The sequence below is a fragment of the Massilia sp. DWR3-1-1 genome (assembly GCF_049898325.1).
Taxonomy (GTDB): domain Bacteria; phylum Pseudomonadota; class Gammaproteobacteria; order Burkholderiales; family Burkholderiaceae_D; genus JAFCUW01.
The window spans coordinates 1-176,846 of the sequence record NZ_JAFCXL010000012.1; the positions used below are offsets into that span (position 1 = coordinate 1).

Genomic DNA, 176,846 nt, shown 5'->3' on the forward strand with positions numbered 1-176,846 from the left:
TCGGCGGTGCTCAACCGTCAGCCCGCCGAACTGCGCAAGTCGATGACCTACGACCAGGGCCGCGAGATGCATGGCCACAAAATCCTCACCGAGCGCACCGGAGTGCAGATCTACTTTGCCGACCCGCACAGCCCATGGCAGCGAGGCTCCAATGAGAACACCAACGGCTTGCTGCGCCAGTACATGCCTAAAGGATCAGACCTATCGATTTACTCGCAGGACGACCTCGATGCCATTGCTCTGTCGCTCAATACGCGACCACGGGAAACGCTCGGATGGAAGTCGCCTCTGGTGGTTTATACCGAACACATGGCTCGGCTACAATTGCAGGCCGATTCGATTCATTAACCCGGTGTTGCACTTGATACTTGAGACCGCCTAGTTTACTGTCGCGTCTCATGTTACTTATGATGGTGCATGAAAGCGTCGCGCAAGTTCGCGCTTCCTACCCGTTCTGGTCCTGCAGCGTTACGCTGAAGGTGCAGCCTTTGCCGCCGATGCCATCGTCCAGCGTGACGCTGCCGCCGTGCCTGCGCGCCGCCTCGCGCACGATGGCCAGGCCCAGGCCGGCGCCTGGCGCGGCGTGGCCGCTGCCCCGGTAAAACCGTTCGAACACGCGTGTGCGCAGGGCTGGTGCAATGCCGGGACCGTCATCGGCCACGCTGAGCAGCACGCCCTTGTGCAGCGCCTGCAAGCGCACGCTGATGTGGCTGTGATCGGGCACGTAGGCGATGGCATTGTTGAGCAGATTCTGGACGATCGATTGCCATGCGCCCGCCTCGAGCGGGTAGGGCAGCGCGTCGGGCGCCTCCAGCGACAGCACGATCTGGCGCGCCAGCGCGGCCGGCGCCAGCAGCGCCAGCGCCTGGCGCAGCGGTTGCGCCAGGTCGAGTGCGGCCGCTGCCGGCTGGGCGCCCTGGTCCATGCAGGCCAGGTCCAGCAACTGGCTCAGCAGGTGCGAGGCGCGGCCGATTGCCTGGGCCATGCGGCGCGCCGCGGCGGTGCGCTCGTTGTTATCGGTGGTCATGGCCAGCACGTGGGCCTGGGCCGCCAGCACCGCCATCGGCGTGCGCAATTCATGGGCGGCATCCTGCACGAACGCCTGTTCACGCGCGACCTTGTGGCGCAACTGGCCCAGCAAGTGGTCGAGCGCGCTCACCAGCGGCTGCAGTTCCGCGTGGACGGGAACGGCGACCAGGGCGGACAGGTCGTCGGGCCCCCTGGCCGTCAGCTGGCCGGATAGCTTGCGCAAGGGCGCCAGCGCGCGCGTGACGGCGAACCACAGGGGTAGCATGACGAAGGGAAGGGCGATGACCATATCGAGCGCCAGCGGCCCGCCCAGGGCCTTGACGAGCCAGCTGGTGGGCAGGATGGGCGCCGCCACCAGCAGCGTCCAGCGGCCGCGGCGCCCTTCGTAGAGGCGGTAGGGCTGGCCATCGGCGCTGGCGCCGACGATCTGCCCGGCCATGCCATGCAGGCCAGCCGGCACCCCCTTGGCGGAGACGAACAGGCGGGCGCCGTCGGCATTTCTCAGCTCCATCAGCACCGCGCCCGGCACGCCGCTGGCGCGATAGCTGTCGTCGATCAGGGTGGCGCTGGCAGCGACCGCCGCGCGCGCTTCGGCGGGCGCCTCGAGCGGTCCGATGAGGGTCAGCAGGTTCTCGCCCAGCCTGAGCAAGGTGCGGTCGAGGGCGGCGCGGTCGGTGGCGTCGTACAGTCCCTTGCCCAGTAACACCAGCCAGACCAGCGCAAAGGCGATCAGCAGCGTGAGCATGGCACGCCGCACCAGGGTCGGGCGCAGCAGGGCGGCCCGGGCCTTCATGCGGCGATCAGGTAGCCGATGCCGCGCACGGTGCGGATGCGCTCGGCGCCGATCTTTCTGCGCAGGTTAGACACGTGCACTTCGAGGGCGCCGAAGTCGATGGCGTCGCCCAGCGGCTCGAGCCGTTGCGCCAGCGTGCCCTTGGGCACCACCGTGCCCGGCTCGCGCGCCAGTTCCATCAGCAGGTGAAACTCGCGCGGCGACAGCTCGAGCGGCGCGCCGTGCAGGCGCGCCACGTAGCTGCGCGGTTCGATCTGCAAGTCGCCGATGGTCCACACTTCGCTGGCCTGGCGCGCGTAGCGGCGCAGCACCGCGCGCAGGCGCGAGAGCAGTTCGGCGGTGTCGAACGGCTTGATGAGCACGTCGTCGGCGCCGCCGTCGAGGCCGGCCAGGCGGTCGGCCAGCGCGGCGCGCGCGGTAATGATGACGATGGGCACCACCACCCCCGCGCGGCGCCAGCGCAGCAGCAGATGCAGGCCGTCGCCATCGGGCAGCGCCAGGTCCAGCAACACGCAGTCGAAGGCGGCCACCTCGGACGCCAGCGGCGCTTCGGCCAGGCGGCGCAGCCACACGCTGCTGATGCCTTCGAGTTGCAGGGCCTGCTGCAGGGCGAAGCCCAAATCGAGGTCGTCTTCCAGGATCAGGATGTGCATGGTGGGGGAGGGGCGCCGTCTTTGGCTAAGCCTAAGCTTGCAGTGATTAGAATGACCCTTGTTGCAATGTTGCATTCTGCGGCATGGCGCCCTACTTCGACAAGGATGTTTGATGAGTCCCTTATTTCAATGCCGGCTGCGGCCCCTGTTGCTGCTGACGGCCTGCACGGCCGGCGCCGCCTGGGGCCAGACGGCCCCCGCGCCCGCCGCCGCGCCGATGGCCGTGGTGCAGGTGGACGGCCTGGCCGATCCCGATACCCAATCGTACCGGCGCATGCGCAAGGGGATGGATGCCTTCGAGCAGCACCATGCGCTCGCGCCTGCCGCCGCCTTGCGCTACCGGCTCTATCCGCGCCTGCCCGGGGTGCGGGCGGATGGCGTGCGCCTGCGCCTGCAGGGTGGCACGCGCAGCCTGCCCATTGCGCTCGACCCTGACCTGGGCTTCACCTTGCCACGCGACGCCCAGGCGCTCGACGATGGCGCCGACGTGGTCAGCAATCGCAAGGCGCGCAGCTTCGCCTGGGCGCCCGAAGTGATCACGCCGGGCTTGCCACCGAACACGCGGCGGCTGGGCGACCTGCGGCTCGAATGCCAGATCGACCGCGCCGCCTCGCTGCTGGTGGGCCTGAAAACACCGGCCTATTACGTGATCGAAGCGACCATCGACGTCTGCAGCACCTTTCCCGGCGCCTGGCTGTACTACGCCGAACGGGCCGTGTTCAATGTGACGATGGTGCACGGGCAACGGCGCCAGGTGCTGCTTTCTCCCTATTTGTATGGCAGCCAGGCACCCGTCGCCATCCAGATTTTTTACGATTTTTATCCCTTCCTGATCGATCGCACCTACCACCTCAAGATTTCCGACAGCAGCTGGCCGGACGACACCCTGATCGAACTCGAGTACATGGACGACGCCGTATTGAGCGCCGCGGTGGCGCCATGAGGGCGCGCCTGGCTGGCCTGCTGCTGCCCGTCGTGCTGGGCTTGACGGGCTGCGCCGCGCTGACGGCGCGGCCCCTGAGCGACGACGGCGTGCGGCTGGCGCTGACGGTGGGCGTGAGCACGCGGGCCGACGTGAGCAAGGCGTTCGGCCTGGCCACCGTCAACAGCTTTGCCAGCGGCTACGAGGTGTGGGTCTACAGCGACAAGCGCCACGTGCCGCCGGCCACGGGCCTGATCCCCGTGGTCGGTCCCGTGATCGCCATCCTGGGCGCCGTCAAGCACGAGCGCGAACTGGTGATCCTGTTCGACCGCGAGGGGGTCGTGAAGAAATACCGGCTGCGCGAAAGTTGAGACCGGCTTTCTAGCCGGCCTGTTTTTCCATGAACACGGACAGCGGATCCTCGCTGTAGTCGCCGTAGGCGGCGCGGCGCTGGTAGCCCAGGCGCTGGTACAGCACCAGCGCTTCCGGCTGCGCCGGCCCCGTCTCGAGCATGAAAACCCGGCAACCGTGTTCGACCGCCTTCGCTTCCAGCGCCCCCATCAGGCGCTGCGCCAGGCCCCGGCCGCGCGCGCTCGGGCGCACATAGACACGCTTGATTTCGCCGCAGGCGGGCGTGACGACGACGGCGCCGCAGGCGAGGGCGGTGCCGGCGCTGTCGCGCGCCACGGCAAACAGCACGTTCGGGCTGAGCAGTGCGGCGATATCGAGCGCGTACACATTTTCCGCGGGATAGATCGCATACAGGTAAGCGTCGAGTTCGTCGATGAGCAGGCGCACGTCGGCCTGGTCGGGGGATTCGAAAGTAATGTGCATCAGGGGCCCTGGTAAGTTGCGCTTGCAATTTGCCTTATCATACTGCCACGCTCTTGCCGCCCGTGTTATTCGCCGCGTCGCGATGGCGCCAGCTGCCCTGTTTGTTTGATGAGGATCCACCATGTATCTGCCGACTTACCATGCGCAACCCGATGGCGAGGCCCTGTACGCGCTGATCGAGGCGCATCCACTGGGCACCTGGGTGTGCCGTGGCGCCGGCGGATTGATCGCCAACCATCTCCCCTTCCTGCTCGACCGCACGCGCGGACCGTGCGGCAGCTTGCTGGGCCACGTGTCGCGCGCCAACCCCGTGTGGCGCGACTTGCTGGCCGGCGAAGCGGCCGTCGTCACCTTCCAGGGGCCGCAGGCGTATATCAGCCCCGGCTGGTACCCCGGCAAGGCCGAGCACGGCAAGGTGGTGCCCACCTGGGATTACGCGGTGGCGCACGTGCACGGCACCCCGCGCGTGGTGCAGGACGGCGCCTGGCTGCTCGACGTGTTGTCGCGCCTGACGGCGGTGCACGAGGCGGCGCAAGCTGCGCCGTGGCGCGTGGCCGATGCGCCCGCCGACTTCATCGACAAGCTGCTGGGCGCCGTGGTGGGCATTGAAATTCCCATCGAGCGCCTCAGCGGCAAGCTCAAAGCGAGCCAGGACGAAACGCTGGCGGACCGGCTTGGTACCGTGCGAGGCCTGCGCGCGGCCGGCACCGCCAGCGCCGCCATGATGGCCGCGCTGGTCCAGCAGGCCATCGACACCACGCCGGGCGATTGACGGGACACCTTCGTATTACACTGTACTGACATTGGGGGGAACCATCATGGTCAGATCGGGCGGATGTTTTTGCGGCGCGCTGCGCTACGAAGTGCACGGCGATGTGTTCAACGTCACCACCTGTCACTGCCGCAGTTGCCGGCGCATTGCCGGCGCACCCGCGCTGTCGTGGTTCACCGTGAAGCGGGACGGCTTGCGCTGGCTGGCCGGCAACCCCGCCATTTTGCGCTCGAGCCCGGGCGTGACGCGCACCTTCTGCGCCGCCTGCGGCACCCCGCTCGGCTACCGCCGCGACGACACGCCGGAGGAGTGCGATGTCACCTTGTGCAGCCTGGACGCGCCGGAAACGCTGGCGCCCACCGACCACACGTTTACCGGCGAGGCGCTGCCATGGAACATCGTCTGCGACGGCTTGCCCCGCTATCGGCGCACCCGCGCCGAGGGCTGACGGGGGCACCGTTCACGCAGGTTTGAGCGTGTCATCCCTGTGGACGAACACCTAGCCGTGTCCGCCAGCGTGTTGCGGGGCACGGCCTGCGGCATCGAGGGGACTGGCGCGGGTCGCGCGAAGCGCTTATATTGGCGTGGACTTCATTTAAATTGGGAAACGACCATGCTGGAGCTGCGTCCTTGCTGTGAACAATGTGCGAAGCGCCTGCCGCCAGCCTCGCTGGAGGCGCGTATCTGTTCCTACGAATGCACGTACTGCGCCCATTGCGTGGAAACGGTGCTGCACAATGTGTGTCCCAATTGCGGCAGCGGTTTTACGGCGCGGCCCATCCGGCCCGCCCTTGACCGCCGCAGCGGCAATTACCTGGGCAATGATCCCGCGTCCACGCGCGAACTGGTCCGACCGGTCGATGCGTCCAGTTTTGCGCCTTTGCTAGCCAGCCTGCGCGACGTGCCGCCCGAGCAGCGCTAACGCTTACAAGGCTGCTGCGTAGATCGCCCGCGCGTCCTCGCGGTTCAGCGCGCGCGGGTTGTTGCCCAGCAGGCGAGTCTGCTGCATGGCGTCGTCGGCCAGCCGGTCGAGGTCGGTTTCGGCGATGCCGACTTGTTTGAGCTTGGTGGCAATTCCCGTCACGGTGGCAATTTGCTGCATTGCAATAATCAACGCCTCGGCGCGGGCCGCTTCGCTGCCAGTGGCGGCGGGCGCCACCACCCCCGCCAGTTCCGCGTAGTGGGCGGTCGCGTGCGACAAATTAAAGCGCAGCACGTGCGGCAATACCAGTGAATTGGACAGACCATGTGGCACGTGAAAAATGCCGCCGATGGGGTAAGCGAGCGCGTGCACGGCAGCCACGGGGGCATTGCTGAACGCCTGGCCGGCCAGGCAGGCGCCCACCAGCATGGCCTGGCGTGCGTCGATGTCGCTGCCGTGCTGGCAGGCGCGCACCAGGTTGTTCGACAGCAGCGACAGCGCCTGCTTGGCCAGCAGGTCCGACAGGGGATTTTTCTTGTGCTTGCTGGTGAACGCTTCGATGGCGTGGACCATGGCGTCGATGCCCGTCGCCGCCGTCATCAGGGGCGGCAAACCCAGGGTCAGCGCCGCGTCGAGCACGGCAAGGTCCGCGTAGAGCTGGGGTGCGACCACGCCCATCTTGGTGGTTTCTCCCGTGGTGACGATGGCGATATTCGTCACTTCCGAGCCGGTGCCGGCCGTGGTGGGCACCTGGATCAGGGGCAGTCGCGTGCCCTGGACGTTGCCGATGCCGTAGATGGCGGCGATGGGCTGGGCGCTGGCGGCGAGCACGGCAATTAACTTGGCCACGTCCATCGAGCTGCCGCCGCCGATGCCGATGACGATATCGGCGCCACTGCTGCGGGCGAACTCGACGGCATTGAGCACCACCGCCTCCGGCGGATCGGCGACCACGTCGGCGTACACGCTCACACCGATGGCGTGCTGGGCCAGGCTGGCGGTGGGGCCGGCCAGCAAACCCGTGCGCATAAAGCCCGCATCGGTGACGATCAGGGCGTGGCGGGCGAGGGGGAAACGCTCGGCCACCAGCGCGCCCAGGCGATTGGCGGCGCCGGCTTCGGCGATCAACTGGGGAACGGTGCTGAACTGGAACGGGGTCATGGGCGTGGGGGCGTGGCGGTTCGGACCACCAGCTTACACCAGCAGCCTCGCCTTGCGCAGCGCGTGCGCTGTTCCACGTGGAACAGCGGCCGCATCGCTCTCCTATTTCCTGCGTACAATTATGGTTTTTGCACGGGGAGATGGCGTGGAATACATGGTACTGGCGCTGGCGGCGTTTTTGGCGGGACTGGTCGATGCGGTGGTCGGGGGCGGGGGCCTGATCCAGGTGCCCGTGCTGTTCTCGGCCTTTCCCCGCGAAGTGCCGGCCACGCTGCTGGGCACCAGCAAGCTGGCCGGGGTGTTCGGCACGGGTGCGGCCGCGGTCAATTACGCGCGGCGGGTGAGGGTGGCGTGGAGCGCGGCGGCGCCGGCCGCACTGGCGGCGTTCGCCCTGTCCTTCCTGGGCGCATGGACGGTGACGCGCATGCCGGGCGATTATTTTCGGCTGTTGCTGCCGGTCGTGCTGATCGCCGTGGCCGTCTATACCTTTCGCAAGAAGGACTTTGGCGCCATCCATGCGCCGCTGCACAGCGGCGCGAAGGAGAAAATCATTGCGCTGGGGATGGGGGCGGCGATCGGCTTTTACGATGGTTTTTTTGGCCCCGGCACGGGCAGCTTCTTGATGTTCCTGTTTGTGCGCTTTTTCGGCTTCGATTTTCTCAGCGCGTCGGCGGCGGCCAAGCTGGTCAACGTCGCCTGCAACGTGGCCGCCTTGCTGTGGTTCGGCTACAGCGGCCACCTGCTGTGGCAACTGGGCTTGATGATGGCCGTGTGCCAGGTGGCCGGATCGCTGCTGGGCACCCGCCTGGCGATTCGTCACGGCAGCGTGTTCGTCCGCAAATTGTTCCTCGTCGTCGTCTGCCTGTTGATTCTCAAGACGGGATTCGACGCCATCAAGCGGCTCGTCTAGGGCGATTGTTTCACGTGAAACGGCGGCCGGCCGCGCCCGCTGCGCTGTTTCACGTGGAACCACGATGGGCGAAAAAGCCGCAGTGGCAGGGCGCGTGGGCAGCAAAAACGGGCTGAGACGAATTGTTGGGCACAAAAGACTCTATAATCGGGGCTCAACCTCCTCGCTTTACGCTCCCAACATGCTATTTCCAACTCAATTCGACGTCATCGTCGTCGGCGGCGGCCATGCCGGCACCGAAGCGGCACTGGCCAGCGCCCGCATGGGCCAGGCCACTTTATTGCTCACTCATAACATCGAGACCCTCGGTCAGATGTCGTGCAACCCGTCCATCGGCGGTATCGGCAAGGGCCACCTGGTCAAGGAAGTCGATGCCATGGGCGGCGCCATGGCCCTGGCCACCGACCTGGCCGGCATCCAGTTCCGCATCCTGAACTCGTCGAAGGGGCCGGCCGTGCGCGCCACCCGCGCCCAGGCCGACCGCATCCTCTACAAGGCGGCCATCCGCGAGAAGCTGGAAAACCAGCCGAACTTGTGGCTGTTCCAGCAGGCCGTCGACGACCTCATCATCGAGGGCGACCGCGTGGTGGGCGCCGTCACGCAGATCGGCTTGCAGTTCCGCGCGCGCGCCGTGGTGTTGACGGCGGGTACTTTCCTTGATGGAAAAATCCACGTGGGCCTGCAGTCGCACTCGGCCGGCCGCGCGGGCGACCCGCCCGCCATCTCGCTGTCGGCCCGCCTGAAAGAATTGAACCTGGGGCAGGGCCGCCTGAAAACGGGCACGCCACCGCGCATCGACGGGCGCAGCATCGATTTTTCCGTGATGAGCGAGCAGCCGGGCGACCTCGATCCCGTGCCCGTGTTTTCCGTCATGGGCAACACCGCCATGCACCCGCGCCAAATTCCGTGCTGGATGACGCACACCAATGCCACCACCCACGACATCATCCGCGCGGGCCTGGACCGCAGCCCCATGTACACGGGCGTGATCGAAGGCGTCGGGCCCCGCTATTGCCCGTCAATCGAAGACAAGATCCACCGCTTCGCCGGCAAGGATTCGCACCAGATCTTCCTCGAACCGGAAGGCTTGACGACGCACGAGTACTATCCGAACGGCATCTCGACGAGCTTGCCATTTGACGTGCAGATCGCCCTCGTGCGCTCGATGAAGGGGATGGAGAACGCCCACATCCTGCGGCCCGGCTACGCCATCGAATACGATTATTTCGATCCCCGGGGTCTAAAAACGTCGCTGGAAACCAAGGCCATCGGCGGCCTGTTCTTTGCCGGCCAGATCAACGGCACCACCGGCTACGAGGAAGCGGCAGCGCAGGGCATGCTCGCCGGTATCAACGCGGCCCGCCTGACCCAGGGCAAGGACGCCTGGGTGCCGGCCCGCTCGGAAGCCTACCTGGGCGTGCTGGTCGACGATTTGACGACGCAAGGGGTGCTCGAGCCGTACCGGATGTTTACCAGCCGCGCCGAATTCCGCCTGAGCCTGCGCGAAGACAATGCCGACATGCGCCTGACCCAGGTCGGCCGCGAACTGGGCGTGGTGGGCGACGCCCAGTGGCAGGCCTTCGACACCAAGCGCGAAGCGGTGGCGCGCGAACTGGAACGGCTGCGCTCGACGTGGGTCAACCCCCGCGTGCTGGCGGCGGCCGAATCGGAACGGGTGATTGGCCAGGCGATCGAGCGCGAATATTCGCTGGCCGACCTGCTGCGCCGCCCCGGCGTGGCCTATGACGGCCTGATGACGCTGCAAGGGATCGATGGTCAGGCGCTGGCCGGCCCCGGCGTTGACGACGCGGCCGTGCGCGAACAGATCGAAATCCAGCTCAAGTATGCGGGCTATATCGACCGCCAGGCCAAGGAAGTTGAGCGCCACGACCACTACGAAAACCTCAAGCTGCCCGACGGTTTCGATTATCTCGACATCAAGGCCCTGTCCATCGAAGTGCGCCAGAAGCTCGACAAGCAGCGCCCGGAAACGCTGGGCCAGGCCTCGCGCATTTCCGGCGTCACGCCGGCCGCCATTTCCCTGTTGCTGGTGCACCTGAAAAAACGGGGTGCGCGCGGCTTTACCACCCTCAACGAGGAGCTGGCCCAATGAAGCCGTTCGACCGCAATGGGCTGGCGGCCGTGCTGGCCGCCGGCAGTCGTGCACTGGCCGTCGAGCTGAGCGAGCAGCAGCACGCCCAGCTGCTCGACTACTTGGCCCTGCTGGTGAAGTGGAATGCCGTCTACAACCTGACCTCGGTGCGCGATCCCCTGCAGATGGCCACCTTGCACCTGCTCGATTCGCTCGCCGCCGTGCCCGCGTTCACGGGGGCGCGCAAGGTGCTCGACGTGGGCGCCGGCGGTGGTTTGCCCGGCATCGTGCTGGCCATTGCCCGGCCGGACCTGGCCGTGTCCCTGATCGACACGGTGCACAAGAAAACCGCGTTTCTCAAGCAGGTCAAGGCCGAACTCGGTCTGGCCAACGTCACCGTCTACACGGCCAAGGTGCAGGAGGTGGTGGTGCCGGCGCCGTTCGACGTGATCACCTCGCGCGCGTTTGCCGACCTGTCCGATTTCGTCAACTGGTCCGGACACCTGCTCGAGGAGGGCGGCCAGTTCATCGCCCTCAAGGGGGTGGCCCCGGCCGACGAGCAGGAACGGCTGCCGGCGCCGTGGAAAGTGACGCAATTGCAGGCTTTGCGGGTACCCGGCCTCGATGCGGAACGTCACCTGGTGTTCATTGGCAAATAAAGCTAAATGGTATAAATCGTTTATATGGTTTATACCTGATACTTTATTTATATTAGTCATACTAAATTAATAGTTTATACGACATAAACCGTAATACTAATCGTATTGCTTATCTTTTTCGCGGCGAATTCAAGAACCTACATGGCCAAAATATTTTGCGTAGCAAACCAGAAGGGCGGGGTGGGCAAGACCACCACCAGCGTCAACCTGTCGGCGGGCCTGGCCAAGCTCGATCAACGGGTGCTGCTGGTCGACCTCGATCCGCAGGGCAACGCCACCATGGGCGCCGGCATCAACAAGGCGGGCCTGGCGGCATCAACCTACCAGGTGCTGCTGGGCGAGGCAGACGTCGCCACGGCGCGCCAGCGCTCCGAGTCGGGCCGCTTCGACGTGCTGCCGTCAAACCGCGAGCTGGCCGGCGCCGAGGTGGAGATGGTCGAACTCGACGCGCGTGAACGGCGCCTGAAGGACGCGCTGGCGCTGGTCGACGCCGACTACGATTTCATCCTGATCGACTGCCCGCCCGCGCTGTCGATGCTGACCCTGAACGGCTTGTGCGCCGCCCACGGCGTCATCATCCCCATGCAGTGCGAGTACTACGCCCTCGAAGGCCTGTCCGACCTGGTCAACACCATCAAGAAGGTGCACGCCAACCTCAATCACGACCTGAAAATCATCGGCCTGCTGCGGGTGATGTTCGACCCGCGCATGACGCTGTCGCAACAGGTCTCGGCCCAGCTCGAGCAGCACTTCGGCGACAAGGTCTTCAACACCATCATCCCGCGTAATGTGCGGCTGGCCGAAGCGCCGTCGTACGGCGTGCCGGGGGTGGTGTTCGATCCCGCCTCGAAGGGGGCGCAGGCGTACATCGCCTTTGGCGCCGAAATGGTCGAGCGCATCAAATCCATGTGAGCGGCGCCGCCGCCAGCCCCCCTCAACGACCCACCGCATACTGAAAGAAGCACGCAACATGGCAACCAAAAAACTCAAGGGCCTCGGCCGCGGTCTCGACGCGCTGCTGGGCGGCGACGCCGACTTCAACCCGTTTCAGCAGGACCCGGGCCTGCCCACCAGCCTGCCCGTGACCCAGCTGCAGGCGGGCCGCTACCAGCCCCGCACCCGCATGGACGAAGGCGCCCTCGATGAACTGGCCGCCTCGATCAAGGCGCAAGGGGTGATGCAGCCGGTGCTGGTGCGACCCATCGGCAAGGACGGCGCCCTGATCACCTACGAGATCATCGCCGGCGAACGGCGCTTTCGCGCCGCCCAGATCGCCGGCCTCGCAACGATCCCCGTGCTGGTGCGCGAGGTCGACGACCAGACCGCCGCCGCCATGGCGCTCATCGAGAACATCCAGCGCGAAGACTTGAACCCGCTGGAGGAGGCGCAGGGCATCGCCCGCCTGATCGACGATTTCAAATTCACCCACGAACAGGCGGCGCAGGCGGTGGGGCGCTCGCGCTCGGCCGTGTCGAACCTGCTGCGCCTGATCAACCTGGCCCAGCCCGTACAAACCATGCTGATGGCGGGCGACCTCGACATGGGCCACGCGCGCGCGCTGCTGGCGGTAGACGCGGCCACCCAGATCAGCCTGGCGAGCCAAGTGGTGGCCAAGCGACTGTCGGTCAGGGAAACGGAAAAACTGGTCAGCCGCACCATCGATGAGGCGGCCAACCCGCCCACCCCCCGCCTGAAAGAAAAATCGGGCGATATCGCCCGCCTCGAAGAAGAATTGTCCGACCGCCTGGCCACGCCCGTGCTATTTAAAATGGGCAACAAGGGGCGCGGCCAGATGATCATCGACTTCGCCGACCTCGATATCCTCGATGGCGTTCTGGCAAGACTACGGGCGTAAACACGGGCCGTCCCGGGCGTGGCGACAGTCTTGCCTTTAAAACCAGCAAGCTGTCGGTAAGTCATTGACCTTCAACAAGAAACTTGCTTTGCAGGCCATACCGCAATGTTGACTGCACCTTAATGGAACACCTGCCCGCTATCCGTGGTTTTTGACGCGCATTGCGCTCCGACAAAGTGCGTCAACGTTTGACGCGTATGTGCGTAGACCTTATAATCCCGCTGATTCACGCAATCTCACCCAACGCAACACAGCTTTTACAGGCTGCGAAAAGAAGAAAAAATGTTGCGCTTAGTTTCCCTGCAATTGATGGCAACCATCGTGGCCGGCTTGATCGCCGCCTGGCTCGGTGGCTGGCCTGCCGCCGTGTCGGCGATGCTGGGGGGATTTTGCTGTGTCGTTCCCAACGGATTGTTTGCCCTGCGCCTGTTTGCGAATGCGCAGAAACCCGGTGGGGCCAATCCGATGACCTTTATGGTCGGGGAATTTATCAAGATTGCATTGACGTTGACCCTGTTGGGGGTCACCGCATGGCTGTACCGCGATTTGAACTGGCTCGCCTTGTTATGCGGCTTCATCGTGGCACTGAAAAGTTACATCATCTTATTGTTTAGGCGCTAGACATGACTACTGAAACCGTCGCTGCAGGAGCACAACCGGTAGGCGAGCACGCGCTCACCGCTGGGCAATACATCACCCACCACCTGGGGCACATGCGTTCGCAAGCCCAGCCGGGGATTATTGACTTCAATGTCGTCAACTATGACACCATCCTGTTCTCCGTCATCACCGCGCTGATTGCCTTCTTCCTGCTGCGCGCTGCCGCCAGCCGTGTCACCTCGGGCGTACCGAGCCGCTTCCAGGGCGCCGTCGAGTCGCTCGTTGAACTGGTCGAAGACCAGTCCAAAGCCATCGTCCACGGCGACCGCAGCTTCATCGCCCCGCTGGCCCTGACGGTGCTGGTCTGGGTCATCCTGATGAACTCGATCGACTTCCTTCCTGTCGACCTGTTCGCCACCATCTTCCGCGCCCTGGGCATCCACACCGCCGAAGGCCACGAACCATTCTTCCGCTCGGTCCCCACGGCCGACCTGAACGGCACCTTCGGCATGGGTATCGTCGTGTTTGCCTGCATGATTTACTACGGCATCAAGATCAAGGGCGCCGGCGGCTTCGTCAAGGAACTGTTCACCGCACCGTTCGGTGCCCATCCCGCGCTGTGGATTTTCAATTTTGGTTTGAACCTGATCGAGTACGCGGCCAAAACGGTCTCGCTGTCGATGCGACTGTTCGGCAACATGTTTGCCGGTGAGTTGCTGTTCCTGTTGATCGCCCTGCTCGGCGCTACCTGGATTGGCGTGACCACCCAGAGCGTCGCACTGGCCGGCCTGCAGGTCTTGCTCGGTACGGGTTGGGCGCTGTTCCACTTGTTGATCGTGCCACTGCAAGCGTTCATTTTCATGATGCTGACCCTGGTCTACATCGGTCAAGCCCACGAAGGACACTAAGCAGGACGGTCAATCCCCTCAGGGACACCAAGCAGTAACTGTAAGAATCGTAGGAATCGTAGGAAAATGTAGTCTCTGGTAGTTTTAACTTTAACGTTTTATTTTTTTGATTATTTAAGGAGTTTTTGATGACTAACATCGCTTTCGTAGCACTGGCTTGCGGCTTGATCATTGGTTTGGGTGCTATCGGTGCATGTATCGGTATCGGCATCATGGGCGGTAAGTTCATCGAAGCTTCGGCACGTCAACCAGAACTGATGAACACCCTGCAAACCAAGATGTTCCTGCTGGCTGGTCTGATCGATGCGGCGTTCCTGATCGGCGTTGGTATCGCAATGATGTTTGCGTTCTCCAGCCCGTTCCCTGCGTAAGCAATAGTTCTCAATAGCCGGGACTTGCGCGTGCGCGGGGCCCGGCATACGTCATTCTGAGAAGGAAAAAGCTGTGAACTTAAATTCGACAATGTTCGTCCAGGCGATCGTCTTCCTGATCCTGGCGTTTTCGATTGCCAAATTCGTCTGGCCGCCGATGATGGCAGCGCTCGACGCGCGCGCCAAGAAAATCGCCGACGGCCTCGCCGCCGCCGACCAGGGCAAGCAAGCCATGGCCGCCGCCGAAAAACGTGTGCAAGCCGAACTCGCTGGCGCCCGTGACGAAGGCCAGAAACGCATCGCCGACGCCGAAAAGCGCGCGACGATGGTGGCCGACGAGATCAAAGCGAACGCCAACGCCGAAGCGGGCCGCATCATCGCCCAGGCCAAGGCCGACGCCGATCAGCAAGTGACCAAGGCTCGCGAAGAACTGCGCGCGCAAGTTGCCGGCCTCGCCGTCAAGGGCGCCGAGCAAATTCTCAAACGTGAAGTGAACGCAGCGGCCCACGCCGACCTGCTGTCGCAACTGGCAACCGAGCTGTAATCATGGCAGAACTCGCAACCGTCGCCCGTCCGTACGCCGAAGCGCTGTTTCGTGTCGCCCAAACCGGCGACATGGCTGCCTGGTCCACCCTGGTGTCCGAGCTGGGCAATATCGGCGTCAATGCCGATGTGCAAGATTTCGCGCGCAATCCGAACGTCACGCCGGCCCAGGTCGCCGAGGCGTTCGCCGCGATGATCAAGTCGCCCGTCACGGCTGAAGCGACCAACTTCATCGCCATCCTGATCGAGAACCGCCGCATTGCCCTGCTGCCGGAAATCGCCGCGCAATTCGCCGTGCTCAAGAATGCACAGGAAGGCGCCGCCGATGCCCACGTTATCAGCGCGTTCGACATGTCGAGCACGCAGGTGACCGACCTGGTGGCGAGCCTGGAAAAGAAATTTGGCCGCAAGCTCAACCCGACCGTGACAGTGGATGCCTCGCTGATCGGTGGTGTGCGCGTGGTGGTCGGCGACGAAGTGCTCGACACCTCGGTCCGCGCCAAGCTGCAACAGATGCATGTTGCGCTGGCGTCGTAATCGATCCTGTCAGTAAAGCACTCGCGCCGGCGCCCCGCCTCTTGCCCTACGCATCAAGAAACTATTAGGAGTTAGCATGCAACTTAACCCATCTGAAATCAGCGAACTGATCAAGAGCCGCATCCAGGGCCTCGAAGGTTCCGCTGAAGTTCGCAATCAAGGCACGGTTATCTCCGTCGCCGACGGTATCTGCCGTATTCATGGTCTGTCGGACGTGATGCAGGGCGAGATGCTGGAATTCCCGGGCAACACCTTCGGCCTGGCCATGAACCTCGAGCGCGATTCCGTCGGCGCCGTGATTCTGGGTGCTTACGAGCACATCTCCGAAGGCGACGTCGTCAAGACCACCGGCCGCATCCTGGAAGTGCCGATCGGTCCTGAACTCAAAGGCCGCGTGGTCAACGCCCTCGGTCTGCCGATCGATGGCAAGGGTCCCGTCAATGCAAAACTGACCGCCCCGATCGAAAAAATCGCCCCTGGCGTGATCGCCCGTCAGTCCGTCTCGCAGCCAATGCAGACGGGCCTGAAGTCGATCGACTCGATGGTGCCGATCGGCCGTGGCCAGCGCGAGCTGATCATTGGTGACCGCCAGACCGGTAAATCGGCTGTCGCGATCGATGCGATCATCAACCAGAAGGGCCAGAACATGACGTGTATCTACGTCGCGATCGGCCAGAAGGCATCGACCATCAAGAACATCGTGCGCTCGCTGGAAACCCACGGCGCCATGGAATACACGATCGTCGTCGCCGCGTCGGCGTCGGAATCGGCTGCCATGCAATACATCAGCCCGTACTCGGGTTGCGCCATGGGCGAATACTTCCGTGACCGCGGCGAAGACGCACTGATCGTCTACGATGATCTGTCGAAACAAGCTGTTGCGTATCGCCAGATTTCGCTGCTGCTGCGCCGTCCACCAGGCCGCGAAGCCTACCCTGGCGACGTGTTCTACCTGCACAGCCGCCTGCTCGAGCGCGCAGCCCGCGTGAACCCCGACTATGTCGAGAAGTTCACCAACGGCGCCGTGGTTGGCAAGACCGGTTCGCTGACGGCCCTGCCGATCATCGAAACGCAAGCGGGCGACGTGTCCGCCTTCGTGCCGACCAACGTGATTTCGATTACCGATGGCCAGATCTTCCTGGACACCGCCCTGTTCAACGCGGGCGTGCGTCCGGCCATTAACGCCGGTATTTCCGTCTCGCGCGTCGGTGGCGCCGCCCAGACCAAGGTCATCAAAAACCTGTCCGGCGGTATCCGTACCGACCTGGCGCAGTACCGCGAGCTGGCTGCCTTTGCGCAGTTCGCTTCGGACCTGGACGAATCGACCCGCAAGCAGCTCGACCGTGGCGCCCGCGTCACCGAACTGCTCAAGCAGGCGCAATACTCGCCCCTGTCGATCTCGCTGATGGCCGTGTCGCTGTTTGCAGTCAACAAAGGTTATTTCGACGATATCGAAGTCAAGAAGGTTCTGGCATTCGAAGCTGGCCTGCACGGCTACATGAAGACCAAGCAAGCCGCTCTCCTGGCCAAGATCGAAGAGACCAAGCAACTCGACAAAGATGGCGAAACCGCCATGGCTGCCGCTGTTGCTGACTTCAAGAAATCCGGCGCATATTAATGTTTGATGGCGCCGCAAGGTAACGCGGCGCTTGAAGGCGCATAAGGAGTAAGGACTCATGGCATCAGGCAAAGAGATACGAGGCAAGATCAAGAGCGTAGAGAATACGAAGAAGATCACCAAGGCGATGGAAATGGTCGCCGCATCGAAAATGCGCAAGGCGCAGGATCGCATGCGGGCCGCCCGTCCCTACAGTGACAAGATTCGCAATATCACCGCCAATCTGGCCAAGGCAAATCCGGAATACACCCACCCGTTCATGGCCCAGGCCAAGACCGGGCAGGCAAAAGCCGTTGGTTTTATCGTCGTCACGACCGACAAGGGTCTGTGCGGCGGCATGAACACCAACGTGCTGCGGATGATGACGCAGAAAACGCGCGAGCTCGAAGCAGCTGGCAACAAGATTGAAGCAGTTGCCATTGGCAACAAGGGTTTGGGTTTTTTGAATCGGGTTGGCATTCGCGTGGTATCGCACGCCGTGCAAATCGGCGATACGCCGCACCTGGAAAAGTTGATCGGACCCGTCAAGGTCATGCTCGACGCTTACCAGGAAGGCAAGCTGGACGCCGTCTACCTGTGCTACACCAAGTTCATTAACACGATGAAGCAAGAGCCGATGGTGGAGCAGTTGCTGCCACTGGCCGCCGACAAGCTCGAAGGTGACAAAGGGAACCATTCCTGGGATTACATCTACGAGCCGGAAGCGCAAACCGTGATCGATGAGCTGCTGGTGCGCTACGTGGAAGCGCTGGTCTACCAGGCCGTTGCTGAAAACCTCGCCTCCGAGCAATCGGCGCGCATGGTCGCCATGAAGGCGGCAAGCGACAACGCCGGTAGCGTCATTGGCGAGCTGAAACTGGTCTACAACAAGACCCGCCAGGCAGCGATTACCAAAGAACTCTCCGAGATCGTCGCCGGTGCGGCAGCGGTCTAAACCCGAATTTCATTAAATATTTAAGGAACGAACATGGCTGATGGCAAAATCGTTCAGTGTATCGGCGCTGTGGTGGACGTTGAGTTCCCACGCAATGCAATGCCGAAAGTCTTCGACGCACTGAAAATGGCAGGCTCCGAGCTGACCCTGGAAGTACAACAGCAGCTGGGCGACGGCATTGTCCGTACCATTGCGCTGGGTACCTCGGACGGTCTGCGTCGCGGCATGGCAATCCAGAACACCGGCAAGCCTATCATGGTCCCGGTCGGCAAAGCCACCCTGGGTCGCATCCTGGACGTGCTGGGCAACCCGATCGACGAATGCGGTCCTGTCTCGCACGAGCAAACCGCCTCGATCCACCGCGTGGCCCCGGCCTACGACGAGCTGTCGCCGTCGCAAGACCTGCTGGAAACCGGCATCAAGGTGATCGACCTGGTGTGCCCGTTCGCCAAGGGCGGTAAAGTCGGCCTGTTCGGCGGCGCCGGCGTGGGCAAGACCGTCAACATGATGGAACTGATCAACAACATCGCAAAAGCACACTCGGGCGTGTCCGTGTTTGCCGGCGTTGGTGAGCGTACCCGCGAAGGTAACGACTTCTACCACGAGATGGCCGATGCAAAGGTCGTCGACCTGGAAAATCCGGAAAACTCGAAAGTGGCGATGGTCTACGGCCAGATGAACGAGCCGCCAGGTAACCGTCTGCGCGTGGCGCTGACCGGCCTGACGATCGCTGAATCGTTCCGTGATGAAGGCAAGGACGTGCTGTTCTTCGTCGACAACATCTACCGCTTCACCCTGGCCGGTACCGAAGTGTCGGCACTGCTCGGCCGTATGCCGTCGGCCGTGGGTTACCAGCCAACCCTGGCCGAAGAGATGGGCCGCTTGCAAGAGCGCATCACCTCGACCAAGACCGGTTCGATCACCTCGATCCAGGCCGTGTACGTCCCTGCCGATGATTACACCGATCCATCGCCAGCGACCACCTTTGCCCACCTGGATTCGACCGTCGCCCTGTCGCGTGACATCGCTTCGCTGGGTATCTACCCGGCCGTCGATCCACTCGACTCGACCTCGCGTCAGCTCGACCCGCTCGTCGTCGGTCAGGAACACTATGACACCGCGCGCGCCGTCCAGGGCACCTTGCAGCGTTACAAGGAATTGCGCGACATTATCGCGATTCTGGGCATGGACGAGCTGGCACCGGAAGACAAACTGCTGGTCGCGCGTGCACGTAAGATGCAGCGTTTCCTGTCGCAGCCTTTCCACGTCGCTGAAGTGTTTACCGGTTCGCCAGGCAAATACGTTTCGCTCAAAGACACGATCAAGGGTTTCAAAATGATCGCTTCGGGCGAACTCGATCACTTGCCTGAGCAAGCGTTCTACATGGTTGGCACGATCGAAGAAGCCATCGAAAAAGCCAAGAAACTCGGCTAATCCGACTCCTTCACCGATAGGACACACATGGCAAATACCATTCACGTTGACGTCGTCTCGGCCGAGTCCCTGATTTTCTCGGGCGAAGCCGAATTCGTCGCGTTGCCCGGTGAGTCGGGTGAGCTGGGGATCTATCCCAAGCACACCCCGCTGATCACGCGCATCCGCCCGGGTGCGGTACGGATCAAGAAGGCAGGCAGCGACGAGGAAGAATTCGTCTTCGTCGCCGGCGGCATTCTGGAAGTGCAGCCGAACGGCGTGACCGTTCTGGCCGACACTGCCATCCGCGGTCACGATCTGGACGAAGCCAAAGCACTCGAAGCCAAGAAACTGGCCGAAGAGTCGATGGTCAACAAGGACTCGAAAATCGACTACGCGAAAGCGCAGTCGGAGCTGGCGACCGCAATCGCCCAGCTGGCGGCCATCGCCCGCCTGCGCAAGATCAAGTAATTTAGTAGATTGCGCACAATAAAGGCAGCTTCGGCTGCCTTTTTTTCGTTAACCGTGCCCGTGCCGGACTTGGCCACACCTGGCCGTATCGGTCCGCAAGCGGTCCCGATACCGTCTTTCCCCGGCCTGGTGCGCCCCGTAAGATCGTGGCATCATTCAACCCGGCACGAAGGAGCACCACCATGAAAAGCGCACTACTCGTCATCGACGCCCAGCAGACGTTCAAGCACACCGCCTACTGGTCCGATTCCGACCTGCCCGCGTATCTCGCCAGGCAACAGGCACTGATCGATGGCTGCGTCGACCGGGGCGTGCCCGTGGTCCAGGTGTTTCACGAGAGCGCACAGGGCCCGTTTGCCGTCGCCGCCAACCTGCGCACCATCGATGGGCTGGCCATCGCACCGGCGGTGGTGTTTCGCAAGCACGTCCATAGCGCCCTGGCGGGGACGGGCTTGCTGGCGTGGCTGACTGCGCGCGGGATCGACCATCTCATCATCAGCGGTATCCGCACGGAACAGTGCTGCGAAACCACAACCCGCCAGGCCTCCGACAGCGGCTTCCAGGTCGATTTCGTCACCGAAGCGACGCTGACCTTTCCCATGCAACATGCGCGCAGTGGCCGGACCTATACGACGGCGCAACTGCGCGAGCACACGGAACTGGTGCTCGAAGGGCGCTTCGCCCGCATCGTCAGCGTGGCGCAAGCGCTCGCCGCGCTCGATGCCCCCCTCGCCACCCTCGCCACCACCGCCTGAGCAGGCGCCATCGATGACGCCCGCCATCCCCGTGCTGTTTGTCCTGCCGCAACATGTCCTGATGCTCGACCTGGCAGGGCCGGCCGAAGTCTTGCGGGTGGCCTCGCAGCTCGATGCCGCCCAGGCGGGGCAGGCGCCGCCCCGTTTTACGCTGCGCTATGCGGGGCCGGCCGCGCAGGTACACAGCTCGATCGGCTTGCCGCTGAACGACATTGCGCCCCTGCCCGCAACCCTGGCGGCGGGGACCATCATCGTGCTGGTGGGCGCCGGCGGCACCGCTGACACGCAGCTTCGCGGCGCCATCGACGCCACCTGCGAGGCGATCGCCGCCTGGCTCAGGCCGCTGATGGCGACCGGCCAGCACCGCCTGCTGTGCGTGTGCGCGGGCGCCCTGATCGCCGCCCGCGCCGGCCTGCTCGACGGCCGCCGCTGCACCACCCACCACGCGCTGTGTGCCAGCCTGCAGCAGATGGCGCCGCGCGCCACGGTGCTGGAAAACCGCCTGTACGTGGCCGACGGCGCCATCTGCACCAGCGCCGGCATCACCGCCGGCATCGACATGATGCTGCACGTGCTGGCCGAACTGTCGAGCAGCCGCGTCGCCTGCGCGGTGGCGCGCGCGATGGTCGTGTACATGCGACGGGCGGGCGCCGACCCGCAACTGTCGGCCTGGACGACGGGGCGCAACCACCTGCATCCGGGCCTGCACCGGGTGCAGGACGCCATCGCCGCCGATCCCCCCCGCGCCTGGGGTGCCGACGACATGGCCCGGCTGGCATGCAGCAGCACGCGCCACCTGTCGCGCCTGTTTCTCGACTACACGAACGGCAGCCCGCTCGACCATGTGCACCAGCTGCGCCTGGCACTGGCGCGCGAGATGATCATGCAGTCGCCCCTGGACCTCGAACGCGTCGCCCAGCAATCGGGCTTCGGCTCGGCAAGGCAGCTGCGGCGCATCTGGCGCCGCTACTATCCGGGCGCGCCGTCCGATGCGCGCCGTGCCGGCCAGTCTTGATACGGCAGCGGCGGCCGCCGCCGTCACCGTCCTGGCGCCCAATCAATTGGCCAGCACCGCGCCACGGCGCACCTGAAACTGCTACGCTATTGGCACACCAACATTGTCGAATTTTATTCATGAAAACCATTCCCCAGATCCTGCAAGACGCCAGGACCATCGCCGTGGTCGGCTTGTCCGACAAACCTGAGCGGGCCAGCAACGAAGTGGCCGCTTACTTGCAGAACGCCGGCTACCGCATCGTGCCCGTCAACCCGGCGCTGGCCGGTCAGACCGTGCTCGGCGAAACCGCCTACGCCAGCCTGCACGAGGCCGCCGCCGCGCTGCGCGCCGACGGCATCGCCATCGACGTCGTCGACTGCTTCCGCAAGGCGGCCGATATTCCCGAGATTGCCCGCGACGCCATCGCGGTGCGCGCCGGCGCCTTGTGGATGCAGCTGGGGATCGAACACCAGGGTGCCGCCGACCTGGCCAGCGCCGCCGGGCTCGATGTGGTGATGAACCACTGCATGAAGATCGAACACCATCACCTGCGCGCCGCGCTGGAGCAGGCATGAAGCTGCGCGAGCGCCTGCGCGCGGGAAAAAATTTCAAGCTGCGGGAAGAAGACGCCGACGACAAGCCCCTGCGCGAAAAAAACAATGGCGACTCCAAGAGCGCCACCAAGGACGAAGAGCGGGCCAGCACGGCCGCCATCACGGCGCAGATCGCTGCGCTGCAGGAAATGCTGTATGCCCAGCGCAAGCACAAGGTGTTACTGGTGCTGCAGGGCATGGACACGGCCGGCAAGGACGGCACCATCACCGCGCTGTTCCAGACCATCAATCCGATGGGCTTGCGCGCGGTGGGCTTCAAGGCGCCGTCGCCGGCCGAACTGGCCCACGATTTCCTGTGGCGCATCCACCAGCAGGTGCCGGTGCCGGGCGAAATCGCCATTTTCAATCGCAGCCACTATGAAGACGTCCTCATCACCAGCGTGCAGGGCATGATCGACGAGCCCGAATGCAAGCGCCGCTACCAGCACATCCTCGATTTCGAGCGCATGCTGACGGAGACGGGCACCCTGATCATCAAGGTGTTCCTGCATATTTCCAAGGACGAGCAGCGCGCACGCTTGCAGGCGCGCATCGACGACCCCAATAAACAGTGGAAGTTCGATCCGAACGACCTGGTGCAGCGCAAAAAATGGGACGACTATCAGCTGGCCTACCAGCGCGCGATCGCCGTCACCGACACCGACCAGGCGCCCTGGTACGTCATTCCCGCCAACTCCAAGACCCACCGCAACCTGTTGATCTCGTCCCTGTTGCTGGAAATTTTGCAGGATCTCAATCTGCGCTATCCTGATCCCCAGCCCGATGTCGGGAAAATCAAGGTCGAGTAAATCGCTGCCGGACTTGCGCTAGAATTGCCGTTTACTTTATTTGGGATGGATCATGTTCAAAACCACTGCCGCTGTCTTGCTGTCCCTGTCCGCCGTGGGCGCCGCGCCCGCGGCCTTCGCCCAGGCGGGCGCACCTGCCGCCGCGCCCGCCGCCAAGTCCTGTCCCGCCATCCTCCAGCACAGTTTTAATCGCCTGCAGGACGAAGCGCCGCAGGACCTGTGCCAGTACGCGGGCAAGGTGGTGTTGGTGGTCAATACCGCCAGCTACTGCGGCTTTACCAGCCAGTACCAGGGCCTGGAAAAGCTGTACGCCAAGTACGGCAAGCAAGGCCTGGTGGTGCTGGGCTTTCCGTCGAACGATTTCGGCAAGCAGGAGCCAGGTAGCGCCAAGGAAATTGCCGATTTTTGCTACAACACTTATGGCGTGAAATTTCCCATGTTCGCCAAGTCGTCCGTCAAAGGCACGGCCGCCAATCCCCTGCACGCGAGTTTGATCAAGCAGACGGGCAAGGAGCCGAAGTGGAATTTCACCAAGTACCTGATCGACCGCAACGGCAAGGTGCTCGAGTATTTCCCTAGCAAGGTCGAGCCGGAAGACAAGGCCCTGGTGAGCAAGGTCGAAGCGGCGCTGGCGTCGTAAGAGGGCGGTTTATTGCAGCAGCCGGGCCCGCAGCGGCCCGCGCAGCGCGTTGCACACGACGATCTCCTGCGCCGCCGCCAGCATCGCCCGCGTGATGATGGCCTCGCGCGCGTCCCAGGCGGGCGCTTCGAGCAGCAGCGATCGCATCACCCCCGGCAGCACGCCGCACGACAGCGGTGGCGTGAGCCAGCGCCCGTCGATGCGCACGAACACATTCGAGCGTCCCCCTTCCGTCAACTCGCCCCGTTCATTGAAAAACACGGTGTCGAAGCCGCCGCGCGTCTCGGCCTCGCGCCAGGCGGCGTCGTAGCGCGTCCTGACGCTGGTTTTATGGCGCAGGAACAGCTCGTCCGCGCTGCTGGCGTCGTCGGCCAGCAGCAGGCCCACCGGTTCCTGCACGGGTGTCAAGGGCGCCGCCTGCGTGTGCAGGGTGCCATCCGCGCGCAAGCCCAGCCGCAGGCGGTGAAACGCCTGCGGCGCCAGCGCCGCGCAGGCCGATTGCAACAGCGCCTCGGCCGCCGCGACGTCGAACGGCACGCCAAAATAACGGGCCGACCGGGCCAGGCGCGCCAGGTGGCGTTCGCGGTGGCGCACGCCGTCCGCGGCGCTGGCGCGCATGGTCTCGAACAGCTCGAATGGCTGCGCGAGCCCCGTCAGAAAGCGCGCTTTCAAGGCGCACTCGGCGTATTCATCGGCCGCTTCGCTGTCGAACACGATGCCGGCGCCCACCCCCATCTCGCCGTGGCGCACGCCGTCCGCCGGCGCTTGCAGGGTGAGCGTGCGGATCGGCACCGACAGGCAAAAGTCGCCCACCGCCGCGCCCGCGCGGGGCGGATCGAACCAGCCGATCGCGCCCGTATAAATGCCGCGCGGCGTGCTTTCCAGTTCGCCGATGATTTCCATGGTGCGCCGCTTGGGCGCGCCCGTGATCGAGCCGCACGGGTACAGGGCGGTAAAAATCTGGGCCAGGCCCACGTCCTCGCGCAGGCGCGCCCGCACCGTCGACGTCATCTGCAGCACGGTGCTGTAACGCTGGACGTCGAACAGGGCCGAGGCGTCGACGCTGCCGGTGACGGCGATGCGTCCCAGGTCGTTGCGCAGCAGGTCGACGATCATCAGGTTTTCCGCGCGGTTCTTCGGGTCCGCCGCCAGCGCCGCGGCGCGCGTGGCGTTGATGGCGTCGTCGGTGCTGGCCGGCGCCGTGCCTTTCATGGGCCGTGCCAGCAGTTCGCCGTCCAGGTGGCGCACGAACAGCTCGGGCGAGAGCGACAGCACGGTGCGCCCGTCGGGCAGCGCCACCAGCGCGCCGTAGGGCACCGGCTGGCGCGCCCGCAGGCGCGCATACAGCGACAGGGGCGAACCGAAGGCGTCAAAGCGCAGGCGGTAGGTAAAATTGACCTGGTAGGTGTCGCCGGCGGCGATGAACTCGTGCACGCGTGCCAGCGCCCCGTCGAAGGCGGCCCGATCGACGCTGGCGGCGACGCCGGCGATGCCGGCCGGCGCCGCGTCGGCGCGCGAGGCCAGCCAGTCGGCCACCTGGGCCGACGTCAGGTGCGCGCAGTGCGCAAACAGCAGCACCTGCGCCAGCGGCGCAGCGGCCGGCGGCGTCGCCATGCCAAGTAGCGCGCTGCCCAGTTCATACGTGAGCACCGGCACCGCGTACAGGCCGCGCGCCAGCGCGTCCTGCATCTGCGCCAGCACGGCCGGCCAGCCGGCGCCGTCGATGCAGGTCAGGGTGGCGGCCAGGCCCGTGTACAGGCGCGAGCGGGCCAGCGGCGCCGGCGCCGTGCCGGCGGGGCTGGCGTCGTCGAGCAGGGCGAAACACGCGACAGCTTGGGAAACATCGGCGTAGTCAGGCGCTTGCATGGCGGGACACGCTGGGTGATTCATGCCGCCAGCAGCAGCGACACCTGCAGGGCGAAGCCGTCGGTGGGATGCTGGCGGAAGCCGCTCTTGGCGTAGCGGTGCCAGCGGCCGACGACATAGGCGACGAGCAGGCTGGCGCGGGCGACGACGTCCGCTTCGCTGCCGTGGCCCTGGCTGGCGGCCACCCGCAGCGACTGTTTGAAGGCCAGTTCGAGCTTGTCGTAGAACTGGTTCATGCGCAGCTGCAGGCGTTCGTCTTCGTTCACCAGGGCCTCGCCGATCAGCACCCGCGTCATGCCGGGATTGCTGGCGGCGAACTGCAGCAGCATCTGCAGGCTGGCGTGGGCCTGGTCGACGCCGGCCTCTTCGCGCTCGGCGATCTGGTTGATCAGGCCGAACACGCTCGACTCGATGAATTCGATCAGGCCCTCGTACATCTGCGCCTTGCTGGCGAAGTGGCGGTACAGGGCCGCCTCCGACACGTCCAGTCGCGAGGCGAGGGCAGCGGTGGTGATCTTTTCACTTTTCGGCTGTTCCAGCATGGCCGCCAGGGCCTGCAGAATTTGCGTCTTGCGCTGCCCCGGCTTGGTGCTTGCCATGTCGTCCCGCTGAAGTTGAGTGGTAGTGCGTCGTAAACAAGTAGAAAATCAATTAACGCAGCCGCTGCAGGCGCGCCTGCAGCTGGCGCACCGATTTTACTTTGACATCGACATAAGCGGGGCGTTTTAGCATGCGCGGCAGGCTGGCGCTGCCACTGGCCTCGACCGCCCGCAGGTACTGGGTGACCCAGGCCGTGCGCATGCCCAGCTGGTGCGCCGGGCGCAGATTGTCGAGCGTGTCTTCGACCAGAATGCAGCGCCGGGCCGCCAGGCCGTGCTTGCGCAGCAGCCGGCGCAGCATCAGTTTCGACGGCTTCGGACGCAGCTGGCGGTGCACGTGCATGTCTTCGATGGCGATGTGGCGGTCGAAGTGGCGCTGCAGGCCGAGCTGGCGCAGCACCGCCCGCGAGTAGTTGCGCGGCGCGTTGGTGAGCAAAATTTTGCGACCGGGCAGGCGGCGCAGCAGCCGTCCCAGGCCCCGCTCGAATTTCATCATCTGGCCCAGCGACGCGGCCGCCCCCAGGTCGTGGGTCTCGCGCAAAAAGTCGGTCGCATCGACCTGGTGGTGGCGCACCATGCCCAGCAAGGTGGCGCCATAGCGGCGCCAGTAGCCGATGCGCGCGGCGTCGACCTGCGCCTGGCTGGGCGCGCCGTCGACGTTGGTGAGCACGCGCGCGATATACACATTCATGTTGGCGCTAATGGCGGGAAAAATCGCGTGCGAGGCGTCGTGCAGGGTGTTGTCCAGGTCGAATAGCCAGACAGGGGAGGATGCGGGTATATTTGGCACGGGCGCTCAGGGTAAGGGCGGTTCGAATCGGCACCATCCATCAAAGGGGCGGCATGCGAAGCAGAATTATAGTGGGGTGGGCCGGTGCGCTGTTGGCATTGTGCCTGTGCGTGTCGGCCTTCGGCGCCGAACGGGGCGCGCTGTTCAAGGTGACCGGCCAAGGCAATACCGTGTATTTGTTCGGCACCATGCACGTGGGCCAGGCCGATTTCTATCCCTTCGAAGCGCGCCTGGCCGCCGCCATCGCCGCCGCCCCCGTGCTGGCGCTTGAAATCGATCCCACCCTGCCGCCGCAGGTGGCCGCGCGCGCCATGCAAGCGCATGGGCTGGCGCCGGCCGGCATGGTCACGCCGGCGGCGCTGGCGCCGCGCCTGGCGCGCGCCTTGCGCCAGGCTGGCATCGACGCGCAGGCGGTGGCGCCCTACAAACCGTGGCTGATCGCCACCATGCTGGCGATTGCCGAATATACCCGGCTCGGTTACGCCAGCAGCCTGGCGGTCGACAGCCAGCTGGCGCTGCTGGCCAGGCAGCAGCAGGTCAAAGTGATCGAGCTCGAATCGCTCGAGGCGCAACTGGCGCTGTTCGACCGCCTGCCGCTGGCGGCGCAGTGGGATTTTCTCGACGAGACGGTGACGCACATCGATTCTGGCAAACAGGCGGGAGAAGCGCGCCAGATCGCCCGCGCCTGGGCGACGGCGGACCGGCAGGCGCTCGCTGCCATCGCCGCCCGCCTCGACGCCGACACCAGCGTGTCGGGCCGCTTCATGCGCGAGGTGCTGCTGGACGGGCGCAATGGCGCGCTGACCGACGCCATCGTCGCCCTGATGGGACGCGAAAACAACAGCGTGGCGGCGATCGGCGTGCTGCACCTGGTGGGGCCACGCAGTGTGCCGGCGCTGATGCGCGCACGCGGGCTGACCGTGGAACAGCTGTATTGAATGGGGGAGGGTGGTGCGGAGAATGGTGCCCTTGACGTGGATCGAACACGTGGCCTCTCCCTTACCAAGGGAGTGCTCTACCACTGAGCTACAAGGGCATGTGGTGGGATTCCGAATAAGCTACTGCGCGCTCCGCTGTCGTGTCTGCGTTGCTCGCCGTACGCTAGTACGGCTGCGCTACTCAACACGACAGCGAAGCGCTCGCTACGCTTCTTCGAAATCCTGATACGTCAACTGGTATGCAGTGGACGTAAAAAACTTTAGTGCGACCGGATCATAGTGCCAAATGCCTGTTCGGTCAAGACCTCCAGCAACAGCGAGTGCTCGATGCGGCCGTCGATGATGTGGACCGTGTTCACGCCGGACTTGGCGGCGTCGAGGGCGGAGGAGATTTTTGGCAGCATGCCGCCGGAGATGGTGCCGTCGGCGAACATCTCGTCGATCTCGCGGGCCGACAGGTCGGTGACCAGGTTGCCCTTCTTGTCCTGCACGCCGGCGATGTTGGTCATCATGATCAGCTTTTCGGCCTTGAGGATTTCCGCGATCTTGCCGGCGACGACGTCGGCGTTGATGTTGTAGGCCTGGCCGTCCTGGCCAAAACCGATCGGCGAGATGATCGGGATGAAGGCGTCGTCCTGCAGCGCCTTGACCACCGCCGGGTTGATGGCGTCGATTTCGCCGACAAAGCCGATGTCGAGGAATTCGCCCGGCTTTTCACGGTCCGGCATCGACATGCGGCGCGCGCGAATGAGGCCGCCGTCCTTGCCCGTCAGGCCCACCGCCTGGCCGCCGTAGTGATTGATCAGCATGACGATGTCCTGCTGGACTTCGCCACCGAGCACCCACTCGACCACTTCCATGGTCTCTTCGTCGGTGATGCGCATGCCCTGCACGAAAGTGCCCTGCTTGCCGATTTTTTTCAGCGCGTTGTCGATCTGCGGCCCGCCGCCGTGCACCACCACCGGGTTCATGCCGACCAGCTTCAACAGGATGACGTCGCGGGCGAAGCCGTGCTTGAGGCGCTCTTCCGTCATGGCATTGCCGCCGTATTTGATGACGATGGTCTTGCCATGGAAATTGCGGATGTAGGGCAGCGCCTCTGCCAGGATTTGCGCCTTGATCTGGGGCGATACGGCAGCCAGATCATCTTGCTGGGCAGCGGTGAGGGGGGGCAGGGCAGCGGTCATGGCAGGTCCGAAAGAAATTTGTCGAGATTTTACAGGCAAGCGGAGCTCGCTGCTGCGCATTATAAGGCGCGCGTGTTGTATTTTAATTCCCCGTCCGCTAAGGTGGGGCGGATATGAATCCGATTCCCGCTTTTATGCCGCCGCCGCCAGCGGCCGCGCTCGCTACATGAGCGCCTGCAGCCGCTGCGGCGCCGTATTTACCTGCGCGATGGCCGATGCGGGTGGCGATGGCGCGCCGTGCTGGTGCACCGCCCTGCCGGCCGCCGTGCCCGTGCCATCTGGTGGCGCCATCAGCGCCGCCTGCTGGTGCCCGGCCTGCCTGGCGCGCGAGATTGCCGAACGCGCTGAACCGCCCCGGCGCGGCGACGCCACCCCAGATTAACGCTTGGTCTGAAAGAAGCGCATCATCTCGCGGCTGGCGTCGGGCCCCTTGCCATCGGTGTAGCTGCCGCGCGCGCTGCCGCCCGACCAGGCGTGGCCGGCACCGTGGATCAGCCACTGTTCGGCGTGCGGCGTGCCGTCCGCGTGGCGGTGCACGGTGCGGGTGTAGGCGTGCCCCTCGGGCACCTTGCCCGGCTCGATGACGATGTCGCGCGCGCCGTGGTGCGTGCCCTGGGCGATCACGGCGTCGCCGGCGGCCGGCGAGACGGTGGTGTCGCGGTCACCGTGAAAGACGATGATGGGAATGGCCGTGCCGGGTGCCGGCGGAGTGCCGAACTTGCCCTGCATGGCCGCCAGCGCCGACGGCAGGTCGTGCGCGGACGCGAACGGCAAGCCCGAATGCACGCCCACGGCCGCATATAGTTCCGGATACACGGTGCCCATGATGGTGGCCATGGCGCCGCCCGCCGACAGGCCCGCCACGTAGACCTGAGTGGCATCGACATGGTGCGCGGCCATGATGTCGCGGGTGATGCCGGCGATGATCGAGGGCTCGCCCTGGTCGCGCATCTGGTCCTTTTCGTGGAACCAGTTCCAGCAGCGGCTCGAATTGGCCTGCTGCGATTGCGCCGGGTAGGCCACCAGGCAGCCCAGTTCCTCGGCCAGCTGATTCATCTGGGTGCCGCTGGCGAAATCGACCGGGTCCTGGGTGCAGCCGTGCAGCATCACCACCAGCGGCACCGCCGTGGCGCCGTCGTAACTGCTGGGCACATACAATTTATAGCTGCGCGTGCCGGCGCTGTTGGTGTGGCTGCCATCGATGAATTTGCCGGGCAGGGCCTCGGCCGGGGCGGCGCCCTGGCCACCCATGGCCGCGTGCAGGTCGAACGCGGGCATCTCGAAATGCGGCATGGTAAACGCCGACTTGCCCGCCTCGCTGACGCGGTCGAGGTTGGCCATCATTTCCGGCACCAGGTTGCGCATCATGTTGTCGAGCCCCTGCAGCGGCGTGGGCGCTTCTGCCGCCGCCGCCGCCGCCACTTCTGGCTGCGGCGCGGGCCGGGCCGCACGCGCCGTCGGCGGTGGCGGATTGATGTCGCGCATCGGTGGCGCCGCCGGCGCCGGCGCCCCTTTGGCGGCGACCCCTTGCAAGGCGTGCTGGATGGCCGACGTCGCTGCGGCCGGACCCTGTGCGAGCAGGTTGCGGGTTGCCTGGCGCATGCCGGCAAACAGTTTATCGTTCAGTTTCATCGGGTCTTCCTTATTGAGTGCATTTATAGAATGCGGCCTGCCAGTGCGGTTTTCAGCGCCGCGCTGGCGTGGAGTGAACCGAGCACGAAAATCGATTCGATGGTCGCCACCGCCAGTTCGACGCTGACGTCGTTGGCGATGCTGGCCATGCCCAGCACCTGGATTTGCAGGCGCTCGCCCTTGGCAAACGCCGCCTCCAGGTCGGCCCGCGAAAAATGGTGCAGGCCCAGCACGAGACTTTTTCGCGCCACCGTCTGCTTGACCACGTCCGCGTGGGTGTTGAGCTGATTGCGAATGGCGGTGCGGATCAGGTCCGTCCGGTTCGAATAAAAGCCCTCGTTGACCAGCAAATCGATCTGACCGAGATCGATCAGGCCCAGGTTGATCGTGATTTTTTCCGAATCGAGCATCCTGGTTTTGACTTCTTTTGGTTCCATTGTTCCCATTACCATCCCCATTTTTCTCTTCGTGGCATCCACACGCCATCTGTATGGATGGTATTTTACGCCTCTTGCCCCCGCGGTCAAGCGCGATTCAATTGAATACGCTACTCTAGGCGGATGACTTTACAACTGCACCCGGGCCTGCGTTTCAGCTGGCACATCACCATTCCCGCGCGCGCCAGCGTGCCGGCGCTCTACCATGACACCGATTTTTGCCGCGACATGCCGGTCGTGCTGGCCACCGGCTACCTGGTCGGCATGATGGAGCTCACCTGCGTCAACGGCATCATGCCGTTCATGGACTGGCCACGGCAGCAAAGCCTGGGCACCCTGGTCAATTTCCGCCACCTGGCGCCCACCCCGCCCGGCATGCGCCTGCGCATCGAGGGCGAAGTGCTGGCGGTGGAGGGCCGCCGCATCACGTTCGCGGTGCAGGCCTGGGACGACGTCGAGCGGGTCTGCGAAGGCACCCACGAGCGCATGCTGATCGACACGGCGCGCTTTAACGACAAGCTGGCGGCCAAGGTGAGCGGGGTGGCGTCATGAGCGAGCCGCTTCGTCGTGCCGAACCGGCCAGTCCGGTGCCGTCGCCGTGCGTGAGCCTGTGCGAGATGGCGCCCGCCACGGGACTGTGCCGCGGCTGCCTGCGCACCATCGACGAAATCATCCAGTGGAGCACTGCCGACGACGACTACAAACGGGCCGTCTACACGGCCATTGCCCGGCGCGAAGCCGACCTGGAGTTTTAAACCATGCAGTTTTATCAGCCCGAACAAGCCGTCTCCGGCCCCGCCTACGCGGGCCCCTTTAAAATCGTCTCAACCGCCATCGTGATCGTCCTGCTCGGCTACGGCGGCGCCATCGCCCTGCGCTTCCCCCTGCTCACCTATGGCTTTGGCGTGAAGGTGGTGCTGGTGGGCGCCACCTCGCTGCTGCTGGCGAGCTGGTACTGGTTCCTGAAAGGGCGCACCACCATCGACGCCGACGGCGTGCGCCAGAGCGCCATGATCGACAAGCGCGTGCGCTGGGACGAGGTGAGGAGCGCCAAGATGCTGGGCATTCCCTACCTGGGCTGGCTGTTCCCGCCCCGCATGGTGGTCAGGACCGGCAACTCCTTCACCACCTTCAACGGCGGCTCGCAAGCCCTGCTGATCGAGTTTGCCCGGATATCGCTGGCCTACCAGATGAAAAAATGAGCGCGCTCGCGCTGCCGCCGGGCATGCGGGTGCTGGAGCGGGGCTGGCTGTCGGCCAATAACATCGTGTTCATCGGCGCCGAGCGCACCGCCATGGTCGACAGCGGCTACGTGAGCCACGCGGCGCAGACGCTGGCGCTGGTCGAGCATGCGCTGGACGGCCGCCCGCTCGATCTGCTGCTCAACACCCACCTGCACTCGGACCACTGCGGCGGCAACGCCGCCCTGCAGGCGCGCTACGGCTGCGCCACCGTCATTCCCGTGGGCGAAGCGGCGGCGGTGGCGGCCTGGGACGAAGCGCAGCTAAGCTACCGCGCCACCGGCCAGCAGTGCCCCCGCTTCTCGTTTAGCGCCACCATCGCGCCGGGCGACACGCTGGTGCTGGGCGACCTGCACTGGCAGGCGCTGGGCGCGCCCGGCCACGACCCCCGCTCGCTGCTGTTCTATTGTGCCCGCCACGCCATCGTGCTGTCGGCCGACGCCCTGTGGGAAAACGGCTTCGGCGTCATCTTCCCCGAACTCGACGGGCAATCCGGCTTCGATGAGGCGGCCGCCACCCTCGAGATGATTGCGCAGCTCGACGTGCGCCTCGTCATTCCCGGCCACGGCGCGCCGTTTACCGATGTCGCCGGCGCCTTGCAGCGGGCCCGCTCGCGCCTCGATTACCTGCGCGCCGACCCGCGCCGCAATGCCGACAACGCCGTCCGGGTCCTGCTCAAATTCCTGCTGCTCGAACGGGGACAGCTGGCGATGGCCGAGGTGGTGGCGCTGTTCGAGCAGGTCCCCGTGATGGTGGCAGCGCGCATCGGCTTTCTGGGCGGCGACGCCGACGGGGCGGCCCGGCACACCGCCGCCGCGCTGGTGCGGGCCGGCGCCGCCCGCCTCGACGGGGCGGTGCTGTGCAACCTGGGCTGAGCGTGGCTGGCCTTCTTTTAAATTCAAGCACGATCGTTCTTTTTTAAGTCATAATGTGCCCAGCTGTTCCCATCCATCCTTGTCCCGAGAGTCCGTCATGGCGCTGCCGACCGCATTGCAACACCTGTCCATCCCCGTCATCGCTTCGCCGATGTTTATCGCCAGCGGCCCGGCCCTGGTGGCGGCCCAGTGCAAGGCCGGCATCGTCGGCTCCTTCCCCGCCCTGAACGCGCGCCCGGCCGAACTGCTCGACACCTGGCTGACCGACATCCAGGCCGAACTGGCCGCCTACAAGGCGGCCAACCCGGACGCCATCATCGGCCCCATCGCCGTCAATCAGATCGTCCACCAGTCGAACGACCGGCTGGCCCACGACGTCGAAGTGTGCGTGCGCCACCAGGTGCCGATCATCATTTCGTCGTTGCGCGCGCCGCCCAAGGAGATGCTCGACGCCATCCACAGCTACGGCGGCATCGTCCTGCACGACGTCATTTCGATCCGCCACGCGCACAAGGCGCTCGAAGCGGGCGTCGACGGCCTGATCCTGGTGGCGGCCGGCGCCGGCGGCCATGCGGGGGCGCTGTCGCCGTTTGCGCTGGTGGGCGAGATCCGCAAATTCTTCAAGGGCCCGATCGCCCTGTCCGGCGCCATCGCCACCGGCGACGCCGTGCTGGCGGCGCTGGCCATGGGCGCCGACTTTGCCTACATCGGCTCGCGCTGGCTGGCGACGAAGGAATCGAACGTGTCGGACGACTACCGCGACGCCATCGTCGAGTCGGCCGCCGCCGACGTCGTCTACACCAACCTGTTTACTGGCGTGCACGGCAACTACCTGAAAAAATCCATCATCAACGCGGGCCTCGATCCGGACGCGCTGCCGGAATCGGACAAGAGCAAGATGAGCTTCGGTTCGGGCAGCGCCAAGGCCTGGCGCGACATCTGGGGCGCCGGCCAGGGCGTGGGCATGATGGACGATGTGCCGACGGTGGCCGAAATGGTGCAGCGCCTGATCGGCGAATTTAACGCTGCCAAGGCGCGCCTGGCGATTTAAGCGCCGCGCCGCGCCTTCCCCATCCCTCAGTCGTAGTCGCGCAGGTCCTCGATCATGCGGCCGTCCTGGGCCAGGCTGCCCGGCGCCGCGTAGTGCACTTCGCCGCGCAGCTTCGTCACATCGCGCACCGAGGCGACGATGGCCGCCGTCAGCGCCGGATCGGGCGGCGCTGCCATTTCGCAGTGCAGCGTCATCACGTCGTTCGCCATCCGTCCCGTCACCACCAGGCGCGCTTTTAAGATTGCCGGATGGCGCCGGATGATGTCGCTCACTTGCGCCGGGTGGACGAACATGGCCCGCACCTTGGTGGTCTGGTCGGCCCGCCCCAGCCAGCCGCGGATGCGCGCATTGGTGCGCCCGCACGGCGATGGCGCCGCGTCGACCAGCATGGCCGACAGGTCGCCGGTGGCAAAGCGCACCAGCGGATAGTCCATGTTCAATAGCGTCACCACCACTTCGCCGATGTCGCCCGGCGCCACCGGCTCGCCCGTGCCGGGACGGACGATTTCAACGATGACGTCCTCGTCAAGCACCATGCCGGGATTGACGACGCCGTCGGTGGCCGTTTCGTAGGCCACGCTGCCCATGTCGGCCGAGGCGTAGGTGTGCAGCACCAGCGGCACGCCGTTGTCGTGGAACCAGTGGCGCAGCGATTCGGGCAGCGCCTCGGCGCCCAGCAGGGCCTGCTTGATGCTGCTGATGTCGGCGTTCATGTCGCGCGCCTTTTCGATGATGATGCGCAAGAACGACGGCGTGCCGACGTAGGTGTCGGGGCGCAGGTCGACCATCGCCTGCACCTGCATTTCCGTCTGGCCGGCGCCGGCCGGAATGACGCTGCAGCCGATCCGCAAGGCGCCCCCTTCGACCATGAAGGCGGCCGGCGTGAAGTGGTACGAAAAGCAGTTCTGCAGCAGGCCGCCGGCGCGCACTCCGGCCGCAAACATGGGGCGGGCGAAGCGCCACCAGTCGGCGCCGTGCCCTTCCGGATCGTAGATGGGCCCGGGCGAGACGTAGATATGGCGCAGTGCCCGCGCCGGCGTGGCCGCCAGGCCGCCGAACGGCAGCGCGGCCCGCTGCAGCTCGCGCAGCTGCGATTTGCGCGTCACCGGCAGTGTCGCCAGCGCCGCCCGGCTGTCGATGCGGGCCGGATCGACGCCGTCGAGGATGCGCGCCCAGCCGGGCGCCTGCAGGGCGCGCGCCACCAGCAGCGGCAGGCGCGCCATCAGCGCTTGCTCGCGCTCGAGCGGGGCGCGCGTTTCCAGGCTGTCGAGGGTCATGCTCATGCGGTGTCTCCGGTATCGCGTTGCGGGGGGATGGTGGGGTGGACCGGTTCAGGCCAGCCAGCGCTTGCGGCGGCGATAAAATTTCATGTCCCTGAAACTCTTGCGGCCGGCCCCGGAAACGCCCAGATAAAACTCCTTGACGTCCTCGTTGGCGGCCAGCTCGGCGGCCGCGCCTTCCAGCACCACCCGGCCGTTCTCGAGGATGTAGCCGAAGTCGGCGTAGCGCAGGGCCACCGTGGTGTTCTGCTCGGCCAGCAGGAACGACACCCCTTCGCGGGTGTTCAGGTCGCGCACGATGTCGAAGATCTCTTCGACGATCTGCGGGGCGATCCCCATCGACGGTTCGTCCAGCAGGATCATCGACGGCTTGGCCATCAGCGCACGGCCGATCGCGCACATCTGCTGCTCGCCGCCCGAGGTGTAGCCGGCCAGGCTCGACCGGCGCTCCTTTAAACGGGGAAAATAGGCGTACACCGCTTCGAGCGAGGCCTTCTGCGCGGCGCGCGAATCACTGCGCGTGTAGGCGCCCGTGAGCAGGTTTTCTTCGATGCTCAGGTGGCCGAAACAGTGGCGCCCTTCCATCACCTGCGACAGCCCCCGCTTGACCAGGGCGCTGGGCGTGAGCTGGTCGATGCGCTCGCCGTTAAAGCGCACCTCTCCCTTGGTGACGTCGCCCCGTTCACCGCGCAGCAGCGTCGAAATGGTCTTCAGGGTGGTCGACTTGCCGGCGCCGTTGGCGCCCAGCAGGGCGACGATTTTCCCCTTCGGCACCTGCAGCGACACCCCCTTCAAGACCAGGATGACGTGGTCGTAGATGACCTCGATGTTGTTGACCGAAAGGTAGGGCTGGCTGTCGATTGTCATGGGAGTCGGTGCGTGGTGGTCGTCAGTTCAGGCAGGCCGGGGTGATCTTCTTCTCGGCCGCATAGGCCAGCGAAGATTCCTCGACCAGGCGCCGGGTCAGTGCGCGGTCGCCCACCACCCAGTTCGGGGTGATCGCTTTCCACGCCTTGCCGTCCCACTGCTGCACCTTGACGGCGCCCGAGCCTTCGTGGTCCTCGCAGCTCGTTTTCACGGTGGGGAACATGCCGAAGGCGCCCAGCGCTTTCTGGCGCGCTTCGTCGATGTTCAGGTGCTCGAGGCCCCAGCGCACCTGCTCACCCGTCATCACCTTGCCCTTGCCGTATTTTTCCTGCGCCGTGCGGATTGCTTCCGTCCACAGGATGCCCATCGTCATGCCGCGCATGTGGTAGACGGAGCCGATGCGGCTTTGTTCGCCCAGGTTGCCCTTGCCGGTGGCGTAGATTTTCTTGCGCAGCTCGTCGATGACGGGGTAGTTGCCCGGCGTGTTGAAGGTCATCGAGGTATAGCCCTTGGCCGCGTCGCCCGACGGCACCGTGTCTTCTTCCGAACCGGCCCACCACACGCCCAGCATTTTCTCGCGCGGGAAGCCATTGCGCTGGGCCGTCTTGATGGCCACCGAATTCATCACGCCCCAGCCCCACAAGATGACGTAGTCGGGCTTGGCCTGGCGGATCTGCAGCCACTGCGACTGCTGCTCGCTGCCCGGCGGCGCCACCGCCACCTTGATCAGTTCAAAGCCGTGCTGCTTCGACAGCGCGTCGAGCACCGGCATGGGCTCCTTGCCGAACGGCGAATCGTGGTACAGGTAGGCGATTTTCTTGCCACTCAACTTGGCGTAGCCGCCTTCCTTGTCGCCCAGGTACTTGATCATCGCCGCCGCCTGGTCCCAGTAGCTGGTAATGAGCGGGAACACATACGGGAACACCTTGCCGTTGGCGGCGTCGGAGCGGCCGTAGCCGAGCATGGTCATGGGGATCTTGTCGGTGGCGACGCGGTCGAGGATGCCGTAGGCGATGCCGGTGGAGAGGGGATCGACCAGGGTGGCGCCGCCGTTCTTGGTCTTCAAACGCTCGTAGCACTCGATCCCGCGCGAGGGGTTGTATTCGGTCTCGCACTCTTCCCACGCGATCTTGACGCCGTTGATGCCGCCGTTGGCGTTGACCAGGTTGAAATAATCGATGGCGCCGCCGTAGAAGCCGGAGCCGCCGGCGGCATAACTGCCGACCCGGTACGAGGGCAGGGCCACGAACTGGTCGGCCGCCAGCACGCCGTTGCAGACGCCCGCCAGGGCCGCGCACAGCATCCATTGTTTGATCGTGTTCAGTTTGATTGTCTTCATTGTCGTCTCCTCAAAGTTACTGCACTGGTGCTGCTGCCACGGACGCTTCCTCAATGGGGAAACGGCCACAGGCGCAACTTCTCTTTGCCCACTTGCCACAAGCGCGCCAGACCATGCGGCTCCACGATCAGGAAAAAAATGATCAACGCGCCAAACACCATCAACTCCAGGTTCGATGCAAAGCTGGTGGGCAGACCCAGCGCGTGCCCGACAATATTGAGCATCACCGGCAGCAGCACGATGAAGGCGGCGCCCAGGAAGGAGCCCAGCACGGAGCCGACGCCGCCGATGATGATCATGAACAGGATGCGGAACGACAGGTCCAGGTTGTACGCTTCCGGCTCCACCGTGCCCAGGTAGGCGAACGCATACAGGGCGCCCGCCACGCCGCAATAAAACGAGCTGACGGCGAACGCGAGCAGCTTGGTGCGCAGGGGCCGAAAGCCGATCACTTCGGCCGCCACGTCCATGTCGCGCACGGCCATCCACGAGCGGCCCACGTTCGAGCGGATCATGTTCTTGGCCAGCAGCGCCAGCGTGCCGACGATGACCAGCACCAGCAGGTATTTGCTGTGCGGGCTGTCGAACTGGTAGCCGAGGATCTGCATTTTCTGTACCGTCACCACGCCCGAGGCGCTGTAGTTGGTCAGATACGGGATCTTGGTCAGGCACCAGACGACGAAGAACTGGGTGGCCAGGGTCGACGCCGCCAGATAAAAACCCCGCACCCGCAGCGACGGCAGGCCGAACACGATGCCCACCAGCGCCGCGCACAGGCCGCCCAGGATGAACGCCAGCAGCAGCGGCATGGCCGGCACGCGGGCGACGAAGTTGAAGGCGGCGTAGGCGCCCACGGCCATGAAGGCGGCGCTGCCCAGCGAGAGCTGGCCGCAGTAGCCGGTCAGGATATTCAGGCCCAGCGCGGCCAGCGCGAAAATCAGGAAGGGAATGAGCAGCGCCGACAGCAGATACGGGCTGGCCAGCAGCGGCACCAGCACCAGCGCCACCACCAGCAGGGCTGCCATCGCGTAGCGGTCCTGGCGGATGGGGAAAATCTGGTTGTCGGACTGGTAGCTGGTCTTGAACTGTCCGGCTTCACGGTAGAGCATCAAATCCTCCGGATGATTTTTTCGCCGAACAGGCCTTCCGGCCGCACCAGCAGGAACAGCAGCGCCAGCACGTACGGGAACCAGCCCTCGATGCCGCCGCCGACCAGGGGACCGAGGTAGACTTCGGCCAGTTTTTCCGAGGCGCCGATGATCAGGCCACCGACGATCGCTCCCGGCACCGACGTGAAGCCGCCCAGGATCAGCACCGGCAAGGCTTTCAGGGCGATGAAGGTGAGGGCGAACTGCACGCCGTTGCGGGCGCCCCACAACAGGCCCGCCACCAGCGCCACCAGCCCCGCCACCGACCAGACGATGGCCCAGATGCGCTGCAGCGGAATGCCGACGGCCAGCGCGGCCTGGTGATCGTCGGCGACGGCGCGCAGGGCGCGGCCCACCTTGGTCTTCGAGAACAGCAACGCCAGCGCCGTCACCAGCAGCGCGCAGATGGCGGCGGCGCTGACGTCGAACTGCGAGACGATGATGTTGAAGCGCTCCATCAGGTAAGCGATCGGCACGTCTTCGATGGGCAGCTCGAGCTTGTGCACCTGCGAGCCCCACAGCAGCTGGGCCAGGCCCTCGATGAAGAACGCCAGCCCGATGGTGGCCATGAACAGGGTGATTTCCGGCTGGTTCACCAGCGGGCGCAGCACCACTTTTTCGATGGCCAGGCCCAGCGCGACCATGGCGACGGCGGTGAGGGCGATGGCCAGCCACATGGGCAGGCCCCATTGATCGACCATGCCGACGCAGGTGAGGGCGGCGAAAAACACCATCGCGCCCTGGGCAAAGTTGAACACCCCCGAGGCTTTATAGATCAGCACGAAGCCGATCGCCACCAGCGCGTACATGATGCCCGACAGCAGACCGCCGATGAGCACTTCGAAGAAAAAGTTCATGGCGCGTCTTCCCCTTGCGGTGCGCCCAGGTAGGCGCGGATCACGTCGGCGTCGGTGCGCACGGCGTCGGGCGTGCCGTCGGCGATCTTGCGACCGTAGTCGAGCACCACCACGCGGTCCGAGATATCCATCACCACCCCCATGTCGTGCTCAATGAGGACGATGGTGGTGCCCAGCTGGTCGTTGACGTCGAGGATGAAGCGGCACATGTCCTGCTTTTCTTCCACGTTCATGCCCGCCATCGGTTCGTCGAGCAGCAGGATGTCCGGTTCGGCCGCCAGCGCCCGGCCCAGCTCCACCCGCTTTTGCAGGCCGTAGGGCAGGCGCCCCACGGGCGTCTTGCGGATCGCCTGGATTTCCAGGAAATCGATGATCGCCTCGGCCTTTTCGCGGTGGGCGATTTCTTCCCTTCTCGCCGGCCCCAGGTACAGGGCCTGCAGCAGAAAATTCGAGCGCATTTTCAGATTGCGCCCCGTCATGATGTTGTCCAGTACCGTCATGCCCTTGAACAGGGCGATGTTCTGGAACGTGCGGGCGATGCCCGCCTTGGCGGCGGCGTGGCAGTCCATGTTGCGGCGCGCCTGGCCGCGCAGGGTGATGCTGCCCTGCTGCGGGCGGTAGACGCCGTTGATCACGTTGAGCATCGACGACTTGCCGGCGCCGTTGGGGCCGATGATGGCGCGGATTTCGTGCTGGCGCACGTCGAAGGAAATGTCGGTGAGGGCCTTGACGCCGCCGAAGGCGAGCGAGATGTGGGCCAGGTCGAGAATGACGGGACCGATGGCGCGCGCGCCGCCGTCGATGTTGGGCTGGTGCATGTCCATCACGCCACCGCCATGGCCGGGTAGCTGGCCGCCGCGCAGATGCGCAGTTCGGCGCTGGCGCTGCCAAGGCGGCCATCCTCGAATTTGACCGCGGTGCTGATGTATTGCGACTGCTTGTCCGAGTACAGGGCGTCGATCAGCACGGCGTATTTTTCGGCGATGAACTTGCGGCGCACCTTGCGCGTGCGCGTCAGCTCGTCGTCGTCCGGGTCGAGCTCCTTGTGCAGCACCAGGAAGCGGCATACCTGGGTGGCCGCCATGCCGTCTTCCCTGGCCAGGTCGGCGTTGACCTGTTCGACGCACTCGCGCACCAGTTCGTAGGTGACGGCGTGGCCGGCCAGGTCGGTGTAGCCGGCGTAGGCGATGTTGCGCCGTTCGGCGTAATTGCCGACCGCCTCCATGTCGATGTTGATGAACGCGCACACCGTGTCCCTGCCGCTGCCGAAGGCGACCGCCTCCTTGATGAAGGGGAAAAATTTGAGCTTGTTTTCGATGTAGTTGGGCGCGAAGATGGCGCCGCCGTTCATGGCGCCCACGTCGGCGGCGCGGTCGATGATTTTCAGGTGGCCGTCGCGGTCGAACACGCCCGCGTCGCCCGTATGAAAATAGCCGTCGCCGTCGATCACTTCGGCGGTGGCCTCGGGGCGCCTGAAATAGCCCGTCATGGTGGCGGGTGACTTGACCAGCACTTCGCCGTTGGCGGCGATTTTGACCTCGACGCCGGGGGCGGGCAGGCCGACGCTGTCGAACTTGATATTGCCGTCCGGTTGCAGGCAGACGTAGGCGCAGGTTTCGGTGGAGCCGTAGAGCTGTTTCAGGTTGACCCCGATCGAGCGGTAAAAGCGGAACAGGTCGGGGCCGATGGCGGCGCCGGCCGTGTAGGCCACCCGCACGCGCGACAGGCCCAGCACGTTTTTCAGGGGACCGTACACGAGCACGCGGCCGAGCGCGTACTGCAGGCGGTCGAGCGCGCCCACCGCTTTGCCGTCGAGCAGGGCAGCGCCGCAGCGGCGCGCCACCGCCATGAAGTGGGCGAACATGCGCCGCTTGATGGCGCTGGCGTCTTCCATCCGGATCATCACGCTGGTGAGCATGTTTTCAAACACCCGCGGCGGCGCAAAATAATAGGTGGGGCCGATTTCGCGCAGGTCCGTCAGCACCGTGTCGCCCGACTCGGGGCAGTTGACGGTAAATCCCGCCACCAGCGCCTGCGCCAGCGAAAACAGGCAGTCGCCCACCCACGCCATCGGCAGATACGACAGGATGTCCTCGTGGTCGGTGAGGCGGTCGAAGCCCACCCCGCCGACGCCGGCGGCGAGCAGCGCCGCGTGCGACTGCACCACCCCTTTCGGCTTGCCGGTGGTGCCGGAGGTGTAGAGGATGATGGCGGCGTCGGCGCCATCGCCCGCCTCGACGGCAGCGTCGAACTGGCCCGGGTGGGCCGCGTCCCAGGCGCGCCCCAGTTCCTGCAGGCGCGCCAGCGACAGCAGGGCGTCCTGGCGGTAGTGGCGCATGCCGCGGCCGTCTTCAAACACGATGTGGCGCAGTTGCGGGCACAGTGCGGCCAGTTCGAGCAGCTTGTCGACCTGCTCCTGGTCTTCGGCCACCGCGAAGCCGATGTCGGCATCGTTGAGCACATAGGCCATGTCGGCGGCGGGAGCGTCCTGGTACAGCGGCACCGGCACCCCGCCCAGGCACTGGGCGGCCAGCATGGCCCAGTACAGGCGCGGCCGGTTGTCGCCCACGATGGCCAGCTTCATGCCCCGTTCAAAGCCGAGCGCGGCCAGGCCGCAGGCGATCAGGCGCACCTCGTCGTTGACCTGGCGCCAGCTCCAGCTCTGCCAGATACCCAGATGTTTTTCGCGGAAGGCGGGTCGGCCGGGTCGCACCGCGCCGTGCCCGCGCAGGCGCCGCGGAAAGGTCGTCAGTTGGCCACTCGACTGCGTATCGCTCGATGCTCGCACCACGTCGTCTCCTCCGTTTGCGCGCGGTCCCGTCACTGGCGGCCGGCGCTGTTTTTATGGGATGATAGTAGCTTGCGAAACGATCCCATGTTGTCTTTTGGGTGACAATTGCCCGACTTTCGATGGTGCGACGCACAATGCATAGCAGCGCGATTTCCCTGATCGACCACCTGCGCGCCACCATCTGGTCGCGCGGCCTGACAGCGGCCGAAATGGCGCGCGTCGAGGCCGACTGCTTCGAGCAGTTCGTGCCGCGCGGCGGCTATGTGTGCCGCAAGGGCGAGGCAATCGCTTCGTGGGTGGGCATCGTCGATGGCCTCGTCAAGATCAACAATTTTTCCGCCACCGGCAAGAGCGTCACCTTCACCGGCGTCACCCCCGGCAGCTGGTTCGGCGAAGGCTCCCTGCTCAAGGATGAAACCCGCCGCTACGACGTGATGGCCCTGCGCGACACCCGCGTGGCGCGCATGCCGCGCGCCACCTTCGAGTGGCTGCTCGAGACGAGCCTGCCGTTCAACCGCTTTCTGCTCATGCAGCTCAACGAGCGGCTGGGCCAGTTCATCGCCCAGGTCGAAAGTGACCGCACGCAGGACGTCGACACCCGCGTGGCGCGCTGCCTGGCGGCGATGTTCCATCCGCACCTGTACCCGGGCCTGGAAGCGATGGTGCACATTTCGCAGGAGGAGATCGGCTACCTGTCGGGCGCCTCGCGCCAGCGCGTCAACCAGGCCTTGCAGCTGCTGGAAAAAGCGGGCCTGCTCCGGCTCGATTACGGCGGCATCCGCATCCTCGACCTGGACCGTTTGCGCCGCTTTCAAGCCTGAGCGGGGGCTGCGGGGCGGACCCGTTCGGAGTATCATGCAGGGATGGAAAATCTCTCTGCTCCCCCGCCACCGGACCTGGCCGCCCTGCGCGCCGCCATGGCCGCCCACGCCATCGACGCCGTCCTTATTCCGTCAGCCGATCCGCACCTGTCCGAATACCTGCCGGCCCGCTGGCAAGGGCGCCAGCAGCTGTCCGGCTTTACCGGTTCGGTGGGCACCCTGATCGTCACGGCCGACTTTGCCGGCGTCTGGACCGACGCCCGCTACTGGGACCAGGCCGCCGTCGAACTGGCCGGCAGCGGCATCGAACTGATGAAAATCCCGTCCGGCGCCAGCCTGCTCTACATCGACTGGCTGGCCGCCCGCCTGCACCCGGGCCAGAGCGTCGCCGTCGACCACCGCGTGCTGGGTCTGGCCACGGCGCGCCTGCTCGCTGATGCGCTCAGCGCGCGCGGCATTACCCTGCGGGTGGACCTCGACCTGCTCGACGCCGTCTGGACCGACCGCCCCGGCCTGCCCGAGGCCGCCGTGTTCGAGCACGCCGCGCCGTACGCCAGCGAAAGCCGGGCCGCGCGCCTGGCGACGGTGCGCGCGGCGATAGCCGCGCTGGGCGCCGACCGCCATTTCATGTCCACCCTCGACGACCTGGCCTGGCTGTTCAACCTGCGCGGCGCCGACGTCCCGTTCAATCCCGTGTTCCTGGCGCACGCCCTCGTCACGCCCGACGCCGCCACCGTGTTCGTCGGTGCCGGCAAGGTGGCGCCCGAACTGGTGGCGCGCCTGGCCGACGATGGTGTCGCCATCGCCCCCTACGAGGACGCCGCCGCCGCGCTGGCGGCATTGCCGGCGGGCGCCGTGCTGCTGATCGACCCGCGCCGCATCACCGCCGGCATGCGCGATGCCGTGCCGGCCGCCGTCACTGTCGTCGAAGCGATCAATCCCAGCACCCTGGCCAAGTCGAAAAAATCGGCGGCCGACGTCGCCCACGTGCGCGCCACCATGGAGCAGGACGGCGCCGCCCTGTGCGAGTTCTTCTCGTGGCTCGAACCGCGCCTGCTCGACACGCGCCGACCCCCGCTTACCGAACTCGACGTCGACACCCACATCTGCGCCGCGCGCGCGCGCCGGCCCGGTTTCGTCAGCCCCAGCTTCGGCACCATCGCCGGCTTTAACGCCAACGGCGCCGTCATGCACTACCGCGCCACCGAGCAGGCGCATGCCGACATCGAAGGCGACGGCATGCTGCTGATCGACTCGGGCGGCCAGTACCTGGGCGGCACCACCGACATCACCCGGGTGGTCCCGGTGGGCACGCCGTCGGCCGCGCAACGGCGCGACTTCACGCTGGTCCTCAAAGGGATGATCGCCCTGTCGTCGGCGCAGTTCCCGCGCGGCACCCGCTCGCCCCTGCTCGACGCGCTGGCGCGCGCGCCCATCTGGGCCGCCGGCGTCGACTACGGCCACGGCACCGGCCACGGCGTGGGCTACTTCCTGAACGTCCACGAAGGGCCGCAATCGATCTCGCCCACCACCGCGCCGGAGCCGCACACGGCGATGGAGCCGGGCATGATCACCTCGATCGAACCGGGCATCTATAAACCGGGCCGCTGGGGCATCCGCATCGAAAACCTGGTGCTCAATGTCGACGCGGGCAGCACCGAGTTCGGCCAGTTCCTGCGCTTCGAAACGCTGACCCTGTGCCCGATCGACACGCGCTGCCTCGAGCTGGCGCTGCTGCGCGCGGACGAGCGGGCCTGGCTGAACGACTATCACCAGCAGGTGCGCTCGCGCCTGTCGGCCCACGTCGATGGCGCCGCCCGCGCCTGGCTCGACCTGCGCACTGAGGCCATCTGATGGCCAGCCCCCGTTCCACCCGTGCCAGCAGCGCCGTCGACCGCCTGAAAAACCGCAGCGGCGCGCAAGGCTGGTCGATGTCGATCACCGGCGACGGCCTGTTTTTCATCAGCGAGATGCCGGGCGCGGCGCCCCTGTGCGCGCCCCTCGAGCTCGACGACTTCGTCAGGTTCGTCAACGCGCTGGGGCCGCAGATCGCCCGCCGCGTCAGCAAACTCGACGTCAAGTTCGAGCAGCAGCTGGTGAAAAAACCGTCTCCCTGAGCGCCGCCATGCCCACCCACGCCATGCTGGCCGCTTACTGGACCGCCCACGAAGTGGCGGCCAACGGCGTCATCATCCTCAATCTGCTGGGGGCGCTGCTGCTGGGGCTGATGGTGGGCTACGAGCGCTCCTACCACGGCCGCGCCGCCGGCATGCGCACCTACGGCATCGTCTGCATGGCCTCGGCCGCGCTGACCATCATCGGCGGCTATCCCGACCTGTGGTTCGGCGGCCACGCGGGCGCGCTGGTGGTGTCCGACCCCACCCGCATCATCCAGGGCGTGGTGACGGGCATCGGCTTTCTGGGCGCCGGCGTGATCATGCGCGAAGGCTTCAATATCAGCGGGCTGACCACGGCGGCGTCGATCTGGGCCTCGTCCGTGATCGGCATCCTGGTGGGGGTGGGCTTTTATGCGGCGGCCATCGCGCTGGCGGCGTTTTCCGCCCTCATCATGATTTATCTGCACCGCGTCGAAGCCTGGCTGCCGTCGCGCCACGCGGTGGCCATCATGATGAAATTCAAACCCGACTACACCCCGCGCGAAGAAGTCCTGCGCCGCATCGCCCTCGAACGGGGCTATGAGATCGCCGGCGGCTCGCTGTCGATCGGCGCCAGCGGCGGCGCCCAGGAATGGCGCTTCGTGGCGCTGGCGCTGTCGCGCAAGAGCGGCGCCAGGCTGTCGGACCTGGCCGCGGAACTGCACAATTTCGAGGGCATCGACAGCTTCCAGCTGGCGCACGCCCGCAACTGACACACTGATCAAGGTCGCCATGCAAGCATTCGACGAGCAAGCCCAACAGGTTCTCGATTTCTGGTTTCTGCCCGCCAGCGATCCCCAGCACGGCGCCGTGCGCGCCGCCTGGTTTCGCAAGGACGACGCCTTTGACGCCGCCATCGGCGCGCGCTTCGGCCACCTGATCGACATCGCCGTGGCCGGCGGCTTGCGCGAGTGGGACCTGGGCGGTCCCCAGGGCGTGCTGGCGCGGATCCTGGTGCTCGACCAGTTCACCCGCAATGCGCACCGGGGCCAGCCCAAGTCCTTCGCCGGCGACGCGCTGGCGCTGGCGGCGGCCGCCGCGCTGGTCGATGGCGGCGCCGATGCCCGGCTCACGCCGCTCCAGCGCTGGTTCGCCTACATGCCCTTCGAGCACGCCGAGGACGCCCGCATGCAGGAGCGCGCCGTCAGCCTGTTCACGGCGCTGGCCGGCGCCGACGCCCAGTTCAACGGCGCCCTCGATTTCGCCCTGCGTCACCGGGGCGTGATCGCCCGCTTCGGCCGCTTCCCGCACCGCAACGCCATCCTCGGGCGCGCCTCCAGCGCCGACGAACTGGCGTTCCTGCAGCAACCCGGTTCCGGCTTTTAAATGGCGGCGCCCACCCTCAACCTGATCGGCGGCGGCCAGCTGGGCCGCGCCATGGGCCGCCTGCTCGCCGCCACCGGCGTGCTGACGGTGCAGGATGTGCTGACGCGCTCGCAGGCCAGTGCGGACCAGGCGGTGGCGTTTATCGGCGCCGGCCGCGCGGTGGCCACTTACGCCCAGCTGCGCCCGGCCGACATGGTGCTGCTGGCGGTGTCGGACGACCAGATCGAGGCCGCGTGCGCAGCGCTGGCGCTGACGGTGGGGCCGGGCACGCTGGTGTTTCACTGCAGTGGCGCCAAGTCGTCGGCCGTGCTGGCCGTCGCCGCCGCCCGCGGCGCGCTCACCGCCAGCGTGCACCCGGTGCGCAGTTTTGCCGACCCGGCCCGGGTGGCGGCCGATTTTATCGGCACCTTTTGCGGCATCGAGGGCGACGCCGCGGCGCTGGCCCTGCTCGCGCCCGTGCTCGAGGCAATCGGCGCGCGCAGCGTCGTCATCGATGCGGCCGCGAAGACGGTCTATCACGCCGCTTCCGTGTTCGCCTCAAACTACCTCGTCACCGTGCTCGACGCCGCCCTGCGCGCCTACCAGGCGGCCGGCATCGACGCGCAGGTGGCGCGCGAACTGGCCGGGCCGCTGGCCACCGAGACCGTGCGCAATGTGCTGCGGCTGGGCGCCCGGCCGGCCCTGTCCGGCCCCATCGCACGCGGCGACCTGGCCACCGTGGCGCGCCAGCAGGCCGCGCTCGACGGCTGGGACGCGCCCACGGGCGAGCTATACCGCGCGCTGGCCGCCGCCACCGTCACCCTGGCGCGCGCATGATCCGCCACGCCACGGCCGCCGACCGGGCGCAGATCGCCGCCTTGTATCAACGGGTGGCGGCGGTGCCGGACGGCCTGGCGCGCACGCCGGCCGAGATGACGGCCGACTACCTCGACGGTTTCATGGCGCGCGCCGCCGCCCACGGCGTCGAACTGGTGTGGGAACACGAGGGCCGCCTGCTGGGCGAGATCCACGCCGCCTGTCCCGCCATCGCCGCCCTGTCGCACCTGCTGACCGACCTGACCATCGCCGTCGATCCGGCCGCGCAAGGGCAGGGGGTGGGGCGGGCGCTGTTCCAGGGCCTGCTCGATCACGTCGTCGTCCACATGCCGCACATCAGCCGCGTCGAATTGTTCGCCCGCGCCAGCAATGTGCGGGCGCGCGCGCTGTACCTGTCGCTGGGCTTCGTCGACGAGGGCCTGCTGCGACGCCGCGTCAACAATGCGCGCGGCGACGCCGAGGACGACACCTTCATGGGCTGGCTGCGCCCTGCACCGACGCCGCCGCCGCGCGGGGACTGAGCCCGCTTGCACACCATGGACCTGTTTGCCTCGCCAGCGGCGCTGATGCCGATCGCCGTCAACGACGGCGAACTGGCCTACCTGGCGCAGTTGCCGCTGGCGGCGTCGAATGGCGCCGTGCTGGCCCGCCTGATCGCCGAGACCGACTGGCGCAGCGACAGCATCACCCTGTGGGGCAAGCAGTTCCTGCAGCCGCGCCTGTCGGCCTGGTACGGCGAGGCCGCCTACCGTTATTCCGGCCTGACCCTGGCGCCGCAACCGTTCACGGCCCTGCAGCAGGAGATCCGCGCCGCCGTCGAGGCGGCCACGGGCTGCACCTTCAACAGCGTGCTGCTCAATTATTACCGGGACGGCCGCGACAGCATGGGCATGCACAGTGACGACGAGGCTGAACTGGGGCCGGCGCCGGCGATCGCCTCGGTCAGCTTCGGCGCCGAGCGCACCTTCCACCTTCACCACAAGCGCAGCGGCGAGCGCGTGCGCCTGCAACTGGCGGACGGCAGCCTGTTGCTGATGGCCGGGCAGCTGCAGCGGCACTGGCGTCACGGCATCAATAAAAGCGCCAAGGCGCTCGGGGCGCGCGTCAATCTGACGTTTCGGCGGATTACCTAGGCTGCAGGCGGCCTCGGCGCTGCTTACATCTGGTATTGACTGTATGCACGCGCGTAGTAGGGTCAAGTCGCCAACAGCCGCTAAAAATCGCCTAAATACCATTAAATAGGTTCAACTATCACTATTTCCAATCGTAAATAAGTGAACCGCCAGTCATTTATCTTCGATTTCTCTTACATTCCCTTACATTTCTTACGTAATCCCCACGGACTTGCCGGTTTGGCTTTGCTATCTTGACTATCTCGCGATTCATTGTGAATGGCGAGCCAGACGATTAACCAGTACAAAGGAATCTCGCATGAAAAAGCTCATTTTCGCACTCATCGCTGCCACCGCAGCCATCGGTTCGGCCCAGGCGGCACAGCCGGGCCCTTACGTCGGCGTCGGTATCGCCAACGCTGATCACAGCGCCTCGATTCCTGGCACGACGTCGTCGAGCAGCGACGGCTACAAAACTTCCGGCAAGATTTTCGGCGGCTACGAATTCGACCAGACCTTCGGCGTCGAAGTCGGCTACACCGATTTCCGCAGCTCGGACTACAACTACACCCTGAACGGCATCAACCGCACCGGCACCAGCGATGGCAAGTCGTATTACGTCGCCGGTAAAGCCAGTGCCCCGATCAACGAGCAGTTCTCCGTGTTCGGCAAACTGGGCGCGGCCCAGAACAAGCGCAACTACAGCGACTCGCTGCTGAGCGGCGACACCAGCAAGACCGAACTGTACGCCGGCGTCGGCGCCCAGTACAACTTCAACCCGAAGGTTGCTGTGAGCCTCGAGTATGAGCGCTACGGTAAAAACCAGGACATCGGCGCCAAGTCCGACGTCATCACGCTCGCTGCCAAGTATTCGTTCTAAGCAACGCGCCTGAGCTAGTCAAAACAAAAGCCCGCCGGATCGCTCCGGCGGGCTTTTGCATGTGGCGCTCGCCTTTGGTGGCCAGGCCGCGCCGCGGCCTGGCCTGCCAGGTAACTAGACCGTCAGCGGCTTGTAGCGAATCCGCTTGGGCTTGGCGCCTTCTTCACCGAGGCGCTTTTTCTTGTCCGCTTCGTATTCCTGGTAGTTGCCGTCAAAGAAAGTCACTTGCGAGTTGCCTTCAAAGGCCAGGATGTGGGTGGCGATGCGGTCGAGGAACCAGCGATCGTGGGAAATAACCATCACGCTGCCAGCAAACTCGAGCAAGGCGTCTTCCAGCGCGCGCAAGGTTTCCACGTCGAGGTCGTTCGATGGTTCATCGAGCAGCAGGACGTTGCCGCCTTGCAGCAGGGTCTTCGCCAGGTGCAGGCGACCCCGCTCACCACCGGACAGGTTGCCGACGATCTTTTGCTGGTCCGAGCCCTTGAAGTTGAAGCGGCCCAGGTAGGCGCGCGAGGGCATGTCGAAACGGCCCACGGTGAGCGTGTCGGCGCCGCCGGCGACGTCGTCGAACACGGTCTTGCTGTTGGCCAGGTCGTCGCGGTTCTGGTCGACGATCGACACGCGCGCCGTCTGGCCGATCGCCACTTCGCCGCTGTCCGGTTGTTCCTTGCCCGTGATCATCTTGAACAGGGTCGACTTGCCGGCGCCGTTGGGGCCGATGATGCCGACGATGGCGCCCGGTGGCACGGTGAACGACAGGTTGTCGATCAATAAACGGTCGCCGAAGGCTTTCGAGACATTCTTGAACTCGATGACTTCATTGCCCAGCCGCTCGGCGACGGGAATGAAGATCTCGGACGTTTCATTGCGCTTCTGGTATTCGTGCTCGGACAACTCGTTAAAGCGCGCCAGCCGGGCCTTGCTCTTGGCCTGGCGGCCCTTCGGATTCTGGCGCACCCATTCGAGTTCCTTGGCGATGGTTTTCTGGCGCGACGATTCGGTCGCCTCTTCCTGCTTGAGGCGATTGCTCTTTTGCTCGAGCCACGAGCTGTAATTGCCTTTCCACGGAATGCCGTGGCCGCGGTCGAGCTCGAGAATCCACTCGGCGGCGTTGTCGAGGAAGTAGCGATCGTGGGTGATGCCGACGACGGTGCCGGGAAAGCGCAGCAGGAATTGTTCGAGCCAGTCGACCGATTCGGCGTCGAGGTGATTGGTCGGTTCGTCGAGCAGCAGCATGTCCGGCTTCGACAGCAGCAGGCGGCACAGCGCCACGCGGCGCTTTTCACCACCGGAGAGGACGCCGATTTTCTGGTCCCACGGCGGCAGGCGCAGCGCGTCGGCGGCCATTTCCAGTTGCAGGTTCAGGTTGCCGCCGTCGGAGGTGGAGATGATCGCTTCGAGCCGCGCCTGCTCGGTGGCGAGGGCGTCGAAGTCGGCGTCCTCGTCGGCGTAGGCGGCGTACACGGCTTCCAGTTTGCCTTGCGCTTCGAACACTTCGCCCAGGCCCGATTCGACCACCTGGCGCACCGTCTGCTCGGGGTCGAGCACCGGTTCCTGCGGCAGGTAGCCGATGTTCAGGCCCGGCATGGGCACCGCTTCGCCCTGGATGTCGGTGTCGATGCCGGCCATGATTTTAAGCAAGGTCGACTTGCCGGAGCCGTTCAGGCCCAGCACGCCGATCTTGGCGCCGGGGAAGAACGACAGCGAGATGTCTTTCAGAATCTGGCGTTTGGGCGGGACGATTTTGCCCACGCGGTTCATGGTATAGACGTAATTGGCCATTGTGTTCGAATTCTCAGGTAGGACGGAAGGTCCACAGCATACCGGAAAAGACCCCGTTCGGGCCACCTCCGACCGGCGGCTAAGTACTGCGGCGCGCGCGCCACAAACCTTCCGCCGCGTACAGGGCCAGCGCGCTCCAGATCAGCGCGAAGCCCACCAGGCGGTCCGCCGTGAACGCTTCGTGGAACAGCCACACCCCCAGCAGGAACTGGATGGTGGGGCCGATATACTGGATCATGCCCAGCACCGCCATGGGAATGCGGCGCGCGCCGGCGGCAAACATGAGCAGGGGAATGGCGGTGATGGGGCCGGCCGCCACCAGCAGCCAGCGGGTGCTGTCGGACGGCGTCGTCAGAAATACATTGGCGCCGTGCATGCTCAGCCACACCACGTAGCCCAGCGCCAGCGGAAACAGCACCATGGTTTCAAAGGCCAGCCCTTCGAGGGCGCCCAGCGCCGCCGTCTTGCGCAGCAGGCCATAGCCGCCGAAGGTGGCCGCCAGCGCCAGCGCGATCCACGGCACCGTGCCCGCCTGCCAGGTCAGCCACAACACGCCGGCGGCGGCGACGGCGATGGCCGTCCACTGCAGGCGGCGCAGGCGCTCGCCCAGCACCACGTAGCCCAGCATGATGTTGACGAGTGGATTGATGAAATAGCCGAGGCTGGCGTCGATGACGTGGCCGTGGTTGACGGACCAGATATAGATGAGCCAGTTCACGCTCAGCAGCAGCGCGCTGGCGACGAAGCCGGCCACCACCTTCGGCCGCCGCAGCACCTCGGGCAGCCAGCCCCACTGGCGGCGCACGCTGAGCACGATCACCAGGAAGGCCAGCGACCACAGCACGCGGTGCGCCAGGATCTGTCCGGCCGGCACCTCTTGAAGCGCATGAAAATACAGGGGAAACAAGCCCCAGCTGAGAAACGCCAGGGTGGCGTAGATGATGCCGGTGCGCATGGGGGACGATCGAAGATTTGCCGAGGCGACATTATCTCCGAATTGTCCCGGCGCTGCCGGCGCTGCGCTTTATTGGCCCACCGAGAACAGCACCGCATTGTTGATCGCATACACGAGCCCGTCCGGCCCCACCGCGGTGGGGGTGTAGGATTCACCGAGCCCGCTGGTGAGGCGGATTTTCTGGCTCAGGGTATTGCTCGTCAAATCCCAGCGGTACAGGTAGCCGTCTTCGCTGTTGACCAGGATCGACTTGGTGAACGGATCGACGGCGGCCGTGTTGATGCACCATTCGGTGACCCCGCCCGGGAAATTCGGATCGGGCGTGGGGCCGAGGATGGTGAGGATTTCCTTCATCACCCTGACGCTGGCGGTGGCGCTGACGGGGTCGGCCATGCTGGCGTTCGGGTCGAGCACGGCGATGCGGTTTTTCGAGTCGCCACTGCCGGCGCGGCCGTAGTTGTTGTACTTCGTCATCACCAGGTAGGGCGAACTGCCGCTGTAGCCGGGCACCATGGCGGCCGGCACCACGGACGGCGTGTCGTCCCAGCCGAAGGAGCCGGGCGTCTTGCTGGTGGCCAAGGTGCTGTCGAAGTGCAGCAGCCAGCCGCGCGCATTGTGCAGGTTCGTCACGGGCTCGAGCACGCCAAAATAGACGTCGCCGTCCGGCCCCACCATGGGCGCGGCGGTGCTGTCCTCGCTGATGCGCGATGGACTCAAGGTAAATGGATCGACCAGCGCCGCCTTCGACTTGAGCGACAAGGTGGCGGCGTCGAGCGCGAGCAGCTGGCCGTTGATGCCCGTGCTTTTGACCACCACGTAGACGGTTTTCTGGTCGTTCGAGATGGCCGGCGCGGCGCCCATGGCCGGTTTGCTCATGGTGGCGTCGCCGCTGGCGCTGACGGCGCTGACCCAGCTGCCGTTGCCATCGGCGCCGATGCGGGCGATGCCGCTGACCAGGCCGGCGGGATTGGCGCCGGTGACGACAAAGCCGAAAAACAGGTTGCCCGCATTGTCGGCCGTGATGGGCGTGTTGATGAACACGCTCGCGTCCAGCACCCCCTGGTTGGCGCTGTAGGCGCTGCTGCCATAAAACACCAAGGTGTTGGTGCTGGCGCCGGCCGCGTCGGCGTCGTCCCGATACAACACTTTGCCACCGGCGCCCGGCATCACGATGCGGTTGTTTTTGGTCAGCGTGATGTTGTAGGCGGGCGTCCAGTTGTGCGCCGGCATCACGTAATCGCTGTCGATGCTCCAGCGCAGCGCCCCCGTGGCGCCGGCCCGCGCTTCGACGCGAAAACTGTCGGCGACGGACCGCTTGACGGGCACCAGCACCGTGTTTTTTGCCGTGATGACGGGCGAGCCGTAATGCACGAGCAGGTAGCCCTGGCTGCTGTACTGGGGCGCCACGTCCACGGGAGTTTGCCAGACGATGCGGTTCAATGCCTGGGTTTTAAGGCTCGATTGCGCCGTGTGCTGGGCGTCGCCGCCATAACTGAGCCAGGCGGCGCCGGTCACCGGCAGCGGGTCCGGCACAGGCTGCACGGGCGCCGGCGCGGGCGTGACCGCCGCACTGCCGCCACCGCCACCACCGCTACAGGCGGCAATGGCGGCCAGCACGGCAATGGCGGCGAGGGCCGCGGCGCGGCGGCGCCCAGGCAGCGTTTTTGTGGGGTGATCGCCCATGGTATCTCCAGTCCGGTCAGGTGGCGCGCGGACGCTTGCCGCTTGCATCGCTGGCAAGATTGCGCTTTTCTGTGGGAAATTTCAAGTTCGCCGTGCAAACCCACGATGAGGCTGGGATAAACTGTTGCGTGGCTGATTTTTCCCTACAACGATGCGTTCTTCGCACCGGCAAATTATGCATATCCTTGCATAATCGCCTGTGGGTAAACGTGTGGACAAGCCTGTTCACAGCCCCCCTGACAAGTCGGTGGACAAGCCTGTGGACAACACCCCGCGCCAGCTTGTGGACAAGCCTGTTCACAACATTGTTCACAACCCTGTTGACAGCTGTGTGGACAAGCCCCGCGCACGCGGCCACCCCCGCGCCCTATCCGATCCTGTTCGTCACCCAGGTGCCCCTGCACACCGATGTCGCCGCCCGCCTGTCGGCCTTCGCCAACCACCTCACCGGCCCCGACCAGGTGCCCCGCGGCGGCGACCTGATGCTGCGCTATCCGGACGGCACACTGCGCGCGCTCACCCGCGAAGCGGGCTTCGGCAACGCCGGCATGCAGGGCGCCGGCGCCATCGCCGTGCGCGAGCCGGCCGTGCACCGCAGCGGCCGGCGCGCCCTGTTCAGCATGTTGACGGGCGCCCCCACCGGCCCGGGCGACAAGGCCGCGCCCGTATGGCAGCTCTACGAGGTGCGCGGCCTGCAACGGCGCCAGCGCGCCGTCATCACCAGGCTGGCGGGCCAGGCGGCCAGCTGCAACAACCTCTCACCCCTGTACGGCAGCGACGACCGGGTATTGTTTACCTCGGACTGCCCGCGCGGCGGCGCTGCCCAGGCCCACCTGTACCCGGCGCTCGACGAATACGAAGCGAGCCCCACCACCAGCGGCATCTGGCAGCTCGATCCGGCCACGGGCGCGCTGCGCATCCTCAACCACGCCGTCAGCGGCGCCTTCACCCCCATCCTCGATAGCGACGGCCGCGTGGTATTTACCCGCTGGGACCACCAGCAGCAGGACCAGCTGGCCCAGCGCGATCGCGACGCCGCCCGCAACGGCGTGGCGCTGCCGTTCAACTCGGGCAATCGCGCCAGCGAGCAGGCCGGCGCCCCGCTGCTGCCCGGACGCGACGAGGTGTTCCCCGAGTCGCGCAGCGGCAGCCGCGGACCGTACGGCGAGGTGTCTGCCTTCGCCACCAATTTTTTTACCCTGTGGCAGATGGAAGAGGACGGCCGCAACGAAGAGACCTTGAACCACGTCGGCCAGCACGAACTGGCGTTCGGCTACCTGACCCCCACCTTCAAGGACGACCCGGCGCTGTCGAACCACACCAACGACCGCTTCCACCGCAACCGGCTGGCGCTGCGCCGCGAGGGCGGCCTGTTTCATGCGCGCGAAGAGCCGCGCCGGCGCGGCAGCTTCGTCGCCACGGCGGCGCGCGAATCGGCCGCCGGCACCGCCACGTTTACCACCGGCCAGCTGGTGCGCCTGAGCGGCGCGCCTGGCCTCAATGGCGAGCGCATGATGCTTATCGCCCTCACCGCCGGCGACCCCGCCGACGCCTTGCCGGGCGGGCGCTATCGCAATCCCGCGCCGCTGGCCGACGGCCGCCTGATCGCCAGTCACAGCCGCGCCGTGCGCGCCCCCGAGCAGGGCGCCAGCCTGCCCGACCTGCGCCTGGTCTGGCTGGTCCCCGGCCACGGCGGCCTGCTGCGCGCCGGCGCCCCCCTCACCAGCGGCATCGGCGCCGCCGTGCGCTGGTGGAGCCCGGCCGGCATGCGCCACTTCGACGGCGTGCTGTGGGAGCTCGACGCCGTCGAACTGCGCCCGCGCGCGCGCACCAGGGCACGCCACGTGGCCGGCTTCGAGGCGCCCGAACTGGCCGTGCTGCGCGAAGAGCGGGTGGCGCCAGTGGCGCTGCGGGCCTGGCTGATCGAGCGCGACCTGGCGCTGATCGTCACGCGCGACCAGACCAGCCGCGATCGGGCAGACTTGCAACAGCCGTTCAATTTGCGCGTGCCGGGCGGCGTGACCACCGTGTCGATCGCCGCGCCCACGGCCAGGCGCTACGACATCGCCCACTTCCAGCTGTTCCAGGCCGACGCCGTGCGCGCCTACCCGGGCCGCCCGGGCCGGCGCGCGCTGGCCCAGCCCCTGCACGACGGCGCGGCCACGGCCGCCAACCGGCCCAATCGGGCCGGCCCGGTGGGCAGCGTGAAGATCGCCGCCGACGGGTCGACGGCGGCCTTCGTGCCGGCGCGGCGTGCGCTGACATGGCAAACTGTCGACCCGGCCGGCACGCCGGTGGTACGCGAACGCAACTGGATTACCTTCCAGGCGGGAGAAATGCGCACCTGCGCGTCCTGCCACGGCACCAACACGGCCAACCAGGCCGGATTGGCGGCGCCGATGAACAAGCCGGAGGCGCTGCGTGAACTGCTGCGTCACTGGAAAACCCTGCCACCTTGAGAGAGCCTTTGTGAATCGAAATCCGCTTGCAATTATCACCACGTGGGACTATTGTGCGATGCACCAAAACAACAATACGGTGCAACCTTGACTCCCGAACACAAGAAGGCCAGCCTGGCGACGATGACGCTGGCGGCAGTCGGTATCGTCTACGGCGATATCGGTACCAGTCCCCTGTACACCCTCAAGACCATCTTCGACCCGGAACACGGGCTGGCCTTGAACACCTTCAATCTGCTCGGCGTGCTGTCGCTGATTTTCTGGGGGCTGACCATGATCGTCGCCCTCAAATACGTCACCCTGATGCTGCGCGCCGATAACCGCGGCGAAGGCGGCATCATGGCCCTGATGGCGCTCACCCTCAGTTCCGTCACCCGTTCCTCGAAATGGTTCACGCCCTTGCTGATGCTGGGCGTACTGGGCGCGACGATGTTTTATGGCGACAGCGTGATCACCCCGGCCATCTCGGTGCTGGGCGCGATCGAGGGCCTGGAAGTGGCGGCGCCGGGGCTCGAGCGCTTCGTGGTGCCGCTGACCATCGTCGTGCTGGTGATCCTGTACTGGGCGCAAAAGCACGGCACCGCCGGCATTGGCCGCTGGTTCGGCCCCATCATGGTGGTGTGGTTCGCCGCCCTGGCCATCATGGGCGTGATCAACATCGTGCAGGCGCCGCAGATCCTGGCCGCCTTGAATCCCCTCAATGCCTTCCTGTTCATGCTGGAGAACCGCTTCGTCGCCTTCGTCGCCCTGGGCGCGGTGGTGCTGGCGTTCACCGGCGCCGAGGCGCTGTACGCCGACATGGGCCACTTCGGCAAGAAGCCCATTCAGGCCGCCTGGTTCATCGTCGTCTTTCCCGCGCTGGCGCTCAATTACCTGGGCCAGGGCGCGCTGCTGATCATGCACCCGGAAGCGATCAGCAACCCGTTCTTCCAGCAACTGGGACCGTGGAGCGTCTACCCGCTGGTGCTGCTGTCGACCATGGCGGCGGTGATCGCCTCGCAGGCGACCATTTCCGGCACCTTCTCGATGACCAAGCAGGCCATCGCCCTGGGCCTGCTGCCGCGCATGCGCGTGCTGCACACCTCCGAGAGCGAGATCGGGCAGATTTATATCCCGGCGGTGAACTGGCTGCAGCTGATCGTGGTGCTGCTGGCGGTAATCGGTTTCGGTTCGTCCGACAAGCTCGCCGGCGCCTACGGCATCGCGGTGACCGCCACCATGCTGTGCACCACCGTGCTGACGTTCTTCCTGACCCGCTACCGCTGGCACCTGCCACTGTGGGTGTGTTTCGGCGCCACCGGCTTTTTCATCACGATGGACATCATGCTGTTCTCGGCCAGCACCCTGAAACTGCTGCATGGCGGCTGGTTCCCGCTGCTGCTGGGCGCCGTGCTGTTTACCGTGATGGTGACCTGGAAGCGCGGTCGCGAGCTGGTGTTCGAGAACCTGCAAAAGCACGCCATTCCGCTGGAAGACTTTCTCGCCTCGCTGTTCGTGGCGCCGCCGGACCGGGTCTACGGCACCGCCATTTTCCTGCGCGGCGAGAGCGACGGCGTGCCGCACGCGCTGCTGCACAACCTGTCGCACAACAAGGTGCTGCACGAGCGCGTGGTGTTCCTGACGGTGCACATGCGCGAAGTGCCGTGGGTGCCGGCCGAGGAGCAGGCCAAGGTGGTGGAACTGGGCCACAACTGCTTCCAGATCAATGTCGACTACGGCTTCAAGGATGAGCCGGACATTCCCAAGATCCTGGCCCAGTGCGCGCAGCACGGCCTGCCGTTCGAGATGATGGAAACGTCGTTCTTCATCGCCCGCCAGACCGTCATTTCGGCGCCCGGCGGCGGCATGGCGCCGTGGCGCGAGCACCTGTACGTGGCAATGTCGAGAAATGCGCGCGGCGCGGCCGACTATTACCAGATTCCGCCGAACCGGGTCATTGAGTTGGGAACCCAAGTGGAAATTTAATCAAACAAAAGTGGACACCTACTTTTGTTTGGGCCTGAAGTGAGGGAACCTTTTTTACACCGGCTTACAGGCGCACCCATAGTCAGGTAAAAATCACTGGCGGAGCCAGATGATTTTTGAATCGGGGCAAACAAAAGTGGACACCTACTTTTGTTTGGGCCTGAAGAGAGGGAACCTTTTTTACACCGGCTTAGAAGCGCAACCATAGTCAGGTAAAAATCACTGGCGGAGCCAGATGATTTTTTGAGGGGACGGCACGCCAGGGCGGTGGGCGGCGTGCGTTACAAAATTCCGCGCGCCGGGGCGGGAATGGGAGTGTGGCGCTCTGCTACACTCTCTGCGCATTTATCATTTAAGGATTTTCATGAACTTCAAGCTTCCCCTGATCGCCGCCTTTGTCGGCGCCCTGAGCCTGTCCGCCTGCGGCGGCAGCAGCGGTACCAGCACTCCCGCGGTGGCTGTCAGCAGCCCCGCCACGCTGGTTAGTACCGACGTCACCGTTGGCACCGGTGCTACCGTGACGACTAACGCCTCTGTCACCATGAACTACACGGTGTGGGTCTACAAAGCCGATGCCGTCGATTTCAAGGGCGTTCAAGTCGATACGCGCAGCGGTTTTGTCTTCACCGTTGGTGACTCACAAATCATTACTGGCCTTAACAGCGGCATCATCGGCATGAAAGTGGGCGGCCGTCGCGTGCTGTTGATCCCCGCAGCGCAGGCTTACGCCGAGAAGGGTGCTGGCGTCATCCCGCCAAATTCGGGAATTGTGTTTGACATGACCGTAACCGGCGTAAAGTAAATAACGACAAAATAGAGAAGCGGTCTGCGGACCGCTTTTTTTATTCGCCCACCATGCGCGACCAGAACGCGCGGCCGTGCCGCACGCTGTGCATGAGCACCGCCGCCAGGTGCACGCCGATCAGGCCCATCAGGCACCAGGCAAGCACGCCATGCGCCTGCTCCATGCGCTCGTGCCAGACCTCCGACGCCGGCACGGGACTGGCGATGCGCAGCAAGTCGAACACGCCGATCGGACGGCCGCCGAACCACTGCATCAACACGCCACTGGCAAGCATCGCCACCAGCGCCACCAGCAGCAGCCCGTGCACGGCGCGCGCCAGCTGGCCGCCAGCGGCCAGCGCGGGCGGCGCCGCCACGCGCCAGCGCCAGATCAGGCGAAACGCCACCAGCGGCACGTAGACAGTGCCGATGGCGATGTGCAGGGTGCGCCAGAAACTGCGCGCGGCGCCGGGTGGCAGGTCCGTAAAAACCAGGCCGATGGTCAGCATGGCCAGCACCAGCGCCGCGCCCAGCCAGTGATTGACGCGGGTCACGGTGTCATAGGTGGCGGGAGCATCGGCGCCACGGTCGCGAAGTCGCATGCGCGCTCCAGGTCGAAAAACTCCGATTATGCGCAATGCCTTGCTTGCACGCAACTCATATTCGATGCTGTAAAAGTTGGTTATAAGCGCATATCGACATGCATGATGCCGTCTTCGTCGTACGGCGCGCTGATGGTGACAAAACCGAAGCTGGCGTAAAAGCGCTCCAGGTACTGCTGGGCGCCGATCTTGACGGGGGCGCCCGGATACAGGCGCGCCAGCTGTGCCAGGCCCTGCGCGACGAGCGCGCGGCCGATGCCGCCGCCGCGCCCGGCGCTGGTGGTGAGCACGCGGCCGATCGACGCTTCGGCATATTTGGCGCCCGGCGCGAGCACGCGCAGGTAGGCGACCAGCTGGCGCTGGCCATCGACCGTGGCCCAGCCCAGCACATGGTGGGCGTCCAGATCGAGGCCGTCGAAATCGTTCCACAGGCACTGCTGCTCGAGCACGAACACGTGCAGGCGCGCCGCCATCATGGCGTAGACATCGTGGTTCGACAGCTGCGCGAAACTGGCCCATTGCCAGTCGATGGCGGGCGATACGGATTCGGTGGACTTCATGCGGCGGTTTCGAACCCTTCGAGGACGTTGACGATATTGAGGCCCATTTCGGCGACGGCGCTGCCGCCCTCCATGACGAACACGGTGGGCAGGCCCAGGTGGGCGATGCGCTCGCCGACGCGCAGATAATCGCCGCTTTGCAGGGCAAAATGCGACAGCGGGTCGCCGGCGAAGGTGTCCACGCCCAGCGACACCACCAGCGCCTCGGCGCCGAAGCTGGCCAGCTTGTAGCAGGCCGTCTCCAGCGCGGCGAACCACTGCGCCGGCGTGCTGCCGCGCGCCAGCGGCAGGTTCATGGTGCAGCCGGCGCCGGCGCCATCGCCGGTTTCGTCGGCGTGCCCCAGGTAATACGGGTATTCGTCGCGCGGATCGGCGTGGACCGAAGTAAACAGCACGTCGTTGCGGTGATAGAAAATGCTCTGGGTGCCGTTGCCGTGGTGGTAGTCGATGTCGAGGATGCCGACCCTGGCGGCGCCGTCGTCGAGCAGGTGCTGGGCGGCCAGCGCGGCGTTATTGAGAAAGCAGTAGCCGCCGAAAAAATCGGCGCCCGCGTGGTGGCCGGGCGGGCGCGTCAGCGCAAAAGTGCCACGTTCTCCCAGCCGCAGGGCGTGGGCCGCGTTGACGGCGCAATCGGCGCCCGTCTTGGCGGCGATCCAGGTGCCGGCGGTGAACGGCGTGCCGCTGTCCATCGAGTACAGGCCCATGCGGCCGGCAAAGCTGGCCGGTTCGATATCGGCGCGCAGGCCGCGGATCGGCCAGGCCGAAGGGAAGGCGTCGCGCGCGGCATTGTCCGGGTCGAGCGCGAGCCACTCGCTCCAGGCGTTGCGCAAAAAATGCAGGTAGCGCGGCGTGTGGATTTTTTCCAGCGACATGAGCGGCACGCCGTGCGGGGTGACGATGTCGCCCAGCCCGCGCCGGCCGAATTCGGCCACCACCAGGTCGGCCCGTTCGGGCTTTTCAAAGGCCGGCACCAGGGCGCCACGGAACATCTCGTGCTTGCCCCGGTGCTGGGCGTGGTGTTCGTTGAAAAAAGCCAGCATGGGATGCCCGCGATGATGGTTTAAAGGGCTGTCACAGGTCTCACTCGCAGCACAGGGTGCTGGTGTTGTAGGCGGCGACGTAATCGTCGAACGCGGGGCCGGGCGCCGCCTCGATGGCTGCCTGCTCGGCCAGCGAGGCCGCGCTCATGTCCTCGAACAGCGCCAGTTCGGCCGGCATCAGGGGATCCTGGCGGAAGAAGGCCGCGTGCAGTTCGCTCTGGCGCAAGCCGAACGCCGCCGACGAGCCCAGTTCGCGCACGTCGGCCAGCACGCGCGCCGATGGCGTGAGCGCCGGGTTGTCGATCTTGGCCTGCTGCTTCGCCAGCGAGGCCGCGTGCACGCCGGCCTCGTTGTGCTGCTCGTCGAGCAGGGCGGCGACGGGGGCGATGCGCGCCAGCAGTTCGGTGGCCCAGTCGCGCAGGGCGACTTCGCCGTCGGCGCGGGTGAGCTTCAAGCCGGGGCGACGGCCCTCCTTGACGGTGCGGGCGAAATTGCTGGCGTTGGCGGCGCTCTCGGTGACGTTGACGACGGGGCTCTCGTCGAGCGCGCAAAACAGCAGGAAGGCGTCGAGGAAGCGGCCCGTCTCCAGGCTGATGCCGACCGCTTCGTACGGGTCGACGTCCATGCAGCGCACTTCGATGTACTGCACGCCGCGCCGGCACAGCGCCTGGATCGGCCGCTCGCCCGTCTTGATGACACGCTTGGGGCGAATGGTCGAGTAGTACTCGTTCTCGATCTGCAGCACGTTGGTCGACAGCTGGATCCACTGGCCATCCTTCTTGGTGCCCAGTTGCTGGTACGGCGCGTACGGCCGGTTGACGGCGTCCATCAGGGTCGAGACGTAGCTTTCCAGGCTGTTTTCGTGCGGCGTCAGGCCGGACTGGGCATCGTTCTGGTAACCGAGGTCGCTCATGCGCAAGCTGGTGGCGTAGGGCAGGTACAGGGTGTCGTCGGAGAGGGTGTCGAGCTGGTGCGCGCGGCCCCGCAGAAAATCGGTCGACAGGGCCGGCGAGGCGCCGAACAGGTACATCAGCAACCAGCTGTAGCGGCGGAAGTTGCGGATCAGGGCGATGTAGCTTTCCGATTGAAAATCGCGCATGGCGTTGCGGCGTTCCTGCGCCACCCCTTCGTGGCGCGACAACAGCTGCCACAGCGCTTCGGGCAGCGAATAATTGTAGTGGATGCCGGCGATGCACTGCATCGCCTTGCCGTAGCGCAGCGCCAGGCCGCGCCGGTACACGTGCTTCAACATGCCGATGTTCGAGCTGCCGTAGTTGGCGATCTCGATGTGTTCTTCGTCGGGCAATTCGCACGGCATCGATTCGCTCCACAGCATCTCGTCGCCCAGCTTGGTGTAGGCGTAGCGGTGGATGGCGTCGAGCTGATTGAGGGTGATGCCGATGTCGTGTTCGGCCGGGGTGATGAACTCGAGCAGCGCTTCGGCGTAGTCGGTGGTGATCTGCGGGTGGGCCAGGGCCGAACCGAGCGCGCGCGGGTGCGGCGTCTGCGCCAGTTTGCCGGCGCGGTCCACGCGCAGCGTTTCACGCTCGATGCCGCGCAAGCCCTGGCCGAGCAGGGCGCGGTGATCGTCGTCGTCAAGAAGTGCCAGTCGGCGGGTCAGGAGGTTCGGCACGGGTCAATCCTTTCAATGCTGCTGTAATAATTGGTGCAGAGATTAACCGAAATCGGCCGTCTGCGCCGGCATGGCGGACAAAAGCCGCTGTTACTGCGGCGCCGGCGCCTTCGGCGGCGCGGCCGGCGCGGCCCCCGCGCGCAGCGCGCGCTCGAGCTGCTGCTCCAGCAGCGCCAGCGGCAGCGCGCCATTGTCGAGCACGATGGCGTGAAAACGGCGGATGTCGAAGCGCTCGCCCAGTCTGGCCTGGGCCCGCTCGCGCAGGGCCTTCAAGCGCAACTGCCCCAGTTTATACGCGAGCGCCTGGCCCGGGGCGGCGATGTAACGGTCGACCTCGATTTCGTTGTCGGCGCCGTTGTTGGCGGTGTTGGCATTGAGGTAGTCGATCGCTTGCTGGCGGCTCCAGCCCATCGCGTGGATGCCGCTGTCGGCCACCAGCCGCGCCGAGCGCAGCAAGTCGGAATTGAGGTGGCCGAAGGCGGAAAACGGGTCGGCGAAAAAGCCCATCTCCGCCCCCAGGCTTTCCGCATACAGGGCCCAGCCTTCGCCGTACGGCGCGTTCCAGCCATAGCGGCGAAATGCCGGCAGATCGCGCAGTTCGCGCGCGCGCGCCACCTGCAGATGGTGGCCCGGCACGCCTTCGTGCAGCACCAGGGTGTCGGTCTCCCACAGGGGGCGGCTGGCCAGCCGGCTGGTGTTGACGACGATGGCGGCGGCGCGGCCGTCGCTGGCCGCTTCATAGTAGGCCGCGCCCTGCTCGTCGGCGCCGTCCAGGATCTGGCGCACCGCCAGCGCTTCGGCCGGCACCTGCTCGAACAGCCGCGCGGCGGCCGCGCTGGCGCGCGCGAGCTGGCGGCGGTAGCGCCGCAGCAGCTTGTCGGGGTCGCTGGCGAACAGGCGCGGATCGCTGTTGGCGAAGCTGGCAAATTGGGCGAAGCTGCCCTTGAAACCGGTGCGGGCGATCGCCGGCGTCATGGCGGCGCGAATGCGCGCCACCTCGCGCAGCCCCAGCGCGTGCACGGCCGCCGGCGCCAGCTCGGTGCTTTCGGCGAGCAGGAACTGGTAGTACTCGGTACCGGCCGGCACGCCCATGATGCCAATGGTCTCGCGCGATGCCGGCAGCGCTTCCACGCGCACGTAGTCTTCCAGCTTTTGCAGGGCCGGGATGACCTGCTTGCGCAGCAGCGCCGGCCCGGCCGCCGCCAGTTCCTCGCGCACCGCTTTTGGAATGGTCGCGGGGATCTCGCGAAACGGCCGCTCGAGCTCGCCGCCGGCGACGCTCTCGCGCAACTGGCGCAGCAGGGCCGGCACCTGGCGCAGCGCCGCTTTCGGCGCGCTCCAGCCCAGCTTCTGCCCTTCGCGCATCTGCTCGATCAGGCCGTCGACGTGGGCCGGCACGGCCGCCAGCCGCGCCAGCAGGGCGCGGTAGTCGCTGTCGCTGGCCAGCGGCATCTGCGCCAGCAGGCGCGGCAAGGTCAGGTGCAGGCCGTCCTGGTTCGTCAGCGGCGCGTAGCGGTAAGGATAAAAGGTGGCGGCCCGGACGCGCCGGTCCTTCTGGTCGATGAACACCTCGAGCGAGAGGCGGTTGGCGTCGCTGAGCTTGCCGGCGTCGATCTGGCGCGCCTGCTCGAGCGCGCGCTTGTCGTGCTCGCCCGCGGCCAGGCTGGCCGCCAGCGAGGTGTCCGACAGTTCGCCGTTAAAGCGCGTCTCGCCCAGCGCCGTGGCCAGCTCGGGCTGGGTTTGCAGCCGCCACTGCCAGTCGGTGGCGAACAGGGCGAGCGCCTGCTGGTCGGCAGATTCGACCGCTGGCGCCGGCGTGGCCGTGGTGGCGCCGACCAGGCCATAGGCGGCCGCCAGCAAACACAGGGTGAACAATCGACGCATGCAGACACTCCGGACGGGGGAGCGCTATCGTAGCAAAAATGACCAGACCGGCGCGCCAGTCAGATCAGCTGGCAGCCGCTGCCGGCGCGATGGCGCCGGACACCCGCTCGATGCCGGCCAGATCGCGCCATGACTGCACTTGCCGGTAGCCGTGCTCCGTCAGCAGCGCGCGCACCGCCTCGGCCTGGTCGTAGCCGTGTTCGAGCAGCAGCGCGCCGCCCGGCGCCAGGTGCGCCTGCGCGCCGCCGATGATGGCGAGAAGGACGGACAGGCCGTCGGCGTGGTCGGTGAGGGCGTCGACCGGTTCGAAGCGCAAGTCGCCCTGCGCCAGGTGCTGGTCGGCGCTGGCGATGTAGGGCGGGTTGGCGGCGATCAGGTCGAAGCGCGCGGCGCCCAGGGCGGCGTACCAGTCGCTGTGCAGGAAGCGCACGGTCACGCCGTGGGTGGCGGCGTTCTGGCGCGCCACCGCCAGCGCCGCCGTGCTGGCGTCGAGCGCGCTGACGACGGCGTCGGGGCGGCTGTGCGCCACCGCCACGGCGATGGCGCCGCTGCCGGTGCCCATGTCGAGCATGGCGCCGTTGGCGGGCAACTGCGCCAGCGCCAGTTCGACCAGCAGTTCGGTGTCGGGACGGGGAATCAGCACGGCGCTGTTGACGGCGAAATCGAGGCCGTAAAATTCGCGCTTGCCGACGATGTAGGCGATCGGCTCGCCCGCCAGCCGGCGCGCCACCAGCGCCTCGATGGCCTCGGCCTGGGCCTGGCTCACCGCGCGCTCGGACCCGGTGATCAGGCCGACCCGCGTCAGGCCCAGCGCGTGGCCCAGCAGGATGCGGTTTTCCAGCGGCGCCAGCGGCAACGCGGCCTGGATCGCCGCCACCGTCATGCGGGCGGCCAGCGTCATCGCTGGCGCCGCGCCAGCAGGGCGATCAGGGCGCCCGCCAGCAGCACGAACCAGATGGCCGACCACTGGGGAATGGACAGCCCCAGCAGGGTGTCGCGCGCGTCCTCGCACAGGCCGTCGGCCTTGAACAGCCACGGCAGCATGGTGGCGCTGGGGATTTTGTTGAGCACCGTCTCTATCGGATCGATGCCGCACGACAGGCCCGGGTGGGCCAGCACCCACAGGTGCTTGCCCACCACGCCCAGCCCGCCCAGCGCGCCGATCAGGCCCAGGCCGGCGCCGATGCGCGGCTTGCCGCCGAAGGCGCCGACCATGCAGCACAGGGCGATCGCCAGGAACAGGTAGCGCTGGATCACGCACAGGGGGCAGGGCAGCAAGCCCTCGACGTGCTGCAGGTAGAGGGCGATGGCGACAAGGACGACGCAGACGAAGGCGATGGCGTTGAGCAGGCTGCGGGTGCGGATCATGGGGTCAGAGTAGGTAAGCAAGCGGATAAAAGATCGATGCCGCGCGGGCGGGCCAACGGCAATTTTCGCACAAAGCGGGGGCGCCGGCAGCGCCGCCGCCTGGCCCGGCGCCGATTTAAGCCACGCTTAATCCCCCAGCGCGGCCAGCAGTTCGGCCTGGTGCTCGGCGGCCAGCGCATTGGTCAGTTCCGTCAGCTCGCCGTCCATGATGAAATCGAGTTTGTACAAGGTCAGATTGATGCGGTGATCGGTCATCCGCCCCTGGGGGAAATTGTAGGTGCGAATGCGCTCGCTGCGGTCGCCCGAGCCGATCAGGCTCTTGCGGGTGGCCGCTTCCTTCGACTGCTGCGCGCGCAACTGCGCGTCCTTGATGCGCGCGGCCAGCACTTTCATGGCCTGCGCCTTGTTCTTGTGCTGCGAGCGGTCGTCCTGGCATTCGACGACGATGCCGGTGGGCAGGTGGGTCAGGCGCACCGCCGAATCGGTCTTGTTGATGTGCTGCCCGCCGGCGCCGGAGGCGCGGTAGGTGTCGATGCGCAGGTCGGCCGGGTTGATGTCGACGTCCTCGACTTCGTCCGCTTCCGGCATCACCGCCACCGTGCAGGCCGAGGTGTGGATGCGGCCCTGCGTCTCGGTGGCGGGCACCCGCTGCACGCGGTGGCCGCCCGACTCGAACTTGAGCTTGGAATAGGCGCCGTTGCCCACCACGCGCACGATCACTTCGCGGTAGCCGCCCAGGTCCGAGGCCGACTCGGAGACCATCTCGACCTGCCAGCGGTTGCGCTCGGCGAAGCGGCTGTACATGCGCAGCAGGTCGCCGGCGAACAGGGCCGATTCGTCGCCGCCCGTGCCGGCGCGGATCTCGAGAAAAATGTTGCGCTCGTCGTTGACGTCTTTTGGCAGCAGCATTTTTTGCAGGTCGATTTCCAGCGCCGCCAGGCGCGCCTTGGCGCCTTCGATTTCTTCCTGGGCGAACTCCTTCATTTCCGGGTCGCCCAGCATCTGCTGGGCCTCCGCCATGTCCGCGCTGGCTTGTTGAAACTGCCCGTACAGGGCCACCAGCGGGCCGATTTCGGCATGCTCGCGGCTCATTTTTCGGTAATTGTCCATGTTCGACGTGGCCGTTTCATGGCCCAGCAGTTCGTCCAGTTCGACAAGGCGATTGGCCAGTTGGTCCAGCTTGGCCAGCATCGATGGTTTCATAGGGTGCTCAGGTAGGGGAGTAATGACAGGAGTGAAGGCGCCGGGACGGCGCGCGACGGCAAACGGGCGGGCGTGAAGTACTGAGGGCCGGCGGCCGCTAACGGCGGCCGCGGAACAGCTGCGGCAGCAGCAGCGCCAGGCGGGCGCGCTCGTCGCCCTGGGCACGGTGCAGCGCCTGCTGCGGACCGTGCAGGAATTTCGCCGTCAACCCTTTCGACAGCGCCTCGAGCACCGCTTCGACGTCGTCGCCGCGCGCGAGCATTTTACGGGCCCGCTCGAGCTCGAGCAGGCGCATCGCCTCGCTCGACTCGTGCAGGTCCTGGATGACGGGCACCACGGCGCGGTCGCCCACCCAGTGCATGAACGACTGCACCCGCGTTTCGATGATCGCCTCTGCCTCGGCGACGGCCGCCTGGCGGTGTTCGATGCCGGTCTGCACCACCTGGCCCAGATCGTCGACGGTGTACAGGAACACGTCGTCGAGCCGGCCCACTTCCGCTTCGATATCGCGCGGCACGGCCAGGTCGACCATGAACATGGGCTTGTGGCGGCGCGCCTTGATGGCCCGTTCGACCAGGCCCAGGCCAATGAGCGGCAGCGACGAGGCGGTGCAGGAGATGACGATGTCGAAGCTGGCCAGTTGCTCGGGCAGGGCGGCCAGGGTGATGGCGCGCCCGCCGAAGCGCTGCGCGAGCAGTTCGCCCCGTTCGAGCGTGCGGTTGGCCACGGTGATCGATTTGGGCTGCTGGGCGCCGAAGTGGGTGGCGCACAGCTCGATCATTTCGCCGGCGCCGATGAACAGCACGTTCTGGTCGGACAATTTGTCGAAGATGCGCTGCGACAGGCGCACGGCGGCCGCGGCCATCGACACGCTGTGGGCGCCGATGGCGGTGGTGCTGCGCACTTCCTTGGCCACCGAAAACGAGCGCTGGAACATTTGATGCAGATAAGTGCCCAGCCCGCCCGCTTCGTCGGCCATGCGCACCGCGTCTTTCATCTGGCCGAGGATCTGCGGCTCGCCCAGCACCATCGAATCGAGCCCCGAAGCGACCCGGAAGGCGTGGCGCACGGCGGCGTCCTGCGGCAGCATGTACAGGTGCGGGCGCAGTTCGGCAACGTTGAGCTTGTGGTAATCGGCGAGGAAGTGGGCGCTCGCGTCGAGCCCGTTGGGGGCACGGCTGGCGGCGTACATTTCAGTGCGGTTGCAGGTCGACAGGATGGCCGCCTCGTCGGCGCCATGCTGGTCGATGCGGGCGAACCAGCCGCGCGCCGCCTGCACCGCCTGACCGAGCTGGTCCGGCGCCAGCGCCAGCTGTTCGCGCAGCGAGACCGGGGCGGTGGTGTGGTTGAGGCCGACGGCGAGCAGTTGCATGGAGTGGGAGGCGACAGGGGAAGGTCCCATTATAGCGCGCCGCCCCTGGTCAAGCATGAAGCGGGGGCGGCGTCGTCAGGGAACTCCTAGGCGCCCATCTTCTCCAGGCGGTAGCCGTAGCTGTACACGGGCACCAGGCGAAAGCCGTTCTCAGGACGCAACCTGAGCTTGTTGCGCACGCGCGACACGTGGGTGTCCATGGTGCGCGACGGCACGGCGGCGTCGCGGATCCACACCGCTTCGTGGATGAAGGCGCGCGACAGGGGGCGGCCGATGTTGCGGAAAAACAGCAGCGCCAGCGAAAACTCCTTGTGGGTGACGTCGATCACGTTGCCGTCAATGAGCAGGCGGCCCGGGCGCGTTTCGAACACGTACGGACCGAACTGCAAGTGTTCGGCGCCGTTCTGCGAGGGATAGGCGCGCCGCAGCAGCGCTTGCACGCGGGCGAGCAGCTCGCCGCGTCGCAAAGGCTTGATCATGTAGTCGTCGGCACCGGCGCCGATACCGTCGACAATGTCATCTTCGGCGGAATTGTTGGTTACAAACATCATCGGCGTTTTGGCCGGCAATTTCTCTTTCGCACGGCGCAGCACTTCGCTGCCGGGCAAGTCGGTAACGTTCCAGTCGAGTATCAACATATCGGTGCCATCTTTCTTCAGGCCGCCAAGTAACTCTCTGGCGCTGTCGAACGACTGGCAAGAGTGACCGGCGCCAGTAAGAACCTGGCAAATCAGATCCGCTTGGGCGGGATCGCTATCGAGGACTGCTATGCGCATAGTGGGGTATAAAGCACAGTAAAAAACTGTAGGTAAGTTCCTACGATAAGTAATCTATGGTTAAGCGGAATATAACAGACATTTACAATTTGAGTATAAATTTAAGTTTCTGTAATGAACGGCTCTGTACTTTCCCTGGCGTGCTGGCCATCTGCGCGTTTAAAGGTACACTTTGGGAACCTGGTTTTCAACAGATGGTTTCGTTAGCTAGATAATTACTAAAAAACAAGGACGCGGGCGATGAACGAGGTGCAAGTGAGCGACTGGACCTTAATTCCTGGTAACGAAATGGCGATGTCCGCGGTGCGTGAGCGCTGCCGGCAACTGGTGCGCAAGCGCGCCACCATGGCCGCCGGTTTCTCCGCCGTGCCGATCCCCGGCCTGGACCTGGTGTCCGATATTTCACTATTCACCAAGCTCATCGATGAAGTCAACAGTGAGTTCGGCCTGACCGAAAAGCAGATCCTGCGCCTGCAGCCGAAGTACCGCCTGCTGGCCTACGAGGCGGCGGTGGGGGTTGGCGGCATGATGGTGGGACGGTTGGTGACGCGCGACCTGCTGCTGCGCCTGTTCAAGAAGGTGGGGGTGCGGCTGGCCAGCAAGACGGCCGCCAAGCTGGTGCCGGTGGCGGGGTCGATCGTCTCGGCGGCGATCGGCTTCGCCGTGTTTCGCAAGCTGGGCTACCAGCACGTGGAAGCGTGCGCCAGGGTGGCGCAGCAGCTCAATCAGGCCCGCACCGTCAATCAGGCCAGCACCGTTTAAGGCGGCACTGGCAGCGCCCGGCGCGGCCCCGCCAGGGTAGCCCGGCGGCGACGGCGCGCCCGGGCCGCCCGTTCAGGCGTCCGGCAGCACCACGTTTACTTCGAGCACTTCCAGGTTGCCCTGGCGGTCGAGCGAGAGCTTGATGTCGTCGGCGTTGACCTTGGTGTACTTCGAAATGACTTCGATCAGCTCGCGGTGCAGGGCGGGCAAGAAATCAGGACCGGCGCGGCTGGTGCGTTCGCGCGCGATGATGATCTGCAGCCGTTCCTTGGCTTCGCTGGCGCTTTTCGCTTTCGGCGGGAACAGGAAGGAAAGCAGTGCCATGTCACTTTCCTCCGAAGATACGCTGCAGGAAACCCGGTTTTTCGTAGCTGGTAAAGCGCAGCGGCAGGTCGGCGCCCAGGAAGCGCGACACCACGTCCTCGTACGCTTCGGCCACATCGGTGCCCTTGAAATGAATCGCCGGGTTGCCCTGGTTGGACGCGTGCAGCACCGATTCGGACTCCGGAATGATGCCGATCAGGGGAATGCGCAGGATTTCCTGCACGTCCTGGTAGGACAGCATCTCGTCGTTTTCCACCCGCTTGGGCGAATAGCGGGTAATGAGCAAGTGCTCCTTGACGGGCTCGGCGCCGCTCTGGGCGCGCCGCGACTTGGCCTGGATGATGCCGAGGATGCGGTCCGAATCGCGCACGGACGACACTTCCGGGTTCGTCACGATGATCGCTTCGTCGGCGAACGTGAGCGCCATCAGGGCGCCGTGCTCGATGCCGGCGGGCGAATCGCAGACGATGTATTCGAAGCCCATGTTGATCATGTCGTGCAGCACGCGCTCGACGCCTTCTTCCGTGAGGGCATCCTTGTCGCGCGTTTGCGAGGCCGGCAAGATAAACAGGTTGTCGGAATGCTTGTCCTTGATCAGCGCCTGGTTCAGGGTCGCTTCGCCGTTGACGACGTTGATCAGGTCATACACGACGCGCCGTTCGCAACCCATGATCAGGTCGAGATTGCGCAGGCCGACGTCGAAGTCGATGACGGCGGTCTTGTGGCCGCGGGCGGCCAGGCCGGTGGAGAAGCTGGCGCTGGAGGTGGTCTTGCCGACCCCGCCCTTGCCGGAAGTCACAACAATAATTCGTGCCACGGATAATTCCTTTTCAATAGGGGTCAGTTGCGGGCGGCCAGGCCGAGCGACAGGATGTCGATGCGGTCGCCCACCAGGCGGATCTGGGCGGGCTGGCGCGCCAGCTCGGGCGGGAAGCCGTCGTCGAACGTACGGTACACGCCGGCGATCGACACCAGTTCCGGTGTCAGCGACAGCGCAAAAATGCGGGCGTCGGCGTTGCCCGAGGCACCGGCCAGCGCACGTCCGTGCAGCTGGGCATAAATATGGATGCTGCCGTCGGCGATCACTTCGGCGCCGTTGTTGACGGCGGCGGTGATGATCAGGTCGCAGCCGCGCGCATAAATGCGCTGGCCGGCGCGCACCGGGGTGTCGATGATCATGGTGCCCATCACGGGCGCGGGCGCCGGTGCCGGCGCCGGTGCTGCCACCGGGGCCAGCGGCGCCGCCGGCAGTGGCGCGGGCGCGCCGACGCCGTGCTCGGCCGGGGCGCGCGCGCCGCTGCTGCCGTCGTCGAGCGACAGGCCGTGCGCCTTGATGGCGTCGGCCATGGCGGCGCTGGCGCCGCGCACGGCGACCGCGTTCAGGCGGTATTTCTTGAGCAACTCGACCAGCGCGCGCCAGTCGATCGGCGGGGCCGTCGCGGCAATGGCGCTGACATCGATGACGGCGAACTCGTCATCGAAAAAATCGGCCACCCCGCCCGTCATTTGTTTCAACGCGGCGTCGATGGCCAGCGGGTCGGCCGAATGCAGGATGGTCGAGATGGCGACCACCGTGGAAATCTTGATTTCAATAGGCAGGGACGGGCTTTTTGGCATAAACGCTTTACGAGGGCAGGGGGGTGCCCGTTTACTGAAGGCACGTGCATTCTACTGTGAAAATTGCGGAAAGGGGAGCTTCCGCAGACACGTGCCAAGGGGCAATATCCCCGGGGGCGGGGGCGATCGTTTGACACAGATCAGTAAAAGGGGCAATAGGGGGATTGGCGGATTGATTTCAGAATAATTGCTGATAAGATTGACATCGATCAAATGTGACGTAATTGCTGGCGCCGGCGCGGAATATTTCACCTCGCTGGCGGTCCAATTAGTCTGGCCCAGCGGCCATGCGGGGGGCATCAAATGGCCTGATGGCGCTCTGCCCCCGTGCGCGCTGGTGTACATTGCAGTAAACCGGTCTTGCCCGCCATGTGGGGGGTGTGGACGCTTGAGCTGTTCATCACAATCGCTGGCCCAGCCAGCACCTTCGGAGATCCACCATGGAAGAAGTTGTCATCGTCGCCGCCGGCCGCACCGCAGTCGGTAAATTTGGCGGCGCGCTCGCCAAGATCGCGGCCGTCGATCTGGGCGCCCACGTCATCCGCCAGTTGCTGGCGCAAACGGGCATCGACGCGGCCGCCGTCAGTGAAGTCATCATGGGCCAGGTCCTCACCGCCGGCGCCGGCCAGAATCCGGCCCGCCAGGCGGCCATCAAGGCCGGCCTGCCCAACATGGTGCCGGCCATGACGATCAACAAGGTGTGCGGCAGCGGCATCAAGGCCACCCACCTGGCCGCCCAGGCCATCCTGTGCGGCGACGCCGACATCGTCATCGCCGGCGGCCAGGAAAACATGAGCGCCTCGCCGCACGTGCTGCCCAATTCGCGCGATGGTTTTCGCATGGGCGACACCAAGCTGGTCGACACCATGATCGTCGATGGCCTGTGGGACGCCTTCAACCAGTACCACATGGGCGTGACGGCCGAAAACGTGGCCGCCAAGTACGACATCTCGCGGGCCCGCCAGGACCAGTTTGCGCTGGCCTCGCAGCAGAAGGCGGAAGCGGCGCAGCTGGCCGGCAAGTTCAAGGACGAAATCCTGCCCCTGGAGATTCCTTCCAAAAAAGGCGTCACCGTGTTCGACACGGACGAATACCCGAAGCACGGCAGCACCCTGGAAACGCTGGCGGCCCTGCGCCCCGCGTTCAACAAGGAAGGCACCGTCACCGCCGGCAACGCCTCGGGCCTGAACGACGGCGCCGCCGCCGTCATCATGATGAGCGCCTCCAAAGCCAAGGCGCTGGGCCTGACCCCGCTGGCGCGCATCAAGGCCTATTCGTCGTCGGGCATCGATCCGGCCATCATGGGCATGGGGCCCGTGTCGGCCACCCGCCTGTGCCTGCAAAAAGCGGGCTGGACCCACGAAGACGTCGACCTGATGGAAGTCAACGAAGCGTTTGCCGCCCAGGCCGTGGCCGTCAACCAGGAAATGGGCTGGGATACCAACAAGATCAACGTCAACGGCGGCGCCATCGCGCTGGGCCACCCCATCGGCGCCTCCGGCGCGCGCGTGCTGGTGACCTTGCTGCACGAAATGGTGCGCCGTGACGCCAAGCGGGGCCTGGCCAGCTTGTGCATCGGCGGCGGCATGGGCGTGGCGCTGGCGGTCGAACGTGATTAGTCGTTAGCGGCAGGGAAGGGCGGGGCAGCACAAGCACACGCGTTGGACAACACACGCGGGAATCTTTACAAAAATAAAGGAGCAGAGACATGTCAAGAGTTGCATTGGTAACGGGCGGTATGGGCGGGCTGGGCGAAGCGGTGTGCATCAAGCTGGCCGCGCTGGGCTACAAGGTGGTCACCACCTATTCACCCGGCAACACCAAAGTCGACAGCTGGTTGTCGCAAACGCGCGAGATGGGCTTCGATTTCAAGGCCTACGAGTGCGACGTCGCCGATTACGATTCGGCGGCGCGGGCCATCGCCCGCATCACGGACGAAGTGGGCCCCGTCGACGTGCTGGTCAACAATGCCGGCATCACCCGCGACATGACGTTCAAAAAAATGGACAAGCCGAACTGGGACCTGGTCATGCGCACCAACCTCGATTCCGTGTTCAACATGACCAAGCCCGTCTGCGACGGCATGGTCGAACGGGGCTGGGGCCGCATCATCAACATCTCCTCCGTCAACGGCCAGAAGGGCGCCTTTGGCCAGACCAACTATTCCGCCGCCAAGGCCGGCATCCACGGCTTTACCAAGGCGCTGGCGCTGGAAGTGGCGCGCAAGGGCGTCACCGTCAACACCATCTCGCCCGGCTACATCGGCACCAAGATGGTCACCGCCATCGACAAGGACGTGCTCGACACCAAGATCATCCCGCAAATTCCCATGGGCCGCCTGGGCAAACCGGAAGAAGTGGCGGGCCTGGTGGCTTACCTGTCATCGGACGAGGCCGCTTTCGTCACGGGCGCCAACATCGCCATCAACGGCGGACAGCACATGTCCTGAGGCCGCCGCTGGCGGGTGCTCGCAGGCGCCGCGCTAGCGGCCCTGCGCAAACAACGGGGGGCTGGCACGGCGTGCCGGCCCCCCGTTTTTTTGCGCCATCCCGGTTCCACCCTGACTGCCTCGTCAGTGGTTTGACGGTCGCGTCACGTCGCATGATGGGGAAACAGGGCTAGCCGTGCAGTACGCAGTCAATACCTGCTTTTGCGTGGCGGGGCGGTGCGCTACAATCCTTGCATTGCCACCGAAAGAGCGCCCATGCCCGCCAGTCCCACTTCGCTGTTCCCGCCCATTCTGCCCAACCGTCAAGGCATGCTTGAGGTCGGCGGCGGACACACGATTTACTGGGAAGAGGTGGGCAATCCCGACGGCGTGCCCGTCATTTTCCTGCACGGCGGCCCGGGCGCCGGCCTGTCTCCCCAGCACCGGCGCTTTTTCGACCCGCGCTACTACCGCATCATCCTGTTCGACCAGCGCGGCGCGGGCAAATCGACCCCGCTGGGCGAATGGCGCAACAACACCACCGCGCTGCTGATCGAGGACATCGAAACGCTGCGCGTCAAATTCGATGTCGCCCGCTGGCTGGTGTTCGGCGGCTCGTGGGGCTCGACGCTGGCGCTTGCCTATGGCCAGGCCCATCCCGAGCGCTGCCTGGGGTTTGTCCTGCGCGGCATTTTTCTGTGCACGGCCAGCGAAATCGAGTGGTTCCTGTATGGCATCGAAGCGTTCTATCCGGAGCTGTACGACGATTTCATCGCGCCCATTCCGCCCCACGAGCGGGGCGATCTGCTCAAGGCCTACACCAGCCGCATGCTCAGCGACGATCCGGCCCGCTACTGGCCGGCGGCGCGCGCCTGGAGCCGCTTCGAAGGGCGCCGCGTGTTCCTGCTGCCGCAAGCGGAGGAAGCCGCCTCCGACACGCTCGACCTGGGTGTCGGCCGCCTCGAGTCGCACTACATGGCCAACCTGGGATTCCTGCGCGAAGGCCAGTTGCTCAGCGAACTGCCGCGCATCGCCCACCTGCCGGCGATGATCGTGCAGGGCCGCTACGATGTCATTTGCCCGCCCGTTTCGGCCTACCGCCTGCACCAGGCCTGGCCCGGCTCGCAGCTGCGGATGATCGTCGATGGCGGCCACGGCGCGCTCGAAACGGGCATCGCCGCCGCGCTGGTCGACGCCACCGAGCGCTTCAAGCGCAAGGGGCGCTTTGACTGAACGGTGACGGCGCCGCCGTGGCATCTCTGTGCTGGCTGCTAGGTAGTAGCCCCAAGTTACCCGCGTCCGGCTGGCTGCTACACTGCCGGGCGAGCAATCAATTATTCAATACCAAGGGAGATCCCGGCCATGAACATCCAGATCGCCGACATCGGCCACGTGATCCAGCTGGCCATCGCCCCCGTGTTCCTGCTCACGGGGGTGGCCACCAAGCTGACCGTGCTGACGAACCGGCTGGCGCGCATCATCGACCGTTCGCGGGTGCTGGAAGACCGGCTGGAAATCGCCGCCGACGAGCGCTGGGTGTCCGAACTCGACATCCTGTACGGCCGCGCCCACCTGATCAACGCGGCCATCACCCTGTCGACCTGCTGCGGCCTGCTGATCTGCCTGGTAATCGCCATGCTGTTCCTGGGCGACACCACCAGCCTGCCGCTGGACCGCTATATCGCCGGCAGCTTCGTGCTGGCCATGGTGGGCCTGATCGGCAGCTTCGTCTTTCTGCTGCGCGAAATCTTTATCGCCTCCAAACACATGCGGCTGGCGCATAATGCGCGCCGCGCGCGCAAATATTAAGAGGCCGCGCAGCCGCAGTGTCTTCCCTCATTACCGGATTTTTGCCATGCACGATTATCAACGCCCACCCACCCTGCACCGTTACGCGCCCCGCGCCGAACTGAGCGCCGCCTTGCTCGAGGGCCAGTTCCGCCTGACGCCCGCCAACCAGGCCCTGGTGCTGTCGTTTTCCACCCGCTGGGACGACGTCCTGTTCGACCAGTACGCCGCTGACGGCGCCTGCCTGGTGATCCACAACACGGAACTATTCGGCGAACGGCTCCATCGCGCCGTGCAGAAAACCTTGCCCAGCTGGGCCGGCATCGATGGCGTCGTCGAATACGGCGCCCGTGCCGCCCTGGGCGCCTTGTTCACCAAGTCGCTGGCCGAAGCGCACGAACACGAATGGCAGTTCGCCTGGCGGCCCATGTCGCCGCAGGCGCGCATGAATGCGCTGACGGTCAAGATTGGCAATATCGAGAGCTTCGCCGAGATTCGCGAGCGGGGCAGCTACGCCGCCTGAGACGCGCTGGTCCTAGTCGGGGCGGTCCAGCCTGAGCAGGACTGCCGCCATCATCCTCGCAATATCCTGGCGCACCAGGCTTGCCCCCACCATGCCCGGCACATAGAACTTCGGTTCGATGGTGGCGTGGTAGACCAGCCGGGTGCCGCCGTCGGCGAGCGGCGTCAGCTCCCAGCTGCAGCGGTACACCTTCATGTCGCCGTCGACCAGGCTGACGTCGAGCCGGTTCGGCGCCTGCTCGTGCACCTGCACCACCAGGTGGATATCGCGGCTGAAAAACAGCAGGCGGGCGGCGCCGTGCTGTTCGATGGTCACCTTGTCGCCTTCGCGCGCGACCACCCTGGCGCTTTTCAGGTCGGGGACATACTCGGCCATGCGGTTGTAGTCGGTGAGGATGCGCCACACGGCCGCCGGCGTGGCCGCCACCGTGCCGCTCGAGGCGATCCGGTACAGCTTGCCCCCATCGGCACCGGCCACCCGCTCCACTGTCAGTTCCAGCGGCGCCGCGGCCAGCGCCGGCACCCCTGCCGACAAGGTGCAAGCGAGCAGCAGCAGGCGGAAAAAGGCGATTAACATTTGTCGAGCGTAACATGCACGCTGACATAGCCGTCGCGTGTGCCTGTATCGTGCGCCCCCTGCGGACGATTAGAGCCACCGGTCTAGCCAATCCGCGGTTAAATGCCGCTTGTCCGCCACTTGCGAAATTGCCATGACCAGCCCCTTTCCGCACCTGCTCGCCCCCCTCGACCTGGGATTTACCACCTTGCGCAACCGCGTCATCATGGGTTCCATGCACACGGGGCTGGAAGACCGGTTTTATCACTACGGCAAGCTGGCGGCGTTTTACCGCGAGCGCGCCCGCGGCGGGGTGGGCCTGATCGTCACCGGCGGCATCTCGCCCAATCGCGAAGGCTGGTTGCTGCCGTTTGGCGGCACCATGAATTTTGCGGGCGACGTCTTCAATCACCGCAAGGTCACCCGCGCCGTGCACGAGGAGGGCGGCAAGATCGTCATGCAGATCCTGCACGCGGGCCGCTATGGCTACCAGCCGCTGGTGGTGTCGGCGTCGACCAAAAAATCGCCCATTTCGCCGTTCAAGCCGCGCGCACTGAGTGGCCGCGGCATCGAGCGCACCATCGCCGCGTATGCCCGCTGCGCCGCGCTGGCGCAGGCGGCCGGCTACGACGGCGTCGAAGTGATGGGCAGCGAAGGCTATCTGCTCAACCAGTTCCTGTGCGCGCGCACCAACACCCGCACCGACGCCTGGGGCGGCGGCATCGAGGGGCGCATGCGCCTGGCGGTGGACATCGTCAAGCGCATCCGCGCCAGGGTGGGGCCGCAGTTCATCATCATGTACCGCCACTCGCTGCTCGACCTGGTCGAAGGGGGCAACACCTGGGATGAGGTGGTGGCGGTGGCCAGGGCGCTCGAGGCGGCCGGCGTGACCATCCTCAACAGCGGCTACGGCTGGCACGAGGCGCGCATTCCCACCATCGTCACCTCGGTGCCGCGCGCGGCGTTCGCCTCGCTGGCGGGGCGCCTGCGCCAGCAGGTGGGCATTCCCGTGGTGGCGTCGAACCGCATCAACATGCCGCACGACGCCGAGGCCCTGCTCGCCGGCGGCGACTGCGACCTGGTGTCGATGGCGCGGCCGTTCCTGGCCGACGCCGATTTCGTCAACAAGGCCGCCGCCGGCCGCGCCGACGAGATCAATACCTGCATCGGCTGCAACCAGGCCTGCCTCGATCACACCTTCGCCAACCAGCGCGCCTCGTGCCTGGTCAACCCGCGCGCCTGCCATGAGACGGAACTGGTGTACGCCAAGGCGAAGCAGGCGAAGAAAGTGGCGGTGGTGGGAGCCGGTCCGGCCGGCCTGTCGGCCGCCACCGTCGCCGCCGAATGCGGCCACGACGTCACCCTGTTCGACAGCGCCGCCAGCATCGGCGGCCAGTTCAAGATCGCCATGCAGATTCCCGGCAAGGAGGAGTTCGCCGAGACGCTGCGCTATTTTGGCCGCAAGATCGCCACCACCGGCGTCAAGCTGGTGCTGGGGCGGCGCGTCACGGCGGCCGAGCTGCAGGGGTTCGACCACGTCATCGTCGCCACCGGCATCCAGGTACGCATGCCCGCCATTGCCGGCATCGACCATCCGAAAGTGCTGTCCTACCTCGACGTGCTCGAGCGCCACGCGCCGGTGGGCGACAAGGTCGCCATCATCGGCGCCGGCGGCATCGGCTTCGACGTCGGCGAGTACCTGCTGCACGACGAGGACGCGGTGCTGCCGATGCCGCTCGAAGCGTGGACGCGCGAGTGGGGCGTCGATCTGTCGGTGAGCAGTCCGGGCGGCTTGACGACGCCGCTGCCCGTCACCCCGCGCCGCAAGCTGTGGCTGCTGCAGCGCAAGACCACGCGGCCCGGCGCGGGCCTGGGCAAAACCAGCGGCTGGGTGCACCGCGCCACCTTGCTGCGCGGCGGCGTCACCATGCTGGCGGGGGTGCAGTACGATCGGATCGATGACGCCGGCCTGCACATCACCGTGGGCGGCCAGGCGCAGCTGCTCGACGTCGACAACGTGATCATCTGCGCGGGGCAGGACAGCCTGGCCGAACTGATGCCGCCCGAAGGAACCAGGGGCGGGCCGACGTTTCATAAAATCGGCGGCGCCGCGCTGGCGGCCGAACTCGATGCCAAGCGGGCCATCCGCGAAGGGGCGGAACTGGCCGCGCGCCTGTAGCGGCAAGCGGCCTGGCGGGCGCCAGGCGCGGTCTGACTTACGCTGCCAGCTTGCGCACCACCACGCAGCCGATCGAGTAGCCGGCGCCGAACGAGCAGATCACGCCCAGCGCGCCCACCGGCAGGTCGTCCTGGTGTTTGTGAAACGCGATGATCGAGCCGGCCGACGAGGTGTTGGCGTAGGTGTCGAGAATGACGGGCGCTTCGTCGGGGGCGGCGTCGCGGCCCAGCAGCAGGCGCGTGATCAGCAGGTTCATGTTCAGGTTGGCCTGGTGCAGCCAGTAACGCTTGACGTCGGCCAGCTCGACACCGGCGGCGGCGACGGTGGCACGGATGGTGTCGGCGGCCATCGGGCAGACTTCCTTGAACACCTTGCGGCCCTGCTGTCTAAACAGTTTATCTGGTTTGCCCACGCCGCTTTCGTCGAAGCGGTTCATGAAGCCGAAGTTGTTGCGGATGTTGTTCGAGAAGGCGGTCTTGAGCTTCGACTCGACAATTTCGAACTGGTGCGCGGACACGGCCGTGTCGGCCGCTTCGATGACCAGCGCCGTGCAGGCGTCGCCGAAAATGAAGTGGCTGTCGCGGTCACGGAAATTCAGGTGACCGCTGGTGATTTCCGGGTTGAGCACCAGCACCGCGCGCGCCTGGCCCGTCTGCACCGCCGCCATCGCCGTCTGGATGCCGAAGGTGGCGGAGGAGCAGGCGACGTTCATGTCAAAGCCGAAGCCGTCGATGCCCAGGGCCGCTTGCACCTCGACCGCCATGGCGGGATAGGCGCGCTGCAGATTGCTGCAGGCGACGAGCACCATGTCGATGTCGGCGGCGCTGCGGCCGGCGCGCGCAAGGGCGTCGCGGGCGGCGGCGACGCACATTTCCGCTTGCAGTGACAGTTCGTCGTCGCCCCGTTCGGCGATGCGCGCCGTCATGTGGGCCGGATCGAGAATGCCCTCTTTTTCCATCACGAAGCGCGACTTGATGCCGGACGCCTTTTCGATGAAGGCCGCGCTCGAGCCTTCGATCGCCGGCACCTCGCCGGCGGCAATGGCGGCGGCATGGTCGGCGTTGAATTGTTCCGCATACGCGTTAAAGGCAATGACCAGTTCTTCGTTCGAGATGGAGTTCGGCGGGGTGAACAGGCCGGTGCCGCTGATGACAACTTGTTTCATGCTGGTGCTTTCTGGTGGCTGCGCTGCGGACAGCTGGACCGACCGCGTGTGGGGGGAAAAGGTGTCTGCATTTTACACACGGGCGCGCCCGCCGGGCAATCGGGCAACAGCGCTCGCCCTCAGCGTGCGCCGGCGCCCGCTTTTGCCGCCAGCGCGGGGGCGGCCTTGCCCGCCAGCCGCACCGGCAAACCTTTCAAATGATTGAGCGCCTGGCGCAGCTGGAAATCGTCGGCGCTGCCGTAATCGAGCCCCTTGCGGCCGGCCATGGCCTCGGCCACCATGTCTTCTTCGAGCTCGTCGCGCACGGTCTGCGCAGCTGCGCCGCCGTCGGGCGCGCTGGCGTTGCTCAGGTGCTTGAGCAGGTCCGCTTCGCGCGTGCGCAAGGCGTTGATGCCGTCGCCGTCGGCAGTTTCGTCGACCGCCAGGTCCGGCACGATGCCGCGCGCCTGGATCGAGCGGCCGTCCGGCGTGTAGTAGCGCGCCGTGGTGAGCTTGACGGCGGTGTCGCCGTGCAGGGGCCGGATGGTTTGCACCGAGCCCTTGCCGAAAGTCTGGCTGCCCATGATGGTGGCGCGATGGTGGTCTTGCAGGGCGCCGGCGACGATTTCGGACGCCGACGCCGAGCCCGTATTGACCAGCACCACCAGCGGCAGCTGCTTGAGCGATGCCGGCAGGCCCGCCAGCGAGTCGCCGCTGGCGCTGAGCATGTAATGGTCGGGCCGCCCGCGCAACTGCTGGTGCGACTCAGCCAGCTGGCCGCGCGTGCTCACCACCAGCGCGTCGCGCGGCAGGAAGGCGGCGGCGACGCCGACCGCGCTTTGCAGCACGCCGCCCGGATCGTTGCGCAGGTCCAGCACCAGGCCCTTCATGGCCGGGCTCTGCTTGTACAGGGCATGTATGTGCGCCACCAGGTCGTCCACGGTGGGCTCCTGGAACTGCGCCACCCGCAGCCAGCCGTAGCCCGGTTCGATCATGCGCGCGCTCACGCTGTGCTGGACGATTTCGGCGCGGATGACGGTCAGCACCAGCGGCGCGCGCGCGCCCTCGCGCACGATCGTCAGGGCGACCCGCGTGCCCGGCTCGCCGCGCATGCGGTTGATCGCTTCGTCGATGCCGATGGCCGCCACGGCGACGCTGTCGATGTGGGTGATCAGATCGCCCGCCTTGACCCCGGCGCGCCAGGCCGGCGCGTCTTCGATGGGGCTGACGATGCGCAGCTTGCCGTCGTCGCTGGGGCTAATTTCGATGCCCAGGCCGACAAAGCGGCCCTCGGTGCCTTCGCGCAGTTCGCGAAATGCGGCCTTGTCGAGGTAGGCCGAGTGGGGATCGAGCGCATTGACCATGCCGCTGATGGCGTCAGTGAGCAGCTTCTTGTCGTCGACGGCATCGACGTAATCGTGCTTGATGACGCCGTAGACGGCGGCCAGCTGGCGCAGCTCGTCGATGGGCATGGCCGGTTCCACCGTCTTTTGCGCCAGCGCCGACAGTTGCATCATGAACAGCACGCCGGCGATCAGGCCGAGGGCAATCAGGGTCGCTTGCTTGAAGGGGGAACGCATGGACGGGCAATTCGCAAGAGTGGGCGCGCGCTGGCGCCAGCGCTCAAGTATAAAAGCAAACGCCGGCAGGCGTCGAACGCGTGCCGGACCCCAAGCGGGCCGGAGCGGGCGCGCCGCTCAGCGGCGGCGCCCGTTGAGCACCCGCTCGAACAGCGCCAGTTGGCCGCGCGTGGTGTCGTCCCAGCTGAACCCTTCGGCGTAGCGGCGCGTGTCGGCATGGGCCGGGTAGGCCGCGCGCAGGGCCGTCACGGCCTCGGCAATGCCGGCCGCCGTGCGCTCCTTCATCAGCACGCCAGCGGCGGGCGCGCCCACCACTTCCGGCGTGCCCCATACATTGCTGGCCACCACCGGCGTGCCGCAGGCCATCGATTCGAGCAGCACATTGGCCCAGCCTTCGCGGCTCGACGCGAGCAGCATGACGTCGGCGGCGTTGTAGTAGGTTTTCAATTCGGTCTGTGCAATCGGTCCCAGCAGCCGCACCCGCTCGGCCACGCCCAGTGCCACCGCCAGTGCCTGCAGGCGCTCCCGCTCGGGGCCGCTGCCGGCGATCCACAGGGCCGCGTCGGGCAGCAGGGTCAGGGCGCGAATGCCCAGGTCGTGGCTCTTGCGCGGGTCCAGCACACCCACCGAGATCATGGTGAAACCGTGCATGCCCAGCGCGCTGCGGGCGGCGGCGCGGTCGGCCGGGGCAAAGCGTTCGAGGTCGACGCCGTTGCGCAGCGGCGTCACGCGCGCGCCATCGACGCCCAGGCTGACCATTTCATCCTTGAGCGCCTGGCAGACGGTGATGATGGCGTCGCTCTCGCGCGCCGCCCACAGGATCTGGCGGCGCGCGATGGGGTACTGGGGAATCAGGTTGATGTCGGTGCCGCGCGAAGTGATGACGACGGGCTTGTTAAAGTATTTGCCCAGCATGACGGCGGCCACGCCGTCCGGGTAAAAATAATGGGCATCGATCAGGTCGAAGTCGTAGCCTTCGTCGAGGATGCGGCCCACCGTCTTTTTGACCCCCTGCATCATCAGCGCCGGCGCCACATTCATGCCGATCTTCGGCAGCAGGGCATAGCGGGGGTGGGCCACGTCGATGCCGTGCCGCACTTCCTGCGCGGGGATGGCGGCAAATTTGGCGTAGCTGCCGAAGCGTGGGTTGCTTGAAGGAAACCACGGGACCGGCGCCACCACGCGCGACTGCACCTTGCCGCTGGCGAGCAGATAGCGCAGGCGGGTTTCAACGAAGATGCCGTGGGCGGGCGTGACCGTGTTAGGAAACAGCGTACTAAAGGTGAGTAACTTCATTCAGTCCTAAAAAACAAGATGCCACGGCAGGTGGGCAGGGGAAGCGGGAAGTTGCAAAAATATAAGTATAATTGTAGCGGAACCATGAGTGTCGCCACTGTTTGTGTTGCTGCATAACAACTTTATAATTTTTCGACCGCGTTTTGTCCTTGCTGCGGGTCCATTTTGCTATTCTGATCGATCCATCCTGGCCTGTCCCATTGTTTAGATGGGTGCGTTGGCCCAAGCCCTATTAACCCTCTCTGAAAATTTATGAAAATCACAATTATTGGCACAGGCTATGTCGGTCTCGTCTCAGGTGCCTGTTTCGCCGATGTCGGCAACACGGTGCTGTGCCTGGACGTCGATGCGCGCAAGATCGCCATGCTCAATGATGGCGGCATTCCTATTCACGAGCCGGGCCTGGACAAGCTGGTGGCGCGCAATGCCGCCGCCGGCCGCCTGCTGTTTTCAACCAGCTACGACGACGCCGTCGCCCATGCCGACTGCATCTTTCTGGCCGTGGGCACGCCGCCCGACGAAGACGGCAGCGCCGACCTGACCCACATCCTGTCGGCCGCGCGCAGCATCGGCCAGCGCATCACGCGCCCGGTGGTGATCGTCGACAAGTCGACCGTGCCGGTGGGCACGGCCGACAAGGTGCGCGCCGCCATCGCCGAGCAGTTGACGGCGCGCGGCGCCGACATCGCGTTCTCGGTGGTGAGCAATCCCGAGTTTCTCAAGGAAGGCGCGGCCATCGAAGACTTCATGCGCCCCGACCGCATCGTGGTCGGCAGCAGCGATGCCCATGGCACCAAGCTGATGCGCCAGTTGTACGCGCCGTTCAGCCGCAACCATGAAAAGCTGGTGGAGATGGATATCCGCAGCGCCGAACTGACGAAATATGCCGCCAACGCCATGCTGGCCACCCGCATCAGCTTCATGAACGAGCTGGCCAACCTGGCCGAACTGCTGGGCGCCGACATCGAAGCGGTGCGCCAGGGCATGGGCATGGACCCCCGCATCGGCTCGAAATTCCTCTACGCGGGCATGGGCTACGGCGGTTCGTGCTTCCCGAAAGACGTCAAGGCGCTGATCAAGACGGCCGGCGACAATGCCCACCGGATGCAAATCCTGGAAGCGACGGAAAGCGTCAACGAAGCGCAGAAAAACGTGTTGTATACGAAACTGGTGCGCTATTTCGGCGGCGCCGCGGCCCTGTCCGGCAAGACCATCGCCCTGTGGGGCCTGTCGTTCAAGCCCAACACCGATGACATGCGCGAGTCGCCCTCGCTGGTGCTGATCGACGCCCTGTTCGCCGCCGGCGCCCGCGTGCGCGCCTACGATCCCGTCGCCAGTGTGGAAGCGCTGCGCGTGTTGCAGGGCCAGCAAGGCGAAGCCCGCTGCAGCGAGCTGCTGCACATCGCCGCCTCGGCCCAGGAAGCGACCGACGACGCCGACGTGCTGGTGCTGGTGACGGAGTGGAAAGAATTCCGTTCGCCGGACTTCGTTCGCCTGGCCAGTACCCTGCGCGACAAGGCCATCTTCGACGGCCGCAACATCTACGATCCTGAAGCTGTCGCCGCCGCCGGCCTGTCCTACGAGGGCATCGGTCGCGTCAGCAAGGGGGCGGCGTGAGCGAGGCCCTCCACACCGTGCTCGTCACTGGCGCGGCCGGCTTTGTCGGCAGCGCCGTCGCCGCCCGCCTGGCGGCCATGGGGCACAAGGTGGTGGGCTGCGACAATTTCAATGATTACTATGATCCCCGCCTCAAGCACGACCGGGTGGCGGCCTTGCTGGCGCCGGCCGGGGTCCCGTGCCTGACGGTGGAATTGTCCGACAACGCCCAGGTGGTGGCGCTGTTCGACCAGGTCAAGCCAACCCTGGTGGTGCACCTGGCGGCGCAGGCCGGTGTGCGCTATTCGCTGAAAAACCCGTCGGCCTACGTGCAGTCGAACCTGGTCGCCTTCGGCCACATGCTCGAGGCCTGTCGCCTGCACCAGGTCGAACACTTGCTGTACGCCAGCAGCAGCAGCGTCTACGGCGGCAACGCCAAGGTGCCGTTCAGCGAAGACGACGTCACCGACGCGCCCGTCTCGCTGTACGCCGCCACCAAGAAGGCCAATGAGTTGATGGCGCATTCCTACAGCCACCTGTACCGCCTGCCGGCGACGGGGCTGCGCTTTTTCACCGTGTATGGCCCGTGGGGCCGGCCCGACATGGCGTATTTCAGTTTCACGCAGAAAATGCTCAAGGGCGAGACCATCCCCGTGTTCGCCGAAGGCCAGTTGCGCCGCGATTTCACCTACATCGACGATATCGTCGAGGGCGTCGTGCGCCTGCTGTTCAAGCCGCGCCCGGACACGGGCGAAGCGCCCCACTGGGTCTTCAATATCGGCAACAACGAGCCCGTCAAAGTGCTCGACTTCATCGAGACGCTGGAAAAAGTACTGGGCGTGAAGGCGCAGTTGGACTTCCAGCCCATGCAGCCCGGTGACGTCGCCGCCACCCATGCCGATACCAGCAAGCTGAAAAACTGGGTGGGCTACCAGCCGTCAACCTCGCTGGAGGCAGGATTGACGCAGTTTCGCCAATGGTATAATCCATGGTCAACCATTCCGCCAGCGTAGCCCTTCATTATGAAAAAAGTACTGATTTTAGGTGTCAACGGTTTTATCGGGCACCACCTGTCCAAGCGCATTCTCGAGACCACCGATTGGCACGTCTATGGCATGGACATGCAGTCGGAACGGATCGCCGCTCTGCTCGAGAACGAGGCCTATAAATCGCGCATGCACTTTTTTGAAGGTGACATCACCATCAACAAGGAGTGGGTCGAGTACCACGTCAAGAAATGCGACGTCATCCTGCCGCTGGTGGCCATCGCCACGCCGTCGACGTATGTGAAAGACCCGCTGCGCGTGTTCGAGCTCGACTTCGAAGCGAATCTGCCGATCGTCCGTTCCGCCGCCAAATATGGCAAGCATCTGATCTTCCCGTCCACCTCCGAGGTCTACGGCATGAGCCCGGACGAGCAATTCGATCCGGAAGCGTCGAACCTCGTGTATGGCCCCATCAACAAGCCGCGCTGGATCTACGCCTGCTCGAAACAGCTGATGGACCGCGTGATCTGGGGCTACGGCATGGAAGGGCTGAACTTCACCCTGTTCCGTCCGTTTAACTGGATCGGCGCGGGGCTCGACTCCATCCACACCCCGAAAGAAGGCTCCTCGCGCGTGCTGACCCAGTTCCTCGGTCACATCGTGCGCGGCGAAAACATCCAGCTGGTCGACGGTGGCGAACAGAAACGTTCGTTTACCTACGCCGACGACGGCATCGACGCGCTGGTGCGCATCATCGCCAACAAGGATGGCATCGCCAGCGGCAAGATCTACAACATCGGCAACCCGGCCAACAATTATTCGATCCGCGAACTGGCGACGATGATGCTCGACCTGGCGGCCGAGTACCCCGAGTATGCCGAGTCGGCCAAAAAAGTTCAGCTGGTGGAAACCAGTTCGGGCGCGTATTACGGCGTCGGCTACCAGGACGTGCAGAACCGCGTACCAAAAATCCAGAACACCATGGATGAGCTGGGCTGGAAGCCCCAATTCACCATGCGCGATGCACTGGTGGGGATTTTCGATTCCTACAAGAATGATTTGACCGGCGCGCAAGGGCTCAACGACTGAGCATTCTGAACGTCGTATCGAGGCCGGCCGCGCAAGCGCCCGGCCTTTTTTGCTTTTCTGGCGGAGGGTCATGTTAAGCCATGTAAAGCCTTGTTGCGCTGGTGCGGGCAGCGGTAAGCATTTGTAATGCCAAACAGCCTTGCTCAATTGTCAGCTTATAGTTCCCTTGCGTTATCCCTCCCACCCATAAAGTGGTTGCCCACGGGAACCCCGTGGGCTTTTTTACGCCTGGAGACACCATGATGAAACGATTGCCCTTTTCACTGACCCGCCTGCTCACCAGCATGCTGCTGGCCGGCGCTTGCAGTGCCGCCCTCGCCATTCCCGTGATGGAGATGCGCGCCGAAGACCTGGTGCCGATGGCGGCCGAGTTTCGCCATGAACTGAAACTGACACCGAACCAGCTCTCGCTGTGGCAGCGCGTGGAGAGCCGCAGCAAGGCGATCCTGCGCGAACGCCAGGCGCGCCGCGAGCGCTTGCAGGCAGCCCTGACGAGCGGCGTGGCCGTGCCGAAAGTCGAGTTGCGCGATTTGAACAAGGCCCTCGACGCCGAACACGCCGCCGTCGCCGGGGAAGACCAGCAACTGCGCGGCATGTGGCTGGAAGTTAATGATGCGCTCGATGACAGCCAGCGCCAGCAGGTCGCCAGCATGATCGGCGAGCAGCTCATGCGGGTCAGTCCGGAGGGCAGCCGGGGCGCCCCACGCGGGGAAGAAAAGGGCGAAAAACGCGGCGGTGGCGGCGGCAAACGGGGTGGCATGGGCGGCGGCATGGGCGGCGGCGGCGGCGGGCCGGGCGGCTAGGCAAGTCGCTGTAACCGGGCAGTGAGCCGGGGCCGCATGGGGTGTGATACGCTAGTCATTCGGCGATCCGCCGACCCTATTACCTGCCCCATAAGGACACTGCATTGAAACCATTTCTGCTTAGCACCCTGACTCTGAGCCTGGCGAGCGCGTTTGCCTTTGCCGCCGAACCGGTCACCCCGGCCGCGCCGATTTCCGGCATCGCCAAGGAGTACATCAACCCGTCCGTGCGTGCCCAGGACGATTTCTTTACGTACCTCAACGGCGAATGGCTGCGCACCACGGAGATCCCGGCGGACAAGTCGAGCTGGGGCACCTTTGCCAAGATGCGTGATGACCTCAATCCGCAGTTGCAGAGCATCATCGAGTCGGCGCAAAAAAATCCCAACAAGCAGCCCGGCACCGAGACGCAGAAAATCGGCGACCTGTACGGCAGTTACATGGACGAGGCGCGCCTGAACGCGCTCGGTTACAAGCCGCTGGCGGCGCAGTTGCAGCGCATTCGCCTGGTCAAGGACAAAAAGGGCCTGCCAGCGTTGATCTCGCACCTGGCGCAGATCGGTGTGGGCACCCCGTACGGCATGTACGTGGGCCAGGATGCCAAGCAATCGACGGTCTACGCCGTCAGCATCGGCCAGAGCGGACTGGGCTTGCCTGACCGCGATTACTACCTCAAGAAGGATGACGCCAAGCTGGCCGAAGCGCTGGTCAAGTACGAGCAGTACGTGGCAGCCACGCTGGGCATGATTGGCGACAAGAACGCCGCTGCCGAAGCGAAAGCCATCATTGCGCTGGAAACCGCGCTGGCGCAGGCGCAGTGGACCAAGGTGGAAAACCGCGACCCCGTCAAGCGCTACAACAAGATGAGCATGAGCGAACTGGCCGCGCTGACCCCCGGCTACGACTGGAAAACGGCGATGGCCGCCGCCGGCGTGGCGGGCAAGACCGATTACGTCATCGTCGGCCAGCCCAGCTACCTCAAGGCGATGGACCAGGTGCTGGGGCAGACCGACCTGGCCACCCTGAAGTCCTACTTCACCTGGCAGCTGCTGCGCGCCTACGCGCCCTACCTGTCGAAAGAGTTTTACGATGCCAACTTCGCCTTCTACGGCGCCGTTATTTCTGGCACCAAGGAAAACCAGCCGCGCTGGAAAAATGCCGTCGGCACCGTTGAAAACGTGCTGGGCGAGGCCGTCGGCCACGTCTACGTGACGCAACATTTCCCCGCCGAGCGCAAGGCCCGCATGGAGCAGCTCGTGGCCAACGTGCTCGCCGCCTACAAGCAGAGCATCGACACGCTCGACTGGATGAGCCCCGAGACCAAGAAAGAAGCGCAGGCCAAGCTGGCCAAGTTCTCGCCGAAAATCGGCTACCCGGACAAGTGGCGCGACTATTCGGCCTTGACCATCAAGCCGCATGATTTGGCGGGCAACATGATGCGCGCCCGCACCTTCGCCTACAACCGCGGCATCAACAAGCTGGGCAAGCCGATCGACCGCGCCGAGTGGGGCATGACGCCGCAAACCGTCAACGCCTACTACAGCTCGACGATGAATGAAATCGTGTTCCCCGCCTCGATCCTGCAGCCGCCATTTTTTGACATGCGTGCCGACGATGCCGTCAACTACGGTGGCATCGGCGCCGTGATCGGCCACGAAATCAGCCATGGTTTCGACGATAAGGGCAGCATGTCCGACGGCGACGGCAACCTGCGCGACTGGTGGACCAAGGAAGACCGCGCGCGCTTCCAGGCCAAGGCCGACGCCCTGACGGCGCAGTACAGCAACTACAGCCCGCTGCCCGGTTACAACGTCAATGGCGCCCTCACCCTGGGCGAGAACATCGGCGACAACTCCGGCGTGGCGATCGCCTACAAAGCCTACAAATTGTCGCTCGGTGGCAAGCCGGCGCCCGTCATCGACGGCTTCACGGGTGACCAGCGCTTCTTCATGGGCTTTGGCCAGGTCTGGCGCATGAAAATGCGCGAAGCGCAGCAGATCGTGCAGGTCAAGACCGATCCCCATTCGCCAGGGCAATTCCGCACCAACGGCACCATGGTCAACCAGCCGGCGTTCTACGAAGCATTCGACGTCAAGCCGGGCGACAAGATGTACGTGGCGCCGGACAAGCGCGTGATCATCTGGTAATTGCCGGCGCAGCGCACCGGCCACCGCTGCATGCAGCGGTGGCCGTTTCATTGGGTATGTTCGTTCAATAATAAAACACGCGGAGAATACGTGAAACCAACTCTTATCAGCGCCCTGATCCTCGGCGCCCTGGCCACTATCGGCCAGGCCAGCGCCGCCACTCCCGCCAAGGCCGATGTGGCCAAGGCCGCCAAAGCGGGCAGCGCGTCCGGCATCGATGTGCAGTATGTCGACCGGGCCGTACGCGTCCAGGACGATTTCTTTGTCCACATGAACGGCAAATGGCTCAAGGACACCGCCATCCCCGCCGACAAGTCGAGCTGGGGCTCGTTCCAGAAGCTCGACGACGACACCCAGCCGCAACTGCGCGCCATCATTGAAAAGTCCGCCAGCGGCACCCCCGCAGCCGGCACCGACGCCCAGCGCATTGGTGACTTTTACGCCAGCTTCATGGATGAGAAAAAAGTCGATGCGCTGGGCCTGGCCCCGCTCAGCGGTGAACTGGCGGGCATCGCCGCGCTCAAGGACAAGGCGGCCATTCCCGCCCTGCTGGCGCACCTCGGTCAGCTGGGCGTGGGCGTGCCCTACGACTTCGGCATCCACCAGGACGCCAAGGATTCGACCAAGTACGTCGCCGACATCGGCCAGGGCGGCCTGGGCCTGCCCGACCGCGATTACTACCTGAAAGGGGACGACGCCAAGCTGGCCGACGCCCTGGCCAAGTATCGCGTGCACGTGGAAAAAATGCTGGCCTTGGCCGGCGACAAGAACGCCGCTGCGAATGCCAAAAAAATCGTCGATTTCGAAACCGAGATCGCCAAGCTGCAGTGGACCAAGGTGGAAAACCGCGATCCCGTCAAGACCTACAACAAGGTCGAGCTGGCCAAGATGGCCGAACTGGCGCCCGGTTACGACTGGGCCGGCTATCTGGCCGCCGCCGGCATCAGCCAGAAGGCCGGCTATGTCATCGTCAGCCAGCCCAGCTACCTGAAGGGCTTCGCCGCCCTGTCGGCCGCCACCCCGCTCGACACCTGGCAAGCCTACCTGCAGTTCCACACCATCGGCGCCTACGCCAACTACCTGGCCAAGCCCTTCGTCGATGAGCGCTTCGCCTTCTACGGCACGGTGCTGTCGGGCGTGACGGAAATGCGGCCCCGCTGGAAACGCGCCGTGACCACGGTCGAAGCGTCGCTGGGCGAAAGTCTTGGCAAGCTGTACGTGGAAGAACACTTCCCGGCCGAGCGCAAAGCGCGCATGGAAGTGCTGGTGAAAAACCTGCTGGCTGCCTACAAATCGAGCATCGACAAGCTCGACTGGATGAGCCCGGCGACGAAGAAGGAAGCGCAAGCCAAGCTGGCCAAGTTCACCCCGAAAATCGGCTACCCCAACCGGTGGAAAGATTACTCGGCGCTGGTGGTCACCCGTGACGACCTGGTCGGCAACGTCATGCGCTCGCGCACGCTCGAGAGCAAGCGCGAACTGAACAAACTGGGCAAGCCGATCGACCGTGAAGAGTGGGGCATGACGCCGCAGACCGTCAATGCCTACTACAACCCGGAAATGAACGAAATCGTGTTCCCCGCCTCGATCCTGCAGCCGCCGTTTTTTGACGCTGGCGCCGACGACGCGGTCAATTACGGCGCCATCGGCGCCGTCATTGGCCACGAAATCAGCCACGGTTTCGATGACCAGGGCGCCCAGTACGATGGCGACGGCAACCTGCGCGACTGGTGGACGGCGGCCGATCACAAGAATTTTGATGTCAAAACCAAGATGCTGGTGAAACAGTACAGCGGCTACAGTCCCTTACCCGGCTACCCGGTCAATGGCGAGCTGACCCTGGGCGAGAATATTGCCGACAACTCGGGCCTGGCGATCGCCTACAAAGCCTACAAGATCTCGCTCAATGGCAAGAAGGCTCCAGTGATCGACGGTTTGACAGGCGACCAGCGTTTCTTCATGGGCTTTGGCCAGGTATGGCGCATGAAAATGCGCGAGGCGCAGCAGATCGTGCAGGTCAAAACCGATCCGCACGCGCCCGGCCAGTTCCGCGCCAACGGCACCCTGATGAACCAGCCGGGCTTTTACGATGCCTTCAAGGTCAAGCCGGGCGACAAGATGTATCTGGCGCCGAAGGAGCGGGTCATTATCTGGTAACACGGCGTTTTTGCTAAAGACGGTCACTGCGGTGGCCGTTTTTTTTTCGTGCACGCCGTCGCGCGGCGCCGCTGCAAAAAATTTGTTGAGCGACCCAAGGCTGACAAATATTTCCCTTGTGGAAAATAAAGATCGTTGGCGCCTGCCTATGAAAACGGCGAAACGGGGCGCATTTGCGTTTTCATAAGATAAATAGTAAGCGACAACTGCCATGGTAATTTAAGAAAGTGTTTTACGCGACCCTTACAATTTCTTACAGCTAGGGTAGTTCTGGAGCGATAAACTGGATTTAGGAGTTTCCCGTAAGAATCATTTTGTTAACAGTTTGTCCAGCCAGGAATCATCATGTCCCACACCTATACAGCGCCACATGCCTTCTCCCTGCGGCGAAGTGCCGCCTTCGCCTGCATGCTCGCCGGCGCTTCAGTATCGAGCCTGGCGGCGGCGGCCACGCTCAGCGTCGGTCCCGGTAAAACCTATGCCAAACCGTGTGCAGCGATCGCGCGCGCCGCCGCTGGCGATACGGTGGAAATCGCCGGTGGAAACACGTATGCGGGGGATGTTTGCTATGTCGGTGTCAGCAATCTGACGATTCGCGGCATCAACGGCCGTCCGCGCATCGACGCGGCGGGGGCCAATGCGGGCGGCAAGGGGATCTGGGTTATCACTGGCAACAATGTGACGGTCGACAATGTCGAAATGCTCAATGCCAAGGTGCCGGACCAGAATGGCGCCGCCTTGCGCCTGGAAGGGGTGAACTTTACTCTGCGCAACAGCTTTATTCACGATAACGAAAACGGCATCCTGTCGGGCGCCATCCCGGCCAGCAATATCGTGATCGAAAACACCGAGTTCGGTCACAACGGCTACGGCACCGGCTACACCCACAACCTGTACATCGGCCAGGTCGCCAGCCTGAGCTTTCGCTTCAATTACAGCCACGATGCCAACGTCGGCCACAATCTGAAATCGCGCGCCGCTGTCAACACCATCGCCTACAACCGCTTCTCCAGCACTGCGCCGGGTGTGACAGGCAGCACCGCCAGCGGCCAGCCCAGCTACGAGATCAATCTGCCGAATGCGGGCACCAGCTACATTATCGGCAACGTCATCGAGCAACCGGCAGCGAACCAGAACCCGGCCATGGTGTCGTACGGCGAAGAAGGGGCAGTCAATCCAGGGCAGGATTTATACGTCATCAACAATACCTTCCTCAACGACGACAGCGTGCGCGGCACCTTCGTTCAGGTCGGCAGCGGCGTGACCGTGCCGGTCCTTCTGCAAAACAATATTTTTGGTGGCACCGGCACGCTGTCGAACCAGGCCGCGGCGATCGACCGCAACAATTACCGCTCGGTGGCGCCGGGTTTCCTGGACCGCGCCAGCTACGATCTCCACCCGAGCGCCAATGCGCTGGTGATCAACGCTGGTTCGATCCCCGGCAAGTCAGCCTCCGGCGTGGCGCTGGCGCCTGCGTTCCAGTACAAGCACGTGGCCGGCAGTGAAGCGCGCGTCAATAGCGGTGGTATCGACATCGGCGCGTACGAGGCCTTAAGCACAACGACGCCAACGCCAAACTGGACTGCGTGCGCCGTCGAAGGCGGTATCTGTCGCGTGCCGGGCAGCGTGAAAGTGCGTTACGGCGCCGGCACCAGCTATTTCTATCGTAACGTTAAGGCCAGCGTGTTTTGTAACAACAAGGTGTTTGGCGACCCGGCGCCGGGCGTTGTCAAGTCGTGCAGCTACACCGCCCTCGCCAGGTAAAATGATCTGCCGCCAATGTGACACGAAAAAAAAACCGCTCATCGAGCGGTTTTTTTCAATGGAATGAACGCTTATTTGGCGGCGGCGGCCATGTAGTCGACGGCCGCCTTGACATCGCTGTCGGAGGCAGCCGAGCCACCTTTCGGCGGCATCATGCCGGCCTTGCCCTGGAAACCCTTGATGGCGTGTTCGTACAGGGTGGCGCTGCCCTGGGCGATGCGCGCAGCCCAGGCGGCCTTGTCGGCGAACTTGGGCGCACCGGCGATGCCGGCGCCGTGGCAGGCGACGCAGGCGGCGTCGTAGGTCTTTTTGCCGGCGTCGGCCAGCGCGACAGGTGACGGCGTGCTTACGGCAGGCGCGGCGGCGACAGCCGGGGCGGCAACGGCAGCCGGGTCCGGCGTGGCGGCGGCTGCCGGGGCGAGCGCGGCCGGCTCCTTGAAGGTGGCGCCGGATTTGTTGCTCATATATACAACGGCACGCGCCACTTCGACGTCGTCCAGATCGGGATTGCCGCCCTTCGCAGGCATGCCGCGGAGCCCTTCGATGGCATGCTTGAGCAAGGTGTCGTAGCCCTGGCCGATACGGGCGGCCCAGGCGCCGTTGTCGCCCAGCTTCGGCGCACCGGCGGCGCCGCTGGTGTGGCAGGCGGCGCAGATGGCGGTGTAGACGGCTTCGCCCGATTGCAGCACCTTGGGCGCCGATGCATCGCGGAACGTGAAGCCCACATCGGCCACCGGTTGCAAGCGGGCGTCAACGGCCTTGGCGTCCTGGCTGTCGGAGCCGGCACCGGTGAGTTTTTCAGTAGTGACGAACGACACCAGCAAGATAATGCCGATGACGGTGACGAGAAAGAAGCCGGCCACTGCAGCGACGAGCTGCTTGGGGGTACGGATTGCGGATTCGCTATGTGCGTCGCTCATGAATGTCCCTAAAACAAATTATGAAATTTGCCCAACCACCCGGTTTGCTTAAGAAAATGCAAACTCTCGCCAACGGGCGATTATAGACCCAACAGCGACCGTTTGGAATCAATTTACCTTCTCAGTGCCCCCTTCTTGCCTGCCAGTCACAGGTCCGGTAGTTCGCGTCCTGCTCGCTCCTGAACTGTTGCAATATCTGCGGAAGGACGGCGAGACACGCTGGCGGACGCGACACGAATTTTCTTAATGCCAATCCAGTGTGCAAAATTTTCTGACGTTCCAAGAATGCGATTCGCCATTAAGTTTCGCCCGCCCACGACTACTTACCGATTAACCAAAGGACTAGCACCTGAAGATGTTTCGGCTTGCATTATTGCTTGTCTTGTTCACAGTGTGAGGAGCTTGCTTCCTCTCGTCGAATGGCGCGTGCCCAAGAAGGCTTTGTTCACGTTTGCTCTGGCCTAGCCGGATGCAGTCGAAAGTGTGGATATCATCCAAAATGTGCTTACTAACGCGCCATTCGGCCTCTTCATCGTTCTCTGGCGAAGCGGGAGCGATCGATGATGTCGTCCGACCTGATTGCCATCGTTTTTGGTGGACTGTTAAGCTTGGCAATGGAAACGTTGCGGCAATTTAAGCCATCGCGCACGGCCTCGTTTTCCGCTTTGGCCATGAACGTGCTCGGCACGCTCGCTGGCGCCATGCTGGTTACCCTGCTCCGTCCGCAGTCGCAATCGGCGCGGACCTCGCGCAATGTCCGCCGATAATGGCTGCATGTCTATACCGTGCCAAGTATGGGCGTCGTAGTGCTTGCCCTGTGGTTTCTTTCCCAAACCAACTCTCTCGTTCCTACCTTCGATGTTGGTCAGATCCGCCATGCGCTGTCCCCCTTGTGGTTTCCCTTGCGCTTGCTGGCGCTACTGGTCTGTGTCGGTAATATTTATTCGGTGGGATTGCTTCCCAGGACGGCGTTAATGCCGGGGAAATCTGCGGCCAGCCTGTTTGTGTCTTTTATTGCCCTTACTTCACTTGCGAGATTCTGATCGATTGTCGCCAGTTATTGCCGTAGGCGGTACTCGGCAGCGTGTTGGCCGTGCCCGCTGTACTGATGTGGCGGAGCCGCCGGTTGGCACCCAGCAGCGATACCGGCATGATCGCCATTGTTGCAGGGTTCGTCATTAGTGAATTCGCCCCCGCCAACGGTCCCTTGCAGCCGGACTTTAACCGGCTACCCTTATTGGGTCAGATGCGCACTTTGTCCGGCCTAGAAAATATTCTCGAAGTGTTCAGGCCATTTTTCCATCCTGGCTTTTTTGCACGAGGTTTGACTTCGCCGTACTGGCGTCAAACGGTGTCCCTTCTGGGAGCGTGGCCATTTGCAACGGCGTGCTTGCACTTGAATCAATGCACCAGAATGTCACGGGTTGCTACGGCGACATTACCCAAGTGCTCCTCGTACTGGCTGGGTGGTGCCGTGGATGTTTGGTTATGCCCACTACGCATTCGTGTCGCCGGCGCTACGTTTACACGAGGTGCCGGCAGGGCAGCGACTCTGAACCCGCCTATCGGGTAGCAATCGCGGCATGCTGTTCACTTTTAATGAACGCCCTGTGCGCACCGTTGCTTGCCCGGTTGCGTTCCTTTTGACGCCAATGTGCAGCCCTGCTGCGATATCGGCTTACGTGAAATGTTGGCCATGAATCGCGTTCCTCCAACTGCTGCGCAAGGCCAGCACTTTTTTAGCCAATGTGATTCCAGGCTTTTCTATATATCGAAACGTCAACGTTGCTATTCCCAACAGCGGTGGCACAACGACTCCGATCAACATCCAGAATTGAAGGGGCGACATGGTTATGACAGCGGAGCGTCCGACTAACCAATTGATTACAAGAAAAAGCAAGATTCCGTGCAGCAAATAAATGCTATACGCCAGTTCACCCAGCCTTCTCGATGTGTTGTTCGTCAGCAGTCCGAACAGGCTGGCACCGCCGGCGATGAGGCTGAATGCGAGGGTCAGCAAAGCCAGCGGCAGCCACTCATAAGCTGTGGGGAATGCCGTCACCGAGAGCAGAGCGACAAGCGCTAGCGTCGACCCCGTCTTTGTTCGTGCGAGGCCACAAAACCTTTGATTTCTCACGATCAGCGCAGAAAAAATACCTCCCGCAAATACAAACGCCATGTGCAAACTCATATGCAACACTACGCTCAGCAACAACATGGCCGTGGCCATCAAGAGCAGCCTCCACTTCACGCGTTGCCCCGCAGTCACAGCAAAAAGCGGAAGGGAAAAGTAAAACATCCATTCGTAAGGAAGGGACCATGTGACCCCAGCGACGATCAGATGCGCTGGTATTTGATTGATGTCTGGCGCACGGACCAGTGTGAAAGTGATCCATTCAAGTAGGCAACGAAGGACATACCGGAACGAGTCATGCCAAATGCCTTTGGAAAGAATGGCAACGAAAAGAAATAGCACGCCTATGGCGAAAAAATACAAGGGTGTCAGACGGAAAAAGCGGCCTATGAAGAAGGCATTCCAATCATAGTTTTGACCACGGCTGTCGAGTAGCTTGGTGTAAAAAAGAAAGCTCGTGATCATGAAGAACAGCGAAACGCTGGACTGGCCCAACTGCGTGTACAGATACGACGGCGGTAATTGCCATAGGCCAGTATGCGAATAGATCAGCCAAACGGCCGCGTGGTGGACAAACACAAAAAAGGCTAAATAGCCGCGCAATCCATCGATCGACATGAAGCGACTGGCCGCGGCATCCTCGGAACGGTCCCACTTTGCCATGAGGGCGACGGAGAAAAATGCGAGGATCGTTAAACAGATCACAGCTAGAGGAGTTGGGTAATTCATCGCATGGCAACTTTAGGAAAGTCCAGTAAGTCTATCCTGTCCTAACGCGCCCACGAAAAATTTTGTCCGAGCAACTTCAGATTTGTTGTAGGGCGATCGCATGGCCATGGCGTAGTGCCGGCCAGCACACGTCCGTTCTGCAGGCACGGAGCTCTACGATACCGGCCACATTGCCACTAGATGCCTCGGGCCACGACCATTGACCAGCTAATGTGCCGCCCTGTCGAAAATTCTTACATCTACAGCGATTTTTTCCGGAATATTTTTCTAAGTCATTGATAAGTAAGGATTATTTTTATTGGAACGATACTTGCTTTGCATGAGGATGCCGTTAATAGTTTTGCTTTGGAGCCCGTTATGAAAAAGATTTTGGCTGGATTGGTTTTGCTGGTCGCCACGTTGGGTTTTTCGAGCTCTGCTTCGGCGATCGTGGTGAGTGGATCAAGCTACGTTTTCTATTTGCAGGGCTCTGGGAGTGGAAGTGCGTTCGCTGCGGAGACAATTTTTGATGACGCCACAGCGTACACAACACGTGACGGTATTCTGCTCAGCGTTAGCGAATCCGATGCATCGTTGGGTGGACTCAATCACCGTATCATCGTAAGCATAGGCGCCGACGGTGATTTGTTTCCGATGTTTGGCGAAACTGCTTATTTTGGAATTGGAACGTTTGGTGACGTGATCGATCTGGAGTCACCTGCGACGCTGTATGACGCACGCCTGACCCTACTCGACAGTGATGGCGTGGTAAGATTCGCATCCGAAAATTTGGCAAGCCTCGCCAGTCTGGCATCGCCATGGGATGGTAGCATGCCTTCTATTGACGCCTCCTTGGAAGTTCCCAATATGGGCGGGTTGAACATATCGAGCGTCATTTTCGAATTTTATGTCAGCGATATCCCAGAAACCGCGGTGCCAGAGCCCGACGGTTTGCTGTTGTTCGGCATTGGACTTTTCGCGCTAGGATTTGCTTACCGATCGCGACTGCTCAAGTCCTAACAGCGGGGCAAAGAGATGTGGTGCGCCCTGGATTTGTGAAATTTAGTGTGAATTCTCGCTGCTGGCAATGTCTTTTTCGCCCATTCTTGGCTGAATTTGCGTGTAGCCTTGCCATCGGCACAAGCAAGCTGCCGAATAATCTTTGGCCTTTACAGGCGCTGGCAATGGACGAAGCCTTTGAAAGCCTGTATCCTTCGCCTCTCCATGCAATGCGGCTGTAGCTCAGTGGATAGAGTATTGGCCTCCGAAGCCAAGGGTCGTGGGTTCGATCCCCGCCAGCCGCACCATCAATTGCCAGCATCACTGAGTGCTGCGATCGCATCCGAGTTGCACTTCCAGCAATATTCCATCAGCTATCCCCTCTAATGCCGATCGATACCAATCGGTTGCGCTGCTACGACGGCATGCTCGCCTCAACGGTGCCCGTTTCCTAAGCGTTATCATAGTTGTCGATTCGCGCGGTCCAGTCTCTCCGTTGCAACCTCGGTGCCGGCAACCGAGACACAACAATTCAATTTTGTTAACGTAATATGTCTGGCGTTGTTGTTGTCTTGGCGCTCAGGCTGGATGACGATTGTTGAGTGTTTCCGTGGTATATTAAATGTTGAGGTAGTTGCAAGCTCACTCTGTGATTGAACCGTTTTCGCTGTCCCGACGTGATGTTATGGGCGGGCACCATATGGTGCCTCAGCCACGCTAGGGCATAATTTTCGCTAGTATGGTTGAGCGCGCAAGCAATCACTTTATCCCGCAAAGTGTGGCATCGCATCAACTACGCAACGCTCCGGGCGCAGATCGCTCCACGTCGCTGGGGGCGGTACGCTATTATGAACGCCGTGGTTGCCTCTTGTAGGCTTCATAAGATGATGGATATGTCGTAATTAGTGGGCTGACCTTGCTTGTGCGTTTGCGTCACTTGTACTCAGTACGGGAGCATGCGGCCCTCTACAGGAGTATTTTCGCGACTAATAATGATGTTTTTGCATTTTTTCGCTAAAACCAATTCCACGTTTCCCCAATAATGAAAAAGAAGCCCTGGAGCTGCTGTGTTTAGAATTTCTAACCACTATGTATCGAAGATCGTATTTGTCTTGCTGTTCGTCGAAATACTGGTGCTGTTCGGCGCGGCGTATGTCGGCGCGGCCGTCCGCTTTATTGAAGTGGGCAACCCGTCAGCGATGCCCAATATCGAGCATCTCGACCATTTTTTCACGTCGGCGCTCGCCTTTACTGCGTCGGTGATCTTCAGCATGAGCGCGATGGGCATGTACCAGCTCGACTTCAACGAAGGCTTGCGCGACCCGTTTTTCCTCAAGCTCATGCCGTCGTTTATCATGGGCTTTCTCATCCTGACACTGGTGTTCTACCTGGCGCCGGACCTGTATTTCGGGCGCGGAGTGCTGGTGCTTGTATTCGGGATTGCCGGCGTGGGTATTTTTATCGCCCGCATGGTGTTCTTCAAGACATCCGAACTGCGCTTTCTTGAAACACGCATCCTGTTCCTGGGCAGCGGGCCGCTGGCGAAGGAATGCAGCGATCTGGCAAAGCAGAGTGGCAGTTATCATCGTTATAACATCGCCGGCTTTATCGCCACCACGACAGAAGAACTGTGCGTCGATGCCAAGGCGCTGATGGTGCCGCGCGATGGCGATTCGCTGCTGTCGATGGCGCGCTCGAACAATATCGAGGAAATCGTGGTCGCGGTGCAAAACCGGCGCGGTGGTTTCCCCATCAAAGAATTGCTCGATTGCAAACTTCAAGGCTTGAAAGTGACCGATGCCGCCACCTTTTTCGAGCGCGAGACCTACCAGATCCGCGTCGACTCGCTGCAGCCGTCATGGCTGGTGTTCGGCGGTGGTTTCGACCAGAGTTTCGCCCGGACCTATATGAAGCGCAGTTTCGATATCGTCTGCAGCACCTTGATCCTGGCTGTGACGTTTCCAGTGATGCTGCTGGCCGCGCTGGCCGTGTGGATCGAGGACCGCGGTCCCGTGTTTTATTCGCAGGAACGGGTCGGCCTTGACGGCAGCATCTTCCGCGTCCATAAATTCCGCAGCATGCGTATCGATGCCGAAAAGGGCGGCAAACCGCAGTGGGCCCAGCAAAACGACCCGCGCGTGACGCGCGTCGGCAATTTTATGCGCAAGACCCGCATCGATGAACTGCCGCAAGTGCTCAACGTGATCAAGGGTGACATGTCGTTTGTCGGCCCGCGGCCCGAACGTCAATACTTTGTCGAGCAATTGATCGAGGTGGTCCCCTATTACAATGTCCGCCACAGCGTCAAGCCGGGCATTACCGGTTGGGCCCAGGTGCGTTACGGCTACGGGGCGTCGGCCGAGGATGCACTGCAGAAGCTGCAATACGATCTGTATTACGTCAAGAACAACAGCCTGTTTCTCGACCTCCTGATCCTGATCGACACCATGAAAGTGGTGCTGTTCCGCAGTGGCCGCTGATTGCGTGCAGCCTTCGTAACCCAACGGCGCTCGCTCCCGCCGCATCCCCGTGACTAATATCGCCGCACTGACTTACCTGCTGGCCGCCATCGGCTTTTTCGGTCTCTGCCTGCCTGCGCTAAGGGGGGGCCGCGGCCGTAGTCAGCAAATCACGCTGCCCCTGGCCTGCGTGGCCACTGCCTTGTGGGCCGGCGTGGTGGCGTGGGAGGCGTCGCGCCAGATCCTGTGGAGTCCCTTGTCGGGTGTGCTCGAGGTGGTGCGCGATGGCGCCTGGGCGCTGTTTCTCGTGGTCCTGCTCGGTCACTGGCGCCGTCCCGAAGGGGGCGTGCGGCGATCGCTGGTGATCGGCGCCGCCTTCTATCTGGCGCTGCTGGCAATGCTGGTCCTGTGGATGGCCGGACTGGGCCAGCCCGCGCTTGGCATCCTCGGCAGCTTGCCCGTGCTGGCGTCGTTTGTCGGGCTGTCCGTATTCGGTATGTTGCTGGTGGAGCAGGTCTATCGCAACAAGACCATCGAGGAACGCTGGGCCATCAAGTTTGTCTGCCTGGGCGTGGGCGGCATGTTCGCCTATGATTTCTATATGTACAGCAACACCATGCTGTTTCGCGAGCCCAACCCCGATGTCTGGACCGCGCGTGGCGTGGTCAACCTGCTGACGGTACCGCTGGTGGCCATGTCGATGGCCCGGCACAAGTCCTGGACCACCTCGTTTTCCGTGTCGCGCAGGGTGGTGTTCCATTCGGCGGCGCTGTTCGGTTCAGCGATCTATCTGCTGGCAATGAGCCTGGTCGGCTACTACCTGCGCTTCGTCGGCGGGCGCTGGGGGACGGTGATCCAGACGGGCTTCCTGTTCGGCGCCGTTTGCCTGCTGGTGGTGATCCTGTTTTCGGGCACCGCGCGGTCGTGGCTGAAGGTATCGATCAGCAAGCACTTTTATCGCTATAACTACGACTACCGCGAGGAATGGATGCGATTTACCCGCATTCTGTCCGAACGGGGGCCGGGCCTGGGCGCCCGCGCCATCCAGGCCCTGGCCGGACTGGTCGAAAGCCCGGGCGGCGCCTTGTGGCAGCGCGGCGATGCGAACCGCTTCGCGCCCCATTCGCACTGGCAGGCGCCGGCGGGCGAAGTGAGCGAGCCAAGCAACTCGCCGTTTTGCCAATTCCTGGAAAAAACCCAGTGGGTCATCGACCTCGACGAGTACGTCGAGAGCCCCGACAAGTACGAGGGCCTGGCGGTGCCGGACTGGCTGCTCGACTATCCGCGCCGGTGGATGGTGGTGCCATTGATGCTGCATGAAAAGCTGTCCGGCTTTGTGGTGCTGCAACACGCGCGCAGTCCCCTCAAGCTGAACTGGGAAATTTTCGATGTGCTGGAAATCGCCGGCAACCAGGCCGCCGCCCATCTGGCCCAGGAAGACGCGGCCAATGCGCTGATGGTGGCACGCCAGTTCGAGTCGTTCAATCGCATGTCGACCTTTGTCGTCCATGACCTGAAAAACCTGGTGGCGCAACTGTCGCTGATGAACGCCAATGCCGAAAAGCACAAGGACAATCCCGAATTTCAACGGGACATGCTCGAGACCTTGAACCATTCGGTGCAGAAAATGAAGCTGCTGCTGCAAAAGCTCAGCCGTAGCGAGAACGCCGAACAGCCCGCGCCACTGGCACTCGACAAGGTGGTGCGCCAGGCCGTCGCCCTCAAAAATGCGTTCGAACCCCATCCACACCTGGTCGTCGAGGTGCCCGGACTGGTGGTGCTGGCCGATCGCGAACGCCTCGAGCGCGTGGTGGGCCACCTGATCCAGAACGCCATCGAAGCGACCCCGCGCGATGGCAGTGTGATGATTCGCGTGGGCCATTGCAGCACCGGGGTCGCCGGCGCCGTCGAAATCGAGATCACCGATACGGGCGAAGGCATGAGCGAGGAGTTCATCCGCGAACGCCTGTTCAAGCCCTTCGATTCGACCAAGTCCGCCGGCATGGGCATCGGCGTGTTCGAAAGCCGTGAATACATTACCGAACTGGGCGGCCTGTTGCAGGTCAGCAGCCGGCCTGGCGCCGGCACCACGTTCAAGATTGTCCTGCAACCGTACCACGCGCCCATCGCCATCGCGACTTCCTGACCAGAGGAACACCATGACCCAATCCAAACCGAAGCTGCTGATCATCGAAGACGACCCGGGCCTGCAGAAGCAGTTGCGCTGGAGCCTCGATGCCTATGACGTCGCCGTCGCCGGCGACCGCGAAGCGGCGCTGGCGCAAATCCGTCGCCACGAGCCGGCTGTGTGCACCATGGACCTGGGTTTGCCGCCTGATCCGGATGGCTCGACCGAGGGCCTGGCCACCTTGCAGCAAATCCTGGCGCTGGCGCCCGACACCCGCGTGATCGTCTTGACGGGCAACCAGGACCACAGCAATGCCGTCAAGGCCATCGGGATGGGGGCCTACGACTTTCATCAAAAGCCCGTCGATTCGGAAGTGCTCAACCTGGTCATTGAGCGGGCTTTCTACCTGCACAATTTGCAGCAAGAAAACCGCCGCATGCAGCAGTCGCAGGCCGATTCGCCGCTGGCCGGGGTGATTTCGCGCGATCCGGGCATGCTCAAGGTCTGCCGCACGATCGAGAAGGTGGCGCCGACGTCGGCGTCCGTCATGCTGCTGGGCGAATCGGGCACCGGCAAGGAAGTGCTGGCGCGCGCCGTGCACGCGCTGTCACCGCGCGCAAAAGAGCGCTTCATGGCGATCAATTGCGCGGCGATCCCGGAAAATCTGCTCGAGAGCGAGCTGTTCGGCTACGAAAAGGGGGCGTTCACGGGCGCGGCCAAGCAGACCAAGGGCAAAGTCGAACTGGCGAACGGCGGCACTTTCTTCCTCGACGAGGTGGGCGATTTGCCGATGCCCTTGCAGGCCAAGCTGCTGCGGTTTCTGCAGGAGCGCGTCATCGAACGCATCGGCGGGCATGAAGAAATCGCGGTCGACGTGCGCATCGTGTGCGCGACCCACCAAAAGTTGAAAGAACTGTGCGCCCAGGGACGCTTTCGGGAAGACTTGTACTACCGATTGTGCGAGATCGTCGTCAATATTCCGCCGATGCGCGACCGCGAAGGCGATGCCGCCCTGCTGGCCCACCATTTCAAGAATAAATTTTGTGCCCAGGAATCGCGCGCCGCGCTGCACTTCGCGCCCGACGCCTTGTCCGCCATCGAAGCCTACGCCTGGCCAGGCAATGTGCGCGAAATGGAAAATTACATCAAGCGGGCCGTCATCATGGCCGACGGCAGCACCATCGTCGCCGAAGACCTGGGGCTGCCCGACACGGGGGCCGAGGAATCGCCCCTGAACTTGCGCCAGGTGCGCGACGAGGCGGAGTACAAGGCCATCGTCAAAGCGCTGGCGCGCGCCGACGGCAATATCGTCAAGGCCTCGGAAATGCTGGGGATCAGCCGGCCCACCATGTATGACTTGATGGGACGGCACAGCATCAAGGCGGCCAACTAAGTGCCTATCTCAGTAGAGGGGAGGAAGCGGATGGCGATGACTGGCAAGCGCGGGCAAGGCGCGAGGAGGCGGCATGGCTAGCCATGCAACGACGAGCAACGCCGCCCCCGCTTGCCAGGCGCGGCAGCAGCGATTCCACTCTACTGAGATAGGCACTAAGTGAGTGTATGGCTGCTGACCCTGTGCAAGGGCCTGCTGCTGCCTCCGGGCGGCCCGATGCTGATGTTTGTGGCCGGCGTCCTGGTCAGGCGGCGCCGTGCGCTGCTGGGCAAATGGCTGCGTGGTGGCGCGCTCGCGCTGCTGTATCTGCTGTGCACCGGGGCCGGTTCCTGGCTGCTGGCGCGGCCGCTCGAATTGCTCGAGCCGCCGCTTGAGGCCAGCCAGGCAGCATCGGGCGCGCAGGCCATCGTGGTGCTCAGCGCCGGACGCCTCAAGCATAGTCCCGAATACGGCAACCGCAGCGTGCCCGATTTCGTTGCGATCGAACGGATGACTTACGGCGCGCACCTGGCGCGCATCACCGGCTTGCCCTTGCTGGTGACCGGCGGCATCATCAGCGATGACGCTGACGACGAGGCGCTGGCGCTGGGCATGGCGCGCATGTACCAGAGCGCGTTCGGCGTGCCGGTGCGCTGGATCGAAGCGCGCTCGATCAATACGGCGGAAAACGCCAGCCTGTCAGCGGCCATCCTCAAGCGCGACGGCATCACGCGCGTGATCGTGGTGACCAACGCGATGCACATGCGGCGCTCGCGCATTGCGTTTGAGCGCCAGGGCCTCGAGGTCATTCCCGGGCCGACCTTCTACGCCACGTTGCGCCCGTTCGATCCTCTCGAGCTGATGCCGACGGCTGAAAATTTGCGCCGCTCCTACTATGCCCTCTACGAGTGGCTCGGCTTATTGCGTTGCCAATTTTCCTGACGGAGTACCCATGCGCATAAAACGACCGATGATCGTCCTGGCCAGCGCCGCGCTGCTGCTCCTTTTATCGCTGGGCTCCGCCCTGATCGCGCTGGACGCCGAAGGCGTCATGCCGCGCGTGCTGGCGCCTTATATCGAGCGGCGCAGCCAGGGTCACAATCCCGTGATCGAGGCCGGCGGACGTTGGGCCGGCGCATGGCTGATGGCGCAAGACCGCGGCGCGCCCGCACCGCCCGAACTATCGGGAATGCCCGGCTTGCCGATGCCGCCGCTTGCGCAATCGGCGGTGCCTGCTGCAGCCGGCGCCGCCGTGCTGGTCGCCACCAGCGAAGAGGTGCTGGCCGCCATCGCGCGCGCCGAGCCGGGCGACACCATCACCCTGCTGCCGGGCACCTACCGCTTCACCAACAAGATCAACGTGTCGCGTCCGGGCCAGGACGGCCGTCCGGTGACGGTGCGCGCCATTGACGCTGGCAGCGTACTGATCGAGACAGGCGCCGTTGAAGGTTTCAAGATCAGCGCGCCGTTCTGGCGCTTCGAAAACCTGTCGCTGCGCGGCGTCTGTTCGCAGGATTCCGAGTGCGAGCACGCCTTTCATGTGGTCGGCGCGGCGCATCATTTTGTCGCGCTCGGCAACACGATCCTCGACTTCAACGCCCATTTTAAAATCAATGCCGAGAACCGTATTTTTCCCGATAACGGCCTGATCGAGGGCAACACCCTGTCGAACAGCCGCCCGCGCCGCACTGCCAATCCTGTCACGCCAATCGACCTCGTCACGGCCAGCGGTTGGGTCGTGCGTAGCAATGTCATCAGCGACTTCATCAAGGCTGAAGGCGACCGCATCAGTTACGGCGGCTTTTTCAAAGGCGCCGGGACCGACAATGTGTTCGAGCAGAACATTGTGCTGTGCGAACACCACTTGCGCGGCCTCCCAGGCCAGCGGGTCGGCCTCTCTCTGGGCGGCGGCGGCACCGACAAGGAGCTGTGCCGCGACCGTCGCTGCGTCACCGAGCAGGACCGGGGCGTCATCCGCGCCAACCTGATCGCGTCCTGCTCGGATGTGGGTATTTATATCAACAGCGCCGCCGGCAGCATCATTGCCCATAACACTTTGGTCGATACCAGCGGCATCGACGTGCGCTTCCCGGAAACCAGTGCTACTGTCGATGGCAACCTGGTCGACGGTCCAATCCGCAGCCGCGACGGCGGGGTGGTGCGCGAAAACGACAACCGTAGCACCCCGCCCGTTTACGCTTATTTCGGCTACCATCCGGTGCGCGCCTTGTTCCGAACGCCCGCCGCATTCGATTTCGCGTGGAAGGACGGCGCCGGCGTGGCGCCGCGCCGCGCCGGCGGTGTTGTGCCCGCACCGCCCGACCTGTGCGGCATGGTGCGGCCGTTGCTAACCGCCTACGGGGCGTCCGAGGATTTCGCCGCCTGCGGCCCGACCCTGGCGCTCAAGCGCTAGGTGCGACACTGTAATGCGACGATTCGTTGAAGGAAATTTGGAGTCATATAGCGTGATGCGACTACCAGTTCGGCCACGATGAAAAATGCCATCGACAATGGCATGTCTGTCTACCTCGACTTGCTGCGTTTTCTCGCCGCCGTCGCGGTGGTGCTCAGCCATGTCTGGCGCCTGATTTTTCCAGACTTTCCGCTGCCCTGGCCGGGCCACGCCGCAGTGATCGTGTTTTTTGTCATCTCCGGTTATGTGATCGCCTTCGCTACCGACCGGCCAGGGCAAACGGCCGGGCGCTATGCCTTGTACCGCGCCGTGCGCATCCTGTCTGTCACCATTCCAGCACTGCTGCTGGCGGTCTGTATCGCGCCGCTCTCTGGCACGTTTCAGATCCCGCTGGCCGGACAGATCCCTTTTCCCGCAAGCGAATTCTGGCGTGCAACCTGGATGAATATGCTTTTTCTGGGCGAGTCATCGTGGTTTGGGCGCATCCTGCCGCCGTTCAATCCGCCATACTGGTCGCTGTCGTACGAGGTGTGGTACTACGTAATTTTCGGTGCCTGGGTATTCTCCCCAGCGCGCTGGCGCCTTGCAGTGGTGCTGCTATCAATCGTTTTTGCTGGCCTAAAAATCGCGCTGCTGCTGCCCGTTTGGTTGCTTGGCGTGGCGGCCTACCGCTACCGCATCAGACTCGGTCAAGACACAGCCCTGCGCTTGTTCATACTGACAGCATTATTCGCATTTGCCTTTTACTGGTTTGATTGGTCGGTCCTGATTCGGTCCCTCCTGCAGCATGCGGCGCCGGCGTTTATGGGCAGCCTGCATGGCTCGGACCAGTTTCTCGGCGACTACATACTGGGATCTATCGTGGCAGTAAACTTCGTTGCAGCAGCGTCGATGGGCAGTTATTTTAGTGGACTGATTCGTACCCAGAAGTCAGTTCGGAAACTGGCATCCTTCACTCTGTCGAGCTATCTGATGCATATGCCGCTTACCGTGCTTCTTTGGAATGGACTAGGCGTTCATGGTTCTGTCGCGTATGTAGTATTGTTGGTGTGCGGAATTATCGTTGTTGGCTCATTTACTGAACGAAAGCATAGGGCGATCCGACACTGGCTCGAGAGCCGATGTCATATCAGTCAGCCGCTAGAAGGTAGCACCTCTAGGCCTGTCGACAGGTCAAAATAGGTGGAATTTCCACCCTTGTGTATGCCCCTCACCGTACTTATATGGACGCCGTGCACATTCATTCAGTTCCTGCGTATGCAGTGCGACTGTGGCCGGGATTTTTATTATTGCTGCGTTTACTGAACGGAAAAATAAAGCTAATCGCAGCCTGATCGAGCACCCGCCAGCAGCGATAGGCACCACTGCACGGATAAGAAAGCTGTGAGTTCAGGTACCCCTGCGCAGTTCCCGCATCAACCATTACGTACCCAACTACTGGACCAATCGGCGACCTGGTCTCGCCAGACTCGTCGCGAAAAAGTGTGGTCCGCCTTTTCCAGAGTCCGCTGTGTCACCCGTCGAGTACCGAGAAGGCGTCGCCATTCGGGTGCCTGGCTGGTCAGATCGCGGAATTCGTGAGCAGTCATGTCAGCGCCGCTCAGAATGATCAATATCGCGCCCTTGAATTTGGTCAGTCCTGAGCACATGGCATCGGGCAAACTCACCGACCCTGCCGGTAATCGGGGGCGCAGTGCAAGGCGTGCCGACTGGGCCAGCGAATAGATGGACTGCTTTAAATTGACTTCAAAGCGGAACAGTTTGCGCCAGAAATGCATGTGCAGCAGACGGCCGCCGTAATAATGTTTGAGTGTCGAGCGGGCCAGTCCGTCCGAGGTCCTCACCCAAGGATTGGCTAGAATAATGCCAGTTACGCGCTTGTCGCTGGGGGCATACATGGAAATAGCTGAGGCAGCATCGCACAGCCCCCATAGCACCACTTCTCGAATCTCTTCCACGTTCTCAAAAAAGGTATCGATTGCTGCGGACAAGTCATCGCCCACCGCGTCAAATATGCGCATATCGCCGTCGCTATCGCCCATCCCGCGGTAGTCGAATCGCATCACAGCGATGCCATTTGCCGCCAACGCGCGCGCCAGCAGGGTGAACTGGCGGTGGCTGCCCGCGCGGTATTGCGGCCCGCCCACAACAATCACGACACCCCGGTCCGAGGTGAAATGGGGGCGGGTGAGAATCCCCACCAGCGACTCTTTATGGCAAGGAAAAATCAGGCTGGTTTCTTCAAATTCCATCAGAGCTTTCGCGAAATATTGCCGAGGTAGCGTCCAGCCATTCATCGCAGGCCACGATTTCAGTTGCGCTCCAAAATGGCGGGCAGCGTACCGCGTATACACGCAGATCGACACCACGATGTTGCCACAGGCTGCTCAGTCTGTTCGTGTTGGTGGACAGCTGCGGACCAACACCTGCCTCGAACCAACTCACAGGACAAGCAGGTGCCATCGCCTCAAGCGGTGGCACCGCGTCGATGGCCGCTGCCAGACCCGGCGCCAGATCGTAGCCGACTACTTCAATGGTTTCTCCTGACAGTAAGGATTGACGCAGAAGATCGGTGCTCTCAAGCCTGGCTTCATTCCCGCCAAACAAAGCATTGGCCAGTCGCAAACGCAAAAATTGGGTCAGGTACGCTGCGCCATTCGAAACCGGTTGCCACAAGACAATCCCGCCAATGTCGGAGGAGGCGTTTCTCGCGTAGTCGAGTGCAAGCAAGCCGCCAAGCCGCAGGCCCCAGAGCGTGATCGGCTGGTCGAGGCGCTCGCGCAGCCACGCCTCTCCCCGCGCGATATCCCGCTTCCAGATTTGCCAGTCGGCGTCGCCGAAGTCACCGCTGCTGTCACCACATCCGAACAGATCTAGCAACAGAACGCCGTAACCCATCGCCGCCATTTGACGCGCTTGCAGTCCCACCATCCGGCGCGAGCGGTTCATTTCTTCAGCAAACGGATGCACATAAAGAATCGCACCGCGACACGGGCCAACGGGGGCGTGAAACAAGCAAAAACGCTGACCCGGATTGCTGTTAAGAAAGAATGTTTCAAGGCGCGTCATGCGGGATCTGCTATTCGAGTTTTTTTAGTTCAATAAATGCATTGAGGCTGGCGAGGGTTTCAAAGGTACTTGCACTGATATCGTCATCCGCAATGACAATACCAAAATGGTCTTCCAGTTCGCCGACCAGTCCGATCACTGCCATTGAATCGAGTTCGGGTATAGAACCCAGCAGGCGCGAATTTTCTCTCAATAATTGGCCTGTTGACCCCAATCCCAGACAATTGATGAGAATTTCCTTTATTTCATTGATGTACATAGCCGACTTTGTGATGTTTAAAAATAATTATGCGATAAATTATACGTTAGGGCCGATGAACGGCAGCTTGGCCTTGATCGGCGCTACCAGACGGTCAATTTCACCGACCAGGATATGACGGGTTATCCTCAGCAGAACGTACCAAACTGCAGCCAGAGGCAAGGCCATGATCAACAGCCGTGCGAGCGACGCCAAATGGACAGGTAATAAGGTGGACAAGACCCATGCTGCCAACGCTGTTCCCAGCGCCACGATCATACTTGGGATCATGTCACGCAGCATTGCAGCGCTTGAATAGCCAAAATATCGGGCCTGCTGGATGCTGATGACCGGCGCCGTAATCAACGTTGCAAGGCACAGCGCCCAGGCAAACCGGTTGAGCGTGCCGTCGTACATCACGATACAGAAAAGAATGCGCGCGACGGTCGAAATGATTGTTGGCATCGCGCTCAAATACGGCCGTCCGATTGAGGTGACTGCGATCGGAGCGAAGTGAAACAACATGCTGATTGAGCCCGCAATTGACAAGGGTAAGATGGCCGGCACGCACTCAAGCCAGGTCGGGCCGTACAATGCCAGCACGATATCCCCTCCGAGGACTGCGGAAAGTGCTAGCGCGGACCATCCCACGCCCGTCAGCAGTACGGTTGCACGAGACAACGTGGGAACCAGCGACTCGCCGCGATGGTACATTTGCGCCATGTAAGATACTGCGCCATAACTCACGGTAGAGCCGGCGATATAGCTGAAAATAGTCACCGTCGAGTTCGCCCTACTGAGCAAGCCGACTTGCCTGGCAGAGCCGATTTTTCCCAATACAATGTCGGGAATTGCGCCATGCAGAGTGCTCGCACAACTCGATAATAGTGATCCGGCGCCAAAATGTGCGACACTACGCCAGTGTTTGAATGACGGTATCCACGGCAATCCCTTAGGTCGCATAGGAATATAAGCCAAAGAACAGGTTATAATATTAATAAGGTTGGCGTAAGCGAGCGACATGCTGCCAAATCCGGTCTTGGCAAGTACAATGCAGCTTATACAAAAGAAAATTGTACCGACCGCGTTTGGGAAGGCTTCTTTTTTGGCCTCGAAATTGCGTGCCAGCAAGGCATGTGTGACAGCGCCAAATGGAATGAAGAAAAATCCAATTGCCAGTACTCGCATGACCGGTATGATCGCCGGTTCATTGAACCACAGGCCAATCGACGAGCTCGCGTACAAGAGTATGGATGCAATTAGCCACGAACTAAAATAAAGAACGCCAATAGCTGACCGAAGCTTATCGGTGGTCAGGTCTTTTTCACGCTGAATATAGGCGGAAACGCCGAAATCGCGAAATACGTGGGCAAAATTGATGAAGACCACGGTCATGGAATAAACGCCAATCTCGCGCGGCGTCAGAATGCGCGCAAGCATAATGCTGACAATGAACTGTAGTAATGTCGTTCCTGAAGAAGAAATGAAATTAATTACCAGCGAACGACGGAGATCTACCATAATAATTGTCGATAAATAATAAAGAGGTAGAGCCGTCGGCTCGCGATGAAAAGGTGAAAATGGGAACCATTCCGAAAACACTTAGCGTGATGAATACGGAGGAGCCGTGGCCACCGTTGCAGCGATATGTGCCGATTTTGGTCACACAAAATTTAGTTTTTGACAACTAATCTAGATAGCATTGACGGGATGGCAGAAAAATAAATGTTTTGATATTTACTCGAATTAACACGGAACATTATATACGGGGTCTCTTCGCCATGTGAGCTACATTTTGTTGCATTTAATGAATCATTGCATTTCTAGCTGAGTCTGAAATAATCACGTGCGCCCCAGGCCACCACTTGCCGTTGACGTGACGACAGCATGTATGTGGCACGGGTGTGATGGAAATGCCGCAGGAGGTGGCGTTGGCACCCCGTCAAGATATAATCAGACGAGCACCTCGAGTGGTGGTGGATGGCCCAGAAAAGCAACGGGGCTGGCAGAAAAGCCATAGGCGCCTGATTGGAAAATGACGATAAGATCGCCAACGTCGGCACGCGGCAGTTCTACTTTATCGGCGAGTATATCAAGCGGAGTACACAAAGGCCCCACAATGGTTACAGTTTCATGTTCTTTGTCGGCCATGCGACTGCCTACCGCAACAGGGTAGTTTTTGCGTATCACTTGGCCAAAATTTCCGGATGCTGCCAGGTGGTGATGCAATCCACCGTCGGTGACCAAAAATATGACGCCTCGCGATTCTTTGCGGTCAATGACGCGGGCAACGTACAGCCCTGCTTCGCCGACAAGGTAGCGGCCTGACTCTAACGAAACCCGGGTTGCCGGCAGTTGTTGATCGAGGCTGTCGGTCAATTTTTGTAAGTTCTCACAGATCGGGGACAAATCGAGCCGCTGTTCCCCGGCAAAATACGGGATGCCAAAACCGGCGCCAAGATACAGGCCGGGAATCACTTGACGCGTGGCGTCTGCCAGGCGCCTCGCCAACTCAAATGCCTGTGTGTGTGACTCGGCGATGGCCATCGCTTTCAGACTCTGCGAACCACTAAAAATATGGAGCCCCTGCAATGTGATGCCAAGCGAATCTATTTGGCGTGCGCACATCGGCACCATTTCTGCATCGATCCCAAACGGCTTGGCACCGCCGCTCATGCGCATGCCCGAGTTCTTTAATTCAAAGTCTGGATTGACCCGCATAACTATTTGCGGAGCGATCCCAAGCGCATCGCCAATGCGCGCTGCCCGGTCGATCTCCTTGCTGGACTCGACATTAATCATCACCCCTGCGGCGATCGCTTGGGACAGTTCTGCGTCAGTCTTGCCTGGCCCGGCAAAGCTGATGGTTGCCGGATCTATACCGGTGTCAAGCGCTGTTCGCAGTTCGCCAGCGGAAGCGACGTCAAGTCCGTCAACCAACACCGCCATCTGTTGCACCAATGCAGGCATTGGGTTGGCTTTGATCGAATAATGCAGTCGCACCGTTTGTGGGAGCAGGCTTCGCACGTGATGCACCCGCTCAATTAGTTTGGCACGGTCATACGCGTAGAACGGTGTGCTACCGACACGCCGGGCCAGGCGGCCAAGTTGCAGACCGCCGATGAGTACTTCTCCACCGACAACTTCAAATTGGCTTAACGGCGCGTGGACGGGCTTTTCGTTATTCATCGATGGTGGCCGTGAACATGTTCATAAAGGGAAGGGCGACATTTTTGCGGTCGATTTTGCCATTGGGATTGCGAGGAAAGGGCTCAATACGCATTCCGACGTGGGACGGCACCATGTAGGAGGGCAGGCGCCGTTGACACAGCTTGCGTACGGCAGCAGCATCCGCGACTCCGCCAGTGGCGGCGGTTGCCAGCAAGACAATTGCCTGGCCCAGTTCAGGATGTGGCACGCCGAATGCGATCACCTCGTCCAGGTCGTCCAGTTCAAGGACCACTTCTTCCAGTTCTGTTGGACTGACACGGTAGCCCGATACTTTGATGATGTCATCGTCGCGGCCGATAAAATAGAGATATCCGTCGGCGTCACGTCGTACCGTATCGCCCGACCATACGGCCATTTCCACCAGCGGCAAGGCGGCATCGTTATTGAGCACTGGACGGAATCGCTCTGCCGTTTTGAGTGGGTCGTTCCAGTATCCGAGCGCGACCAGTGCGCCCCGATGCACCAATTCACCTGGCTCATCCGTATCGCACGGCGTCCCGTCGCGGCGTAGCACCATCACATCGACATTCGGTATCGCGCGGCCTATTGAGCCTGGACGGTTGTCGATCTCGGCGGGAGGCAAAAAAGTCGAGCGAAACGCTTCCGTCAAGCCATACATCAAGAAAACTTGTGTCTGCGGCAAGGCGCGGCGTAGCGCTGCGAGCGTCGTGGCGGGCATCGCACCGCCTGAATTAGTGAGGTAACGTAGCGTGCAATTTCCAGGCCAAGGCAAGCGTGCAAGCTGGTTCCATAATGGAGGTACCGCCGCCAGTCCCGTAATGTTGTGAGCGATGACCGCGTCGACAATGTCGCGGGCGAACAGATGATTGAGCAGAATTACGTTGGCGCCGACCAGAAAAGCGCAGGTGAGTTGGCTCAAACCGTAATCAAAGCTGAGCGGCAGCACGGCCAAAATGCGATCAGCTTCAACCAATTCCAGATAACTGGCGACGCTGCGCGCGCCTGCCACCATGTTCCGATGCGACAACACCACTCCTTTGGGCTTGCCAGTACTGCCGGAGGTGTACAGAATTGCCGCAACGTCCGTATCGATACGGCGGTGCGATGGCAGGGCGGAACCGGTTGAGGACATGCTCGGTTCCCAGCCCAGCAATGGAACCGTCAGTTGGGCGACATCTTGATCGGGGATGCCCGTTACCAGGACCAAGCGTAGTTCTGGACAGCGAGCCAGTTGTGGCGCCAATTGGACAAGTCGCTCAGCAGATGTGAGCAAGATCTTTACGCTGCAGTCGTCCAGAATATGCGCCACTTGATCTGGCTTGAGTAGTGGATTGACCGGCACGAACACACCGCCAGCGAGCGACGTGCCAAACATGGCTGCCACGGCTTCGACACGTTTTTCCAGGTAGACTGCGACTCTTTCGCCACCTTGCAGTCCTGAATGGAGAAACACCTGGGCGGCGCGCCGCACGATGGCCGCGAGCGCCTCATAATCGAGACTATCCGGACCGTGGGCCAGCGCGGACGCTCCCGGCGAGCGCCGGGTAGTGGTAAAAATAAAATCGTGAATCAGATAGTTCATCTGGCGGGTGGCAGTCGAAGAGTAAAGATCGCGACTTCAGGGCAGCGTAACTGATAAGGCTCTGCTGCTCTGTGGAAATCCAAACCGCAATGTTACCATTCCACTCCCACCACGTCTTAATGTTCAATCCCGCTACTGCTAAGCGATTCATGACACACAAAGAACCAGTCACTCCTTCCTCGATCCCGTTGCATCCCGATGTGCCCTTGGCACCGGTGCTGTCCTTGGACTCTTTTCGCCAGATAACGCAGAGTCCGATGCCGTGTGTGCTCGACGTGCCTCATGTGCGACTGGTCACCAGCGGCCGGATTGCCCTCGGCCTGGCCCTGCGTGAATTGGGGGTTGGCGAGGGGGACGTGGTGCTGCTGCCGGCCTACCATAGTCTGTCGATGGTCCCACCAGTGTTATGGTTGAAAGCAGAGCCGCGCTTTTACCGCGTCGATGCGGGAGCGAACGCGGATATGGAGGATCTCACCACACAGTGCGACGCGCGCGTTCGGGTGCTTGTGACAACCCATTATTTCGGCTTCCCGCAAAATTTGACCGTGCTGCGTGCCTTCTGTGATCAACGGGGGATTGCGTTGGTTGAGGATTGTGCACATGCTTTTTTCGGCGCCTACCAGGGAAAACCGCTGGGTAGCTATGGCGACTATGCGATTGCCAGCAGTATGAAATTTTTCCCGATGTATGAGGGGGGGGTGCTTATCTCTGCGCGCCGGTCGCTCGATGCAATCGTACTGGTTTCTGGCGGAAAGGGATTCGAGGCCAAGGTTGTGCTGGCGACGCTGGAACGCAGCTTCAGCTATGGACGCTTGATGGGCCTCAAAGCCCCTCTAGTCCTGCCCTTACGTATCAAGGACTGGCTATGGCAGCGCATCAAGGTGGGGCAGGCCACGTCAGCACCCTTGGCACCCGGATCGTCCGACAGCGATGCCAGTTTTGACACCGCCTGGCTCGACAAGAGCACTTCGCTATTCGCACGATTTTTGCTCGCGCGCCTGAGTAAGACCAGGATTACAGGGTTGCGGCGGCGGAATTACCAATGTCTGCAGCAAACGTTGCGCGGCTTGCCCGGCTGCCGTCCCTTGTTCGCGACCTTGCCGGACAGTGTGTGCCCGTGGTTGTTTCCATTGCTTGTCGACGATGCCGACGCGGTGTTCGCGCGCGTTCGCGCGATGGGGGTGCCGGTGGTGCGTTTTGCCGAAACTTTGTGGCCGGCGATGGATATAGAGCGTTGCGTGAATAGTCGTCACCTGTCGCGCCACGTTCTGGCCTTCCCCTGCCACCAAGAGCTTAACGAACAAGAGCTCAATTGGATGTGCGCGCAACTGCTTAAAGCGATACGACCATGAAGTGGACTTTTGTGCCAGCGAGCGATTTTCTTTCGTATGCCACCGAATGGGACGCCTTGCTTTCGTTGGGACCGGCGGCGCCGCCACTTGCTGCCGCCTTTGTCGCGGCCTTGCTGTCCACGTTCGGCAGTAACACCGAATTGTTGGGGATATGCAAAGACGAAAACATGTTGCTGGCCGTCACCGTACTGACGCCCGCCGGCTACGCCCGCTGGAGCACTTTTCAACCGGCGCAAGCGCCGATCGGCTTGTGGGTGCAACTACCAGTCGCGAGTCGCCCGGCGCTTCTCCGAAGCCTGATCCGTGCGCTACCCGGTGGCGCCATGCTGGTTGGGTTGACGCAGTGCGATCCGTTGTTGTTGCCTCGCGACGGTGACAAGCGGTGCGAGGGTCACGGAGACTATATCAGCACCGCACGCATCACCATCGCAACCGACTTCGATACATGGTGGAGCGAACGTGGGAAGAATCTGCGTAGCAATATGAAAAAGCAGAGAAACCGGCTGGAAGTCGCGGGTATTGCAAGTCGACTGGAGATATGGCGCTCGCCACATCAAATGGCACATGCCATTGCTGAATTCGGACGTTTAGAAAGTACCGGCTGGAAAGGTCGCGTCGGCACTGCGGTAGATTTTCAGAGCGAACAAGGTCGGTTTTATCTAGAGATGCTCGAAACATTTTGCGCAGGGGGAAATGGAAGCGTGTATTGCTACTATTTTAATGAGAATATCGTTGCGATGGATTTGTGTATAGAGGAGAGAAATTGCGTGGTCGTATTGAAAACCGCCTATGACGAAAGTGTTCCGAGTCAATATTCCCCAGCGCTATTGATGCGTGAAGAGGCTTGCCGGATGCTGTTCAACGATGGACGGATCGAGCGCATCGAATTTTACGGACGCGTCATGGAGTGGCACACACGCTGGAGCGATGAGTTTAGGTCAATGTATCACTTGAATTATTATCGTTGGACCATTTTGCGCCACGCGGACGCTTTGCGGCATCGATTAAAAAACTTGCGCGCCACTTGAGATCCCTCTGCGTTCAACCTTTCGCTTGCGTTGACTTCCAAGTCTTGCGCTAGCAGTGGGTCGTCCAGTTAGCCTACAAATCAGCAATTCTTTCAAAATCAATTATTTTTATAAAAAAACATTACATCAACCTTGTTTTATATTTATTTATTATAATTATAATTATTCTTTAATTGCAAATTAAAATAACTAGAGCAAAGAGAATAGGTAGCATTTCTTACGGCTGGAATTCAGCACCCGTCTCGCCTCTGCTTTTTCAAATCCCTGCATTAAATTTTCGGCTTTTTATAGTATTGAGCTAGTTTTAATGCAAGTTAGGCAATCGCCGAAATTTTATATTCGCCAACTCTTTTGCTGATTTGATAAATCATGATGTTTATTGGATAACAAATTGCGAGTTATATGTGGTTTTTCCGAAGAATTTCAGCCTTTTTGAGAATAAGCAGAACACGGGAAGTGTTGATGCGGGTAAAGTTAAGTTCCTCGGGAAAATTATTATTTCCAACCACCAATCCCTTCACGATCATGAAACTGACAACATTGATACCTAGCCTGAATACCAATGCCGCGCATTTAGCCGCTGGTAAAAACATACTGGCCGCAGTCTCCGCAGCAGTGATCGTTGCGGGCTGCGGCGGCGGCGGGAGCGCCGGCAGTGCCACTTCAGAGAGCGCGGTCACACTCGCCGCCATCACCGTTAGCCGGGCACCGGTGAGCGTCACACCCGTCTCAACAATACCGGTTACCGTGACGACGACGCCGGTGGCCACCGTGCCTGTATCGGTCACGGGAACCCCGGTAACTGATGTGCGTATTGAAAATACTGGCATTGCCCAGACAAATGTTCCCTTTACCTTTGGCCAAGTCTTTGTCGCTGGCCAGGTCTTGTCGACGAATGGCATAGTCGGGAAGCTTGACGATGGCAGCGCCCTCGCTCTGCAAATGGATGTCAAAGCAACCCACGCCGATGGTTCCGTTCGCCACGCGATTCTCTCTGGCGTGGTCGCGAATCTTGCGCAAGGAGCCCAGCGTACGGTGACACTGATCAAGCAGGCCACCCCCACTGCTACAACGGCCCCAACCTTGAGTACATTGTTAGCGGCCGGCTTTAATTTCTCCGTGCATACCAAGATTGGCGGTGTGGACTACTATGTCAATGCCGAAGACCTTCTCAAGAGCACCACGCCCGGTGTGTGGCTCAAGGGCGCAATCGCCAACGAATGGCAAGTTTCGGCGCCGCTGCACACAAGCAGTGGTGCGGTGCACCCGCATCTGACTGCGCACTATGCGATCCGCTGGTATGACGGTATCAAGAAGGCGCGCGTGGACATGACGATCGAAAATGCATGGGCATTCGAGCCCAATGTTCAGAACTTTACCTACGATGTTGTCGCTAGTACCAACGGCAATGCGGTGTATAGCAAGGCCGCCCTGACCCACCTGCACCACAGTCGTTGGCGCAAGCTGTTCTGGTGGAACGGCAGCGAGCCCCAAATCAATGTCAAGCACAATACCGCCTATCTCATCTCGACCCGGGCGGTGCCGAACTATGATCAGACCCAACTACCCAATGAAGCCGGTCTGACTGAGCTGAAGGCGCGCTGGACGGGCACTTCGGTCGAGCCGATGGGCGTCGGCTTTGCCATGCCGTACATGCCAACCACGGGCGGACGTCCGGACATCGGGATTCTCCCAAGCTGGTCCACGATGTACCTGCTCAGCATGGATAGCCGCGCCAAAGGCGTCACTTTGGGGACCGCTGATCTTGCCGGCAGTTGGTCAATTCATTACCGGGACAAAATCACTGGCCGCCCGGTTACCGTTGCTGACTACCCCTATATGACGATTGCGGGGCGCAGCACCGATACGCTGAATCCAAACACTGGAAAATGGGAGTCATTTCCAGGCTGTGCGGCTGAGGGACTCTGCGATACACCGAATGCGCAGGACACATCTCATCAACCAAATTTCGCGTATCTACCGTACCTGGTAACTGGTGATTACTACTATCTTGAAGAGCTGTTGTTCTGGACAACCTATAATACGTTCGAGTCAAATCCGAACTACCGGCAGTTTAGTAAAGGGCTGTACTTTGACAATCAGGTTCGTGCACAGGCATGGAGCATGCGCACGGCAGCCGAGGCAGCTTACATTGTTCCTGATGCTGATACGATGAAGGCGCACTTGACGACCATTGTCAATAATAATCTTGACTGGTATAACACCACTTACGTGAATACCCCTGCAACATCGAATATGCTAGGGGCGCTGACGAATGGCTACGCTTATTCCTACCTGTACGACCTTGGGATCGCCCCATGGCAAGATGACTTCTTTACGTCTGCTGTGGGTCATGTGCTCGAACTGGGCTTTACAAAGGCGAAGCCAATTTTGCAGTGGAAAATCAATTTTCCTATTTTGCGCATGACCGCCCCTGGTAGTTGCTGGATCGATGGCGCAGCTTATCAGATGGCAATTCGTCCCACGAAAACGTCGCCGGTCTACGCCACGATGGCACAGGTCTACGCAGCAACCCATACGCCCGAGTTCAATGCGCTTGCTTGCAACAGCACAAGTATGGCGGCAGCTTTGAATTTGAAAGTTGGCGAAATGACTGGATTTTCTGACTCGCCAGGCGGGTATCCATCGAATATGCAGCCAGCGCTGGCTTACGCGGTGGATGTGGGCGGGGATTCAGGCAAGCAGGTCTGGTCGCTGTTCATGAGCCGAACCGTGAAACCGGTGTATGAAAACCAGCCACAGTTCAACATAATTCCACGCTAACTGTTTCTGACTCAAGGTACCGTTCGCTCTAATGAGTGCTCGGTACCATTTCAAATGGCGATTCACCATCATAGTTCAAGCTGTGAAACTGCTGAAAATGGCTTTAACGTTGCGCATGTCATTCGGTGTCCACCAAAGCGCTTCCAGGGCCGACCACAATGCTAGCTTCCTGTTTCCGCGTTGCCTGTGTGCGCTGGAGCGTAGGCGGAGGTTTGCTGCATGCATCCATTTGAGTTTTTTTCGATACGGTCTTAGGGTTTGATCGCGCAATAACAACCTAGATGCATCAGGCATTGCGCATGAACCTCGAAATGTATCCTTTGTCATCGATTCATGGTAGCGCCGAAGATAAAGGCCCGGTTGATCGAACCAGTACAGGTCGTAGCAGTTGGCCAGAAGCAGACAAAAATGAATATCCTCGCCATAGATGAGATTTTCGCCAAGCAAGCCGATTTCATCAAATACGTCGCGCCGGATTATCATTGCTCCCAGAACCGGTAAGACGTCCCAGTCCAGCATATGGTTCACCGGCCGCCGCATAACATAGGTATTCGGCGCAATCAGCGTCCCTTGCGTCTTGATGGTGTCAAAATGTGCCTCATGTACCATTTTGCCGGGCGCCCGAATCTCCAGGATGTCGCCGGCTAGCCATCGGCTTTCGGGGTGAGCTGCCATCATTTCGATACGATTTTTGATCGTTCCTGGCGCTAATAAGTCATCGGCATCGAGGAATCCGATCCACCGGCCGCTAGCGGCACGGATGCCGGCGTTGCGTGCCTTTGCGGGGCCACCGTTCTGTGACGACCGTATCACCAGCACATGATCCCAGCTTGCTACACATTCCAATATTTTGATGGTGGTAAGATCCGTTGACATATCATCCACAATTACTATTTCGATTTCAATGCCATCCGGAATTTGCTCAAGGATCGATTGCAATGCGTCATGCAGGAACGGACCTGAGTTGAAGACGGGAATCACGAAACTAATATTGTTGTTCATCTGAAAAATTTCAATTGGATTGATCAAGCACGCTGTGGCACCACTGCACAGCTATCGATGAGGCTATTTGCGATACGATTTTTCAGAGGTCGCTAACGCAGTGCGAAAAACATCCGATACTTTTCCAAAGCGACGTGTCAGGTAGTGAAAGACACCGTGTCGTGCTGCGCGGGCGCTTGGGGCGCGAGAGCATACCCATAGCAGAAATTGTGTATTTCTTACTTGTGGCTGACATTCTGTGGCTGCAGCCAGATGCGATAAAGACCAGTAAAGGCGTTTGAGCGCTTGCAGCCAACCGCCAATACCGTGATAGTTCTTCTCGATCAGCAGGAGGGTATTGCGAGTGGAATAGTACGTCTTGATCGCGGCACGGGTGCCTCCGAACGCACGTGATTCCTTGTGAAATATGATTATAGAATCATCGCAGATGGCGCGGAAGCCTTTATTTTCTGCGCGTAAGTGGAAATCGGTTTCTTCCAGTTGCAGAAAAAACCGTTCATCAAATAACCCGATCTTTTCGAAAATGTCGCGGTGCACTGCCAGACATGCACCGTAGGCAAAGTTCATATGCTGGCGTCCTGTGCCATCCTGCAATGGCGTGTAGCTTGACTGACGGCCATCTAGCGCGGGGTGCAACTGTGCCACCTTCGGCTCGTCCCAGTAGTAGATCGCTGGATGTAATAAGCAGGGCGCACAATCGAGTGCGGCGCTTATCCACGCTTGTGCTTGGCCCTCCGGGAAGACGGTATCGTTGTTCAGCAGGCAGATCCAACGGTAGCCCCGTTCCAGGCCCAATCTGATACCGACGTTATTTCCGCCCGCCCATCCTTTGTTTTCCGCTAAAGCGATTAGTTCCACATCGGGATAGGCCGAGGCCAACGCCGGAGCAATTCCTTGCTTAGAGGCATTGTCAATGACAAGAAGATCGAATCCCGTAACATGCTGGGCTCTCAAACTATCAAGACAAGCGACAGTGTCTTCGTAGCCGTTGTAGCTTAGCACCACGCATAACATGTCACGGCGCGGCACAGGAGGGTGAGGGTTTGTCATATCTGCATTCCAAATGAAACACTCAGGATCAACTTGAGGTCTTGCGCTTTGTACTGAAACTCGCCAAGAGCGATCGAAAACCGCGCGGATCGTTTGGCGAGACGAGAATGGCCTTCAATGCAGCTTTCATCGATTCAAGATGCAGACCGTGGTGAGCGAAGACACCCGATGACTGTCGCAGGTTGGCAGCGTAGTGCCACCGCATTTCTCGACGAATACTTTGGAGGCGTGGATCTCGCAGGCATGCTAGGGACGCTTGCGGCGCTTCGCGGGCGCCGCGCACGAGATTTTTTGTCATCGACTCGTGATAGCGGCGTAACTGCAGCGAAGGCTGGTCGATCCAGTACAGATTGGCAAACAGCGATAAAATCAGGCAGAAATAAATGTCTTCTCCATATATCAGTTTTTCCTCGAAAAATCCGGTTTTTTCCAGCAGCGAGCGGCGGAACATCATCGAGCCCATAAACGGTAGCATTGGCCATCCTGCCAATCGAACAGTGGGCTGTTCAACGAGGAAGACGTGCGGCATGATTTCGACCCCATCGCGCGTGGCAAACGGAAAACTATTCAGGTAGGACGTTTTGCCTGGCTCGCGAATTTCAACCATGTCACCTGCGATCCACGCAATGGTAGGCACATTAAGAATTGCCTTGGCGCGCAAAGCGATTGATCCAGCCGCCAGAATATCATCGGCGTCAAGATACGCTAGCCAATCACCGGTTGCGGCGCGCATTCCGGCGTTGCGCGCGCGCGCTGGCCCACCGTTCTGCGGCTGCCGAATGACTTTCACATCAGGGTGGATTGACCATTTCCGCAACAGATCCAAAGTAAGGGATTCGGTGGAACAGTCATCGACGAGCAAAATCTCCGCTTCCACATTTGCAACGGAGTTCGACAGGATAGACATTACCGCCTCGTCGAGAAATACACCCGGGTTGAAGACGGGGACGATCCAGCTGATTTTCAAGCGGACTCCTTTTCGCCCAATGGCGAAATCATTGTTTCGATTTGAGCGACATGCTCCGGCCAACTGTTGCGGCTTAGGACGGCATCTTTGGCCGCTGTGCCGAGCGCCGTGAGATCATAGTCACCGTGTAATAAACTGACAAGCAAGGTCTCAAATTGCTGCTCGTCGCGCGCCAGCAGTCCGGTAACGGCATGCTCGACCATCTCGTTATTAGCGCCTTGATAGCGTACGCCATCGGGATAAAAAGACAAGGTGGTCAATCCATTGCTCATCGCTTCGAGAAGCACTACAGGCGAGTTCTCCAGAAGGGATGGGAAAAGGAAGACGTCGGCATTTCGGTAGATGTCGGCCACATCGTCGAGATGCCCATGAAACGTAATGCGGTCATGCAGCGCCGCCGCCGCCGCCGCCGCTTGGAGTGCGCCAAGCTCGGGGCCGCTACCGACGATGTCCAGATGCCATGCGAGCTCAGCCCTGCGCGCCAGTAAATCGATGATAAATCCCACGTTTTTACTGGGAATAAGGCGCCCCACATTTAATAGGCGCAAGGGCGAAATGTGCGCGGTCGTTGGGCCATCTGGCGCATCGATCGGCATTGGGATGACCTTGATCCGTGCACTCAGGCGGGCGCCATAACGCGAGGAAAATGCCTGCGCCGCCGCTTGTGTGAAGCGAATGGTAACGCCTGACATTCGCAGGCAGTCGCGTTCTAGAAAATCATAGATGCCGATTGCCGCATATCGCTGCAGTTTGCTGGCGTACGGGTAACTGGCCAATTCCACCGGGGCGACGAGCGAATGTGGCAAATACACCATCGACGTTCGCGGGAAGCGACGAGAATACGCCCACGCAAGTGGTTGGGCGCTGGCGATGACGAGGTCGGCGGTATCGAGTCGAAGCGCTCGAATGACGGTGCGGTAATGGCGCAGCTGAAAAATGCTTGCCAGTCGCCACATGCCAAAACCAAGAGCTGAGCTTGGCCGCGCAATTTCGTGAACGCGGGCAATCTGTTTGATATCTGGTGTTGCTTCGTGGCAAATTAGGGTGACGTGATGTCCCCGCCGCGTTAACTCTGTTAGAAGGCGCGCCGTGTAGACTCCAGCGCCGCCTTGCCGCGTGGCGTCCAATGCGAGCACATGAATCTTAGCCATGTTTCATGGTTCCATAAATTACAAATCGCCTTAAAGACGTTGTTTCAACTTCTCATCGATGAACTGACATACTCGGTCGCGGCCAATGCATGCAGCGAAGATGGTCGATTTTGATGCCTCCACCCATTTTTCGGACGGATGTAAAGAGCAAAGCCGAAGTTGGTTCGCTTCACAGGCTTATCTAATTCGACGTGCCATCGACAAGTCTTTCACAGGTGCGCAAGAATTTGTAGGCAACAGCCTGTGTACTGTTCTTACGCGCAAGCGCATAGCCGCCTTCACTGAGCTTATCGGAGAGGGCAGGGTCGCTAAAAATGGATTCGATCGCCTTGGCAATTTCGTCCGTACTGTTGCCGTCGACAAGCAAGCCACTCACGCCGTCGGAGACCGCTTCGACTACGCCACCGGCTCGTCCGCCGATGACGGCTTTGCGGCAGGCGTTTGCTTCACGGAAGACTAGGCCGAAACCTTCCGTATCGCCATCGGGCATGGTGCGGTTAGGCATCAGGAACAGATCGCACAGGCGCAGGTAGCGTAGCAGCTCATCGTCAGACACCTTGCCCACCAGCGTCACGTAGTCCGTCAGTCCTTCATCACGAATGATCTGCTCGAGTTCCGCCCGGATCTCGCCGTCACCGACAATCAGATAGTGTACGTTTGGACGGATTGACACAACCTGCCGCATGGCGCGCAGGGCCATATCGACACCCTTTCGGTGTACCAACCGGCCGACCGTAAGAATGATCTTTTTATCTACCAATTGATGACGTGCGATCAGCGTTGGATCGCGCTCCCCTGGCGTAAAACTGTCAATATCAACCCCGTTTTGAATCAAGACCATCGACTCTGACGGTACCCCTAGCGCAGTCATCGCGTCGCATGTAAACGAGCTGACGGCAACGATCTTGTCTGCGGCGAGTAAAAACTGCTTGCGCTTCTGCCCCAGTCGGCCGTCAGTGCGGGTGGTGATTTCTTCACCATGGACGTAAATGATCAGTTTGCAACCAAACAGCTTTTGCAGTGCAATGCCCAGCCAACTGCCAGTCACTAATTCACCCACGCACACTACGTTAATGCTGTGCTGGCGTACCAAGCGGGCTGCGCGATAAAGTACCTTTGCATACAAAGGCAGATCCTGGGTGAGCAAGCGCCACATTGAAACCATGCTGGTCGCTGGCGGCGGCAGCATGGGAGGGCGTAACAGGTAAATACGGTCGACAGGGAATGATTGCTTCGCATCGTGCTCGCGCCACCCTGAAATTTCTTGCTTAGTCTGATAGCTGGTCGTAGCGGTCAGCACCCGGATGCTTCCTGGCGGCATGTGGCGGCATAGGTTTTCGTACACGACTGCCGAGCCACCATGGATTGGTGCAAATGTGCTGGCCACCATTAAGCAACGTACGTCGGTGGTCGATTCAGACTCGCTGGAGGCCGTGCTGACCAACGCCGCTGGCTCGGTCAACATGTTGCGCATGAGTTGAAATGCGATTCGCTCATCGCTGACGCCCCACGGCGTAAAGCGGGGAATTTGGAAAGGATCGGTGGCGGCGTTGGCCGCACCAGTACTGGTGGTGACGGCCATGCTGTAGCCCGCCGCCTTAACCATATTCACGTGTTCAAAGGCAAAGTCGGTCCCGGGCCGGCCGTTCGGGTAGGCGAATGCGTTCACCGCGCCACCAATAATTAATTCAAGCTCGGCCTTGCTGTTGGCGATTTCATCTCGTGCTTGTTGCGCGGTGCATTCGTTGAGGATCGGATGATGCACAGTGTGGGCACCAATCTCAAAGCCTTGGCTGTGTAAATCTCGTACCGATCCTGCGTTGAAGCCGGGCGGTAACAACAAGGCAGTATCTGCCTGGCATTCGAGCTGTTCGATGGCTTCAAGGCGCTCGTTCAATGGGGCATATTTCAGGCGCTCCTGAAGTCGCTCTACCAGGCGCTCACGGCAATTAGGCGCACCAAGGTTGGTGAATTCCCCCAAGCCGGCAGGCAGGCGCGCGCCCTGTTTTGGCAATGCGCGTACCGCGGCCAGGATTCTTTCATGCCACAGTACGCCACCTTCGAACTGACCGGTGGTGATGAAAAATGTTGCAGGCATGCCCCTCCGGAGCAAGGCCGGGGCCACATTGTCTATCCATTCGGCGTAACCGTCGTCGAATGTCAGCGCCACTGCACGCTTTGGCAAAATGCCGCGTTGTAGTGCTGAATTTGCCTCCGACAGCGGCATCACGTTTGCATTCTCGCCAACGAAGTCGAGCATCTGCTCGAAGCGGGCCAGATTGAGCTCACTTGATGCGAGTGGATCCGCTTGCGTAGGAACTTTATGAAATAGCAGTACGGAAAGTCGTGCGGATTGCCCACTCGATGATAATATCGACCACATTCCGCGTACGAAAGATGGCTTCAGGATGCGGTGTTCCGCAGGTAGGATAGCGCGCTGCATGGTTACTTAACCTCCGGCGTTGGCGCTGGTTTATATGGCCATGATTTCTTCGGAATCACAATTTTTTCCAGGCAAACGAGAATAATAATAATGTCGTAATACAAATCAAAATACGCGAGCGACAGGAACGTACCGCTGACAGCATAGCCGATGATGCATACCTGACACATACGCGATAAGTCTGAGGCCCATTTAAGGTCGGATTGCGCTGCACAGAATTTGCGTACACGTGTTCCGGTTCGCCAGGCGAAGACCATCAGCATGATGAACATCGCTAGGCCAACCCAACCGTGGTCACCCAATACTTGAAACCAGATGCTGTGCGCGACGTGGTAGTCGAGTGGTACCGGTGCATACATCAGGAACATGCGTGGGGTGAAGACATTGAAACCACCGCCCAAGGGAAAGGTAGTGGCAATGTTGATGGCGAATTTCCAGGCGTTAACGCGGCCCATGGCGGAATCATCGGTCTTGTATTCATTGATTGTATCCATCCGTTCGAACCAGGCGGCCGGCATCACCATGACAATCAGGGCGACTACGGAGAGCAGGATAATCGCGGTGGGGATCTTCTTGCGGCTGTGGCACCACAGGAAGAACAGCATGGCGACTCCTCCAATCAGCGCGCCGCGCGAATACGAACCGACGACCGACACGGCGGTCAGGACAATCGCACTGGTCAGTCCAAGTATCAGCCATTTGCTGGAAACCTGGGAGCGCAGATACCACATCAATGGCAACACTGTGACCAGCGCCAGCGCCATTCCATTATTTTCGGCAATGTAACTGCCTTCCGGGCCGTACACGCGAAAATGCCCTCCGCTCGCCAATGTAAACAGACCGCCTTTTAATCCAAAAAAACCGAGCGACAGTGCGACTATCCAGACAAATATCTTGAGATCTCTTGGTTTGTTGATCACCATGATTGTGATGATGACCATGAAAAAGGTCTTGATGACCCGATTCCATTCGAGCCAGACGATCATTGGTTCAAGCGCAAACAAGCTTGACAGGGTCATCCAGGCTGCGAGCACAAACAGCGTCACTGTGACGGGTGTGAGAGGGAGCTTCTTCGGCTCCCGACTGGTGAACATGAATAAAACGGTCGCACCGGCAAGAATGGCGGCAAACGGAAATGTATATGCAAATCCATATGTCAGTCGATGCGGGTTCATGAGACTGACCCAGGTAAACAGGAACACTGCGATCGCTGGTCGCTTGAATGCGAAAAGCAGCAGGCCAAAGATAAATCCGGTGATGGCAATGTCACGCACGATGTAGCATCCCTTCAAACAAGCCCACCACGCGGCGCGCATTCGCATGCCAGGTCAGCTGCTGCTGTTCGATCGATAACTGGGCGTTCTTCGCCACCTTGGCGCGCAGCACGTCGTCCTCGCACAAGCGCTTGACGGCCAGCGCGAGACCGTCCGCCGCGGCCGGGTCGAACAGCACGGCGTTGTGGTCGGCCGACAGGATTTCCGTGATGTTGGGCTGGTCCGGGCCGACGATGGCCTTGCCCTGCGCCAGGTACTCGAACAGTTTTAAAGGCGACGCATACGCCACCACCGCCGGCTGCAGGGCAATGTCGAAGGCGGCCACGTAGCGGGCGACGTCGTCGCGCTCGATGATGCCGGTAAATGTAACGCGGTCGGCGATGCCCAGCGCGGCCGCCTGCTGCTCGAGCGCGGCGCGGGCGGGGCCGTCGCCGACGATGAGCAACTGGCGCCGCGCGTGCGGCGGGTCGGTGGCGATCATTGCCACCACCTTGTCCAGGCCATGCCAGTCGCGCACGAAGCCGGTAAAACCGAGCACCAGGGAACCGTCGAAACCGAGTGCCCGCTTGGCGGCGGCGACGTCGCTGGCGCCATTGAAACGGGTCAGGTTGATGCCGTTGGGGATGACGACGATGTTCTCTTCCGGTACGCCGTAGTCGGCCACGATGTCGGCCAGCACGCGCGTGACGGGCAGCACCTTGTCGGCCTGCTGCCAGGCGAATTTCTGCGACCAGCGCGCCAGCCCCTGCAAGGCCAGGCCGTCGTAACGGGCGCGCTCTTCCATGATGGGGGCGTTGATTTCAAGCAGGAACGGCAATTTGAAACGGCGTTTGAGCCAGATGCCGGCCGGCAGGAACAGGTTGTAGCGCTCGTAGATGCAATCGGGACGGTGCAGTTGTACCGCCTTGACCAGGCGGCGGTAGGCCACCAGGCTATAAGCGAGTTCCATCACTTCGTAGGCCGCCTTCGGCATGAATTTTTTCAGCCAGGCCACCATGCCGGCATCCGCGCCGAAATCCTCCTGTTCGGCGCTGGGCGGGGCCACGATGATCACCTCGTGGCCCTGTTCGCGCAGGGCGTTGATCATCTCTTCGATGTGCACGTACTGGCCGTCCTTCGAACGGGTGCGGTGGTGGTACAGAATTTTCAAGGGACGCACGGCGGCGGGCAGCTTTGTAGACGGGTTCATGGATCGGTACGCCAATCAGCGGTTGGCGCTGACGCGCAAGAAACTTTCGAACATCAGCACCGACCACAGGGCGGCGCTGTAGTCATGCACGCCCGATTCGTGCGAATCGACCATGTGACGCAGATAGCTTTCGTTAAAAATGCCAGTGTCGAGCAGCAGCGGCGACAGGGCGGCGCTGCGCACCGTCTCGCGCAGGGGGCCGCGCAGCCACTGGGCCACGGGAATCGAAAAGCCGCGCTTGCTGCGATACAGGATGTCTTCGGGCAGGAACGCTTCCATCGATTTCTTGAACACGTACTTGCCTTCGCCCTTGTGCAGTTTGAGCTCGGGCGGCAGGCCGGCGATCCATTCGACGAACTCGTGGTCCAGCAGCGGCACCCGCACTTCCAGCGAATGGGCCATGCTGGCGCGGTCGACCTTGGTGAGAATGTCGCCCGGCAGCCAGGTTTTAAAGTCGAGATACTGGATCATCGACAGCGGATCGTCCGTGGGGCTGGCGGCGGCGTGCGCGCGCATCACGTCGATGGCGCTGTAGCCTTGCAGCCTGGCCTTGAAATTCGGGCTGAACAGGCTGGCGCGCACGCGGTCGGGCATCTTCGAGACGCCGTGAAAATAGCCGTCGACCAGGTCGCGCGACAAGGCCTCGAAGGTGGTCTTGGCGCGGAACATGCGGGGCGCCCAGTCGGCCTTCGGATACAGTTTGCCCAGCGTGCCGAACACGGGCGCGCGCAGGCCGGCCGGCAGGCGCGAGCGCACGCTGTCCTCGGCCATGGCGTAGCGATAGCGGCGGTAACCGGCAAAATTTTCATCGCCGCCGTCGCCCGACAGCGCCACCGTCACGTGCCGTCTCGCCAGCTGGCAGACCCGGTAGGTGGGGATGGCCGAATCGTCGGCGAAGGGCTCGTCGTACAGCCCGGCCAGGGTGTCGATCAGGCCGTAGTCGTCCTTGTCGACGATCTGCGCGTGGTGGGTGGTGTGATAGCGCTCGGCCACCTTGCGGGCGAATTGCGACTCGTCATATTCCGGGTCGTCGAAGCCGATCGAGCAGGTGGTGACGGGCGCGGGGTTGTTGGTCGCCATCATCGCCACGATGGCGCTTGAATCGACCCCGCCCGACAGGAACGCGCCCAGCGGCACTTCGGCCACCATCTGCGCCTGCACCGATTCGTGCAGGCGCTCGACGAGCTCGCGCTCGACGTCGGCGGCGCTGCCGTGCTGCTCGCGGCGGAACGGCACGTCCCAGAATTTTTGCTGGACCACGCAGAGATCGCCCACCCGCAAGGTGATGCGGTGGCCCGGCGCCAGTTTATAAGCGTTGTGAAAAATCGTCTTTGGCTCGGGCACGTAGCCGTAGGCGAAATAATCTTCCACCGCCTGGGCGTTCAGTTCGCGCGAGAGCAGCGGGAAGGTCATGATCGACTTGAGCTCGGAACCGAAGACGAACATGCCGTCGGGCAGCAGCGAATAAAACATGGGCTTGACGCCCACGTGGTCGCGCGCGAGGAACATGGTTTGCTGCTTGCGGTCCCAGATCGCGAAGGCGAACATGCCGCGCAGGCGGTGCACGCAATCGGCGCCCCAGGCCAGCCACGCCTGCAGCACCACCTCGGTGTCGGACTTGGTGGCGAACTGGTGGCCCAGCGCCTTCAGTTCGGCCATCAGCGCGCGGTAGTTATAAATTTCGCCGTTGAAGACGATGACGACGTCGCGCGCGGCATTGAACAGCGGTTGCTGGCCGGTGGCCACGTCGATCACCGACAGGCGGCGGTGGCCCATGCCCAGCGCGGTTTCCGTGTACAGCTCACCTTCGTCGGGACCGCGGTGGAACTGGCTCTCGTTCATGCGAGCGAGCGCGGCGCGGTCGATCTCGCGCGCGCCCTGGGTATCGAACATCCCGACAATTCCGCACATGCTCTGGCTTTCTAAGGTTGGGTGGACAAGCGCGGCTGGCGCAGCTTGCTGTGGCACAGGCCGTCATACAGATCGAGGTACTGGTCGAGCATCGCGTCCATGCTGTACTGCTGTTCGATGCGGCGGCGTGCCGCCTCGCCGTGGGTGCGCGCCAGCGCCGGATCCTGCGCGTAGCGGCCCAGCGCCTGCGCCAGCGCGGCGCCGTCGCGCGGATCGACCAGGCTGCCGTGCACGCCGTCGTCGATCACTTCCGGAATGCCGCCCACCCTGGCCGCCACCACCGGCAGCGCGCAGGCCATCGCTTCGAGCAGCGACACGGGGGTGCCTTCGGCCAGCGACGGCAAGGTAAAGATCGTGAAACCGTGCAGCAGGGCGGCGATGTCGGCGCGCGCGCCGGGCAGCCACACCACCGCCTCCAGACCGGCCGCGTGGACCTGGGCGCGCAAGGGCGCGAACAGGGGACCGTCGCCGATGATCGACAGGCGCAGGCGCGGCGCCAGGTCCGGCCGGCTGGCGCGCAGCAGGGCGAAGGCCTCGACCAGTCCACGGTGGTTCTTGACGTCCTGGATGCGCGCGACGGTGCCGATGACGATGTCGTCGGCCTGCCACGGCGACGCCGGCACATCGCTGGCGTTGCCGGCGGCGCCGCTGAAGCGGGCCGTGTCGACGCCATTCTTGATCATCCGCGTGCGCGCGGGGGCGATCCGTACCACCTCGCCCAGCCAGCGCTGCAGATCGTCCGAGACGGCGATAAAACAGTCGACCACGGGCGCGAGCCAGCGGCGCAAGGCGTTGTGCTTGACGTTCAGGCCGTGCGGATCGCTGGCGTCGCGGCCGTGCTCGGCGTGAACGCGGATCGGCACGCCCGCCAGCGCCGCCGTCAGGTTGTATTCGAAGGCGGCCAGGTTATAGGTGTGCAAGATGGTCGGGCGCAGCCGGCGCAGCACCCGCCACAGTTGCGCGTGGGTGCGCAAGCTGTTGCCGGGCGGCTTGTGCAAGGCGATCAGTTCAACATCGGGATGGCTGATGCGCTGGGCAAACGCCGAGTAATCGGTCAGGCACACCAGCGCGTGCCGGTAGCGGGCCGCCGGCATGCGGTTGATGCATTCGACCACCAGCGTTTCCAGCCCGCCCACATTGAACGCATAGGTCAGGTGCACGATCAGCGGGCGCTGGTCGTCCTGCCCGTGCGCCGGGCGCGCGCTAGCGGGCATTGGCCGCCTCGATGGCGCCGTCGATGGCGCGGCCGTTGGCGGCCAGGTAAGCCTGCAAGGCCGCACGGGCGCGCTCGGGCTGGTTGTCGGTGTAGGGCGCGGCGAGCACGATGGCGGCGGCGCCGTCGCCGTGCAGCAGCAGCTTGGCACGCGCCTGCAACAGCTTGCCCTTGATCGAACTGGCGGTGCGCTGACCGTCGATCCAGTACCACTGCCACACCAGGAAGCTGCCGCCCGGACCGGACATGCGCGTCTCGCGCAGCGTCAGCGGGGTACCGGCCAGGGTTTCGCTGCGCATGCTTGCGCCCACCGCATGAAACACGTCTTCCTCCTGGGCCAGTACATTGCTCGAGCTGATGAGCAGCTTGCCCGCTTGCTGGTTGCGGTAGAACAGCACGTGCAGCGCCACCGGCACGCCGCCATCGGCGGCGCGGGTGACCGAGCGCAATGCGGCGTCGGCCTTCATGAAGGCGGGCTGCCAGTCATTGAACGGGGCAAGCGCAGGCGCGTTGACGGCGATCGGCGTGAGCAGCACCGGGTTAGCGCGGTGATTGGCCTGGTCGAACCAGTGCGACAGGGCCGGCCACAGGGCGGTCACGAGCAGCACGGCGGCCGCCACCGGCAGCAGGCGCCGGCGGCGCCCCGTTCGACGGGGACCGGTGCGACGGCCTCGTCTTCGCGCCAGCGGTTGCCGATCCAGAACATGATGAACATCACCAGGCCGAAAAACAGCCAGCCGTAGACCAGGTGGTCGACGCCGGTGGCCAGTTCCATGCCGCTCAGGTGGCCGATCATGACGATCATGTAGGCGCGCAAGCCGTTGGCAATGATCGGCACGATGATCGCCAGCGCGATGCAGATCAGCCGCTTGCGGGTCGAGCTGTAGGTGAGGTAGGCGTACAGGCAGCCGATGGTGACGGAGGAAATCAGGTAGCGCACGCCGCTGCAGGCGGTGACGACCGACCAGCTGCCGGTGGGAATTTCAAAGCGGGTGCCGTTGCGCAGCAGGGGAATGCCGGTCAGGCGGATGGCGGCCACGGTGAAGTCGGCCGTGAAATTGATCAGGGGATCGATGAACACGTCGCCGAACGGCACCGCGAACAGCAGGAACAGCAGGGGGAAGGTGAACGAGCGGGCCAGGCGCACGCCGAACAGGGCCAGCGCGGCGACGGGGAACATCATCACGAAGGCATACTGGGCCACCACCTGCACGTCGGCCTGGCGCGCCGCCAGCCAGCCGGCGCCCAGCAGGGCCAGGCCGGCGACGGCGGGCCAGCACGGGGTGGGCGGATAGGCAAAGAAATTGCCGCGGCGGCGCCAGATCAGCCAAATGCTGATGGGCAAGATGATATAGCCGTGGGTAAAGGTGTCGGAGCTGTTCCAGATCGACACGATCGACTGCGCCGTCGTCGCATACAAGGCAAACAGGGCCAGCAGCGGCACCAGCAAGGGCAGCATGAAGGACCACGATTGCGGCTGGAAGGTGCGCGGCGCTGGGACTGTCGTGTTTAACATTCAATTCTTTCTTCGAGTCGGGCCAGATTGCCGGACCAGCTATAACGTTGTTCGACGCGCGCGCGCGCGGCCGCGCCGATCGCCGCGCGGTGCGCGTCGTCGTTGAGCAGGCTGGCGATGCTGTCGACAAACGCGGCCGCACCCTCGGCCAGGATCACTTCACCGCCGGCGACGGCGTCGATGCCTTCGAGCGCTTCGCGCGAGGCCACCACGGGGGTGGCCATCGACATCGCTTCGAGCACCTTGTTCTGGATACCGCGGGCGATGCGCAGGGGCGCCACCGCGACCTGGGCAAAGGCGATGAACGGGCGCACGTCGGGCACGGTGCCGGTGACGCTCACGCCCTCGTGCCTGGCCAGTGCCTGCACGGCGGCGCTGGGACGGGCGCCGACGATATAAAACAGCAGGCCGGGCACGCGCTGGCGCAGCGCCGGCAGCACCTCGGTGACAAACCAGCTGACGGCGTCGACGTTGGGCCAGTAATCCATCGCCCCCGTAAACACCACCACCTGTTCGCCCGCCGCATACGGCGTGAGCATGGCGGGGCTGGCGGAAAAATAGTCGGTGTCGACGCCGTTGTTGAAAAAGTCGATCTTGTGCCCGCTTTCGGGCGCCAGCTGGCGAAACAGGTCCGCTTCCGGCTGCGAGACGAACAGCGCGGCGTAGGTGTCACGGGCGACTTTTCTCTCGTAAGCGAGCAGCTGGCGCGCTTCATGGGCGTACAGCGCGCTCATGGGCCAGGATTTTTGTTCGGCATACTGGGCCCACTTGGCCGAGTCGACGTCGCAGAAATCGACCACCCGGCGCGCGTGCGGGAACGGTTCGGCGTATTGCGCCATGGCCGAAGAAAACACCACGATGCGCTCGATACGGTGGCTGCGCACGGCGGCGGCGGTCCACTGGCGCAGGGCGGCGTCGCGGTAGTAGTCGAGCGACAGGGAACGGTCGGCGAACAGCGCGCCCAGGCTGCGCAGGCGCGCCAGCTTCGGGTTGAGCGGGCTGAAGTGGCTGCTGGCGCACAGGGCCTGCACGCGCGGCACGTGCTGCCAGTCGTCGGTATCGTCGACGAACGTGGCCAGGTGGACCCGGTAGTGCTGGGCCAGGTGCTTGAGCAGGTGGTAGGAGCGGATCTTGTCGCCCTTATTCGGCGGATAGGGAATCCGGTGGATGAGGAGCAATAAGTCTTCCACCGCTCAGCCCAGATTGCGCACGATATGCGGGCCGATCAGGTTGGCCAGCGGCAGCGGCAGCTTTTTCCACATCTTGATGAACAGTGCATATTTCGGATTGAGCGGATTGTTGTCCGGCAGGGCCGTCGCGTTGATCAGCTTGTATTCGTAGGGCAAGTGCTGGGCCGTGAAACCCCAGTTCTTTTTAAAATCATAGGCGCCCGTGCCCAGTTTGCTGCGGCCGAAGTCGAACAGGCGCGCGCCCCGGGCGGCGGCGGCCTGCATCAGGTTCCAGTACATGAAATCGTTGCCGGCGACATCGCGCGCGAGTGGCATGCCGCCGCCGTAATAGGGCACCACTTCATCGCGCCAGTAAAAGCTAAGCACGGCGGCGACCAGCGCGCCGTTCTGGGTGATCACGCGCACTTCGCATTCCTGGCCGAATTCCTGCTGCAGCATGGCGAAATATTTTTTCGGGAACACGGGGGTGCCCAGCCGGTGCACGCTCGAGGCATACGCTTCGAACATCCGGTCGACGTTGTCGTCGACTTCGCCGATCAGGCCCAGCTTGATGCCCTTGCGGACCATCGCGCGCTGCTTGCGGGGGATGGCGTTGAGGTTTTCCTCGTCGTCGCCCGAGATCGCCTTGCGGAACGTGACGTACAGCTCCTTGGTGTGCCAGGCGGCGTCGCCCGGGTGGGCCGCCACCATGTTGCGGTATTCGAGGTGGCCCACGCCCAGTGTGCGCGCCAGTTGTTGGGCGGCGCCGTCGAGCAGGGGACGGGCGGCATCGACCGTGGCGGCCACCCCGCCGTAGACGCAAAACTGCATGGCGCCCAGCGCGTGGCCGAACAGCCGGCTCTTGATTTCCGCCAGCGGCAAGACGCCGACGATCTGGCCGGCCTGTTCCACGTAATAAAACCAGGTCTTGAGATTGAACGACTGTTCAATCACGCGCTGCCAGCCCGACAGGTGGAAGAACGTGGCCTCGGGGCAGGCCCGCACGAACGCATCCCAGCGGGCGCGGTCGGCCGGCTGCATCAGCTTGACGGTGAGGGGGGCGTCGGCGCTGGCGGCCATGACGGGGAGGTCGACAAGCACGCTCATCGCGCGCCCAGAAAAATACGGTCCATGCGGTCCCATGCAAAATCCTCGGTCAGGCGGGCGATGCGGCCCTCCATGCGCTCGAGGTTGACGTAATGACGAAAGCGGCTCTTGGCGCCCACCCCTTGCGGACGGGGCTGCCCCGGGTCGATTTCCCACGGGTGAAAATAAAAAATCGCCGGCTGGCGGTCGTCGCGGTTGACCTTGTTCATCATCCAGCGCGACACGGCGTAGGGCAGCAGGCGGAAATAGCCGCCGCCGCCGGCGGGCAGATTTTTTTGCAGCATGCGCACGGTGGTGATGGGAATTTCCAGCAGGCCGTCCGGGCCGTTCGGATAAAACGCGAAACGGGGGGCGTCGGGCATGCCGTAGTGGTCGTGGGCGATGGGGTAGATCGACGAGCTGTAGCGGTAACCGGCTTCCTTGAGGGCGTCCAGCGCCCACAGGTTGTCCTTGCCGATGGAAAAGCTGGGGGCACGGTAGCCGATCACCTGCTGGCCGCCGATGTCTTCGAGCAGCTGTTTGCTGCGGATGATGTCGTCGTCGAATTCGGCGCGGCTCTGGTCGGAGGCGCGCAGGTGGGCATAGCCGTGGCTGGCCAGCTCGTGGCCGCCGGCGACGATGCGCCGGACCATGTCCGGGTAGCGCTCGGCGATCCAGCCCAGGGTGAAGAAGGTGGCATGCACGCCGCCCGTGGCCAGTACGGCGAGGATGCGCTCGATGTTCGCTTCGACCCGGCACTCGCGCGCCGGCCAGCTGGCGCGGTCGATATAGGGGGCGAAGGCGGAGACCTGGAAATAATCTTCGACGTCGATCGTCATCGCATTCTTGATGACGGCGCCCGGGACGGCCGGCTGGGGCAGGGGATGCATGTTCATTTGTTGTGGTCGGTGGAGGACACCGTGCTGTTGGGGGTGGCGACGATCTTCTTGAGGATCGACAGGACCGAGACGATCGACTTTTCCAGCCGCACCATGCGCTCGTCCATCTGGCCCGACGAGCCCACCGGCTCGGCCGCCATCGGCTCGGCCACCTCGGCGCGGGCCGCTTCGGCCGCGCCCGGCGGCAGTTGAAATTCATCATCGATGTCGGCGATGACTTCGGCCACATGCTCGCCCGTGAAGGCGTGCAGTTCTTCCAGGTAGCCCATCAGCAAAATGCGGTCGCACAGGGTGTTGACCTTGCGCGGGATGCCGCCCGTGTAAGCGTAGATGGCGGCGTAGGCTTCCGGCGCGAACGACGGGTCGCCGTTCCAGCCGACGGTGCGCAGGCGGTGCTCGATATAGGCTTCGGTTTCGGGCGCGTCCATCGGTCCCAGGTGGTAGCTGGCGATGACGCGCTGGCGCAGCTGGAGCATGCTGGCGCTGTGCAGGGTCGAGCGGAACTCCGGCTGGCCCAGCAGGGACGTTTGCAGCAGCGACTTGTCGTCCGTCTGGAAGTTCGACAGCATGCGCAGCTCTTCGACGGTGCGCGGGGTCAGATTCTGCGCTTCATCGACGATCAACAGGGGACGCTTGCCGGCGCGGTCGGCCTCGCGCAGGAATGCTTCCAGGCGCGTGAGCAGGTCCGGCTTGCTGGCGTTTTCGTACGGCAAGCCGAACGCGGCGGCGACCATGCGCAAGGTGTCGTCCGCGTCCAAGCTGGTGTTGACGATGTTGGCGGCGATGATCTGCTCGGACGGCATGTTGTTGAGCAGATTGCGCACCAGCGTGGTCTTGCCGGCGCCCACCTCGCCCGTAATGACAATAAACCCTTCGCCCTGCGACAGGCCGTAGTCGAGGTAGGCCATGGCGCGCTTGTGGCCCTTGCTGCCGTAAAAGAAATGGGGGTCGGGGCGCAGGCGGAATGGTTTGGCCGACAGGCCATAATAGGTTTCATACATCGCGGGCTCGATTCTGCGTGGTGTCTGCGGTTATAACTGGTAATTGAGCGAGGCGCTGACCGCGTTCTCGCGGTAGCCACGGCCGCGCGCATCGAAGCTGTCGCCCTGGTTGCGGCGCACTTCCAGGTTGCCGGTCAGCTTGCGGGCGAACTGGCGGGTCACGACAAAATTGACGTTGGTCTGGTTTTGCCGGATACCGGTGGCAACCGAGAGCGCGCGCGACTTCGACGTGGCCAGGGTTGCCGAGGTGCGGGGGGAGAAGCGGTAGTTCAGGGCCAGGCTGGCGCTGAGCTGGCGGGTGTTCTCGTTGAGGCCGCCCACGACCGTATCGGTCGCCAGCGCCTGGTCGACCCCGGCCGGTGACAGCGCCGTGCGGCGGGTGTTGCTCAGCGAGGCGATCAGCGAGCTGCGCGTGCCGTTGAGCACCACGGAACCCTGGAATTGCTTTTGCAGCAGCAGGCGGTTGCTGAAGTAATTGACGTCATTGGCCACCGAGGTGGGCAGGCCCTGCGCGACGATATAGGCGTTGATGGCCTGGCGGCGCTCGACCGGATCAGGGAAGGCGGCGGCAAAGCTGGCGTCGAGCAAGGCGGCAGTGTCGATCGAACCGGGGCGCAAAAACTGCGCACGCGCGGTGGTGATCTCGTCGCGGTAGCTGGCGTTCCAGATGGTCCTGCGGCTGCGCGCAGTGGCGGCCAGTGAATAGGTCTTGCCGAAATAGCGGCGGCCGATGCTGGCGTCGATGCTGGTGCGCTGTGACGGCGTCCAGGTAAAGCCGCCGGCAAAGCTCTTGCCGCCGCTGGTGCCGCCCAGGCCCTCGTAGGTGTAGCGGTCGTAGCCACCGTTGGCGTACACGCTCAGCGAACTCTTGATGCGGTAGCGCACGGTGGCGCTGGCATTGTCGTTGTCGGACTGGCCCGCCAGCGGGTCGCCGATGCTCTGGTGCGACGCTTGCAGGTCCCACCCCACCGTGTGGAAGGCGGGGCCGCTGGCCAGGTTCAGGTTGACCGCATCGCCGGTGCTGTTGGCCAGCAGGCCACGGCTCGATTTGACGGAATCTCGGGTGTAGCGCAACTGGCCGGTGGCGCTGTTGCCGAACCGGTGGACCAGGTAGGGGCTGATGCGGTAGGTGGTGACGTCGTCGCGGTTGGCGTTGTTGTACGCGCTTTGATTTTGCTGGCCGAACGCCGAGACGCTCTGGCGCGAACGGCTGGCGGCGCCGTCGACGTAGAGCAGGTCTTCGATGAGGTCGGCCTTGCCGCCGGAGGCCAGTTGCAGGCTCGTCGAGCTGGTATTGGCGGGCTGGCTGCCCGAATAGGCGTACAGGTGCGCGCCCAGGTTGGCGAACAGTTTGACCCGCGGGCCGTTGATGACCATATTGAGCGAGGGCGACAGATCGGTGATGAGCTGGCTGTCCGGATTGTCCGCGCTGAGCTGCACGTTGTCCGTGTAGGTTTCGCGCACGCTCACGGCCGGTCGTAGCTGCACTTCGGCCACGGCCGGTGCCGACAGCACCATGCCAAGCAGCGCCAGCGGTGCGACCAGCTGGATGGCGGGCAAGCGCACCATTGGCGCGCGTCGCTTAGCCATAGTGATAGTCATAGGTTTCTTCGATACCGGGGAACTCGCGCGTCTTGTTGTAGATCATGTTGACGTTGCTGCAGCCTTCGAGCTGGCGCAGCGATTCCTTGACGGCGTGCTGGGTCGTCGTTTCCGACTCCACCACGAGCACGATCTGGCCCATGTGGGTGGCCAGCACTTGTGCTTCCGACGTCAGCAGCAGCGGCGGCGAATCGAAAATGACGATCCGGTCGGGGTAGCGGTTGGCGATCTCGTAGACGAAGGTCTTCATCGCCTGGCTGGCCAGCAGCTCCGTGGCGCGGGGCGTGCTGGTGCCGGCCGGCAACAAGCTGAGGGTGTCGACGTTGGTGCGCAGCATGACGTCGGCCAGGTCAATTTTATCGTCGAGCAAGATGTCCATCAGCCCCCGCTGGGCCGGCAGGCCCAGGGTGCGCAGCACGGAAGGGCGGGCGACGTCGGCATCGATGAGCAACACCGTGTGGTCGAGCTCCATGGCGATACTCATGGCCAGGTTGATGGCGCAATAGGTTTTACCTTCGCCCGGCACGGAGCTGGTGATCATGATCAGGTTGCCTGGTGGCTGGCCAATCGCCGGCTCGGCGAATGCGCGCTTGATCAGCGGGCGCTTGATGATACGGAAGTCTTCCACCAGCAGGGTGCGCCCGCCGGCGGCGGTGACCATGCCCATCTCGCGCATGCGGTTCAGGTCCAGTTCAACCTTGCGGGTGCCCTGCTTGCGCGGCCTGGCGGCGGGCGCTTCGGCCAGCGCGGGCTGGGCCGGCTGGACCGGCTGGACCGGGGCGGGCGCCACGATGGCGGCCGGCTCGGGCGGCGCCGGCGCGATCACGGGCGCGGCCACGACGACTGGCGTGATCACGGTGGCGATGCTGGGCTCGGCGGTGGCCGCCGTCGGCACGCTGTCGGTGTCGATGATGACGGGGACGTCGGCCGCGAGCGTCGCGGCAGGCTGGGAGGCGGCCAGCGCCTCCTTCTTTTGGTCGATGCGGCGCGCCGCTTTTTCGATAATGCTCACATTAGCTCCCGTGTGCGTCCGCTTACAGCGAAGGTCGAATCAGAATGGCGGCCATGACGGCGCCGTAGGCCCCGAACAGGCCAAAGACGGCCGCGCTCATGGCGTACAGGCGGCCGCGCCGTTTTACTTTTTGCTCGATGGTCCAGTTCATGCCGATGCTGCCCAGGATGGGAATGCCGGTGACGTCGCGCAGCGATGCCTGGCTGAGGAAGGTCGGACGGATCTGGCTGAGCAGCAAGGCCGTGGCCAGGCCGGCGATCAGGGCGCCGGCAAACACCAGCGAGAACAGGCGTGGACGGTGCGGTCCGGCCGGGGTCAGCGGCACGGTGGGCGGATCGATCACGCGGAACGTCAGCATGTCGGTGGCCGAACTCAGGTCGCCTGACAGCTTGGCCGTCTCGCGGCGCTCGAGCAGTTTCTGGTAGTTGCTCTGGTTGACCTGGTAGTCGCGGTTGAGCTGCGCCATCTGCGCTTCCACTTCCGGCGCCGCCACGCCGGCGATGCGGGTGCGTTCGAGACGGCCCGCATATTCTTCGACGCGGGCGCGCAGCGAGGCCACGCGCGCTTCGGCGGCCGACAGCGACACGTTCATCTGCTGCAGCATCGGGCTGTAACTGGCGCCCGGGTCGTTGGTGGCCTTGCGCGGCTTCTTCGCCTCTTCGCGGCGCTGGCTTTCCAGTTGCGCCAGCAAGCGCTTGCCGGCGACGATGTCAGGGTGCGCCTCGGTGTACTGCATGCGCAGGGTATCGAGCTGCTTGTTCAGGCCGGTGATGCGGGCGATCAGTTCCGGATCGACCTCGCCCACGTCGCCTGGCGGGGTGCCCGGACGCGGTTCGTCGCCGGCGATCTGGCGCTTGATGGCGTTGCGGGCCTGCTCGGCTTCGCGCAGTTCCAGGCGCGCCTGGTTGAGCTGGTCGGACAGGTCGGTGATCTTGCCGCTGAAGTCGCCGCCGGATTTCGGCAACAGGCCCATGTTGCGGATCTTGAAGTCCTTCAGCGCCGATTCGGCCGCCGCCAGCTTCTGCTCGTAGCTCTTGATCTGGTCTTCGATGAACTGGATGGCCTTCTCGGAATCCTGCTTTTTGCCGCCAAAGCTGCCTTCGACGAAAATCGTCAGCAGCGACTGCACCACGTCCTTGCCCAGCTTGGGGTTGGGGTTGTTGTAGGTGATCGTGTAGATGTCGTCGCGTTCGGTGCCGAGGATCTTGATTTTCTCAATCAGATCGTCGACCAGCTTTTCGTGGTCCTTGGCGTTGGTGGTCTTGACGTCAAGATCGACCATGCGCATGACGCGTTCGACGTTCGGCCGGCTGATCAGGGTGCGCCGCATGAACACCACCTGCTGGTCCAGGTTGGGCATCGAGGTCATGCCCGACAGTAATGGTTTCAAGATGCTCTGGGTGTCGACGTACACCCGGGCAGAAGCTTGATAGTCATTGGGCAACTTGTAGACCACGGCCCAGCCGATGATCGCCACCACCCAGGAAATGATCACGGCGTACCAGCGGTATTTGCCGATCGCCTTGAGGAACGCTAATACTACGGCTGTCAGTTCTGCCATCTCGTCAATCTCGCCATCAGGGTGGTGCTAGGGGTTAAATGTGCGCATGTATACAGGGCACACACGCAGGGGGATTCACCGTATCATCGCTTGTACTGAGAGCAATTGCAATTGCGTAATGGAAAAACTGCGCTGTGGGTGCAAGAAAAACCACGGCTTGCAAGAGGATAAGGCAAGACTTCGTTTGTTCATCGTCAATGCTTATTGAAATTGCGTCAGCGGAGGGAGCAAGATGAGGAGATTCGGGCTGAGCCACATTGTATTGTTGGCCCGTGTAAAACGCCAGAAATAATGCAATTAACACAAAGTGTGTCCAAGGTGGTATTGATAGGTGAAATCAGGCATAAAGTTATGATACTAAAATAAAAGTTTAATCGCTATTTCCGTATCATTTATGCATCACGCTCTCGCCATCACCGTGCTGTCGTCGTGCCGCGAGGGGCGACAGCGCCGTCGTCGGCGCTGGCCGGCACCCCCCAGTCCGACGAGTTTATCTGGTATCTTAAGAAACCCCTGTTCCATAGAGATAATTCTTGATTATGAACAACAACATCGCGGCGCTTCCATGCCAGTAATCCGCGCCCTGCACCGTTGTGCGCGCGCCACTATATTGCTCGGCGGCGCCGTCTGCTTGAGCAGCGCGCTGGCCGCCAGCGGCGAATTGCCGCGCACCGTCGCCGCCGTCAAACCGTCGATCGTCGGCGTCGGCACCTACCTGAAAACCCGCAGTCCCGCCGTCACCTTTAACGGCACCGGCTTCGTGGTCGACGACGGCCTGTCCGTGATCACCAATGCGCACGTGGTGCCGGCCATTCTCGACAGCGAAAAGCGCGAGGTGCTGGGGGTGGTGATCGCGCGCGGGGGCGAGACGGAGTTTCGCGAAGCGAGCGTGGTGACCATCGACAAGGCGCACGACCTGGCCTTGCTGCGCCTGACGGGCGCGCCGCTGCCGGCGCTGGCGCTGGGCCAGGACGGTGACGCCCAGGAGGGCATGGATCTGGCGTTTACGGGGTTTCCGCTGGGTATGGTGTTGGGTCTGCACCACGCCACCCACCGCGCCACGCTGGCGGCAATCACGCCCATCGTGCTGCCTTCGCTCAGTTCCCGCACCCTCGATGCGCGCATGATTGCCCAGTTGCAGCGGGCGCCCATGCAGATCTACCAGCTCGATGGCACCGCCTACCCGGGCAACAGCGGCAGCCCCGTGTACGACCCCGCCACCGGCAAGGTCATCGCGGTGATCAACATGACCATGATCAAGGGTTTGAAGGAGACGGCCATCACCAGTCCCAGCGGCATTTCGTATGCGATCCCGGTGCGCCATGTTCGTGATTTGTTGCAACGAAAGTAGGTATCAAGAAAATATTTCTGTGGCGAGCGTGCATCGGTGGCAAGCTTGATGGGGTAAAATACAGCAGCCTAAAAAATATTTAAATTACAATTATTGCGCGCCCTCACAGGTGCTTTTTGTGAACCATTGCTGCCTTTGTGGCCGCGCAACGCGCGCCGCCGCCTGTTTATCTAGGGATCTCGACGTGATGACAATTACTATGAAAAGTTTGAAATGGGTCGCTACGGCGGCCGCGCTGCTGGGCGCCGTGGTGCTCGGCGGTTGTACCACCAGCCGTCCCCTGGCCTCGCCGGCCAGCGTCGCCGTGGTGCCGCACGACTATCTGATCGGCCCAGGCGACAGCGTGTCGATCAATGTCTGGCGCAATCCTGAAGTGTCGATGACGGTGCCGGTGCGCCCCGACGGCAAGATCACCACGCCCCTGGTCGAGGACCTCGAAGCGTCCGGCAAGACCGCCACCCAGCTGGCGCGCGACATTGAACAATCGCTGTCGAAGTTTATCCAGCAGCCCGTCGTCACCGTCATCGTCACCGGCTTTGTCGGCACCTACGGCGAGCAGATCCGCGTGATCGGCCAGGCCGCCAAGCCACAGGCGCTGCCGTACCGCCGCGACATGTCGCTGATGGATGTATTGATCGCCGTCGGTGGCGTCACCGAATTCGCTTCCGGCAACAAGGCCAGCATCTTGCGTTCGGTCAACGGCAAGCCGCAGCGCCTGAACGTGCGCTTGAACGATCTGATCAAGGACGGTGACATTTCCGCCAATGTGCCGATGCGTCCGGGCGATGTGCTGGTGATCCCGGAAAGCTTCTTCTGATTGTCGAATTCTTTTACACCAAGCAATCTCCGGATTGCTTTGGTCGAATTAAGTAATTGAATTTAAACAAGAAATTCCAGTGGCGATGGCTGGAATGGATTTTGCCTCCCATCTGTTGATGGAAGTATATTCGCATGACGGTGTCAGACTGAAGGAAAGAACGTGTCTAAAGAACAAATCAATAGCGATCGCGCCGACCCAGGCGCTCCGGGCCCATCCACGCAAGCACTGTCGGCGGCAGGCAATGCACGGCGCCGCTTCACCCGCCGCGCCGGGGCAGGCTCCGCCGGTGTACTGATGACCCTGGCCAGCGCGCCAGGCATGGCAACGGACGCGCTCAACTGCATGGCGCCGTCGCGCCAACTGTCGCAGACGATCAACAATAGTGCGCGCCCGAATACGGGATTGGCGTGCAGCGGCGTGGGCCCGCTGTCCTGGGCGAAGACGTATTCGCCGTGCGTGCCGCGCTCCGCGCGCGATGACGTCAGGCTGCGCGACGTGTTGCCTTGTGGCACAAGCACCGACGGCGCTTATTTTCTCAAGGATATTGTGTGCAATGGCGTCAATACCACCACCGGCGTGGTCTCGGCGCTCGACGACAAGGGCGAATTTGGCCGGGCGCTGGTGGTTGCCTACCTGAACGTGTCGTCCGGAAAAATCAGTTTCTTGACGCAGGAATCACTCGTCTCGATGTACGTCGACATGACGACGACGATGCGCTACCGGGTCGATGCCACCACCTCCTGGGATATGGTGACCTTGACCAAGTATCTGAAGCAAACCTATCGAGCGGGATCGTGAGCCTGTCCGCTCCAGTTTGATTTGCCAGTTTCTTCTCCTTTCTCCGGCCCGCATCGCGGGTGGCGCTTGCGGCGCGGGCAACAGGTCCGGCACCGCCAGTGGGACGATGAGGTGCTGGTTTTCAATGATCTGTCCGGCGCGTCCCACCTGCTCGATGCCGATGGTTACGCGCTGCTGAACGTGTTGCAGGGTATGCCTGACGGCGCGTCCGTGGCGCACATCGCTGCCCAGTTGACGCTGCAGTTCGATGAGGACGAACCGATCGACATTGCCACGATCGAGCTCATGCTGGCGAACCTGTGGGCCTGTGAGCTGGTCGAGGCGATGCCGTGAGCGGTGCCGCCACCGTCTCGAGCCTGTCGGCGCCGGCCCTGGCGGCGCGCCTGGCGGGCCCCGGACTGTATTTGCAAACGGGCCCGTTCATCAATCGGATCACCTCGACCGTGGCGCCGATCGCCGCCGGCATCGGCTCGATGTACGCCGACTATCGGCTGGCCGAGAACACCGATTTCGCCGATTTTCACCTGGGCTTCGACAATGCCGGTGGCGTGCGGCGCTGGTGGCGCCCGCAGGTGCACTTCAACCATGACGGCGCCGCGCCGTTTGCGCCATTGCCCGTCGATCAGGGCTACGCCATGTTCGAATGGATGCTCAACTGGTGTGTGTCCAGCCGCGCCCACGACTACCTGATGATCCACGCCGCCGTGCTGGAAAAGGATGGCTGCGCCTTGATCATGCCGGCGCCTTCCGGTTCCGGCAAGAGCACGCTGTGCGCCGCCCTGGCGCACCGGGGCTGGCGCCTGCTGTCTGACGAACTGGCCCTGATTCGCCTGCGCGATGGCCAGATCGTGCCGCTGCCCCGTCCCATCAGCCTGAAGAATGATTCGATCGCCATCATGCGCGCTTACCTGGGCGCTCCCGTGATCAGTCCGCCCGTTGGCTATACCGCCAAGGGCGTGGTGGCCCATCTGAAGCCGCCCGCCGACAGCGTGGCGCGGGCGGCGCAGACGGCGCGCCCGGCGTGGATCATTTTCCCCCAGTACGCCGCCGGCGAAGCTGCCGTACTGACGCCGATGGCGCGCGCGCGCGCCTTCATGCGCGTGGCCGACAATGCGTTTAATTTCAGCTTGCTGGGCGCGGACGGCTTCGACGCACTGGGCGATGCCATCGATCGCAGCGACGTGTACACCTTCCGCTACGGTAGTCTCGACGAGGCCGTCGAGACGTTCTCGCGCCTGACGGCGCGCCAGTCGTGAAGGCCGCTGCCCCATTGCCCTTGCTGGTGCGGGTGCTGCGTGCGCCGGCGGCGGTCGGCGCCTGTTCGCTGGCGGACTGGGACCTGATTTTGCGGCAGGCACTGAGTGCCAACCTCAGTGCGGGCCTGGAAGCGGCACTGGCCGGCGCTGGTCTGCTCGAGCAGGTGCCGGCGCCCGCGCGCCGCCACCTCGACTGGGCGCGCCGCATGGCCGAACGGCATATGCGGGCGGTGCGCCAGGAGGTGGCCTGCCTGGCCGAGGCCCTCGATGCGCTGGCGCTACCCCTGATTCTGCTCAAAGGCGCCGCCTACGTGATGGCCGATGCGCCGGCCGCGCGGGGGCGACTGTTTTCCGACATCGATATCCTGGTGCCGGCCGCACGCATCGAGGCGGTGGAAAGTGCGCTGATGCTGCATGGCTGGGTCACTAGCAACGACGATGCCTACGACCAGCGGTATTACCGCGAGTGGATGCACGAGCTGCCGCCCATGCACAATATCCGGCGCCAGACCATGCTCGACGTCCATCATGCGATCTTGCCGCCCACCGCGCGCGTCCATCCCGATTCGGCCCTGTTGCGTGCCGACGCCGTCGCCGTGCCGTGCGCCGTGAACGGCGCAGCGGTGCTTACGCTCAGTCCGGCCGACATGGTGCTGCACAGCGCCACCCACCTGTTCTTCGACGGCGAATTCGATCACGGCCTGCGCGACATGGTCGATCTCGATCGCCTGCTGCGCCAGTTCGGCGCCGACCCCGCGTTCTGGGATGCGCTGTCGGCGCGCGCCGCCCGACTCGAACTGGCGCGCCCCCTGTTCTACGCCTTGCGCTACGCGCAGTGGCTGTTCGACACCCCGGTGCCGGCGGCCGTCATGGCCGAGGTCGACCGCCTGGCCCGCCCCGGCGCCCTGCTGCTGGCGCTGATGGATGCCATGTTCGAGCGCACCTTGCTGCCATCGCACGCCAGTTGCAGTGACGCGCTGACGGCGCCCGCACGTTTTTGCCTGTATTTGCGCGGCAACTGGCTGCGCATGCCGCCGCTGATGCTGGCACGCCACCTGTTTCACAAGGCGTTTCTTTCTCCCAAAACAACGCCGGCCCAGTGATCGCCGGCCGGCCTTGTAGGGCAAGACGCCGGCGCTGAAATCTTTTCATTACCACAAGGAATTATTTTTTCTGACAATGTGTCGGATTTCTTTACACTCACCTCGCGCAGCATCCCCGAAAGTATCGTAAGTAACTGATTTTAAAGGTATTGATTAAGCTGGCACGGTACATGCTTATACAGTGGCAGACCGTCCTTCTCGGTTGAGGGCAAGACAGAATATCTAACGCACAATATCAGGAGCACTACCATGGCTTTTAACTTCAAAAACAAAATCATCGCCGCCGCAGCTGTTCTGGCAATGGGCGCCGCCTCGTTCGCACAAGCTGCTCCGACCTTCACCGTCGACGCCGCTTCGGTCAATCTTGCTGGCGCCGCAATGGGTAACGGTGGCGTGTTCGAGGCACAATCGATCCTGGCCGGTTCGTCGGAACTGCTGCACCGCAGCATGATCGACGGCAAGCTGACCGACACCGGCAGCGGCTACATCAAGTACAGCACCTTCAAATTCGCCGATACCGTCACGGGCGAAGCAGAAGATTACGCGATCACCGGTTTCAACCTGTACGTGAAATTTGACCTGGTCGACCTCGTCGGCGCCGGCCCTGGCGGCTCGAACCTGCTGACCGCACTGAACTTCACCATGTACGCCGACCCGGACAACAACACCAAATTCTTCACCGCTGGCCGCAATACCGACGGTTCCGGCCGCGAAGCGAGCGTCGCATTTACCGACAACGACTACGCGCTGGCAACCGGCGTCTTGATCGACGGTACCGCGACCATCACCCCACAGTTTGGCGCCGCACTGAACGCCAACACCACGTTCGAGCTGACCGCAGCTGGCAAGCTGTTCTTCATTGAGCCAAAGCCATTCTTCACCCTGTCGTATAACGGCTTTAACAACCCGACTGGCGCTGCCGTTTTCAACATCGACAACACCTTGTCGATCAACGCTGGCGGCACCACGGAATTCGCCGTTCCTGAGCCAACCTCGATCGCTCTGCTGGGCCTGGGCTTGCTCGCTGTCGGCGTTACCGCCCGTCGTCGCAAGTCGTAATAGCATGCCAGCGGCGCCGTCCGGCGCCGCTGCGGAAAAAACCCGTCGCTGCGACGGGTTTTTTTTCGCCCGAAAATCCCCCCAAACTTGCCTGGTTACACTGAAAGCCGTGGTAGGCTGGCGCCACCGTCTTTTCCGGATATCACATGCCGCATTTTATTGAACAGCTGGCCGCCATCGGCGCCCTGGCGCCGTCGGCCGACAATTCGCAGGGCTGGCACATGGACTGGTCAGCCGACACGCTGGCACTGCGCCACATGTCCCGCCATGCGGGCACCAATGTGTTCGGCGCGCGCAGCCACGCTACCCTGCTGGGGGTCGGTGCGCTCGCGGAAAACCTCGACATGGCGCTGGTGGCGAATGGCGTGGGCGGGCAGTGGCAATGGCGTGCGGCGCCCGACGATACCTACGCGAGCTTGCGGCTCGAGTGCATTCCAGCGTCGTTCACGGCGCCCGCCGGGCCGGCCGCGCGCCACACCAACCGCCTGCCCTACACGCGCGCCGCCTTGCCGGCGGCGCTGGTGGCCAGGCTGGCCGTCGATGTGCAAGGCGGCAACCGGATCACCGTCTTGCAGGATAAAGCGCAGCGCCAGGCGCTGGTCGACCTGGTGCAGGCTGCCTCAAGGGCGCGGTTTTGCGATCCCGCCTTGCACGCCTGGCTGTACGGCAGTCTGCGCCATACGCCGGAACAGGTGGCGCGCGGCGACGGCCTCGATATGGCCAGCCTGGGCCTGCCCCCGGGCGGCAAGGCGTTCATGGGGCTGATGTCGGACTGGTCGCGCATGAAGATACTCAACCGGCTGGGGGCGTACAAATTGCTGGCCAAGGCGGAAACCGGCCTGATTGGCGCGGCGCCGGCGCTGATGTGCGTGTCCGGACCGTCCGGCGACGCTGCAGTGATCGACGGTGGACGGCTGCTTAACCGGATCTGGACGGGATTGAACCTGGAAGGGCTGGCGGTGCAGCCGTATTACGTGGTCAGTGACCAACTCAATCGCCTGCGCGAGGGCACCCTGGTGACGGGATTTGAGGCAGAAATGCGGACCGTCGAGGCGAAATTGCAGGCGCTGCTTGGCTTGCAGCCGGGCGAGATGCTGCACATGATTTTGCGGGTCGGCTATCCGCAGCGGACGGCGGTGCGTTCGCGCCGCCTGCCCTTGTCGGCCGTGTATGGAGAAAGCGGCGACGCCTGAGCCGCTCAGGCGTCCGGCGCGCCAGCCAGCTGGCGCTTGCCGATCGCAATCATCAGGGCATGCAGGGGATTACGGTTGCCCAGCGGGCGCCAGGTCAGGGCCATGCGGTTGCGGTAGGCGTCGAACTGCATGCCGTGCGGCGCCGCGCGCACCTTGCCGCGGCCGAGGAGAATCTTGAGCGCCTCGGTGGCCGCCACGCCGGCACAAATCTGGCACGCCATGATGGTTGACGGGCCCTTCCGCTGGTGAAAACTGACGCTGGACGGGTCAACCAGGTAGGGGCGGTGCAGGCCGGCCGGCGCCAGCCCCACCACGAAGCGCACAGCCTTCTCGAGGTCGCTGCGCTGGCCCCATTGAAAATACTCCTCGAAGGTCATTTTGCCGGGCATGAAGTTGAGCAGGGCGGCGCCCATGCCCAGCGGCGCCACCGTGGTGGCGGGGATGCCCAACTGGGCGCATAGCGCAAATGTTTGCTGGCGGATGTCGAAGGCAAAGAAATCGAGGCCGTCGATGTACAGGTCGACTCCCTCAAGGAAGGCATGCAGATTGTCCTTGTTAATGCCCATCGGGAATATCTTGATGTCCGCGCCGGGATTGATCTCGCGCGCCATCTGCGCCATCACCTCGACCTTGGGGGCACCGATGGTGCTCATGTTGGCGCCGACCTGGCGGTTGAAATTGGCGATATCAAAATTGTCGAAATCGGCGATGTGGAAGGCGCCGATGCCCAGCCGCGCCAGGGTCAGCAAGTGCACCCCGCCCACCCCGCCGCCGCCGGCGATGGCCACCCGCTTGCCGCGCAGGGCGGCCTGCTCTTCATGGGTGACCCAGCCGATATTACGGGCGAATGCCGATTCGTAGTGGAAGGCGCGGGCGGACGCGGCGGCGGAAGGAGCGGGTATTGTCATATTGCAATACTATCATGAAGCGCAGCATGCGCCGCGTGCAGAGCTAGTTTTCCAGCGGGCCCTTGTCGGGATGCGAATCGTCCACTTTCATCAAGCGGGCGATGATGCCGTGCTCCTCGCGTGGCGAAAAGAAATACGGATAGAAGGAACGGTCGGTGGTGCCGCTGCTGAACGTGCCGCCGTGGCGGGCGATCTGTTCGGTCACGTAGTCCAGATTCACGCGCAGCAGGTAGGCGGGGGCGTTGACGCGGGGGTTGGTGCGCACTTCGGTCTCACGCACGAATCCGAGCATGTGCTCGTAGAAGCGGCGATGGCGTGGATTGACCTCGATCATGATATCGGTGCAATGATTGATATCGCGCGCGTAGATGACGGCCAGGTGGAACAGGTTGGCCAGCGCGGTTTTTGAGCGCACATTGGTGTCAAAAGCGAACTTGGTGAATTCGCAAAGGCGGGCGCCGCGTTCGCGGTGCGCGTCGAGTTCCGGCTTGAAAATCTGGTCGGCGGCCAGGCCGATGGGCGAATCGATACCAATGGTCAAGGTGCCCACGGTTTCGCCCTGATCGGCGGCGGTCAGGGTGATGCGGTTCGGATCATCGTTCAATTGGTGGGTGCCGGCATAGCCGCGCCAAGCATACATTTTGCTGATCAACATGCTTGCCGAGTTACGGCCGGCAGCAGTATCGGTCAAGCGAATGCCATACTTGTCCTGGTTCACTATTACGTCCTCGTATTCGCAGGACAACATCTTAGCGCGTTTCTCCGCGTCACTGTCACTCGATTCGGCCGCGTCCTTACGAATACTTACATCTGTTACGACCGCTTCAATTTCGCCCGGTTCCTTGCTCATTTTGCTCTCCCAAGCTGTGTCCTCAGCGGACAAGCGGAACGCGATCCGGTTTGCGTCCCTGCTGCAATGTACCGAGTGCTTGCTCCGGCTACTACATAATTAACGTCAGGCAATTACAAAGTCTTGAGCAGCGCTTTCGCTTCTTCCGACTGGGAAAACGGCGCGCCGGCCAAGGCCTTGTCGAGTTCGACGCGGGCCGCTTTCTTGTCGCCGGACTTTGCCAGCAGCACTGCCAGGTGATAGCGCAGTTCGCTTGCATTCGGGCTGACCTTGACGGCTTTCTGCAGCAGCGGCAGTGCCTTGACGCTGTCACCTTGCTCGGCCAGCATCCAGCCCAGAGTGTCGAGCACCGCGCCCGATTCCGGCGCCAGCTTGACGGCCCGTTCGGCGGTGGCCAGCGCGCGCGGATCTTTGACCTGCTGGTAGGCCCAGGCCAGATTGTTGGCGACCATGGCGTCGTTGGGCAGCAGTCTCTGCACTGACTCGAATTGGGCGATGGCACCCTTGTAATCTTTCTTGACGAGCAAAGTTTCGCCCCGGTACATCGCAATCGTCGTATCGTTCGGATGACTGGCCAGCCATGCGGCGGCCTTGGTATCCGCTTCAGCGCTCTTGCCTGCGGCGGTCAGTCCGCCGAGGTACTTGATCATGCTGGCGCCCGTGTTGGACAGGATATGCGCTTGTTCGTAGGACTTCGCGGCCAGGTCGTATTTCTTCTGCGCGCTCATCAGGTCGCCTTCTACGGCAAATCCCAGCGGCGACTTCGGCGAAGATTTTTGGATCGCGCGGGCCAGCGTCAAGGCCTCGTCGGGCTTGTTGGTGGCCATCGCCATTTCGATCTGGGCCAAGCGGACCCGCTCGTTATTCGGCTCCAGCGCCAGCGCGCGTTTCAGGTCGTCATTGGCGGCAGTGGGGTTGTTCAGTTGCATGTGCACGGCGGCCAGGCGCAACTGGGTGGCGGCCGACTTGGGCATCATGCCGGCCAGCTTGCTATAGCTCTCGAGGGCGCCGGAAGGGTCCTTGTTGGCCATCTGCGCCTGGCCAAGCGTGTCGAGCAGGTCTGGATTGGCGGGATTGGCCGATTGCAGCTTGCGTGCCAGGAGCAGGCCCTTCGGTGCCATGTTGTAGCGCAGATAAAAACTGGCCAGTTCGCGCCCGGCTTTGAGGTCATCCGGATTGTCGGCGACGGCCTTTTCGGCCCACTTGGTCGCCTCAGGAACATTGTTCTGGCTCAAGAAAAGGGCTGCGAGGGCCAGCGGTGCGTCGGTGCCCTTGTTCTTTTCGCTAAATGCCGTCAGGCGGACCTTGGCGGCGTCCGGCTTTTTCTCGACCATGTCCATGCGCGCGAGGTTCATCACCGGACCGAACAGGCCGGCCTTCAAGCTCGCGGCCTTTTCAAAGCTGGCACGAGCGCTGGCCATATCTCCCTTGGCCAGCATGGTGCCACCCTGCAGGTTGTACATCTCGGCATTGTCGGGATGGGCGGCCACCAGCGCCTTGGCGGCGACCAGCGCCTTGTCGTAGTGTTTGAGCGCCAGTTCGCTGCGCACGAGGGCGACGCCGGCCTGCTCCGATTTCGGATCGAGGGCGGTGGCTTTCTCCAGTTCGCTCAGACCTTGTTCCTGGTTGCCCTGGGCCAGCATCGACAGGCCCAGCGAGGTGCGCAGCGACGCCGCCTTCGGGTCGAGCGTCGTGGCTTTTTCGAAGTACTGGGTGGCCTTGGCAAACTCCTGCGAGCGCAACGACGATTCGCCGGCCAGCGCCATGATCTGGGCGTCATCGCTGCCGTTTTGCAGCAGCGGCGCCAGGGTCGCGCTGGCGTCGGCGGGCTGGGCCGAGCGCAACTGGGTTTGCGCCAGCAGCTTGCGCGCGTAGACATTGCCTGGCACGGCATTGAGATAGGCACTCAGGTGCTGCTCGGCCAGGCTGAAGGAGCCCATGTTCAGTTCGATGGCACCGGCCAGCAGCATCGACGGCAGGTGGCCCGGTGCTTTGCTCAGCACTTTCTGCACGTTGTCATTGGCGGCGGTGAAGTTGTTTTGCGAGAACTCGAGCACGGCTTGCGAGTACAGCGGTGGCAAGCCGTTCGGTGCGATCTTGCGGGCGGCATCGATATCGGCCTTGGCCAGATCATATTTTTTGTTGGTCATGTAGACATTGGCGCGCTCGAGCAGTGCCGACGTCATGTCCGGCTTGGCGGCGATGGCCTGGGAGAAGGCGCTGATCGCTTCGTCGCTCTTGTTCTGCGAGCGCAGCAAGTTGCCCTTGAAGAGGTAGGCATCGGCATCCTTCGGATTGGCGGCAATCGCCTGATCGATCAGTTTGCCGGCGCCGTCGAAGTCCTTGCCGATGGCCGCCAGGCGGGCCATGCCGATCAACGCTTCGGATTGTCCGGGGACAATGGCGATGGCCGCCTGGTAAGCCTGCTTGGCCTTGTCCGGCATGGTGAGCGTCAGGTAGGCGTCGCCGCGGATGGCCAGCACGCTGGCGTCCTTGCCTTCGGCCATGGCGGCGGTGGCATCGAGCGCTTTTTGGCCCTGGCCCTGCAGCACCAGCGCGCGCGCCAGCACCGGCACGGTGCGCGCGCCGTCGATTTTCAGTTCGCCGGCCTTGCGCGCTTCTTTTTCGGCCGACACCGGGTCGCCCATTTTCAGGTACAGCGCCGCCAGCCGGATGCGCACTTCGCCGTCTTCGGGGGCCTTGGCGACGGCGTTTTTCAGCTGAATCAGGGCGGCTTTTGTATCGCCCTTGGTTTCGTAGCTTTGCGCTTCGCTCATCAGCGATGCCGCCGTTTCGGTTTTGCTGCACGCTCCCAGCCCGGCCGCCAGCAGCAAGGATGAGACGATCAGGGAGGCGCTGACGGCCCGTTGAGTTACACGACGCGACATAAACAATCCTTGTTGTATGGGCTGCGGCGCAGGCCGCGGCGGAATCAGGCTAATATTTCTCGGAGGTTAATAATACCTCAAGGAACCCTTTATTTCCTCAACATTGTCGCTGTGTTGCAATTTGGTCGAGCGGGGCGGACTGCGCCGCTGCGCCAGTCGGACTCAGGCGCCCCGCTCGCGCAAGCGGCTCAGTAGCGCCTCGACACTGTCGCCCACCGGCAAGCCGTGACGGCGTAACAATTGCAGATGCAAGACGAGGTTTTCCAGCACCAGCTTGGCTGACACCGCCAGCAGTGTCAGCAGGCGGTCTTCCGTGCTGAACGTGTCCATGGCCGTGGCCATGTCGCACAGGTGGCCGGCAACGAGCGCGCGCAGTTCGTGTTCGTCGAACGGCAAATCGGCGAAGTCGATGGGGTCTTGCTGCTCGACTTCGTGCATCAGGGCAGCAAGTTGTTCCGGCTTGATGGGCATGGGGCAACCTCGGTCATGGAGCGCGCTTTCATTGTAGGCCGACGGACGAAAAAAAGCCGGTCACACGGACCGGCCCCGGACCGGCTGTTGTTGGCGCTTTACATATTGCGGCGGTACTGGCCGCCCACTTCGAACAGGGCGGTGGTGATCTGCCCCAGCGAGCACACGCGCACCGCGTCCATCAGTTGTTCGAACACATTGGCGTTGTCGATGGCCGCCTGTTGCAGGGCCGCCAGTGCCGCTGGCGCGGCGCTGGCGTGTTGCTGGTGGAATTGCTCCAGGCGGGCCAACTGCGACTGCTTTTCATCGTCGGTGGAACGGGCCAGTTCGATCTGCTGGACCGCGCCCGTCGATTTCGGATTTCTGAACGTGTTCACGCCGATGATGGGCAGGGTGCCGTCGTGTTTCTGGTGTTCGTACAACATCGACTCTTCCTGGATCTTGCCGCGCTGATAGCCCGTTTCCATGGCGCCCAGCACACCGCCCCGTTCGGCGATGCGTTCGAATTCCTGCAGCACCGCTTCTTCGACCAGGTCGGTGAGCTGGTCGATGATGAAGGCGCCCTGATTGGGGTTTTCGTTCTTCGACAGGCCCCACTCGCGGTTGATGATCAGCTGAATGGCCAGGGCCCGGCGCACCGATTCGTCCGTCGGCGTGGTGATCGCTTCGTCGTAGGCGTTGGTGTGCAGCGAATTGCAGTTGTCGTAGATGGCGATCAGGGCCTGCAAGGTGGTGCGGATGTCGTTGAAGTCGATTTCCTGGGCGTGCAGCGAGCGGCCCGACGTTTGCACGTGGTACTTGAGTTTCTGGCTGCGGTCGTTGGCGCCGTACTTGTCGCGCATGGCCACCGCCCACAGGCGGCGGGCGACCCGGCCCAGCACCGTGTATTCGGGGTCCATGCCGTTGCTGAAGAAGAAAGACAGGTTCGGCGCGAAGTCGTCGATGTGCATGCCGCGCGCGAGATACGCTTCGACAAACGTGAAGCCGTTCGACAAGGTGAACGCCAGCTGCGAGATGGGATTGGCGCCCGCTTCGGCGATGTGATAGCCGGAGATCGACACCGAGTAAAAATTGCGCACCTGGTGGTGCACAAAATATTCCTGGATGTCGCCCATCACCTTGAGCGAAAACTCAGTGGAGAAGATGCAGGTGTTCTGGCCCTGGTCTTCTTTCAGGATGTCGGCCTGGACGGTGCCGCGCACGTTGGCCAGCACCCAGGCGCGGATCTTGGCCGCTTCGTCGGCGCTGGGCTGACGCCCGTTGTCGGCGACGAACTGGTCGAGTTGCTGGTCGATGGCGGTGTTCATGAACATCGCCAGGATGGTCGGTGCCGGGCCGTTGATGGTCATCGAGACGGAGGTGGACGGGCTGCACAAATTAAAACCGTCGTACAACACTTTCATGTCGTCCAGGGTGGCAATCGATACCCCGGAATTGCCCACCTTGCCGTAGATATCGGGGCGCACGGCGGGGTCGGCGCCGTACAGGGTGACGGAGTCGAAGGCGGTGGAGAGGCGCTTGGCATCCATCCCCGTCGAGACCAGCTTGAAGCGGCGGTTGGTGCGGAAGGCGTCGCCTTCGCCGGCGAACATGCGGGTGGGGTCTTCGCCCTCGCGCTTGAAGGCGAACACGCCGGCGGTGAACGGGAACGAACCGGGCACGTTTTCCAGCATCAGGAATTTGAGCACTTCGCCGTGGTCTTCGTAGGTGGGCAGCACCACCTTGCGGATGACGGTGCCGGACAAGGTGTGCTGGACCAGGCGGGTGCGGATTTCCTTGTCGCGAATTTTGACGACGTAATCGTCGCCCGCGTAGGCGGCCTGCAGGTCCGGCCACTGGGCCAGCAGTTTTTTGGCGCCGGCGTCCATGGCGGCATCGCGTTCGCCGATCAGCTCATCGAAGTCGGCGCTCTTGCCGGCGGCGGCGAGCATGCGGCGGCTTTCGGTGAGCTGCTGGCGTTCGCGCGCCAGCCGCACCTGCTTGCGCGTGTGCTGGTGGTAGCCGCGCACGGTGTCGGCGATTTCAGCGAGGTAGCGCGCGCGGCCCGGCGGCACGATGACGTGCCTGGTGCTGGAGTGGCGCGCCTGGACGATCGCCAGTTTGCCCGGCTGCACGTGCAAGCCCAGTTCGGCCAGGCGCGGCAGCAAGCCCTGGTAGAGGGCGGTGACGCCGTCGTCATTGAAGCGCGAGGCCTGGGTGCCGTACACGGGCATCTGCTCGGGCGCGGTGCTCCACAGTTCGCGGTTGCGCTGGTACTGCTTGGCGACATCGCGCAAGGCATCCTGGGCGCCCTTGCGGTCGAACTTGTTGATGGCAATGAAATCGGCGAAATCGAGCATGTCGATTTTTTCCAACTGCGAGGCGGCGCCGAATTCGGGCGTCATGACGTACATCGACAGGCCCACATGGGGCACGATGGCGGCGTCGCCCTGGCCGATGCCGGACGTTTCGACGATCACCAGGTCGAAGCCGGCCACCTTGCAGGCGGCGATCACTTCGGGCAGCGCGGACGAGATCTCCTTGCCCGCTTCGCGGGTGGCCAGCGAGCGCATGAACACACGCGCCTGGCCGTTCCACGGGTTGATGGCATTCATGCGAATGCGGTCGCCCAGCAGGGCGCCGCCGGACTTGCGGCGCGACGGGTCGATCGAGATGATGGCGATGTTCAGGGCGTCGCCCTGGTCCATGCGGATCCGGCGTACCAGTTCGTCGGTGAGCGAGGATTTGCCGGCGCCGCCCGTGCCGGTGATGCCCAGCGTGGGCACGGCGAGCGTGGCGGCGCTGTCGAGCAGTTGCTGGCGCAGGGCCGGCGCCGCCTTGCCGTTTTCCAGCGCCGTGATCAGTTGCGCCAGCGGGCGGTGGCGGCTGGCAATGTCGCCCGTCTGCAGGGGCGTCAGGCTGGTCGGGGAATAGGTCGACAGGTCGATGTCGCAGGCGTGCACCATCGATTCGATCATCCCGACCAGGCCCATGCGCTGACCGTCTTCCGGGCTGAAAATCTTGCTCACGCCGTAGGCATGCAGTTCGGCGATTTCGCTGGGCACAATGACCCCGCCGCCGCCGCCGAACACTTTGATGTGGGCGCCGCCGCGCTCGCGCAGCAGGTCGATCATGTACTTGAAATACTCGACGTGGCCACCCTGGTAGCTGGAAATGGCGATGCCCTGCACGTCTTCGGCCAGCGCCGCCGTGACGACCTCGTCGACCGAGCGGTTGTGCCCCAGGTGGACCACTTCGACGCCGTTCGACTGCAGGATGCGGCGCATGATGTTGATCGAGGCGTCATGGCCGTCGAACAACGAGGCGGCGGTGACGAAGCGCACCTTGTTGGCCAGTTTCGGCGCAGCGGCGGCGGCTGGGGTATGCAGGGTGGCGGCGGTCGTGATGTCGTTCATAGTGATCCTCGGTGATCGTGTACGGTATATGACGTTTACGTTAACGTCAAGCAGGAGCGCGGGTCAAGCTCACCCGGTGACGCGCCACCCTCCTGCTTGTCAGGGTACGCCGATTCGGCGCGTTCGGCTGCAGTGGCGCAGTGGCGCCGGCCGCGTCCGCGGCCGGCGTGGATGGGGGGGGCACCATCTTTAATAATATCGGCCGCCATTACGACACATCAATGCTTTCGAGCAATAATATTGGCTATACTGTGTAAGCACGCCGCCATGCGCGTTTTTTCAGTTTGCCCGAAAGTCGCAACACCATGCTCAAGAAGATCGACGCCTCCCAGCTCAAGCTGGGGATGTATGTCCATGACCTCAGTTGCGACTGGATGACGCATCCGTTCGTGCGCAACCGGTTTCTTTTGACGAGCGACGATGAGATCCGCCGCATTCACGACGCCGGCATCCACGACGTGGTGATCGACAGCGCGCGCGGGCTTGATGTGCAGGACGCGCCCACCCTGGTCGAGGCGCAGGCGCGCACCGAGGTGGAGCTGGCGCAACTGGCGGCGGCGCCCGTGCGCACGGTGCGGACGGGCATGGGTGAGGAGATGCAGCGCGCCAAGCAGATTCGCAGCCAGGCGGCCGGCCTGGTACGCAATGTGATGCAGGATGCCCGACTGGGCAAGGCGGTCGAGCTCGACCAGATCTCGCCGATGGTGGAAAACATCACGGAATCGATCTTGCGCAATCCCGGGGCCTTGATGAGCCTGATGCGCATCAAGAGTGCCGATGACTACACGTTTTTGCACTCGGTCTCCGTGTGCACGCTGCTGGTGGCGTTTGCCCGTTCGCGCGGCCTCGATGGCGAAACGACGTACCAGGCGGGGCTGGGCGGCTTGCTGCATGACACGGGCAAGGCGATGGTGCCCGATCGCATTCTCAACAAGCCGGGCCGGCTGACCGAGGCGGAATTCGACATCATCAAGAAACACCCGCAGGATGGCTACGATTTCCTCCTCAAGACGCCCGGCATCGGCCCGATCCCCCTCGACATCACCTTGCACCACCACGAGCGCTGCGACGCCAGCGGCTATCCGCACAAGCAGGGCACTGGCCAGATCAGCGAGTTGGCGCAGATGGCGGCCATCGTCGACGTCTACGATGCCATCACCGCCGATCGCTGCTATCACAAGGGCATGTCGGCGGCGGAAGCGTTGCGCAAGATTTACGAGTGGAGCAAATTCCACTTCAATCCCCAGTATGTACAAGAGTTCATGCGCTGCGTCGGCATCTATCCGGTCGGTACCATGGTGATGCTCGAATCGGGCCGGCTCGGGGTCGTTATCGAGGCCCATCCCACCAATCTGCTGTCGCCGAAGGTGAACGTTTTTTTTAGCAGCAAGAACAACAGCTACATTCAACCGCAAACGGTTGACCTGTCGCGTCCGCTCGGTTTCGGCGGCGGCGACAAGATCGTCCGCCACGAGTCGCCATCGAAATGGAAACTCGACCCCATGCAGTTCATGAGCCTGAACTGATCGCCTGCGGCGCGTCCAGCGCCAAGTCCCCACCTGCCTGGTGTACCCGCGCGCATCCGCGCGTTCGGCTGTCGTGTTTCCGTCAAATCAAAAAAAATTCTCCAATGCATTTTTATGTACTTGGAAGAAAACTTGTGCAGGCTCAATTTGCCCTGATCATTTGGCATTTATAGTGGCTTCAATGGCGCAGCAAACACAGCAGGGAAAAGCGAAGTTCCCGGAATTAAGAAGCGGTTAGGGGATTTTAGCGACGCCAGACGTTCTTCCTTTCCATCCACACGTGGAGTACATCATGAGCAAAATCGCATCCGCAGTCAAAACCTTCGTCGCCGATGAAAACGGTGTCACCGCCATCGAATACGGCCTGATCGCTGCCCTGGTTGGCGTGGCCATCGTGACTGCAGCCCGCGCCTTGGGCGGCCAGCTCGACACCACCTTCAACGCCGTGCGCATTGCCATGGGCGGCGCTGCCTGATGATGGCATGACCCCTCGGACGGCGTGCCGTCCGAGGGGTTTTTTTGTTTCCGCCGTTCCATGTGCAGTGCGTCGTCGCTGCGCCAGTCTGCCCCGCCTTCCGTGTTTTCGCCCGCCCCGGAGCGACCATGACCATCCCCCTTTCTCTCGAACTGCTGCTGACCGTCATGGTGGTGCTGGCCGCCTGCAATGATCTCTTGAGCCGGCGCATCCCGAATCGATTATTGCTCGTATGCGGCGTGGGCGCCGTGGGCCTGCATCTGGCCGGTCCTGCGCCTGCCAGCGCCTTGCTGCAGGCCCTCGGTGGCGCTGCCACCGGCTTTGCCGTGTTCCTGCCCTTGTACGTGTTGCGCGGCATGGCCGCCGGCGATGTCAAGCTGATGGCCGCCACCGGCCTGTTTCTGTCTGCGGGCGAGGTGTTCTGGCTGGCCGTGCTCACCGTCTGCGCCGGTGGTGTCATGGCGCTCGTGGTGGTGCTGTGGAAGCGCCGCTGGCGCGATGCGGGCACGAACGTGCTGAGCCTGTTACGGCCGCTCTGGATGGGACTGGCGGGCGCGCGACTGGCCGCCGAACCACTGCCCAAGCCCAGCGTGGGCAATCTGCCGTACGGCCTGGCGATCGCTAGCGCGACCCTGTTTTCGCTGGCCCAACGGCACTGCTGAGTACGTTAAGTCCTTCCTTGCTACGTGTCAAAAGGCGTTGCTCTAGGGCTCGCTACAATCGGGTTAATGTTGTTCGGCAGTACAGATTATCAGGAGATTTCGATGTCCGAGGCTGCCTTACTTGCCACCGCGCCATCCCCGGCCGCCATCCGCGCCGCGTTTCCGGACGGCGATATCGAAGCGATCGTGCCGCCCCATCCCACCACCTTGCGCGATACCGGGCTGGAACGGCCGCTGGTGCTGGCGCTGCTGGCGAAGACCATCGCGCGCTGCGGCAAAGCCCATTTGCCTGTACTCGGTGGCAAGCTGCGCCTGTCGATGAGCGTGCTGCGCGAAGCGATCGCCATGATGCTGGCCGATCAACTGATCGACGTGGCCCGGCGCGGCGATTCGGACATCGATATTGAATACCAGTTGACGGGCCCGGGCCAGGCCTTCGCTGCCGCGGCGCTGGCCGAATGCCGCTACGTGGGGCCGGCGCCGGTGACGCTCGACGCCTTGCGCGCGGTGATCGCCCGCGATGCCCAGCGCCATGCCGCCGGCGCCCGCTTCGGCGACGCCGAGCTCGCTGCCGCCCTGGGCGACGGGCCCGGCGACGAGCTCATCGACGCCGCCGTGCGCGCCCAGCTGGGCGCCGCCTTGTACTCGGGCCGGGCGCTGCTGCTCCATGGCGCGCCGGGTTCGGGCAAAACCACGCTGGCGCGCAAGCTGGGGCGCTTGTTGCAGGGCGTGGTGGCGATCCCCCATGCGGTGTTGATCGACCACCAGATCGTCCAGTTCCATGATCCGCTGGTGCATCTGGCGCCGGCGCTGCCGCAGGCGCGCCAGTTCGACGAGCGCCGTAACGACGGGCGCTGGCTGATCTGCCAGCGCCCGGTGGTGCACGTGGGCGCAGAACTGACGCCCGACATGCTCGAGTGCCGCTTCGACGCCGCCAACGGCATCTATCACGCGCCGCCGCACTTCCAGGCCAGCGGCGGCCTGCTCATCGTCGATGACCTTGGCCGGCAGCGCGGCGCCGCCGCCGATCTGCTCAACCGCCTGGTCAACCCCCTCGAACGGGGCCTCGACGTGCTGACCTTGCAAGGCGGTCACGCCGTGACGGTGCCGTTCGCCGTCACCTTGGTGTTCGCCACCAGTTGCGCGCCGCAGGCCTTGATGGACGCCGCCTTATTGCGCCGCATCGCCTACAAGATTCATGTCGGCGCGCTCGATGCGAGCCGGTATCTGGCACTGCTGCGCCGCCAGTGTGCGCTGCTGCACCTGCCCTACGACGAAGCGGCCGCGGCGTATCTGCTGCAGCGTCTGCATGCGCCGTCGGGCCAGCCGATGCTCGCTTGCATGCCACGCGAACTGCTCACCCGCATCGTCGATGCCGCCAGTTTCGCCGGCGCCGTACCGCGCTTGTGCGCAGCCTCGCTCGAGCAGGCCTGGCACAGCCTGTTTGCCTGTTGTCCGCCCCCTTGCACGGCGCCGGCCGCCGCTGATCACATCCTGTTGGGAGAAAAAGCATGAAGAACAAGCGCGCAATCGTGATGTTGGGGTTGGCCGTTCTGTTCGGCCTGGCCGCGGTGGCCGTGGCCTGGCGCTATCTGCTGCCGCCGCCGCCTTCGAGCGGCAAGCGGGTGGTGGTCGCCACGGTCGCGGTGGCGCAGGGCAAGCCGCTCACGGCAGACATGCTCAAACTGTCGGACAAGATATTCGAGCATCCACCGGAGGGGAGTTATTTTGATACCGAAAAACTGCTCAGCCGGGTCGTCAAGGATGCCTTGGCCGCCGGCGACCCGGTGACCGAGGCCAAGCTGGCGGCCAGGGACGCCGGGCTGTCCTCGCTGATCGGCAAAGGCAATCGGGCCATCACGGTGCGGGTCAACGACGTCATCGGCGTGGCCGGCTTCGCCTTGCCGGGCAACTACGTCGACGTCATCGTCAGCACCCAAAAAGATGCGCCAAATGGCGAGCGCAGCACGGAGCTCAATGTGTCGAAGATCGTGCTCGAACGGATCTTGGTGCTGGCCGTCGCGCAGGACGTGGGCCGCGACGAAAGCAAGCCGCGCGTGGTCAACGCCGTCACCCTGGAAGTCACGCCGGCCCAGGCCGAGCACCTCGACCTGGCCCGCAGCGTGGGCACCTTGTCGCTGGCCCTGCGCAATCAGCTCGACAACAGCGACGTGCACAGCGACGGCGCCACCAAGCGCACCTTGCTGCAGGAGCCGGCGCTCATCAAGCCAGCCGTGGTGGTCATGCCGAAGGCGCCGGCGCGCCCGACGACGCGACCGGTGGTGCTGGTCAAGCGCAATTGCGTCGGCGTGCTCAACGGCGTGAACGTGTCGCAAGAGTGCTTTTGATTCCCCTGTTTATTTCTCTCATTTTTCAGGATGAACGCCATGGACAACAGCGTCAGACAGCAGGCTTCGATGCGGGCCCGCCGCTTCATCAGCGTCATCGCCCTGGCGGCGTGCGCCTGCCCTGTGCTGGCGGCGGTCAAGCCGGCCGCTGCGGGGGCGGCGCCCACCCCGGTGGCCCAGCGCGGCGAAGTGGGCCCACGCTGCAGCGGCGACGGCGCCAAGCCGGCCACGATGACTTTGCAGCTGGGAAAATCAGCCATGATGCGCTTGCCCGAGCCGCTGCTGCACCGTAGCGTCGGCAACCCGGGCGTGGTGCAGGCGATGCTGGTGGCGCCCGATACCTTGTATCTGGCCGGCATCGACATCGGCACCACCAATATGATCATCCAGGGCAAGAGCGGCGCCTGCAGCGTCGTCGACATCGTCGTGACGATGGATGCCGCCGCCTTCCAGGCGACGCTGGCGGCCTTGCTACCCGATGAAAAGGAGATCCGCGTGACCGCCGCCGCCGACGCGCTGGTGCTCAGCGGTATGGTCGCCGATGCTGCCACCGTCGCCCGCGTGAGCGAACTGGCGGCCGCCTTCGTGCGCCGGCCCGTGCAGCCGCTGGGCGCGGTGGGCAAGACCGATCCGGCGGCGCCGGCCAATCCCACGACGGCGGGCGGAGGGGGCAGCGCCGCCGTGCGGGTCATCAATATGCTCGGGATCAGCGCACCGCAGCAGGTGATGCTCGAGGTGAAAGTGGCCGAGGTGTCGAAAACCCTGCTCGAGCGGATCGAGGCCGGTTCCATCGTGCGCATGAATTCGGGCAGCTGGGCGGCGACCCTGGTGGCCAATTTTCTCACCGGCCGCTCCGGTGGCGGCTTCGACGCGCGCATGAGCAACGGCACCAAGCTGTCCGTCGAAGCCCAGCGCGAAAATGCCCTGGTGCGTATCTTGGCCGAACCGAATGTGATGGCCATCAGCGGCCAGGAAGGCACGTTTCTCGCCGGCGGCAAGATTTTCATTCCCGTCGCCCAGGACTACAACAAGATCATGCTCGAAGAGCGCGAGTTCGGCGTGGGCCTGCGCTTCACCCCCACCGTGCTCCCCGGCGGCCGCATCAACCTGCACGTGGCGCCGGAAGTGTCGGAGCTCTCGCGCGAAGGGGTCGGCTTTAGCGCCGGCGGCGTCTCGGGCAGCCTGATCCTGCCCCTGATCACCACCCGCCGCGCCAGCACCACGGTGCAACTGTACGACGGCCAGAGTTTCGCCATTGGCGGCCTGATCAAGAGCAATTTCACCAGCGGCGCCAAGGGGACACCGTTCTTGTCGGAAGTGCCGATTCTGGGCGCGCTGTTTCGCAGCACCGATTTTCAGGAGGAGCGCAGCGAGCTGTTGTTTGTGATCACGCCGCACCTGGTCAAGCCACTGCCGCCCAATTACAGCCTGCCGACCGACATGGTGGCGGCGCCCAGCCGCGCCGCCCGGCTGCTCAACGGCCGGATCGAAGGCCAGCCGGCCGCGCTCGCCGCACCGGCGGCGGCCACGGCGCCAGCCGCTACAATGCCCGCCGCCGGCGGTTTCGAACTCAAATAAGGAGTTATCGTGCCCATCACCCTGTCGCCCCGCTGCAGCGCCATTTTGCTCAGCCTCACCGTCGCCGCCTGCAGCGCGTTTCCCCCGACCGAAACGGCCAGCGCCCGCTCGGTGCGCGCCACCCTGGCCTCGCAGATCGCCCATCCGGAAGCGGTCCGCAACACCAATCCCGTCTATGGCCTGGACGGGGCTGCCGCGCTTGCCGCGCAGCAGAAGTACGAAAAATCGTTCAGCAAGCAATCTGCCGACGGCGACACCACCGCGCCGCTGGTGCAGCACCGGTGAGTTCGATGAAGGGTTCGCCGCTGGCGGCGGCCCTGCATCTGGACGCCAGCGCCTGTTTTGGGAATCGACGATGAAAACCTTGCTGATCAGCCGCGATGGCGCGCTCCACGACGAAATCGCCGCGCAGGGCGCCGCCCGGGTGCCGCCGCTGCACATCGGCGCCACCCGGGCCAGCCTGCGCGACGCCCTCGACCGGGTGCTGGTCGATCCGCCCGAACTGGTCATCATCGACGCCAAGCACGGCGACGCCACCGATGTCGGCCTGCTCGACCGGTTCTGCAAGCTGCACGCCGCCTCCAACTTCATCCTGCTCACCAGCGCCATCGAACAGCACGACCTGCTCATTCGCGCCATGCGCGCCGGCGTGCGCGAAGTGCTGCCGTTGCCGCTGGTGCACCATGCCTTCCACGAAGCGCTCGACCGCATCACCAACACCAGCGCCATCCCGGCCACCCACGACGGCAAGGTACTCGCCTTTATCTCCTGCAAGGGGGGCAGCGGCGCCACCTTCATCTCCACCAATTTCGGCTATGCGCTGGCCACCCTGGCCGATAAAAAAGTCATGCTGATCGACCTGCACGGGCAGTTTGGCGACGCCGCCCTGTACGTGTCGGACCAGAAGCCGGTAATGACGCTGGCCGACGTGTGCAGCCAGATCGCCCGTATCGACGGGCCGTTTCTCGAATCCTGCCTGGTCCACGTCGGCGGCGGTTTCGGCGTGCTGGCGGCGGCCGACGATCCGGCCCACGCGGGCAATCTCAAGCCCGAGCAAATGGACACGCTGCTGCGCGTGGCGCGCCAGCATTACGACTTCATCGTGCTCGATGTCGGCCGCCAGATCGACGCCATGTCGCTGCGCGCGCTCGACAATGCCGACGCCATTTATCCGATCTTGCAACTGGCCCTGCCCGACATTCGCGACGGCCGCCGCCTGCTCGATATTTTCCGCTCGCTCGGCTATCCCGTCGATAGCATCCGGCTGATCGTCAACCGCTACGAGAAGGGCGGCAAGCTGCGCCTGCAAGACTTGCAGTCGGCGCTCGGCGCTGAAGTACTCCATACCATTCCCAACGATTACATGGCCGTGACCGACTCGGTCAACCAGGGCGTGCCGGTGCTGCAGTTATCGCGTTCCTCAGCGGTGGCGCGCAGCCTGATCGAGCTGGTTGAACTGATGGCGACGCGCCGCGTAACGGAAACCAAAGGCTTGTTCGACCGCCTGTTCGGCCGCGGCGACAGTGACCTGTAACCACACGGAGCGACCATGACTTTACGCGAACGGCTGGCAACGACGGAAGTGGCGCAGGTGGCGCCGGCTGCGGTGACGGCGCTGTCGGATGCCTTCAACCAGGCCTACCAGGACCTGAAGAAAAGCATGCATCAGATGATCCTCGACCGGATCGACCTCGAGCGCCTCAAGCGCCTCACCGCCGAACAGTTCAAACACGAACTGGCGCTGCTGATCCAGCGGATCATCGAGGAGGAACGGATCGTCCTGAACCAGAGTGAACGGCACAACCTGGTGCTCGACATCCAGCATGAAATGCTCGGTTTCGGTCCGCTCGAGCCCCTGCTGGCCGATCCCACCGTATCGGACATCCTGGTCAACACCTTTTCGAAGGTCTACGTCGAGCGGCGCGGCCGGCTCGAACTGACCGAGGTGTCGTTTCACGATAACGCCCATCTGATGAAGATCATCGAAAAGATCGTCTCGCGGGTCGGCCGCCGCGTCGATGAATCGAGCCCGATGGTCGATGCCCGCCTGCCTGACGGCTCGCGCGTCAACGCCATCATTCCACCGCTCGCCGTGGATGGTCCGATCCTGTCGATCCGGCGCTTCTCGGTGCAGCCGCTGACGGTGCAAAATCTGCTCGACTACAAGAGCCTCACCCCGCCCATGGTGCAGGTGCTGCAAGGGCTGGGTATGGCGAAGATCAATATCCTCATCTCGGGCGGTACCGGCAGCGGCAAGACCACCTTGCTCAATCTGCTCTCCGGCTTCATTCCTGCCAACGAACGCATCGTCACCATCGAGGACGCCGCCGAACTGCAACTGCGCCAGCCTCACGTGGTGCGCCTTGAAACACGGCCGGCCAATATCGAGGGAAAAGGCGAGGTGACCCAGCGCGCGCTGGTGCGCAACGCCCTGCGCATGCGCCCCGACCGCATCATCCTCGGCGAGGTACGCGGGCCGGAGGCGATGGACATGCTGCAGGCGATGAACACCGGCCACGAAGGTTCGCTGGCGACGATTCACTCGAACGCGCCGCGCGATGCCCTGGCGCGCCTGGAGAACATGGTCGGCATGGCGGGCGCCAACCTCACCGCGCACGCCACCCGCCAGCAGATTTGTTCGGCCATCACCGTGGTAGTGCAGGTGACGCGGCTCACCGACGGCGCCCGCAAGATCGTCAGCCTGCAGGAAATTACTGGCATGGAGGGCGACATCATCGCCATGCAGGAAATCTTCCGCTTCGAGCAGACCGGCGTGGCCGCCGATGGCAGGGTGCTGGGCCACTTCCGCGCCTCGGGCGTGCGCCCGCGCTTCGCCGACCGCCTGCGCCTGTTCGGCGCCCAGGTCGCCGATACGGTGTACGACCCGGACCGCGTATTTGAATAAGCTCGATTGAGCAAAGGGGGCAATATGAGTGGCGTCTTTTACGGTGTTGCAGTACTGATTTTCGCCGCCGCGATTTTGCTGGTGGAAGGTGTTTATTTGTGGTGGCTGGACACCCATGGCGGTGGCGCCCGCAGAATTGCGCGGCGCCTGCGCCTGATGTCGGCCAGTCCGCGCACTGCGGCCGAGCGCATCTCGATTCTCAAGCAGCGCCGCTACAGCGCCAGCGTGCTGTTGGACCACCTGCTGCACCAGTTGGCGCCGGCCCGCGCCATCGACAAGCTGCTGCTGCAGGCGGGTGTCAAATGGTCGGTCGCGCAGTTTTGCGCATGGAGCATCGGCCTGCTGCTCGCGGGTGCATTGCTGGCGCAAATGTGGCCGGCGGCGCCGCTGCCGGTGCGCGCCGCACTGGCCCTCCTGTGCATGGCCATTCCCTACGCCCTGCTGCGCCGCGAGCGGCGCCGGCGGCTGCAAAAAATCGAGCAGCAACTGCCCGAAGCGGCCGATTTTCTGGCGCGTGCCATGCGTGCCGGTCACTCTTTTAGCAACGTGCTGCAAATGGTGGGTACCGAACTGGCCGAGCCCCTGAGCGGCGAATTTCGCACCGCGCACGAGGAAATCAACTATGGCGTGCCGATGCACGAAGCGCTGACCAACATGGCCGCCCGCATCCCTCTCACCGACCTGCGCTATCTCGTCATCGCCGTGCTGATTCAGCGCGAAGCGGGCGGCAACCTGGCCGAGATTCTCGGCAATATCAGCCAGATCATTCGCGCCCGCCTGAAGCTTGTCGCCCAGGTGCGCGTGCTGTCGGCCGAAGGACGCATGTCGGCCTGGGTACTGGGGCTGCTGCCGTTTGTGCTGACGCTGATGATGACCTTGACCAGCCCCGACTACATCGCCATCCTGTGGACCGATCCGCTGGGCGTGCGCCTGCTGTGGTACGGCGCCGGCATGCTGCTGTTGGGGACGCTGTGGCTGCGCAAGCTCATTCACATTCGCATTTAGCCGGAGCCGCCATGACCGCATCCCACCTGATCTTTCTGCTGCTCGTCTTTGGCGTCGTCGTCGGCTTGACCGGCGCATGCATGATGATTTTTTCACCGCGCACGATCCGCGAACGGCTCGACACCTTCACCGCCAACCCGCCGCCGAACCAGTTGGAAAACGGTGGTTGGGTGGAGCGGGTCGCCAAAGTGGCCCAGCCGTTCACCCGCCTGTCGCTGCCCGAAGAAGGCTGGGAAAAATCGGCGCTGCGCACCCGGTTCATGAATGCCGGCTGGCGCACGCCGTCGGCGCCGACCCTGTACTTTGCGGCCAAGACCTTGCTGGCGCTGGGCTTGCCCGGCCTGGTGGCGCTGGTGCTGACCCTGTTCAAGCGCATCGTCACCGGCGACCAGCTGATGCTGCTCCTGTTCGGCTGCGCCGCCATCGGCTACTACCTGCCCAACATCGCGCTGGCGCAGGTGGTGCGGCGACGCCAGCGCGAGATTTTCGAAACCATCCCCGATGCGCTCGACCTGCTCACCGTCTGTGTCGAAGCCGGCTTGAGCCTCGAACGGGCGCTGATCAAGGTGGCCGGCGAAATCCACATCAAGAGCATGGTGCTGGCGCAAGAGCTGCAACTGGTGCTGATGGAAATGCGCGCCGGCTTTTCAAAGGAAAAGGCCTTGCGCAATTTCGCCCTGCGGACCGGGGTCGAAGACGTCGATACCCTGGTGGTCATGCTGATCCAGTCCGAACGCTTCGGCACCAGCATGGGCTCCGCCCTGCGCGTTCATTCCGACAACCTGCGCACCAAGCGGCGCCTGATCGCCGAAGAGACGGCCGCCAAGATCGCCCTGAAACTGATGTTCCCGCTGATTTTCTGCATTTTCCCCACCGTGCTGATGGTGCTGATCGGCCCGGCGATGATCCAGATCGTGCGTACCTTGTTGCCCGCCGTCGCCACCCACTGACGGCGCACCGGCGCCCCCCGCCATCCCACTGCCTTACCAGGAGACTCGCCATGCGCCCCACCGTCAAGACCCTCTGCGCCGCCTGCGCCAGCGCGCTGCTGGTCGCCTGCGCCGATATGGGCCCGCCGGGCCGGACCGGCATCAGCGCCGACGAGGCGTATGTGCTGGCGCGCCAGCAGCACCTGGCCGCGCGCCTGCCCGCCGCCATCGACAATTACCAGGCGGCGTTGCGGACCAACCCGCGCCATCTCAACGCCACCAACGGCCTGGCCACGCTGTATGCCGAACAAGGCAACCTGCCGAAGGCGATCGGCATGTGGCGCGCGCTCACGCTCGACACGGCCGACAGCGCCGCCACCGCCTACATTCACAGCAACCTTGGCTATGCCTACCTGCTCAACCGTGACTACCAACTGGCCATCGCCTCGCTCGAGCGCGCCTGCGTGCTCGACCCGCTGGGCCACCGCGCCTGGCGCCACCTGGGCGAGGCGCTGGCGAAAGTGGGGCAGGACGAGCGCGCCCGCCGCATGCTGCACCAGGCCGCAACGCTGGAGCAGCACGACCTGCGAGGCGACTATGCCCTGACCGGGACGCCGCCCCTGCCGGGCGTGTCCGATATCGACAGTGCCGCCGCCGCCGGCAGCGTCGCTGCGTCACCGGCGCCGGCGGCCCCGCCATCGGCCATGCCGGCGGCGACGGCGGCGCCCGAGCTTCCAGCCACCGAACTGCACCAGACGGGCAGCGCCATGTTCGAACTGCGCCGCCCGCGGCCGGCGGCGGCGGCCCGGCCGCCGCTGCGCCCGGTGGCCAACAAGCCCGAGGAGGAGGTGGTCGAGCCGACGGTGCGCGTCGAAATTCGCAACGGCAACGGTGTCACCGGCATGGCCCGTTCGCTGTCGGCCGCCATGACGGACGCGCATACCCAGGTGGTGCGCCTGTCGAATCAGAAGGGGTTCGGGGTCGAACACACGCGCGTCGAATTCCAGCCCGGCTTCGCTGCCGCCGCCGCGCGACTGGCCGAGCAGTTTGGCGGCACCGCGGTGCAGGCGACGCCAGGCGCTAATATCGACATCCGCCTGGTACTCGGGCAGGACCTGGCGCGCAGCAAGCGTGACGCCCGCCGTGTCATTCGCGCCGCACTCAGCCGCGCGGCGCGCGCCGGCTGAGTGTTGCGCGGCGGCGGCGTACCCGGTTCGTTTGTGGTGCCTCAAACCTGCGCCCGGGCGGGACGCGAAAATGGCCAGACACCTTCAGATCTCGGAGTCCGCCATGCCCACGATGCATCGCATTAAATCCCTGCTAGCCAGCCTGTTCCTGCTGGTGCTGGCCGCCTGCGCCCCCATCGCCACCCGCGAGGGCACGGGCGAATACGTCGACGACACCGTCATCACCACCAAGGTCAAGGCTGCCCTGGCCGCCGATCCGGCCGTCAAGGCCACCGAAGTGAATGTGGAAACCTTCCGCGGCACCGTGCAACTGAGCGGTTTCGTTGCCAGTCCCGAGGCGCGCCAGCGCGCCATCGAAATAGCGCGCGACACCAAGGGCGTGCACAGCGTCAAGAACGACATGGCCATCAAGCAGTAGCGGGCAAGGGCGCGCCTCCAGGCAAAAAGTCGTCGTGGGTGGACCGCGCACGGTGTTTGGTCGGCTGTAGGGAAGCGGCCAGCGTCGCGCTGTTCCGCGTCCGATACCGCGGCGTTCAATCCCAGCTGACGCTGCCCAGTCCCGTCGCCGTCGACGTGCGCGTGGTCGGCTTGCCATACACGGTTGCCGAGCCCAGCCCGCTCAGCACGAGGTTGGCGCTGGTCCGGGCAAACACCGTGGCGCTGCCCAGGCCCGTCAGCTTGACGTCGACACTGTCGGCGCGCAGCTCGCGGGCTTCCAGGCTGCCCACGCCGCCCAGTCGCGCCACCAGTTGCCTGCTCGTGCCATTGACCTCAATGCGCCCGGCGCCGCGCAGGCTCAACTCGATTTTGTCACTGTCGGCCGTGTTGAGCGTCATGCTGCCCACGCCACCCAATCGCGCATCGACATGCCGATAGCGGCTGGTCATCACCACCGTGCCGGCGCCGTCCAGTGCCAGGGCCACGCGCGGTCCCGCAAAGCCACTGATCTCGGCGGCGCCCACGCCTTGCGACACCAGTTCGGTAAAATTCGGCAGGGTCAATTCGGCGCGCAAGGACTCCTTGTGCTCCTTGCCAAAATGGAGATGGCGATCGCGCTCGATATCGATTTGCAAGGTGTCGCCCTGTTGGGTCGTCACCACCTTGGGCACGTAGCGGGCGTCACCGGCGATGAGCAGCGACGCCACCGGCCCCTGCTTGATGCGCAAATCGATCACCCCACCGAGTTTGACCTTGGTGACACGCGCATCGACCGCCCGTGTTTCGCTGCTCTGTTGCTGGGCGAAGGCATTGGTGGCGGTGCTCGACAGAATGATCGCCAGGACGCCGGCGCCGATCAGTTTTAACATGGTCAACTCCGATCGTTTATTTAATTGCCCAGCGCAGCTTTTTGTGCGGCGCTGAGGCGTTGACCGGTAATCGTCACCACGGCCATGGGCGCGGCGCCATGGTGGGCTGCTGGCGTGCTCGTCAGTGGGGACATGTGCGCGGTGCGGTGGGTGGGCACGGCGGCGCTGGCAAGGGTGCTGACGGAGGCCAGGCCGAGTGCGGCGATGAAGATGAATTCCATGTGTTTGGCGATGTTCATGATGGCGTCCTTGCTCGAATAGTTCGTTGAATTGAGTGAACTATATCGGGCCACCACCGGCGAGCAGGGCACATTGCGACAGAGCGCCGTAAAGCCGGTACAGGGCGTCATAAACGGGAAACCCACGGGCCGGGAGTGCGGTCGCGCGCCGCCGCCCGGGTTGATCAGCGGCGCCGTCCGCCCCAGCCACGGTGCGCGCCGCCATGGCGGTGCCCGTGCCCCCATCCGCGACCATGGTAATGCCCGCCCCAGCCGCGGTAATGACCACCGCCATGGCCGAACCACAAGTCCAGGCTGACGGGGGGGCCGATGTAATACGGCGCCAGCGGATAAGGCGCGACGGGATAGACGGGCGCAGGATAGACGGGCGCCGGCGCCACCACGGTGGCGGGCGGGGTGGAATAGCTGACGGTGCCTTCGGCGAGCACGACGGGTGCCGGCTGATAGACGGCGCAGCCGCCCAGCAGAGAGAGCACGGACAGCAGGGACGCCAGGTGGAGGCGGGACGGTTGTCTCGCCCTCAATAACACGCAAGCCGATTGCATACGGACCTCGCCCATCAAAGCCATACCACTTCATTGTGGTACACCTTTCGCGATGCGCGAGCGTTCTAACAGATCGTTACAGTTTGGCGATGCGGCGGGCGCGCACGACAAGGGGGCGCGGCAGGGCCACCCGTAGCCTTAGAACCTATCCCGGTAGGTCGGAGTCGCTGCTTGCCGGTGCGCCGCTGCGACGCCTGGCAACCGATGGCGGGCCGTCATATATGACTTGCCTCGTCTTCGCATGGCTCGCCATGCGTCATCCTCGCGCCTTGCCCTCGGCTGCCATGCATCGCCTACGCGCACGTCGCAATCCGCTTCCTCCTACCTACCGGGATAGGTTCTTAGTGCAAATGGCCCCCGCACTTGCGCGCCGCCAGGCAAGCGCCGACATGGCAGCCGGTATCGTATTCCCACTGCAAGGTCGGCTCATCGTATTGCATCACCACGGCAGGCTCGGCGCCCTGGTCGAAACCATCTTCGACACCGGTCAAAAACACGGGCACATGCTTCACGCCCAGCGCTTCGGCAATTTTGGACAGTTCGGGGTCGCTGGTAATGTGGGCTGGTTTCATCGCTGCAACTCCGACAGATGGGGGAGTGTTGAGTATAGGCCGAGGAGTGCCGTCCGCCTAGGGAAGCAAGCCCGTCCATTGGTAAGTCTATTCCTACCGCGCGTCGCCGCGTGGCCCGCGACTAGCTGTGCCGGCTGCCGCCGAGCGTCTGCAGGATTGCCGTGGTCTGCTCGTGTGCCGCCTTCCAGCCGCTGCGCTCGAGGAGCGGGCGGCATGCGGCGCATTCCGTGAACGGATTGCAGTCATGCGGCAGTTCAAGATAATGCGCGCCAAGCACGGGCTCACCGGCATACGCGTCGAGCCGTTGCTTGCCCGTCGCGGCGCCAGCGGCACCAGCGGCACCGCCGGCCTGGTCCGACTGCCCCGGCAGCAGCCATTGCTCGAACGGTGCCGAAGGCTGCCCGTCAGGTACGTACCAGGTCTTGCGCTCGTTGTTCCAGCGGGCGCCCAGCGCCTTGGCCTGGTCCTTCTCGGCGTACGGAACCTTGAGAATCTTCATGCATGCCTCCTTTGTGCGATCACTATGCGGCCGGGCCGGCCTGGCGACATCTGCGCCAAAATACAAAAGGGCTTCCCGCCTTCGTGGGAAACCCTTGTATGTGGACTACGTGTTTGGTGCCGACTGCCGGTTTCGAACTGGCCACCTGATGATTACAAATCAACTTTAATGCCCTGTAATCAACAGAAATTTTCAATAAAATCAACGGCTTAACATACCCTGCTGTACTGCATCTTACCACTATTTACCGCAGTCACTGCAGCAGAATTGCAGCAAAAAAGCACATGGCCGTAGCTGGCGGTAAGGTGCAGGAAGATGAGGTATCAATCGGCCTATACTGTTTGCAGTCGCCGTGATTGCCTACTCCCCGCTGACAAATGACTCAACTACTGACCGCGCGTGAACTCGCGAGCCTCCTCTCTCTTAAAGAGCAGACAATCTACAACCGTCATAGCACAGGCGCCAGCCTGCCAACCGCCGTCAAGATTGGGAGCAGATTGCGCTTCCGTCAATCGGACGTCGATGCTTGGATTGCTGGTCAGATAGAACGACAACCGGCCACATTCACCCCTTCTCGGGGCACGGCAGAAGTTGTGCAGCGCGCACGCGGCCGACCGACAAAGGCTCAGCAAATTGCAGCCCGCAAACTCGATGCGAAGCTTTAACCCTTCGACCACGCCTGCCGGCGAAGCACTCGTACTAGGGATTCAAGCACGCAATTTGCCATCGGGCATGATTAGCAGGGTTGCACTACGGGGCCAATCAAACATTGTTTTCACTCTGCAGGAGTTGGCGTGTTTCCCAAGCCTAGGACGTTGTAACAACGCACATCGTTGTTCCGTTGACGGAGGGAGTACCAACCATTATGGAAATGGAAACCCCGTCATTTTCATGCAGGCTTAGCTGGAGTTGCGGCAGGTTTCTCAGGGCTGCTTCCGCCGCCGCTTTTTTGCTGATTGCCTTTGCTTGTGTCCGCAGACTGCTTAATTTGTACTGACTTATTGTCGAGCATTGCCTTGTGAGCGTCACTCGTTGGGTTCTTCGAGTCACTACGTTTGTCGTTCGGTTTCCTGTCCATAATTTTCTCCAAAAGTGTGAGGCGACGGCGCTGAATAGCGTCTGAGCCAACTCTACTCGCAACACCGCCATTTGGACGCACTGCTGATAACGCAACCGCTAACTATGTAAAGGTGCCACTTGGCGGACTTTGGCAACGGCATCGCTACGTAGCTCAAGCCGCTCAAGCCAGTGCTTGCGGCAGCCAGGAACGAACACAAGCGAGAACGACATGACATCAACCAGGTCGTTGACCGGATGCCCTACATAAAGGCTGACTGACGCTGTGCACTCAGGGTGAGCGGCCGTTTTTCCCTTTGGGAATTCGCTTGAGTATTGGTGTCTTAAGTTGTCGTAGAAGGAAGGGCGGAGTTATGCCGAGCTCACGGGCAGCGCGTCGCTGGCGGCTTCGTCCTGGCTGCCCTATTCACGGTGTCAAGGAAGTCGTCAAGAAAATCCAGGAAGGGTCCAAGGACGCCGCAAAGTTCTGGACGGCCCCCTAACCGACGGAAATTTGCTGGGCGGCGAACTGACGTGCTGCCGTCGCCGCCGTTTGACATTACCGGACCGGTCGTTTGTCCGCGGCCTGCACGTTGTAGAGCGTAGAACGAGATACGCGAAACTGCCGAGCAATCTCAGAAATCGACATCTCCCTGTCGTTCATCATGACTAGGGCAGCACGCTGTTGCTTCAGGTCCAGAACGCTTGGCTGACCACCTTTCTTGCCACGAGCTCTTGCAGCGGCAAGCTCAGCAAGAGTGCGTTCTCGAAGAAGGGGCAGCCTCTAAAACCAAGTGCAACACCCTTTGCTGTAAGGTGCTGCCATGCCGAAAATCTATACCCATCTGACGACACAGGAGCGCGCCGTCGTGATGACCATGCGGGACGACCAGT

General features: G+C 63.2%; 166 protein-coding genes and 3 tRNA genes. 92 read left to right on the top strand and 77 right to left on the bottom strand.

Annotated features, from left to right (window positions below; all coding sequences use genetic code 11):
* Window positions 1-348, top strand: a 348-nt coding sequence (locus ACP7EY_RS13920; protein WP_426194514.1) for an IS30 family transposase, incomplete at its 5' end; no start/stop codon positions are given.
* A 97-nt stretch (window positions 349-445) separates the two neighbouring features.
* On the opposite strand, the gene ACP7EY_RS13925 is transcribed toward ACP7EY_RS13920, so the two are convergent.
* Window positions 446-1,822, bottom strand: coding sequence for an ATP-binding protein (locus tag ACP7EY_RS13925; RefSeq protein WP_426194516.1), 1,377 nt, complete (start codon window positions 1,820-1,822; stop codon window positions 446-448).
* Window positions 1,819-2,475: a response regulator gene (locus tag ACP7EY_RS13930; RefSeq protein WP_426194518.1), complete on the bottom strand. Its 657-nt coding sequence runs from the start codon at window positions 2,473-2,475 to the stop codon at window positions 1,819-1,821. The genes ACP7EY_RS13925 and ACP7EY_RS13930 overlap by 4 nt, the downstream gene beginning before the upstream one ends.
* 112 nt (window positions 2,476-2,587) lie before the next feature.
* Here ACP7EY_RS13930 and ACP7EY_RS13935 point away from each other — a divergent pair, with 112 nt between their 5' ends.
* Both ACP7EY_RS13935 and ACP7EY_RS13940 read left to right on the top strand, forming a co-directional pair.
* The gene (locus tag ACP7EY_RS13935; protein WP_426194520.1) at window positions 2,588-3,418 is read left to right on the top strand and encodes a hypothetical protein; all 831 of its coding nucleotides are present in this window, start codon (window positions 2,588-2,590) and stop codon (window positions 3,416-3,418) included.
* Window positions 3,415-3,768, top strand: a complete 354-nt coding sequence (locus tag ACP7EY_RS13940) for a hypothetical protein (RefSeq protein ID WP_426194522.1) — start codon at window positions 3,415-3,417, stop codon at window positions 3,766-3,768. Before ACP7EY_RS13935 ends, ACP7EY_RS13940 begins: the two co-directional genes overlap by 4 nt.
* Window positions 3,769-3,778: 10 nt before the next feature.
* Here ACP7EY_RS13940 and ACP7EY_RS13945 read toward each other — a convergent pair whose 3' ends face one another.
* The gene (locus ACP7EY_RS13945; protein ID WP_426194524.1) at window positions 3,779-4,231 is read right to left on the bottom strand and encodes a GNAT family N-acetyltransferase; all 453 of its coding nucleotides are present in this window, start codon (window positions 4,229-4,231) and stop codon (window positions 3,779-3,781) included.
* Window positions 4,232-4,352: 121 nt separating this feature from the next.
* Between ACP7EY_RS13945 and ACP7EY_RS13950 the strand changes: the two genes are divergently transcribed.
* From ACP7EY_RS13950 to ACP7EY_RS13960, 3 genes are all read left to right on the top strand, one after another.
* On the top strand, window positions 4,353-5,003 hold the full coding sequence (locus ACP7EY_RS13950) for an FMN-binding negative transcriptional regulator (RefSeq protein WP_426194526.1): 651 nt from the start codon (window positions 4,353-4,355) through the stop codon (window positions 5,001-5,003).
* A 46-nt stretch (window positions 5,004-5,049) separates the two neighbouring features.
* Window positions 5,050-5,451, top strand: coding sequence for a GFA family protein (locus tag ACP7EY_RS13955; protein ID WP_426194528.1), 402 nt, complete (start codon window positions 5,050-5,052; stop codon window positions 5,449-5,451).
* A gap of 165 nt (window positions 5,452-5,616) precedes the next feature.
* Complete coding sequence (locus ACP7EY_RS13960; protein WP_426194530.1) at window positions 5,617-5,925, top strand: DUF1272 domain-containing protein; 309 nt, start codon at window positions 5,617-5,619, stop codon at window positions 5,923-5,925.
* A 3-nt stretch (window positions 5,926-5,928) separates the two neighbouring features.
* On the opposite strand, the gene ACP7EY_RS13965 is transcribed toward ACP7EY_RS13960, so the two are convergent.
* Entirely contained in the window at window positions 5,929-7,086 is a 1,158-nt protein-coding gene (locus ACP7EY_RS13965; RefSeq protein WP_426194532.1) for an iron-containing alcohol dehydrogenase, read from the bottom strand.
* Window positions 7,087-7,240: 154 nt separating this feature from the next.
* Here ACP7EY_RS13965 and ACP7EY_RS13970 point away from each other — a divergent pair, with 154 nt between their 5' ends.
* The 19 genes from ACP7EY_RS13970 to ACP7EY_RS14060 all read left to right on the top strand — a co-directional run bounded on the left by ACP7EY_RS13970 (window position 7,241) and on the right by ACP7EY_RS14060 (window position 23,791).
* Complete coding sequence (locus ACP7EY_RS13970; RefSeq protein ID WP_426194823.1) at window positions 7,241-7,996, top strand: sulfite exporter TauE/SafE family protein; 756 nt, start codon at window positions 7,241-7,243, stop codon at window positions 7,994-7,996.
* Window positions 7,997-8,177: 181 nt separating this feature from the next.
* Window positions 8,178-10,109, top strand: coding sequence for a tRNA uridine-5-carboxymethylaminomethyl(34) synthesis enzyme MnmG (mnmG, locus tag ACP7EY_RS13975; RefSeq protein ID WP_426194534.1), 1,932 nt, complete (start codon window positions 8,178-8,180; stop codon window positions 10,107-10,109).
* Window positions 10,106-10,747, top strand: a complete 642-nt coding sequence (rsmG, locus tag ACP7EY_RS13980) for a 16S rRNA (guanine(527)-N(7))-methyltransferase RsmG (RefSeq protein WP_426194536.1) — start codon at window positions 10,106-10,108, stop codon at window positions 10,745-10,747. The genes mnmG and rsmG overlap by 4 nt, the downstream gene beginning before the upstream one ends.
* Before the next feature lie 141 nt (window positions 10,748-10,888).
* Window positions 10,889-11,659, top strand: a complete 771-nt coding sequence (locus tag ACP7EY_RS13985; protein WP_426194538.1) for a ParA family protein — start codon at window positions 10,889-10,891, stop codon at window positions 11,657-11,659.
* Window positions 11,660-11,717: 58 nt separating this feature from the next.
* Entirely contained in the window at window positions 11,718-12,602 is an 885-nt protein-coding gene (locus ACP7EY_RS13990) for a ParB/RepB/Spo0J family partition protein (RefSeq protein ID WP_426194540.1), read from the top strand.
* 282 nt (window positions 12,603-12,884) lie between these two features.
* Window positions 12,885-13,223, top strand: a complete 339-nt coding sequence (locus ACP7EY_RS13995; protein ID WP_426194542.1) for an ATP synthase subunit I — start codon at window positions 12,885-12,887, stop codon at window positions 13,221-13,223.
* Window positions 13,224-13,225: 2 nt separating this feature from the next.
* Entirely contained in the window at window positions 13,226-14,110 is an 885-nt protein-coding gene (atpB, locus tag ACP7EY_RS14000; RefSeq protein WP_426194544.1) for a F0F1 ATP synthase subunit A, read from the top strand.
* Between the two features lie 128 nt (window positions 14,111-14,238).
* The gene (gene atpE / locus ACP7EY_RS14005; protein ID WP_305507232.1) at window positions 14,239-14,481 is read left to right on the top strand and encodes a F0F1 ATP synthase subunit C; all 243 of its coding nucleotides are present in this window, start codon (window positions 14,239-14,241) and stop codon (window positions 14,479-14,481) included.
* Between the two features lie 73 nt (window positions 14,482-14,554).
* Window positions 14,555-15,025, top strand: a complete 471-nt coding sequence (locus ACP7EY_RS14010) for a F0F1 ATP synthase subunit B (RefSeq protein WP_426114157.1) — start codon at window positions 14,555-14,557, stop codon at window positions 15,023-15,025.
* Between the two features lie 2 nt (window positions 15,026-15,027).
* The gene (locus ACP7EY_RS14015) at window positions 15,028-15,561 is read left to right on the top strand and encodes a F0F1 ATP synthase subunit delta (protein WP_426194546.1); all 534 of its coding nucleotides are present in this window, start codon (window positions 15,028-15,030) and stop codon (window positions 15,559-15,561) included.
* 76 nt (window positions 15,562-15,637) lie between these two features.
* Window positions 15,638-17,179 carry a F0F1 ATP synthase subunit alpha gene (atpA, locus tag ACP7EY_RS14020; protein WP_426194548.1) on the top strand — a complete coding sequence of 514 codons (1,542 nt, stop codon included), beginning with the start codon at window positions 15,638-15,640 and terminating at the stop codon, window positions 17,177-17,179.
* A gap of 58 nt (window positions 17,180-17,237) precedes the next feature.
* Window positions 17,238-18,113 (top strand): F0F1 ATP synthase subunit gamma, encoded by an 876-nt coding sequence (atpG, locus tag ACP7EY_RS14025; RefSeq protein WP_426194550.1) that lies wholly within the window; start codon window positions 17,238-17,240, stop codon window positions 18,111-18,113.
* A 33-nt stretch (window positions 18,114-18,146) separates the two neighbouring features.
* Window positions 18,147-19,547 carry a F0F1 ATP synthase subunit beta gene (gene atpD, locus ACP7EY_RS14030; protein ID WP_426114165.1) on the top strand — a complete coding sequence of 467 codons (1,401 nt, stop codon included), beginning with the start codon at window positions 18,147-18,149 and terminating at the stop codon, window positions 19,545-19,547.
* A 27-nt stretch (window positions 19,548-19,574) separates the two neighbouring features.
* On the top strand, window positions 19,575-19,997 hold the full coding sequence (locus ACP7EY_RS14035; protein WP_426194552.1) for a F0F1 ATP synthase subunit epsilon: 423 nt from the start codon (window positions 19,575-19,577) through the stop codon (window positions 19,995-19,997).
* Window positions 19,998-20,179: 182 nt separating this feature from the next.
* Complete coding sequence (locus ACP7EY_RS14040; RefSeq protein WP_426194554.1) at window positions 20,180-20,752, top strand: cysteine hydrolase family protein; 573 nt, start codon at window positions 20,180-20,182, stop codon at window positions 20,750-20,752.
* Window positions 20,753-20,765: 13 nt separating this feature from the next.
* The gene (locus ACP7EY_RS14045) at window positions 20,766-21,767 is read left to right on the top strand and encodes a GlxA family transcriptional regulator (protein WP_426194556.1); all 1,002 of its coding nucleotides are present in this window, start codon (window positions 20,766-20,768) and stop codon (window positions 21,765-21,767) included.
* Between the two features lie 119 nt (window positions 21,768-21,886).
* A complete protein-coding gene (locus tag ACP7EY_RS14050) occupies window positions 21,887-22,324 on the top strand; it encodes a CoA-binding protein (protein WP_426194558.1) in 438 nt (145 codons plus the stop codon).
* On the top strand, window positions 22,321-23,151 hold the full coding sequence (locus tag ACP7EY_RS14055; protein ID WP_426194560.1) for a PPK2 family polyphosphate kinase: 831 nt from the start codon (window positions 22,321-22,323) through the stop codon (window positions 23,149-23,151). The genes ACP7EY_RS14050 and ACP7EY_RS14055 overlap by 4 nt, the downstream gene beginning before the upstream one ends.
* Before the next feature lie 52 nt (window positions 23,152-23,203).
* A complete protein-coding gene (locus ACP7EY_RS14060; RefSeq protein WP_426194562.1) occupies window positions 23,204-23,791 on the top strand; it encodes a glutathione peroxidase in 588 nt (195 codons plus the stop codon).
* 9 nt (window positions 23,792-23,800) lie between these two features.
* Here ACP7EY_RS14060 and pabB read toward each other — a convergent pair whose 3' ends face one another.
* From pabB to ACP7EY_RS14075, 3 genes are read right to left on the bottom strand one after another with little or no spacing between them, the layout of a single operon-like run.
* Window positions 23,801-25,657, bottom strand: coding sequence for an aminodeoxychorismate synthase component I (gene pabB / locus ACP7EY_RS14065; RefSeq protein ID WP_426194564.1), 1,857 nt, complete (start codon window positions 25,655-25,657; stop codon window positions 23,801-23,803).
* A gap of 20 nt (window positions 25,658-25,677) precedes the next feature.
* Window positions 25,678-26,256: a nucleoid occlusion factor SlmA gene (gene slmA, locus ACP7EY_RS14070; protein ID WP_426194566.1), complete on the bottom strand. Its 579-nt coding sequence runs from the start codon at window positions 26,254-26,256 to the stop codon at window positions 25,678-25,680.
* 52 nt (window positions 26,257-26,308) lie between these two features.
* Complete coding sequence (locus ACP7EY_RS14075; RefSeq protein WP_426194825.1) at window positions 26,309-27,037, bottom strand: pyrimidine 5'-nucleotidase; 729 nt, start codon at window positions 27,035-27,037, stop codon at window positions 26,309-26,311.
* Window positions 27,038-27,099: 62 nt separating this feature from the next.
* Between ACP7EY_RS14075 and ACP7EY_RS14080 the strand changes: the two genes are divergently transcribed.
* Window positions 27,100-27,984: a TraB/GumN family protein gene (locus tag ACP7EY_RS14080; RefSeq protein WP_426194568.1), complete on the top strand. Its 885-nt coding sequence runs from the start codon at window positions 27,100-27,102 to the stop codon at window positions 27,982-27,984.
* Between the two features lie 23 nt (window positions 27,985-28,007).
* Here the strand turns inward: ACP7EY_RS14080 and ACP7EY_RS14085 are convergent.
* Together ACP7EY_RS14085 and argB are read right to left on the bottom strand one after the other, a co-directional pair.
* Window positions 28,008-28,082, bottom strand: a tRNA-Thr gene (locus ACP7EY_RS14085).
* A gap of 162 nt (window positions 28,083-28,244) precedes the next feature.
* Window positions 28,245-29,171, bottom strand: a complete 927-nt coding sequence (argB, locus tag ACP7EY_RS14090) for an acetylglutamate kinase (RefSeq protein ID WP_426194570.1) — start codon at window positions 29,169-29,171, stop codon at window positions 28,245-28,247.
* Between the two features lie 166 nt (window positions 29,172-29,337).
* Here argB and ACP7EY_RS14095 point away from each other — a divergent pair, with 166 nt between their 5' ends.
* A complete protein-coding gene (locus ACP7EY_RS14095; protein WP_426194572.1) occupies window positions 29,338-29,553 on the top strand; it encodes a cysteine-rich CWC family protein in 216 nt (71 codons plus the stop codon).
* Here the strand turns inward: ACP7EY_RS14095 and ACP7EY_RS14100 are convergent.
* Both ACP7EY_RS14100 and ACP7EY_RS14105 read right to left on the bottom strand, forming a co-directional pair.
* Window positions 29,550-30,803, bottom strand: coding sequence for an extracellular catalytic domain type 1 short-chain-length polyhydroxyalkanoate depolymerase (locus ACP7EY_RS14100; RefSeq protein WP_426194574.1), 1,254 nt, complete (start codon window positions 30,801-30,803; stop codon window positions 29,550-29,552). The two genes, ACP7EY_RS14095 and ACP7EY_RS14100, sit on opposite strands and share 4 nt — an antisense overlap.
* Before the next feature lie 23 nt (window positions 30,804-30,826).
* A complete protein-coding gene (locus tag ACP7EY_RS14105; RefSeq protein WP_426194576.1) occupies window positions 30,827-31,240 on the bottom strand; it encodes a CopG family transcriptional regulator in 414 nt (137 codons plus the stop codon).
* A 123-nt stretch (window positions 31,241-31,363) separates the two neighbouring features.
* Here ACP7EY_RS14105 and ACP7EY_RS14110 point away from each other — a divergent pair, with 123 nt between their 5' ends.
* The 5 genes from ACP7EY_RS14110 to ACP7EY_RS14130 all read left to right on the top strand — a co-directional run bounded on the left by ACP7EY_RS14110 (window position 31,364) and on the right by ACP7EY_RS14130 (window position 34,407).
* Window positions 31,364-31,792, top strand: coding sequence for a thioesterase family protein (locus ACP7EY_RS14110; RefSeq protein ID WP_426194578.1), 429 nt, complete (start codon window positions 31,364-31,366; stop codon window positions 31,790-31,792).
* Window positions 31,789-31,995, top strand: a complete 207-nt coding sequence (locus tag ACP7EY_RS14115) for a DUF1289 domain-containing protein (RefSeq protein ID WP_426194580.1) — start codon at window positions 31,789-31,791, stop codon at window positions 31,993-31,995. Before ACP7EY_RS14110 ends, ACP7EY_RS14115 begins: the two co-directional genes overlap by 4 nt.
* A gap of 3 nt (window positions 31,996-31,998) precedes the next feature.
* Window positions 31,999-32,442: a hypothetical protein gene (locus ACP7EY_RS14120; RefSeq protein WP_426194582.1), complete on the top strand. Its 444-nt coding sequence runs from the start codon at window positions 31,999-32,001 to the stop codon at window positions 32,440-32,442.
* Window positions 32,439-33,356, top strand: coding sequence for an MBL fold metallo-hydrolase (locus ACP7EY_RS14125; RefSeq protein WP_426194584.1), 918 nt, complete (start codon window positions 32,439-32,441; stop codon window positions 33,354-33,356). The genes ACP7EY_RS14120 and ACP7EY_RS14125 overlap by 4 nt, the downstream gene beginning before the upstream one ends.
* Before the next feature lie 97 nt (window positions 33,357-33,453).
* A complete protein-coding gene (locus ACP7EY_RS14130) occupies window positions 33,454-34,407 on the top strand; it encodes an NAD(P)H-dependent flavin oxidoreductase (protein ID WP_426194586.1) in 954 nt (317 codons plus the stop codon).
* Window positions 34,408-34,433: 26 nt separating this feature from the next.
* Here the strand turns inward: ACP7EY_RS14130 and ACP7EY_RS14135 are convergent, their stop codons facing one another.
* The 7 genes from ACP7EY_RS14135 to ACP7EY_RS14165 are packed head-to-tail and all read right to left on the bottom strand — an operon-like array spanning window position 34,434 to window position 42,689.
* The gene (locus tag ACP7EY_RS14135; RefSeq protein ID WP_426194588.1) at window positions 34,434-35,690 is read right to left on the bottom strand and encodes a phenylacetate--CoA ligase family protein; all 1,257 of its coding nucleotides are present in this window, start codon (window positions 35,688-35,690) and stop codon (window positions 34,434-34,436) included.
* Between the two features lie 48 nt (window positions 35,691-35,738).
* Window positions 35,739-36,554, bottom strand: a complete 816-nt coding sequence (locus ACP7EY_RS14140; protein ID WP_426194590.1) for an ABC transporter ATP-binding protein — start codon at window positions 36,552-36,554, stop codon at window positions 35,739-35,741.
* A 22-nt stretch (window positions 36,555-36,576) separates the two neighbouring features.
* On the bottom strand, window positions 36,577-37,893 hold the full coding sequence (locus tag ACP7EY_RS14145) for an ABC transporter substrate-binding protein (RefSeq protein WP_426194592.1): 1,317 nt from the start codon (window positions 37,891-37,893) through the stop codon (window positions 36,577-36,579).
* A 50-nt stretch (window positions 37,894-37,943) separates the two neighbouring features.
* The gene (locus ACP7EY_RS14150) at window positions 37,944-39,002 is read right to left on the bottom strand and encodes a branched-chain amino acid ABC transporter permease (protein ID WP_426194594.1); all 1,059 of its coding nucleotides are present in this window, start codon (window positions 39,000-39,002) and stop codon (window positions 37,944-37,946) included.
* Window positions 39,002-39,898, bottom strand: coding sequence for a branched-chain amino acid ABC transporter permease (locus ACP7EY_RS14155; protein ID WP_426194596.1), 897 nt, complete (start codon window positions 39,896-39,898; stop codon window positions 39,002-39,004). Before ACP7EY_RS14155 ends, ACP7EY_RS14150 begins: the two co-directional genes overlap by 1 nt.
* Window positions 39,895-40,722, bottom strand: coding sequence for an ABC transporter ATP-binding protein (locus ACP7EY_RS14160; protein WP_426194827.1), 828 nt, complete (start codon window positions 40,720-40,722; stop codon window positions 39,895-39,897). The genes ACP7EY_RS14155 and ACP7EY_RS14160 overlap by 4 nt, the downstream gene beginning before the upstream one ends.
* Window positions 40,722-42,689, bottom strand: a complete 1,968-nt coding sequence (locus ACP7EY_RS14165) for an AMP-dependent synthetase/ligase (RefSeq protein WP_426194598.1) — start codon at window positions 42,687-42,689, stop codon at window positions 40,722-40,724. The genes ACP7EY_RS14160 and ACP7EY_RS14165 overlap by 1 nt, the downstream gene beginning before the upstream one ends.
* Before the next feature lie 134 nt (window positions 42,690-42,823).
* Between ACP7EY_RS14165 and ACP7EY_RS14170 the strand changes: the two genes are divergently transcribed.
* The 9 genes from ACP7EY_RS14170 (at window position 42,824) to ACP7EY_RS14210 (ending at window position 49,800) form a co-directional block, all read left to right on the top strand.
* Window positions 42,824-43,510: a Crp/Fnr family transcriptional regulator gene (locus ACP7EY_RS14170; RefSeq protein WP_426194600.1), complete on the top strand. Its 687-nt coding sequence runs from the start codon at window positions 42,824-42,826 to the stop codon at window positions 43,508-43,510.
* Between the two features lie 42 nt (window positions 43,511-43,552).
* Window positions 43,553-45,364 (top strand): M24 family metallopeptidase, encoded by a 1,812-nt coding sequence (locus ACP7EY_RS14175; protein ID WP_426194602.1) that lies wholly within the window; start codon window positions 43,553-43,555, stop codon window positions 45,362-45,364.
* Window positions 45,364-45,627: a hypothetical protein gene (locus tag ACP7EY_RS14180; protein WP_426194604.1), complete on the top strand. Its 264-nt coding sequence runs from the start codon at window positions 45,364-45,366 to the stop codon at window positions 45,625-45,627. Before ACP7EY_RS14175 ends, ACP7EY_RS14180 begins: the two co-directional genes overlap by 1 nt.
* Before the next feature lie 8 nt (window positions 45,628-45,635).
* A complete protein-coding gene (locus ACP7EY_RS14185; RefSeq protein WP_426194606.1) occupies window positions 45,636-46,379 on the top strand; it encodes an MgtC/SapB family protein in 744 nt (247 codons plus the stop codon).
* Between the two features lie 19 nt (window positions 46,380-46,398).
* Window positions 46,399-46,992, top strand: a complete 594-nt coding sequence (locus ACP7EY_RS14190; RefSeq protein WP_426194608.1) for a DUF924 family protein — start codon at window positions 46,399-46,401, stop codon at window positions 46,990-46,992.
* On the top strand, window positions 46,993-47,808 hold the full coding sequence (locus ACP7EY_RS14195) for a Rossmann-like and DUF2520 domain-containing protein (RefSeq protein WP_426194610.1): 816 nt from the start codon (window positions 46,993-46,995) through the stop codon (window positions 47,806-47,808).
* Window positions 47,805-48,329, top strand: coding sequence for a GNAT family N-acetyltransferase (locus ACP7EY_RS14200; RefSeq protein WP_426194612.1), 525 nt, complete (start codon window positions 47,805-47,807; stop codon window positions 48,327-48,329). Before ACP7EY_RS14195 ends, ACP7EY_RS14200 begins: the two co-directional genes overlap by 4 nt.
* Before the next feature lie 15 nt (window positions 48,330-48,344).
* Window positions 48,345-48,941, top strand: coding sequence for an alpha-ketoglutarate-dependent dioxygenase AlkB family protein (locus ACP7EY_RS14205; RefSeq protein WP_426194829.1), 597 nt, complete (start codon window positions 48,345-48,347; stop codon window positions 48,939-48,941).
* A gap of 298 nt (window positions 48,942-49,239) precedes the next feature.
* Window positions 49,240-49,800: a porin family protein gene (locus ACP7EY_RS14210; protein WP_426194614.1), complete on the top strand. Its 561-nt coding sequence runs from the start codon at window positions 49,240-49,242 to the stop codon at window positions 49,798-49,800.
* A 114-nt stretch (window positions 49,801-49,914) separates the two neighbouring features.
* Here ACP7EY_RS14210 and ettA read toward each other — a convergent pair whose 3' ends face one another.
* The 3 genes from ettA to ACP7EY_RS14225 form a co-directional block, all read right to left on the bottom strand.
* Complete coding sequence (gene ettA / locus ACP7EY_RS14215; RefSeq protein WP_426194616.1) at window positions 49,915-51,582, bottom strand: energy-dependent translational throttle protein EttA; 1,668 nt, start codon at window positions 51,580-51,582, stop codon at window positions 49,915-49,917.
* 79 nt (window positions 51,583-51,661) lie between these two features.
* A complete protein-coding gene (gene rarD / locus ACP7EY_RS14220; RefSeq protein ID WP_426194618.1) occupies window positions 51,662-52,537 on the bottom strand; it encodes an EamA family transporter RarD in 876 nt (291 codons plus the stop codon).
* A gap of 69 nt (window positions 52,538-52,606) precedes the next feature.
* On the bottom strand, window positions 52,607-54,220 hold the full coding sequence (locus tag ACP7EY_RS14225) for a hypothetical protein (RefSeq protein ID WP_426194620.1): 1,614 nt from the start codon (window positions 54,218-54,220) through the stop codon (window positions 52,607-52,609).
* A 329-nt stretch (window positions 54,221-54,549) separates the two neighbouring features.
* Here ACP7EY_RS14225 and ACP7EY_RS14230 point away from each other — a divergent pair, with 329 nt between their 5' ends.
* The 3 genes from ACP7EY_RS14230 (at window position 54,550) to ACP7EY_RS14240 (ending at window position 59,446) form a co-directional block, all read left to right on the top strand.
* Window positions 54,550-56,679 carry a hypothetical protein gene (locus tag ACP7EY_RS14230; RefSeq protein WP_426194622.1) on the top strand — a complete coding sequence of 710 codons (2,130 nt, stop codon included), beginning with the start codon at window positions 54,550-54,552 and terminating at the stop codon, window positions 56,677-56,679.
* An 87-nt stretch (window positions 56,680-56,766) separates the two neighbouring features.
* The gene (locus tag ACP7EY_RS14235) at window positions 56,767-58,644 is read left to right on the top strand and encodes a potassium transporter Kup (protein WP_426194624.1); all 1,878 of its coding nucleotides are present in this window, start codon (window positions 56,767-56,769) and stop codon (window positions 58,642-58,644) included.
* A 364-nt stretch (window positions 58,645-59,008) separates the two neighbouring features.
* Window positions 59,009-59,446 (top strand): FKBP-type peptidyl-prolyl cis-trans isomerase, encoded by a 438-nt coding sequence (locus ACP7EY_RS14240; RefSeq protein ID WP_426194626.1) that lies wholly within the window; start codon window positions 59,009-59,011, stop codon window positions 59,444-59,446.
* A gap of 40 nt (window positions 59,447-59,486) precedes the next feature.
* Here the strand turns inward: ACP7EY_RS14240 and ACP7EY_RS14245 are convergent, their stop codons facing one another.
* From ACP7EY_RS14245 to ACP7EY_RS14290, 10 genes are all read right to left on the bottom strand, one after another.
* Complete coding sequence (locus ACP7EY_RS14245; RefSeq protein WP_426194628.1) at window positions 59,487-60,029, bottom strand: cytochrome b; 543 nt, start codon at window positions 60,027-60,029, stop codon at window positions 59,487-59,489.
* Window positions 60,030-60,109: 80 nt separating this feature from the next.
* Window positions 60,110-60,589 carry a GNAT family N-acetyltransferase gene (locus ACP7EY_RS14250; protein WP_426194630.1) on the bottom strand — a complete coding sequence of 160 codons (480 nt, stop codon included), beginning with the start codon at window positions 60,587-60,589 and terminating at the stop codon, window positions 60,110-60,112.
* Window positions 60,586-61,629 carry a histone deacetylase family protein gene (locus ACP7EY_RS14255; protein ID WP_426194632.1) on the bottom strand — a complete coding sequence of 348 codons (1,044 nt, stop codon included), beginning with the start codon at window positions 61,627-61,629 and terminating at the stop codon, window positions 60,586-60,588. The genes ACP7EY_RS14250 and ACP7EY_RS14255 overlap by 4 nt, the downstream gene beginning before the upstream one ends.
* Before the next feature lie 40 nt (window positions 61,630-61,669).
* Entirely contained in the window at window positions 61,670-63,262 is a 1,593-nt protein-coding gene (gene gshA, locus ACP7EY_RS14260; RefSeq protein WP_426194634.1) for a glutamate--cysteine ligase, read from the bottom strand.
* Between the two features lie 90 nt (window positions 63,263-63,352).
* Window positions 63,353-65,146: a DUF885 domain-containing protein gene (locus tag ACP7EY_RS14265; protein ID WP_426194636.1), complete on the bottom strand. Its 1,794-nt coding sequence runs from the start codon at window positions 65,144-65,146 to the stop codon at window positions 63,353-63,355.
* 64 nt (window positions 65,147-65,210) lie between these two features.
* Window positions 65,211-66,047, bottom strand: coding sequence for a peptide chain release factor N(5)-glutamine methyltransferase (gene prmC / locus ACP7EY_RS14270; protein WP_426194638.1), 837 nt, complete (start codon window positions 66,045-66,047; stop codon window positions 65,211-65,213).
* On the bottom strand, window positions 66,044-66,514 hold the full coding sequence (locus ACP7EY_RS14275) for a disulfide bond formation protein B (protein WP_426194640.1): 471 nt from the start codon (window positions 66,512-66,514) through the stop codon (window positions 66,044-66,046). The genes prmC and ACP7EY_RS14275 overlap by 4 nt, the downstream gene beginning before the upstream one ends.
* A gap of 126 nt (window positions 66,515-66,640) precedes the next feature.
* Window positions 66,641-67,717: a peptide chain release factor 1 gene (gene prfA / locus ACP7EY_RS14280; RefSeq protein WP_426194642.1), complete on the bottom strand. Its 1,077-nt coding sequence runs from the start codon at window positions 67,715-67,717 to the stop codon at window positions 66,641-66,643.
* Window positions 67,718-67,814: 97 nt separating this feature from the next.
* A complete protein-coding gene (gene hemA, locus ACP7EY_RS14285) occupies window positions 67,815-69,089 on the bottom strand; it encodes a glutamyl-tRNA reductase (protein WP_426194831.1) in 1,275 nt (424 codons plus the stop codon).
* 86 nt (window positions 69,090-69,175) lie between these two features.
* Complete coding sequence (locus ACP7EY_RS14290; RefSeq protein WP_426194644.1) at window positions 69,176-69,865, bottom strand: response regulator transcription factor; 690 nt, start codon at window positions 69,863-69,865, stop codon at window positions 69,176-69,178.
* 240 nt (window positions 69,866-70,105) lie between these two features.
* Here ACP7EY_RS14290 and ACP7EY_RS14295 point away from each other — a divergent pair, with 240 nt between their 5' ends.
* Window positions 70,106-70,627 (top strand): hypothetical protein, encoded by a 522-nt coding sequence (locus tag ACP7EY_RS14295; protein ID WP_426194646.1) that lies wholly within the window; start codon window positions 70,106-70,108, stop codon window positions 70,625-70,627.
* A 72-nt stretch (window positions 70,628-70,699) separates the two neighbouring features.
* Here the strand turns inward: ACP7EY_RS14295 and minE are convergent, their stop codons facing one another.
* The 3 genes from minE to minC are packed head-to-tail and all read right to left on the bottom strand — an operon-like array spanning window position 70,700 to window position 72,568.
* A complete protein-coding gene (gene minE, locus ACP7EY_RS14300) occupies window positions 70,700-70,951 on the bottom strand; it encodes a cell division topological specificity factor MinE (protein ID WP_426194648.1) in 252 nt (83 codons plus the stop codon).
* 1 nt (window position 70,952) lies between these two features.
* Window positions 70,953-71,768 carry a septum site-determining protein MinD gene (minD, locus tag ACP7EY_RS14305; RefSeq protein ID WP_426194650.1) on the bottom strand — a complete coding sequence of 272 codons (816 nt, stop codon included), beginning with the start codon at window positions 71,766-71,768 and terminating at the stop codon, window positions 70,953-70,955.
* 23 nt (window positions 71,769-71,791) lie between these two features.
* Entirely contained in the window at window positions 71,792-72,568 is a 777-nt protein-coding gene (minC, locus tag ACP7EY_RS14310; RefSeq protein WP_426194652.1) for a septum site-determining protein MinC, read from the bottom strand.
* Window positions 72,569-73,008: 440 nt separating this feature from the next.
* On the opposite strand from minC, the gene ACP7EY_RS14315 reads away from it, so the two are divergent.
* From ACP7EY_RS14315 to ACP7EY_RS14335, 5 genes are all read left to right on the top strand, one after another.
* On the top strand, window positions 73,009-74,187 hold the full coding sequence (locus ACP7EY_RS14315; RefSeq protein ID WP_426194653.1) for an acetyl-CoA C-acetyltransferase: 1,179 nt from the start codon (window positions 73,009-73,011) through the stop codon (window positions 74,185-74,187).
* Window positions 74,188-74,276: 89 nt separating this feature from the next.
* Window positions 74,277-75,017, top strand: coding sequence for an acetoacetyl-CoA reductase (gene phbB / locus ACP7EY_RS14320; protein ID WP_426194654.1), 741 nt, complete (start codon window positions 74,277-74,279; stop codon window positions 75,015-75,017).
* Window positions 75,018-75,272: 255 nt separating this feature from the next.
* Window positions 75,273-76,229 carry a prolyl aminopeptidase gene (pip, locus tag ACP7EY_RS14325; protein WP_426194656.1) on the top strand — a complete coding sequence of 319 codons (957 nt, stop codon included), beginning with the start codon at window positions 75,273-75,275 and terminating at the stop codon, window positions 76,227-76,229.
* 129 nt (window positions 76,230-76,358) lie between these two features.
* Window positions 76,359-76,805 carry a DUF2721 domain-containing protein gene (locus tag ACP7EY_RS14330; RefSeq protein WP_426194658.1) on the top strand — a complete coding sequence of 149 codons (447 nt, stop codon included), beginning with the start codon at window positions 76,359-76,361 and terminating at the stop codon, window positions 76,803-76,805.
* Window positions 76,806-76,851: 46 nt separating this feature from the next.
* A complete protein-coding gene (locus tag ACP7EY_RS14335) occupies window positions 76,852-77,307 on the top strand; it encodes a hypothetical protein (RefSeq protein ID WP_426194660.1) in 456 nt (151 codons plus the stop codon).
* A 12-nt stretch (window positions 77,308-77,319) separates the two neighbouring features.
* Here ACP7EY_RS14335 and ACP7EY_RS14340 read toward each other — a convergent pair whose 3' ends face one another.
* Window positions 77,320-77,883, bottom strand: coding sequence for an SRPBCC family protein (locus ACP7EY_RS14340; RefSeq protein ID WP_426194662.1), 564 nt, complete (start codon window positions 77,881-77,883; stop codon window positions 77,320-77,322).
* Window positions 77,884-78,016: 133 nt separating this feature from the next.
* Between ACP7EY_RS14340 and ACP7EY_RS14345 the strand changes: the two genes are divergently transcribed.
* Complete coding sequence (locus ACP7EY_RS14345; RefSeq protein ID WP_426194664.1) at window positions 78,017-80,041, top strand: FAD-dependent oxidoreductase; 2,025 nt, start codon at window positions 78,017-78,019, stop codon at window positions 80,039-80,041.
* Window positions 80,042-80,078: 37 nt separating this feature from the next.
* Here ACP7EY_RS14345 and ACP7EY_RS14350 read toward each other — a convergent pair whose 3' ends face one another.
* From ACP7EY_RS14350 to ACP7EY_RS14360, 3 genes are all read right to left on the bottom strand, one after another.
* On the bottom strand, window positions 80,079-81,206 hold the full coding sequence (locus tag ACP7EY_RS14350; protein WP_426194666.1) for a beta-ketoacyl-ACP synthase III: 1,128 nt from the start codon (window positions 81,204-81,206) through the stop codon (window positions 80,079-80,081).
* Window positions 81,207-81,325: 119 nt separating this feature from the next.
* Complete coding sequence (locus ACP7EY_RS14355; protein WP_426194667.1) at window positions 81,326-82,765, bottom strand: S41 family peptidase; 1,440 nt, start codon at window positions 82,763-82,765, stop codon at window positions 81,326-81,328.
* Between the two features lie 117 nt (window positions 82,766-82,882).
* A complete protein-coding gene (locus tag ACP7EY_RS14360) occupies window positions 82,883-84,061 on the bottom strand; it encodes a glycosyltransferase family 4 protein (protein WP_426194669.1) in 1,179 nt (392 codons plus the stop codon).
* A 252-nt stretch (window positions 84,062-84,313) separates the two neighbouring features.
* Between ACP7EY_RS14360 and ACP7EY_RS14365 the strand changes: the two genes are divergently transcribed.
* The 7 genes from ACP7EY_RS14365 (at window position 84,314) to ACP7EY_RS14395 (ending at window position 94,603) form a co-directional block, all read left to right on the top strand.
* A complete protein-coding gene (locus ACP7EY_RS14365) occupies window positions 84,314-85,678 on the top strand; it encodes a UDP-glucose dehydrogenase family protein (RefSeq protein WP_426194671.1) in 1,365 nt (454 codons plus the stop codon).
* Complete coding sequence (locus tag ACP7EY_RS14370) at window positions 85,675-86,670, top strand: NAD-dependent epimerase/dehydratase family protein (RefSeq protein ID WP_426194673.1); 996 nt, start codon at window positions 85,675-85,677, stop codon at window positions 86,668-86,670. The genes ACP7EY_RS14365 and ACP7EY_RS14370 overlap by 4 nt, the downstream gene beginning before the upstream one ends.
* 9 nt (window positions 86,671-86,679) lie before the next feature.
* Window positions 86,680-87,732, top strand: a complete 1,053-nt coding sequence (locus ACP7EY_RS14375; protein ID WP_426194675.1) for a bifunctional UDP-4-keto-pentose/UDP-xylose synthase — start codon at window positions 86,680-86,682, stop codon at window positions 87,730-87,732.
* A 239-nt stretch (window positions 87,733-87,971) separates the two neighbouring features.
* Window positions 87,972-88,535, top strand: a complete 564-nt coding sequence (locus tag ACP7EY_RS14380) for a hypothetical protein (RefSeq protein ID WP_426194677.1) — start codon at window positions 87,972-87,974, stop codon at window positions 88,533-88,535.
* A 104-nt stretch (window positions 88,536-88,639) separates the two neighbouring features.
* Window positions 88,640-90,682 (top strand): M13 family metallopeptidase, encoded by a 2,043-nt coding sequence (locus tag ACP7EY_RS14385; protein WP_426194679.1) that lies wholly within the window; start codon window positions 88,640-88,642, stop codon window positions 90,680-90,682.
* Between the two features lie 90 nt (window positions 90,683-90,772).
* The gene (locus tag ACP7EY_RS14390) at window positions 90,773-92,839 is read left to right on the top strand and encodes a M13 family metallopeptidase (RefSeq protein WP_426194681.1); all 2,067 of its coding nucleotides are present in this window, start codon (window positions 90,773-90,775) and stop codon (window positions 92,837-92,839) included.
* Window positions 92,840-93,184: 345 nt separating this feature from the next.
* Entirely contained in the window at window positions 93,185-94,603 is a 1,419-nt protein-coding gene (locus tag ACP7EY_RS14395) for a hypothetical protein (RefSeq protein ID WP_426194683.1), read from the top strand.
* Window positions 94,604-94,674: 71 nt separating this feature from the next.
* Here ACP7EY_RS14395 and ACP7EY_RS14400 read toward each other — a convergent pair whose 3' ends face one another.
* The gene (locus ACP7EY_RS14400) at window positions 94,675-95,523 is read right to left on the bottom strand and encodes a c-type cytochrome (RefSeq protein ID WP_426194685.1); all 849 of its coding nucleotides are present in this window, start codon (window positions 95,521-95,523) and stop codon (window positions 94,675-94,677) included.
* A gap of 560 nt (window positions 95,524-96,083) precedes the next feature.
* Between ACP7EY_RS14400 and ACP7EY_RS14405 the strand changes: the two genes are divergently transcribed.
* On the top strand, window positions 96,084-96,290 hold the full coding sequence (locus ACP7EY_RS14405) for a hypothetical protein (protein WP_426194687.1): 207 nt from the start codon (window positions 96,084-96,086) through the stop codon (window positions 96,288-96,290).
* Between the two features lie 911 nt (window positions 96,291-97,201).
* Here the strand turns inward: ACP7EY_RS14405 and ACP7EY_RS14410 are convergent.
* Window positions 97,202-98,386, bottom strand: a complete 1,185-nt coding sequence (locus ACP7EY_RS14410) for an acyltransferase family protein (protein ID WP_426194689.1) — start codon at window positions 98,384-98,386, stop codon at window positions 97,202-97,204.
* Between the two features lie 357 nt (window positions 98,387-98,743).
* On the opposite strand from ACP7EY_RS14410, the gene ACP7EY_RS14415 reads away from it, so the two are divergent.
* From ACP7EY_RS14415 to ACP7EY_RS14450, 8 genes are all read left to right on the top strand, one after another.
* Entirely contained in the window at window positions 98,744-99,385 is a 642-nt protein-coding gene (locus ACP7EY_RS14415) for a PEP-CTERM sorting domain-containing protein (protein WP_426194691.1), read from the top strand.
* A 211-nt stretch (window positions 99,386-99,596) separates the two neighbouring features.
* Window positions 99,597-99,672, top strand: a tRNA-Arg gene (locus ACP7EY_RS14420).
* A gap of 759 nt (window positions 99,673-100,431) precedes the next feature.
* Complete coding sequence (locus ACP7EY_RS14425) at window positions 100,432-101,844, top strand: TIGR03013 family XrtA/PEP-CTERM system glycosyltransferase (RefSeq protein WP_426194693.1); 1,413 nt, start codon at window positions 100,432-100,434, stop codon at window positions 101,842-101,844.
* Between the two features lie 49 nt (window positions 101,845-101,893).
* Window positions 101,894-103,969, top strand: coding sequence for an XrtA/PEP-CTERM system histidine kinase PrsK (gene prsK / locus ACP7EY_RS14430; RefSeq protein ID WP_426194695.1), 2,076 nt, complete (start codon window positions 101,894-101,896; stop codon window positions 103,967-103,969).
* A 13-nt stretch (window positions 103,970-103,982) separates the two neighbouring features.
* A complete protein-coding gene (prsR, locus tag ACP7EY_RS14435; RefSeq protein ID WP_426194697.1) occupies window positions 103,983-105,344 on the top strand; it encodes a PEP-CTERM-box response regulator transcription factor in 1,362 nt (453 codons plus the stop codon).
* A gap of 159 nt (window positions 105,345-105,503) precedes the next feature.
* The gene (locus ACP7EY_RS14440; RefSeq protein WP_426194699.1) at window positions 105,504-106,265 is read left to right on the top strand and encodes a YdcF family protein; all 762 of its coding nucleotides are present in this window, start codon (window positions 105,504-105,506) and stop codon (window positions 106,263-106,265) included.
* Between the two features lie 10 nt (window positions 106,266-106,275).
* Entirely contained in the window at window positions 106,276-107,736 is a 1,461-nt protein-coding gene (locus ACP7EY_RS14445) for a chondroitinase-B domain-containing protein (protein ID WP_426194701.1), read from the top strand.
* 78 nt (window positions 107,737-107,814) lie between these two features.
* On the top strand, window positions 107,815-108,918 hold the full coding sequence (locus ACP7EY_RS14450; RefSeq protein WP_426194703.1) for an acyltransferase family protein: 1,104 nt from the start codon (window positions 107,815-107,817) through the stop codon (window positions 108,916-108,918).
* 233 nt (window positions 108,919-109,151) lie between these two features.
* Here the strand turns inward: ACP7EY_RS14450 and ACP7EY_RS14455 are convergent, their stop codons facing one another.
* From ACP7EY_RS14455 to ACP7EY_RS14480, 6 genes are all read right to left on the bottom strand, one after another.
* A complete protein-coding gene (locus tag ACP7EY_RS14455; protein ID WP_426194705.1) occupies window positions 109,152-109,988 on the bottom strand; it encodes a hydrolase 1, exosortase A system-associated in 837 nt (278 codons plus the stop codon).
* On the bottom strand, window positions 109,978-110,805 hold the full coding sequence (locus tag ACP7EY_RS14460) for a hydrolase 2, exosortase A system-associated (protein ID WP_426194707.1): 828 nt from the start codon (window positions 110,803-110,805) through the stop codon (window positions 109,978-109,980). The genes ACP7EY_RS14455 and ACP7EY_RS14460 overlap by 11 nt, the downstream gene beginning before the upstream one ends.
* 10 nt (window positions 110,806-110,815) lie before the next feature.
* Window positions 110,816-111,064, bottom strand: coding sequence for an acyl carrier protein (locus ACP7EY_RS14465; RefSeq protein ID WP_426194708.1), 249 nt, complete (start codon window positions 111,062-111,064; stop codon window positions 110,816-110,818).
* 39 nt (window positions 111,065-111,103) lie between these two features.
* Entirely contained in the window at window positions 111,104-112,564 is a 1,461-nt protein-coding gene (locus tag ACP7EY_RS14470; RefSeq protein ID WP_426194710.1) for an oligosaccharide flippase family protein, read from the bottom strand.
* A gap of 432 nt (window positions 112,565-112,996) precedes the next feature.
* Window positions 112,997-114,232 (bottom strand): pyridoxal-dependent decarboxylase, exosortase A system-associated, encoded by a 1,236-nt coding sequence (locus ACP7EY_RS14475; RefSeq protein ID WP_426194712.1) that lies wholly within the window; start codon window positions 114,230-114,232, stop codon window positions 112,997-112,999.
* Window positions 114,225-115,817, bottom strand: a complete 1,593-nt coding sequence (locus tag ACP7EY_RS14480; protein ID WP_426194714.1) for an acyl-CoA ligase (AMP-forming), exosortase A system-associated — start codon at window positions 115,815-115,817, stop codon at window positions 114,225-114,227. Before ACP7EY_RS14480 ends, ACP7EY_RS14475 begins: the two co-directional genes overlap by 8 nt.
* 149 nt (window positions 115,818-115,966) lie before the next feature.
* Between ACP7EY_RS14480 and ACP7EY_RS14485 the strand changes: the two genes are divergently transcribed.
* Together ACP7EY_RS14485 and ACP7EY_RS14490 are read left to right on the top strand one after the other, a co-directional pair.
* Window positions 115,967-117,169 carry a DegT/DnrJ/EryC1/StrS family aminotransferase gene (locus ACP7EY_RS14485; protein WP_426194716.1) on the top strand — a complete coding sequence of 401 codons (1,203 nt, stop codon included), beginning with the start codon at window positions 115,967-115,969 and terminating at the stop codon, window positions 117,167-117,169.
* Window positions 117,166-118,197, top strand: coding sequence for a GNAT family N-acetyltransferase (locus ACP7EY_RS14490; protein WP_426194718.1), 1,032 nt, complete (start codon window positions 117,166-117,168; stop codon window positions 118,195-118,197). The genes ACP7EY_RS14485 and ACP7EY_RS14490 overlap by 4 nt, the downstream gene beginning before the upstream one ends.
* Before the next feature lie 398 nt (window positions 118,198-118,595).
* Here the strand turns inward: ACP7EY_RS14490 and ACP7EY_RS14495 are convergent, their stop codons facing one another.
* Entirely contained in the window at window positions 118,596-118,985 is a 390-nt protein-coding gene (locus tag ACP7EY_RS14495) for a hypothetical protein (RefSeq protein WP_426194720.1), read from the bottom strand.
* Here ACP7EY_RS14495 and ACP7EY_RS14500 point away from each other — a divergent pair.
* Entirely contained in the window at window positions 118,969-120,981 is a 2,013-nt protein-coding gene (locus tag ACP7EY_RS14500) for a hypothetical protein (protein WP_426194722.1), read from the top strand. The two genes, ACP7EY_RS14495 and ACP7EY_RS14500, sit on opposite strands and share 17 nt — an antisense overlap.
* Before the next feature lie 75 nt (window positions 120,982-121,056).
* On the opposite strand, the gene ACP7EY_RS14505 is transcribed toward ACP7EY_RS14500, so the two are convergent.
* From ACP7EY_RS14505 to ACP7EY_RS14590, 18 genes are all read right to left on the bottom strand, one after another.
* Window positions 121,057-122,010 carry a glycosyltransferase family 2 protein gene (locus ACP7EY_RS14505; protein ID WP_426194724.1) on the bottom strand — a complete coding sequence of 318 codons (954 nt, stop codon included), beginning with the start codon at window positions 122,008-122,010 and terminating at the stop codon, window positions 121,057-121,059.
* Between the two features lie 36 nt (window positions 122,011-122,046).
* Window positions 122,047-123,033: a glycosyltransferase family 2 protein gene (locus ACP7EY_RS14510; protein WP_426194725.1), complete on the bottom strand. Its 987-nt coding sequence runs from the start codon at window positions 123,031-123,033 to the stop codon at window positions 122,047-122,049.
* Between the two features lie 28 nt (window positions 123,034-123,061).
* On the bottom strand, window positions 123,062-124,000 hold the full coding sequence (locus ACP7EY_RS14515) for a glycosyltransferase family 2 protein (RefSeq protein ID WP_426194727.1): 939 nt from the start codon (window positions 123,998-124,000) through the stop codon (window positions 123,062-123,064).
* The gene (locus ACP7EY_RS14520) at window positions 123,997-125,151 is read right to left on the bottom strand and encodes a glycosyltransferase family 4 protein (protein WP_426194729.1); all 1,155 of its coding nucleotides are present in this window, start codon (window positions 125,149-125,151) and stop codon (window positions 123,997-123,999) included. Before ACP7EY_RS14520 ends, ACP7EY_RS14515 begins: the two co-directional genes overlap by 4 nt.
* A 181-nt stretch (window positions 125,152-125,332) precedes the next feature.
* Complete coding sequence (locus ACP7EY_RS14525) at window positions 125,333-127,594, bottom strand: glycosyltransferase (protein ID WP_426194731.1); 2,262 nt, start codon at window positions 127,592-127,594, stop codon at window positions 125,333-125,335.
* 2 nt (window positions 127,595-127,596) lie between these two features.
* Entirely contained in the window at window positions 127,597-128,868 is a 1,272-nt protein-coding gene (locus ACP7EY_RS14530; RefSeq protein WP_426194733.1) for a putative O-glycosylation ligase, exosortase A system-associated, read from the bottom strand.
* Complete coding sequence (locus ACP7EY_RS14535) at window positions 128,861-130,057, bottom strand: glycosyltransferase family 4 protein (protein ID WP_426194735.1); 1,197 nt, start codon at window positions 130,055-130,057, stop codon at window positions 128,861-128,863. Before ACP7EY_RS14535 ends, ACP7EY_RS14530 begins: the two co-directional genes overlap by 8 nt.
* A 15-nt stretch (window positions 130,058-130,072) precedes the next feature.
* Window positions 130,073-131,968, bottom strand: a complete 1,896-nt coding sequence (locus tag ACP7EY_RS14540; RefSeq protein ID WP_426194738.1) for an XrtA/PEP-CTERM system amidotransferase — start codon at window positions 131,966-131,968, stop codon at window positions 130,073-130,075.
* Window positions 131,969-131,979: 11 nt separating this feature from the next.
* Window positions 131,980-133,182 (bottom strand): TIGR03088 family PEP-CTERM/XrtA system glycosyltransferase, encoded by a 1,203-nt coding sequence (locus tag ACP7EY_RS14545; protein ID WP_426194740.1) that lies wholly within the window; start codon window positions 133,180-133,182, stop codon window positions 131,980-131,982.
* A complete protein-coding gene (locus ACP7EY_RS14550; RefSeq protein ID WP_426194742.1) occupies window positions 133,172-133,789 on the bottom strand; it encodes an exosortase C-terminal domain/associated protein EpsI in 618 nt (205 codons plus the stop codon). Before ACP7EY_RS14550 ends, ACP7EY_RS14545 begins: the two co-directional genes overlap by 11 nt.
* A complete protein-coding gene (gene xrtA / locus ACP7EY_RS14555) occupies window positions 133,777-134,697 on the bottom strand; it encodes an exosortase A (RefSeq protein ID WP_426194744.1) in 921 nt (306 codons plus the stop codon). Before xrtA ends, ACP7EY_RS14550 begins: the two co-directional genes overlap by 13 nt.
* Window positions 134,691-135,875 (bottom strand): TIGR03087 family PEP-CTERM/XrtA system glycosyltransferase, encoded by a 1,185-nt coding sequence (locus ACP7EY_RS14560; protein ID WP_426194746.1) that lies wholly within the window; start codon window positions 135,873-135,875, stop codon window positions 134,691-134,693. The genes xrtA and ACP7EY_RS14560 overlap by 7 nt, the downstream gene beginning before the upstream one ends.
* 15 nt (window positions 135,876-135,890) lie before the next feature.
* Window positions 135,891-136,973 carry a FemAB family XrtA/PEP-CTERM system-associated protein gene (locus ACP7EY_RS14565; protein WP_426194748.1) on the bottom strand — a complete coding sequence of 361 codons (1,083 nt, stop codon included), beginning with the start codon at window positions 136,971-136,973 and terminating at the stop codon, window positions 135,891-135,893.
* Window positions 136,970-137,842 (bottom strand): XrtA system polysaccharide deacetylase, encoded by an 873-nt coding sequence (locus tag ACP7EY_RS14570; RefSeq protein ID WP_426194750.1) that lies wholly within the window; start codon window positions 137,840-137,842, stop codon window positions 136,970-136,972. Before ACP7EY_RS14570 ends, ACP7EY_RS14565 begins: the two co-directional genes overlap by 4 nt.
* 2 nt (window positions 137,843-137,844) lie before the next feature.
* Window positions 137,845-138,852 (bottom strand): XrtA/PEP-CTERM system-associated ATPase, encoded by a 1,008-nt coding sequence (locus ACP7EY_RS14575; protein ID WP_426194752.1) that lies wholly within the window; start codon window positions 138,850-138,852, stop codon window positions 137,845-137,847.
* 30 nt (window positions 138,853-138,882) lie between these two features.
* The gene (locus ACP7EY_RS14580; RefSeq protein ID WP_426194754.1) at window positions 138,883-140,442 is read right to left on the bottom strand and encodes a TIGR03016 family PEP-CTERM system-associated outer membrane protein; all 1,560 of its coding nucleotides are present in this window, start codon (window positions 140,440-140,442) and stop codon (window positions 138,883-138,885) included.
* Complete coding sequence (locus ACP7EY_RS14585; RefSeq protein ID WP_426194756.1) at window positions 140,435-141,466, bottom strand: XrtA-associated tyrosine autokinase; 1,032 nt, start codon at window positions 141,464-141,466, stop codon at window positions 140,435-140,437. Before ACP7EY_RS14585 ends, ACP7EY_RS14580 begins: the two co-directional genes overlap by 8 nt.
* 22 nt (window positions 141,467-141,488) lie before the next feature.
* On the bottom strand, window positions 141,489-143,027 hold the full coding sequence (locus ACP7EY_RS14590) for an XrtA system polysaccharide chain length determinant (protein ID WP_426194758.1): 1,539 nt from the start codon (window positions 143,025-143,027) through the stop codon (window positions 141,489-141,491).
* 565 nt (window positions 143,028-143,592) lie between these two features.
* Here ACP7EY_RS14590 and ACP7EY_RS14595 point away from each other — a divergent pair.
* The 8 genes from ACP7EY_RS14595 (at window position 143,593) to ACP7EY_RS14630 (ending at window position 150,607) form a co-directional block, all read left to right on the top strand.
* Window positions 143,593-144,378, top strand: coding sequence for a S1 family peptidase (locus tag ACP7EY_RS14595; RefSeq protein ID WP_426194760.1), 786 nt, complete (start codon window positions 143,593-143,595; stop codon window positions 144,376-144,378).
* Between the two features lie 199 nt (window positions 144,379-144,577).
* Window positions 144,578-145,195 carry an XrtA/PEP-CTERM system exopolysaccharide export protein gene (locus ACP7EY_RS14600; protein WP_426194762.1) on the top strand — a complete coding sequence of 206 codons (618 nt, stop codon included), beginning with the start codon at window positions 144,578-144,580 and terminating at the stop codon, window positions 145,193-145,195.
* A 162-nt stretch (window positions 145,196-145,357) separates the two neighbouring features.
* Window positions 145,358-145,996: a hypothetical protein gene (locus ACP7EY_RS14605; protein WP_426194764.1), complete on the top strand. Its 639-nt coding sequence runs from the start codon at window positions 145,358-145,360 to the stop codon at window positions 145,994-145,996.
* Window positions 145,997-146,017: 21 nt separating this feature from the next.
* On the top strand, window positions 146,018-146,329 hold the full coding sequence (locus ACP7EY_RS14610) for an HPr-rel-A system PqqD family peptide chaperone (protein ID WP_426194766.1): 312 nt from the start codon (window positions 146,018-146,020) through the stop codon (window positions 146,327-146,329).
* Complete coding sequence (locus tag ACP7EY_RS14615; protein ID WP_426194768.1) at window positions 146,326-147,252, top strand: HprK-related kinase A; 927 nt, start codon at window positions 146,326-146,328, stop codon at window positions 147,250-147,252. The genes ACP7EY_RS14610 and ACP7EY_RS14615 overlap by 4 nt, the downstream gene beginning before the upstream one ends.
* On the top strand, window positions 147,249-148,355 hold the full coding sequence (locus tag ACP7EY_RS14620; RefSeq protein WP_426194770.1) for a nucleotidyltransferase domain-containing protein: 1,107 nt from the start codon (window positions 147,249-147,251) through the stop codon (window positions 148,353-148,355). Before ACP7EY_RS14615 ends, ACP7EY_RS14620 begins: the two co-directional genes overlap by 4 nt.
* Before the next feature lie 249 nt (window positions 148,356-148,604).
* Complete coding sequence (pepA, locus tag ACP7EY_RS14625) at window positions 148,605-149,414, top strand: flocculation-associated PEP-CTERM protein PepA (RefSeq protein ID WP_426194772.1); 810 nt, start codon at window positions 148,605-148,607, stop codon at window positions 149,412-149,414.
* 146 nt (window positions 149,415-149,560) lie between these two features.
* Window positions 149,561-150,607, top strand: coding sequence for a hypothetical protein (locus ACP7EY_RS14630; RefSeq protein WP_426194774.1), 1,047 nt, complete (start codon window positions 149,561-149,563; stop codon window positions 150,605-150,607).
* Window positions 150,608-150,612: 5 nt separating this feature from the next.
* On the opposite strand, the gene ACP7EY_RS14635 is transcribed toward ACP7EY_RS14630, so the two are convergent.
* From ACP7EY_RS14635 to icmF, 5 genes are all read right to left on the bottom strand, one after another.
* Window positions 150,613-151,515 carry a ThiF family adenylyltransferase gene (locus tag ACP7EY_RS14635; protein ID WP_426194776.1) on the bottom strand — a complete coding sequence of 301 codons (903 nt, stop codon included), beginning with the start codon at window positions 151,513-151,515 and terminating at the stop codon, window positions 150,613-150,615.
* Between the two features lie 43 nt (window positions 151,516-151,558).
* Window positions 151,559-152,365: an N-acyl amino acid synthase FeeM domain-containing protein gene (locus tag ACP7EY_RS14640; protein ID WP_426194778.1), complete on the bottom strand. Its 807-nt coding sequence runs from the start codon at window positions 152,363-152,365 to the stop codon at window positions 151,559-151,561.
* A 113-nt stretch (window positions 152,366-152,478) separates the two neighbouring features.
* Window positions 152,479-155,253, bottom strand: a complete 2,775-nt coding sequence (gene prsT / locus ACP7EY_RS14645) for an XrtA/PEP-CTERM system TPR-repeat protein PrsT (RefSeq protein WP_426194780.1) — start codon at window positions 155,251-155,253, stop codon at window positions 152,479-152,481.
* 162 nt (window positions 155,254-155,415) lie between these two features.
* A complete protein-coding gene (locus tag ACP7EY_RS14650) occupies window positions 155,416-155,724 on the bottom strand; it encodes a hypothetical protein (RefSeq protein WP_426194782.1) in 309 nt (102 codons plus the stop codon).
* Window positions 155,725-155,822: 98 nt separating this feature from the next.
* Window positions 155,823-159,119: a fused isobutyryl-CoA mutase/GTPase IcmF gene (gene icmF, locus ACP7EY_RS14655; protein ID WP_426194784.1), complete on the bottom strand. Its 3,297-nt coding sequence runs from the start codon at window positions 159,117-159,119 to the stop codon at window positions 155,823-155,825.
* Between the two features lie 305 nt (window positions 159,120-159,424).
* Between icmF and ACP7EY_RS14660 the strand changes: the two genes are divergently transcribed.
* From ACP7EY_RS14660 to ACP7EY_RS14720, 13 genes are all read left to right on the top strand, one after another.
* Window positions 159,425-160,645, top strand: coding sequence for an HD-GYP domain-containing protein (locus ACP7EY_RS14660; protein ID WP_426194786.1), 1,221 nt, complete (start codon window positions 159,425-159,427; stop codon window positions 160,643-160,645).
* Between the two features lie 292 nt (window positions 160,646-160,937).
* Window positions 160,938-161,120, top strand: coding sequence for a Flp family type IVb pilin (locus tag ACP7EY_RS14665; protein ID WP_426194788.1), 183 nt, complete (start codon window positions 160,938-160,940; stop codon window positions 161,118-161,120).
* 128 nt (window positions 161,121-161,248) lie between these two features.
* Entirely contained in the window at window positions 161,249-161,782 is a 534-nt protein-coding gene (locus ACP7EY_RS14670) for an A24 family peptidase (protein ID WP_426194790.1), read from the top strand.
* A gap of 102 nt (window positions 161,783-161,884) precedes the next feature.
* The gene (locus ACP7EY_RS14675) at window positions 161,885-163,297 is read left to right on the top strand and encodes an ATP-binding protein (protein ID WP_426194792.1); all 1,413 of its coding nucleotides are present in this window, start codon (window positions 161,885-161,887) and stop codon (window positions 163,295-163,297) included.
* On the top strand, window positions 163,294-164,130 hold the full coding sequence (gene cpaB / locus ACP7EY_RS14680; protein WP_426194794.1) for a Flp pilus assembly protein CpaB: 837 nt from the start codon (window positions 163,294-163,296) through the stop codon (window positions 164,128-164,130). Before ACP7EY_RS14675 ends, cpaB begins: the two co-directional genes overlap by 4 nt.
* A 39-nt stretch (window positions 164,131-164,169) precedes the next feature.
* Window positions 164,170-165,708 (top strand): type II and III secretion system protein family protein, encoded by a 1,539-nt coding sequence (locus ACP7EY_RS14685; protein WP_426194796.1) that lies wholly within the window; start codon window positions 164,170-164,172, stop codon window positions 165,706-165,708.
* A gap of 9 nt (window positions 165,709-165,717) precedes the next feature.
* Window positions 165,718-165,993, top strand: a complete 276-nt coding sequence (locus ACP7EY_RS14690; protein WP_426194798.1) for a hypothetical protein — start codon at window positions 165,718-165,720, stop codon at window positions 165,991-165,993.
* Window positions 165,994-166,063: 70 nt separating this feature from the next.
* Window positions 166,064-167,242, top strand: coding sequence for an AAA family ATPase (locus ACP7EY_RS14695; RefSeq protein ID WP_426194800.1), 1,179 nt, complete (start codon window positions 166,064-166,066; stop codon window positions 167,240-167,242).
* A gap of 15 nt (window positions 167,243-167,257) precedes the next feature.
* On the top strand, window positions 167,258-168,613 hold the full coding sequence (locus ACP7EY_RS14700) for a CpaF family protein (protein WP_426194802.1): 1,356 nt from the start codon (window positions 167,258-167,260) through the stop codon (window positions 168,611-168,613).
* 24 nt (window positions 168,614-168,637) lie between these two features.
* On the top strand, window positions 168,638-169,618 hold the full coding sequence (locus tag ACP7EY_RS14705) for a type II secretion system F family protein (RefSeq protein WP_426194804.1): 981 nt from the start codon (window positions 168,638-168,640) through the stop codon (window positions 169,616-169,618).
* Window positions 169,619-169,629: 11 nt separating this feature from the next.
* Window positions 169,630-170,568, top strand: a complete 939-nt coding sequence (locus tag ACP7EY_RS14710) for a type II secretion system F family protein (protein WP_426194806.1) — start codon at window positions 169,630-169,632, stop codon at window positions 170,566-170,568.
* A gap of 50 nt (window positions 170,569-170,618) precedes the next feature.
* Window positions 170,619-171,734 (top strand): LytR C-terminal domain-containing protein, encoded by a 1,116-nt coding sequence (locus ACP7EY_RS14715; protein ID WP_426194808.1) that lies wholly within the window; start codon window positions 170,619-170,621, stop codon window positions 171,732-171,734.
* A gap of 103 nt (window positions 171,735-171,837) precedes the next feature.
* A complete protein-coding gene (locus ACP7EY_RS14720) occupies window positions 171,838-172,152 on the top strand; it encodes a BON domain-containing protein (protein WP_426194810.1) in 315 nt (104 codons plus the stop codon).
* A gap of 115 nt (window positions 172,153-172,267) precedes the next feature.
* Here ACP7EY_RS14720 and ACP7EY_RS14725 read toward each other — a convergent pair whose 3' ends face one another.
* From ACP7EY_RS14725 to ACP7EY_RS14750, 6 genes are all read right to left on the bottom strand, one after another.
* Window positions 172,268-173,041 (bottom strand): GIN domain-containing protein, encoded by a 774-nt coding sequence (locus ACP7EY_RS14725; protein WP_426194812.1) that lies wholly within the window; start codon window positions 173,039-173,041, stop codon window positions 172,268-172,270.
* Between the two features lie 20 nt (window positions 173,042-173,061).
* Window positions 173,062-173,280, bottom strand: coding sequence for a hypothetical protein (locus ACP7EY_RS14730; RefSeq protein ID WP_426194814.1), 219 nt, complete (start codon window positions 173,278-173,280; stop codon window positions 173,062-173,064).
* A 164-nt stretch (window positions 173,281-173,444) separates the two neighbouring features.
* Window positions 173,445-173,804: a hypothetical protein gene (locus ACP7EY_RS14735; protein ID WP_426194816.1), complete on the bottom strand. Its 360-nt coding sequence runs from the start codon at window positions 173,802-173,804 to the stop codon at window positions 173,445-173,447.
* Window positions 173,805-174,166: 362 nt separating this feature from the next.
* Window positions 174,167-174,397: a hypothetical protein gene (locus ACP7EY_RS14740; RefSeq protein ID WP_426194818.1), complete on the bottom strand. Its 231-nt coding sequence runs from the start codon at window positions 174,395-174,397 to the stop codon at window positions 174,167-174,169.
* A 121-nt stretch (window positions 174,398-174,518) separates the two neighbouring features.
* The gene (locus ACP7EY_RS14745; protein ID WP_426194819.1) at window positions 174,519-174,896 is read right to left on the bottom strand and encodes a DUF5710 domain-containing protein; all 378 of its coding nucleotides are present in this window, start codon (window positions 174,894-174,896) and stop codon (window positions 174,519-174,521) included.
* A 114-nt stretch (window positions 174,897-175,010) separates the two neighbouring features.
* Window positions 175,011-175,076: transfer RNA gene (locus ACP7EY_RS14750), tRNA-Thr, on the bottom strand.
* A gap of 197 nt (window positions 175,077-175,273) precedes the next feature.
* On the opposite strand from ACP7EY_RS14750, the gene ACP7EY_RS14755 reads away from it, so the two are divergent.
* Entirely contained in the window at window positions 175,274-175,561 is a 288-nt protein-coding gene (locus ACP7EY_RS14755; RefSeq protein ID WP_426194821.1) for a helix-turn-helix transcriptional regulator, read from the top strand.
* Between the two features lie 950 nt (window positions 175,562-176,511).
* Here ACP7EY_RS14755 and ACP7EY_RS14760 read toward each other — a convergent pair.
* The gene (locus ACP7EY_RS14760) at window positions 176,512-176,733 is read right to left on the bottom strand and encodes a helix-turn-helix domain-containing protein (RefSeq protein ID WP_426194832.1); all 222 of its coding nucleotides are present in this window, start codon (window positions 176,731-176,733) and stop codon (window positions 176,512-176,514) included.
* Between the last annotated feature and the right edge of the window lie 113 nt (window positions 176,734-176,846).

Coding starts and splice junctions, on each gene's coding strand:
- ACP7EY_RS13925 (WP_426194516.1), bottom strand. CDS start 1,822: ATGAAGGCCCGGGCCGCCCTGCTGCGCCCGACCCTGGTGCGGCGTGCC.
- ACP7EY_RS13930 (WP_426194518.1), bottom strand. CDS start 2,475: ATGCACATCCTGATCCTGGAAGACGACCTCGATTTGGGCTTCGCCCTG.
- ACP7EY_RS13935 (WP_426194520.1), top strand. CDS start 2,588: ATGAGTCCCTTATTTCAATGCCGGCTGCGGCCCCTGTTGCTGCTGACG.
- ACP7EY_RS13940 (WP_426194522.1), top strand. CDS start 3,415: ATGAGGGCGCGCCTGGCTGGCCTGCTGCTGCCCGTCGTGCTGGGCTTG.
- ACP7EY_RS13945 (WP_426194524.1), bottom strand. CDS start 4,231: ATGCACATTACTTTCGAATCCCCCGACCAGGCCGACGTGCGCCTGCTC.
- ACP7EY_RS13950 (WP_426194526.1), top strand. CDS start 4,353: ATGTATCTGCCGACTTACCATGCGCAACCCGATGGCGAGGCCCTGTAC.
- ACP7EY_RS13955 (WP_426194528.1), top strand. CDS start 5,050: ATGGTCAGATCGGGCGGATGTTTTTGCGGCGCGCTGCGCTACGAAGTG.
- ACP7EY_RS13960 (WP_426194530.1), top strand. CDS start 5,617: ATGCTGGAGCTGCGTCCTTGCTGTGAACAATGTGCGAAGCGCCTGCCG.
- ACP7EY_RS13965 (WP_426194532.1), bottom strand. CDS start 7,086: ATGACCCCGTTCCAGTTCAGCACCGTTCCCCAGTTGATCGCCGAAGCC.
- ACP7EY_RS13970 (WP_426194823.1), top strand. CDS start 7,241: ATGGTACTGGCGCTGGCGGCGTTTTTGGCGGGACTGGTCGATGCGGTG.
- mnmG (WP_426194534.1), top strand. CDS start 8,178: ATGCTATTTCCAACTCAATTCGACGTCATCGTCGTCGGCGGCGGCCAT.
- rsmG (WP_426194536.1), top strand. CDS start 10,106: ATGAAGCCGTTCGACCGCAATGGGCTGGCGGCCGTGCTGGCCGCCGGC.
- ACP7EY_RS13985 (WP_426194538.1), top strand. CDS start 10,889: ATGGCCAAAATATTTTGCGTAGCAAACCAGAAGGGCGGGGTGGGCAAG.
- ACP7EY_RS13990 (WP_426194540.1), top strand. CDS start 11,718: ATGGCAACCAAAAAACTCAAGGGCCTCGGCCGCGGTCTCGACGCGCTG.
- ACP7EY_RS13995 (WP_426194542.1), top strand. CDS start 12,885: ATGTTGCGCTTAGTTTCCCTGCAATTGATGGCAACCATCGTGGCCGGC.
- atpB (WP_426194544.1), top strand. CDS start 13,226: ATGACTACTGAAACCGTCGCTGCAGGAGCACAACCGGTAGGCGAGCAC.
- atpE (WP_305507232.1), top strand. CDS start 14,239: ATGACTAACATCGCTTTCGTAGCACTGGCTTGCGGCTTGATCATTGGT.
- ACP7EY_RS14015 (WP_426194546.1), top strand. CDS start 15,028: ATGGCAGAACTCGCAACCGTCGCCCGTCCGTACGCCGAAGCGCTGTTT.
- atpA (WP_426194548.1), top strand. CDS start 15,638: ATGCAACTTAACCCATCTGAAATCAGCGAACTGATCAAGAGCCGCATC.
- atpG (WP_426194550.1), top strand. CDS start 17,238: ATGGCATCAGGCAAAGAGATACGAGGCAAGATCAAGAGCGTAGAGAAT.
- atpD (WP_426114165.1), top strand. CDS start 18,147: ATGGCTGATGGCAAAATCGTTCAGTGTATCGGCGCTGTGGTGGACGTT.
- ACP7EY_RS14035 (WP_426194552.1), top strand. CDS start 19,575: ATGGCAAATACCATTCACGTTGACGTCGTCTCGGCCGAGTCCCTGATT.
- ACP7EY_RS14040 (WP_426194554.1), top strand. CDS start 20,180: ATGAAAAGCGCACTACTCGTCATCGACGCCCAGCAGACGTTCAAGCAC.
- ACP7EY_RS14045 (WP_426194556.1), top strand. CDS start 20,766: ATGACGCCCGCCATCCCCGTGCTGTTTGTCCTGCCGCAACATGTCCTG.
- ACP7EY_RS14050 (WP_426194558.1), top strand. CDS start 21,887: ATGAAAACCATTCCCCAGATCCTGCAAGACGCCAGGACCATCGCCGTG.
- ACP7EY_RS14055 (WP_426194560.1), top strand. CDS start 22,321: ATGAAGCTGCGCGAGCGCCTGCGCGCGGGAAAAAATTTCAAGCTGCGG.
- ACP7EY_RS14060 (WP_426194562.1), top strand. CDS start 23,204: ATGTTCAAAACCACTGCCGCTGTCTTGCTGTCCCTGTCCGCCGTGGGC.
- pabB (WP_426194564.1), bottom strand. CDS start 25,657: ATGCAAGCGCCTGACTACGCCGATGTTTCCCAAGCTGTCGCGTGTTTC.
- slmA (WP_426194566.1), bottom strand. CDS start 26,256: ATGGCAAGCACCAAGCCGGGGCAGCGCAAGACGCAAATTCTGCAGGCC.
- ACP7EY_RS14080 (WP_426194568.1), top strand. CDS start 27,100: ATGCGAAGCAGAATTATAGTGGGGTGGGCCGGTGCGCTGTTGGCATTG.
- argB (WP_426194570.1), bottom strand. CDS start 29,171: ATGACCGCTGCCCTGCCCCCCCTCACCGCTGCCCAGCAAGATGATCTG.
- ACP7EY_RS14095 (WP_426194572.1), top strand. CDS start 29,338: ATGAGCGCCTGCAGCCGCTGCGGCGCCGTATTTACCTGCGCGATGGCC.
- ACP7EY_RS14100 (WP_426194574.1), bottom strand. CDS start 30,803: ATGAAACTGAACGATAAACTGTTTGCCGGCATGCGCCAGGCAACCCGC.
- ACP7EY_RS14105 (WP_426194576.1), bottom strand. CDS start 31,240: ATGGAACCAAAAGAAGTCAAAACCAGGATGCTCGATTCGGAAAAAATC.
- ACP7EY_RS14110 (WP_426194578.1), top strand. CDS start 31,364: ATGACTTTACAACTGCACCCGGGCCTGCGTTTCAGCTGGCACATCACC.
- ACP7EY_RS14115 (WP_426194580.1), top strand. CDS start 31,789: ATGAGCGAGCCGCTTCGTCGTGCCGAACCGGCCAGTCCGGTGCCGTCG.
- ACP7EY_RS14120 (WP_426194582.1), top strand. CDS start 31,999: ATGCAGTTTTATCAGCCCGAACAAGCCGTCTCCGGCCCCGCCTACGCG.
- ACP7EY_RS14125 (WP_426194584.1), top strand. CDS start 32,439: ATGAGCGCGCTCGCGCTGCCGCCGGGCATGCGGGTGCTGGAGCGGGGC.
- ACP7EY_RS14130 (WP_426194586.1), top strand. CDS start 33,454: ATGGCGCTGCCGACCGCATTGCAACACCTGTCCATCCCCGTCATCGCT.
- ACP7EY_RS14135 (WP_426194588.1), bottom strand. CDS start 35,690: ATGAGCATGACCCTCGACAGCCTGGAAACGCGCGCCCCGCTCGAGCGC.
- ACP7EY_RS14140 (WP_426194590.1), bottom strand. CDS start 36,554: ATGACAATCGACAGCCAGCCCTACCTTTCGGTCAACAACATCGAGGTC.
- ACP7EY_RS14145 (WP_426194592.1), bottom strand. CDS start 37,893: ATGAAGACAATCAAACTGAACACGATCAAACAATGGATGCTGTGCGCG.
- ACP7EY_RS14150 (WP_426194594.1), bottom strand. CDS start 39,002: ATGCTCTACCGTGAAGCCGGACAGTTCAAGACCAGCTACCAGTCCGAC.
- ACP7EY_RS14155 (WP_426194596.1), bottom strand. CDS start 39,898: ATGAACTTTTTCTTCGAAGTGCTCATCGGCGGTCTGCTGTCGGGCATC.
- ACP7EY_RS14160 (WP_426194827.1), bottom strand. CDS start 40,722: ATGGACATGCACCAGCCCAACATCGACGGCGGCGCGCGCGCCATCGGT.
- ACP7EY_RS14170 (WP_426194600.1), top strand. CDS start 42,824: ATGCATAGCAGCGCGATTTCCCTGATCGACCACCTGCGCGCCACCATC.
- ACP7EY_RS14175 (WP_426194602.1), top strand. CDS start 43,553: ATGGAAAATCTCTCTGCTCCCCCGCCACCGGACCTGGCCGCCCTGCGC.
- ACP7EY_RS14180 (WP_426194604.1), top strand. CDS start 45,364: ATGGCCAGCCCCCGTTCCACCCGTGCCAGCAGCGCCGTCGACCGCCTG.
- ACP7EY_RS14185 (WP_426194606.1), top strand. CDS start 45,636: ATGCCCACCCACGCCATGCTGGCCGCTTACTGGACCGCCCACGAAGTG.
- ACP7EY_RS14190 (WP_426194608.1), top strand. CDS start 46,399: ATGCAAGCATTCGACGAGCAAGCCCAACAGGTTCTCGATTTCTGGTTT.
- ACP7EY_RS14195 (WP_426194610.1), top strand. CDS start 46,993: ATGGCGGCGCCCACCCTCAACCTGATCGGCGGCGGCCAGCTGGGCCGC.
- ACP7EY_RS14200 (WP_426194612.1), top strand. CDS start 47,805: ATGATCCGCCACGCCACGGCCGCCGACCGGGCGCAGATCGCCGCCTTG.
- ACP7EY_RS14205 (WP_426194829.1), top strand. CDS start 48,345: ATGGACCTGTTTGCCTCGCCAGCGGCGCTGATGCCGATCGCCGTCAAC.
- ACP7EY_RS14210 (WP_426194614.1), top strand. CDS start 49,240: ATGAAAAAGCTCATTTTCGCACTCATCGCTGCCACCGCAGCCATCGGT.
- ettA (WP_426194616.1), bottom strand. CDS start 51,582: ATGGCCAATTACGTCTATACCATGAACCGCGTGGGCAAAATCGTCCCG.
- rarD (WP_426194618.1), bottom strand. CDS start 52,537: ATGCGCACCGGCATCATCTACGCCACCCTGGCGTTTCTCAGCTGGGGC.
- ACP7EY_RS14225 (WP_426194620.1), bottom strand. CDS start 54,220: ATGGGCGATCACCCCACAAAAACGCTGCCTGGGCGCCGCCGCGCCGCG.
- ACP7EY_RS14240 (WP_426194626.1), top strand. CDS start 59,009: ATGAACTTCAAGCTTCCCCTGATCGCCGCCTTTGTCGGCGCCCTGAGC.
- ACP7EY_RS14245 (WP_426194628.1), bottom strand. CDS start 60,029: ATGCGACTTCGCGACCGTGGCGCCGATGCTCCCGCCACCTATGACACC.
- ACP7EY_RS14250 (WP_426194630.1), bottom strand. CDS start 60,589: ATGAAGTCCACCGAATCCGTATCGCCCGCCATCGACTGGCAATGGGCC.
- ACP7EY_RS14255 (WP_426194632.1), bottom strand. CDS start 61,629: ATGCTGGCTTTTTTCAACGAACACCACGCCCAGCACCGGGGCAAGCAC.
- ACP7EY_RS14265 (WP_426194636.1), bottom strand. CDS start 65,146: ATGCGTCGATTGTTCACCCTGTGTTTGCTGGCGGCCGCCTATGGCCTG.
- prmC (WP_426194638.1), bottom strand. CDS start 66,047: ATGACGCTGGCCGCCCGCATGACGGTGGCGGCGATCCAGGCCGCGTTG.
- ACP7EY_RS14275 (WP_426194640.1), bottom strand. CDS start 66,514: ATGATCCGCACCCGCAGCCTGCTCAACGCCATCGCCTTCGTCTGCGTC.
- prfA (WP_426194642.1), bottom strand. CDS start 67,717: ATGAAACCATCGATGCTGGCCAAGCTGGACCAACTGGCCAATCGCCTT.
- hemA (WP_426194831.1), bottom strand. CDS start 69,089: ATGCAACTGCTCGCCGTCGGCCTCAACCACACCACCGCCCCGGTCTCG.
- ACP7EY_RS14290 (WP_426194644.1), bottom strand. CDS start 69,865: ATGCGCATAGCAGTCCTCGATAGCGATCCCGCCCAAGCGGATCTGATT.
- ACP7EY_RS14295 (WP_426194646.1), top strand. CDS start 70,106: ATGAACGAGGTGCAAGTGAGCGACTGGACCTTAATTCCTGGTAACGAA.
- minE (WP_426194648.1), bottom strand. CDS start 70,951: ATGGCACTGCTTTCCTTCCTGTTCCCGCCGAAAGCGAAAAGCGCCAGC.
- minC (WP_426194652.1), bottom strand. CDS start 72,568: ATGCCAAAAAGCCCGTCCCTGCCTATTGAAATCAAGATTTCCACGGTG.
- ACP7EY_RS14315 (WP_426194653.1), top strand. CDS start 73,009: ATGGAAGAAGTTGTCATCGTCGCCGCCGGCCGCACCGCAGTCGGTAAA.
- phbB (WP_426194654.1), top strand. CDS start 74,277: ATGTCAAGAGTTGCATTGGTAACGGGCGGTATGGGCGGGCTGGGCGAA.
- pip (WP_426194656.1), top strand. CDS start 75,273: ATGCCCGCCAGTCCCACTTCGCTGTTCCCGCCCATTCTGCCCAACCGT.
- ACP7EY_RS14330 (WP_426194658.1), top strand. CDS start 76,359: ATGAACATCCAGATCGCCGACATCGGCCACGTGATCCAGCTGGCCATC.
- ACP7EY_RS14335 (WP_426194660.1), top strand. CDS start 76,852: ATGCACGATTATCAACGCCCACCCACCCTGCACCGTTACGCGCCCCGC.
- ACP7EY_RS14340 (WP_426194662.1), bottom strand. CDS start 77,883: ATGTTAATCGCCTTTTTCCGCCTGCTGCTGCTCGCTTGCACCTTGTCG.
- ACP7EY_RS14345 (WP_426194664.1), top strand. CDS start 78,017: ATGACCAGCCCCTTTCCGCACCTGCTCGCCCCCCTCGACCTGGGATTT.
- ACP7EY_RS14350 (WP_426194666.1), bottom strand. CDS start 81,206: ATGAAACAAGTTGTCATCAGCGGCACCGGCCTGTTCACCCCGCCGAAC.
- ACP7EY_RS14355 (WP_426194667.1), bottom strand. CDS start 82,765: ATGCGTTCCCCCTTCAAGCAAGCGACCCTGATTGCCCTCGGCCTGATC.
- ACP7EY_RS14360 (WP_426194669.1), bottom strand. CDS start 84,061: ATGAAGTTACTCACCTTTAGTACGCTGTTTCCTAACACGGTCACGCCC.
- ACP7EY_RS14365 (WP_426194671.1), top strand. CDS start 84,314: ATGAAAATCACAATTATTGGCACAGGCTATGTCGGTCTCGTCTCAGGT.
- ACP7EY_RS14375 (WP_426194675.1), top strand. CDS start 86,680: ATGAAAAAAGTACTGATTTTAGGTGTCAACGGTTTTATCGGGCACCAC.
- ACP7EY_RS14380 (WP_426194677.1), top strand. CDS start 87,972: ATGATGAAACGATTGCCCTTTTCACTGACCCGCCTGCTCACCAGCATG.
- ACP7EY_RS14395 (WP_426194683.1), top strand. CDS start 93,185: ATGTCCCACACCTATACAGCGCCACATGCCTTCTCCCTGCGGCGAAGT.
- ACP7EY_RS14400 (WP_426194685.1), bottom strand. CDS start 95,523: ATGAGCGACGCACATAGCGAATCCGCAATCCGTACCCCCAAGCAGCTC.
- ACP7EY_RS14405 (WP_426194687.1), top strand. CDS start 96,084: ATGATGTCGTCCGACCTGATTGCCATCGTTTTTGGTGGACTGTTAAGC.
- ACP7EY_RS14410 (WP_426194689.1), bottom strand. CDS start 98,386: ATGAATTACCCAACTCCTCTAGCTGTGATCTGTTTAACGATCCTCGCA.
- ACP7EY_RS14415 (WP_426194691.1), top strand. CDS start 98,744: ATGAAAAAGATTTTGGCTGGATTGGTTTTGCTGGTCGCCACGTTGGGT.
- prsR (WP_426194697.1), top strand. CDS start 103,983: ATGACCCAATCCAAACCGAAGCTGCTGATCATCGAAGACGACCCGGGC.
- ACP7EY_RS14445 (WP_426194701.1), top strand. CDS start 106,276: ATGCGCATAAAACGACCGATGATCGTCCTGGCCAGCGCCGCGCTGCTG.
- ACP7EY_RS14450 (WP_426194703.1), top strand. CDS start 107,815: ATGAAAAATGCCATCGACAATGGCATGTCTGTCTACCTCGACTTGCTG.
- ACP7EY_RS14455 (WP_426194705.1), bottom strand. CDS start 109,988: ATGGAATTTGAAGAAACCAGCCTGATTTTTCCTTGCCATAAAGAGTCG.
- ACP7EY_RS14460 (WP_426194707.1), bottom strand. CDS start 110,805: ATGACGCGCCTTGAAACATTCTTTCTTAACAGCAATCCGGGTCAGCGT.
- ACP7EY_RS14465 (WP_426194708.1), bottom strand. CDS start 111,064: ATGTACATCAATGAAATAAAGGAAATTCTCATCAATTGTCTGGGATTG.
- ACP7EY_RS14470 (WP_426194710.1), bottom strand. CDS start 112,564: ATGGTAGATCTCCGTCGTTCGCTGGTAATTAATTTCATTTCTTCTTCA.
- ACP7EY_RS14475 (WP_426194712.1), bottom strand. CDS start 114,232: ATGAATAACGAAAAGCCCGTCCACGCGCCGTTAAGCCAATTTGAAGTT.
- ACP7EY_RS14480 (WP_426194714.1), bottom strand. CDS start 115,817: ATGAACTATCTGATTCACGATTTTATTTTTACCACTACCCGGCGCTCG.
- ACP7EY_RS14485 (WP_426194716.1), top strand. CDS start 115,967: ATGACACACAAAGAACCAGTCACTCCTTCCTCGATCCCGTTGCATCCC.
- ACP7EY_RS14490 (WP_426194718.1), top strand. CDS start 117,166: ATGAAGTGGACTTTTGTGCCAGCGAGCGATTTTCTTTCGTATGCCACC.
- ACP7EY_RS14510 (WP_426194725.1), bottom strand. CDS start 123,033: ATGACAAACCCTCACCCTCCTGTGCCGCGCCGTGACATGTTATGCGTG.
- ACP7EY_RS14520 (WP_426194729.1), bottom strand. CDS start 125,151: ATGGCTAAGATTCATGTGCTCGCATTGGACGCCACGCGGCAAGGCGGC.
- ACP7EY_RS14525 (WP_426194731.1), bottom strand. CDS start 127,594: ATGCAGCGCGCTATCCTACCTGCGGAACACCGCATCCTGAAGCCATCT.
- ACP7EY_RS14535 (WP_426194735.1), bottom strand. CDS start 130,057: ATGAACCCGTCTACAAAGCTGCCCGCCGCCGTGCGTCCCTTGAAAATT.
- ACP7EY_RS14540 (WP_426194738.1), bottom strand. CDS start 131,968: ATGTGCGGAATTGTCGGGATGTTCGATACCCAGGGCGCGCGCGAGATC.
- ACP7EY_RS14545 (WP_426194740.1), bottom strand. CDS start 133,182: ATGCCCGCTAGCGCGCGCCCGGCGCACGGGCAGGACGACCAGCGCCCG.
- xrtA (WP_426194744.1), bottom strand. CDS start 134,697: ATGTTAAACACGACAGTCCCAGCGCCGCGCACCTTCCAGCCGCAATCG.
- ACP7EY_RS14565 (WP_426194748.1), bottom strand. CDS start 136,973: ATGAGCGTGCTTGTCGACCTCCCCGTCATGGCCGCCAGCGCCGACGCC.
- ACP7EY_RS14570 (WP_426194750.1), bottom strand. CDS start 137,842: ATGCATCCCCTGCCCCAGCCGGCCGTCCCGGGCGCCGTCATCAAGAAT.
- ACP7EY_RS14575 (WP_426194752.1), bottom strand. CDS start 138,852: ATGTATGAAACCTATTATGGCCTGTCGGCCAAACCATTCCGCCTGCGC.
- ACP7EY_RS14580 (WP_426194754.1), bottom strand. CDS start 140,442: ATGGCTAAGCGACGCGCGCCAATGGTGCGCTTGCCCGCCATCCAGCTG.
- ACP7EY_RS14590 (WP_426194758.1), bottom strand. CDS start 143,027: ATGGCAGAACTGACAGCCGTAGTATTAGCGTTCCTCAAGGCGATCGGC.
- ACP7EY_RS14595 (WP_426194760.1), top strand. CDS start 143,593: ATGCCAGTAATCCGCGCCCTGCACCGTTGTGCGCGCGCCACTATATTG.
- ACP7EY_RS14600 (WP_426194762.1), top strand. CDS start 144,578: ATGAAAAGTTTGAAATGGGTCGCTACGGCGGCCGCGCTGCTGGGCGCC.
- pepA (WP_426194772.1), top strand. CDS start 148,605: ATGGCTTTTAACTTCAAAAACAAAATCATCGCCGCCGCAGCTGTTCTG.
- ACP7EY_RS14630 (WP_426194774.1), top strand. CDS start 149,561: ATGCCGCATTTTATTGAACAGCTGGCCGCCATCGGCGCCCTGGCGCCG.
- ACP7EY_RS14635 (WP_426194776.1), bottom strand. CDS start 151,515: ATGACAATACCCGCTCCTTCCGCCGCCGCGTCCGCCCGCGCCTTCCAC.
- ACP7EY_RS14640 (WP_426194778.1), bottom strand. CDS start 152,365: ATGAGCAAGGAACCGGGCGAAATTGAAGCGGTCGTAACAGATGTAAGT.
- prsT (WP_426194780.1), bottom strand. CDS start 155,253: ATGTCGCGTCGTGTAACTCAACGGGCCGTCAGCGCCTCCCTGATCGTC.
- ACP7EY_RS14650 (WP_426194782.1), bottom strand. CDS start 155,724: ATGCCCATCAAGCCGGAACAACTTGCTGCCCTGATGCACGAAGTCGAG.
- icmF (WP_426194784.1), bottom strand. CDS start 159,119: ATGAACGACATCACGACCGCCGCCACCCTGCATACCCCAGCCGCCGCC.
- ACP7EY_RS14660 (WP_426194786.1), top strand. CDS start 159,425: ATGCTCAAGAAGATCGACGCCTCCCAGCTCAAGCTGGGGATGTATGTC.
- ACP7EY_RS14665 (WP_426194788.1), top strand. CDS start 160,938: ATGAGCAAAATCGCATCCGCAGTCAAAACCTTCGTCGCCGATGAAAAC.
- ACP7EY_RS14670 (WP_426194790.1), top strand. CDS start 161,249: ATGACCATCCCCCTTTCTCTCGAACTGCTGCTGACCGTCATGGTGGTG.
- ACP7EY_RS14675 (WP_426194792.1), top strand. CDS start 161,885: ATGTCCGAGGCTGCCTTACTTGCCACCGCGCCATCCCCGGCCGCCATC.
- cpaB (WP_426194794.1), top strand. CDS start 163,294: ATGAAGAACAAGCGCGCAATCGTGATGTTGGGGTTGGCCGTTCTGTTC.
- ACP7EY_RS14685 (WP_426194796.1), top strand. CDS start 164,170: ATGGACAACAGCGTCAGACAGCAGGCTTCGATGCGGGCCCGCCGCTTC.
- ACP7EY_RS14695 (WP_426194800.1), top strand. CDS start 166,064: ATGAAAACCTTGCTGATCAGCCGCGATGGCGCGCTCCACGACGAAATC.
- ACP7EY_RS14700 (WP_426194802.1), top strand. CDS start 167,258: ATGACTTTACGCGAACGGCTGGCAACGACGGAAGTGGCGCAGGTGGCG.
- ACP7EY_RS14705 (WP_426194804.1), top strand. CDS start 168,638: ATGAGTGGCGTCTTTTACGGTGTTGCAGTACTGATTTTCGCCGCCGCG.
- ACP7EY_RS14710 (WP_426194806.1), top strand. CDS start 169,630: ATGACCGCATCCCACCTGATCTTTCTGCTGCTCGTCTTTGGCGTCGTC.
- ACP7EY_RS14715 (WP_426194808.1), top strand. CDS start 170,619: ATGCGCCCCACCGTCAAGACCCTCTGCGCCGCCTGCGCCAGCGCGCTG.
- ACP7EY_RS14720 (WP_426194810.1), top strand. CDS start 171,838: ATGCCCACGATGCATCGCATTAAATCCCTGCTAGCCAGCCTGTTCCTG.
- ACP7EY_RS14725 (WP_426194812.1), bottom strand. CDS start 173,041: ATGTTAAAACTGATCGGCGCCGGCGTCCTGGCGATCATTCTGTCGAGC.
- ACP7EY_RS14730 (WP_426194814.1), bottom strand. CDS start 173,280: ATGAACATCGCCAAACACATGGAATTCATCTTCATCGCCGCACTCGGC.
- ACP7EY_RS14740 (WP_426194818.1), bottom strand. CDS start 174,397: ATGAAACCAGCCCACATTACCAGCGACCCCGAACTGTCCAAAATTGCC.
- ACP7EY_RS14745 (WP_426194819.1), bottom strand. CDS start 174,896: ATGAAGATTCTCAAGGTTCCGTACGCCGAGAAGGACCAGGCCAAGGCG.
- ACP7EY_RS14755 (WP_426194821.1), top strand. CDS start 175,274: ATGACTCAACTACTGACCGCGCGTGAACTCGCGAGCCTCCTCTCTCTT.